Below are 224888 nucleotides of genomic sequence, written 5' to 3' on the forward strand. Positions count from 1 at the left end.
AGTGTCCAGTCTTGTGACGGCGTACCTTTTGTATAATGGGTCATCGACTTGGTCTTACGAGCAAGCTTAAGCCGATAGGTGTAGGCGCAGCGAAAGCGAGTCTTAATAGGGCGAATGAGTTCGTGGGATCAGACCCGAAACCGAGTGATCTAGGCATGGCCAGGCTGAAGGTAAGGTAACACTTACTGGAGGGCCGAACCCACATCTGTTGAAAAAGATCGGGATGAGCTGTGCCTAGGGGTGAAAGGCCAATCAAACTCGGAGATAGCTGGTTCTCTGCGAAATCTATTTAGGTAGAGCGTCATCCGAATACCCCGGGGGGTAGAGCACTGGATGGGTAATGGGGCCCCACAGGCTTACTGATCCTAACCAAACTCCGAATACCCGGGAGTACTAGATGGCAGACACACTGCGGATGCTAACGTCCGTAGTGGAGAGGGAAACAACCCTGACCTCCAGCTAAGGCCCCTAATTCATGGCTAAGTGGGAAAGCAGGTGGGACGACCAAAACAACCAGGAGGTTGGCTTAGAAGCAGCCATCCTTTAAAGATAGCGTAACAGCTCACTGGTCTAAATAAGTTGTCCTGCGGCGAAGATGTAACGGGGCTCAAGCCATGAGCCGAAGCTGAGGATGCCGTAAGGCATGGTAGCAGAGCGTAGTGTGACATAACTCCTATCCTCTTTAGCACCCTTCGGGGTGCCTTGGAGGACAAGGAGTTTTCTGTGAAGCCGGCGCGTGAGCGATCCGGTGGAGAGATCACTAGCGAGAATGATGACATGAGTAGCGACAAACAGGGTGAGAGACCCTGTCGCCGAAAGTCCAAGGGTTCCTGCTTAAAGCTAATCTGAGCAGGGTAAGCCGACCCCTAAGGCGAGGCCGAAAGGCGTAGTCGATGGGAACCAGGTTAATATTCCTGGGCCAGGAGGATGTGACGGATCGTGAAGGTTGTTCACCCTTATCGGATTGGGTGGGCCGCTGATCGGTTCCTGGAAATAGCCCTCCATTAGATCGTACCCTAAACCGACACAGGTGGACTGGTAGAGCATACCAAGGCGCTTGAGAGAACGATGTTGAAGGAACTCGGCAAAATACCTCCGTAAGTTCGCGAGAAGGAGGCCCAGTTCCTAGGCAACTAGGGGCTGGGGGCACAAACCAGGGGGTGGCGACTGTTTACTAAAAACACAGGGCTCTGCGAAGTCGCAAGACGACGTATAGGGTCTGACGCCTGCCCGGTGCCTGAAGGTTAAAAGGAGGGGTGCAAGCTCCGAATTGAAGCCCAGGTAAACGGCGGCCGTAACTATAACGGTCCTAAGGTAGCGAAATTCCTTGTCGGGTAAGTTCCGACCTGCACGAATGGCGTAACGACTTCCCCGCTGTCTCCAACATCGACTCAGCGAAATTGAATTGCCTGTCAAGATGCAGGCTTCCCGCGGTTAGACGGAAAGACCCCGTGCACCTTTACTACAGCTTCGCACTGGCATCAGGCCATGCATGTGCAGGATAGGTGGTAGGCTTTGAAGCAGGAACGCCAGTTTCTGTGGAGCCAACAGATGAGATACCACCCTTGCATTGCTTGATGTCTAACCGCGGTCCGTTATCCGGATCCGGGACCCTGCGTGGCGGGTAGTTTGACTGGGGCGGTCGCCTCCTAAAGAGTAACGGAGGCGCGCGAAGGTTGGCTCAGAGCGGTCGGAAATCGCTCGTTGAGTGCAATGGCAGAAGCCAGCCTGACTGCGAGACTGACAAGTCGAGCAGAGTCGAAAGACGGCCATAGTGATCCGGTGGTCCCGAGTGGAAGGGCCATCGCTCAACGGATAAAAGGTACGCCGGGGATAACAGGCTGATACTGCCCAAGAGTCCATATCGACGGCAGTGTTTGGCACCTCGATGTCGGCTCATCTCATCCTGGGGCTGGAGCAGGTCCCAAGGGTACGGCTGTTCGCCGTTTAAAGAGGTACGTGAGCTGGGTTTAGAACGTCGTGAGACAGTTCGGTCCCTATCTGCCGTGGGTGTAGGATACTTGAGAGGAGTTGCCCCTAGTACGAGAGGACCGGGGTGAACGATCCACTGGTGGACCTGTTGTTGCGCCAGCAGCAGTGCAGGGTAGCTATGATCGGAAAGGATAACCGCTGAAGGCATCTAAGCGGGAAGCCCCCCTCAAAACAAGGTATCCCTGAGGGCCGTGGTAGACCACCACGTCGATAGGCCGGAGATGTAAGCACAGTAATGTGTTCAGTTGACCGGTACTAATTGCCCGATAGGCTTGATTTGATCCAGTAGAAGCCAGGTTTCTACGGATCCGAAAGCATACATCCCGTATGCCTGACTTGGATTTCGAAGGTTTTTTTCGGTTTGGTGGTCATAGCGAGAGCAAAACACCCGGTCCCATTCCGAACCCGGCCGTTAAGTGCCTTAGCGCCGATGGTACTGCGTCTCAAGACGTGGGAGAGTAGGTCACCGCCAAACCTAAAAAGACCTTCGAGAGATATCTCTCTGACGATGTGCAGCCTCAGACCTTACCGAATTTGGCCCGAGGCGCAAGAATTGGCGCGGGGTGGAGCAGCCCGGTAGCTCGTCAGGCTCATAACCTGAAGGTCGTAGGTTCAAATCCTACCCCCGCAACCAAACTTACCGAACCATGGTCAACATCGCCAAGCGTCTTCGGCTGGGTCGCTTAGATCAAGGCCGTGAGCGACCCCACGACTCCCAGCGTCAAACCGCCATGGACGGTGACATGCTCGATCAACTGAACCGCTATTTCTTTTTCAAGTGTGCTTAAATGCGTTTACACGACGGTAGCCACCCGGCCATCCCTTGCACGACAAGCAACTCAACCTGCGGCAGCTTCGTGACAATCTATTCTGGCTTGTGCCGCTTCGAGCCATTCTAATCCCCCTCCTTCCTAAACATAATAGCAGATCACTACAGATGGCGAAGTTCACCGTAGAAAGGTAACAGCAGCGCAGAGAGGTTTTTTGTGGATATTATCCTCCGGATCCCGAGGCTGAACAGCAAGTCCAGTGCAAACTGCGTGTTGTGCGCGTCAATGAGAGTACTGGCAGGTATTCATTGTCAAAAAAGCGGCTTATGTTGTCTGAGAGAATCGTCGGATGCGTGCAGCAGTGGCCGGTGTGGTAGGTTCTGGTAGCATAGCACCAAGAATGCGCTGGTTTACAGGGCGGTCGGAGATGACGGCGACATCCTTTCATCGATTTGAAGGTCGGCCAGCGATTGCGGGTCTATGTTCTATCGTTTGTACAACCTGCAACCATGCCCAGTTTTCGGCTGCGGCTATCGAAAGCATTGCTGCCCAAGACTATTGGCCAATTGAGATAATTGTGGTTGATGACGGGTCTAATGATGATAAGGCGCAGATTGTCCGTGTGGCACTTGAGTCTGCGCAAGTTCCTTATCGAAAAGAACTTTGATGTTTTTCTTTCGCAGTATTTCTAATAGCTTTTCGGTGACGTTTGGGATGCATGCTTTGCTGACAACACCATATGAATTCGGATGCAAGCCACGGGCCCATTGGCGATATATCTGGGCCATTACGAATTCAGTGCGCATGAATTTGGGCGGCGCCCTTACTCCAGACAACTGCAAATCAAAGGTATCTTGCAGATGGGGCTGTATCATGGCAACCAATTGATGCGCCCGCATATTTGTAGATCCCTGTAGCTGCTTGTTTGCCGAGTAAACGAAATAGACGGTTTTCAATGGTCGTCCCTTCTGCTCCCTGCCCCTTTGCAGCTCGTTTAAGTGGTAAACCCAACTCTTCTGTAGGGCAAGCTGCTTGCCGATGTTGCGGGGCATGGCTTTGGCAAATTTGGCACAAAAGGCGCGCACGGGTTGCGCGCCTTTTGTGCCTGCTCCAATTTGACCTCTCTGTTTGAGTAGGTTGGTGTGGCGGTTGCCGCTGATATCGCGCCGGAAGGCGATGAATGCGCAGAGCGACCCGGCAAAGAGCTCCCATATTCGCGAAAACTTGAAAAAGAAGTTTTCCTCGGGGAAGTATCTCAATGCCCATTCGCCGAGCAGGAGAGACAGAATGGCCAGGGTCCCGACAACCGAAATGTGTTTCTGCCGTCGAAATGCGCTGAGCAAAGCCTGCAGCAGCGGGAACAAGAGATAGAATTGTTCTTCGATCGCCAGACACCAGGTATGCAACAGAGGACGTAACTCTGATGCCTGGTCGAAATAGCCGGAAAATCCAAGAAAATGTACGTTGGAAACGAAAAGCGAGGCGACGGCGACGCTGCGCATGAAGTCGTCATATGCGTCGGGCATCAGCCATGCCCAGGCGAAAGGCACAGTCGCGGCCAGCATCACAAACAGGGCCGGCAGAATACGGCGCGCCCGGCGTTAGTAGAACCCCAGGTTGCTGAATCGGCCCTGGGCACGTTCTTCGATGATGGTCGAGGTAATCAGAAAGCCCGAAACGACGAAAAAGATATCGACCCCGACAAATCCCCTCCGAGAAAATCTACAGCCCGGCACGGGCCAGCACGCCGCTTCCGACGGCGATGGCGCGCAGACCGTCGATTTCAGGTCTGTACTTCATGCTCGGCACCTACTCGGCTTGCCCGTGACACCTACCTCTTTCGCCTCTGCCAAACCGCGCCAGCGTCCAGACACGACAATAGCAATAGACCGGCCGTGACAACCCTCTCATGGGCGCCAGCGCGATCCCATTCCAGCTGTGAAGCCTATAGCGTCGTTGCAGCGGAAGGCCCATAGCAATCCGACAGCCGCGCGCTCGCCACTACAAATCATTCGCGCCTTTGCGGCGAGAAATGAAAGCCGTGCGCTCATACCGGTCTACTAGCTGCCGATATTGGACAGCAGCAACCGAGCGCCTTGGGCGGTCATGTGTCCGTTGCCCCAGGCCGTCGGGATAATCTCTCCATCCGCTTAGATCGTCGCCAGGCGCCCGTCGGAATTGTACAGAACCTCGAACGGATCGACAAACCCGGTTTCCTGCGCTTTGGCAATAGCGCAGCGATATCCGCTTGGTCGCGGCTAAGCTGATCGAGCGCCTCAGAGATTGCCCTTCTCGGCTTCCGTCAATAACAACTTGTCGAGCTTCAGAACCGGCGGTATTGACGGAAGGAGGCCCACAACATTGGAGCTACCTGATGTGATTGCGGTGATCCAAGTGTAGGGGGGTGGGTTTCATGGCGCGCAAGGCAATAAACCGAATTCTAAAGGCGTGCTGCCGTCGCAAGCTCCTGAAGGCCTTGCCCGACATCCAAGATGAGCTTCGTGCCTACGCTAAGGGGTCGGATACCACAGGCACGCAATGGATCACGCTTTGGCTTGCCGTCAAAGGCATTCTTAAGTACCAACCACGGCTCGTTCTCGAATCCGGCACTGGTGCGTCGACGATCGTGCTGGCCTCCGCACTGAAAAAGCTTCAAGCCGAGAATCCTTCCTACGATGGCCGGATTGTCAGCATGGAAAGCGAAAAGGAATGGTATCTTATAGCCCGCAATAACCTGCCCGAAAAATACGCAGCTACGGTCGAGATCATCCACGGTCCACGCAAGGTTTATTATTGGGCCCTGTTTCGCGGCTACATTCACGACAAAATCCCGGATCTGCCGTTCGATTTCTTCTTCCTCGACGGCCCCGCCTTCCAGGATGAATACGGCTCCACCTTCTGCGCGGATGTGTTCTACGTTGCCTAGAACTCTACGCAAGATATCCTGCGTGGCGTGATCGACGGGCGCGCCTCTTCCGCCTTTGTGCTTCAGACGCTGCTGGGCACCGGCGCCGCGCGGTACTTTTTACCCAACATGGCCGGGCGATTCGCTTTCGAGCCTGCACGCCTACGGCGTGAATTCATGACAACCGATTTCCGTGCCGACCTCAGAGGGCGACTGCGGCTCAAGCGGTTCAGGAAACGCCGCGGCTGATATTTCAGCAAGTATTTCAGCAAGCGGAGGTTCGGATCAATTTGACGGTATAAACCGAATGATCTACCCAAAGCAGAATGCGAACCCGTCTAACGTATAACACGGACTAAACCATATCTTTGGCAAATCCGGTCGTCTTGGATGACGCAAGTTTTGATAAGATCAAACAAAGCATGTCGGGAGGAACGAACATGAAACAGGTATTGAGGCTTCCGAAAGCCCTGTTGCGCCGCTATCGCGTCGCGCGTGTTGTTGACGGTATCGACAGCAAGTCTGACGAGCTCGCAACTTACGAGAAAAGCAACATGCCGCAAGGGATGTACAAGTCGACGATCGACGATGTTCTCGAAAGTCCCGGCTTGGCCGAAAAAATGCGTCAGTCCGAATTGCGCCGACTTCCGAAAGACGGCGAGCGCATTGTCCTGTCGTGGGATCTGCCACCCTTCATGTGGGAGGCGTTGCTTGGCAGCAAGACGCTTTCCGACATGGTGACCGCGTATATCGGCCCAGATGTGCGCCTCGATGACGTCTATCTTAAAACGGTGCTGGATGGCTATGATGCTACCTCAGAGGGCTGGCACGATGACAATGTCGGCTACAGGGTCAAGGTGTTCATGGTGTTCGATACTGAAGGGCAGCCCGCCGGCACCTATGTTCAGCCCACGCCGCGGCCGCATCCCTACCGGGTGCAGCTTGTCGACGAGATTGCGCGCATTATTAAGAAACCCAAAATGGACCATCGCCCGGGTGAGCTGCTGATGAAATACGAGGCCGGGGATTGCCTGGTGTTCGACACCAACATTCCCCATCGTGGCGATTTCAGCTCGGGTAAGGGCGTGCGCTATTGCGTGATCGCCGAGTTCATCGACCGCAACAAATCTGACGCCCTTCGTGGCCGTGCCCCTTGCGGGCCGGGGCAGGGCAAACGCAAACTCACAATTCCCGCGGGTCTCTCCATCGATCCGGCCAGCCATCAGTTGATAGATCAGAACCTGCTATCAAAGGCGAACGGTGCCTATCAATACGGCTATTGATCCCGGAGATCGGATCCAATGGCGTGAAGAACCTGCATTAACGTCCCGCGATCGACGGGCTGTGCGCCATCTCTGATCCTCCCCCACTGAAGTGGTCCGCCGTTATGTTTAGGAAGACGGAGGATGAGAATGGCTACGAAGCGACACAAGCCAGAAGAGATTGTCACGAAGCTGCGGCAAGTTGAGGTGCTTGTCGGGCAAGGCATGGCCCGGGTGGATGCGATCCGCGGGATTCGCATTACCGAGCAGACCTATTGCCTTATCGCTGGCGCAAGCAGTATGGCGGTATGGGAACCGACCAACTCAGGGAACTGAAGCGCCTCCAGAAAGAGAACGAACGGCTGCGGAAAGCCGTATCGGATCTGACGCTGGACAAGTTGATCCTGGCGGAGGCCGCAAAGGGAGTGAGGGCCGTCTTGGAAATGGTCCAGTGGACCATTTCAGGCCTAAACGGGCGGAGCCCCTGAGCCCGGCTCGTCGTCGTGCCTGTATCGACCATGTTCGCAACGAGCTGGGCATCTCGGAACGTCGGGCTTGCCGAGTGCTGTACCAGCATCGCTCGACGCAGCGCAAACTACCTAGGGGTCGGGCTGATGAAGAGCGCCCGGTCGCTGACATGATCGAGCTGGCTCGCCAGTTAGGTCGTACGGTTATCGTCGGCTCGCGGCTCCGCTGAGAGATGCGGACTGGGAGGTCAACGACAAGCGTGTCGAACGGCTGTGGCGGCGAGAGGGGCTGAAGTTTCCAATGAAGCAACCGAAGAAAGGTCGGCTCTGGCTGAATGACGGGTCCTGCGTCCGCTTGCGGCCGGAGTATTACAACCATGTCTGGAGCTATGACGTCGTGCATTGCCGGACGGAGGACAGAAAGGTCTTCCGGACGCTCAATATCCTGGACGAGCACAGCCGGGAGTGCCAGGCGATCAGGGTGAAGCGTAAACTGAACTCAGGTGACGTGATCGACGTCTTGAGCGACCTGTTCATCCTGCGAGGGGTGCCAGCCTACATCCGGTCAGACAACGGCCCGGAGTTCGTGGCGCAGGCAGTTCAGGACTGGATTGCCGCCGTCGGCGCGAAGACTGCTTACATCAAGCCTGGGTCACCCTGGGAGAACGGATACTGCGAGAGCTTCAACGCCAGGTTCCGCGATGGGCTCCTAAATGGGGAGGTCTTCTACAGCCTGCGTGAGGCGCAGATCCTGATCCAACAATGGAGGAAACACTACAACATAAAGCGTCCACACAGCGCTCTGGGTTATCGACCCCCTGCGCCAGAAACCATCGTCCAGATGGACCAAACGCCGGTTATGCACTAACACTCAAACTGGACCACTCAGGTGGGGCTGATCAATTGCTCGGGGCTTTTTTGTCTCGGCTTGCGTGCAACGCAATTGGTTTTTCTTAGTACGTCGCGCAGCGATAGACACTCCCCAAACCTTTTTTCTTCGAGCACAGCGAAAAACTTCTATGTTAGGTTCCTTGCGGTGAATCAAGCGCATGTCTGCAGGCGAAAAAGGCGATTTGACAGGTTCAACCAAAGCCAGCCATATCTTCTTGTAAGTTAATCCAGTTATTCGGGGAAGAAACATGACGAAACAAGAGATCGAAGCAATCCTTCATATCGGCTTGCACAAGACCGGAACAACGTCCTTCCAAGCTGTAATGCACAATCACAGGCAGGACTTTCTCGACGCCGGGATCGATCCTTATCGTTCGCCCAGTGACGAGAAATCTGGCCGGGCAAAGCATGGTGATCTCGCTTTCGCAGTGATCCGCAAAGGGGTTCTGGATCTAGATCCATCAGACATTCTGCACAGTTTTGATCAGGATACCTGTTATGAAAGAACTCAAAAGGCGCTCGCCGCTTACATATCCTCGTCGGAGTACGACCGCTTTCTCTTCAGCACAGAGGCGCTTTCGTTGCTTCGAACTTCCGAAGAGCTTGAGAGACTGAAATCTCTTTTCCCAGGTTCTGTCACCAAATTCACCATAATCGTGGTGCTTCGTGACAAGGACGAATGGTTGAAATCCTATTATAACCAAATGATAAAATCCAATTTGCGGTCTTCTCCAATTTCAACCTCGTGGTTGTATTTTGGACAGGGCACATGGCTTCTCGACTTCGAACAAACCATCGAAACATATAGGGCTGCATGCGACACAGTAACTGTTCTTGACTATGACCATGATGATATGGTGGGTCTCATCGCGCGCCACTTGCGTGTGAATCTCACGATAAATACGCAAGCGTATCGACGGAACAAATCTGCACGCTTTCCTCGCGCAATGAAAAAACCACGTAGTGTCTTTCGACGAATTTTCGGTAGTGAAGATCAGGGCATCCGGCGTCGCATGCGTGATTGGCTAGAACGACATCACAGCTAGATTTAGTTGAGCGAACTCATCTTCTGAGGCGCCATTTGGTCCTCCCCCACAGAAGTGGTCCGCCGATATGCCTAGGAAAATGGAGGATCAGAATTAACCTGCCCCCCGAGGCTCCCTCATTCATAAAGAGAGTCTGCGGGTCTGTGCGCTGCTCCCCAAATTTGGATCGTCGGAAGCTGGAATTTTCCGACTTTTTCACGATGACGGGCTGGTTACGCCATCGGGGTAATGTACGGCCATCGGGACGTTGTATCCGAACGCACTGTGGGGTCTGTCCTCGTTGTAGTGTCTACGCCAATCCTCCAGCTTTTCGCGGGCATCCGCAAGGCTCATGAACCAGTGCGCGTTAAGGCATTCCGCCCGTTCAGGCCTGAAATGGTCCACTGGACCATTTCCAAGACGGCCCTCACTCCCTTTGCGGCCTCCGCCAGGATCAACTTGTCCAGCGTCAGATCCGATACGGCTTTACGCAGCCGTTCGTTCTCTTTCTTGAGGCGCTTCAGTTCCCTGAGTTGGTCGGTTCCCATACCGCCATACTGCTTGCGCCAGCGATAAGGCAATAGGTCTGCTCGGTAATGCGAATCCCGCGGATCGCATCCACCCGGGCCATGCCTTGCCCGACGAGCACCTCAACTTGCCGCAGCTTCGTGACAATCTCTTCTGGCTTGTGTCGCTTCGTAGCCATTCTCATCCTCCGCCTTCCTAAACATAACGGCGGACCACTTCAGTGGGGGAGGATCATCGGAGCCAAGATCGCTTACATCGAGCCAGGATCACCCTGGGAGAATGGCTACGGCGAAAGCCTTCAACGCCCGGTTCCGCGATGAGTTCCTCAACGACGAGGTCTTCTACAGTCTCCGAGAAGCGCAGGTTCTGATCGAACAATGGAGGAAACACTACAACACGAAGCGTTCACACAGTGCATTCGGCTACCGCCCTCCAGCCCCTGAGGCCATCCTCCCGGTGGACCCTAGGCTGGTCATGCACTAACACTCAATCCGGACCACTCAGGTGGGGCTGATCAGAATCGGAAGACCTTACAGGATTACTAAATGCCTTCAAAACTCATAATTGTAGACGTCGGAACGCATATGGCCCAAGAATATAAAGCCCTATTCGCGCATTCGCGATACGAGTATTTTCGCCACTGGGTGACACACTTGAATCGTATTCGTCGGGCGGGCGGTAAAGCTTACAAACTAAGTCGATTTCGCGAATTCTTAGTCGATACGAAATGGCTCAAGACGAGACGGAGAGATGTAACCTATATTATGGTTGAACCAAATGCGCGGCTTTTTGCTTTGCCCGTCTACCGCGAGTCTGACATTTCGTTCAACATTGCCTTGTCCAAGGAACCGAATATCCTATCGTTGCGCCAGTTATTCCTTGCTGGTGGTGAACTTACGGGCCAAGGTAGTTCGCTATTTGTTGAGAAACCCAATGTGAACACCTCCGAATTTGACTGGGTAATAAATGTGGATGCCAAGCATTTCGCAGACCAAGTCTACAAAGCGATCGGCGATGAAGTGACCTGCCCGTTGCTATTGAGAATCAACAACGAGGGCGCGGAAGTCGAAGTCATTGAAAGCTTTTTCGAGCGCTTCGGTACTCGACTCGTGGGTGTTTTAGGTTCGCTTTGTGATGTCGAAAAAGTCAAGGGAGCTTCGGCGCTTGAACAACTTTACCAATTTATGAATGACCGAGGCATTCCATTCATGCCGCTGCATTCCGACTTCGCAACATGGCCAGAAGCTGCCCGTTTTGTTCGAACAATGATTGAGAAACAGAGCTGATTTGCAACTCATTGTTTGTGGGCAAAGCGGTCGAGCTGCCGAACCAACAAGATTGCCCCATTGGTCAGATGCGCCAGTTCAACAGGCGTTTCTCGATCTCGGTGGTCGTAACCGACACGGCGACCTTCAAGCACTGATTGGATCACGACGCTCGCAAACAACCGCTCAAGATCGTAAAGATATCCGCCTTTAGGATGTGGGTGTCGATGCCGCATTTTGCGCCTGGAACCTCAACGCGACCATCGCCAGCCGGCACAGCAACAAGCCCAGATGCTTGAAGAGGAGGCCCGACTCCCACAGCTCGCTAAAGGTGGTCAGCACGTACGAGGGAAGCGGCAGCTTGAGGTTGGAAATCTAGCCCACCCGCTTGCCCCATTCGGTTAGCGCAATTTGTGAAGGTGTCTGCCGAGGTTGTGTCGCGATGGATCGCAACCCATAATCCGCACACGGAAAGCGCATGGTGCAGGTGGCGTGCCTGATGATCCCCGCGCTCGAAGAAGAGGCCTTCGACATCTGATCGGGCATGCGGCTCAGCTTTCCCGATCGCCTGCCGGCGTTGGGGCAACCTGGCCTTTTTGCGGGCTTTGGACACGGCCACAGGGGTTTCATGATGGGCCCGAAGACGGGCGAGGTGCTGGCAGACCTGATGCAGGGCCGCGATCCCGGGGTCGACCTGTCTTCCTATGCCGTCAACCGGTACTGAGCGGCCCTAGATCAGTGTCTTCATGCCGTAGCCAGGCGCAAACAGTTGGCGCACGGTCGTCAGCCGGGCCTCTCCGCGCCATGTCGTCCGCTTCGTCACGAACAGGGCGGCACCCGGGCGACATTCCAGCGCGCGGGCCTCGGCGGCGGTGGCCTCGGTGGCGGCAAAGGTGATGTCGCCGCCCTCGACCGGAACGTTAAGCACCAGCCATTCGTTGGGGCTGATCCGGGTGAAATCGGCGGTCAGGGCTTCGGGCACGCTCTCGGGGTTGATCCAGCGATCTTCGAACGCGTACGGTTTGCCATCGGCCATATGCAACCCCACCACGTGAAGCATGGCCTGCCCGGACGCAGCATTCAGACGTGCGGCCACCTGCGGCGGGGGGGCTTCCAGCGCACACTCGATCAGACGATAGGCATGGGTTTCGCCGCGCGCCTCGATCTCGATCCGGATCACCGGAATGTCCAGCGTTGCCTTGCGCACCGGGTGCAGCGCCACGCGGCTGCCCGCACGCCTGCGGCGTTCGATCAGGCCGCTATCGGCGATGTCGCGCAGCGCGCGGTTCATCGTGGCCCGCGCGCAACCGAACTCGCGGGCCAGGTCGGCCTCGTGCGGGATCGGCTCACCCGGTTTCCAGTCGCGGCTCTGGATGCGGCGTAGTACCTCGTCGCGCACGGATTGCCAGGTGGTTTGCTGGCTGGTTCGGGCCATCAGGTGCTCCCCGGCGACGTTGTGGCGGCGTAGATTGTCCTTATCGAGATCGCTTGACTCCTCGAATATGTATATACATAAAAAAATAACGTTCCCACTCGCGAAAAGGCAAGCCATGAGTCTCACAGGTGAACCCGTTGCCGGACTGCACCCGGGTGTGTGCAGTGCCTGCATTGCCCTTGCCCCACTTCATCCGCCCATCTTCGGAGGGCAGGCATGACGATCACCCTGATCCCCGGGTCCACCCCGATAGCCGCACTGGAAGCGATCTGGCGAACGGACGACACCATGGCGCTTGATCCCGTCGCGCGCCCCGCGATCGAACGCGCCGCGCAGATCGTGCAAGAGGCCGCGCAGGGCGACGTTGCGATTTATGGCGTGAACACCGGGTTCGGCAAACTCGCCAGCGTGCGCATTCCCGCACAGGACACCGCCCAGCTGCAACGCAACCTGATCCTCAGTCATTGCTGCGGTGTGGGCGAGGTTCTGGAGACGCAAACCACCCGCCTGATGATGGCGCTCAAGCTTCTGTCGCTGGGTCGGGGCGCCAGTGGCACGGCGTGGGAAACCGTCGCACTGATCGAAGCCATGCTGAACCGTGGTGTCGTGCCAGTGATCCCCTCGCAGGGCTCGGTCGGGGCGTCGGGCGACCTGGCGCCGCTCGCGCACATGGCCGCCGTAATGATCGGCGCGGGCGAGGCGACGGTGGATGGTATGCGTCTGCCGGGCGAACAGGCGCTGGCGCGGGCGGGGCTGAAACCCGTCACGCTCGGCCCGAAAGAGGGGCTCGCCCTGATCAACGGCACGCAGTTTTCCACCGCCTGTGCGCTCGCCGGCCTGTGGCAGGCCTGGGAAAACCTGCGCGCGGCCACCGTCACCGGCGCGCTTTCGACCGATGCGATCATGGGCTCGACCGCGCCGCTGAACCCGGCCATTCACGCGCTGCGCGGCCATCGTGGCCAGGTTGATTTCGCCAATGCGCAACGGGCCTTACTGGACGGTTCGGAAATCCGCGAGAGCCATCGCGAAGGCGACACGCGCGTGCAGGATCCCTATTGCATCCGCTGCCAGCCGCAGGTGATGGGCGCGGCGCTCGACCTTCTGCATTGCGCGGCCAGGACGCTTGAGGCTGAGGCGAACGCCGTCACCGACAACCCGCTGGTGCTGGTGGACACCGGAGAAATCGTCTCGGGCGGCAATTTCCATGCCGAACCGGTGGCCTTCGCTGCTGACCAGATCGCGCTGGCCCTGGCTGAAATTGGCGCGATTGCACAGCGCCGCGTGGCGCTTATGGTTGATCCCACGCTAAGTCACGATCTGCCGCCATTCCTGACACCCGCGCCGGGGCTCAACTCGGGCCTGATGATCGCCGAGGTGATGACGGCGGCGCTGATGAGCGAGAACAAGCACCTTGCCACCCCCTGTTCGACGGATTCGACACCGACCTCGGCGAACCAGGAGGATCATGTCAGCATGGCCGCCCATGCCGCGCGGCGCCTGATCCGGATGAACGCCAACCTGTCGGTCATCCTCGGGGTCGAGGCGCTGACCGCGGCGCAGGGGGTTGAGTTCCGTGCACCGCTGAAGACCAGCGCCGCCTTGCAGGAAGTGATGGTCCGCATCCGCGCCGAGGTGCCAAGGCTCGACGCCGACCGCTACCTCGCCCCGGATATCGAGGCCGCCGCGGCCATGGTACGCAGCGGCCGCCTGGCACATGGCTTTGATCTGCCGGAGCTGGGAGAGGCTGCGTGAGCCTTGGCGGCGAAGCAAGGCTGAAACCTAACGCCTGTGCAGCGATATCCGGCGAATGACCGTCGCCACCATCAGCTTGATATCATAGCAGATGTTGCGGTTGCGGGCGTAAATCAGATCGAGCCGCGCCTTGGCCGGCACGCAGCGCCGCGTATAGACGGCTTCGGTCTCCTCGGGCGTCGCGCAGCTGGCCAAGAGCCGCTCTTCGGTGCGGTGAAAGGCCAGCGTGGCCAGGCCGGTGATACCGGGGCGCGATTTTAGAACCTCGCCATAAAGCTCCGGAAACTGCTCGACATAGCGGCGCAGCGGCGGGCGGGGGCCGACAAAACTGATATCGCCGCGCAGCACGTTCAGAAGCTGCGGCAACTCGTCCAGCCGCGTGCGCCGCAGAAACCGGCCCGTCGTGGTTATGCGCGCGCTCTTATCACCGCCCGAAACACCGCTGTCCTGGCGGACCACACGCATGGTGCGGAACTTCCACAGGTTGAAGGGATGGCCCGGCGCTTTCATCCGTTCGGCCACGTAAAAGACGGGCCGCCCGTCGCGAAGCAGGATGACCAATGCGATGATCGCGATGACCGGCGCCAGAAGCACCGATAGGGCCAGGGCCAGGGTCAGGTCCAGCGCGCGCTTGGCCGGGGTCATGTCAGCGTCTCCCCGCCATGCGCGGCGGCGATGATGTCTTCGGCTGTGGCGGCCTGTTCGTCCAGTTGAATGATCCGCGACAGGCGTTCCGTGGCAAGCGCCACGCGCCGGGCGGCGCTCTCGGGGGCGGGGCGCCATGCCAGCTCGCGGTTGGCCGCGCGCACGATTGCCTCCATCGCCACGTCGCGCCGGCCTGCCACGTTCACCACATCAGGCAGCGCATCGCGCGGCGCGGCGAGCAACGCCTCGATCACCCGCGCCAGCGTGGGCGCGGTGACATAGGACCGCCAGGGGCCTTGCCCATCGTCGAACCGGTCCAGCGTGATGGGGCCGGTGGCATGCGCAAGGGCAGCAAACAGGCTGTCGGCGCCCGCGACATTGGCCAGCCGCATGACCACGTTACGTGGCCCATCCGGGTGGCGGGCCTGCCAGGCGGCAATCTCGCGCTCCATCTCCAGCTTGGCCTGGCCATAGGCGTTGATCCGCCCGCCGGCTTCATTCTCGCCCAGCGGGTCCGGTCCGGGCTCATATACTGCCGAGGACGAACAGTGCAGCACCCGCTCGGCCCCCAGATCGGCGGCTAGGGTCATGGCCGTGTGGGCCAATCTGATGTTGTCGGCCAGATCACGCCCCGGCCCGGGCGTCACGCCCCACAGCGCCAGAATAGCCTTTGGTCGCGGCACGTTATCCGGGAATGGCTGCCCGGGCGACCAGGTTATCCCGCCCGCGGGCGCGGTGGCTCGGTATTGCCAAAGGGGATGAAACCCGCGCGGTCCGCCTCGCTCCCACTCACGGGCAAGCAACCGGCCCAGCTTGCCGCTTGCCCCGAGGATCAGGAGCTCTGGGCGGTGAGTCTTTCCTGTCACGTTTTCCATTCAAAGGGCCGCCGGTGCAATCAGCACTGTTTGTTACAGCATATAGCATGTAAAAGACCAGCAACACCAATCAATGGCCTCCGGGGGGATGTTCATTGCGCCAATCTGCCAAGTCGTTTCTGGCGATTTTCGCCCTTTTCCTGTTGTCTGCCTGTTCGCTCCCGCGCGGGGCCGCGATGGTATCCGAAATCGTCAAGGAGCAGGACAAGGAAACCCCCACATTCCAGGTGGTCGAGGTCACGCGCGCTCAGCTCGATGCTCTGTCGGAATGGCCGATGACGGGCTGGCATGGCAGCTACCGCTGGTTGCCGGCCGGGCGCGGTCCGGTGTCTCCGATCATCCGGGCAGGTGACAAGATCGACCTGATCATCTGGGACAGCCAGGAAAACTCGCTTCTAACCAATGGCGGCTCGAAGGCCGTCAACATGCCCGAGATGACGGTGTCGTCTTCCGGCACGATTTTCGTGCCTTACCTGGGCGATGTGGTGATTTCCGGCAAGACCCCGGATGCCGCGCGCAAACAGATCCAGACCGAATTCAGCCCGATCGCCCCCGACGCACAGGTGCAACTCGCCCACAACTCGGGCCGCGGCAACTCGATTGATCTCGTCAGCGGTGTCAGCGCCCCGGGCAGTTATCCGCTCGAAGGACGCAATATCACCATCCTGTCGGCCATCGCCCAGGCGGGTGGCGTCTCGGGTGCGTTGCGCAATCCGCTGGTGCGCCTGATCCGCGGCGGCAAGACCTATGAAATCCGCGCCGAGACCCTGTTCGAGAATGCCACAAAAAACGTGCTGGTGCGCGGTGACGACAAGATCCTCGTGGAAGAGGACAAGCGTTATTTCACCGCGCTGGGGGCCACGGGAAGCGAAGAGCTGGTCTATTTCACCAAGGAACAGATCACCGCGCTCGAGGCGATGTCGATCATCGGCGGGCTGGCCGACAATCGTGCCAACCCGCGCGGTGTGCTGGTGCTGCGCGAATACTCGAACAAGCAGCTGCGCAGCGATGGCCGCGGCCCGTCGATGCATCAGGTCGTCTTTACCTTCGACCTGACATCGGCAGACGGGCTTTTCGCGGCGCGCAATTTCCAGATCCACCCAAAGGATACGGTGCTCGCCACAGAATCCCCGGTCAATGCGGCGCGCACGATCATGGGGCTTCTGGGCACGGCGGTCGGGCTGTCGAACCAGCTTGACTAAAGGATCGGTCAGTTGCGCCAGTTCAGCAGGCGCTTCTCGATCTGGGTGATCGCGGCCGACACCGCGACACCCAGTACCGACAGGATCACGACGCCCGCAAAAAGCCGCTCCAGATCATATAGCGATCCGGCTTCCAGGATATAGGCACCGATCCCGTATTCCGCGCCCAGCATCTCGGCCGCGACCAGCAGAATGATCGCGATGGCGAGGCTGACGCGCAGGCCCGACAGGATGCCGGGCATCGCCCCCGGCAGCACGATCTTGCGTACGATCGACCACCAGCCCAGGCCAAAGCTCTGCCCCATGCGGATAAGCGTGCGGTCGACATTGTCGACCGCGCCATAGGTGGCGACCACCGTGGGCGTGAAGGTGCCAAAGGCAATCAGCGCGTATTTCGATCCTTCGTCGATCCCGAACCAAATCACGAAAAGCGGCAACAGTGCGATTTTCGGGATCGGGAACAGGGCGGCCACCAGCGGCACAAGCCCCGCGCGCACATAGGAAAAAAGCCCGATCAGAACCCCCACCGAGATGCCGACCGAGGCGCCCAGGGCCGCACCCACCGCCAGCCGGCTCAGTGACGGCCCCAGATGCTTGAACAACAGGCCCGATTCCCACAACTCGCCAAAGGTGGCCAGAACATCCGAGGGGCGCGGCAGCGTGAGGTTTGATATCCAGCCCGTTCGCGTGCCCCATTCGGCCAGCGCGATCAGCGCGGCAAAGACGACCAGGCCGACCCAACGGCGCGTCTGCGGGCGAAAACCGCCGCCACGAAAGGGCACCGGGCGCGTCTCAGGCATGGGCCAGCTCCGCATCCGCCGCGCGCGCTTCATCGCGCATCAGTTGCCACAGGTGCTGTTGCTTGGCGGCCAGGTCGGGGTGGGACATGTCGCGCGTCTCAAGCGGTTCATCGATCTCCACCACCTCGCGGATCGCGCCGGGGCGGCGCGACAGCACCACGATGGCATGGCCCAGACGCACCGCCTCGGCCAGGTTGTGGGTGACGTAAACGGCGGTAAAGGGCGCGCGTGTCCACAGGCCGATCAAGTCGTCCATCAGCAATTCGCGCGTCTGCGCATCCAGCGCCGAAAGCGGCTCATCCAGCAGCATCACCGCGGGGTTCACCGCCAATGCGCGGGCAATGGCCACACGCTGTTTCATCCCGCCTGACAACTGACGGGGCAGGGCGCCCGCGAAATCCGAAAGCCCGGTGCGCGCCAGCACGTCGGCGATGATCTCGTCCTGCCGTGTGCGGCCCAGCCGGTGATCTTCCAGCGCCAGCGATATGTTGCCCGCAACCGTGCGCCAGGGCAGCAGGGCGAAATCCTGAAACACGTATGTCAGCGGGTTCAGGCATCCCTCGGGCGGCGCGCCGACCTGCAGGATTTCCCCGGCATCGGGCCGTTCCAGCCCGCCCATCATCCGCAACAGCGTGGATTTGCCACAGCCCGATGGCCCGACGATACAGACGATCCTGCCCTCGGGAATCGTCAGGGTGATGTCGCGCAATACCTCTGTCCCGCCATAGGCGTGACTGACCTTGCTCAGACGAAGTTCCATGCGTGTACGCCCCGGGCAGTGGGCACGGCCCCGTGGGGCCATGCCCGAACGCCTTACCCCATCGTTTTCACGTAAGAGGTATCGACCAGCTGATCCATGCTCACGTCGCCGACCAGTCCTTCGGACTTGAACCAGTTCAGCTGATCCTCGACCGAAGCGCTGTTCAGCGCCGCGCCCGGGTTCAGGCGCATGGTGCCATTGATGATCGATGGCGCCGCCTTTTCGCGGGGGCGGTCGGTGTAGACGTATTTGTGAATCAGATCGACCATCTCGTTCACGCCTTCGTCGCCACCGGCCTTGTCGATCATGGTGCTGTTGTAATCGTCCACCCCTTTCGAGAACCCGGCAAGGAAGCCCTTGGTCATGTCGGCTTCGTCACTGGCGTTCTTCGATGAGGTGAAGACAGTCGTCACCTGGTAGTTCGGCAGGTAATCCGAGATGTTGCCGATGATATGCACCGCACCCGAGCCGGCCAGCGGCTTGGCGATATGCGGCACGATCGACCAGGCGTCGATCTGGCCCGATTTCAGCGCGCCGATCACCGCGCCAACCTTCTGCAGCGGCTTGAAGGACATTTCCACGCCCTCGGCAGCGGCCACCTTGCTGCCCATGTAGTGGAAGGACGAGCCGGCGGTCGTCATGCCAAAGGTCTTGCCGCCCAGCTGTGCGGGGCTGGTCAGCCCGGCCTGGAAGGCTGCATCGCTGGCGAGGATCTTCTGCCCGTCGATGCCGGGTTCTTCGCTCAGCGCACCACCGATCACCTTGATCGCGCCCTTGTCGGCAAGCGAGATCAGCCCGCCCGAGATTGCCGTGACGGCGTAATCCACATCTCCGGATGCGATAGCCACGGCCATCGGCTGCGCCGCCTGGAAGAACTTCAGCTCGACGTCGAGACCGGCCTCGGCGAAATAGCCGCGTTCGACACCGATGAAGCTGGCCGAGTGCGAAGTGAAGCGCAGCGCGCCGACGGTGATCTTGCGATTGGCGGCAATCGCCGGGGCGGCCAGTGTGCTGGCCGCGGCGGCCGCACCCATCAGGCCCAGCGCGTGACGGCGGTTCATATGGGTCATGGGGTATCCCTCCCTGTGGTTAACTCCCTTGCGCGAGTTAACCACCAATGCACCGGGGGCGGAAGGGAAAACGGGGCGTCAGGCCGCCGGGCGGTCCAGCAGGGCTTTCTCCATCATCATGTGAATGCCTTTGTTGCCGTTCACCGTCTGCGTCACCCGCAGGTCACCGGCCAGCGAACACAGCATATAGGCATCCTCGCGGCCCAGGCCCGTGCGTTCCGTGATCCACAGGATCATGTCGCGCAGCGCCATCTCGGCGCAGCGGTTCAGATCCTCGTGCATGGCCATGCTGATCACATGCGTCGGCGTTTCGGCCCGGGGATAGACCCAGCCCAGGTCATCACGCACGGTCATCCGGAAGGTGCCGGTCAGCGCGGTCTCGATCGCGGTCACGCAGACCTCGCCATCGCCTTGCGCGGCGTGCCCATCGCCGCACCAGAACATTGCGCCCTCGTTGAAGACGGGCAGGTAGAGCGTTGTGCCCGCGACCAGTTCCTTGTTGTCGATATTGCCGCCATGGGCGCGCGGCTGGATGGTGGAAATCCGGCCCCAGTTCGGCGGCGGCGCCACGCCCATCACGCCGAAAAACGGAGCGAGCGGCAGGGTGAGCCCCCAGGACAGCCGCGCCTGCATCGCGTCGAGGTCCAGCGGAATGATCTCCACCCGTCCTTGCGGAAATTCCTCGGGCAGCGTGCCCGCCAGCGGCCGGATCAGGTTCCAGCCCCAGTCCTGCCGCAGTCTGACATCCAGGATATCGACCTGCAGGACATGCCCCGGCATCGCGCCGCGCACCGCGACCGGCCCGGTCAAGATATGGCCCGGCAACATCCGCTCGGATCGCGCGTGGATGTCCCAGAGCTCGGGCGGAATGTGAAAGCCGGCGTCCTTTGCCGGCACATGGTCGGGCCCGCCCGACACGGTTTCGACGGTCACGGTCTCTCCGCTGTCGATCTCGATCGCGGGCGGAAGTGTGGGGTCGAAATACCCCCAGGCACAGGTGTCCGGGCTGGCGGTCAGGCGATGTGTCATGCGGGTGTCCCCTGTTGGTTCACCGATCAGTTGACACGATTATGCGGCTTTGGGGAAGGCCCCGTTCAGGCGCTGCGTAAATGCTGCTCGCCGCGCGCTTCGGCCAGGCGGATCTGTTTCTGCCGCTCGCGGAACCGCGCCTTGTCGGCCTCGCTGGTCTCCTCGACGCAGTGATGGCAGCTCACCCCGTGCTCATACTCCGGGCGCTCCATGTCCGCGGGCAGGATTGGCCGGCGGCAGGCATGGCACAGGACATGCGGCCCTTCCTTCAGGCCGTGGCCCACCGACACGCGGTTGTCGAAGACAAAACACTCGCCTTCCCAGGTGCTCTCGTCTTGCGGCACCTCTTCAAGGTATTTCAGGATCCCGCCCTTCAGGTGGTAAACCTCGTCGACGCCCTGTTGCAGCAGCCAGTTCGTCGATTTCTCGCAGCGGATCCCGCCCGTGCAGAACATCGCGATCCGCTTGTTGTGAAAGCGGTCCTTGTTCGCCTCCCACCAGGCGGGGAAATCGCGGAAACTGTCGGTTTCCGGGTCCACTGCGCCCCTGAAGGTGCCGATCGCGACCTCGTAGTCGTTGCGCGTGTCAATCACCGCGACATCCGGGCTCAGGATCAATTCGTTCCAGTCCGCAGGCTCGACGTAATGGCCCACCTTGGCGGTTGGGTCCACGTCGGGTTGGCCCATCGTGACGATCTCTTTCTTCAGCTTCACCTTCATCCGGCGGAAGGGTTGTTCGCTTGCCGGGCTGTCCTTCCAGACGATGTCGTTGCAGCCGGGCAGGGCGCGGATATGCGCCAGCACGCGGTCCAGCCCCGCGACCGCCCCCGCAATCGTGCCGTTGATCCCCTCGCGCGCCAAAAGAAGCGAGCCGGTGATGCCATTGGCCTCGCACAGCTGCAAAAGCGGCCCGCGCAGGGCTGCGGGATCGTCGAAACGGGCAAAGTGATAGAGGGCGCGGCAGGTATACATGCGGGCGATTTACGCCTCTTGCCCTTGTCTGGCAAGGCCCGCGCGCTGCGGCCAGTTGACCTCGTCCGGCCTTGCGGCCAGTCTCGGAGCACCCTGTAAGGAGGCGCAGCATGACCCAGGCCCTGATCGTGATCGACGTGCAAAACGATTTCTGCCCCGACGGCGCGCTCGCCGTACCTAGTGGCGATGAAATCGTGCCCGGGATCAACGCCCTGATGCAGCAGATTCCGTGCGTGGTGCTGACCCAGGACTGGCACCCGGGCGATCATGCCTCGTTCGCCACACAGCACGCCGGCAAATCGCCCTATGACATAGTCGACATGCCCTACGGCCCGCAGGTCCTCTGGCCGGATCACTGTGTCTGGGGCAGCGCTGGCGCCGCTTTTCATCCCGACCTGCACACCGATCCGGCCGACCTGATTATCCGCAAGGGCTTCCGCCGCGAGGTCGACAGCTACTCGGCCTTTTTCGAAAACGATCACGTCACGCCCACGGGGCTCGAAGGCTATCTGCGCAATCGTGGCATCGAGCGGCTTACCCTGGTCGGGCTCGCCACCGATTTCTGCGTGGGGTATTCGGCGCTCGATGCCGCGCGGCTTGGGTTTGACGTCACCGTCCGGCGCGATCTGTGCCGTGCAATCGACCTCGACGGCTCGCTTGCCGCTGCGGAAAAGTCCATGCGCGAGGCCGGCGTAGCGCTGGTTTGATCCAGTTCAGGCCCGGACCGCGATTGCCGTTTTCTTAACCTCTCACCGGCTAGGACTGTGCCGACCGATTTCAACGGGGGGCGGCGCGGCACCATGGACGCGGATATCCGTGACATCGAAGCCCAGATCGAAGAGTTCGACAGGCGCAACGGCCCGGCGGGCCGGTTCGAGCGCTACGCGCGGGGGCGCGTCGCGCATGTCTGGCGTCGCCAGTTGATGACATTGATGGGCGCGGTGGCGCTTTTTGCTTTTGCCGGGCCATGGTCAGGGTTTGCCGCAGCCTTGATCGCCCTGCTGGGCGAAGCCGTTGATTGCCTGTTCCTGTCACGCGTGCCTCAAGCCATCGCGCAGGGCAAAAATCTCCGAAGGCTGATGCGTCTGGCTACGCTGACCGCCGGGTTGCAGGCGATGACGATCGGCGTCTGTATCACGATTGCCTGGTACGGCGTGGAGGGCCACATCGCGACCGGTTTCGCGCTGGCTTTTGCAACCGGGGCCGCGCTGAACGCGGGGCTCGTGCTTCCCTTTCACCGTTTCGCGGCATTCGCGCGGCTTGCCATCTACGTGGCCAGTGTCACTGTCCTCCTTATGGCCGATGCGATCCGTTTCGGCGCATGGTCGCCGCGTATGTCCTATGATCTGATCGCAGCGCTGATCCTTGGGTATGTCGTTCAGGTTTTCCTGACCCATGTCACAACCGGGCAGGAACGTCAGACCCGCGCGCGCCGTGACCTGCTCGATCACAGCCTCGAACTGGCTCGCGCTTACGATGACCTGCAGGACCAGCAGCGCGAGGTGCGCAATCTTGCCCTCGTGGCTCAACACGCCCATGACAGCGTTATCATGTCCGATCCCTCTGGCCGTATCCATTGGGTGAACGACGCCTTCACGCGGATCACCGGCTATGCCCTGGACGAGGCCATCGGCCGCCGTCCGGCAGATATTCTGAATGGCCCTGCAACCTCTGACGAAACCAGCTAGGGCATTGCCCGGGCGGTGCGCGCGGGCACGTCGCACCGGGCCGAGATCCTGAATTATCGCAAGGACGGCCGGCAGATCTGGATCGAAACCAACCTTGTGCCGGTCCTAGACGAAGCAGGCCGGGTCGAGCAGGTGATCGCCATCGAGCGTGATATCACCGCCGCCGAGACGCACGAGGCCGAACTGGCCGAGGCCAAGCGTGCCGCCGAGCAGGGCGAAAAGACCAAACGCAATTCCTTGCCACGATGAGCCACGAGATCCGCACGCCGATGAACGGCATAATCGGCATGGCCGACCTGCTGTCCGAGGCCGACCTCGACCGCGAAAACCGGCACTATGTCGAAACCATCCGCCGCTCGGGCGAGGCGCTCCTGACGATCATCAACGACATCCTCGACTTTTCGAAACTGGACGCCGGCAAACCCGCGCTTCACGCGGTCGAGTTCGTGCTCGAAGACTGTATCGCGGCGGCGCTGGCCATCCTGCGGCCGCAGGCGCGCGCCAAAGGTCTCTGGATCGATCTCGAGGTGCATGGCCCGCTACCGGCCCGCGTGATCGGCGATGACGGTCGGCTGCGCCAGATACTGATCAATATCGTGGGCAACGCCATCAAGTTCACCACGACCGGCGGTATCAGCGTGGACGTTTCGGCCGAGGCGCGGGCTGACGGGCATCTGCTGCGCTTCTTGGTGCGCGACACCGGCATCGGAATCGCGCCCGACCGGCTGGCGCATATCTTCGACGAATTTGCCCAGGCCGATTCAGACACCACGCGGCAATACGGCGGTACCGGACTGGGCCTGTCGATCTCGCGCCTGCTGGCGCGCGAGATGGGTGGTGATATTACCGTCACCTCGACGCCTGGGCAGGGCTCGTGCTTTGCCATCAGCGTGGTGTTCTGCGCCGTGGTCGAGACCGTGACCGCACCCCCAGCCAGCCCATCCATCCCCGAACCTGCCGCCGGCCGCACCGTCCTCGTGGCCGAGGACAACCGCACCAACCGCCTGCTGGTGCGCAAGTATCTCGAGGGCCTGCCGCTGACCCTGCTGTTTGCCGAAAACGGGCGCGAGGCGGTCGAGATGACACGCGTGCACGCCCCCGACATCATCCTGATGGATATGTCGATGCCGGAGATGGACGGCCTCGCCGCCACCCGCGCCATCCGCGCCGAGGCCGCGGCGCAGCCCCGCATCGTCGCGCTGACGGCCAACACCTTCGCCAGCGACAAGGCCGCCTGCCTGGGCGCGGGCATGGACGGGTTTCTCACCAAGCCGTTGCGCCGGGGCGATCTTCTGGCGGCCCTCGCCGCGCCCGGCTCCTCGTGATTTCCCTTGGAGCGCCCCGGTGATCTGTCCTAGAACGGGCGGGCATCTGCTCAGAAAGGGGCCCTGCCTTGGATATCGCCACCCGCGTCTGGAACCACAAGTGGAAGATCGACCCGATCGTGCGCTCGCTGATCGACAACGATTTCTACAAGCTTCTGATGTGCCAGTCGGTCTTCCATAACAAGCCCGACACCACGGTCACCTTCTCGCTCATCAACCGCACCAAGAAAATCCGCCTGGCCGAGCTCATCGACGAAGGCGAGCTGCGCGAACAGCTCGACCATATCCGCTCGCTCTCGCTCTCGCGCGGCGAAAGCACCTTCCTGCGCGGCAACACCTTCTATGGCAAGCGCCAGATGTTCCGCCCCGACTTCATGGAATGGTTCGAAAACCTCCGCCTGCCGCCCTATCACCTGGAAAAACGCGACGGCCAGTTCGAGCTCACCTTTGAAGGCAAATGGCACGAGGTCATGCTCTGGGAAATCCCCGCCCTCGCCGTGCTGATGGAGCTGCGCGGCCGCGCCGTCCTCAACCGCATGGGCAAGTTCGAACTGCAGGTGCTCTATGCCCGCGCGATGACGAAACTCTGGGAAAAGGTCGAGAAACTCCGCGGCATCGAAGGCCTCAGGATCGCCGATTTCGGCACCCGCCGCCGCCATTCCTACCTTTGGCAGGACTGGTGCGTTCAGGCCATGCTGGAGGGCTTGGGCGAGGCCTTCGTCGGTACCTCGAACGTGCATATCGCCATGAAGCGCGATCTCGAGGCGATCGGGACGAACGCGCACGAACTGCCCATGGTCTATGCCGCGCTGGCCCAGGACGATGCCGCGCTGGCACGGGCCCCCTATGACGTGCTGGCCGACTGGCACAAAGAGCATGAGGGCAACCTGCGCATCATCCTGCCCGACACCTACGGCACCAAGGGCTTCCTCGACCGCGCGCCCGACTGGCTGACGCAATGGACGGGCGTGCGCATCGACAGCGGCGATCCCGTGATCGGCGCCGAAACCGCGATCGATTGGTGGACATCGCGCGGCGAGGACCCGCGCGAGAAGCTGGTGATCTTCTCCGACGGGCTCGACGTCGACAAGATCATCGACCTGCAGGCGCATTTCGCCGGGCGGGTGAAGGTGTCCTTCGGCTGGGGCACTCTGCTGACGAATGATTTCCGCGGGCTGGTCGACGACGACGCATTGGCGCCCTTCTCCCTCGTCTGCAAGGCCGTGGCCGCCAACGGCAACCCCACGGTCAAGCTCTCCGACAACCCCAACAAGGCGATGGGCCCCGCCGACGAGATCGCCCGCTACAAGCGGGTGTTCGGGGTGGGCGAGCAGGAGCGGATGGAGGTTGTGGTTTGAAGGTCTTGTGCAACTTAAGAAACAGTATAACCTTAGCGACGTAGAGATGCCGAACATAAACCCTGATATAACTATTTGGGCGCGGGAAACTGCGGGCTATGACCTCATTGAGGCGAGCCAAGTATTGGGCATCTCTGAAAATTCGCTGAGCAGAATAGAGTCAGGGGAAAAAGAACCAACTCGAAACCAAATCAAGAAGATGGCGGCTAAGTATAGGAGACCGTTAGTTACTTTTTACTTGCGAGATCGCCCGAGAACCAGTGAGGCACCAAAAGACTTTCGAAAAGTCGTTGATCCGATTGTCGGAGAAGAAGCACGGATATTTGCGCTCTATAGAGAGATTGGATCGCGGCAGTCAATTGTAAGATCAATGATCGAAGAAGATGACGAAGTCGACCATCTCGAATTTGTTGGTAGCCTCAAATCTATTGATAATGTTTTCTCTGCTGCCGAAACGATTGAAGATATACTGGGATTCACCCGTCATGATTTTCGTCGTGAGAAGTCCGTCGATTTAGCATTCTCCGCCTTGCGTCAATCTGCCGAGCAGGCAGGAATATTTGTAATTCTACAGGGTCATTTGGGGCATTACACAACTTCTATACCAGTATCGGCTTTCAGGGGTTTTGCACTTGCGGATGATATTGCTCCATTTATCGTAATAAACGAGTACGATAGCAAGTCGGCATGGAGCTTTACTCTGCTGCATGAGCTTTGCCACATTCTGTTGGGCCAATCAGGAATTAGCGGGTATAATTCAGAAAGCAAAGTTGAGGCTTTTTGCGACAGAGTAGCTGCGGCATTTCTAGTTTCTGAAGAAGATTTTGATCAGCTTGACAAAAGATCGGTAGCCATTGATCCACACTCAGCAGTGAATGAGATTTCGAAGAATTGGAATGTCAGTCGGCTAATGGTTGCTTATAACTTGGCTGGGAGATCGATAATTAGTTGGCCCGTATATGAAGAACTTCAACGCCGGTTCGAAAGTGAAAGGGAAGAAAGAAGACACCGGAAGCGCGATGGGCATCCATCACCATATGTTGTCAAGCGTCATCGATTGGGTAAAGCGCTTGTCAATTTAGTCGGAGAGTATGTGGCCAGTGGAATAATGACTTCTAGTAAGGCAGCGCTGGTCCTAGGGGTGAAGCCGACAGCCGTCGGCAAACTTGTTTCGGGCGGATAGAGGTTAGAGATAGTGCTGTTTCTTCTTGATGCTGATACGATAATTACAAGTGAACGAAACTCTTATAATCTTGAAGGTTTTGAGCCATTTTGGTGGTGGTTGGTTGAAAAAGGAGAGAATGGCGATGTTAAGATTCCTATTGAACAGTTCGAGGAGGTAACCGATGGAACTGGAGCAATTGTGGATTTTCTTGGACAGAAAGAAGTGGAAGAAGCACTTGTCCTCTCAGAGGATGCAGACCCTGAAATAGTAAGCAGAGTAGTTGAGCAGGGGTACGGTGATTTAGATGATAGAGAGATATTGAAAATTGGCCGCGATCCATTCTTGATTTCTTATGGAGTTATTGACCCGGAAAATAGGAAAATTGTAACTTACGAAAACTCGGCTCCATCAAAAGTTCGAGCAAATCGTAAAGTCCCTGATGTTTGCCGAGATTTTGGAATACATAGTTGCACCATGTTTGAGTTGGTGAGAGAACTCAAATTCAAAATGTAGGCGCTTCTTATTCAACCTTCCCCCGCAACTTCTTCACCTCCCCCCGCTCCTTCTTCGCCTTGAGCCGCCGTTCCTTCGACCCTTTCGTCGGCTTCGTCGGGATCCGGCGCTTGGGTTTCACCAGCGCCCGCTGGATCAGCTCAACAAGCCGCTCCCGCGCGATCTCGCGGTTGCGGGCCTGGTGGCGGGTTTCGTCGCATTGGATGATCAGCGCGCCGTCCTTGGTCCAGCGGCGTCCGGCCAGCCTCTTCAGCCGCGTCTTCACCGGGCCGGGCAGCGCGGGGGAGCGGGCGGCCTCGAACCGAAGCTCGACCGCCGTCGCCACCTTGTTCACGTTCTGCCCGCCCGGGCCGCTGGCGCGGGTGAACTGTTCGGTCAGTTCCCAGTCCTCGATCGTGATCTCGTCGTTAATTCTTAACGGCATGGGGGCCTTTCGGGCGGCAGCCGGATGTCAGCCGGGGGGTGCACGCAAATCACCCCCCTGTTTTCGGGGTGTTGCGTGAAAGGGTAAACGCCCCGCGCGCAAACGAAAAGGGCCGCCCCCAGCGATGGAACGGCCCTTCGAGATTTAAGGAGGTGCGAAGGTTAGGTTGCACCAATTTGGGGTATTCAGTTACCCGAGGGCTGCCTCAGGTCCGCGTCTCCCAAACTGTTCCGACGCCTTTCTCCATGATCTCAATAGACACTAGAGCACCTCCTTTCGTTTGTTTCGCCTGGGTCCAGCCTGACACAGACGACTCATATGTCAAACAAAATCATGTGGTGCGGGCGGTCAAAGACCCCACGATGATGCGGAAGGGCACAAGAGCGATTAAAGCGACGGCAAGTTTGACAAGCCAGTCGGCCACCGCGAGCGTGACCCAGAGCGGCGCCTCGGCGCCCACGGTCATGAACGGCGCGGGGCCCTGCGCCCAGCTGATCGCCGCATCGGCGTTTTCCCCGAAGGACAGCATGGCCGAAAACGCGATGGTGAAGAAGAGCGCGGTATCGAGCGCCGATCCCACCAGCGTGCTGACCAGCGGCGCGCGCCACCAGCGGCCGCCACGGAAGCGATTAAACACTGCAACATCAGTGAGTTGCGCGATCAGGAACGCCGTGCCCGAGCCGACAGCGATGCGCAGCGGAACGGCGGCATATTCATAGCCGTCGCCCTGCAGCATGATCTGGCTGCCGATGAGAGAGCAGACGATGCCGGTGACAAACCCGGCAAACACCACCTTGCGCGCCGGGCCGGGCCCGTAGACGCGGTTCATCACGTCGGTGACGAGGAAGGCAAAGGGATAGGTAAAGGCGCCCCAGGTCAGGAGCCCATCGAGAAGCAGGAATTGAACGAGAACGTTCGAGGCCACGACAATGGCGGCCATGGCAAGAATGCCGGGAAGGTGCGTGCGGTTCATGGTTTCTTAAGCCCGTTTTGACATGGTTGCGGCGACATGGTTCGCCCACGCGGCGAACGGGCGGCGTTTACGGGGTTTGATTGGCTTTGGCAAGCTATTCCTGCCCCGGTTGCTCCACGGCGTATTCCACGATTTCGGTCCGCTGGAAGAAGCGGAAGTTGTCATCCGAGATCATCGTGAGGCGAATGCGCCCCTGCTCGTCGTGCGATACGGCCAACCCTTCGAGGTTGTCATGCCGTCCGGGCGGAGTTTGCAGAACGGTGGTGTCATGCCAGCCGTTTCCCGTTTCAACGACACGGCGCACGCGGCTCGCAAAGGCAAGGCCGGTGAACGCGCGTTCGAGCACGTAAAGCGCGCCGTCCGGCCCGAAATCCGCGCCAACGGGCACAAACCCGCCCGAACGGGTAAGCTTGTGGATGACGCGCCATTGCCCGCGCTCCAGCCGATAGACCGGTGCCGCACCTGAGTAGTGGAAGCGTTCCGGCAGGGCATGCAGTCGGCCGCTGGTATCAATGGCCAGCGCTTCAATACCACCGTTCGACGGGAAGCGACCGAAATCGGGATGCCGGGGCAGGGTGGTCTTTTTCCCCTCGCGGGATATTGCGTGAACAGTGTGGGATTGCTCGAACGACACGATAATCCTGTCGCCGGACAGGGCCAGTCCCTCGCTGTCATTCTCGAACTTGCTGTCCGGAGCCGAGGTCTCCAGCGGCCGGAATGCAATCAGGTCGACGCCGCGAATTGTTCCTCCATCGCGCCGGATGCGACCGGTGGCCAGATGCCCGCGGTCTGTGATCGCCTGGAACGTCGCGCCATCATCGCTGAAATCCAGACCCGAGAACCCGCCGAACTGAACGTGGTCCAGTGTCCATGTGAAACGACCCAGAAACTGACCAGGCCGGGGCTCTTCGGCCGAGCCGGTCAGCGTCAAACCCGCCAGTATCGCCGCGCCTAACGCGATCGCAGGACGCCAGCGCATTGTCGGGGCAGATCGGCGAGAACGTATTCGCGGCGTTTCTTGGGCTTGTAATTGGGGTCGGGCGGCGGCGGGTTGAGGATGTTGTTCACCCACTCCTGCGCTTCCTTGCAGCCGTCGCCGGGTGGCGGGGCAGCCTGGTTTTCGCAGCCACGCATGCCACGCGGACAGTTGAGTCGTACATGGAAATGATAGTGATGGCCCCACCAGGGCCGAACCTTGCGCAGCCAAGCGCGGTTGCCCTTTTCATCTTTGCACATCTGTGCCTTCGCACCAGGAAAAACGAAGATACGGGCCGTGCGCCGGTCCGAAGCGGCAGCCTTGATGATCTCGTGATGGGCCCGGGTCCAGTTCGAGTTCACATAGGCGCCCTTGGCGCGGCGTAGTGAAACCGATGAAATGCTCTCACGTTGGCTGCGTGAAAGGTTCAGGCGCTGCGCGGGCAGCATCCAGATATCGATATCCAGACCGATCTGATGGCTGCGATGCCCCGACAGCATCGGCCCGCCACGCGGCTGGCTGATGTCGCCGATGTAAAGCCCGTTCCAGCCCGGCTGGCTGGCCGCCTTGCGGCTGAGATCCTGGATGAAGTCGATGGTTTCGGGATGGCCCCAGTTGCGGTTACGGCTCAGGCGCATTGCCTGCCAGGTCGGCCCTGTTTCCGGAAGTTCGACTCCGCCGGCAAGGCATCCCTTGGCATAGCCGCCAAATGACGCCGGCTTTTGTTGCGAGGGCGCCGATTCCGCGCCGAAAAGTTGCTTGGCCAGCTTGTCTGCTGCAAGGCCGGGTGTGACCAAACCAAGGGCCAGGGCAATCGTCAAGATGAAACGGACCATGTTTCCTTGTCTCCTTCGGCTTTGACCCATCGTAGCAGGATCAGGCCGATAAGAAAGAGCAGGATCACAGGAGAAACGCCCAGTCGCGCGCTTCCGCTTATTGCGGTAGCAACGCCGATCAGGGCAGGCGCCATGAAGGCGGTGGCCCGGCCCGAGAGACCGTAGAGACCAAAGCTTTCGGTCGGCGCGGCCGGGTCGGTGTGGCGCACCATCAACGTGCGTGAGGCAGCCTGAAGTGTCCCGCCCATACCGCCTATCACTACACCGCAGCCAAAGAACACGATGTCAGGCAGGCGCGATCCTTCGGGCAGCGCAAACCCGAAGAAGGTTTCGCGCGACATCCCCACGATAGTGGTGCAGACGAGGATCAGCATCCAGATCGCAAAGATGATCACCGGTTTTGGTCCAAGGCGCTTGTCGATCTTGCCGCCGATCCAGCTGAAGAACGCAGCGGAAATGCCGCCGACGATGCCGAAAATGCCGATTTGCGTCAGCTCCCAATTGAGCACCAGCTTGGCGTAAACACCGCCGAATCCATAAAGCCCGTTCAGCGCGTCACGGTAGAACATTGAGGAGCCGAGATAGGCCGACAGGCTGATGCGGTTCTTAAGGTTGCCCAGGGATTTGCCAAGAAGTGCAAGCGCATTTCCAAACGATCCCTTTTTTCGTTCCGACGGATCATCGCGGACCCATAGGAAATACGGGATCATGAATATGACGAACCAGATCGCGGTGATCGGGCCGACGGCGCGCGTGCCCTCTTGTTGCGTCGCATCAAGACCCAGAGCGGGATCGAGCCCGACCAGGGTTTTTCCGCCTGCTTGTTCGACGAAGAGCACCAGCATGATCGCCAGCGCGACAAGCCCGCCCACATAGCCGAAAGCGAAACCCGAGCCCGAAAGCTCGCCAGCGTTATCGTGGTCGGAAATCGAGGGCAGCTGCGAATTAACAAAGATGAGTGCGTATTCCGCGCCGACAAAACCGATGCCGAAGGCGATAAGGGCGAACCACATGTTCGAGCCATCGGGCATCGTGTACCACAAGGCCCAGGATCCGAGCGCATACATGATGGAAAATCCGAATATCCACGGGATGCGGCGCCCGGCGGTATCGGCAAGTGCCCCCATGATCGGCGCGCCGAACCCGATGATCAGCCCGGAAATTGCCAGGCACCAGGACCACACGGTTTGCGCCTTGGCGTCCGCGGCCTGTTCGCTCATGCCTGACGACATGAAGAACTCGGCCGCCACACCGGCAAAGAAGGGGCTGAAAACAAATGTCACGAGAAGGGTGTGATAGGGCTGGCTTGCCCAGTCGAAAAACCACCAACCCCAGATCCGCTTGCGCGCAGAGATACCGCTCATTCCCATCCCCTTTTCTGGGGAGAACTAGACAGGCAATTGACAGATGAGGCAAGGAATTCCTGACCTTGACAAGCTCGCCCTTTACTTGTGCCCCTTGCCCTTGAGGCACTTGTTGCCTACCTGTGCGACAGGCAACAATACAAGGAACATCAACATGATGGCGATCTATGGGCCGCTCGCGTTGATTCTGGACGTGGCGTTTTTCATCCTGCTGGCCCATATCATCATGAGCTGGCTGATCAACTTCCAGGTTCTCAACCTGCGTCAGCCGTTCGTGGCGCAGATCTGGTACGGTCTGAACAAGCTACTCGAACCGATCTATGCGCCGATCCGCCGGATCCTGCCGGACACCCGTCCGCTTGATCTGTCGCCATTGGTGGTCTTCATCATCATCATTTCGCTGCGCGATTTCATCCTGCCGGAGTTGTTGTTGCGCTGATCCGTCTCTTGTTCATCTTTCCTTAAAATGTGAAAGTTCCTGTAAGAGCAGTAAACGCACTACAGGATCCTCATGACAGGCGCTGCCACGCTTCTGAGCGACGTATTCGGATTCGACCGGTTTCGCCCCGGACAGGAAGAGATCGTCGATGCCGTGGCGGATGGCAGAAACGTTTTGGCGATCATGCCGACAGGCGGTGGCAAGTCCCTGTGTTTTCAGTTGCCCGCATTGATGCGCGATGGCGTGACGGTTGTGATTTCCCCTTTGATTGCCCTGATGCGCGACCAGGTTCGCGCGCTGCGAGAGGCGGGTGTTGAGGCCGGCGCCCTGACCAGCGGCAATACCGAGGAAGAAACCGACGCGGTTTGGGCGGCACTGGACGAGGGGCGATTGAAGCTCCTTTATATCGCGCCTGAGCGACTGGCTGCCGGCTCGGCCCTGGGCATGCTGCGGCGGATCGGTGTCGGACTGATCGCGGTGGACGAGGCCCATTGCGTCAGCCAGTGGGGCCATGATTTCCGTCCCGACTATCTGCGCATCGGTGAACTGCGTCGCGTACTTGATGTGCCGCTGGCCGCTTTTACCGCCACCGCCGATCAGGAAACCCGGCAGGAGATCATCGAGCGGCTTTTCGATGGGCAAGAGCCCGAGGTTTTCCTGCACGGGTTCGACCGGCCGAATATTCACCTGGCCTTTTCGGCAAAGGATAGTCCGCGGCGCCAGATCCTGGACTTCGCCGCAGCGCGCAAGGGGCAGTCGGGGATCGTTTATTGCGGCACCCGCGCCAAGACCGAGGGTCTCGCGCAAGCGCTGCGCGACGCTGGGCACAATGCCTGTCACTATCACGGCGGAATGGAGGCCGGCGACCGCCGCCATGTCGAGCACCGTTTCAATTCCGAGGATGGATTGATCGTGGTGGCGACTGTGGCTTTCGGCATGGGGGTAGATAAACCCGATATTCGCTGGGTGGCCCATGCCGACCTACCCAAATCGATCGAGGCCTATTACCAGGAAATCGGCCGCGCAGGCCGTGATGGCGCCCCGGCCGAGACGCTGACGCTCTTTGGCCCGGACGATATCCGCTTGCGCCGATCACAGATCGACGAGGGTTTGGCGCCGCCCGAACGGCGCGCCGCCGATCATGGCCGGCTGAACGCGCTTCTGGGCCTGGCGGAAGCGCTGGAATGCCGCCGAAAAACGCTGCTTGCCTATTTCGGAGAGACCAGCGAGGCCTGCGGCAACTGCGATATCTGCGACAACCCGCCAGAGGTGTTCGATGGTACCGAGGCAGTGCGCAAAGCGCTGTCAGCCGTGCTGCGCACCGAGGAATGGTTCGGGTCTGGGCATCTTATCGACATCCTGCTTGGCAATCAGACAGACAAGGTTCGTCAACGTGGTCATGACAGTTTGCCGACCTTCGGCGTGGGCAAGGACTTTTCGCGCGGGCAATGGCAGGCGATTTTTCGGCAGATGATGGGCTATGATCTGCTGCGCCCTGACCCCACGCGCCACGGCGCCCTGCGCATGACGGATGCCGCCCTGCCCATCCTGCGGGCTGAGGCTGGATTGTCCCTGCGGAAGGACACGATCCGCAAGATGGCCGCGCGGCCGGTGGCAAAAGAGCTCGTTTCGGATGAGGATGCACCGCTACTCTCTGCCCTCAAGGCCAAGCGCCGCGCGCTGGCCGAGGCTGCGGCGGTGCCGGCATATATCATCTTCAATGATCGCACATTGATCGAAATAGCCGAGACGCGACCGCAGACGTTGGACGACATGGCGCGGATCGGCGGCGTGGGCGCCAAGAAACTCGAACGCTACGGCGATGCGTTCCTGTCCGTCATCGCCGGGGAGGTCGCGCAGGTGCATCCGCAGCGGCGCAAGCTGGCTGGGCGCAGTGCCGGCGATCTTTACGACCGGCTGTTGGAAGTTCAGGCCGATCTGGCTCGCGGAGAGACCGGAATCGAAAAACCGATGACTTGCTCGGCTTCGCTTTTGGCAAAAGTTGCCGCGTCGCGCCCCGCCGATTTCGCGGCGATAGAGCGCATTCTTGGCGCGCGTCGGGCGGAACGTTTCGGGGTGGCCTTTCTGGAAATCCTGCATGAGGAAGGTTAAGTCCCCCGAAGCAAGCCAATGAGAGGATAACATGCTGATTGTCGTATCGCCGGCCAAACGGCTTAACGAGGCTCCGGTTGCGAATTTCGATCTGACGGAGCCGGTGTTCAAGGACGAAGCGAGCGAACTCGCCGATGTCGCGCGCGGCCTGTCGCAGGCGGACCTGAGCAAGCTGATGGGGATCAGCGACAAACTTGCAAAGCTCAACCATGACCGGTTCCGCGATTTTGGTGACATGGATCGCGGTGCCGCGGCGCTGATGTTCGACGGAGATACCTATGCCGGGCTTGAAGCGGCCTCGCTCGATCCGGAAGAAATGGCATGGGCGTCGGATCATCTGCGCATCCTGTCCGGGCTTTACGGCCTGTTGCGACCGACCGATGCAATCGAGCCTTACCGGCTCGAAATGGGAAGCCGGTTGAAGAACCCGAAAGGCAAGAACCTCTACGAGTTCTGGAGATACCGTATTTCGAAAGCGTTGAACGAACAGGCCGCGCACCTTGGTACCGATGTGTTGGTCAATTGCGCCAGCCAGGAATATTTTGGTGCGATTGATGCCAATGCGCTGCAATTGCGGGTGATAGAGCCCGTTTTCATGGAAATGCGTTCCGGCCAGCCGAAGATCATCAGTTTCTTTGCCAAGAAGGCCCGCGGAGCGATGGCCCGTTTCATCATTCAGAACCGGCTCTCGGAACCCGAGGCATTGAAGGATTTCGACACCGGCGGATACGCCTACGCCCCCGACATGTCAGACGGCGACCGGATGGTGTTTCTTCGCAACGAAAACGCCTAACTGACTGCTCGGCCAGACACAGGTATTACCGGGCGGGCGTCCGGTGGACAGGTTTCGCCGATCATCGCGAAGATCTCGGCCTTGCGAAGTGGCTTGGTCAGATAGTGATCCAATCCGGCGGCAAGAATTCCATCGCGGTCGCCGTCCATGGCATGCGCTGTCAGGGCGACGATCGGAACGTGACCGCCGGTTTCGCGTTCTAGCGCACGGATCTCCTGCGTGGCTTCCTTGCCGTCCATCTTCGGCATCGAGATGTCCATGAAGATGACGTCCGGTTCGTAATCCTTGAAAAGCTGAACTGCTTCGAGACCATTGCCTGCGAATTGCAGGTCGATGTCCAGCGACTTGACCATTTTGCGAAAGACGAGCTGGTTGGTCTTGTTGTCTTCGGCGGCCAGAATCCGCATCGCTCGCTTTTTCGACTTGTCGATCTGGTTCGGTGCTTCTGGGGCCGCGGCATGCGCATCCGGGGGGGTGCCGGTATTTAACTGGATGGCGCGGAAGAGCTCTCGCCGAGGGGTGGGTTTTTGCAGGACACCATTAATGCAGGAAAGCGAGGGATCATTGTCGGCTGCAGCGGAGTTGGAGCTTATCAGGATGATCGGCATTTCAAGACCGCGTTCGCGGACTGCGCGCGCAAACTCCAACCCGTCCATCTCGGGCATGTTGTGATCGGTCATGACCAGGTCGATCGTGTCATCGAGGGCCGCCAGAGCGTCACGGCCGTTTGCAAGGCTCAGCACGTGAGCGCCGAGCGCTTCGATCTGTTTGGACAGGATCAGGCGATTGACCTCGAGATCGTCGACGATCATCACATTTCTGATGTTTCCGGGCAGCCCCGGCGCGGCATCCGTATCGGTATCCGTCGTCTCCATTGTCACGCGGAAACCAAAGCATGAGCCCTGGCCCTCCTCCGAGTCGACCCAGATGGAACCGCCCATCATGCCGATCAGTTTTTCACTGATGGCAAGACCAAGACCTGTGCCCTCGAATTGCCGGTTGCGTTCATCCTCTACCTGGTTGAACTCGCCGAAGATCAGGTCCATCTTGTCGGCAGATATGCCGATCCCAGTGTCTTCTACCGTGATGTGGATTTGCGTGTCGGCGCTGTTTTCCTGCTGAAAGCCGACGACGCGGACCAGCACATGGCCTTCCAGTGTGAATTTCACGGCATTTCCGATAAGGTTGGTGAGAACCTGGCGGATACGCCCAGGATCACCGACGAAGACGGTGGGCAGGAAAAGATCGTAGTCGACAAGAGTATCAATGCCTTTGTCGCGCGCGGCCGGTTGCGGCAGCATCACGATTTCGTGGATGCATCGCTCAAGATCGAATGGTTCGGGATGAAGAACCAGTTTCTCGGCTTCGATTTTCGAATAGTCGAGCACGTCATTGATGATAACCAGCAGCGCTTCGCCCGAGTTCTTGATTGTATCGACATAGAGTTTTTGCTCATCGTCTAGCACTGTGTCTCGCAAGAGTTCGGCCATGCCGATAACGCCGTTCATCGGCGTGCGAATCTCGTGACTCATATTTGCCAGGAAGGATGACTTCGCGCGGTTGGCGGCTTCGGCGCGTTCGCGCGCGTCTCGAAGTTCTTTTTCGTAACGGATCGTCTCGGTGATGTTGAGCGCAAGGCTGACAACATCCCCGCCATGACCGCGTTGATCGATCAGTTTGATATATTGTTCGTTCCACAGACGGATTACCACGGGTTCGGGCGTGGGCGACTGCCAGCGTTGCATCATCATGGCACGCCAGTCCGCCGGCTTCTTGTCGCCGATGTTAACGATGCCTTCTCCGGTGGCGAGTTGAAGGATGCGGATATAGCTGACGCCAGGCGCGATTTCCTCGAGCCCGTCAAAGACAGAAAGGTAGGAATTGTTGGCCGCAATCATACGGCTGTCGACGTCGAAGAAGGCAAAGCCGTCCTGAATGGTTTCGATCGAGTGCCAAAGGCGCCGTTCAGCAACCTCGATCTTCTGATGGGCTGCCGTGAAATCGGACTTGACGCGCTGGTTTTCGCCGCGGACATTTTCGACCTCTGCCCGGGTCTCGACGATTTCATCCGAGAGTTTGCGCGCGTGCTGACCGAGCTTGCGGTTGGCGGCAAACAGCTCGGCTTGTTTCTGTTCCAGAAGGCGTTCGGCAGCGAGCCTCAGCCGCCGTTCCTCCGCCAGTTTGTTCGCAAGGCTCATGCGTACGGTCTCCGACCTCTCTGTCAGGGTCGCCTGCAGGCTCGGTCATTATGGTGAATATTCACTTAACCCGAAAACGGGGAATCGTTGCGAAACAGCAGGGCCCATGCCACCATTCGTGCATTGACGAAGGAGGATTTGGTGCGTGTATTCGTTCTGGTCGTGCTGGCCTGGCTGAGCTTTTCCACGATCGCCTTCGGGCAGGATCTTGTTCCGGAGCGGCGTCTGGTCGTAACAAATGACGTCGATTTCTTCGGGTCGGACCTGCAGTCATTGTTCGATACCGATTTGCAATCTTGCCAGACCGCATGCCTTGCCGATCCACGATGCCGTGCCTTTACCTTCAACGCGCGGTCGAATGCATGTTTCCCGAAATCCGAAGTCCGCGAGAAACGCCCGTATGAAGGAGCGATTTCGGCGGAAGTGCTGAATACCGATCCGCGAACCATCGAGCTTGCCAGAATGCGCACGGTTGACCTGGGTTTTCTCAGCGCGCGTGACCTGAACAGCGCGGTTTCACAAGCGCGAGGGATCGGGCCGCTGCATCCGGGTGGGCAATGGGATGTCGCGAGCCTTCTGCGTGCCGCGGATGAGCGGCGCAAGATCGGCGATCCGCTGAATGCAATGCGTTGGATCGGGGCGGCCGTTGCAGTGACAGATGCGGGTGATCAATGGGTCGAGTACGCCCGGCTGGCGCTGGAAATCAAAAGCTCGAAATCCTCCGAGCAGCGTATGTATGCCGCGCGCGCTCTGGGCGCCGCAATCAACGGATACCTACGCGCATCGCGCGATCCACAGCGGGTAAACGCGCTTTCGGTCATCGCTGACGCGTTGGAGCGTGGCAATCGTGGGCGCGACATGATTCCGGCTTTGCGCCTGGCCGAGTTGATCCAGCCACGCGAAGACCTGTCAGAGAAGCTGGACCGTGCAATCGGAAAATACGGGTTTCGCATCACCGAACACGTCGTCGAAAGCGACTTGGCCGAGCCGCGCGTCTGCGCCGAGTTCTCCGAGCCGCTGGTTAAGGCCGGGACCGATTACAGCACGTTCCTTGGCCTGCCGGACCAGCGTATGGCGGTCGAGGTTGAGGGTGATCGTCTGTGCGTCCAGGGCGTGGAGCATGGGCAGCGTTACAAGATCGTATTTCGTCAAGGGCTGCCTGCGGCCAGCAGTGAGAAACTGATCAAGGATATCGAACTTGCCTTCTATGTTCGCGACAGATCGCCTTCGGTGCGGTTCCCCGGTCGGGCCTATGTGTTGCCGAAAACCGCTGATGCGGCCCTTCCCGTACAGACCGTCAATCTGGAAACCGTCGATTTGCGGCTGCGCCGGGTAAGTGACAGAAACCTGTTGCGCGCCATTCAGGATGGGTATTTCGGGCGGCCGTTGTCCTACTACGCAGATGAACGATTCACCGGTGAGGTCGGCGAAGAGATCTGGACCGGAACCGGCGAGGTGCGCAATGAACTGAATCAGGACATGACCACGCGTCTTCCGGTCGGCGATATCATTGGTGATCTGCCGCCTGGTGTCTATGCATTGACGGCCTCGATCCCGGGCGGAAACACCTATGACGACGAGGGCGCCACGCAGTGGTTCGTTTTGTCCGACCTGGGCATTTCCACGCTGAGCGGAAGTGACGGATTGCATGTCTTCGTACGCGCACTGGGTACGGCTCAGGCCCGCGAGGGGGCCATGGTCACGCTTTTGTCACGGGCTAACCGGGTTCTGGGCACCGCACGCACCGATTCTGACGGTTACGCGCGGTTCGAGGCTGGTCTGACACGAGGCACGGGCGGGGCCGAACCTGCTCTTGTCACTGTCGAGGATGGGGCCGACGATATGGCGTTCCTGTCACTGAAAGATCCGGCATTCGATTTGTCTGACCGTGGTGTCGAAGGACGCGCACCGGCGGGTCCGATCGACGTATTCCTGACCACTGACCGAGGCGCATACCGTGCAGGGGAAACAGTTCACGCCACGGTTCTGGCCCGCGACGGTGTCGCGGCCGCCGTCGAGGGCTTGCCGTTGACCGCGATCCTGACGCGGCCCGACGGAGTGGAATATGCACGGCAGCTGTCGCAAACGGAGCAGGCGGGCGGCCATGTCTTTGCCATGCCGGTTGGCGCGACTGTGCCGCGCGGTGCCTGGCGCCTGGACATCAAGGCCGATGTCGATGCGCCGTCACTGGCGAGTACCACGGTGCTGGTCGAGGATTTTCTTCCAGAGCGGATAGACTTCGGCATGTCTTTAGCGGAGGGCACATTGGCACCGGGCAAGCCCGCGCGCCTGACGGTTGAAGCGCGGTATCTTTTTGGCGCGCCGGCCGCCGACCTTCCCGTCGAAGGTGATACCATTTTGCGCGCACGCCGGACGGTCGAGAGCTTGCCGGGATACGTTTTCGGCCGACATGACGCGCGGGCGACGCCGCGGCGCGGGGGCTTCAGCGGACAGCGCACAGGAGCGGATGGTGTGGCCAGCGTGTCCCTGGAATTGCCTGAAGCGCCGGTCGATGATCGACCGCTCGAGGTCGAAGTCATCGGGCGCGCGTCAGAGGGATCGGGCCGGCCGGTCGAACGCCGTATCACGCGCGCGATTTCCCCGGCGGGTCCTGTGATCGGCATCAAGCCGATGTTCGAGGACGGCGTCGTCGCCGAGGGTACCGAGGCAGCGTTCGATGTGGTTGGCCTGTCGGCTCAAATGGTCGCGCAGCCGATGCAGGTACGCTGGACCGTAAACCGCGTGCGCACGCGGTATCAGTGGTACCAAGAATACGGTGAGTGGAACTGGGAACCCATCACGACACGCCGTGCTGTGGCAAGCGGCAATGCGATAATCGGAGGGGAACCGTTGCGCGTGTCGGCCCCGGTGGAATGGGGTCGCTACGAGCTGTTGGTCGAGCGGCTGGATGGGTCTTATGTGGCCAGTTCGGAGGACTTCTATGCCGGGTGGTACGCTCCGGCCGATGTCACTACGACGCCCGATATGCTGGAGCTGTCGCTGGACAAGCCCGGCTATCGCAGCGGCGAGATGGCGCAGCTGCGCCTGGTGCCGCGCTATGCCGGAAAAGCGATTGTCACCGTGATGTCCAACCGCCTGATCGCGATGAAGGCGATCGATGTGTCGGAAGGAGAAAACCTGGTTGACCTGGAGGTGACTGACGACTGGGGGGCAGGGGCCTATGTGACGGCTTCGGTCATCCGGCCTATGGATGTTTCGGCGGGGCAGAATCCGGCACGGGCCATGGGCCTTTCCTATGCTCCGATTGATCCGGGTGCAAAGCAGCTGAGTGTTTCGATCGACGTGCCGGCATCCGTCGATCCGCGTGGTCCGCTGGAAGCGGATGTGATCGTATCTGGTGTGGCCGAAGGTGATACAGGATATGTCACGGTCGCTGCGGTGGATGTGGGTATTCTGAACCTGACGGGTTTTCAAAGCCCTGATCCCTCTGGTCATTATTTCGGCCAACGTCGCCTTGGTATGGACATCCGCGATGTCTATGGCCGCCTGATCGACGGAATGAATGGCGCCATGGGCGAAGTGCGATCGGGTGGTGATGCCGGAAGCGAAATGAGGATGCAATCTCCGCCGCCGACCGAAGAACTGGTCGCTTATTTCAGCGGGCCGGTGACCGTTGGTCCAGATGGGCGGGCCCGGGTGTCATTCGATCTGCCCGAATTCAACGGCACGGTGCGCTTGATGGCCGTCGCATGGAGCAAGAGCGCCGTCGGACAGTCCGAGGCGGACGTTCTAGTGCGCGATCCGGTTGTCGTGACAGCCAGTCTTCCGCGATATCTGGCCCCCGGAGATCAGAGCCGGTTGTTGCTTGAAATTGTGCACGCAGACGGTCCTTCCGGGCGCATGGGGCTGGATGTGACAGCAGATGGTGTCGCATTGGACAGCATGGCGATCCCCTCGGGCGTAACGCTGGAAGATCAGGGTAAGGTCACGTTGTCGGTGCCGGTCACGGCGCAGGGGGCCGGTGACCACAAATTGAGCATTGTCTTGAATACGCCCGATGGCCGGCAACTGACCAAGAGGTTGGTCTTGCCCGTTCGTTCAAACGATCCGGAATTGTCGGTTACGCGGCGGTTCGATTTGGCTGCCGGTGACACGTTTACACTCGATGACAACGTGTTTGCCGGATTGCGCACAGGGACCGGTTCGGCCATCGTCTCGGCCGGCCCGCTGGCCAAGCTGGATGCGCCGGGGCTTCTTTCGGCGCTGGACCGCTATCCTTATGGCTGCACCGAGCAGGTAACGTCGGCCGCGATGCCGTTGCTATATTTCGGCCAGGTTGCTGAGGCTCTTGGTCAGGGTAGCCGTGCGAAGGTGCAAAAGCGGCTGGATCAGGCTATCGAGCGCGTGCTGAGCCGGCAATCCAGCAATGGCGCTTTCGGGCTTTGGTACCCGGACTCGGGCGATTTTTGGCTGGACGCCTATGTTTCCGATTTTCTGAGCCGCGCCCGCACCGAAGGGTATGAGGTGCCCCAGATCGCCTTCCGGCTGGCGATGGATAATCTGCGAAACCGTGTGAACTACGCCCCGGATTTTGACGAAGGTGGCGGTGATATTGCCTATGCACTGATGGTGCTGGCACGCGAAGGTGCAGCCGCGATGGCCGATTTGCGCTACTATGCGGATGTGAAGGCCGATGCGTTCACCACGCCGATCGCGGCTGCCCAGCTGGGCGCGGCATTGGCGTTTTATGGTGATCAGACCCGGGCCGATGCGATGTTTGCGCGAGCGGGCCAGATGATGCAATCGCGCCTTGGCGACGAAGCGGCCGTATGGCGGGCCGACTATGGCAGCAACCTACGCGATGCCGCGGGTGTTCTGACCCTCGCGACCGAGGCAGGCAGCAACGCCGTCGACCGCAGTCAGCTTGCCGATCGGATCGCTGGGGCCGGGCGGCGTATGTCAACGCAAGAGAGCGCCTGGACCCTTCTGGCGGCGCGCGCGCTGGTGAACGAGCCGGAGATAGGCGGGCTGAGCGTGAATGGCGCACCGGTTCAGGGCCCCCTTGTCGAGGTGATCGAGGCGGATACGCGCGGCAATGCTGTGGCCATTCGCAACGAAAGTGGCGAACCCACCGACGTTACGCTGACCACCTTTGGCGTGCCCCAGGTGCCGCCGCCGGCGGGTGGTTATGGATATCGTATCGAGCGTACCTACTACACGATGGATGGCCAACAGGTTCAGGAGCTTGCGCCCAAAGTCGGCGAGCGGCTGGTCGTCGTATTGCGCATCGCACCGTTCGAGCGAGGCGAAGCGCGACTGATGATCGGCGATCCGCTACCGGCAGGGTTCGAGATCGACAATCCCAACCTTCTGCGCTCGGGCGATATCCGTGCGCTCGACTGGTTGAAACCACAGCAGGCGCGGCACGCGGAGTTTCGGGCCGACAGGTTCCTGGCAGCGGTCGACTGGCGGTCGGACAAAGCGTTTCAGCTAGCCTATATCGTTCGCGCTGTGTCCCCGGGTGTGTTCCATCATCCAGCGGCGAATGTCGAGGACATGTATCGCCCGCACTACCGTGCGGTCACTGAAACAGGGCGCCTGCGCATTTCCGAATGATGCGGGCTGTCGTTATAGCGGCAGTTTGCCTGGCGTCGTTCGCGATCGGGGCGCAGCGGTTCGACGCGTGGATCGATGACACCGACCTGCCGCCGCTCTTGTCCGAAACCTCGGTTGAAATGCGTGACCGCCACGGCGACCTGCTGCGCGTCTACACCGTCGACAACGGGCGTTGGCGGCTTGGTGCCGGGGTAGCGCAGGTCGAACCTGTGTATTTGAAGATGTTGATCGCCTATGAAGACAAGCGCTTTTTCCAGCATCGCGGCGTTGATCCGCTGGCAATTCTGCGTGCGGTTGGACAGGCGATCCGGAACGGGCGCGTCGTGTCGGGCGGGTCTACACTGTCGATGCAGGTCGCGCGACTGTTGGAAGACAGCGGCACCGGACGGTGGCATGGTAAGCTGCGGCAGGTGCGCGTGGCATTGGCGCTGGAACGGCGATTGTCGAAAGAGGAAATCCTGAGCCTTTACCTGACACATGCGCCTTATGGCGGCAATCTGGAGGGGGCACGCGCGGCGGCATTGGCGTGGTTTGAAAAAGAGCCATCGCGTCTGACGCCGGCACAAGCGGCCATGCTGGTTGCCCTGCCGCAATCACCCGAAGCGCGCCGTCCAGACAGGGATTGGCGCGCTGCCAGTGCCGCGCGTGACCGTGTGCTTGCACGCGCCGCCGAGGCAGGGGTGATCACATCCGAGGCGCATGAAACGGCTCGCCGCGAACCTGTACCGCGCGCGCGTCATGCCTTTCCCGCGCTGGCCCCGCATCTGACGGACCGGGCCCGCGCCGAAGAACCATTGGCTGAACGCCTGCAACTGACAATCGACGCCTCCTTGCAATCGTCACTTGAGACGCTGGCGCAGGACAGCCTGCGGCAGATGCCGGGTCAGGTTTCAATCGCAATCGTGGTGGCGGACTATCGTAATGGCGAAATCCTCGCGTCGGTCGGTTCGGCAAGCTATGGGGAAGCCAGCGCGCGACAGGGATTTGTCGATATGACGAAGGCTCTGCGCTCTCCGGGGTCGACGCTGAAACCGCTGATCTATGCGATGGCATTCGACGGGGGCTTGGCGCATCCGGAGACGGTGATCGATGATCGACCTGTGGCATTCGGCGGCTACGCGCCGCAGAACTTCGATGGCCAATTCCGTGGCGAAATCCGTGTGTCCGAGGCGCTGCGGCAATCGCTGAATATCCCGGTGATCCTGTTGATGGATGAAATTGGCCCGGCGCGTTTCATGAGTGCTCTTCGCCGGGCCGGTGTTGACGCGATGGTGCCGGGGGGCAAGCCGGGGCTGGCCGTGGCGCTTGGCGGGTTGGGCGTCACGCTGGAAGACATGGTGGGCCTTTATGCGGGTCTGGCACGGGGCGGAGAAGCCATTGATCTGAAGTGGAAAAATGGCGCCGCCGTGACGGCAGGGCAGCAATTCGTCGATCGCGCGGCGGCCTGGCAGGTTGGGCACGTTCTGGCCAGCCTGACACCCCCGGGCGCCAAGGCTGAAGGACGGTTGGCATTCAAGACTGGCACGTCTTATGGCCACCGGGACGCCTGGGCTATCGGGTTTGACGGACGGCACGTGGCCGGGGTTTGGATTGGCCGGCCCGATGGCACGCCCGTGCCGGGTGCCTTTGGCGGCGACCTGGCCGCGCCGGTGCTGGTCGAGGTATTTCAGCGCGTGAAGCCCGAGTTGGACCCGCTGGGACCGCCGCCCCCCGAAACGCTGATCCTGAGCACCAGCCAACTGCCGCAGCCGCTACAGCGGTTCCGTGGGCGCGAAACGGTATTCAAGGCGGACGCAGAGGCACCGGTTCTGGCGTTTCCACCGGATGGTGCGCGCGTGCCACTCGAGGTGGGGCTGCCATTGGTGGTGAAACTGCGGGACGGGGCACCGCCCTTTACGGTGCTGGCCAATGGCGCGCCTGTCGCCATTGGCGCATACCAGCGCGAGATTGCGTTGGAGCAGGTCGGCAAGGGGTTTGTCACCCTGTCGGTCATCGACGCGCGCGGGCGATCCGCGCGCGCCGCGATCCGCGTGGATTAAAGGCGTTCGATGGCCAGTGCGATGCCCTGGCCGCCACCGATACACATGGTGATCAGCGCCTTGGAACCGCCGATCCGTTCAAGCTCGTAAAGGGCCTTCACGGTGATGATGGCGCCGGTTGCGCCCACCGGGTGGCCGAGGGCAATTGCACCGCCATTAGGGTTCACCTTGGCCGGGTCGAGACCGAGCCCCTTGTTCACGGCAAGGGCCTGCGCGGCGAAGGCTTCGTTCGACTCGATCACGTCGAAATCATTGATTTTCAAACCGGTTCTGGCCAGAAGGTTCTCGACTGCGGGGATCGGGCCGATGCCCATGACCTGTGGCCGCACCCCTGCATGCGCATAACCCAGAACGCGGGCCTTGGGTTTCAGTCCGGCCTTCTCAGCCGCGTCCGCGCGGGCGAGGACGAGGGCGGCGGCGCCGTCGTTGATGCCGCTGGCATTGCCGGCGGTGACGCTGCCGTCTTTCTGGAAAGCAGGACGCAGGCCGGCGAGACCTTCGAGCGTGGTGTTCGTCTTGAGATGTTCGTCAGTGTCGAAAGCGACCATATCGCGTTTGACCTTCACCTCGACCGGGACGATCTGGCTTTGGAAGCGGCCTTCCTCGATGGCGCGGGCGGCGCGTTTCTGGCTTTCCAGCGCAAAGGCATCCTGCGCTTCGCGGCTGATGTGGTGTTCTGCGGCCACGTTCTCGGCGGTGACCCCCATATGCCCCGTTCCGAAGGGGCAGTTGAGCGCACCGAGCATCATGTCGAGCGTGCGGATGTCACCCATTTTCGAGCCCCAACGCTGGTCAGGGACGATGTAGGGCGAGCGGCTCATCGCTTCGGCGCCGCCGGCAAGGCCGAAATCCGCATCGCCCAGCATGAGATTTTGCACAACAGAAACAATGGCTTGTGCGCCAGAGCCGCAAAGCCGGTTCACATTCATCGCGGGCGTCGTATCGGGGATGCCCGCGTCCATTGCTGCCACGCGACTGAGATACATGTCGCGCGGTTCCGTGTTGATCACGTGCCCGAAGGCCACGTGCCCGATCTGCCCACCTTCGACGCCCGCGCGTTCCATTGCAGCCTTCGCCGCGATGGCGCCGGTTTGCGCCGGGGGTGTGCCGGCGAGTGAGCCGCCGAAGGTGCCGATGGCGGTGCGGGCGCCGTCGAGGATTACGATGTCTGTCATGGTTTTATCCCGAGAGAGTTAAGATTTTCGACAGGGACCATACGCCCGAAGCGAAAGCAATGGCAGAGCAACGTTTCGTCATTTTTCCTTGTTTTTCAGGGCCACGGCGTGGAGGGAGAATTTCTCGGCCCGCCCAAGGCCATCAATTAACTTTTGAGTCGTTAACCGGATGGTAAGGGGGTGACTTGCGTGCACCGTCCGGCTGACATCCGGCTGCCGGCGAAGACCGCGATTTGACCCAGGCCCTGTTCGTGAACGGGGCGCGCGGGAGGGCAAGCCGGGATTAACCGGCGCTGCGATAGGACCCGCCTAACCGAAACGGGGTTCACCGCGTCGCCGCGCCACGGTGTAGAGGCCGGCCCCGAGCACGGCGGCACCGGCAAAGAGCAGCAGCATCGCATCGTATCCACCCCAGCCCCAGATCAGCGCGCCGAGGTAGGGGGCCTGCGCCGCGCCCACCAGGTAGAGCAAGGCGAGCGCCCCGGACTTGGCCCCGAAATTGCGCGGGCCGAGGATTTCGCGCGCGAGCAGCGGGCGCAGGATGCTGACCACGCCAACCGCGCCGCCGAAAAGCGGCACGAAAAACCACATGAGCACCGGCGCGTGTCCGGCGGCGATGAGCACGAGTTCCGCAACCCCGATCATAGCGAAACAGGCAAGTGCCAGACCATGATGCGAGAGATGGCGCCCGGCCCAGATCATCGCCAGCCGCCCGGCCACCTGCATCGGGCCGATGCAGGCGGCGACAAACACGGCCGTCGCGGGGGCGATGGCGTGATCGTCGAGGATCGGCAAAAGGTGCTGAAGCGTGCCTGAATGGACCGTCGCCATGAGTGCCATGGCAAGCCCGAGCGCCCAGAAGGCCGGGCGGCGCAGGTAGCGGGGCTGCGCCTCGTCCGGTTCGGCTGCGTGATGCGGGTCGGCCCGTCGTTCACCTTCGAGCCGTTCGGCTGCATACCACAGGAGCGGCGCGACAATGAAACTGACGAAGAGCCCGAGTGTGAGCACCGCCCCGCGCCAACCCAAAGCGCTGGCCAGCGCGTTCGAGACCGGAAAGCTGAGCGTGCCGGCAAAGCCCGCGACCAGCGTGATGGCGACGATGCCGCCCTTGGCGTCAGCGCCGCGGGCCCGGGTGACCAGCACGAAGCAGGGCTCGTAGAGGCAGCCGGCGAGGCAGAGGCCGATCAGGGCCCACAGCGCCTGAAACTGCCAGATGTCGTGAACCTGCGAGAGCATGGCGAGGGCAAGCCCGCCCAGCGCGGCGCTGCCGGCCATGAGCGCGGGGCCGTAGCCACGGTCGATCACCGGGCCGGCCACGGTAGAGGCGAGGCCGGAGAGAAACACGGCCATGGCGATGGCGGCGGAGAGCTGTGCCTTGGTCCAGCCAGGTTCGGCGACCCAATGCAGGATCAGTGCGGGAAAGACGTAGTAGAGCCCGGCCCAGACCAGTGTCTGGCCCGCGGCCATGATGAGGATGGTGCGATCGCGGAACATGGTGCCCTGCCTTGCCGCCGACGGACAAAGGGTTGGCCGGGGCGGACGGGATTGGCAAGGGACGACGTGCCGTCAGGGCTCGAGCGGCACGCGCCCGTCATCGGTGAGCACCCATACCTGCCGTCCCTCGATCGCGGCGGCGGTGAGCGGGCGGCCCCAGCCCGCGCCGCTGTCGAGGTTGACGCGGTTGCCGTAGTGGCGCGGCACCTCTTGCGCGGTGTGCCCGTGAATGACCAGCCAGTCGAACGGCTCGGACCAGGTGAGGAAGGGGTCGCGGATCCACAGGAGATCGTCTTCGGTCTGCCAGTCGAGGGGCAGGCGCGGCTGGATGCCGGCATGCACGAAGAGATGCGGCCCGCGTTCGAGGTAGAGCGGGCAGGCGGCGAGGAAATCGCGATGCGCCTGCGGCACGGCCCGTTGCGCGGCGGCCTGCAGGCGGGGCAGGCTTTCGGTGGGGTCGAGCCCGTAGGAGGCGAGCGTCTGGGCGCCGCCGAGACGATCATCGAGCCAGCCCTTGCCGGAGCGGATGAGCGGGTTTTCCGAGGTGCCCGTTTCGAGGAAATCCAGGAACAGCCGGTCATGGTTGCCCATCAGCACGGTCCAGTTGCGGCCACGTTCCTGCCCGGCGATCAGCGTGTCGATCACCGCGCGGCTGGCCGGGCCGCGATCGACCAGATCGCCAAGGATGACCACGGGCGATTGCGCGCCGCCATCGGCCTCGATCCGCGTGAGCGCATTAAGCAGCATTTCGTGCTGGCCGTGGATATCGCCGATGGCGTAGATCGTATCGGTCATTTGGTTTTCCTCTACCGCATCCGGAAGGGCGGGGAAAGTCAGCTGAGTGGGGCAAGGATGCCGGCGATCTGGTCGCGCAGCCATGTGTGGGCGGGATCATGCGTGGCGCGGCGGTGCCAGATCATGCAGAGCTGCACGGTTGCGACGGGCATGGGTGGGCGGTAGATCGACAGGCCGAGCCGTTCGGCGACCCGTTCGGCCAGGCGGGTGGGCAGAAGCGCGATCAGGTCGCTTTCGGCAACGGCGTTATAAACGCCTGAAAAAATCGGCATCGTCATCACTATATTGCGTTCGCGACCGATGGCATCGAGCGCGGCATCGCCCATGCCGCGCAACCGCCCTTCGGGTGAAAACAGCACGTGGCCGAGATCGCAATAGAGGTCGATGGGGATCACATCGCCCGGCGAGAGCCTGGCGTTGGCGATACGCGGGTGGCCGTTGCGAGCAATGAGCGAGAAAGTCGAGGTCATCACGTCGTGGCTGTCGGCCCAGTCGGGGAAATCGACACGCGGGATAAGTGCGAGATCGATATCAAATTGTTTAATCGTTTCAACATAGTTGTCGGGCACGAGATTGACCAGCTGGACACGGATGCCGGGGGCCGCGGCGGCCAGGTGGCGGGCAAGGTCCGGCATCAGCAGGTCGGCAAAGAAGTCGCTGCCCGAGATGCGAAAGCTGCGCTGTTCGGTCAGAGGATCGAAACGCGTGGGCGCCGAGAGAAGCGTCTCGATTTCGGCCAGGCGCTGGTGAAGCGGGTCCTTGAGGTCGAGCGCGAATTGCGTGGGTTCGAGGTGGCGGCCGATGCGGGTGAATAGCGGATCGTCGAGCGCGTGGCGCAACCGTGCGAGCGCGGCCGATACCGCGGGTTGTGACAACCCGATGCGCTGGGCGGCGCCGATGGTCGAGCCTTCCTGAAGAAGGGCATCGAGCACGCGGAGGAGGTTGAGATCGAGAGTTTTGAAATTCATCATGTTTATAGAAAACATATAAACAATAAATTTTCCATATCTCATGGGCAGGAGCATTCTGGCATCGGATCGGATGACAGGAGATCGGGATGCACATTCTGGGACCGGATACGGCGGAGTGGATGGGAACGGCCTATCGCTTTGTTCTGAACGCGGCGGACACGGGCGGCGCGGTGGCGGTTTTCGAAAGCGTGACCGGTCCGGGGCTGGGGCCGCCTCTCCACATGCATCGAGATGCGGACGAAACATTTGTCGTACAGTCCGGAGATGTGGAATTCTGGGTCGAGGGTGAGAGGTTCACACGGGGGCCGGGACAGGCCGCATTCGTCGCCAGGGGGCAAGAGCATACGTTTCGCGTGTGCGACACGGCGCCGGGGCGGATGCTGACCATGCTGACGCCCGGCGGGTTCGAAGAGTTTTTCCGTGAAGTGGCCGAGGGGGGATTCACACTCCCCGAGGATATGGGCCGGGTGTGTGAGGTGGCCGAAAAATACCAACTGGTCTTTACCGGTCCGCCGCTGGGCGGACGTGAAGACCCAAAAAAGGGAGGGTAGTGGAATGAAGGGTGTAGCATTGTATTTCTTTGCGACCGGAACGGTCGCGGTGACGCTGGGCATGGTCTGGGGCATCCAGATGTCGGCGACGCATGATCACACGTTGTCGGGCGCGCATGCGCACCTGAACCTGGTGGGCTGGGCGACGATGGCGTTGATGGGCTTGTATTATCACGTCACGCCGGCGGCGGCCGAGAAGGCCTTGGCCAAGGTGCATTACCTGGTGGCGCTGGCGGGGCTGGTGATAATGATCCCGGGCATCGTGCAGGCGATCCGGCAGACCGGCGAGACATTGGCGAAGGTGGGCTCGATCCTGACGCTTCTGTCGATGGTTATCTTCCTGGTCACGGTCATGATGAACGCGCGGCGGACGGCTTGAGCGTTTTCCGGGCGGTCGAAACGGCCGCCCGGCCTTAGTTCAGCCGGACCGGCAGGTTGAGGGGGCCACGGAAGCCGAAACCGCGCCAGATCACGCTGCTGGGATCGGCAAGTTCCATGTTCGGGAAACGGTCGAACAGCATGGGCAGGAGCAGCTGCACCAGCATCATCCGCGCGACATGGGTGCCCTGGCAGAAATGCGGCCCGACGCCGAAGCTCTGATGCGTCTTGTCGGGGCGGAAGAGATCATATTCCTCGCCGTTTTCGTGAATGTCCTCGTCGCGGCCGGCCGAGGCCTGGGAGGTCATCACTACGTCGCCTCTGGGGATCAGGTGGCCGCCGATTTCGACATCTTCCTTCGCCACGCGCGAGCTGACCTGGATGGGCGCGATCCAGCGGACCCCTTCCTCGAACGCCTCGGCGAACCATTTGGGATCATCCTTGACGGCGGTCGTGTGGTCGGGGTTCGTCAGCAGGCCGTAGAGGATGGTGCAGAGCGCATCGCGCGGTTCGTTGATGCCGCCGCCGATGGCGATTTTCAGATTGGCGCGGATCTGGCTGAGCTCGATCGGGTCGCTGGCATTGACCATGGCCGACAGGGCCGAGGGCCCCTGTTCGACCAGGTGGCGTTCGGTTTCGCGGTCGAAAAGCGCGTTCATCGCGTCATGTGCCGCATCGACGATGGCAAAGGGTTCGGGATCCCAGGCGAAATTGCCGGCCCCGTCGATGAGCGCCTGCGACCAGTGGATCATTTCGTCGTCGGTGGCGGCCTCGATGCCCAGGAGATGCGCCAGGCACCGCGCGGCAAAGGGCGCAGCGAGCGCGGGAAAGAGATCGACCACTTCGCCGCGCGGCAGCCGGGCGACGTAGGTTTCGGCGATGTCGCGGTAGATACCTGTCCAGTGATCGCGGATGTTGCGCGGGGCAAAGGCGGGCGCCATGGCGTTTCGTTCGCGCAGGTGTTCGTCACCGTCCTTGCGCATCAGCGTGTGGGCGTGAAAGGCGCGCTTCATCGGCGTGTTCGGATCGTCGGTCGAGAAGAGCTCGGGCGTGGATTTGGCAAAGCGCGTATGCTCGGCCTTGGTCAGCAGGGTGCGGCCAAGGGCGGGGATACGCACGACAGGCGTGGTGGCGCGCAGGCGGCGATAGATCACGTAGGGATCGTTGATCAGGTCGGGGATGGTGACTGTATCGTCGACCGGCGCGGGCTTTGTCATGGTGGGTTCCCTTTTGGGAAAGCCTAGACCGGACGCATGGGCGCGGCAATAGAGGCGCAGGCATGGCCCATGAAACAGGAAACCCCGGGCCAACGCCCGGGGTTTCTGTTGTGCCGCTTGTCGTGCCGTCAGCCGATGTCGAATTCCAGCGGTTGCACCTGCTGGAAGAGGCCGGTGTCCTTGAGCTTGGCCAGGACGGGGGCGGGCACGGGGGCATCGACGTAAAGCAGCGCGATGGCGTCGCCTCCGGCCTGGTTCCGGCCCAGGGTGAAGTTGGCGATGTTGACGCCGTTTTCGCCCATGGTCTGGCCCAGCGTACCGATGATGCCGGGCACGTCTTCGTTGGTGGTGTAGAGCATATGCGCGCCGACCTCGGCGTCGATGTTGATGCCCTTGATCTGGATGAAGCGGGGCTTGCCATCCGAGAAGACGGTGCCGCCGATCGAGCGTTCACGCTTGTCGGTGACGACGGTGACCTTGATGTAGCCTTCGAAGGCGCCCGACTGGTCCTGGCTGGTGGTCGAGATCTTCATGCCGCGTTCCTTGGCGATCACCGGGGCCGAGACCATGTTGAGATCGGGGTTGGCGGGTTTGAGGATGCCGGCCACGGCGGCGCTGGTCAGGGCCTCGAGGTTCATGGTGGCGGCTTCGCCGTCGTAGAGGATGTTGATCGCCTTGATCGGCTCGTCCGTCAGCTGGCCGATGAAGGCGCCGAGGTGATCGGCGAGCTTGATCCACGGGCCCATGACCTTGGCCTCTTCGGCGGTCACCGACGGCATGTTGAGCGCGTTTTCGACCGCGCCGGTGAGCAGGTAGTTCGACATCTGCTCGGCCACCTGGATCGCCACGTTTTCCTGCGCCTCGGTGGTCGCCGCGCCGAGGTGCGGTGTGCAGACCACGTTGGGCAGGTTGAAGAGCACGTTTTCGGTGGCCGGTTCGACCGAGAACACGTCGAAGGCGGCGCCGGCGACATGGCCGGACTTGATCAGCTCGGCCAGGGCCTCTTCGTCGACGAGACCGCCGCGGGCGCAGTTGATGATGCGCACGCCCTTTTTCGTCTTTGCGAGGTTTTCGGCCGACAGGATGTTCTTGGTCTGCTCGGTGAACGGCACGTGCAGCGTGATGAAATCGGCGCGCGCGAGCAGGTCGTCGAGCTCGACTTTCTCGACGCCCATCTTGGTGGCCTTCTCTTCCGAGAGGAACGGATCGTAGGCGATGACCTTCATGCGCAGGCCCCGGGCGCGGTCGCAGACGATCGAGCCGATGTTGCCCGCGCCGATGACGCCGAGGGTTTTGGCGGTGAGCTCGACCCCCATGAATTTCGACTTTTCCCACTTGCCGGCATGGGTCGAGGCCGAGGCCTCGGGAATCTGGCGGGCGCAGGCGAACATCATGGCGATGGCATGCTCGGCGGTGGTGATGGTGTTGCCGAAGGGCGTGTTCATCACGATCACGCCTTTTTTCGAGGCGGCGACCTTGTCGATGTTGTCGGTGCCGATGCCGGCGCGGCCGATGACCTTCAGCTTGTCGGCGTTTTCGAGGATCTTCTCGGTCACCTTGGTGGCCGAGCGGATGGCGAGGCCGTCATAGTTGCTAATGATCTCGGCCAGCTTTTCCTTGTCCTTGCCCACGTCGGGCATGAAATCCACGTCGATGCCGCGATCGCGGAAGATCTGGACGGCGGTTTCGCTGAGCTTGTCGGAGACGAGTACTTTGGGAGCCATTTTTCTGGTCCTTTATGTGAGATATGTCGGGGGAAGGCGGGCTGAAGCCCGCCCTACGCTTTATGTGATCGCGGGCTTACTGCGCGGCGATTTCGGCCTGATACGCCCATTCGATCCAGGGCATGAGCGCCTGAACGTCGGCGGTTTCCACCGTGCCGCCGCACCAGATGCGCAGTCCCGGAGGGGCATCGCGATAGGCGCCGATGTCAAAGGCCACGCCTTCGTCGTCCAGCCGCTTGGCGACGGCCTTGGCAAAGGCTGCGCCGTCCTTGATGCGCGGATCGGTGAATTTCAGGCAGACGGAGGTGTTCGACATGATTGCCGGGTCATGCGGCAGGAAATCGATCCAGTCATGCAGTTCGACGAAATCGGCGACCGCCTTGGTGTTGGCGTCGGCGCGGGCGACGAGGCCCTTCAATCCGCCCACCGAGCGCGCCCAGTCGAGCGCGACGAGGTAGTCCTCGACCGCGAGCATCGAAGGGGTGTTGATGGTGGCGCCTTCGAAGATGCCTTCGATCAGCTTGCCGCCCTTGGTCAGGCGGAAGATTTTCGGCAGCGGCCAGGCGGGGGTGTAGCTTTCGAGCCGTTCGACCGCGCGGGGGCTGAGGATCAGCATGCCGTGGGCCGCTTCGCCGCCGAGCACCTTCTGCCAGGAGAAGGTTGTCACATCGAGTTTGTCCCAGGCCAGGTCCTGGGCGAAGGCGGCCGATGTGGCATCGCAGATGGTCAGGCCTTCGCGGTCGGCCGGGATCCAGTCGCCATTGGGGACGCGGACGCCGGAGGTGGTGCCGTTCCAGGTGAAAACGACATCGTTGGTGAAATCGACCGAGGCGAGATCGGCGATCTGGCCGTACTCGGCGGTTTTGACCACGGCATCGAGGCTGAGCTGTTTCACAACATCGGTGACCCAGCCGGCGCCGAAGCTTTCCCAGGCCAGCATTTCGACGCCGCGGGCGCCGAGCATCGACCACATGGCCATTTCCACCGCGCCGGTATCAGACGCGGGCACGATGCCGATCTTGTAATTGGCGGGGATGCCCAGCACTTCGCGCGTGCCTTCGATCGCGGCCTTCAACTTGGCCTTGCCGATTGCGGCACGATGCGATCGGCCGAGCGGCGCGTCAGCCAGTTTGTTCAGTTCGAAAGTGGGGGTCTTGGCACAGGGGCCAGAAGAAAAACGCGGATTGGCCGGCCGCGTTGCCGGTTGATGCATAGCCATTGCTGCTACCCTTCCAGATAAGCGCCCCTCGTTGGGGAGGGGTGTCCCACGGACGGAAATACGGGCGAATCCGGTCTTTCGCAAGTGCAGAAATGTCGCTAGAAGCCGCCGATGTGTCGGATTGCGGCACGGAATGGCTATGATCGGAAACTTCGTAAATGCATGTTGTGACGCTGTTAACCTCGCCGGACGTGAAATCGCTGGACCCTGCGCTGGTCGAGTCGCTGCGCAATGCCTGGGGCGGGGGGGGAGCGCGCTGGCTGGCGGTGGACGAGGCGGCGGAGTTCGGCCTGGAACAGCGGCCCGGCAATTTCTGGGATATCTGGGAAGACGTGCAGACACTGGGCGTGGACATGGTGATCCAGAAGGCCGAAGGGCGGAAGAAGAGGATGCTGCTGGCCGACATGGACAGCACGATGATCCGACAGGAATGTATCGACGAACTGGCCGAGGTGGCCGGTGTGGGTGACTACGTGAAGGACATCACCGCGCGGGCGATGAATGGCGAACTGGATTTCGAAGGCGCGCTGACCGAGCGGGTGGGGCTGTTGAAGGGGCTGGATGCGGGCGTGATCGACGAGGTTCTGCGCACGCGGATCGAGTTGATGCCCGGCGGCCGCGAACTGGTGGCGACGATGCGCGCGGGCGGGGCCTATGCGGCGCTGGTGTCGGGCGGGTTCACCGCGTTCACTGCCAAGGTGGCGGCCGAGCTGGGTTTTGACGAGAACCGGGCCAACACGCTCCTGATCGAGGATGGTAAGCTGACCGGGGACGTGGCGCGGCCGATCCTGGGGCGCGAGGCCAAGGTGCAGGCGCTTGAGGAGATCACGGCGCGCCTGGGCATTTCGAAGGCAGAGGCGATGGCAGTGGGTGACGGCGCGAACGATCTGGGCATGCTGAGCCTGGCGGGCGCCGGCGTGGCGCTGCATGCGAAACCCTCGGTCGCGGCGGAATGCGAGATCCGGGTGAATTTCGGCGACCTGACGGCGCTGCTTTATGTCCAGGGTTATGCACGGAGCGAATTCGCGGGGTGAATGCGCGCTGCGCGCGCATGCCTTCGGCGAGAGTATTTTCGGCAAGATGAAGCGGCGGGGGGCGTCAGCCGGCATCGCTGAGCACGTTGCCGATGGCAAGTCGGAAGATGTCCTGTGCGGGGGTCGAGGGGGCCTCGGGGCGGGACATGAGGCCGACCGGCCCCTGGGTGATCGCGGTGTCGAAGGGCAGGCGCACAAGGTGACCATCGGCGATTTCGTTGGTGACGACGCCTGCCGAGATGATCCAGACGCAATCGCTTTGGCGGGTGTGGACACGGCCGAAGGCGCCGGAAACGGTTTCGATCCGGCGGGGCAGGTCACCGATGCCGTTCTCCGCGAGATAACGTTCGACCAGCGGCCGGATGGCGGAGCCGCGCGAGGGGTAGATCACCGGGAAGTCGGCGATGCGGCGCAGATCGGGATCGCGGGTGAGTGGATGGCCGGCGCGGGTGACGAAGGCGACTTCCTCGGAATAAAGCTGGGTGAAGGAGAGGCCCTGCATCATGTCGGGCGGACCGAGGCGACCGATGACGAGATCGAGCTCGCCCAGGCGGAGGCGGTCGGTGAGATAGCCATGCGGGCCGTCGATGATCTGCAGCACGGCGTCAGGGGCCAGCGCCGCGAATTCGCGGGCGACGGGTGGCATGAGCCAGGCGGCAACGGAGGGCAGGGCACCGACGCGCAGGCGGGCGCGGGCATTCGTGCCGGTCTCGTGCACCTCATCTAGGCCCTGCTGGAGCGAGGCGAGCGAGGCGCGGGCGAAATGCAGGAAGACCTCGCCCTGGCGGGTGAGGGAAGTGCCGGCGCGTGAGCGGGTGAGAAGCGTGGCGCCGAGAATGTCCTCAAGCTCCTTCAGGGTTTTCGAAATCGCGGGCTGGGTAAGGTGGAGTGTTTCGGCGGCGCGCTTGAGGCTGCCTTCGCGGGCGATTTCGGTGAAACACTGGATGTGGCGGAACTTGATGCGGCGGTCGATCATTTGATTTCCATATTTGGCAAGTAAAGTGGAAATATCGTCATTTTACATCTCCGAAAAGCTAATTCATGGTCGGGCAAAGGGAGGAGAATCCATGCGAACACAGGTTGCCATCATCGGCGGCGGGCCATCGGGGCTGCTTCTGAGCCAGCTTTTGCACAAGCGCGGGATCGATACGGTCGTGCTGGAGCGCAAGACCAAGGATTACGTGCTGAGCCGGATCCGAGCGGGCGTGCTGGAGGTGGGATTCGTCAACCTGATGCGCGAGGCGGGTGTGGCCGAGCGGATGGACGAGGAATGCTTCGTCCATGATGGCACGGTGATTTCGCGCGACAACGAGCAGTTCGGCATCAATTTCAAGGAGCTGACCGGGAGCCACGTGGTGGTTTATGGCCAGACCGAGGTGACCCGCGACCTTTACGCCGCGCGCGAGGCGATGGATGGCAAGATCATCTACGAGGTCGAGGGCGTGGTGATCCACGGGGCCGATGGTGATGCGCCTTGCGTGACCTACGAGAAGGACGGCACCGAGCACCGGATCGATTGCGATTTCGTGGCGGGCTGCGACGGGTTCCACGGGGTGAGCCGGCAGACGATTCCCCTGACGCTGCGTAAGGAATACGAGAAGGTCTATCCCTTCGGCTGGCTGGGTATCCTGAGCGAGACGCCACCGGTGCACGAGGAACTGATCTATGCCAGTTCCGAGCGGGGGTTTGCGCTGTGTTCGATGCGCAACGAGAACCTGAGCCGCTATTACATCCAGTGTTCGCTGAGCGACAGCCCCGATGACTGGACCGATGCGGCGTTCTGGGAAGAGCTGAAGCGGCGCATTCCCGAGGAAGCGGCCGAGCGCCTGGTGACCGGGCCCAGCATCGAGAAATCCATCGCGCCCTTGCGCAGTTTCGTGACCGAGCCGATGCGGTGGGGGCGGCTTTTCCTGTGCGGGGATGCGGCGCATATCGTGCCGCCGACGGGGGCGAAGGGGCTGAACACGGCGGCGAGCGATATCCATTACCTCTATCACGGGCTGGTGCAGCATTACCTGGACAAGGATGACGAGGGGATCGAGCGTTATTCCGAGCGCGCGCTGGCGCGGATCTGGAAGGCGGAGCGGTTCAGTTGGTGGATGACGACGCTGCTGCACCGGTTTCCGGATCAAAGCGAGTTCGACCTGCGCATTCAGGCGGCGGAGGTGGCGTTTTTGCGCGACAATCGCGCGGCGCAGACGGTGCTGGCCGAGAACTATGTCGGCCTGCCATACTGAGGCATGGGGAGAGTGCGAATGTCAGAGCGTTATGATACCGGCATGAAGGTGCGCCGCCGCATCCTGGGCGATGCACATGTGGACCGGGCCGAGGCGAGGAAGACGGCGTTCGAGGCGCCGTTCCAGGAGATGATCACCGAGACCGCCTGGGGGAATGTCTGGGCAAGTGACGGGATCAGCGACCGGGAACGCTCGATGCTGACGCTGGCATTGCTGGCGGCGCTGGGGAATTTCGACGAGATCCCGATGCATATCCGCGCGACGGCGCGCACCGGGGCGAGCAAGACGGATGTGCTGGAGGCGTTTCAGCACGTGGCGATCTATGCCGGCGTGCCGCGCGCCAATCACGCGCTGAAACTGGCGCGCGAGACCTATGACGAGATGGAACGAGAAGGCGGGGCGTGACCCCGAGGAGAGGAGGGCCGAGATGAAACCCGGCGAATTTTACCAAAGAGACAGGCGCTGGCATCCGGCGGCCTATGACAAGGACTACAAGACGAGCGTGACGCGCTCGCCGCAATATGCGCTGATTTCGCTTCAGAACTCGATGAGCGAGATCACCGGGCCGGTCTTTGGCCACAACGATATCGACCCGATCGATAACGACCTGATCCTGAATTATGCCAAGCCCGGTGAAAGCCCCATTGGGGAGCGGATCATCGTTCATGGCCGGGTGCTGGATGAAAACGCGCGGCCCGTGCCCAATACGCTGGTCGAGATCTGGCAGGCCAATGCCGGGGGACGGTACCGGCACAAGAAGGATACCTACCTGGCGCCGATCGACCCGAATTTCGGCGGTTGCGGCCGGACCCTGACCGACGAGAACGGATACTATTTTTTCCGCACGGTGAAGCCCGGGGCCTACCCGTGGCGCAACTGGGTGAACGACTGGCGCCCGGCGCATATCCACGTGTCGGTTTTCGGGAGTGGTTTCGCCCAGCGGCTGATCACCCAGATGTATTTCGAGGGTGATCCGCTGATCGAGACCTGCCCGATCGTCAACACGATCAAGGACAAGGCGGCCATCGGACAGCTGATCGCGCCGCTGGACCGGAACGCGACGATCCCGCTCGATACCATCGCTTACAAGTTCGACATCGTGCTGCGCGGGCGGCGCTCGACGCTGTTTGAAAACCGGCTGGAGGGGAACTGAGCATTTCCAGCGAAAGTGGGAACCGGTTTCGCGGTTCGGAAATGCGATCAGGAGGATACTATGCAGAAGCTTGATTACCTGAAGGAAACCCCCAGCCAGACCGCGGGGCCTTATGTTCACATCGGGTTGGCGCCGGGAGCGGCCGGGTTCGACATTTATAGCCAGGAACTGGGCTGGGACATCGCCGGACCCAACGCCAAGGGTGAGCGCATCCGGGTTGAGGGCATCGTGATCGATGGCACCGGCAGCCCTGTGAAGGATGTGATGCTGGAGGCGTGGCAGGCCAATGCGGACGGCATTTACGCCCATGGCGAACACGCGGGCGAGGTGGAAGAAGGGTTTCGCGGCTGGGGCCGGGTGATCACCGATTTCAACACGGGCGAGTGGGGGTTTGATACGATCAAGCCCGGGCCGGTTCCGGCGCGCGGGCTGATGACGGGCGTGCGGCCTGCCGAAGAAGAGGAAATGCAGGATGCCTATGGCCGCGGCCATGCCGGGCTGCGCGCGATGGCACCGCATATCAACCTGTGGATCGTGGCGCGGGGCATCAATATCGGGCTGAACACGCGGGTCTATTTCAGCGACGAGGAAGAGGCCAACGCGCATGATCCGGTGCTGAACATCATCGAATGGGAGCGCCGGCGGCAAACCCTGATCACCAAACGCAGCGAGCGGGATGGACAGGTGGTCTATCGCTTCGATATCAAGCTGCAGGGCGAGGACGAGACCGTCTTCTTCGATATCTGAGAAAGGACCCGGCCAATGAGCAAACCCTGTATCATCTGCGTGGCGATCACCGGCAGCGTGCCGCAGAAAGCGGACAACCCGGCGGTGCCGATCACCATAGACGAGCAGGTGGAAAGCACGCAGGAGGCGTTCGAGGCCGGGGCCAGCATCGCGCATTGCCATGTGCGGATGGAGGATGGCAGCACCACCAGCGACCCGGAGCGATTTGCCCGGCTGAAAGAAGGGCTGGAGAAGCATTGCCCGGGCATGATCATCCAGTTTTCCACCGGCGGCCGGTCGGGCGCGGGCCATGAGCGCAGCGGCATGCTGCCGCTGCGCCCGGACATGGCAAGCCTGACCGTGGGGTCGAACAACTTTCCCACCCGGGTTTACGAGAACCCGCCGGACCTGGTGGCGTGGCTGGCCAGCGAGATGACGAAATACGAGGTCACGCCCGAGATCGAGGCCTTCGATCTGAGCCATATTCACCAGGCGGTTCTGATGAAGCATGCGGGGCTGTTGCCCGGCAAGCTCTATGTTCAGTTCGTGATGGGGGTGAAGAACGCGATGCCGGCCGACAAGGACGTCTTTGACTACTACGTCAAGACGATGCAGCGGCTGGCGCCGGAAGCCGAATGGTGCGCCGCGGGCATCGGGCGGCACCAGATCCAGGTGAACGAGTGGTGCATCGCCGCGGGCGGTCACACGCGCACGGGGCTGGAGGATAACGTGCGGCTGGACCGCGAGCACCTGGCACCGTCGAACGCCGCGCTGGTGAAGCGCGCGGTCGCGCTGTGCGAGAAATACGAGCGCCCGGTTGCCACATGGCAGCAGGCGCGCGAGATGCTGGAGCTGCGCGCGGCGTGAGCGAAGGTGGGGTGATCCCCCACCTTATGCTGCGTAGCGGGGCTCTTTCTCTTCGGGCTGGGCCTCGGGCAGGGCGCAGATGTCATCGCCTTTCAGAAGCGAGGTGATGACGCGGCCCGCGTCAGTGTCCTTGATGGCATAGCCGTAGCCGCGGAGGCGGAATTTCCATTCGCGTTCGCTGAGCGACATTTCACGCTCGCGCAGGACGATGTCGCAGACCTTGGCGGTCATTTCGGGGTCAAACTGCTCGTGTTTCATTGTTTTCTCCTCAACTCGAACAACACACTGTTGATGAATCGAGGATGATCGCGCTGTATGGCGCATGTTTGTCTTGATTTGGGAAATTTGTGGGGCAGCTGAGGCGCCTTGGCCGGGTTTGCGCCGCAATTGGAGCCTCCCACGCGAAAAGGCGGTTTCGGGGTTTCGCTTGCTGCGTGACAAAGCTGATTGCAGGGGCCTATATGAGGCGCTCTGCAACGCCAACACGGGAGATTGGCCAAGGATGTTCGTTTCGCTCCGCGCCTTGGGTTTCATAATCTTTGCGGCGTGTCTCATGCTTCCATTGTGGTCTTTGCCCGCGGCTGGCGACACGGTGCGCCTGCGTTGCGGCAACGCGGAGGTTTCCGTCTCCGGTGCGGATTCGCGTGAGCAGGCCTTGATTTGTGACGCTGCAAAAGGCGCGGCCGAATTCTTGGGGACGCTGGGCCTGACGCGGGCGGGGGCGGTTGAAATCGAGGTGGTAGACCAGATTCCCGAAGGCCTGAAGCTGGCAAGCGGCTGTTATGACTGGCGGGTCGATGTCGTTTCGATCCTGGGCGCGGAAAATTGTGCCGCGATGTGGGGAGGCAAGGAATTTTTCCGCGTGCCTTATGAGCGGGACATCTACAAAAGCTTTGCCGCGCATGAGGTGGCCCACGCGATCGCCGCGGCGAATTTCGAGGGCTTCATGCCGACAGTAACGACACAGGAATACATCGCCGCGGTGACGCAGCTTGGCACCATGGAGGCGGCGTTGCGGAACCGGATCCTGGCTGAGTTCGAGGGCGACGGGTTCGACGAGGCCAGCGAGATCAGCCTGTTATATTACCAGATCGACCCGGCCCGGTTCATCGTCGAGTGCTACCGCCATTACGCCAAGCATGAAAATGGTCCGGAATTCATTCGCCGGCTGATGCGCGGGGACACGGTTTTGAGCGATGGGCAAATTTACCTGCAATGAAAGCAAAGCAGTCATCCCGTGGCTGCGGGATCGCGCAGGGGGTCAGAGCCCGGCCTCGGCCTCGATCTGGGCGCGGGACTTGCGGGCGCGTTCGGTGGCGGATTTGAGCTGTCCGCAGGCGGCCATGATGTCCTCTCCGCGCGGGGTGCGGATGGGAGAGGCATAGCCTGCCTTGTAGACGATGTTGGCGAAGCTCTCGATCCGTTCCCAATCGGAGCGTTCATAGGGTGAGCCAGGCCATTCGTTGAACGGGATGAGGTTGATCTTGGCCGGGATGCCCTTGATCAGCTTGACCAGGCGGCGAGCATCTTCGTCGCTGTCGTTCACGCCCTTGAGCATGACGTATTCAAAGGTGATCCGCTCGGAATTCGAGGCCTTGGGATAGGTGCGCAGCGCATCCAGAAGTTCGGCGATGTTCCAACGCTTGTTGATCGGCACCAGCTTGTTGCGGGTCTCGTCTGTGGTGGCGTGGAAACTGACGGCGAGCTGGCAGCCGATCTCTTCGGCGGTGCGGGCGATTTCGGGCACGACACCGGAGGTGGAGAGCGTGATGCGGCGGCGCGACAGCGAGATGCCCTCGGGGTCCATGGCGATTTTCATCGCGTCACGCACGTTTTCGAAATTGTAGAGCGGTTCGCCCATGCCCATGAGCACGATGTTCGAGAGGAGCCGCGGGCGGGCATCGGAGCCTTCGCCGGGTTTGGGCCATTCGCCCAGGTCATCACGGGCGACCATGATCTGGCCGACGATTTCGCCCGCCGTCAGGTTGCGCACCAGTTTCTGCGTGCCGGTATGGCAGAACGAGCAGGTCAGCGTGCAGCCGACCTGGGACGAGACGCAGAGCGTGCCGCGGTCTTCCTCGGGGATGTAGACGACCTCCACCTCGTGGCCGCCGGAAATGCGGACGAGGTATTTGCGTGTGCCATCGGCCGAGACCTGGCGCGAGACGACCTCGGGGCGTTCGATCACGAAGGCCGCGTCCAGGTCGGCGCGGTAGGCCTTGGCGAGGTTGGTCATGGCGGCGAAGTCGGATTCGCCCTTCTGGTAGATCCACTGCCAGAGCTGATCGGCGCGCATCTTGGCCTGTTTTTCCGGCGTGCCGGCCGCGATCAGCGCTTCGCGCAGCTGCGGACGGGTGAGGCCCACGAGGTTGACCTTGCCATCGTCGCGCCGGGGGACGCGGGGCAGGGCTGTGACATCGGGTGTGATCGGGCTTTCGGGGGTCATGCGCGGAACCTTGGGTTGGATGCGCCTATATATGGGATTCGGCGGCCAAATCAAAACCCCGGTTTCAAATGCCAGAGCAGGGTACCGCAAAGTGGGCGGCTTTGTGTATTCTAAGGCATCGTTGTTTTGAGAATTTCGAGAGAGAAGGACATGTGCAGAGCTGTATTGTGGGCCGTTGCGTTTGCTTTTGTTTTTTCCCTTCCCATCGGCGCACGTGCGCAGATGGAAACGCTGCCGCTGCCCAATCCCGGGTTTTGCGATCCGCTGATGGCGGTCGGGGCCGAGGATTATGAGGACGAGGGCGATGACGAGGACCTGATGGAACGTATTCGGCGCTTTGATCTGGAGAAGAGCGAAACGCTGACATCGGAGAAGGCCATATTGGAGGCTTTGGCTGAGGAATTGTGGGATCCCGCGACGGGAGAGACGATTGCACGGAACGAACTGTGTGAGGCCGAACCGAGTTACGTCGTGCATTGGAGCGAGTTGCTGGGCCGGGACGAGGGTGACCGACTGGTCGTGCTGGCCAAGGGGTTCTTCCAGTTCCGCAAGGACGGCAGTTTTGTGTTCGTCTACAACCAGCGGCCCTATGAAGGGACCTGGGCGCTGGATGGTCAGAACGTCAAGCTGAGCGCCGATTGGCTTTATCGCGGCGAGGCGGTGAGTGCGCCGGTCGAACGCGTGTCGACGCCGGTGATCCTGAAATACAACGACGGCAAAGAGGACACCTATGATGAGGAAGTCTTTCGCGTCGGCTGGTTCAGGTTCATGCGCCTGGCGACAACGGTGAAGGGGCAGACGCGGAACTGTGCCTGCCAATAGGGCTGCGGGGCCTAGACCAGGCCCTGCAGGTCGCCGTCGATTCCGATGGCCTGGCCTGAAATGGTTTTGCCGCGCGTTGAGGCCAGGAACAGCATCATGTCGGCCAGTTCCTGCGCGGTGACCATCTGCGGGATCGAGCATTGCGACATGATCTCGGCCTCGACCTCGTCGAAGCTCTTGTTCAGGGAGCGGGCCTTGGCGGCGATCACCCGGTCCTGCCTTTCACCAGCGACGATGCCGGGCAGGATGGCGTTGACGCGGATGCCGAAGGGACCGAGTTCGCGACTCAGCGACCTGGAAAAGCCGATGACGCCCCATTTGGCGGCGGCATAGGGCGTGCGGTTGCGAAAGCCGAAGCGGCCGGCGGCCGACGAAAGGTTGATGATCGAAGGATTGCCCGAGGCCTTGAGCGGTTCAACCGCAAGGCGGGTGCAGTTGAACTGAGAGGTCAGGCAGACAGCGAGGGTCTGGTCCCAGTCCTCGGGCTCGATCGCTTCGACCGGGGCGGTGGGCCCGGCGATGCCTGCGTTGTTGACCAGGCAATCAAGCCCGCCCAGATCCTCGAGCGCTTCTTCGAAGAAGGCGGTGACGGCGGCACGGTTCGACACGTCGCAATGGGTGCCGGGGATCGCGGGATCGGATTCGGCCAGCGCGTCGAGCGCGGCCTGGTCGACATCGCAGACCTGGACCCGCGCGCCCTCGGCGGCGAATGCGCGGGCGACGGCAAGGCCGATCCCGTTTGCCCCGGCGGTGACGATGACGCGGTGACCCTTGAGACCCAGATCCATGATGCTCCTCCCGGTTTTGCCCCATCAAAGGCAAAACCGGATGCAGGTGCAATTGCAAACCATGTAAGCGCGAAAAAACGGCCCCGGAAACGGGGCCGCTGTTGCGCGCGTAGCAAAGCAGTGGATTACTTGCAGCGTTTCTCGGCGTCTTCCACGGCTGCGGTAAAGCCCGACAGCGAGAACGTGTCCTTTGTCTGCGTCCCGCGCGAGGAGCGCGCACTGAGCACGGCCGAGCGACCGCGCTTCATTGCCGTGAGGATTTTCGCATCATCCGAGGGCGAGGCCGGCCAGGCCCATTCGCCTTCTGTGAAAAGCTCGAACTCGCTTCCGTCTATGTTGAGATTGACGGTGGAGCCGGAGGCGAAGGGATAGCCCCCGGTAAATGTGATCTGCCCGGCGACGCCGGCCTCGGGGCGGAAAAACGCCATCAGCAGGATTTCACCGCGACGCACGGCGACAACGCGGCCGTTCTTCGTGTTCACGGTTTCCTTGGGTGACGAGACCGCCCAGCATTCGCGTGGATTGTTGTCCTCGAACACCGACCAGTCGGTTTTCGCAGCGACCTGGTTGGTGCTTGTCTCTTGCGCGAAAACGCCGGTTGCGGCCAGCGCCATCAGGGCCCCGGCAAAGCCTTGCGCAAAACGTGATACCATATATCCAGCCTCCAGCTGTCCTTTTGCCTCAATTCGTGTCCCTCACCGCCGGCCTTGACTGGCTTTTCATTATGGCGGGCGAGCGATTTTCTACTCGACATTGCTACAATAGCCTGAAATCTGCCATGTGCGAAAGGGATTATTGGCGGAAATTTGCCTGATAATTGAAGGGAGAAGCCGGTGGGCGCAGCAGTTGAGATGGCAGAGGTCTGGCGCGGGCCGATCCGCGAATGCGTGCATATGGGGCACGCGGTAATCTGCGGCCCGGACGGCGAAATCGTCGAGGCCTGGGGCGATCCGGGGCTGGTGGTGTTGCCGAGATCGTCTTCGAAGATGATCCAGGCGCTGCCGCTGGTGGAAAGCGGCGCGGCCGCGGCGGCGGGTCTGGGCCCCGAGCAACTGGCACTGGCCTGCGCATCGCATAACGGTGCGGCGATCCACGTGGACCGGGTACGCGCCTGGCTGAAGGAGCAGGGGCTGGGCGATGATGACCTGCGTTGCGGCGGGCACATGCCGCGCGACCCGGAGGAATCAAAACGCATCATCTGTACCGAGTGCGGGTTCGAGCAGGTGCATAACAACTGCTCGGGCAAGCATGCGGGGTTCCTGACGCTGACGCGGCACCTGCAGGCGGGGCCCGAGTATATCGAACTGGACCACCCGGTGCAGCGGGCGGTGAAAGCCACCTGGGAAGAGGTGGCGGGCGAGCCGACGCAGGGCCACGGCATCGACGGATGCTCGGCCCCGAATTTTGCCACCACCCTGCATGGCATGGCGCGGGCGATGGCGTTTTTCGCCGCCGCCCGAGAGGATGGCGACACACGGTCGCGCGCCGCTGTGGCGTTGCGGCAGGCAATGGTGACCTGGCCGGAACTGGTGGCGGGCGAAGGCCGGTCCTGCACCGAGCTGATGCGGGCGATGGGCGGGCGCGTGGCGCTGAAAACCGGGGCGGAGGCATTTTTCGTCGCCATTATCCCGGAAAAGAAAATGGGCGTGGCGCTGAAGATCGTTGATGGAGGCACGCGGGGCGCGGAAAGCGCGATTGCCTCGATCCTGGTGCGGCTGGGAGTTCTGGACCCGGAGCATCCGGCGGCCAGGCAGTTCCGAAACCCGCCGGTCCCCAATTGCCGCGGGATCGAAGCGGCGCATATCCGGCCGGGAGCCGCCTTTCGGTAAGGGCGAAGGCCGCTGGCCGCCCCCTCGGGCAAACGCCCGCCCACCCACCCCGTTTGCCCGAGGGGGCGGGGACCCGGCGCCGGGCCGGAGGCCGTGGGGCACCCGGGGGATTTCGAGTATTTGGATCCAAGAAAGAGCAGGGTTCGCGCATTCCTGTTGCAATGGGTGCGCGATCTGTCACTCTGAAGGTGTTCTCAGGGCGGGGTGAAATTCCCCACCGGCGGTGAGCGGTCTGATAAGCCGTAAGCCCGCGAGCGGCCCCGAACGGTTGTTCGGGGTGTCAGCAGACCCGGTGTGATTCCGGGGCCGACGGTGACAGTCCGGATGGAAGAGGACGCACGGCAGCAGACGCAGGCACGCCTGCGCCTTTCGTCGTCGTTTGTCGCTCCGATCAAAGCTCTGGGGCAGGTGTCGATGACGAAAGGAGACTGACATGACACACGCCCTTTACGCCTTTATCAAGGCCAACTGGCATGCCGATATCGTGGACCAGGCGCTGGCCGGGTTCTGCAAGATCATTCCCGAAACACAGGTCGAGGTGTTCGACGTGCCGGGCGCGTTCGAAATGCCGCTGATGGCGCGCGACTTGGCCGCGACCGGGCGCTATGCGGCGGTGGCGGCGGCCGCCCTGGTGGTGGATGGCGGCATTTACCGTCACGACTTCGTGGCGCAGGCGGTGGTCGACGGGTTGATGCGCGCGGGCCTTGAGACCGGGGTGCCGGTGTTGAGCGTTTCACTGACCCCGCACCAGTACCAGGATACGCCGCATCATAACGCGGTCTTACGCGCGCATTTCGTCGAGAAGGGCCGCGAGGCCGCGGAGGCCGCGCTGATGATCGGGCGGACGCGGGCGCGGCTGGCCGCCTGAGGCAGTCGGATGGCCGGGGCAGGCCCGGCCATCCGCAATTACCGGCCGGGAAGTTCGTCGCGCTGGGGCGCGGGCTCCCATTGTTCGATGATTTCCATCGCCTCGTCTGCACTGTCGACATAGCGGAAGAGATCGAGATCCTCGTCCGAGATGGTGCCGGCCTCGGCTAGGGCTTTCCAGTTGACGATGCGGTGCCAGAAGTCGCGCCCGAAGAGCAGGAAGGGCACGCGCCGCATGCGGCCGGTCTGGATCAGCGTGAGGCTTTCGAACATTTCGTCCATCGTGCCGAAGCCGCCGGGGAAGATGCAGATGGCGCGGGCACGCATCAGGAAATGCATCTTGCGGATGGCGAAGTAGTGGAAATTGAAGCACAGGCCGGGGGTGACATACTCGTTCGGCGCCTGTTCGTGCGGCAGAACGACATTGAGTCCGATCGAGGCGCCGCCGGCATCGGCGGCACCGCGGTTGCCGGCCTCCATCACGCCGGGGCCGCCGCCTGTGCAGATCACGAATTCGCGCCCGTAGGTTTTCATCGATTTCTCGGTGATGCGGCGGGAGAAATCGCGCGCCACGTCGTAGTAGTGCGACAGCTCGGCCAGTGTATCGGTGCGGGCCGTATGCTTTTTCGCGGGTTCGGGGATGCGCGCGCCGCCAAAGAGCACGATGGTGGATTCGATTCCGCGTTCATCGAGGATCATTTCCGGTTTCAGGAGTTCGAGTTGAAGCCGCACGGGGCGCAGTTCGTCGCGGCAGAGAAACTCGTCATCGGCGAAAGCCAGGCGATAGGCTGGCGCCCGCGTCTGGGGGGTATCGGGGATCTGTTCGGCGGTGTCGCGATCGGTATGGGCGTCGCGAAACGGGCTGTGGCGATCGTCTTTCATGGGAACCTGGACCCTTCTTTGCCTGGTTGCGCGTTTTTTCCACGCCTATAGGGTTCGGGGAAACAAGGCCAGTAACGGGGACGCGAAGATGGACTGGAAAGCGGCGATTGAGGCGGCAAGGGCACGCATCGCGGGGCATGTGCTGAAAACGCCGGTTGTGGCACCGCGCGGGTTCGGCCTGAACCACGCGATCGAGATGAAGCTGGAGCAGATGCAGCATACCGGAAGCTTCAAGGCGCGCGGAGCGTTCAACACGCTGTTGGCGGGGCCGGTGCCGCAGGCGGGGCTGGTGGCGGCCTCGGGGGGCAATCACGGGGCGGCGGTGGCCTATGCGGCGCGGGCGCTGGGCCACCAGGCGCATATTTTCGTGCCGGAAATGGCCGGGCCGTCGAAGATCGCCCTGATCCGCGAGACGGGCGCGCAGTTGACCGTGGTGTCCGGCGAATACGCCAACGCGCTGGCCGCAGCGCAGGAATACGAGGATGCCTCGGGGGCGATGCAGATCCATGCCTATGATGCGCCGGCCACGGTGGCCGGTCAGGGCACCTGCATGGCCGAGTGGGAGGCGCAGGGGCTTCAGGCCGATACGGTGCTGATCGCGGTCGGGGGTGGCGGACTGATTGCCGGGGCGCTGGCATGGCTGCAGGGTGCGCGCAAGGTGGTGGCGGTCGAGCCCGAGACCTCTTGTGCGCTCAATGCTGCGCTGAAGGCGGTGCAGCCGGTGGATGTGGATGTGTCCGGGGTGGCCGCTAATGCGCTGGGCGCGCGGCGGATCGGGGATATCTGTTTCGGCTTGGCGGTCGAGCATGGCGCGACCAGCGTGCTGGTCAGCGACGCGGCGATAACGGCAGCACAGACCGCGCTGTGGCGGGAATTGCGCCAGCTGGTGGAGCCGGCAGGCGCCACGGCGCTGGCAGCGCTGATGAGCGGCGCCTATCGGCCCGAGCCGGGCGAACGGGTGGCCGTTCTGGTTTGCGGGGCCAACGTGGCGCCGGATCCGCTGGCGTGAGCGCGCGGGCAGGGCAAAGGCCGCATTGATTGCGGCGTGCCTTGCCAGTATAGGCGGTCGCGACCACAGGACACCGACAGGGGAGACGAGACATGTCGAATGCGCAACTGGAAGCGGCGATCGAGGCCGCATGGGAAAACCGTGATCAGATCACGCCGGCCACCACGGGCGAGACCCGCGAGGCGATCGAGGACACGCTGAATGCGCTGGATGGCGGTGGGCTGCGGGTGGCCGAGCGCCAGGATGACGGCAACTGGCATGTCAATCAGTGGGCCAAGAAGGCGGTTCTGTTGGGCTTTCGCCTGAAGGACATGGAACAGCAGTCGGGCGGCCCGCAGGGTGGCGGCTGGTGGGACAAGGTGGACAGCAAGTTCGCCGGTTGGGGCGAGAACCAGTGGAAGGCCGGTGGATTCCGCGCCGTGCCCAACTGCGTGGTGCGCAAATCGGCCTATATCGCGCCGGGCGTGGTACTGATGCCGAGCTTCGTGAACCTTGGCGCCTATGTCGACGAGGGCACGATGGTGGATACATGGGCCACGGTCGGCTCGTGCGCGCAAATCGGCAAAAACGTGCACCTGTCGGGCGGCGTGGGCATCGGCGGCGTGCTGGAGCCGATGCAAGCGGGCCCCACGATTATCGAGGACAATTGCTTTATCGGCGCGCGTTCGGAAGTGGTCGAGGGCTGCATCATCCGCGAGGGCTCGGTCCTTGGCATGGGCGTGTTCATCGGCCAGTCGACCAAGATCGTCGACCGCGAGACCGGCGAGGTGATGTATGGCGAGGTACCGGCAGGATCGGTCGTCGTGGCGGGTTCGATGCCCAGCAAGAACGGAATCAACCTTTACTGCGCGGTTATCGTGAAGCGCGTGGACGAGAAGACCCGCTCCAAGACGTCGATCAACGAGCTTCTGCGCGACTGAGCCGAGCGACGGAAACCTGTCAGCGGCGCGTATCAGCCCCGAATTCCGCAAGGGAGGGTGGGAGATGATACGCGCCGTTTTGCTTGGACTGCTGATTGTTATCGGCCTTGGTGCGCGCGATGCGATGGCCGCGCGGGGCGACAATCACGGTTGGGCGCCGAAATACTGCGCCCGGAGTTCCGAGTAACGACCGGATTCGCGCAGGGACAGAAGCGCGCGGTTGATCTCTTCGGTCAGCGGGCTGTCCGTGGGCAGGGCGATGCCGTAGTTTTCCCGCTTGAACACCCGCGGCAGAAGCCGGCCGCTTTCCGGATGAATGCGCAGATGATGGGCCAAGATCGGGCCGTCGAAGACGACGGCATCGAGGTGGCCTGCTTCGAAGCCGTCGAGCAACTCCTGCAGCGAGGCCGCGCGGGCGTGGTGGATGCCGCGGCTGTCGAGGAAGGCCGAGGCGGTGGAGCCTTCGATCGTCGCGATATGTCGCCCGTCGAGATCCGAGAGGGTTTCGATATTGCTTGTGATCGCCTCGACCGTCATGGCCGCGGTGATGCGGGCGACAAAGATCGAGACGATGAACAGCGACGAGATCACCAGCAGCACGGCAAAGACGCGACCTGGACGGGATTGCGGAACACGCTCCTCGAAGCCGCCATTCACGACGAGGTTGAGCGCCCACCAGAAGGAGGGAAAGAGCGCCGAACGCGCTGGACGGTCGAAATAGGGCTGGCGGTGGCGTTCGAACGCCCACATGGCCATTCCGCCGGCAAAGAGAAGAGCACCCGCGGCAAGGATCGCCAGCAGGATGTCACGCGAAAAGAGCGCGCTTAACAGGCTTCCGCCGCTGGCATCAGCCGGGATCATGATCTGGAGCCCGGCCTCGAAGATCGGCTGGGAGAAGTCCATGATCTCTTCGCGCGTGGAGGTGATCGAGATGTTCGCGATGGCACCGTCGACGCGCCCGGCCTGGACGGCGTCGAACATGTCCGCGAATTTTTCCACCCGCGTGAACGAGACATCGCGCCCGATCTCGGTTGCGATGGCGCGCATGAGGTCGATGGAGAACCCGGTATGGGCGTCGCCCATCTGGTGCGAAAACGGCACGCGTTCAACGGTGGCGAAGGTCAGTGGTTCATCCTGGGCGCGGGGTGGTGTGCCGGTTGCGGCGGTGAACAGGAAAACACTTACAAGCGCGGCAAGGCGCAACAGGATGGATTGCATAGATACCTGCCCCGAACAGATCGATGCGATCGATTAGCATAGCGGTGCGCCGCGTGGCCAGAGGCGTGATGCTGGACCTTTGGGCCGCAATCGGTCATGGCTGGCGCAAGGAGGTGCCGCGAGATGGCGAAGACGGACAAAGTGTCAAAACAGCAGGTCTATACGCTGCTGGTGCAGATCGGGCGCAAGGACGGCGACGGCCTGCCCGAGGGTGCGACAGGCGCGGCCCTGATGATCTATGCCAGCGGCGTGGACGAGGCCGAAGCGGTGCGCGAGACGGTTGCGATCCTGAAACAGGCGGACACGGCGCCGCTGGATGTGACGGGCTATGGCACGCTTGAGGAGCGCCTGGCCGAGGGGCATGACATTTCCGACGAGGAGCGTGCGCTGATGGACCGCGCGCTGGAGGAAAACGCGGTGATCGTGGCGCAGATGACGCCGTTTTTCGAGGATTGAAGGGAGAGGCGCGTTCCCGCGGGGCTTTGCGAATGACGAAGATTGCGATCAATGGCTTTGGCCGCATCGGGCGGTCGATCCTGCGGATGCTGATGACATCGCGCGCCGCCGAGGGCTTTGATCTGGTGGCGATCAACGACATCGCGCCGCTGGAAAGCTGTGCCTACCTTTTTGCCTATGACAGCGTGTTCGGGCCGTTTCCGGGTGACGTCTCGCACGAGGCGGGCGCGATCATCGTCGATGGCCGGCGTATTCCGTTTCATTCCGTCAGCGATATTCGCGAGGTCGACCTGGCGGGGGTGGATGTTCTGCTGGAATGCACGGGCGCGGCGGGTAACCGGGCGGATGTGGAACGCGGTATCGAGGCGGGCGCGAAGAGTGTTCTGATCTCGGGCCCGTCGGATGTGGCGGATGTGACGGTGGTGCTGGGCGCGAACGAGGACGACCTGGGCGCGCACCGGATCGTTTCGAATGCCAGCTGCACGACAAACGCGCTGGCGCCGCTGCTGAAGCTGCTGGACGCGCATTGGGGCGTGGAAAGCGGGCACATGACGACGGTGCATTGCTATACCGGCAGCCAGCCGACGATCGACAAGCCGAAGGAAAACCTGGTGCGGTCGCGCGCGGCGGCCTTGTCGATGGTGCCGACGACGACCAGCGCGGCGCGGCTGATCGGGGAGGTGCTGCCGGCGCTGAAAGGCCGGATCGAGGCGCGCGCGGTGCGGGTGCCGACGGCGAGCGTGTCGGCCATCGACCTGACAGTGCAGACCCGCGAAGCGGTGACGGTGGAGGCTGTGAACGCCTTGCTGGAGCAGGCGGCCAAGGAGAGCCCGGTTTTCGGCTGGATCACGATGCCGCTGGTTTCGACCGATCTGCGGATGCGGCCGGAATCGATCGTGATGAGCGGGCGGGAGACATCGGTTTCGGTGGGCGGGTTGCTGCGCGTTTTCGGCTGGTATGACAATGAATGGGGGTTTTCCAACCGGATGCTGGACATGGCCGCGCGGATGGCGGCGCGGTAAAGGGCCCGGGCAGGCGGCCGTCCCACCCACCCGCCCCCGGCCACCTGCCCGGGCCCTGCGTGCAGCGACGCGCTGTGCGGAGAGGACAGATTTTGAGTATTTTTGCCAAGAAAGAGCGGCGATTTTCTGGTCTGATTTGAAAGTGATCGTGGGCGCGAAGGGCTTGGGCGGCGCGCATGTTCGCGGCAGTATGGGGCAAACGGAGGGAGTATGATGGCGGGATTTCTGACGACGCATGTTCTGGACACCGCGCGGGGATGCCCGGCGCAAGGGCTGACGATCGCGCTTTACCGGATCGAGGGCGGAGAGCGGCGGCACCTGCGCACGCTGGTGACCAATGACGATGGCCGCACGGATGAGCAGATCCTGCCCGCATCGGAATTCAGGATCGGGGACTACGAGCTGGTATTCCAGGCCGGCGACTATCTGCGGGCCACCGGGCAGGCGGGGGACGCACCGCTGTTCATCGACGAGGTGCCGATCCGCTTTGGCATGAACGAGGCGACGCATTACCACGTGCCGCTGCTGCTGTCGCCCTATGGCTATTCGACCTATCGCGGCAGCTGAAGCGCGTCGGCCATGCGGGTGGCCATGAAATCGAGAAAGAGACGCATTTTCGGATCCTGCCGGCGGCGGTGGGCGTAGAGTGCACCGAGTGTCACCGGCACAGGCGGGGTGTGTTCAAGCACCGGGACCAGCGCGCCTGTGGCAAGGTGATCGGCCACCTCGAAGACGGGTTTGAGGATGATGCCCTGGCCATCGAGCGCCCAGTTGGTGAGCACGTCGCCATCGTCGGATTCGAACGGGCCGGTGACGGCGAAGCGTTTCACGCCGTCGGGCATTTGCAGCGGCCATTGAAACTCGGGCGCGCCGGGATAGCGCAGGTTGAGGCAGTCATGCGCGCCGGTGGTCAGATCAGCGGGCGTGGCCGGGGTGCCGCGCGCGGCAAGGTAGGAAGGGGCTGCACAAAGCAGGCGCGGGCAATCGGCGATCTTGCGGATGCGCAGGGTGCTGTCTTCGGGCTGGCCGAGGAAGAAGACGATGTCGAGCCCTTCGGCGGTGAGGTCGAGCTTGCGATCCGACAGGCGCAGGCGGATGTTGATGAGCGGGTATTGCGCCTTGAAGGCGGGCACCAGCGGCGCGATGAGGCGGCGACCGATGCCGAGAGGCGCGGCGACATAGATCGTGCCGCGGGGATCTGCGGTGATCGAGGTGACGGCTGCCTCGGCCTCGGTCACCGCGTCAAGAATGCGCTGGGCGCCTTCGTAGAAAATGCGGCCCTGTTCGGTTGCGTTGAGCATCCGTGTCGTGCGCTGGAAGAGGCGGACGTTCAGGTGTTCCTCGAGCGTGGAGATGCGGGCCGAGGCGACGGCAGGTGAAATGCGCTGATCGCGCGCGGCCGCGGACATGGAGCCAAGTTCGTAGACGCGGACGAATGTGCGGATATTGTCGAGATAGGACATGGTGCGACCGTTTTTCAGGATTTTTTGAAAGTGCTGGGCTTTTTTCGGCAGTTCAAGGGAAAACCGCGCTGCGCTAGACTGCGGCAATTGCGACAGGGGAGATGGCGGGATGATGGAAACGGCGATCCTTTGGGACTGGCTGGCCTTCGCGGTGCGATGGCTTCACGTGATCACGGCGATCGCGTGGATCGGCTCGTCCTTCTACTTCATCGCGCTGGACCTGGGCCTGCGCCGCGACGGCGAGCTGGGCGGCGCCGATGGCGAGGAATGGCAGGTGCATGGCGGCGGGTTCTATCACATCCGCAAATACCTGGTGGCGCCCGAGGCAATGCCCGAGCACCTGACATGGTTCAAATGGGAGAGCTATTCGACCTGGCTGTCGGGGGCGGCGCTGTTGATGATCGTCTACTGGGCTGGAGGAGAGCTTTACCTGCTGGACCAGCACAAGGCGGAGCTGGCGCTGTGGCAGGGGATCCTGATTTCGGCGGCATCGCTGACCATCGGCTGGCTGGTGTATGATTTCCTGTGCAAGAGCGGGCTGGGCGAGAAACCAACGGCATTGATGCTGTTGCTGTTCGTGCTGCTGGTGGCGATGGGCTGGGGCTATAACCAGATCTTCACCGGGCGGGCGATGATGCTGCACCTGGGCGCGTTCACCGCCACGATCATGACGGCCAACGTGTTCTTCATCATCATGCCGAACCAGAGGATCGTGGTGGCCGACCTGAAGGCGGGCCGCAAGCCCGATCCGAAATACGGCAAGATCGCCAAGCTGCGCTCGACCCACAACAACTATCTGACGCTGCCGGTGATCTTCCTGATGTTGTCGAACCATTACCCGCTGGCCTTTGCCACCCAATACAACTGGGTGATCGCGGCGCTGGTGTTCCTGATGGGTGTGACGATCCGGCATTTCTTCAATTCGATGCACGCCCGCAAAGGGATGCCGTGGTGGACCTGGGGCGTGACCGCGATGCTGTTCCTGGCGATCGTCTGGCTGTCCAGCCTTGGAAATGGGGCCGCGCCGGAGGAAGAAGCGGCGCTGACCCCCGCGCAGGCGCGGTTTGCCGAGGCCGAGGGCTTTGGCGATGTGGTGGACCTGGTGATGGGCAATTGTTCGATGTGCCATGCGACCGAGCCGGGATATCCGGGGATCGGGCATGCGCCCAAGGGCGTGATCCTGGAGACCGAGGCCCAGGTGGCCGCGCATGCGCGCGAGATCTACCTGCAGGCGGGGCTGAGCAACGCGATGCCGCCGCCGAATGCCAGCTGGCTTGAAGCCGCGGACCGCCGGGTGATCCAGCGGTGGTACCGTGCGGCGACGGGGACCGATCTGGCCCTAGCCGGGGAATAAGCCGCGGGTTTCATCGACGACATAGTCGATGAAGAGGCGCAGCTTCGGGTCCTGCAGTTTGCGGTGGGGATAGAGGCAGGCGAAGGTCGAGGGCATGGGGGGCGTGCGCGGCAGAACCTCGACCAAAGCCCCGGATGCGATATGCTCGTCGACATCGAAACGGGGCTTGTTGGCGATGCCGTGGCCGGCGAGTGCCCAATCGGTGAGCACATCGCCATCGTCCGCGTCGAACCGTCCGGAGACATCGAGTCTGACAGGGCCGTCCGGGGCCTGAAGCGTCCAGAAATACTCGGGGCTGCGTGGAAAGCGCAGCAGCAGGCAATTGTGGTTTTCAAGCAGGTCCTGCGGTGACTTTGGGGTGCCATGACTCTCGAGATAGCCGGGAGCCGCGACCAGAACACGGGGGCATGTCGCGATCTTGCGCAGTTTCAGGGTGCTGTCCTGGAGTTCGCCCAGGAAGAATGCGAGGTCGAGCCGGTCTTCGAGCATGTCGATCTTGCGGTCCGAGAGGCGCAGCTGGATCTGAACATCGGGGTAGATGGCGTTGAAGGCGGGCACCAGCGGGGCGATGATGCGTCGCCCGACGCCCAGCGGAGCCGAGACCCGCACCGCCCCACGCGGGGCGCCGGCGAAGCCCGCGACGACGGCCTCGGCTTCGTCGAGGGTGTCGATGACGCGGCGCGCGTGGTTGTAGAAGAGTTCGCCCGCTTCGGTCGGGCGCAGCTTGCGGGTGGTGCGGTTGAAGAGGCGTACGCCGAGGCGCTTTTCCAGTTCCTTGATGCGGTTGGAAGCGACGGCGGGGGTGAGCCGCATGTCGCGCCCGCCCGCCGTGATCGAACCCAGTTCGACCACGCGCACGAAAACCTTGAGACTTTCAACATAAGGCATTGCGTTGTGCTCCGTGCGTCAGGGTATCATCAAAAGAGTCGCCTGATTTTAAATGTTTCGTTGAAAGTGTCCAAGAAATGGCGTGCTTTAGAACCAGAGAGTCACAGCTTAGACTGAGCGGCGGCTTGCGCGGGGAGACGTTTCGAGATGACGCAGATACGGCGGGAAATCCGGTTTCTTCTGAACGGGGAAGAGGTGCGTTTGCAGACGGTTGGTGCGCGCGACACGTTGTTGGATTTCCTGCGGATCGAGCAGCGGTTGACCGGCACCAAGGAAGGCTGCGCCGAAGGCGATTGCGGCGCGTGCACCGTGCTGGTGGGGCGGCTGGCCGATGGCAGATTGCGTTACGAGCCGGTGAACGCCTGCATCCGGTTCCTGGCCAGTGTCGATGGCTGCCACGTGGTCACGGTTGAGCATCTGCGCGGGGCTGATGGCGGGCTGCACCCGGTGCAGCGTGCGATGGTCGAGCATCACGGCAGCCAGTGCGGGTTCTGCACGCCGGGGATCGTGATGGCGCTTTATGCGCTGTGGATGGAAAACCCGCGGCCAGGCGAAGTTGAGGTGGAGATCGCGCTGCAGGGCAACCTGTGCCGCTGCACGGGCTATGCGCCCATCGTGAAGGCGGCGATGGCCGTGGCCGAGCATGGTGGACCCGAGGGTGATCTGCTGCTGCGCGAGCGCGAAGTGGTGACGGAGCGGTTGCACGCGATCAAGGACGGCGCACGCGTCGAGGTGGAGCGCGACGGCGACTGTGCGGTGCTGCCCGCGGATGTTGAGGATTTCGCCGCAGTTTACGAGGCGGAGCCGGAGGCCACGGTAGTGGCCGGGGCAACCGATGTTGGGCTGTGGGTGACGAAGTTCCTGCGCGATATCGGGCCCGCGGTATTCATTGGCCATTTGGACGGGTTGCGGCAGATCGAGCCGGGATCGGAGGCGCTGCGCATTGGCGCCGGGGTGAGCTATTCCGATGCGGAGGACGTGCTAATGCAGCATTTCCCGCACCTGCAGGAATATTGGCGGCGCATTGCCGGCTGGCAGGTGCGCAATGCCGGCACGATCGGCGGGAATATCGCTAACGGGTCGCCGATTGGGGATACGCCGCCGGTTCTGATCGCGCTGGATGCACGGCTTATCCTGCGCAAAGGGGCAGATCGGCGCGAGATGCCGCTGGAAGAGTTTTTCATCGATTATGGCAAGCAGGACCGGCGGCCGGGAGAGTTCGTAGAGGCCGTTGTGCTGCCCCATGCGGCGGCTGGCACGCTGCATTCGGCCTGGAAAATCACGAAACGGCGGGACGAGGACATTTCGGCCCTGGCGGCGGGCTTTGCCGTGACGGTGCGAGACGGGCGGATTGCCGGGGCGCGCATCGCCTTTGGCGGCATGGCCGCAGTGCCCAAAAGAGCCGGCGCGGCCGAGGCCGCTCTGTCGGGCGCGCCATTCGAGAAAGCCAGTTTCGAGGCCGCAGCCGCCGCGCTGCCTGAGGATTTTTCACCGCTGAGCGATTGGCGGGCGAGTGCGGAGTATCGCATGCGTGCGGCGCAGAACCTGTTTGCCCGCTTTTGGGCGGTGCACGGCGAGGGCAAGGTGGCGGAACTTGAGCGGGGGATGCCGGCATGACGCGCGTGAAAGGGGCCGCACATCAGGATCTGGCGCATGACAGCGCGGTAAAGCATGTGAGCGGGGCGGCGGAATACACGGACGACATTCCCGAACCGGTTGGCACGCTTCATGCCTATCTGGGCTTGTCCGACGTCGCCCATGGCCGCATCGCTGCGATGGACCTGACCGCGGTTCGCGCCGCGCCGGGCGTGGTGGGGGTGCTGACGGCCGAAGATATCCCCGGCGCGAATGATATCAGCCCGACCGGATCGGGCGATGATCCGGTGTTTCCCGAAAAGACCGTCGAGTTTCACGGCCAGCCGCTTTTCGCCGTTGTCGCGACAAGCCGGGACGCGGCGCGACGGGCCGCGGCGCAGGCGCGGATCGAGATCGAGCCGCTCCCGCACGCGCTCGATCCGCTGGCCGCCATCGAGGCGGGCTATCCCGAGGTGACGGCGCCCCTGACGCTGCAACGAGGCGCGGTGGAAGACGGCATGGCCGCTGCGCCGCACCGCATACGTGGACGTATGGTAATCGGTGGGCAAGATCACATGTACCTGGAAGGGCATATCGCCTTTGCCCATCCGGGCGAGGACGAAGACGTGGTTGTCTATTCGTCGTCCCAGCACCCGAGCGAAGCGCAGCACATGGTGGCGCATGTCCTGGGCGTGCCATCGCATTCGGTGGTGGTGAATGTCCGGCGCATGGGCGGCGGGTTTGGCGGCAAGGAAACGCAGATGAACCTGTTCGCCGCCGTGGCGGCCATGGCGGCGAAGAAATGGAACCGCCCGGTAAAGATCCGTCCGGACCGCGACCAGGACATGGTGGCAACGGGCAAACGGCACGATTTCGTGGCCGATTATGCTGTTGGCTATGATGATAACGGGCGTATCCAGGCGGTGGACGGCATATTCGCCGCGCGCTGCGGCTTCTCGGCCGATTTGTCGGGCCCGGTGACGGACCGGGCGCTGTTTCATGCCGACAATGCCTATTTCTATCCGCATGTGCGGCTGACTTCGCGCCCGATGAAGACGAATACGGTATCGAACACGGCATTCCGGGGCTTTGGTGGGCCGCAGGGGGTGATCGTGGCCGAGCGGATGATCGAGGAGATTGCCTATGCTCTGGGGCGCGATCCGCTGGAAATCCGGAAGGCGAATTTCTATCGCGATGGTGGTGACGTGACACCCTATCACCAGGTCGTGGAAGACAACATACTTGAGCGTATTGTTGGGGAGCTTGAAAACAGCGCCGATTATCAGGCCCGACGAAAGGCGGTGATCGCGGCGAATGCCAAGGGCGACATCATCCGGCGGGGTATTGCCCTGACGCCGGTGAAGTTCGGCATTTCGTTTACCGCCACCTGGTACAACCAGGCAGGTGCGCTGGTGCATGTCTACAATGACGGGTCGATCATGCTGAACCATGGCGGCACGGAGATGGGCCAGGGACTGAACATCAAGGTGGCGCAGGTGGTGGCGGACGCGTTCCAGGTGGATATCGACCGGATCAAGATCACCCGGACCACGACCGAAAAAGTGCCCAACACGTCTGCAACGGCGGCTTCGTCGGGCACTGATCTGAACGGTATGGCGGCGTTGGACGCCTGTGAGCAGATCAAGAGCCGGCTGGTGGAGTTTGCCTGTGAAACCAGGGGGGTAGAGCCCGGGCAGGTCGAGTTCCTGCCAGGGCGCCTGCGTATTGGTGACGAGGAAATCGGATTCGATGCGCTGATCAAGCAAGCCTATATGGCGCGGGTGCATCTGTCGGCTGCGGGCTTTTACAAAACGCCGAAAATCCATTGGGACCGGGAAGAGGGTAAGGGCCGGCCGTTCTATTATTTTGCTTATGGTGCGGCCTGCGCCGAGGTGGCGGTGGACACGTTGACCGGGGAATACCGGGTCGAGCGCGTCGATATCCTGCACGATGTCGGCAAGTCGCTGAATCCGGTGATTGACCGGGGGCAGGTTGAAGGCGGGTTCATCCAGGGGATGGGATGGCTGACCACGGAGGAGTTGTGGTGGGACGAGGCGGGACGGCTGCGCACGCATGCGCCTTCGACCTACAAGATCCCGCTCGCCTCGGACCGGCCGCGTGTGTTCAACGTGGCGCTGGCCGACTGGTCCCAGAATGCCGAGCGAACGATCAAACGATCGAAAGCGGTGGGCGAGCCGCCCTTCATGCTGGGCATTTCCGTGTTCGAAGCGTTGTCGATGGCGGTGGCAAGCGTGGCGGACTATCGCGAATGCCCCCGGCTGGATGCGCCGGCCACGCCGGAACGCGTGCTGATGGCAATTGAACGGTTGAAGGGGACGGCATGACCGGTCTTGAACGGTTCTTCGAAGACTGCGGCGAGGTGATCGAAGTGCGGATCACCCGCCTGAGCGGTTCCGGCCCGCGCGAGGAAGGCGCGGTGATGTATGTTGCCGCCCGGGCGGATTGGGGCACGATAGGTGGCGGTCAACTGGAGTACATGGCGCTGGATGAGGCGCGAAAACTGCTATCCAGCGGGAATAACCATACGCAAATGTATGTTACCTTGGGTCCGGACAGCGGGCAGTGTTGCGGCGGGCAGGTGGACTTGGTGCTGACCCGGTTGGGAGACGCGGAAAAGACCGATGCCCTGGCTGCGAGGGAAAGGCAGCTGGCAACGCAGCCGGAGGTGCTGATCTTCGGCGCGGGACATGTCGGGCGGGCCCTGGCGCGGGCGTTGATGCCGTTGCCGCTGCGCCCGGTGTTGATCGACAGCCGTGCAGAGGAGTTGGCAAAGGCCGCTAGCGATATTCCTAAAACACTGATTGCATTACCTGAATCTCAAATACATACGTCCAAGTATGCCGTGGCTGCGGTGATCCTGACCCATGACCATGCGCTGGACTTTCTATTGGCAGCCGAGGCTATGAGACGCGGGACCTTTCGGTATGTCGGGATGATTGGCTCAAAGACAAAGCGCGCGGCGTTTGCAGGATGGATGCGCCGGAATGAGCCGGACCTGGATGTCGAGACGTTGATCTGCCCGATGGCGGCGGCGCATAAAGGTGACAAGAGGCCCGAGGTGATCGCGGCGTTTGTCGCGGCCGAAATCCTGCAGGCGGTTTTGAGCACCAAAAACATACTAAAGAGTATGGAGGCAAGCAGATGACCGTCAAAATCCTGCGCAGCAGGGTTCTGAGCTTTGACCGTGCCCCGCAGGGCCCGCAGGATGGAGACGCCTTTACCTATATCGAGGACGGAGCCCTGTTGCTGCGCGACGGGGTGATCGCGGCGCGCGGGGCATATCTGGATATTTCGCGCCAGGAACCCGCGGCCGAGATCATCGATCACCGTCCGCATCTGCTGATGCCGGGGTTCATCGATCCCCACCTGCATTTTCCGCAGGTCCAGGTGATCGCGAGCTGGGGTGAGCAGTTGCTGGACTGGCTGAGCGATTACACCTTTCCCGAGGAGATGCGGTTTTCGGATCCGGAGCATGCGGCACGCATGGCGACCGCATTTTTCGATCTGCTGACGGCGCATGGCACCACGACGGCGGTGGCCTATTGCTCGGCGCACAAGACATCGGCCGAGGCGTTCTTTACCGAGGCCGCGCGCCGCAACATGTGCATGGCGGGCGGCAAGGTGATGATGGACCGGAACGCCCCGGACGGATTGGTGGACGAGGCGCAATCGAGCCATGACGACAGTGCCGCCTTGATCGAAGCATGGCATGGCAAGGGGCGGTTGCGCTACGCAATCACGCCGCGGTTTGCCATCACCTCGAGCCCGGCGCAGCTGGAGGCCGCGGGGGCGCTGGCGCAGGCGCATCCGGATTGTTTCGTCCAGACGCATCTATCAGAAAACAAAAACGAAATCGCCGAAACGCTGCGGCTTTTTCCTGACGCGCCGGACTATATCGGGGTTTACGAGATGCACGGGCTTCTGGGGCCCAAAGCGCTCTTGGGGCATTGCATCCACCTTGAGTCGCGCGAGATCGATGTCCTGGCCGAAACTGGATCGCACCCGGTATTTTGCCCCACATCGAACCTGTTTCTGGGCAGCGGGTTGTTCGATGATGCCGGGCTGCGCGCGCGGGGCATTGGCAACGCGATCGCCACGGATATCGGCGGCGGGACCAGTTACTCGATGCTGCAGACGCTGAACGAGGGCTACAAGGTGCTGCAATTGCAGCGCCAGCAGATGCACCCCTATACGGCGTTCCACTGGATCACGCGCGGCAACGCCGAAGTCATGGGGATGGCAGACCGGATCGGCACGCTGGATGTGGGCAGCGACGCGGATATCGTGGTACTGAACTCGGCGGCGACGCCGGCGATGGCGCTGCGGGCGGAGCGGATCGAAACGCTGGCAGAAGAGCTTTTCCTACTGATGATCCTTGGCGATGACCGCGCTGTGGTGCAGACATACGTGGCTGGTGTGGCGATGAAGGCCGCGGGCTGACATCCGGGAATGAGGCCGATGACGAAACATATCCATGAACCGGCGCGCGAAACGCCGGTGGTGCACGAAGCCGATGTTCTGGTCGTGGGGTCCGGTCCTGGCGGGCTGGCCGCAGCGCTGGCGGCGGCGCGGGCGGGCGCTCGCGTCGCGCTGGTCGAAAGGTTCGGTTGTTTCGGCGGCAATATCACCGTTGTCGGCGTGGAAGGGTTTGCCTGGTATCGGCATGAGGCGACGGTCGAGGCCGGCGGCATCGGCCGTGAGTTCGAGGACCGGGCCAAAGCGATGGGCGCGGCCGTGCCCGAGAGCCAGAGCCTGAGCTACGAGCTGGACAGCGAGGGTTTCAAGCTGGTAGCCGACGCGCTGGTCGAGGAGGCGGGCATTCACCCGATGCTGCACCGGCAGTTCGTCGCCCCGGTGATGGAAGGCGACACGATCCGCGGAATCGTCGTGGAATCGAAGGCCGGGCGCGAGGCGATCCTGGCCCGGATGGTGATTGATGCCACGGGCGATGCGGACGTGGCCCACCGTGCCGGGGCGCCGACCATCAAGACGCCGCTGGAGGAGGTGCAGGCCGCGAGCGTCATGTTTCACCTGGCAGGCGTGGAAAAGGCGCGTTTCATGGCGGGGGTGCGGGCCGATCCGCAGACCTACAAGGACTGGTCGAGCGGGGAATGGGTGGTCGAGACGGACGGGAAAGAGGACGACATGTTCAGCCCGTTCCTGGGCAAGCCGTTCGAAACGGCGATCCGTGACGGGGTGATCCCGGCGCATCTGAATACCATTGGCGGCACCTGGGGCGCGGTGCATGACAGTGGCGAGATGACCTATATGAACCTGGTGCACCTGGCCGGCTGCGATGGCGTGGACCCCGACAGCCTGACGCATTTCGAGATCGAGGGACGCCGTCAGGCGATGCACGCGATCGAAGCGCTGCGGCGTTATACGCCGGGCTGTGAAAACGTGCGGCTACGCAATTTCGGAATGAGCATTGGCATCCGCGACAGCCGCAAGATCGACGCGCTCTACAACAAGACCGAAGAGGACGTCCGCCAGGAAGGGCGCTTTGGCGACAGTATCGGCATATACGCCGAGTTCATCGACGGCTATGGCGTGCTGATCATCCCGACGACAGGGCGATATATGCAGGTGCCGTTCCGGGCGCTCTTGCCAAAAGGGGTGCGCAACCTGGCCGTGGCGGGACGCGCGATCGGCGGGGACAAGATGGCCCATGCCGCGACGCGCAACATGGCGTGTTGCGCGGTTACCGGTCAGGGCGCGGGGATCGCCGCGGCGCTGGCCGTCAGGGCGGGGTGCGAGTTGGCCGCGGTGGATATTTCCGCCGTTCAGGGCGAGCTGACGCGACAGGGCGTGCGGATCGACTGAGCCGTCGCGATCAGCCGATGGCTTCGACGAGGGCGGGCAGTTCGCCGAGGTCTACCAATTCGGCAAAGCGGGAAGACCCCGTTGGCGGGTCGGCTTTTTCCAGCTCCCATTCCAGCCCGTGGGGCACGTAAACGCCCCATCCGCCGGCTTCGATTGCCGGGACGACATCGGATTTCAGCGAGTTGCCTACCATCATCGCGTGCGTCGGCCCGTCGCCATGGCGGGCAAAGGTATCGTGGTAGGTCTGGAACGTTTTGTCCGAGACGATTTCGACCGCGTCGAAAAGCTCGCCCAGGCCGGACTGGGCGAGCTTGCGCTCCTGATCCAGCAGATCGCCCTTGGTGATCAGCACGAGCTGATAGCCCGGGGCAAGCTGTTCGATCGCATCGCGGGCATGCGGCAGAAGCTCGATCGGATGGCGCAGCATGTCCTGCCCGGCCAGAATTATTTCGTGGATCACCGAACCCGGAACCCGGTCACCCGTGACTTCGAGTGCGGTTTCGATCATCGACAGCATGAACCCCTTGATGCCGAAACCGTAGTGGCCGAGGTTGCGGCGTTCGGCTTCGAGCAGGCGCTCGGCCAGGTGGTCAGGATCGGCGAAATCGCGCAGAAGATCGGCGAATCGCTCTTGTGTCATCTGGAAGAAGCGTTCGTTGTGCCAGAGCGTATCGTCTGCATCGAACCCGATTGTCGTAAGATTCCGGGGCATTAAGCCTCTCCTGCGCGGTCACCCTCTTTTCTCGGGCCGTTCAGAAGTTATATAGAACGCCCGAGGTAGAGAAACCCAAATGACAAGCGGTGGGGCCATGAGCCTTTGGAATGTGACCATGTCGGACGAGCGCGAAGGCGACGGTGATACGTCGGTCGTGGTCGAAACGCGGCCAAAGACCAAGCGGCCACCGCTCTACAAGGTGCTGCTTTTGAACGACGACTACACGCCGATGGAATTCGTCGTGCACGTGCTTGAGCGGTTTTTCGGGATGAACCACGCGCAGGCCTTCGAGGTGATGCTGACGGTGCACAAGAAGGGCATTGCCGTGGTCGGCGTGTTCTCGCACGAGATTGCCGAGACCAAGGTGACGCAGGTGATGGATTTCGCGCGCCGCCACCAGCACCCGCTGCAATGCACCATGGAAAAGGAATGAGGGCCCTGCGCCCCGGTTTTTCATGAGTGATCCGCGTCTGGCCCAGTTTCTGGAAGATGGATGGTACGATCTGCCCGAAGAGGGCGTGATTGCCGTGTTCGGCGCGGTGACCTCGACGGCGCTGGCGGCGTTGCCGAAAGACCGGGTGCAGGTGATCTCCCGCTTGAAGCCTGACTACGATGATCTGGCTGCGGCGGGGTTTGCCGTGGCGGTCGCGCCGCCTGGGTCCGCAGCCGTTTCCGTTGTGTTCCTGCCTCGCGCCAAGGCGCAGGCGCGGGCGCAGTTGGCGCAAGCTATGGCGCTGTCGGGCGTTGTCATCGTGGATGGGCAGAAGACGGACGGTGTGGACAGCCTGCTGCGCGAGATGAAAAAGCGCGCGGAGTGCAGTGCGGCCTTTTCCAAGGCGCATGGCAAGACCTTTGTCGCGCGGGGAAAGGCCGGGGATTTCGCCGACTGGATGCAGGCGGGCGAACCGCGCGAGATCGAGGGCGGGTTCGAGACCTGCGCGGGCGTGTTCTCGGCAGATGGCATAGATCCGGCCTCGGCGCTTCTGGCGGGCGCATTGCCGGCGCGTTTGGGCGCGCATGTCGCCGACCTGGGGGCAGGCTGGGGATACCTGGCGCGGCGGATCCTGACACATGAGGGGGTCGAGACCCTTGACCTGGTCGAAGCCGATCACGCCGCGCTGGACTGTGCGCGGCGTAACGTGGCCGACGCACGGGCGCGGTTTCACTGGGCCGATGCCACGCGCTGGATGCCGGATGCGCCGGTGGATGCGGTGGTGATGAACCCGCCGTTTCACGAGGGCCGCAAGGGCGTGCCGGAGCTGGGGCAGCAATTCATCGCCGCGGCGGCGCGGATGTTGGCGCCAGGCGGACGGCTCTGGATGGTGGCCAATCGGCACCTGCCCTATGAGAAAGCCTTGCACGCCCATTTCCGCGAGGTCGAGGAGATCGGGGGCGACACGCGGTTCAAACTGTTTCGCGCGGCGCGGCCGTCTCGCACGCGGGGCTGATTTCCCGTAACGTTTCCCGACGAATCAAGAAAGGTGGGCTGATGACGCTCTCGATTGCCGGAAAGACCGCCATTGTCACGGGCGCAGCCAACGGCGTGGGCCTGGCGATTGCCCGACATTTCGCGGACAAGGGCGCGAACGTGATGTTTGCGGACATGGACGAAGAAGGCCTTGCGCGCGAGGTGGGTGACACCGGCGACGAAAGCAATATCCGCTATTTCTCGGGCGATCTGCGCGAAAAGCTGACCATCGCCAACCTGCTGTCGGCCACGATCGACGCTTTTGACCGTGTCGATGTTCTGGTGAATGCCTCGCGGCAGGTGGTGCGCTCGAATCCGCTCAACCCCGATGACGACGCGGTTGAGACGTTGATCCAGCAGAATCTGATGACCGCGCTGAGGCTGAGCCAGGTCGTGGCCAAGCGTATGATCAAACAGGCCGAGGGCAACGGGGAAGGGCCTGTGGGCTCGATCATCAATCTGAGCTCGATCCTTGCGATCCGGGCCCATCCCGAACTGATGGCGCTGTCGATTTCCAATGCCGCGCTTGAGCAGATGACCCGATCGCTTGCCGTGGCACTTGCCGGCCAAAGGATCCGTGTGAACGCGGTGGCGATGGGCTCGGTCATGAGCGCGAGCCTGCAGGAGCATCTGAAAGAGCATCCCGATTTCCGGGGGGTCATCGAGGCGGGCACGCCGCTGGGCCGGATCGCGAGCCCGACGGAACTGGCCGAGTCGGTACAGTTCCTGGCCAGCGACGGATCGGGGTTCATGACGGGGCAGGTTCTGACGGTGGATGGCGGGCGCACCCTGCTGGATCCGGTCACCGCGCCGGCACATTGACAGGGAAGGGAGCAGTATGAGCGACGCAATGGACAGCGAAAAGGCGCGCGCGAGCGCCTGGTTCCGGCAGCTGCGGGATGAAATTGTTGCGGCTTTCGAGGCACTTGAAGACACGCAGGCCGAGGGCCCGTTCGCCGATGCGCCGGCGGGCCGCTTTGAGGTGAGCGAGACGAAACGCGCCAGCGAAGACGGCAGCGATGCCGGCGGCGGGTTGATGAGCGTGATGCGCGGAGGACGGGTATTCGAGAAGGTGGGCGTGAACGTATCCACCGTCTATGGCACGCTGGGCGAGCGGGCGCAGGCGGCGATGGCGGCGCGCAAGGGCATGCCGGGGATGAAGGATGACCCGCGCTTCTGGGCCAGCGGCATCAGCCTGGTGGCGCATATGCAGAACCCGCACACGCCGGCGGTGCACATGAACACGCGGATGTTCTGGACGCCGCATGGCTGGTGGTTCGGGGGGGGATCGGATCTGAATCCCTGCATTGAATATCAAGAGGATACCGAGCATTTCCATGCGGTTCAGAAGGCGCATTGCGACCGGCATGACCCCGGGTATTACCCGCGGTTCAAGGCCTGGGCGGACGAGTATTTCTATGTGCCGCACCGGCACCGGGCGCGGGGGGTCGGGGGCATTTTCCTGGACGATCACAACACCGGCGACTGGGACGCGGATTTCGCCTTTATCCAGGATGTGGGCCGGGCGTTCCTGCCTGCCTTTCTGCCGGTGACCGAGCGGCGGCGGAACACGCCATGGACCGACGAGGACCGCGACACGCAGTTGATCCAGCGCGGGCTTTATGCGGAATACAACTTGGTCTACGACCGGGGCACCAAGTTCGGCCTGGAGACCGGGCATGATGCCAACGCGGTTTTGATGAGCCTGCCGCCCTTGGCGAAGTGGGTTTGATTTCAACGTCTTGAGGGAGGACAGGCAATGAAGGTGGCACTTGTGACGGGCGCGGCCAGGGGGATCGGGCTGGCTACGACGAAGCTGTTTCTGCGCGACGGATGGCGCGTGGTGATGGTGGACCGCGATGCGCCGGAACTGGAAAAGGTGGCGGCGGAGCTGGAGGGGGTTCTGCCGATCGTCTGCGATGTCAGCCAGCCCAGCCAGGTGGAGGCGATGGTGGCCGAGACCGTGGAAAAGGAAGGCCGGATCGACGCGCTGATCAACAATGCGGGCGTGGCCGATTTCGGGCCCATAGACGAGACCGATTTCAAGCGCTGGCGCACGGTGATGGAGACCAATCTGGACGGGGTTTTTCTTTGTTCCCAAGCGGTTGCGCCCCATCTGAAAGAGGCGTCCGGGGCGATCGTGAATATTGCGTCGATCAGCGGGTTGCGGGCCTCGACGCTGCGGGTGGCCTATGGCACGTCGAAGGCCGGCGTGATGCACCTGACCCAGCAGCAGGCGGCCGAGTGGGGCGAATGGGGGGTGCGGGCAAACTGTGTCTGCCCCGGCCCGGTGCGCACCAAGTTGGCAATGGCGGTGCATACGCAGGAAATTATCGATGCATATCATGATGCTATCCCGCTGAACCGCTATGGCAGCGAGGAAGAAATCGGAGAGGTTATCGTGTTCCTGTGTTCGGAGAAAGCGAGTTTCGTCTCGGGCCAGATCATCGCCGTGGATGGCGGTTTTGAAAGCACGGGCATCGGTCTGCCGGCGCTGCGGCGCTGAGAGGTTAACGCCACCGCACGGTCGAAAACCGGGGGGTGACCTGCGTGCACCCCCCGGCTGACATCCGGCTGCTGGGCAAATCGGGCCGGGTTAATGCGCGTTAAGGTTAACGCGGCGTTCGGTCGGGGTGGGTGCCCCGCGGGTGTTGGATCCTGCGCCGGGCGATTTTTCTGCGAAAAATCGGGTGGGGAACGGGCGTGGCGTCGTGCTGTCGGGACATGGCGCACGGTGCCGATTGCCGCAGGTCGCGCGGGACGGGTTGAACCGGCGCAGGCGATTTCCTAGGTGCGCAGGAGATCATATAAGGATATCGGAATGCGTCGACGTTTCTTCATGATTGGTGCGGCCCTCTGCGCCGCTGCCGGTGGCTGGGCCTATGTGAGCGCGACCGCGACGCCGTCGCGAGTGCGTCTGGTCAAGGCGACGGGGCAGGAGTTGGCCGAAGACGCCAGCACGCTGCTGGTGGATATCCGCCGCCCCGAGGAATGGAAGCAGACCGGTGTGGTGGAGGGCGCTTTGCTGGTCACCTACGGGAACGCGGAAAGCTTTCTGAAGGCCGTGCGTCCCCATCTGAAGGACGGTCAATCCCTGTCGCTGATCTGCCGCTCGGGCAACAGGACCTCGCGCGCAGCGCAACAGTTGGCGGCGGCAGCTCCGGAGCTTGAGATCATTGATGTTGCCGGGGGTATGCTGCGTGTCATGCGCGAAGGTTATCAGACGGTACGTCCACGCTGAACCGCGGGCGGCGCAGGTCCTTGTTTGTGGGCGTGCGGGTGCCGGGATATGCCCGGGATGGTTTATCCGCCAGTTGCTTTGATTTTGCCTTAGCAAAGATATATTGAAATTTATTCATTTGTTAACTATCTGAATATAATGAATAAAATCCGAAAATCATATTTAGAATTGATCTAAATCATGGTCGCCTTGGTGGTGTGCTCCTACGGTCGCGGGTTGAGGACCGCGCGATTTTCCTGACCAAGGCTGAGGGAGGCCTTACCCTAGATGAGACCGTTACACCTGATTTCCACGACAGCACTGACACTTTCGATTGCGGGCGCCGTGGCCGCGAACGAGTTGCGCGATGCGGCCAAGGACATGTTCGAGCCGCTGCCCTCGACCATCCCGGCAATGACTGACAACCCCGTCACGCCCGAGAAGATCGACCTAGGCAAGGCGCTCTTCTTTGATCCGCGCATGTCGGCCTCGGGGGTTTTCTCGTGCAACTCGTGCCACAACCTGGCGACGGGGGGCGATGACAACATGCCGACCTCGATCGGGCATGGCTGGCAAAAGGGGCCGCGCAACTCGCCCACCGTGTTGAACGCCGTGTTCAACGTGGCGCAGTTCTGGGATGGCCGGGCCGAGGACCTGAAGGCGCAGGCCAAGGGGCCGGTCCAGGCCGGTGTGGAAATGGCCAACACGCCGGAAAACGTGGTCGCCACGCTGAATTCGATGCCGCAATACCAGGAGTGGTTCAAGGCGTCCTTCCCGGGCGAAGAGGACCCGGTGAGCTTTGACAACTTCGCCAAGGCGATCGAGGCGTTCGAGGCGACGCTGACCACGCCCGCGCCGTTCGATGCCTGGCTGAACGGGGACGACAACGCGCTGAACGAAGACCAGCTGGCCGGTCTGCAGCTGTTCATGGACAAGGGATGCGCCAGCTGCCACAGCGGCGTGAACCTGGGCGGCAACGGGTATTACCCGTTCGGCCTGGTCGAGAAACCCGGGGCGGACATCCTGCCAGAAGGTGACAAGGGCCGCTTTGCCGTGACCGAAACGGCGGATGACGAATACGTGTTCCGCGCCGCGCCGCTGCGCAACATCGACCAGACCGCGCCCTATTTCCACTCGGGCCTGGTGTGGGATCTGAAGGTGGCCGTGCAGATCATGGGCGAAAGCCAGCTGGGCGAGGACCTGAGCGACGAGGAAGCCGACAAGATCGTGGCCTTCCTGGGATCGCTGACAGGCGCGGTGCCGGAAGTGACCTATCCAGTGCTGCCGGCGGAAACCGCAGGCACGCCGCGCCCCACGGGTGAGGTGAAGTAAGACGACAGCCCGGCGGCTTCGGGCGCCGGGCTTCCCTTCGTTTTCACTGGCGCGTCCTGTGGGGCGCGCCTTTTTCGTGGGGTGCTATGCGGCCAGCAGGGTGAGCGCGATGTAGACGGCATAGGCGGTGACGAGCACGAGGCCTTCGCGGCGGTCGATGCGCCAGCCGGTGACGGCAAAGACGGTCATGGCAAGGGTTGCCGCCAGCATAACCCAGACATCGACGGCGGCCACCTGTGGGGGCACGGCAAGTGGCTGCACCAGCGCGGTGATCCCGAGGATGCCGAGGATGTTGAAGATGTTGCTGCCCACGATGTTGCCGAAGGCGACATCGCCCTGGCCCTTGCGCACCGCGATGAGCGAGGTGACGAGCTCGGGCATGGAGGTGCCGATGGCCACGATGGTAAGGCCGATGACCGTTTCCGAGACGCCCGCGGCGGCGGCGAGGCCAACGGCGCCTGACACAAGGAAGCGCGCGCCGAGTATGGTAAGCGCGAGCCCGGCCAGCGCGAGGAGCAAATGGGTGAGCAGCGCCCGGGCAACGAGAGGCGGCAGAAGGTCGGCCTCGGCGGTGTAGAGGGCGACGGCGGGTGACGCGGCCCGCCGTTCCATCGCCAGGGTGAAGCCCAGGTAGAGTGCGAGCAGGCCCAGCATGACCGCGCCGCTGACCCGGCCCAGAACGCCTTGCAGGATCACGATGGTGCAGATCAGAGTGGCCGTGGCCATGACGGTGCCGTCGCGGCGCAGCGCCGCCGGATCGACCGCGACCGGGCGCAGCAGCGCGGCAAGACCGAGGATCAACAGGATGTTGCCGATGTTGCTGCCGACGACGTTGCCGATCGCGATGCCGGGTGAGCCCGCGAGCGCGGCCTGCAGGCTGGTGACAAGTTCGGGGGTGGAGGTGCCGAAGCCGACAAGGGTGAGGCCGATGACCAGCGGCGAGATGCGAAAGGCCTGGGCCACGGCGACGGCGCCGCGCACCAGAAGATCGCCGCCTGTTACCAGGCCGGCAAGACCTGCGATGACCCAGAAGATATCCAGCATGCCCATGTCCCGGACGAGGCGAGCCTATCAACCCTTCGGGGTTAAATGGGGTGTCTGGAGAGGTGCGTCAATCGGCGTGCCCTAGCCGCCGCGCACCGTATCGATCATCAGCTGAACGTTCTCGGGATCGGCATCCGGGGTGATGCCGTGGCCGAGGTTGAAGATGTGCGGACCGTGCGAAAACGCCTTCACGATGCGGCGGGTTTCGTCGACCAGGGCCTGGCCGCCGGTGACCATGTGCGAGGAGGCGAGGTTGCCCTGCACGCAGCCGTCTTTCTGCACGTTCGCGGCGGCCCATTCGGGCGTGACGCTGTCATCGAGCGCCACGCAATCGGCGCCGGTGGCGGCGTGGAAGCCCACGTATTTTTCGCCCGCTTCACGCGGGAAGGCGATGACGGGGGTGCCCGGGTGGCGGGATTTCAGCTCGGTGATGATGCGTTTGGCGGGCGCCGTGGCGTATTTGTCGAAATCGTCGCCCGAGAGCGAGCCGGCCCAGCTGTCGAAGAGTTTGACGCATTCGGCGCCGGCGTCGATCTGATGGCTGAGGTATTCGATCGTGGCCTCGGTGATGCGGTCGAGGAGCGCCTCGAACAGCGGGCGGTTTTCATCCTTGAGCGCATGGGCCGGGCCCTGGTCGGGGGTGCCGCGCCCGGCGATCATGTAGGTGGCCACCGTCCAGGGCGCGCCGGCAAAGCCGATGAGGGCGGTTTCCGACGGCAGTTCGCGGGTGAGGATGCGCACCGTTTCGTAGATCGGGTTCAGGGTTTCGTGGATGGCGTCGGCCGGTTTCAGGGCGTCGAAATCGGATTGCTGCGTGATGGTCGAAAGGCGCGGGCCTTCGCCGGTGACGAACCACAGATCGGCGCCCAGCGCCTGCGGCACCAGCAGGATGTCGGCAAAAAGGATCGCGGCATCGAAGCCATAGCGGCGGATGGGTTGCAGCGTGACCTCGGCCGCGAGTTCGGAATTGTAGCACAGCGACAGGAAATCCCCGGCCTGGGCGCGGGTGGCGCGGTACTCGGGCAGGTAGCGCCCGGCCTGCCGCATCATCCAGATCGGCGGTGTCGGCAGGGTTTCGCCCGCGAGTGCGCGCAGAAGTTTCTTTTCGGCCATGTCGTGTTTCCTTTCCCGTGTTAGGGGGTTGGTGGAAGGGCTGGGCCGCGATGTCAAGCGCGGCGCGGCTTGCAAGGACAACTCGACGCGCTTAAGAGCGGCGACATGACGAAAGATTTACCGACCCCCGCCGCACCCCTGAAGATCGGCACCCGTGGATCGCCGCTGGCGCTGGCGCAGGCGCATGAGACACGCGACCGTCTGGCAAGCGCGTTCGAGTTGCCGCAGGAGGCGTTCGAGATCGTGGTGATCAAGACCACGGGCGACGATGCCGCGCTGATCGCGCGGGACAAACCGTTGAAGGAGCTGGGTGGCAAGGGCCTGTTCACGAAAGAGATCGAGGAGCAGCTGCTGCAGGGCGGGATCGATATTGCCGTGCATTCGATGAAGGACATGCCGGTGGCGCAGCCCGAGGGGCTGATCCTGGATTGCTACCTGCCGCGCGAGGATGTGCGCGATGCCTTCATTTCGCCTGGGTTCGAGCGGGTCAAGGACCTGCCCGAGGGCGCGGTGGTGGGCACGTCGAGCCTGCGGCGGCGCGCGCAGCTGTTGGTGGCGCGGCCCGACCTGCAGGTGGTGGAGTTCCGCGGCAACGTGCAGACGCGGCTGAAGAAGCTGAACGATGGCGTGGCGAGCTGTTCGTTCCTGGCGATGGCCGGGCTGCGGCGGCTGGGCATGCTGGACGAGGTGCCGGCGACGGCGATCGAACCCGAGGACATGCTGCCCGCCGTGGCGCAGGGCGCGATCGGGATCGAGCGGCGCACGGATGACACGCGCATGGCCGAAATGCTGGACGCCATTCACGATGGGCCCACGGGCGAGCGGCTGGCGGCCGAGCGCGCGTTCCTGGCGCGGCTGGACGGCAGTTGCGAGACGCCGATTGCCGGGCTGGCCGAACTGGACGGCGGCAGCCTGCGACTGCGCGGCGAAATCCTGCGCCCCGATGGCAGCGAGCGTCTGGAGGACGCGGTGACCGGGGCCGTGGAAGACGGCACCGAGATGGGCCGCGAGATGGCCGTGCGCCTGCTGGAGCGCGCGGGGCCGGGGTTCTTCGACTGGCGGGCATGATCGAGCGCACGCATATCAAGGGCGATGCGCCGTCGACGGCGATTTATTCGGATTGCGAGCGGTATCGCTACATGCTGACGCGGACATGGGACGCGGCGGGCAAGCGCGCGCTGTTCATCATGCTGAACCCGTCGACCGCTACGGAAGTGCAGAACGATCCGACGGTCGAGCGCTGCGAGCGCCGGGCGCGGGCGCTGGGCTTTGGCGCGTTCCGGGTGCTGAACATTTTTGCCTGGCGCGAAACCGACCCGCGCAAGATGCGCGCGGCGGCCGATCCGGTGGGGCCGGAGAACGATGCGGCGATTGCCGAAAGCTGCCCCTGGGCGGACCAGATCATCGCCGCCTGGGGCACCCATGGCGCGCATCTGGAGCGCGGCGCGGCGGTAGAGCGCCTGCTGCGCGACACGGCGCTGCCGGTGTTTCACCTGGGCCTGACCAAGGATGGCCACCCGAAGCATCCGTTGTATATTGCCTATGCCCAGCAGCCCGAACGCTGGTTCTGACAGAGGAGGGGCATATGCAGGAGAGCGAAACGGCAATCGACGCGCAGACCCAGGCGATTGCCCGGCTGACGCAGGAGGTCGAGCGGCTGAACACGCATCGCTTTGTCACCATGCACAATTCGATCTGGCGGCTGGTGCTGTTCCAGTTCACCCGCGGCCTGGCCTTTGGGCTGGGCTCAGTGCTGGGGGCGACGATCCTGGTGTCCCTTCTGGGCTGGTGGGTGGCGCAGTTCGAATTCATCCCGATCATCGGGGACTGGGCCGGGCAGATCGTCGAGCAGATCGAAAGCGAGCGTTAACCATTTCGTGAGAGACTCTTTGACCGGGCCATGGCGTTGTGGCCCAATTCCGTGTGCTTTCGGGCTGGAGCGTGGTTGATGCTGTTTCTTGCGGGTTTGATGGGGATGGTCCTGGTCGGGGCGGCGACGTTTGTCGGGATCGAGGATGGCGGCGACATACAGGCCCCGGATGCCGAACAGCAGGCGGAGACCGGCGACACGGCCGAAGGTGAGCTTCAGAGCATCGGTGACATCATATCGGGCGTGGATCAGGCCGAGACGCTGACCGGTGGCGACGGTGTTGACCAGGTGAACGGCGCGGCAGGTGATGACAGCCTGTCGGGTGGCGCGGGGGACGACCAACTTTTCGGCGGCGAAGGCGGAGATGTGCTGAGCGGCGATGCAGGCGATGACGTGCTGCATGGCGAGGGCGGGCAGGACAGCCTGTCGGGTGGCGAAGGTGACGACCACCTGTTCGGGCATGAGGGTGATGACCTGCTGGCGGGTGGCGCGGGCCAGGACACGCTGGAGGCCGGCGGCGGGCATGACAGCCTGACCGGCGGGGCCGGGGACGATGCGCTGCACGGATACCTGGGCGATGATACGCTCGATGGTGGTGCGGGGGCCGATACGCTTTTTGGCGGCTGGGGCGATGACGTGCTCTCGGGTGTTGAGCCGCCGGGCGTGGCGCCGGTGCCGGATTTCCTGAACGGCGGCGGCGGGGCCGACATGATCACCGCAGGGGCCGGCGACGTGGCGAGCGGTGGTAGCGGGGCCGATACCCTGGCCGGGGGTGACTGGATGGCCGATGGCCCGGAGGCGATGATCAGCGACTTTGACGCGGAAGAGGACACGCTGGTGGTGCTGTTCGACGACAGCACCGAAGGCCCCGAGCCCGAGATCACGCTGGAGCCCGACGAAGCGGACGCAGACGTGATGCATATCCTGCTGAACGGGGCGCGGATCATGGCGGTGGAGGGCGCGCCGGGGCTGAGCCTTGCCGATATCCAGCTGGTGCCGCAATCGGCGGCCGAGGCGCTGATCGGCTAGGCATGCGCCGCGCAGTTTTCGCTTTTCATCGCGCGAAATATCTCCTATACGCGCCCATCCCCGCCTGATCGCGGGGATTTCTCTATGGACCTTGCTGGACGACATCCCGGCCTGTGCCCGACCCTGAAACGAAAAGGAGACCCCGATGTCGATTACCGCGGAAGAAAAAACCCGCCTGATGAAGGAATATGCCACCAAGGACGGCGACACCGGTTCGCCCGAGGTCCAGGTGGCGATCCTGAGCTCGCGTATCGCGACGCTGACCGAGCATTTCAAGACCCACAAGAAGGACAACCACGGCCGCCGTGGCCTTCTGAAAATGGTGGCCCAGCGCCGTAAGCTGCTGGATTACCTGAAAGGCAAGGACGAGGGCCGTTACCAGGACCTGATCCAGCGCCTGGGCCTGCGCCGCTAAGAGTTTCGTTCCGGTAGGAACAGGAAACGCCCGCTCGGATCCGAGCGGGCGTTTTTCTTTGCGCCGTCAGGTTCGGTCGAGGACCAGGTTGACCTGGGCCATGATGGTCCTGTGGCAGTCGAGCGCGGTCGCCTGGTCGAAAATCGCCGCCCGCACGCCCCAGGTGTAGATCGCCCAGATTGCCCGTGCCGCAGTGCCCGCATCGAGCGCGCGGTTGAACTCGCCACGCTCCTGGCCATCGGCGACGATCTGTTGCAGCGCACCGGTGAACATGTCGCGCACGGTTCGGTTGTCGGCCTCGGTCTCGTCCGGCCATACCCAGGAATAGGAGTGCATCACGGCCAGGAGCCGGGGGTCGGCGGTGTCACCCTCGACCCAAAACAGGAGGACCGCACCGAGCCGGTCGAACGCCGGGCCCGGGCCCTCGGCCAGTTTCATCGTTTCTTCGTATTGCGACCCGTTGGTTTCGCGGACGATTTCGTAGAGAAGCCCTGGTTTGCCGCCGAAATAGACATTGATCATGCCGTGGGTCACGCCGGCCTCGCGCGCGATTTCGGTGACCGAGACCGCATCATACCCATAGTCGGAAAACAGCTGCCGCGCGGCGGAGAGAAGCCGCGCGCGGGTTTCTTCGCGGCGTTTGTCCTTGGCTGTCTTGCGAGGGTTCGCTTTGCGCGTCGGAGCCTTCATGCAGGTTTGATAACACGGGGCGACAATCTGTCAATGTCACTGTTATTGACAATGTTAGTAACAATGTTTACTTAAGCCTTGTTGCCAGTGTCCATTGTCCCAAAACCGACCAGACCCGGCGACAGTGTCTCGGGCGGCCGGTGGACCCAACAGTCCCCCAGCGGCCGCCGGTCCGCCCGGGCACGCGAAGCTGCGCCAGGTCAGCTGGACGCAGGCGCAGATGTCATTTCGGTGAGAACCTGGATTTCCTGTGCATCGGCGCGTTCGAGGCGAAAGCGTCGGCGGCGATAGGCCAGTTTTTCGAGACGGATCAGGCGGCCGCGCCCGGGCGCGATGTCGAGGATGTAGGCGAGGCCGAGATCGGGGTGATAGTCCGCGTGCCCGCCGATGCCTTCGTAATCGTTGATCAGGTCGCCGGCGCCGTAGAAAATGATCCGGTCGCGATAGGTCTCGATCGCTTTCGGATGATGCGAGGAATGACCGAACACGATATCGGCCCCGACTTCGTCGATCAGGGCATGGGCCAGGGCGCGCTGCCCGGCGGGGATGTCGAAGCCCCAGTTGCCGCCCCAGTGAAGCGAGATCAGCAGAAGATCGCCGGGCTGGCGGATCGGGCCGATTTGCGCGCGGACTTGGGCCAGGGTGTCTTCGGGCGCGTCGGCGAGGCGATTGACGCCCGGCCAGGTTTCCGTTGCGGCCCAGTGGCGGGGCACGCCGCTGGTGCCGGCGCCGAAGGCGAGGATCAGCAGGCGCCCGCCACCAGGCAGGGGCAGGATGGCCGGAAGGGCCGCCGCGTGCGCGTCGCGGCCCGCGCCCACAGTGGCGATGCCGGCGCCGGCGAGAGTGTCGAGCGTATCGGTGAGACCGGCGGTACCCCAGTCAAGCACATGGTTGTTGGCCAGGATACAGGCGTCGATGCGTGCGGCGGTGAGCACGTCGATATTGGCCGGGTGCATGCGGTAGTTGATACCCTTGGGTTCGGGCGTGCCCTGGGCGGTGATCGCGGTTTCGAGGTTGACGATGCGCAGATCGATATCGCGCGCGTCGAGATCGGCAAGCAGATCGCCCCAGACATAAGGCGGAGCGACGCCGCGCGGCAGATCGCCCGAGCGGCGTTCAGCCAGCGTGACGTAGCCAGTGGCGGACGTCATGTAGCCCTCAAAGAGGCGGGGATCGCCGGGATGGGCCAGGATCTGGTCCACCCCGCGGCCCAGCATCACGTCGCCGGCGAGCATCAGGCGGTGGGCGCGTGCGGTCATGCGGCGGACGCAGGGCAGCCCAGATGGGTGCAGAACCAATCGCTCGAGCGCTCGATGACCTGTTCCAGCGTGCCGGGTTCTTCGAAGAGATGCGTGGCGCCGGGCACGATTTCGAGTTGCGAGATACAGGTGAGGCGGGCCTGCGCGGCCTTGTTGAGGTCGATCACCACGTAATCGGCGCCGCCCACGACAAGAAGAACGGGCGCACGCACCCGGGCAAGCGCATCGCCCGCCAGATCAGGGCGCCCCCCGCGCGAGACCACGGCGGAGACGTTATCGGGCATATGCGCGGCCGCGGTCAGCGCGGCGGCAGCGCCGGTACTGGCGCCGAAGAGGCCGATGTTCAGTTCGCGCAGTCCGGCCTCAGCCTGAACCCAGCGGATCGCGGTTTCGACACGACCGCCTAGAAGCGGGATGTCGAAGACATTGGCGCGATCCGCGGCCTCGCCCGGAGTGAGCAGATCGAAAAGCAGCGTGCCCAGGCCCTTCGCATTCAAGCCGCGGGCAACGAAGCGGTTGCGCGGGCTGAGCCGCGAGGAGCCACTGCCATGGGCGAAGATGACCAGACCGCGCGCGCCATCGGGCAACGACAGGTCGCCTTCGAGTTCGACCCCTGCACTGACGGGCAGGCGCAGGCTGCGGGTTGTGACGTGTTCCATGGCGTTCATCTCGCGGGATTTTTCCGTGCGATGCATTGACCCCTGTCAACATTCGGCGCGGCGCCACGGGCCTTGCGCGAAAAAACTCTCGCCTTTGCAAACTGGCAAAACTCCTGTATGGCCCCCACATCTGAGACGTGACGCCTTTGGCCCCCGGGCGCGTGCATGAGGATGAGGGGGCGGCGGCAATGGGGCCGCCATGACAATCGGAGGACCCGGGAGCGCCCGGGAGTGCCTCCAGACAAGGACGCAAGATGTTCAACATTACGAAGAAGTCGATGGAGTGGGGCGAAGAAACCCTCACTCTGGAAACGGGCAAGGTTGCCCGCCAGGCCGATGGGTCTGTTATTGCGACGCTGGGCGAAACCAGTGTCATGGCGAACGTGACATATGCACGTGAGCAGAAACCGGGGCAGGATTTCTTTCCGCTCACGGTTCACTACCAGGAAAAATACTATGCCGCGGGCAAGGTGCCCGGCGGGTTCTTCAAGCGCGAGGCGCGCCCGACCGAGAAGGAAACGCTGACCGCGCGCCTGATCGACCGGCCGATCCGCCCGCTCTTTGTGCCGGGCTTCAAGAACGAAGTGCTGGTGATGTGCACGGTGCTGAGCCACGACCTGGTCAACGATCCGGACATGGTGGCGATGATCGCCGCCAGCGCTGCGCTGACCATTTCGGGCGTGCCGTTCATGGGCCCGATCGCGGGTTGCCGCGTTGGTTTCGTCGATGGCGAATACGTGCTGAACCCCGATGTCGAGGACATGCACGAGCTGCGCCTGAACCCCGAACAGCGCCTGGACCTGGTTGTCGCCGGCACCAAGGACGCCGTGATGATGGTGGAATCGGAAGCCTATGAGCTGACCGAAGAGGAAATGCTGGGCGCGGTGACCTTTGCGCATGAGCAGATCCAACCGGTGATCGACCTGATCATTTCGCTGGCCGAGGAAGCCGCGAAAGAGCCGTTCGACTTCCAGCCCCCGGATTACAGCGACCTCTACGAGGCGGTGAAGAAGGCCGGCGAGAAAGAGATGCGCGCGGCATTTGCCATCACCGACAAACAGCAGCGCACGGCCGCCGTGGCCGCGGCACGCGAAACGATCAAGGCCGCACTGAGTGAGGAACAGCTGGAAGACGCCAACCTCGGCTCGGCGATGAAGAGGCTGGAAGCCAGCATCCTGCGCGGTGACGTGGTGAAAGGCGGTAAGCGGATCGACGGACGCAGCACCACCGACGTGCGCCCGATCATCTGCGAAACCGGCCTTCTGCCGCGGACGCACGGTTCGGCGCTTTTCACCCGGGGCGAGACCCAGGGCCTGGTGGTGACCACGCTGGGCACGGGCGACGATGAGCAGTTCATCGACGCGCTGCACGGCACGTTCAAATCGAACTTCCTGCTGCACTACAACTTCCCGCCCTATTCGGTTGGCGAAGTCGGCCGCGTTGGTCCTCCGGGCCGTCGTGAAGTTGGCCATGGCAAGCTGGCCTGGCGCGCGCTGCAGGCGGTTCTGCCGGCACCGACGGATTTCCCCTACACGATCCGGATCGTCAGCGAGATCACCGAGTCGAACGGCTCGTCCTCGATGGCGTCGGTCTGTGGCGGGTCGCTGTCGATGATGGATGCCGGTGTGCCGCTGAAATCGGCCGTGGCCGGTGTGGCAATGGGCCTGATCCTGGAAGAGGATGGCGACTATGCGATCCTGACCGACATCCTGGGTGACGAAGACCACCTGGGCGACATGGACTTCAAGGTGGCCGGCACCGAGAATGGTATCACCAGCCTGCAGATGGACATCAAGGTTGCCGGGATCACCCCGGAAATCATGAAGAACGCCCTGGCGCAGGCCAAGGACGGCCGGATGCACATCCTGGGCGAGATGAACAAGGCGCTTTCGGGCGCTGGCGACTTCTCGATCCACGCGCCGCGCATCGAGACGATGCAGATCCCGACCGACAAGATCCGCGAAGTGATCGGCTCGGGCGGTAAGGTGATCCGCGAGATCGTCGAGGTGTCGGGCGCCAAGGTCGACATCAACGATGACGGTGTCATCAAGATCGCGTCGCCCAACGGTGAAGCCATCCAGAAGGCCTATGACATGATCCATTCGATCGTGGCGGAGCCGGAAGAAGGCCACATCTACAAGGGCACGGTCGTGAAGATCGTCGATTTCGGCGCCTTCGTGAACTTCTTCGGCAAGCGAGACGGCCTGGTGCATGTCAGCCAGATCGAGAACCGCCGCCTGAACCACCCCTCGGACGTTCTGAAGGAAGGCCAGGAAGTGTGGGTCAAGCTCCTGGGCTTTGACGATCGCGGCAAGGTGCGCCTGTCGATGAAGGTTGTCGACCAGGAGACCGGTGAAGAGCTTCCGCCGGAAGAGAAGAAGAAAAAGAAGCAGGACGACGAAGACTGATCCGTCGCTTTGCTGACATAACGGGCCCCGGTGGAAACGCCGGGGCCTTTTTCATTGCATGGCGGTTACGCACGGTCATGGATGCAGACGCGCGATTATTCCCCCTTATTTTCCCGTCAGGGTAATTTAAGTCGCTTTTCAGGCGAAAGTTGATGTGCGCGTCAGCGGCTATATCACTCACGGTTTCGCCGGAATCACTCACGGTTTCGCCGGACCCTGTGGCGAACGGAAGAGGACCCCCACTCGCGGGGATGCCCCGGTTTCGGGGTGGACAGGGGCCTTGTCGGGATGGGCAGGGCCCCTGTTCGTTTGCCGCCATGACGGTGGCGCGCGGCGGGCGACCGCAATAAGCTGAGCGCGGGACAGCCGGAGAAGGGCCTGCGCATGCTGAGTTACCTGACATTGATATTCGTCTGCCAGTTGCTGGGAGAGCTGATAACCGGGGCGCTGGCGATCCCGGTTCCGGGGCCCGTGCTGGGCATGGTTTTGTTGCTGGGTTTCCTGGTGCTGCGGCGGCAGGTGCCCGAGGAGCTGGACCGCACGGCAACGGGGCTTCTGGGGGCGATGTCGCTTCTCTTTGTGCCGGCGGGGGCGGGGGTGATGATGCATTTCCGCCTGCTGGGCGAGGCGCTGGTGCCGCTGGGCGTGGCGCTGATCCTCAGCACTGTTCTGACCATTCTGGTGACCGGGCTGATGATGCGGTGGTTGGGCAAGGGGGCGGAAGAATGAGCAACCTGCAGGAAACCTGGGTCTACCTGAGCGCGTCGCCGCTGTTTCACCTGACGCTTACGCTGGTGGCGTTCCAGGCGGCGCTGAAGCTGTTCGAGAAGGCCGGGCGCAATCCGTTGCTGAACCCGGTTCTGGGTGCAGTTTTGATCGTCGTGGCGGTGCTTTGGGCGACGGGGACGGACTACGGCACCTATTTCGAGGGTGCGCAATTCGTGCATTTCCTGCTGGGGCCGGCCACTGTGGCGCTGGCTGTGCCGCTTTATCGCCAGCTGCACCGCGTGCGGCAATCGGCGCTGGCCATCGTGGCCAGCCTGCTGACGGGATCGTTCGTGGCGATGATCAGCGCGGTGCTTCTGGTGCGGGTCATGGGTGGGGCTGAGGAGATCATGATTTCCATCGCACCGAAATCGGTGACCGCGCCGGTGGCGATGGGGATTGCCGAACAGCTGGGCGGGGTGCCGTCGCTGACGGCGGTTCTGGTGATCGTGACGGGCATTTTCGGGGCGATGTTCGGGCCGATGATCCTGACGGTGGCCGGGGTGCGCGATTGGAGCGCGCGGGGGCTGGCCATCGGCACGGCGAGCCATGGGATCGGCACCGCGCGGGCGCTGCAGGTGAACGAAACAGCGGGCGCCTTTGCGGGGCTGGCGATGGGGCTGAATGCGCTGGCCACGGCGATCCTGCTGCCGGTCCTCTGGGCGTTGTTCTTCTGAAACGAAAACGGGCCGCGCAAGGCGGCCCGTTTCGTAGATTGCCGGTTTGCGCGGTTACGCCGGGTCGGCGGTGGTGCGCAGGTAGGGCAGCTTGACATCGACATCGCCGAATTTCGCCTTGGCGTCCTCGGTCGAGAGGGTCAGCGCCACGATCACGTCCTGGCCCGGGGTCCAGTTGGCACCGGTGGCCAGCGGCACGCCATAGGTCTTCTGCAGACCGTCGAGGGCACGCAGCACTTCGGCGAAGTTACGGCCGACCGACATCGGGTAGGTCATGATCAGCTGGACCTTCTTGTCGGGCGAGATGATGAAGACCGAGCGCACGCTGGCCGAGTCGGCGGCAGTGCGGCCATCGGGCAGGTAGGCCTCGGCCGGAAGCATGTCGAACTGTTTCGATACTTCGAGCGATTCATCGGCGATGATCGGGAAGCCCGCCTTGGCGCCGGCATAGCCCTCGATGTCGGATTTCCATTTCACGTGCTCCTCGGCGCTGTCGACGCTGAGGCCGATCACCTTGGTGTTACGCTTTTCCCATTCGTCGGCCAGTTGGGCAACGGCGCCGAACTCGGTCGTGCAGACGGGGGTGAAATCCTTGGGGTGCGAGAACAGGATCGCCCAGCTATCGCCGATCCAGTCGTGGAAGGTGATCGTGCCCTGATCGGTTTCGGCGGTGAAGTTGGGGACGATATCGTTGATGCGAAGGCCCATGTGACAGGCTCCTTTCCTGTTGCGAATACCATATTCAAAAACTCAGATATATCGTTCCGCAACGTTTTACACCCCCTCTCTTGCGGTAGATGGGGTGGAGTGACAGAGTGTCGCGAATCCGGAAATCCGGGTGATTTTACCCGGGACGAGAATGGGAGTGATCAGATGATCGAGAAGCGTCAGTTCTATATCAATGGCCAGTGGGTGGACCCGATCGAGGGCCGCGATCACCACGTGATCGACCCGTCGACCGAAGAGCCGGTGGCGGTGATTTCGCTGGGTGGCCAGGCCGATACCGATGCGGCGGTGGCCGCGGCGAAGGCTGCTTTCCCGTCCTGGATGGCGACGCCCAAGGAAGAGCGCATCGCGATGCTGGAAAAGCTGATCGACATCTACAAGGCGCGGGCCGAGGAGATGGCCGAGGCGATCACGCTGGAAATGGGTGCGCCGATCGACATGGCCAAGACCCAGCAATGGGGCGCGGGCTTTGGCCACCTGAAAAACTTCGTGCGTGCCGCCAAGGGGTTCGAGTTCATCAAGCCGCTGGGCGATCACGCGCCGAATGACCGGATCATTTACGAGGCAGTGGGCGTGACCGCGCTGATCACGCCGTGGAACTGGCCGATGAACCAGATCACGCTGAAGGTGGGCGCGGCGGCGGTTGCCGGCTGCACGATGATCCTGAAGCCGAGCGAGGAAACCCCACTCGATGCGATGCTGTTTGCCGAGATGATGCACGAGGCGGGTTTCCCGCCGGGCGTGTTCAACCTGGTCAATGGCGACGGCGTGGGCGTGGGCAGCCAACTGACTGCGCATGCGGATGTGGACATGGTGAGCTTTACCGGCTCGACCCGGGCCGGCATCCTGATTTCGAAATCCGCGGCCGACACGTTGAAAAAGGTGCATCTGGAGCTGGGCGGCAAAGGCGCCAACGTGATCTTTGACGACGCCGATGAAAAGGCCGTGAAGCGTGGCGTCATCCACATGATGAACAACTCGGGCCAGAGCTGTAACGCGCCGAGCCGGATGCTGGTGCAGCGCGGGGTGTATGACCAGGCGGTGGAAACCGCCGCCGAGGTGGCCCAATCGATCAAGGTGGGCAATGCCCATGAGGAGGGCCGCCATATCGGCCCCGTGGTCAACGAGGTGCAGTGGAACAAGATCCAGGACCTGATCCAGGCCGGTATCGACGAGGGCGCGAAGCTGATCGCCGGGGGCACCGGGCGGCCCGAGGGCCTGAACAAGGGCTTTTATGTGCGGCCGACGGTGTTTGCCGATGTGAACAACCAGATGCGCATCGCCCGCGAGGAAATCTTCGGCCCGGTCCTGACGATCATTCCGTTCGACAGCGAGGAAGAGGCGATCGAGATCGCCAATGACACACCTTACGGCCTGACCAACTATGTCCAGACGCAGGATGGTGCGCGGCTCAACCGGATGGCGCGCAGCTTGCGCTCGGGCATGGTGGAAATGAACGGCCAGCCGCGCGGTGCGGGCTCGCCCTTTGGCGGGATGAAGCAATCGGGCAATGGCCGCGAAGGCGGCGTGTTCGGGATCGAGGATTTCCTCGAGGTGAAGGCGGTTTCGGGCTGGTCGAACGAGAACGACTGATCCTGCGTAGACTTTGTATGCGATCCGGGGCTATGACGGCCCCGGATTTTCTTTTGGATGAGCGATGCCTGACGCGCCCGATACCCTGACATTCGTGCCCGAGACGGTGCTGAAGCGTGATGTATTTTCCGAAACCATCACCGGGCACCTGGCCGAGGACCCGGAGCGGAAGGTGGTGCTGCGCAAGCTGGACGGCGTGCCGTGGTGGGCGCGCCCCATCGCGATGTTCCTGGCGCGCAAGGAAATCCGCGGGTTGCGAGCGGTGCATGGGATCGAGGGCGTGCCCGAGCTTCTGAAAGTGGACAAGGTGGGGCTGCTGCGCAGCTGGTCCTATGGCACGCCCCTGCAGCTGGCCCGACCGGACAAGGCCGAGTGGTACCGCGATGCCAAGCGCCTGTTGCGCGAGATGCGCCGACGCGGGGTGACGCATAACGACATCGCCAAGCCGCAGAACTGGCTGAGCACGCCGGACGGGCGCGCGGCGGTCATCGATTTCCAGTTGGCCAGCGTGCATCGACGGCGCGGCCCGCTTTATCGCGTGATGGCGCGCGAGGATCTGCGCCACCTTTTGAAACAGAAGCGCAATTTCGCGCCGCATCTTCTGACGGCGTCGGAAAAGCGGGTGCTGGCGCGCAAGTCGCTGCCGACGCGGATCTGGATGGCGACGGGCAAGCGGGCCTATAATTTCGTCACAAGGCGGTTGATGAACTGGCAGGATGCCGAGGGCACCGAGGACCGGTTGGTGCGTGATGGCGCGGCGGTGCGCAAGGCGCTGAGCGCCGCCCCGGGGGTGCGGGATGTGGCGCTGTGCACTTATGCGCTGCCCTCGAAGGGCGTGGGGATTTACGCCTTTGCCGAGACCGATCTGGACCAGGCGGCGCTGCGCGCGCTGGTGAGCGAGGACCAGGCGGAACTGGTGCAGGGGGTGGCGCATCTGCCCCGCCGCGCCGATGGCAGCCTGCGCGAAGATGCGCTGCAACTGGTGGCGACGAACCGGCTTGATGAGCTGGAGATGATGATGCAAGCCGAACCCGACCTGGCCCCGCTGTTGCAGCCGATCATTGCCGGGCGGCAGAACCTGACCGACCGGATTTTGAAGGGTTGAGCCGGCAGGGCCTTCCATTCGGCCTGGCGAAACATATATTGCCTTCCGAATATATCAGATGGAGGCTGAGATGGCCCAATCGAAGAAAGTAACCTGTCTGGACTGCGGCCAGGTGAACCGCGTGCCGGCGGACCGGCTGAGCGCGGGGGCGAAATGCGGCACCTGCGGGGCGAAGCTGATTACCGGGAAGGTGGCCGAGGTGGACCTGGCCACGTTGCAGAAGGCCGCGCGCAACGATGAAATTCCTCTGGTGGTGGATTTCTGGGCGCCGTGGTGCGGGCCCTGCCGGATGATGGCGCCGGAGTTTTCCAAGGCGGCGCAGGAGCTGAGCGGTGAGGCGCGGTTGGTCAAGCTGAACACCGAGGAGCATCCGCAGGCCGGAGCGAAATACAACATCCGCGGCATTCCGACGATGGCCGGGTTCGCGGGCGGGCGCGAAAAAGCGCGTCAATCCGGAGCGATGCCGGCCGCGCAGATCGTGAATTGGGTGAAAGCGTCGGTCTGACCGCTTAGACGCGGGGGGAATGCGCCCGCGCTTCTCCATCGGGGGTGGTCAGGGCGCGGGTGATCTGCATATGCAGGTACAATCCGGCCATGACCAGCGCCGCCGGGACGATGGAGGTGACGAGATAGATCGCCAATGCGTTGGACCAGGAGACGTTGAATAGGATCAGCGCGGTGAGAGAGGTGACCACCCCGGCCATGCCGGAAAGAAACATCACTGCGAGCGCCATGAGTCCATCCTTTCAAAAACCGTCTTCTTGCCGTCTTCCCCCCATTCTTTGACCGCAAATGCGCCGGAAATAAGGCGGGAAGGCGGTGACGGCGTGGCGGGTGGATTTCCGCCGGTTCCGGACAGGCTAGATGCAAAGCCTTTCAAAATGGTAAACGAAAGGCCCGCGCGAAGGGCGCGGGCCTTTTCGACACAATAGGAGCGTTTCTTCAGATCGCGTTGACGGCCTCTTGCAGCATGTCGCGGACCTGGGCGGCGACCTTCTTGAGCTCGTCATTGTCGATGGCGGCCATCGAGGCGACGGGGTCGACCGCCGAGACCTCGACCCCGTCCTCGACGGCGCGCAGGATGACATTGCAGGGCAGCATGGTGCCGAGCTTGGGCTCGAACCCGATGGCCTGGTAGGCGAGATTCGGGTTGCAGGCGCCAAGGATGCGGTAGTGATCCATGTCCTTGTCGATCTTCGTCTTCATCGTCGCCTTGACGTCGATTTCGGTCAGCACGCCGAAGCCTTTGTCGGCCAATGCCTTGCGGGTGCGTTCATCGACCTCGTCAAAGCTGGCATTAGTGATGATACGGTCGAGCGTGTAGGACATGGGACCTCCTGTAGGGTTAAATGACCGTCACCGGTGTGCCGATCGGCACGCGCTGGTAAAGGTCGATCACGTGGTCGTTGATCATGCGGATGCAGCCATTGGACACCGAGCGCCCGATCGAGCTGGGCTGGGTCGTGCCGTGGATGCGGAAATAGGTGTCGCGGCCGTTCTGGAACAGGTAAAGCGCCCGTGCGCCCAAGGGGTTACCGGGCCCGCCGGGCTGGACATAGTCGTTGTCCTTGAACTTGGCATAGGTGCGCGGCTCGCGCTCGATCATCTCGTTCGTGGGGCGCCAGGTGGGCCATTCCTTTTTCACGTCGATGGTGGCGGTGCCGGTAAATTCGAGCCCGGCCTTGCCCACGCCCACGCCATAGCGCATCGCCTGGCGGGGGGCAGTGACGAAATAAAGGAAATGCGCCTTGGGCAGGATCAACAGCTGGCCTGGCTGCAGCGCCGGGCCGACCTTGACCGGTTGCGGCGCGAAAATCGGGTTGAGTTCGAAGGCGCGGACCACGTGCGGCGCGGCGAGCGTGGCGGCGGTGGCGGTGAGGAACGTACGACGGTTGAACATGACTGGCCCCAAGGTTTCTTTCCCGGTGATTTTGCCATCTGGGACGGAAAAATCAACGTGCCGCACGAAATCGTTAAATCGGGCGTTCGGCGGCGACTCGGGGGGTGATTTGCGTGCACCGGCCGGCTGACATCCGGCTGCCGGGAGATCTGGCCCCCGCGCGGGCCCGCGCGGGTTAACGCTCCGCGCGGTTTAACCGGGCGTTAACCCTGCGCGCGGCAGGGTTGGGGTATGTCGCAATACATTCGCCCCCGGGTGCCCGGCGCATCGGTCTTTTTCACGGTCAACCTGCAGGCCCGCGGGTCGGCCCTGTTGCTCGATGAGATTTGCCACCTGCGCGAGGCGGTGCGCAGGACGCGGGCCGAGCGGCCGTTCCGCATAGACGCCTGGGTTGTGATGCCCGATCACATTCATGCGGTGTGGACCCTGCCCGAGGGGGACGCGGATTTCTCGACCCGGTGGGGCGCGATCAAGGCGCGGTTTACCATGAGTTTGCGTAAGGCGGGCTTCAGCCCGCCATCCGATCTGCCGGTGGTGCAATCCGGAAGGTATGCCGGGCTGAAGCCCGGCCTACGCGTGGCGAAACGCGAGTGCGGTATCTGGCAGCGGCGGTTCTGGGAGCATCACATCCGCGGGCCGGAGGATTTCGCCGCCTGCGTTCACTATTGCCATATGAACCCGGTGAAACACGGGGTCGTCGCGCGGCCCGAGGATTGGCTTTATTCCTCGGTTCACCGGGAGATCCGATTGGGGCGCTTTGCGGCGTAGGGCGCGCGCTGAGGCGCGCGCCCCGGGTGTATCCGAAAGAAACAGATTACCGCGTGAACTTTTTGAACTTGATCCGCTTGGGCTCAAGCGCGTCCGCGCCCAGGCGGCGTTTCTTGTCTTCCTCGTAATCCTCGAAATTGCCTTCGAACCATTCGACATGGGCGTCGCCCTCGAAGGCGAGGATGTGGGTGCAGATGCGATCAAGGAAGAAACGGTCGTGCGAGATGACGACGGCGCAGCCGGCGAAATCGACGAGGGCGTCTTCCAAAGCGCGCAGGGTTTCGACATCGAGGTCGTTGGTCGGTTCGTCGAGGAGCAGCACGTTGCCGCCCGATTTCAGCAGACGGGCCATGTGCACGCGGTTGCGTTCGCCGCCCGAGAGCAGGTTGACCTTTTTCTGCTGGTCGCCGCCGCGGAAGTTGAAGGCCGAGCAATAGGCGCGGCTGTTCACCTCGGCATCGCCGAGCTGGATGATGTCCTGGCCGTCGGAGATCACCTCCCACACGGTCTTGTTGTCGGGCAGCGCGTCGCGGGTCTGGTCGACATAGGAGAGCTCGACCGTGTCGCCATATTCGATGGTGCCGGAATCGGGCTGTTCCTGGCCTGTCAGCATGCGGAAGAGCGTGGTTTTACCTGCGCCGTTGGGGCCGATCACGCCGACGATGCCGCCGGGCGGCAGCGAAAATGTGAGATCTTCGATCAGGAGCTTGTCGCCCATGTGTTTCGAGATACCATTCACGTCGATCACCTTGGAGCCGAGGCGCTTGCCGTTGGGGATGACGATCTGGGCGCGGGTGATCTTTTCACGCTCGGACTGGTTGGCGAGCTCGTTGTAGCGGTCGATCCGGGCCTTCTGCTTGGACTGGCGCGCCTTCTGGCCCTGGCGCATCCATTCCAGTTCGCGCTCAAGCGTCTTCTGGCGCGACTTGTCCTCGCGGGCCTCCTGTTCGAGCCGCTTGGCCTTCTGTTCGAGCCAGGCGGAATAGTTGCCTTCGTAGGGGATGCCGCGGCCGCGGTCGAGCTCGAGAATCCAGCCGGTGATGTCGTCGAGGAAATAGCGGTCGTGCGTGACGATGAGGCAGGTGCCCTTGTAGTCGATCAGGTGCTGTTGCAGCCAGGCGATGGTTTCGGCATCGAGGTGGTTGGTGGGTTCGTCCAGCAGCAGCATGTCGGGCTGTTCCAGCAGCAGCTTGCAGAGCGCGACGCGGCGTTTTTCGCCGCCCGAGAGAGTGGTGACGTCGGCATCGTCGGGCGGGCAGCGCAGCGCCTCCATCGCGACGTCGATCTGGGCGTCGAGATCCCAGAGGCCCGCGCTGTCGATCTCGTCCTGCAGCTGGGCCATCTCGTCGGCGGTCTCATCCGAGTAGTTCATCGCCAGTTCGTTGAAGCGGTCGAGCTTGGCCTTCTTCTCGGCCACGCCGAGCATGACGTTGCCGCGCACGTCGAGCGCGGGGTCGAGTTCTGGCTCCTGCGGCAGGTAGCCCACGTTGACGCCCTGGGCCGACCAGGCTTCACCCTGGAAGTCCTTGTCGAGGCCGGCCATGATTTTCAGCAGGGTGGATTTGCCCGCGCCGTTCACGCCGACGACGCCGATCTTCACGCCGGGCAGGAAGCTGAGATGGATGTTCTCGAAGCATTTCTTGCCGCCCGGGTAGGTCTTGGAGACGCCCTGCATGAAGTAGACATATTTGTGGTTGGCCATGATCGTCGTCCTTGCGCGTAAAGCATGTGTTGCCGGTCTAGATAGTCGCTTGGGCGGGCGGGGGCAATGTAGAGATGCGGCGCGCAGGGGGGGCCAGCCCCCCAGTCACAAAACCGGGGGTTTTGTGACATCCCCCCGAGGTATTTGAGGTCAGATGAAGCGGGGGATCGGGCGTATGCCTGGCGGGTTGCGCGTTGACAGGGGCGCGGGGCGGGGCGACAACGCGGCGATGAGACATGGAGTGCCATATGCGCGGGCGGGCCAGGTGGTGGGCCTGCTGGGCGGGTCGTTCGACCCGGCCCACGAGGGGCACGCCCATATCAGCCGCGAGGCGTTGAAGCGGTTCGGGCTGGACCAGCTGTGGTGGCTGGTGAGCCCGGGCAACCCGCTGAAGACACGGGGGCCGGCGCCGCTGGCGGCACGGATGGCGCGTGCGCGGGAGGTGATGGACCATCCGCGGGTGAAGATCACCGATTTCGAGGCGCGCGCGGGCACGCGGTTCACCGCCGAGACGCTGCGCGCGCTGATGCGGGCGCGTCCGGGCGTGCGGTTCGTCTGGATCATGGGGGCGGACAACCTGGCGCAGTTCGACCAGTGGCAGGACTGGCGCTGGATCATCGAAACCGTGCCTGTGGGGGTGTTGGCGCGGCCGGGGCAGAGGATTGCCGCACGCCACGCCAAGGCGGCCGACATCTATCGCTTTGCCCGTCTGGGCGGGCGGCAGTGCCGGGTGCTGGCCCGGGGCGAAGCGCCGCGCTGGTGTTTCGTGAACGTGCCGATGGTCGACGTGTCGTCGACGGAAATCCGCGCACGCGGCGGCTGGTCCACGCGGGCGTGATGATTGGCCGCTTGTGCGCTGCGCGCGCATTGGGTTAACTCGGCCCCATGACGAGCGCCTTTTCAAGACGTGGATTCCTGGGTGCCGCGCTGGCCGGGCTGGCGGGGCCGGTTCTGGCCAATCCGCCGGCGACATCCTTGCGGCCGGTGCTGCGGCCGGGGGCGGGCAACATGCCCGCGAAAGTGGCGAGCAAATCGCGGGTGCCCGGGGCTGGCGCGCTGATCGACGAGGCGCGGCTGGGTGGCCGGGTGGCCTTTACCGTGGCCGATGCACGCACGGGGCTGATCCTGGAAAAGCACGATTCGGGGCTGGCGCAGCCGCCGGCGAGCGTGACCAAGGCGGTGACCGCGCTTTATGCGCTGGACGCGCTGGGGCCGTCGCATCGCTTTGTCACGCAGCTCTTTGCGACGGGACCGGTGCAGGGCGGTGTCCTGAAGGGGGACCTGGTGCTGGCGGGGGGCGGCGATCCGACGCTTGATACCAACGCGCTGGCCGAGATGGCGCGGCAGCTGAAGGCCGCCGGCGTGCGCGAGGTGAAGGGCCGGTTCGAGGTCTGGGGGGGCGCGCTGCCCTTTGCCCACGAGATCGACCGCGCGCAGCCCGAGCACGTGGGATACAACCCGGCGATTTCGGGACTGAGCCTGAATTTCAACCGGGTGCATTTCGAGTGGAAGCGCGGCGGCAACGGCTGGCGCGTGAGCATGGATGCACGCAGCGACAAGTACCGCCCCAAGGTGCGCGTGGCGAAGATGCGCGTCGCACGGCGCGATCTGCCGGTCTATACCTACGAGGAACGGAACGGCGAGGACCACTGGACGGTGGCCAGTGGCGCGCTGGGCAAGGGCGGATCGCGCTGGTTGCCGGTGCGCCAGCCCGAGATATATGCCGGCGAGGTGTTTCGCACATTCGCGCGGAGCCAGGGCATCGTGTTGAAGGCGCCGGCCAAGACGAACCGTGCGCCGGGGGGCACGGTGCTGGCCCGGCATGCGAGCCCGGAGCTGCGCATCATCCTGCGCGACATGCTGAAATTCTCGAACAACCTGACCGCCGAGATGGTGGGACTGGCGGCGACGGTGAAACGCAAGGGCCGCGTGGCGGGCCTGCGCGCGAGCGGCAGCGAGATGAGCCGCTGGGCCGCGCAAACGTTGGGCATGAACCGCGCGAAACTGGTCGATCATTCAGGGCTTGGCGATGCCTCGCGGTTGACGGCGGAGGACATGGCGCTGGCGCTGGTCAGGGTGCATCGCAACGGGGCGCTGAAGCCCATCCTGAAGCCGATCGCGATGCGCCACGCGAACGGCAAGGTGAACAAGGGGCACCCGATCAAGGTTTATGCCAAAACTGGCACGCTGAATTTCGTGAGCGGGCTGGCGGGATACATGCAGGCGGCGGACGGGACCGAACTGGCCTTTGCTATTTTCGCCGCCGACGAGGGCAAGCGCGCGCAGATCCGGCAGGGCGACCGCGAGCGGCCGCAGGGATCGCGCGGGTGGAACAAGCGCGCCAAGCAGTTGCAGCAGAAGCTGATCGAGCGCTGGGGCGCGCTTTACGGCAGCTGAGCCGCGTCAGCGCGTGATGTGGATGGTGGTATGCGCGCGCCCGTATTGCAGGATCAGCCGGTAGAGCGTTTCGGCATTCGCGGGGTGCAGGCGCACGCAGCCGGCGCTGGCGGGCCGGCCCAGGCGGTTAATCTGGTCTGTGCCGTGGATGGCGAAATTGCCGGAGAAGAAGATCGACCAGGGCATCGGTGCGTTGTGATAGAGCGTCGAGTAATGCATCCGCTTCATCGACTGCACGGCGTAAAGCCCGATCGGGGTGAATTTCCCCGCGCGCGCGGTCGAAACCGGCCAGAAATAGAGCGCCTGGCCGTCGAGATAGACCGTCATCTGCTGGTCGGAAAGGTCGATATGGGCTTCGAGTTCGCCCGCGTCGGTCCTTGAGGCGAGCAGAACGACCAGCAGCGCGAGCCGGGCAAGCATTACGCCGTCAAATGCCGCGCGCGGGCGCCACGTTCGATCGCGGCGGCGTGCAGCCGATCGATATTGAGCTCGTAGCGGATCTCCTCGAGCAGGCGCAGCTCTTCCTCGAGCAGGGTGCCATCGGCGGCGGCGACATCGCAGGCCAGCGCATAGGCGGTTTCCCACAGCCGTTCGGGAAGGTTGTCGCGCACGAGGCCGAAGAGTGCATCGAGCCCGTCTTCCTGCTCGAACAGGTCGAACACGGTCTGGGCCATCATGTTCATCCGGTCGATATCGTAATCGGCGAAGACCGGCAGGTTGTTCACCGCCGACTGGATCTTGACCAGTTCGGAGGTGCGGATGTTTTCGTCAGACGCCGATACCGCGATCATGACCGCGACAAGACAGTCCTGGGGGGACAGTGGGTGGGGAATGGTATCGTTCATCTCGGCGCTCCGGTTTGGCGTGTCTCAGTGTTGTAAATATTGACCTCTGCGCTGCAGCACAATAGGAACGCCAAGCCCGCGCCGCGATGGCGGCGGCGGGGAAGAATCGGAGATTTCCCATGACAGAACTGCGCGACGCCGCCCTTGCAAGCAAAGCCTGGCCCTTTGAAGAGGCCCGCCGGGTATTGAAACGCTATGCCAAGGCCGCGCCCGAGAAGGGCTATGTGCTGTTCGAAACCGGCTATGGCCCGTCGGGCCTGCCGCATATCGGCACCTTTGGCGAGGTGGCGCGCACGACCATGGTGCGCCGGGCGTTCGAGCTGATCTCGGACATCCCGACCAAGCTGATCTGCTTTTCCGATGACATGGACGGACTGCGCAAGGTGCCGGGCAACGTGCCGAACCAGGAGCAGATGAAAGAGGATCTGAACCTGCCGCTGACCAAGGTGCGCGACCCGTTCGGCACGCATGACAGCTTCGGTGCGCATAACAACGCGCGTCTGAATGCGTTCCTCGACAGTTACGGGTTCGAGTACGAGTTCGCCAGTGCGACCGAGTATTACAAGAGCGGCAAGTTCGACGAGGCGCTGCTGAAGGCGCTGCACGAGTTCGACAAGATCATGGAGATCATGCTGCCGACGCTGGGCAAGGAACGGCAGGAGACCTATTCGCCGTTCCTGCCGGTGAGCCCGAAGACCGGCCATGTGCTGCAGGTGCCGACGCTGGAGCGGAACCTGGAGAAAGGCACGATCGTTTACGAGGAACCCGACGGTGAGCGGGTGGAAGTGCCGGTGACGGGTGGCAATGTCAAGCTGCAGTGGAAGCCCGACTGGGGCATGCGCTGGGCGGCGCTTGGCGTGGATTACGAAATGTTCGGGAAAGACCTGATCCCGTCGGCCGAGCTGAGCTCGAAAATCTGCCGGGTGCTGGGGACGCAGCCGCCGGAGCTGTTCAATTACGAGCTGTTCCTGGATGAAGAAGGTCAGAAGATCTCGAAATCGAAGGGCAATGGCCTGTCGATGGAAGAGTGGCTTACCTATGCCGCGCCCGAGAGCCTGTCGTATTTCATGTACCAGAAACCGAAGACGGCGAAGCGGCTGTATTTCGACGTGATTCCCAAGGCAGTGGACGAGTATCACCAGCAGCTGCGCGCCTATCCGGGCCAGGACCTGAAGGCGCAGCTGAACAACCCGGTGTTCCACATCCACGGCGGCGATGTGCCCGCCTCGGACATGGTTGTGCCGTTCTCGATGCTGTTGAACCTGGCCAGCGCGTCGAGCGCCGAGGACAAAGCGACGATGTGGGGCTTTATCGGAAAATACGCCCCCGACGCGACGCCGGAGACGCATCCGGGCATGGATGCGGCGGCGAGATACGCGGTGCGCTATTTCAATGATTTCGTGAAGCCCGAGAAGGTGTATCGCGCACCCGACGTGCAGGAGCTCGCGGCGCTGGAGGACCTGGTGGCGGCGCTGAAATCGCCCGAGGCGGCGCTGGAGCAGATTGCGAAGAAGAACGCGGTTATGGGCAATGACGAGCCGCTGCCGGAGGCCGATTACGGCGACGAGGACTTCCTGCAGTCGATCGTGTTCGCCGTGGGCAAGAACCACGGGTTTGAGCCGCTGCGCGACTGGTTCAAGGCGATCTACGAGGTGTGCCTGGGCGCGAGCCAGGGGCCGCGCTTTGGCGGGTTCATCGCGCTTTACGGCGTGGACGAGACCATCGCACTGATCGAGAAGGCGCTGGCCGGCGAGCTGGGTTGACCCAAGGTGGGGTGAAACCCCACCCTACGGCCATGGCGACCGGGTATGAACCGCTGAACACGCCGAAACCGGTGGGGCCGGGGATCTGGATCGTGGATGGTCCGGCGATCCGGTTTTTCGGAATGCCGTTTTCGACGCGGGCGACGGTGGTGCAGCTGGATAACGGTGATCTGTGGGTGCATTCGCCCACGCAACTGAGCGATGGTTTGCGCGATGAGGTTGCGGCACTGGTGCCGGTGGCGCATCTGATCGCGCCGAACTGGATCCATTATGCCTATGTCGCCGACTGGCAGGCGGCGTTTCCGAGGGCCCTGGCCTGGGCCGCGCCGGGGGTGGCCCAGCGGGCGGCGAAGAAGGGCATGGAGTTGCGTTTCGATCATGACCTGGGGCGCAGGGGGCCGAGGCCGCCTGGGCCGGGCAGATCGCGCAGATAATCGTCGAGGGCAGCCCGGTGCACCGCGAGGCGGTGTTTTTCCATCGCGCGTCGAGGACGCTGATCCTGACCGACCTGATCGAGAATTTCGAAGCGGCGAAATTGCCGTGGTGGATGCGGATCGCGGCGCGGATGGGCGGGATCCTGGACCCGGACGGACAGATGCCGCGGGACATGCGGGCGACGTTCCGGGGCCATCATGACCAGCTGCGCGCCGCGGTCGAGCGGATGATCGGCTGGGACCCGGAGCGGGTGATCGTGGCGCATGGGCGATGGTACCGGCGCGACGGCGCGGCGGAGCTGCGCCGGGCGTTCCGGTTCCTCTGGTCGGAAAAGTGATCCGGCGCCCCTGCCGCTGCGTAAACATGGGCAGACAGGGGGTAGACAGATGAAACAGATCGTTCTTGCCATTCTGATCGTCGTTGGCTTTGCCGCACGCGACGTAGAGGCCGATGAGGCCCGCAGCCCGGCGGTCGAGGATGTGATCAGCCAGCAGATCGAAGCCTTCAAGGCCGATGATTTCACCCGCGCCTTCGGGTTCGCCAGCCCCAACATCAAGCGCATTTTCCGCACGCCCGAGATGTTCGGGCACATGGTGCAGCATGGCTATCCGATGGTGTGGCGGCCGGCGAATGTGGAGTTCCTGGAGCTGCGCGAGATCGACGGCCGGCTGTGGCAGAAGGTGCGTATCAGCGATGCCAAGGGTGATTTGCACATGCTGGACTACCAGATGATCGAGCTGCCGGGCGGCTGGAAGATCAACGGTGTGCAGCTCTTGGAAATGCCGGGGATGACGGCCTGATCAGCCTTTGCCGGCGAGGTCCTTCAGCGCCTCTTTCAACTCACCAATCAGGATCTTGCGTTCCTTTTCCGACAGGAAGCGGCCTATTTCCACTTCGCGCCCGTTGCCCGACAGGGTGACGTAATGCTCAACCGGGCCGCCGGTGAGGTAGATTTGGGCACGGGTCCAGTAGGTGTTGCATTCCCATGTCAGGACATCGCCCTTGGGCGGCTGGTGCACCAGCCGCGTCTGTTCGGGCGTAATGGTGAGCGTTTCGAGTACTTCCGCGGTCTTGTAGGTGTGTTCGAGCGCCCACCAGAGCCCGGCCACGGCCAGCAGCAGGAAGGGCAGTAGACCCCAGAGGAACACAGTTCCCAGAAGCCCGTAGAGCGGCACGGTGGCCAGAAGGAAGGCCATGAGGATGATCGCCGCGAAGCCGCGGCGCGGCAGCGAGCGGTGGGGCCAGAGCGTGACCTGGCGTTCGTCGGTGGTGTTGGACCAGCGGTGGGGCATCGGTGTTCCGGCGGGTAGCTTGCCTGCCCTGCCGGGCGATCGCGCGAAAGGGTGCGGAAAGGCCGGGAGAGCGGTTGAAGAATTGAAAAGGGCCCCAGGTTGTCACCTGGAGCCCTGTTCGCGCGTTTTCTCAGGTCCAGGCCCGGTTAGTGGGCGTGACCCTTGTCCCAGTCCTCACGCTTGGGGAGCTGTTCGAAGGTGTGCTCCGGCGGCGGCGAGGGCAGGGTCCACTCGAGCGTGTCGGCATATTCGTTCCAGTAGTTGGCTTCGGTCACGCGGGCGCCGCGGAACAGCGTGTAGAACACGATGCCGAAGAACAGGACGAAGGATGCGAAGCTGAGCAGAGCGCCCCAGCTGGAGATGTAGTTCCAGTAGGCGAACGCCTCGGGGTAGTCGATGTAGCGGCGCGGCATGCCCTGACGGCCCAGGAAGTGCTGGGGGAAGAAGGTCAGGTTGACGCCGATGAAGAACATCCAGAAGTGAACCTTGGCCCAGAATTCCGGATACTGGCGGCCCGTCATCTTGCCCATGTAGAAATAGATCCCGGCAAAGATGGTGAAGGCTGCGCCCATCGACATGGTGTAGTGGAAGTGCGCCACGACGTAGTAGGTATCGTGATAGGCGCGGTCTACGCCGGCCTGCGACAGAACGATGCCCGTCACGCCACCGATGGTGAAGAGGATCAGGAAGCCGATGGCAAACAACATCGGTGCCTTGAACTCGAGCGAGCCGCCCCACATCGTGGCGATCCACGAGAAGATCTTGATCCCTGTCGGAACGGCGATGACCATCGTGGCCAGCATGAAGTAGGACTGCTGGGTCAGCGACATGCCCACGGTGTACATGTGGTGCGCCCATACGACAAAGCCCAGAGCGCCGATCGCGATGATCGCCCAGACCATCGGCAGGTAGCCGAAGACGGGCTTGCGCGAGAAGGTGGCGAACACGTGGCTGACGAGGCCGAAGCCCGGCAGGATCACGATGTAGACTTCGGGGTGACCGAAGAACCACAGGATGTGCTGGTAGAGGATCGGGTCACCGCCACCGGCCGGATCGAAGAACGTGGTTCCGAAGTTCCGGTCGGTCAGCAGCATGGTGATGGCGCCGGCCAGAACGGGCAGCGACAGCAGGATCAGCCATGCGGTGACGAAGATCGACCACGAGAACAGCGGCACCTTGAAGAGCGTCATGCCCGGGGCCCGCATGTTCAGGAAGGTGGTGATCATGTTGATGGCACCCAGGATCGAGGATGCGCCCGAGACGTGCACGGCAAAGATCGCGAGGTCCATCGACATGCCGCCTTCGAGGGTGGAAAGCGGCGGGTAGAGCACCCAGCCGACGCCCGAGCCCATCTGGCCGTTGCCGCCCGGTGCGAAGAGCGAGGCGACGCCCAGCGACACACCGGCGACATACATCCAGAAGCTAAGGTTGTTCATCCGCGGGAACGCCATGTCCGGCGCGCCGATCTGCAGCGGCATGAAGTAGTTACCGAAGCCGCCAAAGAGCGCGGGAATCACCACGAAGAACATCATCAGAACACCGTGATAGGTGATCATGACGTTCCAGAGGTGCCCGTTGGGCGTGCAATCCGCGGTTCCACCGCCAAACAGGCGGAAGCCTTCGAGACACATGTGCTGCACCCCGGGGTGCATCAGCTCGATCCGCATGAAAACGGTGAAAAGAACGGCGATCAGGCCCACGAGGGCCGAGACGATCAGGTAGAGAATCCCGATGTCTTTGTGGTTGGTCGACATGAACCACCGGGTAAAGAACCCGCGGTTGTCTTCATGTTCGTGCCCGTGAATGGCTGCATCTGCCATGCTGCGGTGCCTCCTGTTGAATTCGATTGCGCGCAGAAGCGTGGAATCCGCGCACGTGTCCACCTTCGGTTTTAATTTGTGGCGCGGTGGGGGGCAACGGTGGAAATTGACCTAGATCAAATAATTTTGTCGCACCCCTGGGCCTCGGCCAATTATCAGGCAGGCCCGGGCCGCTGTTAACAAGTATCTGGCGTGCAACAAAAAAACGGAGGGCGTGGCCCTCCGTTTCGATATTCAGGTGATTCCCGGCGAACCGGAAGCCCGCGGGATTATTCCGCCGGTTTGAGCGAGGCCAGATAGGCCGCGACGTCTTCGCCGCCCTTCTTCAGCTTGAAGGTCATTTTCGACTTGTTGTTGTAGCCCTTGTCGCTGAGCCAGCCGCGGGGATCGGCCACGTACGTGGCGATTTCTTCTTCGGTCCAGACAAACTCGGCTTCGGCGGCTTCTTTCAGGCCGTTGCCGTATTTGAAATCTTCGACCGAGCCGGCCACGCGGCCGACGACGCCGTAGAGGTTCGGGCCGGTTTTACCGCCCTTGACGATGGTTTCACCCTCGTCCGAGACGATCATGTGGCAGGATTTGCACTTCTTGAACTCTTTCTCGCCGGCGGCGGCGTCGCCTTCGGCGAAGGCCGGAGCGGCAAGGGCCAGGAGTGCGGCGGTGGTCGTCAGTACGGTTTTCATGTCTACCTCATTGTGTTGAGAACCGGGTGAGTCCGCGTCTTGATATATTTTCAAGGCCCCGCGTGACAAGCGCAACCGCCCGGGTGATTTGTCGCACATAGATGTTTTTTCATTACATCTTTGTGAATTCGCAGCGGTCAGTCGCCGAAAACCGGGTCGAACCTGCGTTGCAGCGCGGTGTCGAGATCGCTCATGCTGACCGGCAGGCCGAGATCGACGAGGCTGGTAACGCCGTGGCCGGTGATGCCGCAGGGCACGATGCCGGAAAAATGCGAAAGATCGGGATCGACGTTGATCGAGATGCCGTGGAAGCTGACCCATTTGCGCAGGCGGATGCCGATAGCGGCGATTTTGTCTTCGCGGGGGCTGCCATCGGGCAGGGGCGGTTTTTCCGGGCGGGTGACCCAGACGCCGACGCGGCCCTCGCGGATTTCGCCGCGGATGTTGAACTCATCTAGGGTGGCGATCACCCACTCTTCGAGTTGCTGGACAAAGCGGCGCACGTCGTGGCCGCGTTTGCCCACGTTCAGCATCACGTAGACGACGCGCTGGCCGGGGCCATGATACGTGTACTGGCCGCCGCGCCGGGCCTCAAAGACCGGGAAGCGGTCGGGGTCGGTGAGATCCTCGCGTTTGGCCGAGGTGCCGGCGGTATAGAGCGGCGGGTGTTCCAGCAGCCAGATGCATTCCGGCGCCTTCCCGGCGGCGATCGCCTCGGCGCGGGTCTCCATGAAGGCCAGGGCCTCTTCATAGTCGGTAAGCCCGTCGGAGATTTTCCATTCGATCATGGGGGTGCCGGTGTGCTGGAGTGTGCGCAGATGTCTTTAGACCGGAGCGACGGAAATGTCAGCCCGCGGCGTAGAACTTGAGCAGGCTCAAGGCGGATGGGCGATTCGGCGGGCAATGATAAGTTGTTGCATTGTGGAGCGTAACGGATGACCACGAAACAGGATGAGATCGAGCAGCGGCTGGGGTTGGACCGCAGCCCGCACCGGCACTGGTGGCTGTTGCTGCCGGTGCTGGCGGTTTTGGGCGCGGCGGCTCTGTGGTGGTGGATGGCCGGAGAGGCCGAGCGCAGCGCGCCGCGATACACCACCGTGGCGGCGGCCAAGGGTGATCTGACCGTCGCGGTGACGGCGACGGGCACGGTGGAGCCGACGAACCTGGTGACGATTTCGAGCGAGTTGAGCGGCACGGTAGAAAGCGTGAGCGCCGATTTCAACGACGTGGTATCGGCGGGCCAGGAACTGGCGCGGCTGGATACCGCGAAATTGCAGGCGCAGGTGGCTGTGCAACAGGCCAGCCTGCGCGCCGCCGAGGCCCGCGTTATCAGCGCCGAGGCATCGCTGGCCGAGACGATGGAGGCCTACGAGACCACCCGTGAGCTGGACCGACGCGGCGTGGCCAGCCACACGGCGCTGATCAACGCGAAGGCGGCGTTTGACCGGGCGCGGGCGAGCCTGCAGGTCGCGAATGCCGACCGGCAACTGGCCGAGGCGACGCTGAAGCTGACCCAGGCGGACCTGGAAAAGGCGTGTATCTGCAGCCCGATCAATGGCGTTGTGCTGGACCGGCAGGTGGACCCGGGGCAGATCGTGGCCTCGTCTCTGAATGCGCCGACGCTGTTTACGGTGGCTGAGGACCTGACCAAGATGGAATTGCAGGTCTATGTGGACGAGGCCGATATCGGCAAGCTGCGCCGGGGCAACCGCAGCACCTTTACCGTGGACGCCTATGACGACCGGGTGTTCCCGGCCGAGATCGAGACGATCCGCTATGCCTCGGAGACGGTGGACGGGGTGGTGAGCTATCTTGCGACGCTGACGCTGGAGAATGCCGATATGGCCCTGCGCCCCGGCATGACCGCGACCGCCGAGATCGTGGTGGCCGAGTTGCGCGATGTGCTGTTGGTGCCCAATGCCGCGTTGCGCTTTGCCCCGCCGCAGCTGGCCGATACGCAGGACGAAGACGATGACCGCAGCGGTCTTCTGGGGATGATCATGCCGCACCGGCCGCAAGAGGCGGCGAAACGTTCGCTCAACACGCTGTGGGTGCTGCGCGATGGCATGGCCACCGAGACCGCGGTGGAAACCGGCGAGAGCGACGGATCGGTGACCCAGATCACCGGCGGCGACCTGGCCGCGGGCGACATGGTGATCACGGATCAGGACGAGTGAGATGACCGCAGACGCGATGCCGCCCCTGATCCGTTTCACGGATGTTGCCCGGGTCTATGGCACCGGCGAGGCCGAGGTGCGCGCGCTGGACGGGGTCAGCTTTGACATCATGCCGGGCGAGTTCGTCGCGATCATGGGGCCATCGGGCAGCGGCAAGTCGACGGCGATGAACGTGATCGGATGCCTCGACCGGCCCACGGCGGGGCATTATTTCTTCAACGGCGTGGACGTGGCCGGTTTGAGCCGGGACCAGCGTGCGCTGTTGCGGCGGCATTACCTGGGATTCGTTTTCCAGGGCTTCAACCTGCTGCCCCGCACGACGGCGCTGGAAAATGTGGAGCTGCCGCTGATCTACAAGGGGCTGCCGGCGCGGGAGCGGATCGCGATGGCGCGCGAGGTGCTGGCGCTTGTGGGGCTTGAAGGGCGCGAGCATCACGATCCGAGCGCGCTTTCGGGTGGTCAGCAGCAGCGGGTGGCGATCGCCCGCGCGCTGGCCGGTGCGCCCGAGGTGGTGCTGGCCGATGAGCCGACCGGCAACCTGGACACCAGGACATCGCTGGAAATCATGGACCTGCTGGTACGGTTGCGGCGCGAGCGTGATCTGACGATCGTCATGGTCACGCATGAGGAGGACATGGCGCGCTATGCCGACCGCCTGATCTGGATGGTGGACGGCAAGGTGGCACGCGATGAGCCGATGCCGGAAGGGCCGTTGCACGCGGCCCCACGGCACCAGGAGGCCGGGGCATGATCTGGGAAACCGTGCGCCTGGCCGTGAAGGCGATTTTCCGCAATGCGCTGCGGTCGTTCCTGACGGTGCTGGGCATCGTGATCGGCGTGGCGGCGGTGATCGCCATGGTGACGGTGGGCCAGGGCAGTTCCAAGCAGGTGACGGCGGATGTGGAGAGTCTGGGCGCCAATGTCCTGATGATCCGGCCGGGCCGGCGGGCGATGGGCCCGGGCAGCAGTTCGGCGCAGGCGCGGCCGTTCGACCTGAAGGATGTCGACCACATCATCGAGGCGGTGCCCGAGGTGGAAACGGCGGCCCCGCTGGGCGGCCGGTCGCTGACCGCGGTTTACGGCAACGAGAATTACGCGACACAGGTGCAGGGCACGGACAACCGATATTTCCACGCGACGGACTGGCCCGTGGTGATGGGCCGCCCGTTCACCGCCAGCGAAGAACGCAGCGGCCGGCCGGTGTGTATTCTGGGCGAGACGGTGCGCACCGAGCTTTTCGGCTATTCCGACCCGGTGGGCGAGACGATCCGCCTGGGCACGCTGAGCTGTGATGTCGTCGGCGTGCTGGAGGCCAAGGGTGCCTCGAGTTTCGGCACGGACCAGGATGACGTGGTAATGATGCCGATGCGCGCCTTTCAGCGGCGTATCGCGGGCAATACCAACGTCGCCACCATTTTCGTGTCAGTGCGCGACGGGGCCTCGACCGATGACGCGAAACTGGAGATCGAATACCTGCTGCGCGACATGCGCCGGATCGGCCCCGAGGAAGAGGACGATTTCAACGTCATGGACATGAAGCAGCTGGCCTCGATGCTGACGGGGATCAACGATGTGCTGACCGGCCTTCTGTCGGCGGTGGCGGCGGTGAGCCTGCTGGTGGGGGGCATCGGCATCATGAACATCATGCTGGTCAGCGTGACCGAGCGCACCCGCGAGATCGGCATCCGCCTGGCGGTGGGGGCGCAGGCGCGTCAGGTGCTGATGCAGTTCCTGGTGGAGGCGGTGGTTCTGTCGCTTCTGGGCGGGGTGCTGGGCATCGCGCTGGGGCTGGCGCTTGCGGCGGTGGGGGCGAACATGCTGTCGGTGCCGTTTACGCCCGATCCGCTGGTGGTGCTGATGGCGTTCGGGTTTTCCGCGGTGGTGGGCGTGGTGTTCGGGTTTTTCCCGGCGCGACGCGCGGCGCGGCTCGATCCGATCGAGGCGCTGCGGCACCAGTGATCAGACTGCCCCCTGCGCCGAAAATCGGGTGAGAAGCTGCGCGTAGGTGTCGGCGCCCTGCGCACCGGTGACGAGATGCGTGAGATCGAACACCATCGCGGGCACGCCGCGCACGCCCTTGTCGATCCAAAAACGCTGAATCGTGCGCACCTCGGGGGCGAACCGGCCGGTTTCGAGCGCGGCGCGGGCATCGGCCGCGTCGAGCCCCAGTTCGCCCGCGATGGCGGCGAGCGTGCCGATGTCCGACACATCGCGCCCATCGGTGAAATGCGCCTTGAAAAGCGCGAGCTTCATGTCGGTCTGGCGGCCCTGCGCCTCGGCCCACTCGATGAGTTGATGGGCGCGGAAGGTGTTCACCATGCGGCTGTCATCGGTGAAGTTGAAGGTGAAGCCCAGCGATGCGCCCAGCTCGGAGAGCCGGGCCCGGGCGCGATCGCTGTCGTCGCGGGTGGTGCCGTATTTCTCGGCAAGGTGTTCGCGCAGGTTCTGGCCCTCGGGGGGCATCTGCGGGTTCAGTTCGAACGGGTGCCAGAGGAACTGGGGCGTGATCCCGGTGGCCGCGATGGCCTGTGACAGCTGACGGTAACCGATAATGCACCAGGGGCAAACGACATCTGAGACGATGTCGATTCGCAGAGGGTTTTCCGGGGCCGGGTCGGACATGGCGGGCCTTTCTGAGCTGCCCGAAGCATGGGCCACGCGGACCTGGGCCGGCAAGTCCCGGGAAAGCACGGTTTCGTGACTGGGAGCTTCGGCCCGGAGAATGCGGCTTTGCCGGCGAAAAGCCGGTTATTTACTCTTCACATCCGATGGGCGCTTCGCTATATGCCGCTTCACCAAGCCTAGACAGTGCGGTCGTGGCGGAATTGGTAGACGCGCAGCGTTGAGGTCGCTGTGGGGTAACACCCGTGGAAGTTCGAGTCTTCTCGACCGCACCAATACTCAAAAATCTTTTCTTTTCTGATGTTTGCTTTGTTGATCGGCGGGAGTAACCCCCAATTTGCTCCCCAAAAGCCAGCCTGTTGAATGGCGTCGAATCCTCTGTGGAGTAGGCATTTCCACCTGACCATGCCCCAGCATTGGCTATGTGGTGGCGTTTTTCCTTCCGCGCGCCCTGATTCTGGGCCTGCGCTCTGTAAAGCCGGCATCCATCGGAATTGAGCGTTATGTCTGGGAGAGAGGCCAGAGGGAGGTGTGGTTGGACCGATACCCGGCCTATTTTCGGGCTATAACATGCAAAATGGTGCCCTAGTCTACGGTGCAAAGGTTGGCGCTTGGTCCACCGATGCTTCTTTCAATGCAGCGTAAGAACTGAGTCGTCTTGCCGATCTTCGCGCGCGTTGGTTGAGCAAGCGGTGACGCCATTTTCTACGGAGCGTTTGTCTGATCTTGGGGTGCGCGGGAAAATGTCAATTCCGGGTTCGAAGTGGACGTAGACGGATACGGTTGGGGGCTCGGCGCGGAGTACAACATGACCGAAACCCTCTTATTTGGGCTGGAATATACTACTAGGAGCCTTGAGGTGTCTGAGGGCGCCTTCAAGCTTGACGTAGACGTCAATACGCTCACACTTAGAGGTGGATTTCACTTCTAAACTCCGACTAGGGTCGGCTTGGCAATAGAGTTCAAGCCGACGAAGTCGCCTGATCCAACCTTGATTTATTCGCGGAGCGGAACCGGTGGCCGCCTCTAAGCCGGGTGAATTAGAAAACCTTACAACCGCTTTCGATAACGTCACCTTCATGCACTTCGTAATGCGGCGCGGGATGCATGATCACCATCTGAATCGCTGTAATCAAGTCTTGGCATCTTGCAGAGGCGGTTGCGCTCACATTTTTTCCGCCCACGTACAGATCAAGCCAAGGATGTCCGCGAACGCCCGTGTGACATGGGCCATTCTGTGGGAGCGGCCCGTCACCGCACGTGTCTTCGACAATCGCATATTTCTTCAATCGCCGAAGATAAAACATCGTTCCGGGCCTGAAATCGAGTTTTTCATGCCTGCCATTGATCGAGTGTCCAACGGCAATCGTTATTGGATCATGATAGGTCCCGGTCCCACCCGCATGCCGATGCTCGATAGGATGAGAAATGACAGACGTACCGGGGGGAGTATTGTCCCAGTAGCCATATCCGGTGATGTAAGCAGCAAAGTGCTGTTCGTTACCACTATTCGCACTCGCATTATCTACAAACAGAAATGAGATCGACATTATCAAAAAGGAACCAAGGTATCGCATAGACTTCAGCCCCGCCGCTGTTTCTCAGATTCAATCCGCTTTCGAGAAAAATCACATTTTGTCGAAGACCTTCAAGTCGAAATCCTTCCCTAATCAAGCCTTCACTTAGTTCAGCCGGAGAGCTGCCCGTGTCGTCCGCGCTTCACTGTAACCTCTCCACAACTAAGTTGTATTTTCGTCAGGCTCTATGGGAAACCGTTGGAAAAAAGTCTGCAAATGTCGTTAACAGGCGTCATAGATACTTGAAGGTTTGTTCTCTTATGTGGATGACGGAACTGGTGGAAAGGAAAAGCGATTTCTCCGCTGCTTTTTCTAAAGCCTTTCATATGTTTAGAAAAATAACTGGAAAGACTTCGCTTCTTTTCGTCTCGAGTCTGCTCTCCATTTTCTTACTTGCGACTAGTGTTTCCGCGGCATGCGTTGCGACGGATCCCGAGCTGACAATTTCTTATCCAGCGGGGTATCGGTATCCAGTGACTGGTGGTGCGCCGCCTGTGCAAGTCACCTACACAGTGAGCTATGTCGTCAGTTCCACTGGTGGAAGCTCAGGTCATTGCCCAAACTCAATTCCGGTTACTATAACCGGGAGTAGCTCGCCGCCAGGTGCTTCCTTCTTGCCACCTTCATGCACCGCATTCTTGAGTGTCCCAAATGGTACGAGCACGCAGGAGCGTACCGCCTTCTGCTGGATGGATTGGACCGCTCCTAGTAACCCGGCTCCTTCTTACGAGCTACAAGGTTCTGCTTCTTCTTCGATCCACGCGTCTTTTTATATTCCGGCTGCCCTAAGCCCAGCAACGGTTTCACGAGGGAATAGTGCGCCGACGGCCGATGCCGGTCCTGACCAGCCGACGGTTGTCTCTGGGGCGACGGTGACGCTTGACGGCAGCGGGTCTTCGGACCCGGATGCTGGCGACACTCTGAGCTATGCGTGGAGCCAGACGTCGGGGACGACGGTGACGCTCAGTTCGACGAGTGTGGCGCAGCCCAGCTTCACCGCACCGGTGCTCGGGGCGAACGATCCGGCCGCGGTGCTCGAGTTCAGCCTGGTTGTGACCGACGACAAGGGCAACAGCTCTGCCGCCGACAGCGTCATCATCACGGTCAACCCGCCTGCGAATAGTGCGCCGACGGCCGATGCCGGTCCTGACCAGCCGACGGTTGTCTCTGGGGCGACGGTGACGCTTGACGGCAGCGGGTCTTCGGACCCGGATGCTGGCGACACTCTGAGCTATGCGTGGAGCCAGACGTCGGGGACGACGGTGACGCTCAGTTCGACGAGTGTGGCGCAGCCCAGCTTCACCGCACCGGTGCTCGGGGCGAACGATCCGGCCGCGGTGCTCGAGTTCAGCCTGGTTGTGACCGACGACAAGGGCAACAGCTCTGCCGCCGACAGCGTCATCATCACGGTCAACCCGCCTGGCTTCAATGCGGTAGCCGTTCAAAATGAGTTCAAGGAGATCACCACTTCGTTTGTTGATAGGCGTATGGAACGGATTCTGGCAAACGAACCTCTGGGCTATCGGCTCGACCGGCGGCGCCTTGCTGGATCAGGAAATAAGTTACGGCTGTCGGCGAAGGGTGAAGTCCGTCAACAATTCACTTTCAGTTCGGTGTCCTCCGAAAAAGCTTGGTACGTTTGGTCCGAAGGTAGTTATTCGCTTTATGAGGATAAATTCTTTTCTATGCAAACACGTGAAGGCGAATTCTTGATGCTGTCTTTCGGTGCCGACTATCTGGTCAATGATAACCTCGCGGTTGGTCTGATGGCGCAGTTCGACTCGGCTGTGGAAGAGGTGCCTGGATATAGCAAAGTTTCAGGCAAGGGCTGGCTCGCTGGCCCTTATTTCTCTGCCGAAATCCGGCCCAATCTGTTTATAAGCGCGCGTACGGCATGGGGGAAATCGGACAACAGCTCCTCTATTGATGTTTTGAAAACGTCGCGTCCCTTCGAGGGAGTCTTCAAGACAGACCGTTTCCTATCGAGCGCATTGCTTTACGGCAAACATTCTGTTGGAGCCGTCGAACTTACGCCGACAATCGAATTCCTGCATATTGTGGAGGAAATAAGTGAGTTTAGCGTAACGGATGGGGTATACTCCACGAGTATTACGGGGGGTCACCAAGAGCTTACGCGTTTTTCGCTGTCCAGCGATATAGAATACGGATACTTCTCCAACGGGCTGGATTTAACCCTTTTTGCAACGCCTCAGCTGGACTTTATTCGGCGCAGCAATCTTCTGATAGGGAATAGCGAGACTACCTCGGGTTCGTTTGAGCTCGGGTGGCGGGCGAAAAGCTCCGACAAGATGGCGGGCGAAGTCGCGGTGCGGTTTGACGGTTTGGGTAATAGCGATTTTTCGGCCGTCACGATCAGATCTTTGTTCGAGTGGAGGTTCTGAGCATGGTCTTTTGGGAGGAATTCAGCTTGCGGGCTTTCGTTGCCTTCCTGAATAAAGGCCGAGCGCGCACCTTTCAAGAACTTCTAAACCAGCCCCCCTAGATCATCCGCATGACTGAGACGCTGCAAATGGGCTTTTCTTTCGCGTCTAGCAGTGTCGAGGGCCTCTACACCAGAACGGCATTTGGGTAAGCCTAGGTGAATTAAAGCGATTAGCGAGAGTGATTAATAGCAAATAAATAGTGTAAATCTTCTATGGCGGTAACTCTCCCGGTTCCGACTGCTTGGGTTGAATTTGGGCATGTCGAAGGCGTTGATTGTGGTGTGCGTGATAGGAGAGTCATACCAAGTATGCGAAGATGGGCGAAAAAATTGCAGCGGCATTGGGCAGGTCGCTGCAGATCATGTGAAAATGCTTTCCGGTATGGCGGCAATCATGGCGCTGGGATGTGACAGGGATGTGTCGCCGCGGTGTGAAACCGGCGCGACGCAACGGCATTTTCGGCGCGCCCTTTACTCTTGGTCAGGCTCGGCCTCTACTTTGGCCGAGACGCGATGAGAGGAGAGGAACCGAGATGGATATGAACCTGGGGATTCGGGAGGAGCACGAACCGCTTCTGCAACAGGTGCGCGACATGATCCGCAACGAGGTCATGCCGCTGGAGGATGAATACCATGCCGAGATCGGCAAGGGCGACCGCTGGCAATACACCGAGCGGCAGACAGAAATCCTCGAGAGCCTGAAGGCCAAGGCCAAGGAGAAGGGGCTGTGGAATTTCTGGCTGACCGACAGCGAGAGGGGCTTTGGCCTGCGCACGGTGGAATATGCCTATTTCGCCGAGGAGATGGGCAAGACGCCGCTGGGCGCGGAGGTGTTCAACTGTTCTGCCCCCGATACCGGCAACATGGAAGTGCTGGAGCGCTATGGCGCCGACTGGATGAAGGAAAAATGGTTGAAGCCGCTCCTGGAAGGCGAGATCCGTTCGGCCTATCTGATGACCGAGCCGGATGTGGCGAGCTCGGACGCAACAAACATTTCGATGTCCTGCGTGCGCGATGGCGATCATTATGTGCTGAACGGTGAAAAATGGTGGTCGTCGGGTGCGGGCGATCCGCGCTGCAAGGTCTACATCACGATGGTGAAAACCGGCAGCGACGACGACGCGAAACACAAGCAGCATTCAATGCTGGTGGTGCCGGCCGACACGCCCGGCATCGAGGTGCTGCGTGCGATGGAGGTCTATGGCCACGACGACGCGCCGCATGGGCACATGCATATCCGGTTCACCGATGTGCGCGTGCCGGTCGATCACATGATTCTGGGCGAAGGCCGGGGATTCGAGATCGCGCAGGGGCGGCTTGGACCGGGGCGCATCCACCACTGCATGCGCGCCATCGGCCAGGCCGAGGCGGCGCTGGAGCGGATGTGCAAACGCTCGCTTGAGCGCGAGGCGTTCGGCAAGCCGATTGCCCTTCTGGGGGCCAATTTTGACATCATTGCCAATGCGCGGATGGAGATCGAACAGGCCCGTCTTCTGTGCCTCAAGGCCGCGTGGATGATGGACAAGGGCGATCCGCGCGAAGCCTATCCGTGGATTTCCATGATCAAGGTTGTGGCGCCGCTGACCTCGCTTCAGGTGATCGACGATTCGATCCAGATGCACGGGGGCGCGGGGATCAGCCAGGAAACGCCGATGGGCATCGCCTGGACCCAGGTGCGCACGCTGCGTTTTGCCGACGGGCCGGACGCGGTGCACCGCCGCCAGATCGCGCGGAAAGAGTTGCGCAAGTACACGCAGATGAAGATCTGAAGGAAGGTGGGTTGAAAACCCACCCTACGCTGAACGAGAAAAGGCGCCCCGGAGTGGGGCGCCTTTTTTCTTTCTGGTCAGTAGTTTACTCGCCCGCGTAGCGCGCGTCGGGGCGGTAGGAGATGCTGTCGGAGACAGCGAAGCGACCGCCCTTGAGCTTGATGATCTTGCCTTCGCGCAGGAGCTGGCCGAAGGAGCGCAGCCCGTCTTCGCGGCTGAATTCGTCCTGCTCGACCTGGCGCACATGCGTCATCAGCTGCGGGCGCGAGAATTGTTCGCGGCCCTCGACGAAGGACAGGTAGGCAGCGGCGGCCTCGAGCAGTTCGGGCAGGGTGTTGGCGCCCATCTCCTCGGCATATTCGGCAAAGTTGCCGGCCTCTTCGGTCTCTTCGATTGCAGCGGCGGTGGACAGCGCCACCCGGCGCGGGCGCACGGGGGCAGCCGCTTCGGCCGCGTCGAGATCGACGCGTTGCTCGGCCACGAGCTTGAGCGGCGCCGGGCGCGACGTTTCCGGACGGCGGGTGCGGTGATCGCCATCGGCGGCTTGCGGACGGCGCGGGCGCACGACTGAAGCCAGGTCGTCGCGGTAGACTTCGGTATCAGGGCCCTCGCCTGCGAGATCACCGCCGGCTCCGCGCTCGGCCTTGTTGGCGGCGACAGCGGCGCGCAGATGTGCGATGGCATTGCGACGGCCCTTGCCAGTTTCCTCGTCCAGGTGCGCGTTGGTTTCTTCGAAGATGCGGCCCATCTCGGCCTCGGCATCGGGATCGCCGAAAGGAGCTTCGCGCATGTCCGTGGCCTGGGCTTCCTCTTCGAGATCGTCGACGGCTTCCGCGGTGACGTCTTCCTCGTCGTAGGCATAGTCCAGGTCCTCTTCGCTTTCGTCGGCAAAGGACTCTTCGACCTTGGTGTCGAGTTCGGCTTCGACGGCGGCCAGCTCGCGCAGGAGATCGGCTTCGTCCTCGGGCGACAGGCTGGCTTCGGCATCGCTCTCGCCGGTTTCGGCATAGGCGTCCTCATCCTCGAAATCTTCCTCAAGATGGCCTTCGGCAATCGCGGCCTCGAACTCGGAGCGCTTCATCTTGATGACGCGCGCGCGAAGCTCGGTCGTTTCTTCTGCGTCCGCCTCGGGAGCTTCGGGTTCCTCGTCAACGGAATATTCCTCGGCCTCGTCATAGGCAAAGGCGGTATCTTCCTCCTGATCCTCGTCGAACAGGCCCTCGTCGTCACCGGTGTCCGTGTCGAAGCGCGACAGCAACGCTGCGATGTCGTCTTCGTCCTCGTCTTCGGCAATTTCTTCGGCTGCCGCGATTTCGGTCTCGTCGTCGATTGCGAGCGCGGCTTCGATCTCTTCGTGGGCTTCCGAGAGGAAATCCTCGGCATGCTCATCTTCGGAATAGCTCTCGGCGGGGATTTCTTCCTCGTCGTCGTGCTGCGAGACGACGTCGCGGATACGCTGGAGCTTGGCCGCGACGCTTTCGGTGTCGGGCTGCGGTTGCGCCTCTTCCACGGGTTCGGCCTCGAAGAACGCTTCGCCGGTTTCCTCGGCGGTCTCTTCCTCGAACGCTTCGTCCGCGGCCAGAAGGGTTTCGTCTTCTTCAATGCGGTCTTCCGCGGCGGCGGAAGGCTGGCTTTCCTCGACCAGCGCGCGCAGGGTATCCATGTCGGCTTCGGGCGCGATTTCCCCGGTTTCCGGTTCTTCTGCCTCGGCTTCTTCTATCAGCGCTTCGGTTTCAGCGCTGTCGTCCGCGTGGGCGTCGATCTCGGCCTTTTCGGGCAGATCGGCGACGGGTGCGGGAATCGGGGTCGGCGCCGCGGCGGCCGGAGCCTCGGCTTTTTCTTCGGCAGCAACGGGCTCTGCTTCGGCGGGGGCCTTGTCCTTGTCCCGGGGAGCGACGGGCAGGACCGAACCGGCTTCGGCGCGCAGGACGATATTGTTTTCTTCGAAATGCGCCTCGACACGGCGTGCGATCTCGCGTTCAGCGATCCGGGCAAGCATTTCGGCGTCCGGCGTCGGCGGTTCGGCGCCAAAGTACCGGTCGTCCGCAGCCAGGTCGCGGAAGTACTCGGCAATTGCCTTCATGGTCCCGAAGGAATCGTCAAAACCCTCCAACGTGCACGAGAACGTGCCGTAGGAGACTGTCAGGATCTTATTCGTGTTAACCATTGTATTGCTCGCCCAAAGATGTGTTAGTTGGCTAAACTTGTAACATCCTCAGCACGTCGAAAGCCGTCCGAATCTAGGATGTTTAGCGTATCATTTCGTGACAAGATTGTGATCTGTTTCCTAAATGAGAATGAATGACCCATGATCGGCGCGATTGTTGACCAGATTGAGCCGGTCACGCTGATCGGTTGCGGAACCGTGAAGAAATCGGTGCTGAACCGGGCCATTGTCCACGCTCCGTATGTGGTGGCGGCAGATGGGGCAGCGCAAGTGGCGCTGAAACACGGGATCACGCCGGGGGCGGTGATCGGCGATTTCGACTCGGTCGGGGCGGATGTGCGGGCGGTGATCGCGCCCGAGAACCTGCACGCGATCACCGAGCAGGACAGCACGGATTTCGACAAGTGCCTGCGCAATATCCGCGCGCCGCTGGTTGTGGGCGTGGGCTTCACCGGTGGACGGGTCGACCATCAGCTGGCGACATATCACGCGATGCTGCGGCATGCCGACCGACCCTGCCTGCTGCTGGACAAGAAGGATGCGGTGTTCCTGGCGCCGCCGGACCTGACGCTGGACCTGCCGCGGGGCAGCCGGTTTTCGGTGTTTCCATTGCGGCCGCTGACAGCGCGGTCCGAGGGGTTGCGCTGGCCGCTGGACGGGATCGGGTTTGGCCCGGGCGAACGGATCGGCACGTCGAACGAGGTGACCGGCACGGTGCGGATGCAGGTGAGCGATCCGGGGATGCTGGTTATTCTGCCGGCGAGGGTATTCGAGCGGGCCGCTCTGGCGCTCGGGGCGCCCGGGGCCGTGCGCTGGCCTTCTCGGTCAGCATGACATAGAGGCCGGCAGCGACAGTGATGCAGATCCCTGCAAGGGCGAGGTCATTGGGCCAGTCGAGGAAGATCATCCATCCGAGTAAGGCAGCGACCGGGATTTCCAGATACTGCATCGGTGCCAGCGTGGCCGAGGGGGCATAGCGCAGGGACCATGTCATCAGCAGATGGCCCAGCGTGCCCAGCCCGCCGATGGCGGCCAGCAGCGCCCATTCCATCGCGCTGGGCGCGACGCTGTGCAGAAGGGGCATATTCGTAGCGCTGCCCAGAAGAAGGACCGGGGCCATGAAGGCCACGGCCATCGTACCGCTGACCGCCTGAAGCCCGATCGGATCGGTGTCTTTTGCGATCTGGCGGGTGACCAGCATGAAGAAAGCGAAGTTGAGCGCGACGCCCAGCGGCAGCAGGGCGGGCCAGCCGATGGCGGTGAAACTGGGCTGGATCACGAGCATGGTTCCGGCAAATCCCACCACGCAGGCCAAAAGGCGCCGGGGGCCGACCTCTTCGCCGAGAAGGATCTTGCCGAGCACCAGAAGGATGAACGGCATGACAAAGGCGATGGCAACCGCATCGGCCAGCGGCAGGTATTTGAGCGCGCTGACCATGAGGCCGATGCCGAGGATATGCATGAAGGTGCGCAGAATGGTGAGCCGCAGAACACGCCCCCGCATGCGCCATGGCCGTCTGGTCAGCACAATGAGTGGGGCCAGCAGCAGCACCTGAACGGCGAAGCGGATGAAAACCAGCTGGGCGACCGGGATCGTCTGGCCAAGGATTTTCGCCACCGCATCCGCAAGAGGCGCAACGATGCAAAATCCGAGCATCAAAAGGATGCCCAAGAGAGGCCGGTCTGTTGTCATGAAACGACGCTAGGGGCAAATTTGCAGCTTGGCAATCTTATGTTGCTGCGTTGCGTTAATGATCTACTTATGCGGTAGGACCGCCATGCGCGGGTTCACGGCGCAGGCGCCGGGCGGCGCGGGCGACGGCCGGCGGCCTGTTCGCGGGCGAACACGTAAAGGCCTGAGCCAACGATGATTGCGGCGCCCATAACCGTGAGGCCATCGGGGATATCCGAGAAGATGAAATACCCCAGAACGGTGGCGGACACGATCTCGATATATTGCAGGGGCGCGATGGTCGCGGCGGGCGCGAGGCGCAGCGCGAAGCTGATGAAGAGATGCGAAATGGTGGACACGAGGCCAACGCCCAGCAATGTCCAGACCGCCAGCCCCACGGGCCAGACTGGATCGAGCGCCGCCCGCCCCGATCCATCGAAAGCCCAGAGCAGCGGCAGGATGAAAAGCATGGCCGCCAAAGCGGTATAGCCCTGAAGCGCCAGGGGATGGGTGCGGGTAGCCATCTGCCGGGTCAGAACCATGTAGAAGGCGAAACAGAAGGCCGTGACCAGCGGCAGGAGCGCCACGGCGCCCAGATCATCGAAGCTGGGCTGGATCACGAGGAGTGCGCCGGCGAAGCCGACAAGACAGGCGATGATGCGCCGCGGCCCGATATCTTCGCCCAGGAAGAGCCCGCCCATGAGCGTGAGGATGAACGGCTCGACAAAGAAGATAGCGATGGCGTTGGCGATCGGCATGAACCGCAGCGCGGTGAAGAAACACCCGGTCGCCACAAGGATGAGCAGGGCGCGCACCAGATGCAGGCCCATTTCGCCGCGCCCGGGGCGATGCGCCCGGCGCATCAGAATGGCGATAGGCAGCAGCAGGAGCGCCTGGATCCCGAACCGGGCCGACAGGATCTGCAACACCGGCACCGCGGCGGGCGTGGCCTTGGCAAAGGCATCCATCACCGGCGCGATGATAGCGAAGGCAACCATGAACAGAATGCCAAGGGTGGTACGGTCGGACATCGGGGGCTCGTGCGTTTTTGTCCGCCCCGCATAGGGGGTGGAAAGCGGCACGTCTAGCCGGATGGCGACACGGGCCTTCGGCTCAGTTGCGAGCGCAGCGTTTTCCGTCAACGAAAACGTGACCCTTGGGCTTGTAGCGGGCCGCAAGTTCGCGCGTGGCAAGATCGATGAGGCAATTAAGTTCGTCGACCCTGTCCGGGTCCGGGGTGACAAGCAGGACCGTGACCGAGAAGCTCGGCAGTAGCTTGCCATCTAACTCGATGTCTTTCTCGGCTGGTGAAAGGCCGACCGTGACGTACCGTTCATAAAGCCACTTGGCGTTGTCGCTTCCGCGCCATTTCCCGACGTCCGAGCCGATTTCGACGGTCGCAGCATAGTCCGCATTCGATCCGTCATCATAGATCAAGCCAATTTCCTGCAAAGCTGCGTAAAGCGGAGGAACGAGGTAGTCTCCAAGCCCGCTTACGAATTGAGAGCTCGTGAGCTGGATGACGACCCTGGTATTGCCAGGAAAGTCAGGAGATCTCTGCGCATGAAGCGGAGTTGCCAGCAAAATGACCAGCAGACTCCAAAGGCCGGGTCTCACGCTATGTCTTTCCCTTCGAGAGCTCATGCGATCAACAGTTGGGGACGTTTACGGCAAGGCCGCCGAGGGCTGTTTCCTTGTATTTCTCGCTCATGTCCGCGCCGGTCTGGCGCATGGTTTCGATGCAGGCATCAAGCGGCACGAAATGGTGCCCATCGCCGCGCAGCGCCAGGCTCGCGGCCGAGACCGCCTTGATCGCGCCGAGGCCGTTGCGTTCGATGCAGGGCACCTGAACAAGGCCCCTGACCGGGTCGCAGGTCATCCCGAGGTGATGTTCGAGCGCGATCTCGGCCGCGTTTTCCACCTGTTCCGGCGTGCCGCCCATCACCGCGCAGAGGCCTGCGGCGGCCATGGCGGCGGCGCTGCCCACCTCGGCCTGGCAACCGGCTTCGGCGCCCGAGATCGAGGCGTTGTATTTCACAAGCCCGCCGATAGCGGCGGCGGTGAGCAGGAAATCTTCGATCTTCGACGGCGCGGCGCCGGGGACGTGGTCGAGCCAGTATCGGATCACCGCCGGCATCACCCCGGCGGCGCCGTTGGTGGGGGCGGTCACCACCTGACCGCCGGCGGCGTTTTCTTCGTTCACGGCCATGGCGTAGGCGGAAATCCAGTCATTGATCGTGTGCGGCGCGTTCAGGTTCATGCCGCGCTCGGCCTCGAGCTGTTGGCGGATCGCGCTGGCGCGGCGCCGGACGTGCAGCCCGCCGGGCAATTCGCCCGAGGCGTCGAGTCCACGCTCGATGCAATCATTCATCACCTGCCAGATGCGGGCGGTGCCGGTGGCGAGCGATTGGGCGCAGCCGCGCGAGATTTCGTTTTCGCGTTTCATCTGGGCAATGGACTTGCCCGAGGTCTTCGCCATCTCGAGCATCTCGGCAGCGGATTTGAACGGGTAGGGCACGGGCGCGCCTTCGTCGCTGTCCTTGCCCTGGGCCAGTTCCGCGTCGGTCAGAACGAAACCACCGCCGATCGAATAGTAGGTTTCCTGCAGGATCACGTCGCCTTGGGCATCGGTGGCCATCAGGATCATGCCGTTGGCGTGGCCGGGCAGGGGCGGGCCGTAATCGAAGATCAGGTCATCCTTGGGCCGGAACGAAAGCGTGGGCAGGTCCGGCGGCGTGACCTGGCCGGTTTCACGGATGGCGGCCAGCGTCTGGTCGGCCATGGCATGGTCATAGCTGTCGGGCAGGAAGCCCGCGAGGCCAAGGATGGTGGCGCGGTCGGTGGCGTGGCCCACGCCCGTAAACGCGAGGCTGCCATGCAACGAGGCCCTGAGCCCGGCGAATTCGAAGGGTGAGGCGCGCATCAGGTCGAGAAACCGGCCGGCGGCGACCATCGGGCCCATGGTGTGCGACGACGATGGGCCGACGCCCACCTTGAACATTTCGAAGACGGACAGGAACATCTAGGTGGCCGATCCTTCTGGCGGGTTGGCAGGAATGGGGCGGGTAAAGGGGTTTGGCCCCAGCCCTTCGGTCTCAATCGCGCGTTTCACGCTGTCGCGCTGTTCAATTCGCGCCGCGAGAGCCGCCAGATGCGGCGTGGCGGCCAGATCGAACCAGGCGGTTTCGCCCGCGGGATAAAGCGCCATCCAGCGCAGGCAGACCGGAATGTAGAGATCGAGCACGGTAAGCGGGATACCGTTGAGGACGGGCTGGCCGGTGGCAGCGAGATCATCGAGTCGGGCAAGGTGGGTTGCGAGGTTCTTCTTCACCTGGGCGCGCAGGGCCGATTGCGCGGCGGTATCGGGCCCGGTGAATTTTTCCGGGTGGAACAGCATGCGCAGGCCCGCGTGCAGCGTGTTCGAAGTGAAGAACAGCCATTTGAGGAAGGCGGCGCGCTCGGGGTCGGTCGGGGCGGGGGCCAGTGCGCCGTGGGTATCGGCCAGCCAAAGCAGGATCGCGGCGGTTTCGAAGATCGGGCCGTCGGGCGTTTCCAGCGTGGGGATCAGGCCATGCGGATTAAGCCGCAGGTAATCCGGTGATTTCTGTCCGCCTGCCTTGCGATCGACCAGCACGGAGTCGCAGGGAAGCACGAGTTCCTCGAGGGCGAGTCGCACGATGAGCGACGCGTTGTCGGGCGCATAGTGGAGGCGGTAGGCATTTCCCATGACTTCAGATTAGTGCAGCCGCGCGGCCGGATTGCAAGGATTGCGGCGCAAGAGGTGCGGCAAGCGACCTGGCCGGGTTAACCCGGCGTTAAGGTTAATGTGAAACAAAAAGAGACCATTGATTTACTTCACTGGGGGCGCAGAGGAGAGGCACATGATGTGGAATGTTTCTGGGTTGCCGTTCTGGCCGTGCAGCTGGCCCTGGCGTTGCAGGATGACGGGCCGCAGGCGATGCGCGTGGCAGGGAGCTTTGCCGAAGAAGCGGACCGCTGAACGCCCGGACCGGAACCGGAGCCACGCGGGAATTTGTCACTTCTACGGCGGCGGCGGCTGGCATATAAGACCCCTGAAACGGGACTAGGGGGATGCCATGGCTGGGGAACTTTCACCGATCGACAAGGCCAAGTTCGTGTCCGCGAAACGGGCGGCCGAGATGGTCGAGGACGGGATGCGCGTAGGACTGGGCACGGGGAGCACCGCCGCCTGGCTGGTGCGCTGCCTGGGCGAGATGGTTCGCGAGGACGGTTTGAAGATCAAGGGCGTGCCGACGTCGACCCGCACGGCCGAGTTGGCCCGCGACGTGGGTATCGAGGTCATCAGCCTGGACGAGGCCAAGTGGCTGGATATCACCATCGACGGCGCCGACGAGTTCGACGGCGACCTGAACCTGATCAAGGGGGGCGGCGGCGCGCTGCTGCAGGAGAAGATCGTGGCCACGGCGAGCGACCAGATGGTGGTGATCGCCGATGCCGGCAAGGAGGTCGAAACGCTGGGAGCGTTCCCGCTGCCGGTCGAGGTGATCCCGTTCGGCTGGCAGACGACCAAGGCGCTGATCGAGGAAACGCTGATCTCGATGGATGTGCTGGGCCGGCAGACAAGCCTGCGGATGAACGGCGATGTGCCCTATATCACGGACGAGGGAAACCACATCATCGACCTGCACCTGAACCGCATCGGCAACCCCCGCCAGCTGGCCATGGTGCTGAACCAGATGCCGGGCGTGGTGGAAAACGGGCTCTTCATCGATATCTGCGACGTGGTCGTTGTGGGCTATGGCGATGGCCGCGTGGAACTGCGTGACATCAACGCCGGCACCGTGGAAGAGGACCGGCTGGATTTCGTCGAGGAAGACAACCTATTCACCGATCTGATGGAGTGAGGCGGTAGGGCCGCTCTAGGCCTTTGTTCCTATATTCAGGGTTCGCTTTTTGCAGTGCGTGACTGGCCTTTGGGTTCCAGCTGTGGGATAGGACGGGCGGAACGGGCAAAGGATCGGTTATGAGCGATTTCGACTATGATCTGTTTGTGATCGGCGGCGGTTCGGGCGGCGTGCGCGCGGCACGGGTTGCCGCGGGCGAGGCGGGCGCCAAGGTGGCGCTGGCCGAAGAGGACCGCTATGGCGGGACCTGCGTGATCCGGGGCTGCGTGCCGAAAAAGCTGATGGTTTTCGCCAGCGAGTATGCCCCGATGATGGACGATGCCGCCGCCTATGGCTGGACCGTGCATGCGGGCGGGTTCGACTGGCAGAAATTCCATGGCCAGCTGGTGGATGAGTTGGACCGGCTGGAAGGGATCTATCGCAGGCTGCTGGCCGGCAGCGGGGTCGAGACCTTTGACGCGCGCGCGAAACTGGTGGATGCGCATACCGTGGAACTGTCGACCGGGGAGCGCAGGACGGCCAAGCATATCCTGCTGGCGATGGGCGGCCGACCGGTGAAGCCGGGCATTCCCGGTGAAGAACACGCCATCACTTCGAACGAGATTTTCCATCTACCGGAGCTGCCGAAATCGATCCTGATCGTGGGCGGCGGCTATATCGCCTGCGAATTCGCGGGCGTAATGAACGGGCTGGGCGTGAAGACCACCCAGTACTATCGCGGCGCGCAGATCCTGCGCGGATTTGACGAGGAAGCGCGCGGGCTGGTCAGTGAAGAGATGATCCAGAACGGGGTGGAACTGCATCTCGGCACCAACGTGATCGAGATGGAGAAAACCGAAACCGGTATCCATGTGAAGGCCACCAATGGTGACAAGCGCGATTTCGACGTGGTGATGTTCGCCACTGGACGGCACCCCAATACCGAGGACATGGGCCTGGAAGAGGTTGGCGTTAAGCTGGGCCGGAAGGGCGAGGTGCTGGTGGATGACTATGGCCAGACCAGCGTGCCGAGCATCTATGCCGTGGGCGACGTGACCGACCGCGTGAACCTGACGCCGGTGGCGATCCGCGAGGGCATGGCCTTTGTCGAGACGGTGTTCAAGGGCAACCCGACGAAAGCCGATCACGAGCTGATCCCGACCGCGATCTTTACCCAGCCGGAAATGGGAACGGTCGGACTGAGCGAGGAAGAAGCGCGCGACAAGGGGCCGATCGAAGTGTATTCGACGAGCTTCCGGCCGATGCAGACGCTGTTCGCCGGGCGCGAGGCGCGGGTGATGATGAAGCTGATCGTCTGTGCCGACACGCGCCGCGTGCTGGGCTGTCATATCGTGGCGCCGGGGGCGGGTGAGATGATCCAGCTGGCGGGCATCGCGATCAAGATGGGGGCGACGAAGGAAGACTTCGACCGCACCGTGGCCGTGCACCCGACGATGAGTGAAGAAATCGTGACGATGAAGTCGCCCGTCAGGACGGCTTGAATTTTCCGGCGCATTGCACAGTTAGTGTGATGAACCGGTTTGACGCAGAGAGGTAAGACTGGATGGCTGGAAATTCTGGCGGCCCATGGGGCGGCGGCGGAAACAACGGCGGCGGCAATGATGATGACCGCGGCAACCGGGGCGGCGGTGGGCGGCGTCCGGGTGAAGACGGGCCGCAAATTCCCGAGATCGACGAGTTGATGAAAAAAGGCCAGGAACAGCTGCGTGTGCTGATGGGCGGACGTGGCGGTGATGGCGCGCGCCGTGGCGGTGGCAGTGGTGGCGGTGGCGAAGGTCCTGGCCTGTCGCGTGGCACGGTGGGCCTTGGCCTGCTGGCGGCCGCGGCGCTGTGGGTATATGCGAGCTTTTACACCGTGAAGCCGGAAGAACAGTCGATCGAGCTGTTCCTGGGTGAATACTCGGCTACCGGCAACCCGGGCCTGAACTTCGCGCCCTGGCCGGTGGTGACCTACGAGGTGCTGCCGGTGACGCGCGAACAGACCGAGGATATCGGCGTCGGGTCGACGCAATCGGAAAGCGGCCTGATGCTGACCGGCGATGAAAATATCGTCGATATCGATTTCCAGGTCGTCTGGAACATCAATGATCCGCGCGAGTTCCTGTTCAACCTGCGTGATCCCAGATCGACGATCCGGGCCGTGAGCGAATCGGCCATGCGCGAAATCATCGCGCAAAGTGAACTGGCGCCGATCCTGAACCGCGATCGCGGTGTTATCGCCGACCGCCTGAAGGATCTGATCCAGTTGACGCTGGATAACTATGATTCCGGCGTGAACATCGTGCGGGTGAACTTTGACAAGGCCGACCCTCCGCAGGAAGTGATCGATGCCTTCTTTGCCGTGCAATCGGCCGAGCAGGAGCGTGACCGGCTGGAGAAACAGGCCGACGCCTATGCCAACAAGGTTCTGGCGGCTGCGCGCGGTGAAGCCGCGCAGGCGCTGGAAGAAGCCGAAGGTTATCGCGCGCAGGTGGTCAACGAGGCCGAGGGTGAGGCCAGCCGCTTCCGCGCGGTTCTGGGAGAATACCGGAAAGCCCCGGAAGTCACGCGCAAGCGTCTCTATCTTGAAACGATGGAAGAGGTTCTCGGCGGTGTCGAAAAGGTGATCATCGACGAACAGAAAGGTGGCGGACAGGGTGTCGTGCCCTACCTGCCGCTGAACGAGCTGCGCAAGCAAGGCGGCACAACTACGACCGGAGGGAGCAACTGATGCGGAAATCGACCTATCTTCTGCCGATTCTGGTTCTGATCGGCGCAGGCATCCTGTCCTCGGTCTTTATCGTGGACGAGCGCGAAAAGGCTCTGGTGCTGCAGTTCGGCAAAGTCGTCTCGACCAAGGAAGAGCCGGGGCTGGCTTTCAAGATCCCGCTGATCCAGGAAGTCGCGCGCTATGACGACCGGATCCTGAGCCGGGATGTCGCGACGCTTCAAATCACGCCGTTGGATGACCGGCGGCTGGAAGTCGACGCCTTTGCCCGTTACCGGATCGCCGACGTGAACCAGTTCCGGCTGGCCACCGGTGCCGCCGGAGATCAATCGATTGCCGTCGCCGGCCAGCGGCTTGACTCGATCCTCAGGGCACAGACCCGGGAAGTTCTGGGTGGCGTATCATCGAACGATATCCTGAGCTCGGACCGGGCGACGCTGATGCTGCGAATTCGCAACGGGGCCGTGGGCGAGGCGCGCGCGCTGGGACTGGAAATCATCGATGTGCGGCTGAAGCGCACCGACCTGCCGCCGGCCAACCTCGACGCCACGTTTGCACGGATGCGGGCCGAGCGGGAACGCGAAGCCGCAGACGAGATCGCCCGTGGTAACGAAGCGGCACAGCGCGTGCGCGCGCAGGCCGACCGGACCCAGGTGGAGATCGTGTCGGATGCGCGCCGCCAGGCCGAGATTATCCGCGGTGAAGCCGACGCGCGGCGCAACGCGGTCTTTGCGGAGGCCTTCGGGCAGGATGCGGAGTTCTTCGAGTTCTACCGCTCGCTCAATGCGTATCGCAAAGCGCTTCAGGGTTCGAATTCGACGATGGTGATGTCGCCGGACAGCGAATTCTTTAACTACCTGAAAACCGACCGGATCGAATGATCCTCGGAGCCGCACTTCTGGCCCTTGGGCTGGTACTGATCGTGGAGGGGCTGGTCTATGCGCTGGCCCCTTCTCTTGTCGAGCAGATGCTTGAGGCGCTGCGGCAGATGCCGCCCGAAGCACGTCGGTTGATGGGGCTTCTGGCGCTGGTGATCGGGCTGGTCCTGGTCTGGTTTGCAAAAGCACTGGGCGCCTGACGGGCGGGAAATCGCGTTTCTCACGCGTGGTTGATCTTGCGTGCAAGGGTTTCAGTTGCGCCGGGGCGATCCTAGATTAGACTTAAACATGACGTCCCGGCCGGTTGTTCGGGCCAGGGACCACCAAGGTTGAAGGAGAACTGGGTGTGAAAGAACAGGCGATTGCACGAACCCTTGACGCAGATCGGACGCGGCGGGCGTTGCAGGCCTTGTGGCTGGGCACGCTGGTGCTGGTCTTTCTTGCGGTGCAGGCGGTGCAGGCGGTGGCGCGCCCCGACAGTTTTGCCGATCTCGCCGATCAGGTCAGCCCGTCGGTGGTGAACATCACCACATCGACGGTGGTGGCCCGCGGCACGGGGCCCGGGCCCATCGTGCCCGAAGGAAGCCCGTTTGAGGATTTCTTCCGCGAATTCCAGGATCGCAACCGCGACCAGGACCGCCCGCGGCGGTCATCCGCGCTTGGGTCGGGCTTCGTGATTTCCGAAGACGGTTTCATCGTCACCAACAATCACGTGATCGAAAGCGCCGACGAGATCATCATCGAGTTCTTTTCGGGAGAAGAGCTGCCCGCCAAGGTGATCGGGACGGACCCCAACACCGACATCGCGCTGTTGAAGGTCGAGGCCGAGAAACCGCTGCCCTTTGTCAGCTTCGGCGATAGCGACACCGCGCGCGTGGGCGACTGGGTAATGGCGATGGGCAACCCGCTGGGCCAGGGCTTTTCCGTCAGTGCCGGCATCGTTTCGGCCCGCAACCGGGCGCTGTCGGGCAGCTATGACGACTACATCCAGACCGACGCGGCGATCAACCGGGGCAACTCGGGCGGGCCGCTGTTCAACATGGATGGCCAGGTGATCGGGGTGAACACGGCGATCCTGAGCCCGAATGGCGGGTCGATCGGGATCGGTTTCTCGATGGCATCGAACGTGGTGACCCGCGTCGTGGATCAGCTGCGCGAATATGGCGAGACGCGTCGCGGCTGGCTGGGCGTGCGCATCCAGGATGTCACCGATGACGTGGCCGAAGCGATCGGGCTGGAAAAGGTGGCTGGCGCGCTGGTGACCGACGTGCCTGATGGTCCGGCGAAAGAGGCCGGCATCGAGGCCGGCGACGTGATCCTGAATTTCGATGGCCAGGATGTCGAGGATACCCGTGGCCTGGTCCGCCAGGTGGGCAATTCGGAAGTGGGCAAAACCGTCCGCGTGGTGGTGTTCCGCGAAGGCAAGACCCAGACGCTCAAGGTGACGCTGGGCCGGCGCGAGGATGCCGAGACCGCCCAGGCGGAACCGAGCGAGGAAGAGCCCGGCAAGCCCGAAACCGCGCCTGCCGAGAAAGAGATGCTGGGCCTGACTCTGAGTCCGGTGACGGACGCGTTGCGCGAGGAGATGGAGCTGGGCGACGAGGCCGAGGGGCTGGTCGTGCGCGAAATCGACGAAATGTCGGAAGCCTATGAGAAAGGTCTGCGCAAGGGAGACCTGATCACTGAGGCCGGCCAGCAGGCGGTGACGTCGATTGCCGAGCTGGAAGAGCGCGTTGCCGAGGCCAGGGAGGCCGGGCGCAAGTCGCTTCTGCTGCTGGTGCGGCGGGCAGGCGATCCGCGTTTCGTGGCGCTGTCGCTGGACGAGTGATCCGGACAGACGCCAAGGCAAGTTGCGAAAGCGAAAGACATAGGGCGGGGATGATCCCCGCCCTATGTCATTTTTCGGCGGATGTTCTGCCCATCGTCAACATGCCAGAAATCGCGGGCTTCGGGGCCGAGCGCGTCCAGGGCACGGTCGAAATCGCGCTGGCGGACATGGGCGCGCAGGGCACGGGCCACGGCGGCAATCGCGTTGTCGGGCGTGAGGTTGTGATCCGGGCGCAACGCTTTTGCCTCGGCTGTAAGCGTCGCACGGTCTGCCCAGGGCAGCGGGGGAGACGAGATATCCCAATCGGCCACGAAGATCGCCCGCAGCACCGCAGGCAACTGATCGGCAAAGGCAAGGCCCTGCGCGGGTGTCAGGCGGCGGCGGAATGTCAACAGAACGCCCTGCACCGCCGTGTAGGCCATGTTGTCCGAGCTGAGCGCGAGCTCGGATTTCGCGTCTTCCAGGAAACCCTGCCAGTCGCGGGTGGCGTGGCGATAGGACCAGGGCATTGGCATCGGTCTATTCCGTGTCTGGCCGGCCCACCGCGACAAGCCCGAGTTTGCGCGCCGCGGCGAGTGACAGGATGCCGCTGTCGAGCCCCTGCGGTGCCTGGTAGTGGCGGATGGCGCGGCGGGTGCGAGCGTCCATCTCGCCGGTGATTGCGCCGCGATAGATCCCGCGCGCCTGCAATGCGCGCTGCAGCGAGGCCACGAAATCGGGCGTCAGCTGGTCCTCGCAGGGGGTTTCGAACCACAATTCGCGGCGCTCCTTGACGATCGCCTGCCGGGTTTCGGTCTTGTAGACCGGATCGGAAATGACCGTGCCGTCATCGAGGACCTGCGCCGGTTGCAGGAGGATCTTTTCGGTCACGGTTTCGATTACGGCCGGGGTTACGTCCTTGCCCCAGCAGGTGCCCGGGGCGGCGCCTGGCGGGGCCTGTTCGTGGGTCTGCATCAGGGCCGGTTCGCCGATCAGCGCTTCCTGCGTGGACTGGTCACAGGCGCCCAGTGCTGCGATGGCACAGAAGAAACCTGCAAGAACTGGTAATGATCGCATGGCTGCCCGGCCTGTCCTTGGCGTTATTGGCAAAAGCTTAACCGGTTTGGGGCGTTTGGGAAAGCGGCGGCGTGGCCGGGGGATCTCCCTGGGCGGGATCAAGCAGGCGGTCGAGCATGTCCGAGATATCCTCGATCCGTTCGGCAATCAGGTGGGTGACGGCACTTTCGCATTGCAGCCGCCCGGTGACCCGCAACAGCCGCCCGGCAATTACCGCGCGGCGGAAGCGTTCGTAAAGCGCGCGCCAGACGATCACGTTGACGATGCCGGTTTCATCCTCGAGCGTGAGAAAGATCACCCCCTTGGCGGTTCCGGGCCGCTGGCGCAGGATGACGAGCCCGGCCACGGTGACACGGGCGCCATTGAACCGTGTCCCGAGATGGGATGCGGGCAGGCAGAAGGGGGCGGGATTGGCGATGGATGACATGAGAACAAAAATAGAACATTAGCAAAAACGTGCAAGGCCCGGCTGCAAAGCGTCGCAAATGGGGGTGGCGGGGCCCATATCGCTTGGCTAGAACACGGCGACGCATAGGAAAGGGGAGCCTGCAAAGAGATGGCGAAGATCACCTATATCGAGCACAATGGCACCGAGCATACGGTGGATGTGTCCAGCGGACTGACCGTGATGGAAGGGGCCCGCGACAACAACATTCCGGGCATCGAGGCCGATTGCGGCGGCGCCTGCGCCTGTTCCACCTGCCATGTCTACATCCACCCCGACTGGGTGGCCAAACTGCCGCCCAAGGAAGACATGGAAGAGGACATGCTGGATTTCGCCTATGAGCCCGATCCCGAGCGGTCGCGCCTGACCTGCCAGATCAAGGTGACCGACGATCTGGATGGTCTCGTGGTGCAGATGCCCGAAAAACAGATCTGATGCTGTCCGGGGCGCGGCGGGGCGCGGCGGTACTGGCGCTATGGCTGGCCGTGTCCGGGCCCGCCACGGCCACACCGCCCAACGTGATCCTCGAGGCGCGCTATGGTGAGCCTACGACGCGCTATGCCCACGGGGTGCTGGGCGATGCGGTGGAATGGGGTGCGCTGGAACTGATCGTCGATCAGTGCGCCGGCTGCCCCACCAGGATGATCCGCAAGTTCACCATCCGTTTGCCGGACACCCGGGTATTCGAGGACATCGCGCCGCGGATCGTCGACCTGGACGGGGACGAAAGCCCCGAGGTGATCGTTGTGGAAAGCGACCTATCGAAAGGCGCGCGGCTGGCTGTGTATTACGAGGGCGGGCTGATCGCGGCAACGCCTTTCATCGGTCGGGCAAACCGCTGGCTGGCCCCGGTCGGGGCGGCGGATTTCGACGCCGACGGGGTAAAGGAGCTGGCCTATATCGACCGGCCGCATCTGGCAAAGACGCTGCGCATCTGGGCATTTGACCGGAACAAGGGACTGACCCACCTGGCGGACCGGCCGGGGCTCAGCAATCATCGTATCGGCTGGGATTACATCATCGGCGGTATCCGCGATTGTGGGGCTGGCCCCGAAATGATCACCGCCGATGCCGGATGGAAGAACGTCGTGGCAACGCGGTTCAATGGCGAGGACGTAACCAGCACGGTTCTGGGCCCTTTTGATGGGCGGAAAAGCGTCACGCAGGCGATGGCCTGCGAATAAACCCTAGGCAGAGTTCGCCTGATATGGTGAAACAACTGCCATGACCCAACGCGTATTCGGTTTCCTGTTGATCGCGATTCTGCCGACTCTGGTGGCTTGCACACGCCCGGCGGTGACCGGATTTTCCGAACCTGCCGCCGGTGCGACAGTCGAGCGGCTCTTTGTGGCAACGCAGCGCACGCCGGGCCAGCTGGGCCAGATTTTCGGGGAGCGGCGCAGCTTCGAGATGAATTTCGCCACGGTCGAAATATCGATCCCACCCGGCCATGAGCCGGGCAAGATCGAACGCACCTCGGGAATCGCCGACGCGCAGAAGTTCTTTGCGCCCCTGGGGATCGACATGTTTCCCGGGATCCGGGATTTCGTGACGGCGCTACGGCGCAATCGGGCCGGCGACGGGGGCGTCCTGCTTTATGTGCATGGCTATAACAACACGGTTGAAGACGCGGCCTATCGCCTGGCGCAGATCAAGCACGATTTCGGGATCGAGGAGCCCGCGGTGCTGTTTTCCTGGCCCTCGGCGGGGGATCCGCGCGGCTATGTCTATGACCGCGACAGCGTGCTTTTTGCGCGCGACGGGTTCGAGGAGTTGCTGCGGGAATTGCGGGGGAGGGGGCAGGGGCGGATTTTGATCCTGGCGCATTCGATGGGGGGGTATCTGACCATGGAGACGCTCAGGCAGATCGCGCTGAAGGGCGACCGGCAGGTGCTCGATTCGATCGAGGGGGTGGTGCTGATGTCGCCGGATATCGACCCGGACGTGTTCCGCCGGCAGGCGGCGGTGATCGGCAGGCTGCCGCAGCCCTTTGTCCTGCTGACCTCGCAGAAGGACCGGGTGCTGAGCGTCGCCGAGTTTCTGACCGGGCGCAAGGAACGACTGGGTCGGATTGAAAATGCCGAGGACCTTCAGGGGCTTGGCGTGACCGTGGTGGATTTCACCGAGTTCGAGGACGGCGCGACGGGCGGGCATAACGTGGCCGTCACCTCGGCCAAGGCGATCCGGGTTTTCCGCGGGCTCGAAAGCCAGATCCGCACGGGACGTGGCGATCTGCGCGACTTTGTCCTGTTGGGCCGCGATCGGCGCACGGACGCGCCGCTGGTGCTGCAATAACAAAAAGCTTTGCCGTCGCGTCAACCGGGCGTCCCGCGGGGTTAATGCGATTTTTCGCAGAAAAATCGGGGGGTGACTTGCGTGCACCCCCCGGCTGACATCCGGCTGCCGCCGGAAACAGGGACGGGTTAAGCGAAATTAACTTAACGCGGCGTACGATGGCCCCCATTATCCGGGGCGTTGACGCGGCGACGCCGGGGCGGAAATACTTGCCGTGCAGAAAAGGAGTGATCCCATGGCCGGTGGCTGGGCGAAAGACGGCGCGGTGAGCGAACAGATCGAGGCCTCGATCGAGGACGAGTTGAAACGGATGCAGGCGCAGAAGCGACCGGTGGGCGAGAGCCTGACCGAATGCGCCGAATGCGGCGAGGAGATCCCCGAAAAACGGCGGCTGGCGATTCCGGGCGTGAAGCTGTGCATTGACTGCCAGCAGGAGCGCGACGGCGCGCACAAGCTGCGCGGCGGGATCAATCGGCGCGGATCGAAGGACAGCCAGTTAAAGTGACCGGGGCCGGACGGCAGAACGGCCTGCAAGGGCAGAGGAAAAGCCGGCATCGTTGTTCAAGGTCCCTTGCTCAAAGTCATCGTCGCGCCCTTGGTCCTCCTTTCGATGGTCAAAGACATGCCCGGACCGATCACGGATTACGGCGGTGGCAGCGTAAAATTCAGCGCTTGCCCGGACGAGGGGGCTGCGACAGGATCAGGCGTCAAGAGGAGCACGATGCAATGCCGGAGCAGGATTCGATACGACCCGATGAACAGGCCGTCGATCTCGCTGCGGCAGATGATGCGCGCCTTCGGTTCATTGGCACGATCCGCACGCCCTGGCCCGACCGTGCCGCCTGCCCCCGGCAGGGCCGTCAGGACGGGCCTGAATGCCGGCTGGTGCTCGATCCGGTTTGGCAGCCGGCGCTTCAGGGACTTGAAGCCTATGAAACGATCGAAGTGCTTTACTGGCTTGACCGGAGCCGCCGCGATCTTGTCGTGCAGAACCCCAAGCATGACGGCCGTACCTTCGGCACCTTCGCGTTGCGCTCACCGGTGCGGCCCAACCCGATCGGCACGGCCCTGGTTCACCTTGAGCGGATCGAGAATGGCGAGGTCATCGTGCGCGGACTCGATTGCATAGACGGCACGCCGCTCGTTGATATCAAACCCGATCGCTGTGCCTTTACGCCGAAGGCGCCAGCGAAACCGGCCGCGACGTCTGCCGGCCATCGTTTGGCCGACGGGGCTGGTCGGTCAAGACCATCACGTTCGGGGCCTTGATCACGGCACAAGCCGTCTTGCCCGATGCCACTCCAAGTTCGGCGACCGAGCTGTTGGTGATCATCGCGGTCACGATTGCGCCGCTGCCGATCCTCACTGCCGAATTGACGGCACGCCTGTTCCCGCCCGCCACGGGTTCCCTTGGCCTGTTTCGTGCGCCGGGTTTCATGACCGTTTTCTTTCGCCGGATTTCCATTATCCTTCCCGATATGACCATTCGGCCCAGTTTCAACACCCTGCCTTGCCGACACCGCGATTGCGGCGGCTGGAGCGCCAGTTGACCGTGACGACACAGCCCTACCGATTCACCCTGCGCGAAGCGGGTGGCGCCCTTGGCGATCTGGGCACGCTTCTGCCGCTGACCCTCGCCGCGATCACGGTGGCCGGGTTGTCGGCTACGATGGTGTTTCTGGGGTTCGGTCTGTTCTACGTTGCAACCGGGTTGATCTATCGCCTGCCGATCCCGGTGCAGCCGATGAAGGCGGTTGCGGCGGTGATCCTCGTCGCGGGGGTCTCGCCTGCCTCTGTCGCGCTGAGCGGATTAGCGATCGGCCTGATCCTTATCGCGCTTGGAGGCAGCGGCGCCATTGACCGGCTGGGGCGGCTGGTGCCGCAATCGGTGATGGTAGGCCTTCAACTTGGTCTTGGCCTGGGCCTTGGATGGGTTGCGCTTGGCCTGATGCGTGGGGCGCTGCTGGTCGGGGGGCTTTCGCTGGCCGTTGCCGTGGTTTTCCTGCTGCGGCGCGGTCACGCGGCGCTTGCCACGCTTGCCACGGGCCTTGGGCTGGGCGTGCTGCTGGGCGCGCCGGGGCTGTCGCTGGCGCCCTCCGGGGCCCCGGCGATGTGGTTCGCGCAAGCGATCACAGCCGACGACATCCGTATCGCGCTTTCGGATCTCGCGCTGCCGCAGATGGCCCTGACGCTGACCAATGCCGTGCTGCTGACGGCCCTTGTCGCACGGGACAGGTTCGGCGACCGGGCGGCGCATGTCACACCACGGCGGCTCTGCCTGACCTCGGGCCTGGGCAACCTGTTGTTTGCTCCGCTGGGCGCGCTTCCGATGTGCCACGGGGCGGGCGGGGTTGCGGCGCATTACAGGTTCGGCGCCCGCTCCGGCGCCGCCCCGATCATGATCGGGGCCGTTCTGATCGGTGTCGCCGTCCTGCCCGGTGACTGGCGGGCGGCCTTTTTCGCCGCGATCCCCATGGCCACGTTGGGGGCGTTGCTGCTGGTGGCGGCCTGTGAGCTGGCGATCAGCCGCCGCCTGTTCGATTGCAACGCGTCCTGCCGCCCGGTTATCGCGGCGACGGCAGCGGCCACCGTTCTGGTGAACCCGCTGATCGGTCTTTTCGCCGGCACGGTCGCGGAGATTGTGCGCAAAGCCATCGTTCGGCGCCAGCGCGCATAGCCTGGCGCCGGAAAATGGTTTCGCTGTCCGGAGAACGAATGCCGCGCCGTTTGGGCGACGACGGCGCGTAAAGAGTTTCCGATTTCCGGGTACGGGCCATATACTCGGAAATGACAAACGACGCGGCAAGCCACGAGACTTGGAAAAATGAAAATGAGCCGGAGACGGGACGAGCAGCCCGGTGCCACGCCTCGCAGGTTTCCGCCCAGGCCGGACGACGGCCTGCCCCTGCTTGGCAGCCTGCCCGCGTTCGCGGGTGACCAACTGGGATATCCGGTCAGAGCCACCCGGAAATACGGCGATATCGTCGATATGAACCTTGCCGGTTGGCGCACATGGCTGGTCAGCGATATGGATGCGCTGGAACAGATCCTGGTGCGTGACCATACCAAGTTCATCAAGACTCCGTTGATCTGGCGCCAGATCACGGCAGTGTTCGGCCAGGGGCTTCTTTCGAGCGACGGAGATCTCTGGCAGCATCAGCGCCGTCTTGCCGCGCCGCATTTCACGCCCCGGCGCGTGCAGGACTACGACGCGCTGATCGTGTCACTTGCCCGGAAGGCGGTGGATCGCTGGCAGGACGACACCACCTTCGATGTCCATCCCCACATGATGAACCTGATGTTCCGTATCGTCACGAGCACCATGTTCGACGCGGATGCGGAATCCGAGGTCGAGATCATGGAGCGCGCGCTGAGCCTTCTTCTGGAGGAAATGGCGCATCGTTTCCGGCGTCCGGTGCTGATACCCGACTGGGTGCCTCTGCCCTCGAACCGGCGTTACCTGAAGGCGATCGCCGAGATCGACGGTGTGGTGAACCGTCTTATCCGGGAACGCCGGCAGAATGGCATCGAGGGCCGCACGGATTACCTGTCTTCGCTGATGGCCTCGCAGGATGCGAACGGCCAGCCATTGCCCGACAAGCAGATCCGCGATGAAGCGGTGACCGTGCTTCTTGCTGGCCATGAAACCACGGCGCTTGCCATGACCTGGGCGCTTTACCTGCTTGCGCGGCATCCGGACATCCAGGCGGAGGTCACGGCGGAGATTGCATCGGTGCTTGGCGAGCGGGATGCAAGCAGTGCTGACGTGCCGGAATTGAAGCTTACGCAGGCGGTGGTGATGGAAACCATGCGGCTTTATCCGCCTGGCTGGATGTTCGGGCGCGAGGCGACGGAAGACTGCGAGATCAAGGGCTATCACTGTCCAAAGGGCACGCAGATCCTGATTGCGCCCTGGGTTCTTCACCGTGATCCCCGGTACTACGAGACCCCGGATGCATTCCGCCCTGAACGCTGGCTTGACGGGCTGGCGCAGCGGCTTCCGCGCTATGCCTTTCTGCCGTTCGGGGGTGGGCCGCGGATCTGCATCGGCAACAGCTTGGCGATGCTGGAGACGACCCTTTCCCTGGCGACCATCCTGCAGAGCGGGGCGATCGAATGGCGCGGAGACCGCCCGGTGGAGCCCTATCCGTCGGCGACGCTGATTCCGCAGGGTGGCGTTCATGTCGCGTTCAGGCGCGAAAAGGCCCGCCACGCCGGTCCGTGACGCCGTGATCAAGGCGCAGTCTGCGCCGCCCTGGCCGCTGTGGTTTCGCGAGGAGGGCGACGGCCGGAGGGCCTATTGTTCCTTGGAATATGCCGGGTTGTCGGATGACCGGATTTCAGTTTGCCAAAAAAATATGCCCGTGGCGAGAACTGCGAGGAAAAGCAGCGCAATCGTATTTTTCATTGATTACTCCGTAATGCGGACAAATACACGCTAGAGGCGAATCGCGGCGAAGTCACGGCATAAAAAAGCTGATCTGGTGGCAGGGGCGGTGATTTTACTCTTCCATCGCTTCGAGCTGGTCGATGAAGCCCGAGATCATCGACAGGCCCTTGTCCCAGAATGTCGGGTCGGACGCGTCGAGGCCGAAGGGGGCGAGAAGCTCTTTGTGGTGCATGGAGCCGCCGGCGCGCAGCATGTCGAAATACTTGTCCTGGAAGCCTTCAGGCTGTTCTTCGTAGACGGCGTAGAGCGCGTTCACGAGCCCGTCGCCGAAGGCGTAGGCGTAGACGTAGAAGGGCGAGTGGACGAAATGCGGGATGTAGCACCAGAAGGTTTCGTACCCGTCCATGTACTCGAAGGCCGGGCCGAGGGATTCGGCCTGAACGCTCATCCACAGCGCGTTGATGTCGTCGGGGGTCAGTTCACCGCCGCGGCGGGCGTCGTGCAGTTTGCACTCGAAATCGTAGAACGCGATCTGGCGAACGACGGTGTTGATCATGTCCTCGACCTTGCCGGCCAGGAGCACCTTGCGCTGGGTGTCGGAGGTGGCGTTGTCGAGCATCCGGCGGAAGGTGAGCATTTCACCGAAAACCGATGCCGTTTCGGCAAGCGTCAGCGGTGTCTGGCTGAGCATTTCGCCCTGACCGGCGGCAAGCACCTGGTGGACGCCGTGGCCCAGTTCGTGCGCCAGCGTCATCACGTCACGCGGTTTGCCGAGGTAGTTGAGCATCACGTAGGGGTGCACCTCGGTGACGGTGGGGTGGGCAAAGGCGCCTGGCGCCTTGCCGGGTTTGACGCCTGCGTCGATCCAGCCCTTTTCAAAGAAGGGCCTGGCGATGTCGGCCATGCTCGGATCGAAGCCGGCATAGGCGGTCATGACCATCTCGCGTGCTTCGTCCCAGCCGATGGTGCGGGTTTCCTCGATCGGCAGCGGCGCGTTGCGGTCCCAGACCTGCATCTTGTCGAGGCCAAGCCATTTGCGCTTGAGCTCGTAGTAGCGATGGCTGAGCTTGGGGTAGGCGTTGACGACGGCGTTGCGCAGGGCCTCGACCACCTCGGGTTCGACATCGTTCGAGAGGTGCCGGGCGGTTTGCGCGCTGGGCATCTTGCGCCAGCGGTCGATCACCTCTTTTTCCTTGGCCTGGGTGTTGTGGACGCGGGCGAAGGTTTTAACGTTTTCGGCGAAGACATGCGCCAATTCGCGGGCGGCGGCCTCGCGCTTGGCGCGGTCACGGTCGGTGAGGAAATTGAGCGTGCCCTCGATGCCCAGGGTTTCGCCGTCGAGCTCGAACTCGAGCCCGGCGATGGTTTCATCGAAGAGCTTTTCCCAGGCGTCGCCGACGACGCCGAGATCGTGGAGGAATTTCTCCAGCTCATCGGAGAGCTGGTAGGGTTTCATCGCGCGGATGCGGTCAAAGACCGGCTTGTAGCGGGCGAGATCGGCATTTTCGGCGAACATTGCCGACAGTTTCTCATCCTCGATCCGGTTCAGCTCGAGGGTGAAGAACACCAGCGGCGTGGTGAAGTTGGTGATCTTTTCTTGATGGTCGGAGAGGAATTTCGCGCGCTCGGCATCGGTGGTGAGCTGGTAGTAGCGCAGCCCGGCATAGGACATGATGCGCCCGGCCTTGGTGCTGATCGCTTCGTTGCGCTGGACGCATTCGAGCAGGCCGGCGGCATCGAGGCTGGCGAGCTTGCCTTCGTAATCGGTGGCAAAACGCGCGCAGGCGGTTTCGAGCCAGTCGAGATCGGCGGCCAGTTCGGGCGCATCGGCGGATTTGTAGAGATCGGTGAGGTCCCATTCGGGCAGGTCGCCCAGTTCCTTCCCTCCGGAGGTTGCGTTGGCGTCGCGGACGGGGAAGGGGAGTTGGAACAACATGGCGGGCCTTTCGAAGATGTGATGCGCTCAGACATAGGCCGCGTCCGGGATGGTCTCAAGGGGAGATCGCGCCATCGTCCCGACGGCTTGAAACGGTGCCGGCGGCGCCTATGTCGGTTTCAAGTTGGATCGAAAGCGGGAGGGCATACCTAAAATGCAAAGAATACTCGTTGCGACGGATCTTTCAGAGCGCTCGGATCGGGCATTGCATCGCGCCGCACAAATCGCGAAGGCGCATGCCGCTTCGCTGTCGGTGGTTTCGGTCGTCGATGACGATTATCCTTCCCGCATCATTGAAGACCTGACGGAGCGCGTGCGCCAGCACCTTGAGCAGATCGTTCCGGCCGCTGATTTGGCATGCGAGATCCATGTCGAGGCGGGTGACCCGACCGAAACACTCTTACGGCACATCAACGGAAACTCGGTGGACCTTGCCGTGCTGGGTCTGCACCGTCACCGCGCGGTTCTGGACGGGGTGCGGCAGACCACGATGGAACGGCTGGTCGCCGGGGCGCGTGTTCCGGTGCTTCTGGCAAAGGGCTTGCAGAGTACGAATTATCAAAAGGTGCTTGCACCGGTGTCATTTTCACCGGCCTGCGCGTCGGCACTGCGCGTCGCGCGTGTCATTGCGCCCGAGGCGGAGTACGAACTGTGCCATGCGTGGCACGTGCCCTTCAGTGGTTTTACTGGCGGGGCAGAAAGCGATTTCGGCAAACAGATTCACCGTGAAATCGTCGGCGAAGCCAAAGCATGGCATGCCGCGCTTGATCTGGATGTGCCGCAGCCCGACTTGATCCTGGGTGGGGTTGGCGAAGTTCTTGCCATCCGGCTTCGGGAGTTTTCACCCGACCTTATCACCATCGGCGCTCACACCCGTGCGGGCCGCGCGCTGCACCGGTTGGGCGGTTTTGCCGCGGAACTGATCCGCGATCCGCCCACGGACCTTTTGATAGCGCGCGCATAGCGAGCGAAGGGCCTGATGATATCAGACGCTGACGGCGTAGGGGGTGCCTGAGGCGTGTTCGCGGAAGAACGCGGCCATCTGATCGAAGACGCGGGCGCGGGTTTCGGGGCCTTCCATCAGCACCTCGTGTTCGCCGCCCGAGACCACTTCCAGCGTGCCGTTCTGCCAGCGCGCCTTGCGCGAGGTGATGCGATCGGGATCTACGATGCGTTCGTTGGTGCCCAGGAAGGTGATCGCGGGATGCACCGGCGAGGGCAAACGGTCAAGTTCGCGCGTTTCCTTCAAGGCTTCGTGGACCCAGCGGAGCGAGGGCCCGCCGAGGAGCAGTTCGGGCCGGGCGCGGCCCTGGTCCTGCATGTAGGCATACATGTCGGGATCGGTGGTCAGAAGATTGTCTTCGAACGGGGCGACCATGACATAGGAATCGCCGCCCGTGGTGCCCGGTGCGTAGAGATGGCCAAAGCCGAACATTCGCCCGCCCCAGGCCAGCGCCCAGGCGGCGGGCCGCGTGGTGGGGGTCATCTTGATGCCCCACATCGGGGCGGAGAAGGCAGCGGCGGCCACGGGCAGGTTTTCGTGCAACGCGCGCAGCCCGATACAGCCGCCCATCGAGTGCGCGAGCAGGTAATAGGGTTCGGGCAGCGACAGCGCGCGGGCGGCCTCGACCATCGCTTTCACGTCTTTTTGATAGTCCGAAAACCAGTGTACATGGCCGGTGGCCGGATCATCGACCATGCGATCGGCCAGGCCCTGGCCCTGCCAGTCGATCGAGAAGGTGCAGAAGCCGCGATCTGCGAAATCGCGGGCGGTGCGGCCGTATTTCTCGATATACTCGGTGCGGCCGGGGAAGAGCAGCACGGTGCCGTTTGCCGCCCCCTGCGCCCAGACCCCGACGCGGATGCGCGTGCCGCCCTCGGCGGTGAGCCAGAAGGCGCGCCCGTCGTCGGGGCCGTCAGCGATATCGGCGAAAAACGGCGCCTCGTCCATGACTTAGGCCAGGATGCTGCCCAGCTGCATGGCCATGCCCATATCGCCATCGACGGTGAGCTTGCCGCTCATGAAGGCGGCGGTCGGGTTCAGGTCGCCTTCCATCATCGACTGGAAGGTATCGACATCGGCGGTCAGGGTGACATCGGCCGCGTCGTCGCTGGCGCGGGCGCCGCCGCCGTCGACGATGATCGAGCCTTCGCCTTCGATGACGAATTTGGCCGAACCGGCGAAGCCTTCGCCGCCCATCTTGTCGTTCAGGGCGCTGACGGCCTGGGTAATCACGTCGCTCATTTCATTTTACCTTTCTGTTCCTGGCTGCGGGGGCTAACATTTTTCGCAACCGACGTTACATTCGATGGCACTATGAGCGTGTTTCGAGCCAATCTCAAACCTATCGTCGCGGCAGCCTTCGCGACAGTCATGTATTCCATGCCCGTGGCCGCGCAACAGGCCACGCTGGATGAACTGTTCGAACGGCTGAAAACGGCCGACACGGTCGAGGCGGCGCGGATCGAGCGCGAAATCCAGATGCAGTGGCGGCAGTCGGGATCGCCGTCGATGGACCTGTTGCTGAAGCGCGGGCGCGAGGCGATGGAGGATGACCGGCCCGAGGCCGCGGTGGAACATTACGGCGCGCTGATAGACCACGCGCCCGATTTTGCCGAAGGCTGGCATGGGCGGGCCACGGCGTTTTTCGAAATGGGTCGCTATGGCCTAGCGCTGGGCGATCTTGAGCATGTGCTTTCATTGAACCCGCGCCATTACGAGGCGATTTTCGGCCTGGGCGTGATCATGGAGCAACTGGACCGGCGCGAGCAGGCCTATGACGCCTATAGCCTTGTGCTGGGGCTACATCCGAACCATGAACGCGCGGCAGAAGCGATCAAGCGGCTGGGGCGCCGGGTGAACGGCGCCGAGCTCTGAACCGGGGAAGACTTTTCCGATGCACCGAGACGAACGGATCGTGGCGGTCCTTGGCCCCACGAATACCGGCAAGACGCATTACGCGATCGAGCGGATGCTGGGCTATCGGACCGGCGTGATTGGGCTGCCGCTGCGCCTGCTGGCGCGCGAGGTCTATGACCGGATCGTCGCGGCGCGGGGGCCGAGCGTGGTGGCGCTGGTGACCGGGGAAGAGCGCATCGTGCCCGAGCGCACGCAATACTGGGTCTGCACGGTCGAGGCGATGCCCGAGGGGCTGGGCGCCGATTTCGTGGCGGTGGACGAAATCCAGCTCTGTGCCGATCCCGAGCGGGGCCATGTGTTTACCGACCGCCTGTTGCGCGCGCGCGGGTTGCAGGAGACGGTTTTCCTGGGATCCGACACGATGCGCGGGCCGATCCGGGCGCTGGTGCCCGGCGTCACCTTCGTGGGCCGCGAGCGGATGAGCCAGCTGGTCTATACCGGAGCGAAGAAAATCTCGCGGATGCAGCCGCGCAGCGCCATCGTCGGGTTTTCGGTCGACAACGTCTATGCGATTGCCGAGCTGATCCGCCGCCAGCGGGGCGGAGCGGCGGTGGTGATGGGCGCGCTGAGCCCGCGCACGCGCAACGCGCAGGTGGAAATGTACCAGTCGGGCGAGGTGGATTTCCTGGTGGCCACGGATGCGATTGGCATGGGGCTGAACCTGGATATCGACCATGTCGCCTTTTCGTCGCTGACGAAATTCGACGGGCGGCGGATGCGGCCGCTGATGCCGAACGAGCTGGCCCAGATCGCTGGCCGCGCGGGGCGCGGGATGAGCGACGGCACATTCGGCGTGACCGGCGAGGCGCCCACCCTGCCCGACGAGGTGGCCGAGGCGATCATGGCGCACCAGTTCACGCCCATCCGCAAGCTGCAGTGGCGCAACGCGGCATTGCAGTTCGGTACGGTGGACGCGCTGATCCACGCGCTGGAGGCCAAGCCGCAGGACGATCTGCTGGTGCGGGCGCGTGAGGCCGACGACCTGATGGCGCTCAAGACGCTGGCGGGCGAGGCCGAGGTGCGCGCGCGCGCCAGCGACGGCGCGTCGGTGCGGCTTTTGTGGGATGTGTGCCGGATTCCGGATTTCCGCGGCATCAGCCATGCCGAGCATACGGGCCTGCTGGAGAAGATATTCGGCTTCCTGCACGAGCACGGGCACGTGCCCGAGGACTGGATCGCGCGGCAGATTCGCCGGATCGACCGGACGGATGGCGACATTGACACGTTGTCGAAACGTCTGGCCTTTATCCGCACATGGACCTATGTGGCACAGCGTCGGGGCTGGCTGATTGATGAAGAGCATTGGCGCGGCGAGGCCCGCGCGGTAGAAGACCGACTGTCGGATGCGCTGCATGGCGCGCTGACGCAAAGATTCGTGGACCGGCGCACCAGCGTGCTGTTGCGGCGGCTCAAGCAGAAGGAGGCCATGTTGGCCGAAGTGAACGACAAGGGCGAAGTGACGGTCGAAGGGCATCTTGCCGGCCGTCTGGAGGGATTCCGGTTTGCGCTGGACAAATCGGCGAGCGGGCAGGAGGCCAAGACATTGCGGCAGGCCGCGATGCAGGCGCTGGCGCCGCATTTTCATTTGCGGGCCGACCGGTTCTACAACGCACCCGACACCGAGCTGGATTTCACCGAGCAGGGCGGCCTGATGTGGGGCGAGCACGCGGTGGGCAAGCTGGTGGCCGGCGCCGAACCGCTGAAACCGCAGGTGAAGGCCTTTGTCGACGAGGAAGCGGGCGACGAGGTGGTGCAGAAGGTCACCCGCCGGCTGCAGCATTTCATCGACCGCAAGATCGCGACGCAGTTCGAGCCGCTGCTGGCGATGAGCCGGGACGAGGCGCTGACCGGGCTGGCGCGCGGGTTCGCCTTCCGGCTGGTCGAGGCGCTGGGCATCGTGCCGCGCGCCGAGGTGGCCGACGAGGTGAAGGCGCTGGACCAGGACGCGCGCGGCGCGCTGCGCAAGCACGGCGTGCGGTTCGGCCAGTTCACGATTTTCATGCCGGCGCTGTTGAAACCCGCGCCGACGCGTCTGCGGCTGGTGCTGTGGTCGCTGGCCAAGGGGCTGGAGACCTTCCCCGAGGCGCCGCCGCCGGGCCTGGTGACGGTGCCGGTGCCGAAGGATGCCGAGCCCGGCGTGGACGCGATGAGCGGCTATCGCAGCGCGGGTGAGCGGGCGATCCGTATCGACATGCTGGAACGGCTGGCCGACCTGCTGCGCGCGCAGGACAGCCGCGCGGGGTTCGAGGCGAACCCCGACATGCTGTCGATCACCGGCATGACCCTGGAGCAGTTCGCCGACCTGATGCAGGGGCTGGGCTACAAGGCCGAGAAGGGCGAACGCGAGAAGGTGAAACCGGCGCCCGAGGCCGGTGAGACCGCGCAGGCGCAACCCGAGGCAGCCGAGACGCCCGAGGGCGACGCAGAGGCCGACCGGCCCGTCGAGGTGCCGTCTTCGGACGCGCATCCGGCCGAGGCAGTGAGCGAAACGCCCGACGCGACCGGCGCCATAACCGGCCCGGATGCCGAGGATACGCCGGAACTGGAGGCGTTCTATACCTTCACCTGGGGCGGGCGGAAGCAGGGCGCACCCCGCCGCGAGGGCGGCAGGCCGCGCGGCGACAAACCCAAGGGCCGCAAGGGCGGCAAGCCCCGCCGCGAGGGCGGGGGCGGCAAGCCGCAGCAGGGCGCGCGCCGCTTCGAGTCGAAACCGCAGAAGAAAAAAGACCAGATCGACCCCGACAACCCCTTTGCAGCAGCGCTGATGGGGTTGAAGGACAAGGGCTGATCCTTGGGCGAGGGCGGCAGGATCCGGCTGGACAAGTGGCTGTGGTATGCGCGGTTCTTCAAGACCCGCAGCCTGGCTGCGAAGCAGGTGAGCGGCGGGCATGTGCGGGTGAACGCCGATAAGGCGCTGAAACCGGCGCATTCGGTGGGCCCGGGCGATGTTCTGACCTTTGCCCAGGGCCGGGTGATCCGGGTGGTGCGCATCTTGGCCGTGGGCGAGCGGCGCGGCCCGGCGCCCGAGGCGCAGATGCTGTACGAGGACCTGACGCCCGAGGCCGAGGCACCGCGCCCGCGCGCCGGTGGAGAGCGGCCGACCAAGCGTGACCGGCGCGCCATCGACGCGCTGCGCGGCGAGTGAACGCGATGTGACAACCCGGCGCTTGAATGATCGGGAGGACTGAATTAGCTAGGGCCCGACGCCGATTAATGATGGATTCCCGATATGACTTATGTCGTGATCGATAACTGCATCGCCTGCAAATACACCGACTGCGTTGAAGTCTGCCCCGTTGACTGTTTCTACGAGGGCGAGAACATGCTGGTGATCCATCCCGACGAATGCATCGATTGCGGCGTCTGCGAGCCGGAATGCCCGGCGGACGCGATCCGGCCCGACACCGAGCCGGAGATGGAAAAATGGGTCGAGTTCAACCGGAAATACTCGGAAATGTGGCCGGTGATCATTTCCAAGAAAGACCCGCTGCCTGACGCCGAGGACCGCGACGGGGAAACCGGCAAACTGGATAAGTACTTCTCGGAGAATCCGGGCGAAGGCGGCTGAAGCCGGCTGCGACAATCTGGCCAAGCCGTTCATCTGAAAGGCTAAAACGCGCGGGTTTCGCCGTGGCGCTTTGAAATATGCGCGATTCGTGTTATATATTTTTTTCAAATGACGAGATCTGCCTGACACTATCCCGCGAGCCGCTGTTCCCAGGATGGATTATTTTGCGCAAATTTTGACCCTGCAGGGGTGCGCGAGTTCCCCGCAGGTGACGTTTGCGACCAAATATGCCGGTGGACTGTCGGGGATGCGATGCGAGGAAAAGCTGCATGAGCAAGTCGAAGAAATCGGAGTTTCGTCCGAATGATTACGTTGTGTACCCGGCCCATGGTGTGGGCCAGATCGTTTCGATCGAGAAACAGGAAGTCGCCGGCTTTGAGCTGGAGCTGTTCGTGATCTCGTTCGAGAAGGACAAGATGACCCTGCGGGTGCCCACCAACAAGGCGACCGAGATCGGCATGCGCGGCCTGTCGAGCCCCGACGTGGTGAGCCAGGCGATGAAGACGCTGAAAGGCAAGGCCAAGGTCAAGCGCGCGATGTGGTCGCGCCGGGCGCAGGAATACGAACAGAAGATCAATTCGGGCGACCTGATCGCGATTGCCGAAGTGGTGCGCGACCTGCACCGCAACGATGACCAGCGCGAACAGAGCTACTCCGAGCGCCAGCTTTATGAAGCGGCGCTGGAACGCCTGACCCGCGAAGTGGCCGCCGTTTCGGGCGGTGACGAGGTGGAAGCCGCGAAACAGGTGGACGAGGTTCTGCTGAGCCGCGCCGCCTGATTTCCCGGGATTTTCCAGGATTTGACCGCGTCCCCGGAGGGGGCGCGGTTTTTCGTTGTGCGCGTGGTGGGGCGCCCCGGCGGTGGCGCCCACCCACCCCGCCGCCGCCGGGGCGCGGATGACCTTGAGACATTGGTGGTATTTGGTGGTGTCGGGACTCGAGTATTTTTGCCAAGAAAGAACCGGCGCCTAGAGCGCTGCGGTGAGCGCGAGAAGGGCCGCGATTTCGGTGAGTTGCTGGGTGGCGCCCAGGACATCGCCGGTTTGGCCGCCGATCTTGGCGCGGGCAAGGGCCTGGGTGGCGGCCATGACGCCGAGCGCGGCCAGCGCGGCCCAGAGGCCGGCCCAGCCGCAAAGCAGGAGCGCGCTGAGCAGGGCGAGGCCCGCGGCCAGCGCGACGCTGCGCGCCGCGGGGCGACCGGTGCTGTGCGAAAGACCGTCGGTGCGGGCATTGGGCAGGGCGCGCATGGTCGCGGCCATGCTGGCACGCGAGAGCGCGGCACTGGCGAAAAGCGCGGCGATCATTGTGGTTTCCAGCGTGGCGAGCGCGGTACCCCGCAGGCCGAGGGACAGGGCGAGGGCGATGACGCCGTAGGCACCGATGCGGCTGTCGCGCATGATCTCGAGCCGGCGGGCCGGGGCGAAGCCGCCCCAGAAGCCATCGGCCAGGTCGGCCAGCCCGTCTTCGTGCATGGCGCCGGTGATCAGCACGAGCGTGGCGAGGGCCAGAAGTGCGGAAAGATGGTAAGGAATTCCAACGGCTTGCGCGATCAGCGCGACCGTTGCGGCGAGGCCCGCGACGACGAGGCCCACGAGCGGCCAGGCCCAGGCGCTGGCGGCGCCGCGGGCATAGGCGTGATCGGGTAGGGAAAGCGGCAGGCGCGTGAGAAGAGACAGCGCGACCGCGAGATCGCGGGGCTGTGCCAGGGGGGCGTTTTCGCGCATGAACCTGTCCGTTTCTGGCCTTGAGGGCGGAAGCGTTTCCGTTAAACACGGGGCGCCAAGCCAAATCAACGGGGATTCCATGGGCAATTTTGAAAGTCTCGCGCAGTTTCGTGAAGAATTGGTTGCCGCGCCGGGCGCGGACCACGTGGCGCGGGCCGGGGCCGAGGCGCGCAACGGGCAGCTGACCAAGCCGCCGGGCGCATTGGGCCGGCTGGAGGACCTGGCGATCTGGTACGCGGGCTGGCGTGGCACCGACCGACCCACGCTGGAGCACCCGCAAGTGATTGTTTTTGCGGGCAACCACGGTGTGACGGCGCAGGGCGTGTCGGCCTTTCCGGCGGACGTGACGGCGCAGATGGTGCTGAATTTCGAGGCCGGGGGGGCCGCGATCAACCAGCTGTCCAGGGCCTTTGGCGCGAAGATGGATGTCCTGGCGCTGGAGCTGGCGCGGCCGACGGCGGATTTCACCCAAGGCCCCGCGATGGGCGAGGCGGAGTTTCTGCAAGCGATTGCAACGGGTTGGAACGCGGTGGACCCGCAAGCCGACCTGCTGGTCACTGGCGAGATGGGGATCGGGAATACGACCAGTGCGGCGGCGGTGGCGCATGCGCTTTATGGCGGGGAGGCCGAGGACTGGGTCGGCCGGGGCACCGGTGTGGACGCGGACGGCCTGGCGCTGAAGGCGCGGGTGGTGCGCGAGGGAAAAGCCCGCAATTCCAGTGAGATGACTGATGGACTCGATGTGCTGCGCTGCCTGGGCGGGCGCGAACTGGCGGCGATGGCGGGCGCTATCGCGCGGGCGCGGGTGGAACGCATTCCTGTGATCCTCGACGGGTTTATCTGTTGCGCGGCGGCGGCCTGCCTGCACGAGGCGCTGCCCGGCGCGCTGGAGCATGCGGTGGCGGGCCATCAAAGCGCCGAGGCCGCGCATGGCAAGCTTTTGGAAAAGCTGGGAAAAGAGCCTCTGTTGCGCCTTGGCATGCGGCTGGGCGAGGGCTCGGGCGGGGCGCTGGCGATGGGCGTGCTGAAAGGCGCGATTGCCTGTCATTCGGGCATGGCGACCTTTGCCGAGGCGGGCGTTTCGGAGGGTTGAAGCGAAGCTGCGCGCGGTCAGGTTAACGGCGCCGCGGCGCGGCAACGGGGCGGGGGTGACCCGCGGCTGACTTGCGGCTGCCGGGCGTGCACCGCCGCGCCGCGGCATTCGTTAAGGCTTCGTTTCCTTACCCCGGCGCGCGGTGATGGAACGATTCGCGCACTTGCCGGCGCGGCAGAAATCGGCCACAGAAAGACCATGACGAAAGACACCGATGTTCGGCCGGACCTGCCATCGACCACAAGGTCGCTTCCTATCGCGATGCTGCGCGCGCGAGAGACGATGATGGCGCCCATCCGCCAGATGCTGAACAAGGCGGACGTGACCGAGCAGCAATGGCGCGTGCTGCGCGTGCTGGATGAGCGCGGCACGATGGACCCCAAGGACCTGGCGCAGGCGGCCTGCCTGTTGAACCCCAGCCTGACGCGGATCATGCAGCTGTTGGAGAAAAAGGGGCTGATCGCGCGCAAGGATCATCCCAGCGACCGGCGCAAGGTGCTGCTGGACATCACGCCCGAGGGCGTGGCGCTGTTGCGCGCGGCGGCGCCGGAGAGCAACGCGATCTTTGCCCGGCTGGAAGAGCGGTTTGGCCGGGAGCGGATGGATCAGTTGCTGGACCTTCTGAACGACCTGAGTGCGCTGGACCTGGACTGAGCGCCGGGGGCGGCGCCCCCGGACCCCCCGAGTATTTCTGGCAAGATGAAGCAGGGTGCTTGACCCCGACGCGCTGTGCCGGAAAGCTGGCACGCGGGAGCGAGAGGGGGTGCGCCATGAAGAACCTGCGGGAGATCGAGGAGATCGAGGACCTGGGACTGGTGATGCCCGATGGCGTGCAGCTGTCGGCGCGGGTGTGGCGGCCGGTGGATTGCCTGGATGATCCGGTGCCGGCGATCCTGGAGCATCTGCCCTATCGCAAGCGTGACGGCACGGTGGCGCGCGACGAGATCACCCATCCGTGGATGGCGAAGCGCGGCTATGCCTGCGTGCGGGTCGATATGCGCGGCAATGGCGACAGCGAAGGGCTGATGGAGGATGAATACACCGCCCAGGAACTGGCCGACGCGGTGAGCGTGATCAACTGGCTGGCCGAACAGCCCTGGTGCAACGGCAACGTGGGCATGATGGGGATCAGCTGGGGCGGATTCAACGGGTTGCAGGTGGCCGGGCTGGCGCCGGAGCCGCTGAAGGCGGTGATTTCGCTCTGTTCGACCGTGGATCGTTACAATGACGACATCCATTACAAGGGCGGTTGCCTGCTGAACGAGAACCTGGGCTGGTCATCGACCATGTGGGCCTATTCGAGCCGCGCGCCCGATCCGGCGCTGCGCGCGGACTGGCGCGAGATGTGGTTGCAGCGGCTGGAGGCCGAACCGCTGCTGTTGAGCACCTGGCTGAGGCATCAGCGGCGGGACGATTACTGGAAACACGGGTCGATCTGCGAGGAGTATGGCGCGCTGACCGCCCGGGTGCTGGCGATCGGCGGCTGGGCGGATGGTTACAAGAACGCGGTGCCGGCGATTGTCGAGAACCTGGAGGGCGCGAAAGGCATCGTCGGGCCGTGGGTGCATCTTTATCCGCATATCGCCAAGCCCGAGCCGAGGATCGGGTTCCTGACCGAGGCGCTGCGCTGGTGGGACCGGTGGCTGAAGGGGGTGGAGAACGGGGCCGAGGGTCACCCGACCTATCGCGCCTTCCTGATCGAGGGGCACCGGCCCGAGCGGGTGGCGCGGGAGCGGCCCGGGATATGGCTGGCGGATGAGGCGACCGGCGGAGAGATGGAGCGGTTTGCGCTGGGGGCGCATGGTGTTCTGGGCGGAGAGGGTGCGGGCGGGCAGGCGGTGGCCTCGCCCCAGACCTGCGGCATGGCCGGGAGCGAGTATTACGCGATCGGGCGGGGGCCGGAGCTGGCCGGGGACCAGCGCGCGGACGACGCGGGCTCGGCCCTGTGGGTGAGCGCGCCGTTGGAGGCGGGCCGCGATATCGTGGGGGCGCCGGTGGTTCGGCTGCGCCTGAGCGCGGACAAGGCGCAGGGCCAGATTGCCGTCCGGGTGAACCATGTGCACCCGGACGGGATGAGCACGCGTATCACCTATGGCGTGCTGAACCTGACCCATCGTGGCGGGCACGAAACCCCTGAGCCGATGGTGCCGGGCGAGATGGTGGATGTCGCGGTGGTGCTGGACCATATCGCCTATCGCGTGCCCGAGGGGCACCGGATTGCCGTGGCGGTGAGCACGGCCTATTGGCCGCTGATCTGGCCATCGCCCGAGGCGGTGTGCCTGCAGATCGAGGGCGGCGCGCTGGACCTGCCGGTGCGGGCGCGGGCCGGGGCGGCGGAGTGGGTGTTTCCCGAGGTGGAAACCGATGTGACGCCGTGGCAGACCGAGGAGCTGCGCCCGGTGGAAAACGTGCGGCGGGTGGAAGAGGACCTGTCGAACGGGCTGATGACGCTGGTGATCGAGGATGATTTCGGCAAGCGGCGCGATCTGCGCCATGGCCTGATTTCGGGCGGCAAATCGCGCGAGAGATGGGTGATACACCCCGACGATCCGGGCCAGGCGCGGGGCATCACCCACTGGACCGAAGAGACCGAGCGCGGTGATATACGCCTGCGCACCGAGACTCATGCCGAGATGTGGGCGGATGCCGGGACCTTTTTCCTGAAAGCGCGGCTGGAGGCCTATGAAAACGATGTGCTGGTGTTCGAAAAGGACATAACCGACAGCATTCCGCGCGACGGGATGTGACGCGGGTGGCCGGATTTTTCCCAGAAATACCTTGAAGCCTTGGGGGGGATGCGGTTTGTTTGACTGGAGAGTTAATAACCCTGCCGTGGTGAAAAAGGCGTGCGGGGAGGGATGCAACAGGGAGAAGCAATCCGATGAAAGACTATCTTGACTATCTCAAGGTGAATGCGGCGATGGGCCGGATTTCGCGGCGCGAGTTCATGGGCCGCGCGGCGGCCGTGGGCGTGACCGCCGCGGCGGCCAACACGATGCTGGCCGATGCGGTGCGCGCCGCCGGGCCGCAGAAGGGCGGCACGATCAAGGTGGGTGTGAATGGCAGTGGCTCGGCAGACAGTCTTGATCCGGCGCTTTCGGCGAACCAGGGCCAGACGCTGGTGACACGGATGTGGGGCGAGCCGCTTGTCGAGCTTCTACCGCATGGTGGTATCGAACCGGTGCTGGCAGAGAGCTATTCGTCCTCGCCGGATGCGAAGGTCTGGACCTTCAAGATCCGGTCGGGTGTAACATTCTCGAATGGCAAGACGATGACGGCAGACGATGTGCTGGCCACGATGGAGCGCCATTCGGGCGACGAGACCAAGTCGGGTGCGCTGGGGATTATGCGCGGCATCGCGTCGATGAAGGTCGAGGGTGACAGCTTCATCTTGGAACTCGAACAGCCAAACGCCGACCTGCCCTATCTGATGACGGATTATCACCTGCTGATCCAACCAAACGGCGGCAACGACGATCCGACTGCAGCTATCGGCACCGGGCCCTATGTTCTGAAATCGGCCGAGCCGGGTGTGCGCTTCGTGTTTGAGAAGAACGCCAATTACTGGCGCGACGACGGTAATGCGGGCACGATCGAGCTGATCGTTATCAACGACGACACCGCGCGCGTCGCCGCACTGCAATCGGGTCAGGTTGACATGATCAACCGTGTGCCGCCGCGCACTGCTGGGCTGGTTGATCGCGCGCCGAATATCACCGTGCACAAAGCATCAGGCGCGGGCCACTATGTGTTCATCGCCCACCGCGACACGGCGCCGTTTGACAACAACGACGTGATGCTGGCGCTGAAATGGGGCATGAACCGTCAGGAGATGGTCGACAAGATCCTGTTCGGTTACGGCTCTGTCGGCAATGACACGCCGATCAACGCGTCCTATCCGCTGTTCACGCCGATGGAGCAGCGCGAATACGACCCCGACAAGGCCGCCTTCCACTGGAAGAAATCGGGCGCGACCGACCCGATCCTGCTGCGCACCTCGGACAACTCGTTCCCGAGCGCGCCGGATGCGGCGGCGCTGTTCCAGCAATCGCTGGCCAAGGCGGGTATTCCGCTCGAGGTTAAGCGAGAGCCCAATGACGGCTACTGGTCGGAAGTGTGGAACAAGCAACCGTTCTGCACCAGCTATTGGTCGGGCCGCCCCGTTCAGGACCAGATGTACTCGACGGCGTATCTCAGTACTGCTGACTGGAACGACACGCGTTTCAAGAACGAGAAGTTCGACCAGCTTCTGGTCGCGGCACGGGCCGAGTTGGACGAAGCCAAGCGGAAGCAGATGTATGCTGATATGGGTATGATCCTACATAACGAAGGTGGGCTGATTTGCCCGATGTTCAACGACTTCGTTGACGCCTCAACCGACCGGATTGCGGGCTGGATCGATAACCACAAGGGCTTTGGCATCATGAACTACTACGCCCCAATCAAGATGTGGGTCGCCGCCTGATATGGGGCCGGCACTGAAACTCGTTGCCCAGCGCCTTGCGCTGGGCATCCTGCTGCTTTTCCTCGTCTCGATCCTCATCTTCGTGGGCACGCTCATCCTGCCCGGGGACGTGGCGCAATCCATCCTTGGCCAGTCGGCCACGCCCGAGGCGCTGGCCAACCTGCGCGCGGAGCTGGGGCTGAACGACCCGCCCCTGACGCGCTATTTCGATTGGCTGGGCGGGGTTCTGACCGGCGACCTGGGCACCGCGCTGACCAATGGCAAGGACATTGCCGAGGCGCTGGGCTCTCGCCTTTCCAACACGCTTTTCCTGGCCTTCTGGGCGGCGATCATCTCGGTGCCGCTGGCCATTTTCCTCGGGCTGCTGGCGGTGCGTTACCGTGAACGCTGGCCCGACAAGCTGATCTCGGCGGTGACGCTGAGCACGATCTCGATCCCGGAATTCCTGATCGGCTACGTGCTGATGTATTTCGTGGGCGTGAAACTGGGCTGGGCGCCCACGGTTTCGACGATCTACGATGGCATGAGCCTGGGCCAGAAGCTCAACTCGATTGCGCTGCCGGTGGCGGTGCTGACGCTTGTCGTGTTGGCGCACATGATGCGGATGACGCGCGCGGCGATCCTCAACGTGATGCAGTCGGCCTATATCGAAACGGCCGAGCTCAAGGGTCTGACGATGTTCAAGATCATCTGGCGGCACGCGTTTCCGAACTCGATCGCGCCGGTGGTGAATGTGGTGATGCTGAACCTGGCCTACCTGGTGGTCGGGGTTGTCGTGGTCGAGGTGGTTTTCACGTACCCCGGCATGGGGCAATACCTGGTCGACCATGTGAGCAAGCGTGACCTGCCGGTGGTGCAGGCCTGCGGACTTGTCTTTGCCGCAGTCTATATCGGGCTCAACATGCTGGCCGATATCATCTCGATCCTGTCGAATCCGAGACTGAGGCACCCGAAATGATGAAGAACATTCCTTTCGCGGCCGCTGTCGGGCTGTTTTTCACGGCGCTTTACTTTTTCGTGGCGATATTCGCGTCGTTGATCGCCCCCTATGGCATGGCCGAGGTCGTCGGCGACGTTTGGGAACCGGCGAGCGCCGATCACTGGCTGGGCACGGACAATATCGGGCGCGACCTGCTGACCCGGATGATCTATGGCGGGCAGACGACGATTTTCATCGCCACCGTGGCGACGATCATTTCGTTTACCACCGGATCGATCCTGGGGTTCCTGGCCGCAGTGTTGGGAGGCTGGGCCGACCAATTGTTGAGCCGGTTTGTGGACCTGGTGATGTCGATTCCGTCGCTGATCCTGGCGCTGGTAATCCTGTCTGTGACACCGGTGACTGTGCCGGTGCTGGTGCTGGTCATGGGGCTTCTGGACAGCACGCGGGTCTTCCGCCTGTCCCGGGCGGTCGCGGTGGATATCAACGTGATGGACTATGTCGAGGCGGCGGCGCTGCGCGGCGAGGGCCGGCGCTGGATCATCTTTCGCGAGATCCTGCCCAACGCGCTGAGCCCGCTGGTGGCCGAGATGGGGCTGCGCTTCATCTTCATGGTGCTGTTCATCTCGACGCTGTCGTTCCTGGGCCTGGGCGTGCAACCGCCGATGGCCGACTGGGGCGGGATCGTGAAGGAGAACAAGGACGGGATCGTGTACGGCATCGGCGCGGCGCTGTGGCCGGCAGTGGCGATCGCCACGCTGGCGATCAGCGTGAACCTGGTGGCCGACTGGATCCTGAACCGCACCACGAGCCTGAAAGGGGGCCGGGGATGAGCGATGACAAGCTGGTAAAGGTGCGTGGCCTGAAGATCGGCGCGACGGTCTATCCGCCCGGTGAGAAACCGCATGACATCGAGATCGTGCATGGTGTCGATTTCGACCTGGAGCGCGGCAAGGTGCTGGGGCTGATCGGGGAATCCGGGGCGGGCAAGTCGACCATCGGGCTGGCCACGATGGCCTATGGCCGGGGCGGCGTGGAAATCACCGGCGGCGAGGTCTGGGTCAACGGGCGCGATATCCTGAAGACATCGGGGCGTGATGTGCGCCGCCTGCGCGGGCTGGAGGTGACCTATGTCAGCCAGTCGGCGGCGGCGAGTTTCAACCCGGCCAAGAAGATCATGGACCAGGTGACCGAGGCGAGCGTCGAGAAGGGCAAGTTTTCCCGCAAGGAGGCCGAACGCCGGGCCGTTGAGCTTTTTGCCAAGCTGGGCCTGCCGGACCCGGAGCATATCGGCAACCGCTATCCGCACCAGGTGTCGGGCGGGCAGCTGCAGCGCTGCATGACGGCACTGGCGCTGTGCCCGGAGCCCGACATGGTGGTCTTTGACGAGCCGACCACGGCGCTGGACGTGACCACGCAGATCGACGTGCTGATGGCGATCAAGGACGCGATCCGTGATACCGGGGTGGCGGCGCTTTACATCACCCACGACCTGGCGGTGGTGGCACAGGTCAGCGACGACATCATGGTGCTGAAGATGGGCGACATGGTGGAATACGGCACCACCGACCAGATCATCAACGCGCCTAGGGAGGAGTATACCAAGGCGCTGGTTTCGGTCCGGTCGATCGAGCACGAGGAGAAGCAGCCGGCGGCCGAGCCGGTGCTGAAGGTCGAGCACGTGACCGCGCGCTACAAGGGCACGAAGTTCGACGTGCTGCATGACGTGAACGTGGAGCTGTCGCCGGGCCAGACGCTGGCGGTGGTGGGCGAAAGCGGATCGGGCAAGTCGACGCTGGCGCGGGTGATTACCGGGCTGTTGCCGCCGAGCGAGGGGCGGATCGAGTTTGCCGGCCGCACGCTGAGCCCGGACCTGCCGACCCGCACGCGCGAGGACCTGCGCGAGTTGCAGATGATCTACCAGATGGCGGACGTGGCGATGAACCCGCGCCAGACGGTGGGCACGATCATCGGCCGCCCGCTGGAGTTCTATTTCGGCCTGAAGGGCGCCGAGCGGCGCCGGCAGGTGATCGAGCTTCTGGACAAGATCGAGATGGGCGAGGAGTTCATCGACCGCTATCCGGCGGAGTTGTCGGGGGGGCAGAAACAGCGGGTCTGTATTGCCCGGGCGCTGGCCGCGAAGCCCAAGATGATCATCTGCGACGAGGTGACGAGCGCGCTGGACCCGCTGGTGGCCGATGGCATCCTGAAGCTGCTGCTGGAGCTGCAGAAGGAAGAGGATGTTGCCTATCTTTTCATCACCCATGACTTGGCGACGGTGAAGGCGATCGCGGATTCCATCGCTGTGATGTACCAGGGCAAGGTCGTGCGATATGGCACCAAGAGCGAGGTGCTGAGCCCGCCCTTCGACGATTACACCGACCTGCTGCTGAGTTCGGTTCCGGAGATGAAGCTGGGCTGGCTGGAAGAGGTGATCGCCAACCGCAGGATGGAGAGCGCTGGCAACTGATCCAATTCCGGACCTTTGACGTATCGTTTGCGAGTGATTTCAGTCTGAATTCATTTGGGAGGCGGCACGTTGAGAACCTTGGTGCGTCTGATGGGCGCTGTCTGTCTGGCCGTTTTTTCCACAGTTCAGGCGCAGGCACAGGACTCTATGGTGCTGCGGCAAAGCGATGGCCTGACCGTACGGTCGCATTTCCAGGCCGGCATCAACCTGGTGAGCGAGCGCAATCTTTTCTGGAACTTTGCCGATAGCGCCGCCCCGGGATCGGGGTATTCTTCGGATACCAACTGGGCCGAGTTCTACATCAAGCCCGGGCTGAGTTTTGAAAACACGCTGGATGCGGGCGGTGTTTTCTATGGCAAGCTGTCGGGCGTGGCGTCTTACACGCTGGGCACGGATGCCTACGATGCCGGAGATACGGGGCGCGCGACGCTGGAAGAGGCCTATCTGGGCTATCGCACCACATCCGCCGATGGGCTGACGCTCGATTTTTCGCTGGGGCCGCGCGAGCTGAAGCTGGGCACCGGCATGCTGATCGCCAATGGCGGGTCGAGCGGGTTCGAGCGTGGGGCGCTGAAATTCGGGCCACGCAAGGCGTGGGAGATGGCGGCGATCGCCAAGCTGTCGAAGGGCGGGTTCACGGGGACGCTGTTCTATGTCGACCCCAACGAGAACCCCTCGGGCGACAACGACAACCGGCTGGCCGGGTTGGACCTGCGGTTCGACGGGCCGGGCGGCGGGTTCCAGGGCCTGACCTATGTGAACGTGCTGAAATCGGGTTCGCCCAGCGTACAGGCGGCGCCCGGCGGGATCGGGCCGCCGACAATCCTGCCCGGTGCGCGCGAAGACACGCAGACGCTGAGTTACTACGCGCGCACGGGCGCGTTGAGCGGGCCGCTGGAAAACGCCTATTTCGCGGCCGACCTGGCTTATCAGTGGAACGATCGGACCAACCTGCGCGCCTGGGCCGGCCGGTTGCAGGCGGGGTACACCTTTGCGGACCTGCCCTGGGCGCCGATGATCAGCTATGGGTTCCAGAGCTTTTCGGGGGATGATCCGAACACGACGCGGCTGGAGCGGTTCGACCCGCTTTACTACGAGGGATCGCCCAGCGCCTGGGCGACGGGCTCGAAATCATCGATGGTGTTCATCAATTCGAACGTGCAGTCACATAACCTGGCGCTGCGCCTGAAGCCCGGGCCCAAGGACACGATCACCTTTCGCTATGCCCATATCCGCGCCAATGAACTCTTCAGCCCGATCCAGTTCGGACAGGGCACGAGGGTGGTGTTTTCGAACGGGGTGCCGACGGTGATTTCCGGGGTCACAGACCCGCACCTGGCGGATGATTTCTTTGTCGAATACAGCCGCATCATCAACCAAAACACGTTTCTGACGGCGGGCGTGAGCCTGTCGAAGCCTGGCAGCGGGATTACCGGCGCCGTGGGCGGCAACGTGCCCAACTGGACGGGAGGATTTCTGAATGTCGTCTTCAATTTCTAGGATCGCGGCGCTGGCCGCCGGGATGTTCCTGGGCATGGCGGGGGGCGCGATGGCGCAGAGCACGCCGCTGTCGGCGCAGGAGTCCGACCCGAACGTGATGGGCTGGATGCAGGGCTTTCCCCCGCCGGCCGACAAGCTGATCACCCAGCCGGATTCGGTTTACTTCAGTTTTCCCAGGCTGCGCTGGTCGGTCTGTCACCTGCGCGAGTTCCTGCCCACGGAAGAAATCAGCCGCGGGCTGGGCGCGCCGGTGCCGCTGAGCTACCTGCCGCCGCACGCCTTTGCCGACGCGCGGCAGGACATCGACGCGCTGACCTTCATGCCGATCAACGGCGACAAGGAGATGACCTGGGAGGAGTCGCTTTACGCCAATTATACCGACGGGATGCTGATCCTTCACAAGGGGCGGGTGGTCTATGAGCGCTATTTCGGCTGCCTGGAGGAGGATGGCAAACATGCCATCATGTCGATGACGAAGTCGATCACCGGCCTCTTGGGCGAGATCCTGGTGGCCGAGGGGGTGCTGGATGACAGCCTGCTGGTGCGCGACGTGATCCCCGAGATCGGCGAGAGCGCCTTTGCCAATGCCACGGTGCGGCAGGTCATGGATATGACGACGGGGGTTCAGTATTCCGAGGACTATTCGGACCCAAATGCCGATATCTGGCTGTATTCCAGGGCCGCCAGCCCGCTGCCCAAGTCTGAGGGCTATGACGGGCCTGATGGGTATTGGGAATACCTGCAGCAGGTGAAGCCCGAGGGCGCGCATGGCGACGCCTTCCATTACAAGACGATCAATTCGGACATGCTGGGCTGGATCATTAGCCGGGTGACCGGCAAGGCGGTGACCGAGCTTGCCTCGGAACGGTTGTGGCGGCCGATGGGGGCCGAGCAGGATGCCTACCAGACGGTCGACGGCAAGGGCGTGCCCTTTGCCGGGGGGGGCGTGACCGCGGGGCTGCGCGACCTGGGGCGGCTGGGCCTGGTGATGCTGAACGGCGGCGAGATCAATGGCGAGCGGCTGTTCCCGGCCGAAGTTGTCGAAAAGATCCGCGCGAGCGGTGACCCGGCGAAATTCGCCGGTTTCCCGACCATCCCGAACGGAAGTTATACCAGCCAGTGGTGGGTGTTCCATAACGCAAACGGCGCCTATGCCGCGCGCGGCGTGCATGGCCAGACGATCTATGTCGACCCGGCGGCCGAGATGGTGCTGGTGCGCCTTGCGTCGTTCCCGCGGGCGCAGAACGGGTTCATCGATCCGACATCGCTGCCGGCTTACCAGGCGGTGGCGGATTACCTGATGGCGAAGTAACCCGCGACCCAGGGGTAAAGACCTGTCGGGCAGGCGGGGTGGTGGGCGTCCCACCCACCCGCCCCCGCCGCCCACCACCCCGCCTGCGGTTGCGGCCTTGTGCGCCGGGTTTGGCGGCGGGCCGGTGGTGAGGCCGGGATTTGGAGTATTTGGGCCAAGAAAAAGCGGGGGATCATTTCATCCCGAATGGTTCGGCATTCTTGATCTGCCGCAAGGCCGGATGCGTGTTGTCATGTATTTTGCACCTGCAGCATGATAGGATTGCGGCGCAGCAGGAAACGAGGCCGGGACCATGTTCAAACGCCCGCTTGAGACGCTTTTCAACCCCACCGGCATCGCCGTGTTCGGCGCCAGTGAATCGGCCACGAGCGTGGGCTCGAAAGTGCATGCGAACCTGGTGGCGGGCGATTTCGACGGGGCCATCGTACCGGTCAATCCGAAATACGAGGAGGTGCGCGGGGCGCGCTGTTACGCGAAGATCGCGGATGTGCCGCAGAAGATCGACCTGGCGGTGATCGCGACACCGGCGCAGACGATTCCGGGTATCCTGCACGAGCTGGGCGAGGCGGATGTGCCCGCGGCGATCGTGCTGTCGGCGGGGTTTCGCGAGGCCGGCGCCGAGGGCCGGGCGCTGGAGGCGCAGCTGAAGGAGGCGGCGAAGAAGGCCGGCGTGCGTTTCATGGGGCCCAATTGCGTGGGGCTGGTGCGGCCCTGGTTGGGGATGAACGCGACCTTTCTGAATTCCGGCGCGCCGAAGGGGCGGCTGGCGGTGGTGTCGCAATCGGGCGCGCTGTGTTCGGCGATCGTGGACTGGGCCGAGCCGCATCACCTGGGGTTTTCGGCCATCGTCAGCCTGGGCAATTCGGCCAACGTGGATTTCGGCGACGTGCTGCACCACCTGTCGACCGATCCGAAGACGGATGCGATCCTGCTTTATGTCGAGGGGATCAACAACGCGCCGGGGTTCCTGAGCGCGCTTCGGATCGCGGCGCGGTCGAAGCCGGTGATCGTGCTGAAATCGGGGCGGCATGCGCAGAGCTCGAAGGCGGCGAACACGCATACTGGGGCGCTGATCGGATCGGATGCGGTGTTCGACGCGGCGCTGTCGCGTTCCGGCGCGGTGCGGGCGAGCACGTTCGGCCAGCTGTTTGCCGCCGCCGAGATCCTGTCAGCGGGCAAGCGCGTGGGCGGCAAGCGGCTGGGCATCGTGACCAACGGGGGCGGCGCCGGTGTTCTGGCCGCGGACCGGGCGGGTGACCTGGGGCTGGACGTGGCGGCGCTGTCGGAGAAGAGCATCAAGGTGCTGGACGGGATCCTGCCGCCCTATTGGAGCCGGGGCAACCCGGTGGACATTCTGGGCGACGCGGCGGCCGAGGAATACGGCACGGCGGTGAAGACCTGCCTGGAGGATCCGAACCTGGACGGGGTCCTGGTGATGCTGACCCCGCAGGCGATGACCGAGGCCAGCGCCGCCGCGCAGGCGGTGGTGGACGCGGTGCCGAAGCGCGGCAAGAAACCGGTGCTGGCCTGCTGGATGGGCGAAACCTCGGTCGCGGAGGCGCGGCGGGTGCTGAGCGAGAACGGCGTGCCCGATTTCATCACGCCCGAGCGCGCGGTCGAGGCGTTTTCCTACCTCGCGCAGCATCAGCGCCACCAGCGGCTGGCGCTGGAGGTGCCGGGACCGCTGACCGACGTGGCCGAGCCCGACCTCGTGGGCGCGCGGATGATCATCGACACGGCGTTGCGCGAAGGCCGCGACATGCTGAACGATATCGAGAGCAAGGCGATTTTGCGCACCTTCCACATTCCCACCAACATGACGATCGAGGCCGAAAGCGCGGCCGAGGCGCTGGTGGCGGCCGAGACCGTGGGCTTTCCGGTGGCGATGAAGATCCTGAGCCCGCAGATCAGCCACAAATCCGACGTGGGCGGCGTGATGCTGAACCTGATGACGGCGGGCGATGTCATGGCGGCCTTCCGCCAGATCACCGAGCGGGCGAAGGAACTGCGCCCCGAAGCGGTGATCGAGGGCGTGACGGTGGAGCGGATGGCGCAGGTGGAGGATGCGCGCGAACTGGTGGTCGGGGCGAGCCGCGACCCGGTCTTCGGCCCGGCGATCATGTTCGGGGCGGGCGGCACGATGGTAGAGATCCTGCGCGACAACGCGGTGGCGTTGCCGCCGCTGAACGCGGTGCTGGCCAATCGGCTGATCGACCGGACGCGGGTGGCGCGGCTGCTGGATGCGTTCCGCGACCGCCACGCGGTAAAGCGCGAGGCGGTGGTCGAGGTGCTGCTGCGCGTGTCGGACATGGTGTGCGAGTTGCCCGAGATCGTCGAGCTGGACCTGAACCCGCTTTTTGCCGGGCCCGAGGGGGTGCTGTGCGTGGATGCGCGGATCATGATCAAGCGTCCGCCGAGCAAGGACGGGCCTTATGACCACATGGCGATCCACCCCTATCCGCGCCACCTGGTGCAGGAAAGCCACCTGTCGGACGGGCAGGTGCTGACCATCCGGCCGATCCGGCCCGAGGACGCGCAGAGCGAGGCGGGGTTCGTGCGGGACCTGTCACCGCAGGCCAAGCGGTTCCGCTTCATGGGGACGATCAACGAGCTGAGCCCGGAGATGCTGGCGCGGTTCACGCAGATCGATTACCGCACCGAGATGGCGCTGGTGGCGCTGGTCGGGCCCGAGGGGCGGCAGGCGCAGATCGGGGTGGCGCGCTATGCCATCAACCCCGACCGGCGCAGTTGCGAGTTCGCCATCGTGGTGAGCGACGAGGTGCAGCACCAGGGGATCGGCACGCGGCTGATGAAGGCGTTGATCGATGCGGCGCGAGATCACGGGCTGGCGGTGATCGAGGGCACGGTGCTGCGCGAAAACGCCCCGATGCTGCACCTGATGGAAGAGCTGGGCTTTGCCGTGGAGCCGGTGCTGGAGGATCGCGAGATCGTCTGGGTGCACAGGGAGCTTTGAGGAGAGCGTTGCCATGCTGGCCTATATTTCACATCCCGATTGCATGGAGCACGACACCGGGCGGCTGCATCCTGACCAGGCCGAGCGGCTGTCGGCGATCGAGAACCAGCTGATCATGTCGGGGCTGGATTTCGTGCTGCGCCGCGCTGATGCACCGCGCGTGACGCGCGCGCAGCTGGAGCGCGTGCATGACAAGGCGTATCTGGACCGGATCTATGCGATGGACCCGGTGACCGAGCCGGTGGAGATCGACGGCGATACGGTGATGTCGCCCGGCACGTTGCGCGCGGCCGAAAGGGCCGCGGGCGCGGGCGTTCTGGGCGTGGACATGATCATGGCGGGCGAGGCGCACAGCGCGTTCTGCGCGGTGCGCCCGCCGGGGCACCATGCCGAGCGGGGCCGGGCGATGGGGTTCTGCCTGTTCGACAATATCGCCGTGGCGGCGGCGCATGCGCTGGAGGCGCATGGGCTGCACCGGGTGGCGATCGTGGATTTCGACGTGCATCACGGCAACGGGACCGAGGATATTTTCCGAGACGAGCCGAGGGTTCTTTTCTGTTCGTCGTTCCAGCATCCGTTCTATCCCTTCACCGGGCACGAAAAGGAGACCGCGAACCTGGTCGATGTGCCGCTGAGCGCGGGGGCGGGAGGTGCCGAGTTCCGCGCCGCGGTGCACGAGCACTGGGTTCCGGCGCTGGAGATGTTCCAGCCGGAGTTCCTGTTTATCTCGGCCGGGTTCGATGCCCATGTCGCCGATGACATGTCGCATCTGCAGTTGACGGACGCGGATTACAAATGGGTGACCGAGCAGTTGCTGGCGGTGGCGCGGAAGTCGGCGCAGGGGCGGGTGTTGTCGATGCTGGAAGGCGGCTATGAGCCGGCCGCGCTGGCGCGCAGCGTGGTGGCGCATATGAACGTGCTGATCGGCTGAGGGCGGCTGCCGGTCCCGGGCGTCGCGCACAGCCTGGTGGCAGGCTTGGGGACAGGCTTTATCGCCGTCCGTCGCAGGCGAAAACCACAGCGCGGTTCATGGGAGGTTGGTGACGGGCGATGCTTTTGGAGGTGGCTGCCCTGGTATTTCGGGCCATGATGAGACGGAGCCGGGAGCGTTACACGGATTTGCGGTGTATCAAGGTGCGTGTGGCGTATCGCCGTTTACCTGGGTTTCACTGGGAAGAGAAATCGAAGGGCGGGTAGCGGGGAACGAGATGATTGGACGTAGTTTGGTTTTCATGGCGGGTGTTGCGTCGCTTCTGGGTTTCACGCCGGCATCCGCACAGAACACGATCGACAACAGGCTTGCGCCCGGTCAGCCCCCGGTGATCATCGCCTATCGCTCGGAGAGCGGAGGCATCGCCCCGGAAAACTCGCTGGCCGGTATTCAATACGCGATCGACCGGGATGTCGATATGGTGGAGTTCTGCACACGACCGACCCTCGACGGGGGGTATATCCTGATGCACTACCCCTACCTGACCGATACCACGAACGTGGCCGAGGTCTTTCCCGATGGGGCGCCGGCTCTTGGCGGCCGCGCGCTTGCCCGTCGCCATATGACCTTTGACTATACGCTTGAAGAGATCGCGCGGTTGCGTCTGAAGGATCCCGAGGGTGGGAACCACCCGGTTCCGACGCTGGATGCCGCGCTGGATCTCAGCCAGGGACGGCTGTTGGTGATCTTGCATTTGCAACGATGGGACGATGCGACCCTGTTGCCGTTGCTGGAACGCTATGACGGCAGCAATATCCTGTTCTTCAGCGACGACCGCACGAAACTGAAAAAGACCGCCGCCGCGGCGGGGATCGGCGTTACGGACAACCTGACCAGAGAGGCGGATGTTTTCCGTGGCCTCGAGAAGCTGATCGAGATGTATGGGCCGTGGCTCAGAATGGTCGAAGTGACCAGCCGTCAGCTTACGCCCGCGTTCCTGGAGACGGCGCAAACGCATGGCGTGCGAGTCATGCTTCGCGGAGACCGGCACGAGGACGGGGGATTGTGGCAAGGAGACACGGGCCCCTGGAGGGACGCTTTGGGCAGTGGTGCGGCGGCCTTCATGACCAGGCATCCTGACAAAGTGCTCAAGCTTTTGGAGAGGTAGGCGGGGACGGGTCGACGCCGATGCGGTTGGGTCGATGGCGTTGCCGTGGGTTGATTTTCGCGGCGGGCTCTGGTCTGAGGCGGGCATGGCACGCACTTTGACGAGCACCGCGAAAATCGCCGTTGGAAGCATCCTGGTGGGCCTGGCCGTGCTGGGGCTGAAGGCGCTGGCGTGGTGGATGACCGGCTCGATCGCGCTGTTGTCGGATGCGATGGAAAGCACGGTGAACGTGGCCACGGCCATCGCGGCGCTGATCGCGATCCGGGTGGCGGCACGGCCGGCGGATTCGAACCACCCGTTCGGGCATCATAAGGCCGAGTTCATGAGCGCGGTGCTGGAAGGGGTGATGATCATCATCGCCGCTCTGCTGATTTTCCGCGAGGCGGTGCAGGGGTTCCTGGAGCCGCGGGTGCTGGATGCGCCGCTGGAAGGGCTGGCGGTGAACGTGGTGGCCAATATCCTGAACGCTGTCTGGTGCTGGGTTCTGATCACGCGGGGACGGGCGCTGCGCTCGCCCGCGCTGGTGGCCGATGGCAAGCACCTGCTGAGCGATGTGATTTCATCGGTGGGTGTGACGGCGGGGGTGCTCTTGGCGATCCTGACGGGGTGGTGGGTGCTGGACCCGGCGCTGGCGGCGCTGGTGGCGGTGAATATCCTGTGGTCGGGCTGGAAGGTGATGACCGCATCCCTGAGCGGGCTGATGGACGAGGCGGTGCCCGAGGGTGAACTGGAGATGATCCGCGGGGTGATTTCCGAGGCGGGGGAAGGCGCGATCGAGGCGCATGACCTGAAAACACGCCACGCCGGGCAGGCGACATTTATCGAGTTTCACTTGGTCGTCGACGGGCAGGCGACGGTGACCCAGGCGCATGACATCTGCGACCGGATCGAGAAGGCGCTGAAGGCGAGGGTGCCCGATGCGCGGATCACCATCCACGTGGAGCCCGATGACAAGGCCAAGCATTCCGGGGTTGTCGTGCTCTGAAAGCCGGTTCGATGGCCATTATGGGCGGGCGTTTGCCGAAATGTGGGTCTGGCCGGGCGGCGTGCAACGCGCCGGTTGGCGGTTCGCGTTGGCGGCTATACGCTGGCTTCGTCACAATTTTGCCCATGTGATCCTTATGATTGTGTCGAAACCTGGAAAAAGAGGGAAAGCGGACAGATGAAACACACATCGAAAACGATCTTGAAAGCCTCGACCATCGCCCTTGCGGTGCTTGGGGTTGGTGTCGCTGCGTCCGTTTCCATGGTGGCGAGTGAGGTGCATGCCAAAGGCAACGGTGGCGGAAACGGCGGCGGCAATGGCGGCGGTAACGGTGGCGGAAACGGTGGCGGTAACGGCGGCGGCAACGGCGGCGGAAACGGTGGCGGCAACGGCGGTGGCAATGGCGGCGGTAATGGCGGTGGCCATGGTGCCGGCAACGCTGGCGGACATGGCAACGGCCAGGCGCATGGCGTTGGTCACGGTGTGGGCAAGGGTATCGGACATGCCAAGGGCCACGCAAAGGGCGCCAGCAGCAAGTCGGCCAAAGGCAAGAGCGCAACTGCGCGGGGCAAAAGCGCCTCGAACCCGGGACGCGGCGCGATCGCGTCTGAAATGAAAGGCCTCAATGCCGTTCATGCAAGCGCAACCGCCTTTGCGAACGCATCGCCCAACAGCATGGTCGGGCAGATCGCGTCGTATAGCGAGGCGCTGGACAGCCTTGCCGAGGCAAAGGACGCCCAGGAGAATGCCGACAGTGCGGTCGAAGAGGCACAGGACGCGGTGAACGAGGCAAAAGACGCTGTCGATGAAGCGCAAACCGCCGTCGACAACGCGCAAGATGACGACGCGCTGGCCGCGGCGCAGAAAGACCTGGACGAGGCCGAGGACGCGCTTGCCGATGCCGAGGAGGACCTGGCGGAAGCCGAGAAGGCCGCGGAAAACGCCGAGAGCGACCTTGCCGATGCACAGGATGACGTGGATGAAACCGGCACGGCGCTTGGTCTCGACTCGCTGTCCGAGGCGGCGCTTGACGCCTTTCACGACGAGTTGGCGAGCAAGTAGACCGGGCATGACGGACCCATTTCGTTGACCGGCGACCATTGCGGGGGACATTGGAATGCTACGCAAACGAATAGGGATGCCGAACCTGATGGTTTTCCTGCTGTGCGCGGGTCTGCTGGCCGCGACGGTATCAGCTGTCCGCGCACAGGAGCCGACGACAGGGATAACGGCCACTGAGGCGCCGCAGGCCGATACGGCGGAGGGGGCTGTGGAACGGCCCGGCCGGGATGAGGCCCTGGCCGTTCAATACGAGCGTTCGCTGCGGATGGCGCTGGGCGTTTGTTTCGAACCTCCGGCCGATGTCGCGGAGGATACCGATGTGCAGATCGGTTTCGATCTTGATGCGCAGGGGCGGCTCTCGGGCCTTCCCGCGCTGATCGGCGGGGCGGATGTAAGCGGGGATATGCGGCGTCTATACCTGGCCGGGGCGATGGCGCTGGACAGGTGCACGCCCTACCCGCCGGACGGCGCGGGCGCGCGGTTCGAGGCGGCTTTTTCGCGCGATGGTATCAAGGCGATCCGGCGGGTCACGCCGCCGGGTGGGAACGGTACGCGATCCGAACAGCGGGCCGCGGTAGCGGTGCACAAGCCGGGAGATCAGGAAACCGAGACGGCGCTTGCGCTGGATCGCAGCCAGCGGCGAGAAGTGCAGCGGCGACTTCAGCTGCTGGGCTTTGATCCCGGGGGCGTCGATGGCGTTTTCGGGCAGAATACGCGGGATGCAATCGCGGCCTGGCAGGAAGACAAGGGATTTCCCGGCACGGGATATCTGGGGGCGGTTCAGCTTCTGGCGCTGAATGCCCAAAGCCAGGCCGAATACGCGCAATTCATCGCGACGCCCCCGAAGAAGAAAACCCGCAAGAAGCGGCGGGTCAAAGTCTGCCGCCAGATCGGTCTGCTGGGGCTGCGCCAGTGCTGGCACGAATACCGCTGAGCGCGCGCGGCCGTTCGTAGCCCTGGTGGTCGGAATGCGATGCCGGGCTGCGATCGAAAAGGCAGAACCCATGCGAAATTCGCAGACCTTCGTCCGATGTGGGGCGGGTTTCAATTGTGTAAACTCATTCCGATAATTCAGATGCCAGCACGCGTTCAGGACCTGGCCCGGAGCCGGTGTGAGCGCAAAATTTGTTGTGGGGAGCCATGAAACCGGGATTGTCGCAGTGGAAGCTGTTGATTTGCGTTGCCCTGGCGACGGCATTCCTGCTGCCGTCTCCGTCTGAAACGCTGTCTCCTTTCGCTGCAACGGCCGCGTTCGCCAAGGGAGGCGACGATGGCGGCGGCGATGACAGCGGCGGCGACGACAGTGGTGGCAGTGGCAGCGGTGGCAGTGGCAGCGGTGGAGATGACAGCGGTGGTGACGACAGCGGCGGCGATGATGGTGATGGTGACTATGGTGGCGGCGGCTATGGAGGCGGCGGTGGTGACGATGGCGATGGTGACGACGGCGATAGCGATGACGGTGACGACAGCAGCAGCTATAGTGGCGATGACGATGATGGAAACAACAGCGGTGGTGTAACTGCCAGGGACGCCGGAAATGCGGGATCCGCAGGGCGGGCGGCCCAGTTCCAGAGCCTGCCCAATGGCGCGCGGCTGGTGTTTCCGAACGGCAGTCGCGAGGAAATCCGCAGTGGTAGATTCCAGCGCATTTCGCCGTCAGGGCGTGTGGTGGAGCAGCGGGCCGCCCGCGGTTCGGATGTTGCACGCTTCAAGGCGCATGCGAAATCGGGCCGTGCGCCGAAGGGCAAATCGGCAAAGCCGATCGGGTCGCGGGTGGTGAAAGTCGTCTATCGCGGCCGGGACGTGGATGTTTTCTATTCGAATGGCTGGCGCGAGAGTATCCGCTCGGGCAGCTACAGGATGCGTGACGCCTATGGCCGCTCGGTGGTATCGCGGCCGGCGACCGAGGAAGACCGCAAAAGGCTGGGACGTTTCCGGAAGTAGCCGGCGGGTCAGGGCGACTTGTTCCAGGCCTTGTGCGCGATCAGGGCGGCCTCGACCCGGTTGCGGGCGTGCAGTTTGCCAAGGATGCCCGTCATGTAGTGCTTGACGGTTTTTTCCTGCAACGAAAGCTCATCGGCGACTTCACGGTTGCTTTTGCCGACCGCGACAAGGCGCAGGATGTCTTCTTCGCGCTTGGTCAGGTCGTCGATGGGGTTTTTCTCTTTTTCTTTCGGGGTCTGCATGATCTTGAGGACCTGTGCAGCCAGTCCGGGTGAAACATGCGCTTCGCCGCGGGCGACCCCGCGGAGAATGCGGCGGAGCTCATCTGCGGAGACGCCCTTGAGAACGTAGCCGATCGCACCCGCCTGCAGGGCGGCGGTGACATCGGTGTTGTCCTCGGACACCGTGAGCATTGCCACGTGGGAGGCGAGTTGACCGTCGACGATCCGCTTGGCCGCGGTGATCCCGTTGCCGGGCATCGACAGGTCGAGCAGCGCCACATCCGGGCGGTGCTCCTGCGCGAGGGCGACCGCCTCGTCGGCGGAACTGCCGACGCCGGCGATCTCGAACTCCCCGGTTTCCGTGATGCTCTGGATCAGTCCTTCGCGGAAAATCGGGTGATCGTCTGCCAAGATAAGCTTGATGGCCATGCCTAGTCCTCTCTTGCGAGTTCGAGGGTCAGGGTTGTACCCGCACCCGGCGCGGTTTCGAACGAGATTTGCCCGCCGATGCTTTCGGCGCGGTCGCGCAAGCCGATCAACCCCTGACCGCCGTCGGTGCGCAGCTTGAGTGCTGTCTCGGGATCAAAGCCCGCGCCTTCGTCGCGAATGGCGATGCGCACGCTCGTGGGCGTGCCGGTGACGCTGACCGCGGCCTCTTCCACGCCGCCATGGCGGAACGCGTTCGAGAGGCCTTCCTGGAGGAAGCGGTAGATGCAGAGTTTCTCGGTGTAACCCATCTGCTGGGGCTCGGATCCGGAGAAGGCGGTGGTGACGCGGGCGGAGGTCTGTTTTTCGTGCTCTGAGACGGCGCGGTGGACCAGTGCGGCCATGTCGAGGTTTTCGAGGTCGGGCAGGGCGAGCCCGCGCGAGATCGTGCGGATCTCTTCCAGCGCCTTGTCGAGGGAACTGCGAATTTCGTCGCGCGCGCCGGGCCGGGCATCGGGGCCGAAGGCGGTATCGAGCCGGAGCGCAGCCAGTGAGAGATATTGCGCCGGGCCGTCGTGAAGATCAGAGCCCACGCGCCGAATGGCCTGTTCCATCTGGGCGGTGGCGCGCAGGTTGGCGTTGATCGCGCGGCGGCGCAGTTGAGCGTTCTGAGCGGCGAGCTGCTGGGACGCCCTGAGCTGGGCATCGAGCTGACGGTGCTGATCCCGGATCGTGTGCCCGCCGGCCTGCACGATCCCGAAGAGGAGCAAGCCGCTGGCCATGAAGGCCGAGCCGACAACGAGCCAGCTTTTGCGCTTGGCGTCGGTCAGTTCGATGGCAAGCTGGTCGGCCTTCTCGTAGAACTCGGCCACGGCGATGACCCGGCCGCTGAAGACCTCGTGAATGGGGCTGTAGACCTCGAGCAGGGGAACACCGAGCTGTGCCTCGCCGGCGTCCTCGTGATCGTTGAGATCCTCGAAAGAAGCGGCGAATTTTCCCGAGAGGGCGGCGAGCAGATCGTCGGAGGGCTCGAATTGCCGCCCGATCAGGCTCGGATCGGACGCATGCACGATCATCCCGCCTTCTTTCCAGATCTTGTAGGAGACGATCCGGTCGCTGAGCGCGGTATTCGAGAAGATTTCCACCATCGCGAGCTGTGCCGGTTCGGACAGGTTATCGCCTTCGGCGAGGTCCTGGGTGAGCGGGGAAATGAAGCTTTCCATGTAGTTGGCGGCGATGATCGCGAAATTCTGCACCGCGGCCTGTTCGATCCGGTTCGACACCCAGGAGCCAACGGCCAGCATCGCCACGGCCATGACAGCGCCACCGGCCAGCCGGAACTGGCCGGGCAGCGTGAGACGGCTCCAGTGTCTGAGTGGTCCGTTGGCTTTCATTACCGGGAGTCTAGCCTCAAATCGTACAACTGGTAGGGACTTTCGTCTTATGAACGGCAAGTGGCAACGGCAAAGGCGGGACCGTGGCCAATGAGGGCGACTTTGGTCTGAACGGGGCAGGGACTTTCGGGCCGATGATCGCCGGACCTGGGACGGTGCAACGATTCGGCGAGGTGGGCCATTCTGAGGGCATCAGGTAACCGATGGAGATACCGATGAAACCCGCATCTATTCTTGGAACGACAGCGATCCTGGCCCTGCTGGCACTTGCGCCCGGGGCCGTTTCGGCCGCCCGCAGCGTGGACGGCCCGGAGATACGCAGCTTTGACGCCCCGGCCGGTATGGTTCTGGCACAAGGCGGGCTGGCCGACGACATGCCCGGCGATGACCGCGGCGGACGCGGGCGCGGGCGCGGTGCCGATGATGGCCCCGGCGATGACCGCGGTGGACGCGGGCGCGGCGCCGACGATGGGCCGGGTCATGACCGCGGTGGACGTGGTCGCGGTGCCGACGATGGGCCGGGTGACGATCATGGTGGGCGTGGGCGCGGTGGCGATGACGGCCCCGGCGACGATCACGGCGGACATGGGCGCGGCGGCGACGATCATGGCGGCGGCCACGGCGGCGGGCATGGCGGCCACGGCGGTGACGATGGTGGCGGTCACGGCGGTGGGCATGGCGGCCATGGTGGTGATGATGGCGGCGGGCATGGTGGTGACCATTCGTCGATTGCGCCGCTGCTGCCAGAACCGGCCTTTGCCACGCTTCTGCCGGAAGTGGCGACGCGCGAGAGCTTCGATGTCGCCAAGCGCGGGCGTTCGAAGTCGCGGATTCCCGGTGGGTCGGGCTGTGACGATCCGCATGACCTGATCGAGCACCCCGAGTGCAGAGGGTGACAACGGTCCCGTTGGACCGGCCCTGACCCGGGGCTGGTCCATCCCCCCAGGGGCGGTGCGGCGGTTACGCCGTGCCGCCCCGCTTTTTGTAGTGTCGTGGCTTATCAGAAATCGAAGCGGATGCCGAAATCGGCAACGACGTTGCCCGCGACCGAGGCGACACCGCCCTGAACTGTCGCGCCACCGCCCAGATCGTGGCTGAGACCCAGCCCGAAATCCTCGCGGCCCCTGGTTGCGGAAAAGGCCGCCAGAACCTCGGTGGTGGCCGAGATTTCCCAGTTGAGAGAGGCGCCAAGCACGGTGCCCGCATCTTCCCGGGCGGCGATGAGGCCGGCCTTTCCCCATTCGAAATCGTGGGTGTAGGCAAGAACGGCGAGACCGTCGTCTGCCCGGCGGTTCGACGACTGGTAACCGATGGCGATCGTGCCTTGCCCCGTGGAATAGGCGAGGTGCGCTGCCGTCCGGGATCGGCCCCTGGTGTCGGAATGCGATGCGGCGACCTGAACGGCCCCCCGAGAATAGCGCAGGCTGACACCATCCCGGCCCGGGCCGGAGCTGTCGTATTCGTCGAAGCCGGCACGCAGGACCTGGGCCTGGTTCATGAGATCCGTCAGCCCCGGTTCGGCGCCATAGAACCCGGGCATCGTGTCGATCGCGCCCGCAACATTGCCGACGTCGAAGCGGAGCGGCCCCGACCGCAAGGTGAACCGCGCCCCGTTGAACATGGCGGTGCCGCCGTCATCTGCCTGCAGGCGCAGGCGAAAGGACAGTTCGAGCCCGTTGTCTGCGCTGGTTTCGCCGTCGAGGCTGAGACGCAACCGCGATGTCGGTTCCAACTTGCCCTTGGACTCGTCATAAAACGCGCCGAAACGGCCGTAGCCGTCGAAGCGTAGCTCGGCCACTGCCGGAATCGCGAGCGTTGCGCCGATCAGGGCGGCGAGTGTCGCCGTTCTCATGTGCCTACCTCGTACCCACGGACCTGTTCGCCGGTCACTTATGGAAAAAGCCCGTCCAGCATTAACCGGACGGGCCATTTCCGGGACCAGACCAAAGTCTGATCTTTTCCTTCCGCGCGTCATGCTGCGCGGGCCAGCGTGCGGGCCTGCAAGGCGAGTTTCGTTCCCTCGACCAGCCGCAGGCGGCGCATGGTCGGCATGAAGCGGTTCCAGCGCGAAACCTCGCCCAGGGCGGCCATGCCGATGCAGTATTTGGAGCATTTCTTGGTCGGCCGGGCCTGCATGGCGCGCAACGCCTTGTCCGCGAAGCCGCGTCCGAGGGCGGACTTGGTTTCGACGATGAACACGTCCTGCGGGGCGTCGAGCGATTTTTCCGCCGTGCGGAACCTGAGCTGCCCGTCGATCGTCATCCGTTCGCCGCCCGATTTCGCGACAAGCGTGATCCGCTGGTACTGGATGTCGAGGGCGGCGCGCAGGTCATACTCGAACGGTTTGCCGTAATGGCCGGAATAGATGCCGGCGGCATAGGCGTAGGCGCCGGGCGTCAGTGCGCCCAGGTTGGCGGGGTCGTAGGACTGGCGGTTCTTGATCGTCATGCCGCGGCGGCCCTTGACCTTGACCTCGAGAAAGCAGAGCCCGGCATCGGAATAGCGGCGCACCCGCACCTTGAAGCCTTTGCGCAGCCCCTGGTGGTGTTCGTAATAGGCGCTGCGCGCGGGATCGTCGAAATAGCGGGTGTCGTAGGTGAAGGCCCGGCGGTCCTCGATTTCGAGGATGTCGAACTCCTCGAGCAGGGCCGGCCGGATGCTTTCGAGCGACCAGCGATCGACCACGTACTTGTTGTCGATACGCGACATCATTTCGGCCTTCTGGTTCAGCGCATCGAGCGAGATGGGGGTGAATTCATCCGTCAGCCACCGGAGCGCGCTGTCCTGGCAATGCATTTTCATCATGTTCATGGGAGGGCTCCTCAGTTGCGGTAGAAGACGTTGATGCGGGCCATGTCGTTGACGTAGTTCAGTTCGACGATCTGGAAGGTCATCACGTCGACCCCGAGCCGTTCGGACAGGGCGGCGCGGGTCTTTTCGGTGTCCGAAAGGATCTCGGGGTCGATGGCGTCCAGGGTCAGCTTGGCTCCGTGAGCGGATTTGAGCATACTGGGATGATCCAGCACCCAAGCGGCCAGCAGGACGAAGGCGGTGATCAGGAAGACCATCATCAGGCCGGTGCCGACGACCGAGCAGATCACGGCGATGGCGATCGCGCCGAAGAAATACGCGATTTCGATCTTCTCGATCTGTTCCGATCGCAGGCTGAACAGGGCCAGGATCGCGAAGAGACCGAAGCCCGCGGCCACCGAGAACTGCACGCTGGACAGGATGGTCAGCACGGCGAAGGCGAAGATGTTGAACATCGAGGCCGTGGTGGCGAGTTCGCGGTCGCGGTAGCGGCGGTAATACAAGCCGAAGATCAACACGCCCATCGCGGCGACATCGATCAGGAACCTGGCGAGAAGTTCCCAGACGGGGGCAAGAATTTCAAACATTGATGGGTCTTTCCTGGTGTTGGGGATCCGACGACCCGGACCGCCGCGTTACATTTCCGTTACAGAACTGTCACAAAGCGATGGGGCGGGCTTCGGCACGAGGTCCGCCCAAAGTTCGGACCAATGTCCGAGCGCGTGTCCGCGCTTCGTCCGATCATCTTTGGTGGGTGTGTTGCATTGGTGCCGATCCCGGATCGGCAGGGTCTGGTGCGCCGGGGGCGGCTGTGGTTCTATCGCGCAAAACCGGGAGGACGCCCTTGGACCGCAAATTGCTATTGATCATCATCGACGGGGTGCCGCTGCGCAACTTCCGCAGGCTGTTCGGGAATCTTGAAGGCTGGGTGGACAGCGGCGAGGCGCAGCGCTGGGTGCATCGTGCGGTGCTGCCGTCAATCTCGGCCAGTTGCTATGCCTCGATCCACACCGGCGTGAGCCCGCAGGTGCACGGCTGCACCGGCAACGGCAACGTGTTTCGGCTGGCCCAGCCCGACGTGTTTTCACAGGTGCGCAAGGCGGGCGGCGTGACCGGGGCGGTGGCGCATTCGTTCTGGAGCGAGTTCTTCAACCGCGCGCCCTTCGATTACGTGCGCGACATCGAGTATGACGAACCCGAGAGCGACACGATCAACCACGGCCGGTTTCACACCATGACGGGCTATGGCCTGATCAACCAGATGACGCCCTCGGACGTGGACCTGTTCGCGACGCTGACCATGCTATGCCAGCGTTACGGCCTGAATTACGGGATGCTGCATACCTGCACGCTGGACAGCATGGGCCACAGGTTTTTCCACGACTGCCAAGAAATGGACCATGCCTGCGCGGTGATGGACGAGATGCTGGCGCCGTTCATCCCGAAATGGCGGGCGGCGGGATACGAGGTGATCGTGACGGCCGATCATGGCCAGGACGAGCGTGGCCATCACGGCGGGCGGGGCGATCTGCAGCAGCTGACGGCGATGTATTATTTCGGCGAGGGCCGGGGGCCGGAGCGCGATACCGAGATCGACCAGCTGCAGCTGGCGCCGACGATCCTGAGCCGGCTGGGTGCCGAACTGCCCGAAACGATGCGGGGCGAGGTGTTCCTGACCTAGGCCGCCCCCCGGGACGCGCCGCCCACCCACCCGCCCCGTCGCGCCCCGGGGGGCGGGTAGATTTTCGAGCGGTTGGGGCTGCCGCGACCGGTGGGCCAATGAGTATTTTCACCAAGAAAGAGCGAGTGGCGCGTCAGGCCCAGAGATCGGAGACGGTAAAGCCCGCGCCCAGCGGATCGGTGGGGTCGATCATGCTATTGGCCATGCCGGTGATCCAGCCCTGGCCCGAGATCGTGGGCACGATGGCCGGGTAGGGACCGATCTGCGTGATCTCCTCGATGCGGCCGGTGAAGGTGGTGCCGATCGCCTGTGGGGTGGACAGGGGCAGGACAACTTTGTCTTCCGTAGCGGCGATGGCAACGACGTGATCCACGACTTCGACACCGGAATCTGGGGCTCCTGGCATGGGTGCGGCTGGTTCTTCGGGGCGCCGTCGTATGGTGATGTGATCACGCTGGATGTCAAAGGCATCGACAGTTTCGAAGACCTGATGCAGCACGCGGAGCACAAGCGCGGCAGCGTCGTGTTCGATCTGGGCGAAGATGATAGCCTGAAGCTCAAGGGAACCCGGCTTCACCAACTGGATGTGGATGACTTCATCTTTGTCTGAATGTGATGACTGGGCGGGCGGCTGGAAAGAGCCGCCCGCTCAACTCTCCATCCAGATCGTGACCGGCCCATCATTGAGCAGACGCACCTTCATGTCGGCGCCGAACTGGCCCGTCTCGGCCGGTACGCCCAGTGCCGCGAGGTGGCGGGCGAAATGCAGGTAAAGCCGTTCGCCGTCGGCAGGCGCGGCGGCCGTGGAAAACCCCGGGCGATTCCCGCGCGAGGTATCGGCCGCCAGCGTGAATTGCGAAACCACCAGGGCCGAACCGCCGGTATCGAGCACGGAGCGGTTCATCTTGCCGGCGTCATCGGTGAAGATGCGCAGTTTCGAGATTTTCGTGGCCAGCTGTTCGGCCTGCGCCTCGCTATCGCCCTGCATGGCGCAGACGAGGATCAGAAGGCCCGGCCCGGTCTGGCCGATGATCTGTCCGTCGACGGTGACGGAGGCTTCGGTGACACGTTGAAGCAATGCGCGCATCGGGCATCCTTTCTGTTCGGATTTGGCCGAAATCAATGCAGCGGATCGCGGCCGGTTTTAGAATTCGACCTGTAGACATGGAAAGGAGTGCCCACAATGGTTGAGAAATCACATACGGCGGGCCTGTGGCCCTCGATTTACGAACCGCTGCGCAACTTCGGCGCGCGGGTTGCGGACTGGCTGGCGCCGGCCTCGGATGCGAGTTCCACCGAGGATGCCTATCGCATTACCATGGAACTGCCGGGCGTCGAGGAAAAGGACATCGATATCTCGGTCAATTCCGGGGTGGTCAGCGTGAAGGGCGAGAAGACTGCCGAGCGCGAGGAGAAGGGCGAGACCTGGTTCTTTTCGGAGCGGCAATACGGGGCGTTTTCACGCTCGTTCCGCCTGCCGGAGGATGCCGATGACGGCAAGGTGGAGGCGCATCTGAAGGATGGGGTCCTGACGATCACCGTGCCCAAGCGGGCGGCGGAGAGCCCTGAGGCCAAGAAGGTGCAGATCCGGCGCGGGTAGAGCGCCACGCTGGCCCCGGGCGATGGACCCCGGGGCCGGTTTGCCGGCTTAACCTTCGCGCCACTCCAGCACTTCGCCCAGCGGCGCGCGTTCGGTGCGGAAGGCGTTGGCGGGGTGGTCGGCGTCCTCATAGCCGAAGGAGATGGCGGCGAGCACGAGCCGGTTGTCGGGAATGCCGAAGAATTCGTGCACGAAGCGGCCGTGCCCTGCCACCGCCGCCTGCGGGATCGTGGCGACGCCAAGCGCCTGCGCCGCGAGGCAGAAAGCGGTGATGAACCCGCCGCAATCCATCACGCCATAGGTGCCGAGATCGGCCTCGGAGGTGATGATCGCCACATGGGGCGCGCCGAAAAGGCGGAAGTTTTCCATCATCTGCCGGCCCGAGCCTTCCCGGTCGCCCTTCTCGATGCCCACGGCCTCGTAGAGCTGCCAGCCGCAGGTGCGGCGGCGATCCTTGTAGAGACCGGTATATTGCCTGGGCCAGTCGAGATCGGGCTGGGAGCTGTTCGAGGCGGCTTGGGCGAAAAGCGCCTCGCGGAAGCGGTCGGTCTCATCCCCGGAGGTGACGAGGACCTGCCAGGGCTGGGCATTGCACCAGCTGGGCACGCGGCCGGCGGCGGTGACGATCTGTTCCACGGTGGCGCGCGGCACCGGATCGGATTTGAATGCGCGGCAGGAATAGCGCGAGGTCAGGATGTCGGTGAGCGTGTCGAAGGCGGTCATAGGGCCCCCTGGTTGAGTGCGATGAGATAGCCGATGGCCCCGGCGGCGATGAGGCCGAGGATGACGGCGAAGGTGATTTTCCAGACCGACCAGGGCCGTTCGCCCTGCACCCGGCCGGTGCGGCCATTGACGACGAAGCGGTAGGTCTTGCCGCGGTACTTGTAGGCCGCCAGCCACACGGGCAGCAGCACGTGTTTGAAGGTGACGTCCGAGACCGTGGTGTCGATGTCGTGGATGCGCTGGCGGTCGCCACCGATGTCGAATTTCACGTCGCGTTCGATGACGCGGGCCATGTGGTCTCGGGCTTCGCCATAGCCTTCGGCCAGTTCCACCTGGTAGCCTTCGGCCCGGAACCCGGCGAGGTATTCGGGGCGGTAGGGTTCCAGCGCGGCCAGATCCCAGGGTTCGAGCGCGTCGGTGAAGCGTTTGGGCAGGCTGCGCGAGGCGAGCACGAGGATATCGTCGAACCAGCGCGCAACGCGGCCCGACACGGGCGTCCAGCGGATTTTCTGCACCCGCTCCTGCACGCGCTTGCCATCGCGCATGACCATGCGGGTTTCGTAGTAGATGGTCCCGCGTTCGCCCGAGTAGCGCGATTTGGTGTCAGCATCGAAGGTCCAGTAGGGCACGTAGATGCCCTGCATGCTGCGGCCCTTGCGGGCGTATTCCTGCAGACCGTTCGGTGCGAACCAGAGCCGGCCGAGCCAGTCGGTCATCGCCTTTTTGGCATCGCGTTCGGTGAGCGCGAAGGGCAGCACGCCGCGCGGCTTGATATGGCGGTGGGTGCCGGTATCGGTGACCACGGGCGTGGCGCAGAAGGGGCATTCGGCGGCATGGGTGTCGGGATCGAATTCCACCTGCGCGCCGCAATTGGGGCATTGGGAAACGCGGGTTTCCTCGATGTCGTGGCTGGGCAATTCGGCATCGAGCCCGGCGCGGAAATCAAGCTCCTTGATCGGGTGGGCGTGAAAGCCATCACCTTCGATCGGGGCCTCGTGGCCGCAATGGTCGCAGACCAGTTTGCCCAGCCCCGGCGCAAAGCGGTAATCTGCGCCGCATTGGGGGCAGGGGAAGCGGTGGCTTTCCTCGGTTACCGCGGGTGCGGGGGGCGGGGTCTGGGCCATGAGATTTCATGCCTCCGGCGGGAGTATTTGGGGCAAGATGAAGCACCTTGTCCCGGGAATTAGCCGGGTCAGGCGCCCGGGGGCGGTGGCGGCAGGATGGTGAAGAGCTGCGCCAGCTCGGCCACCTCGCCCGCGCGTTTCCAGCCGTCCTGGCCCGGGGTCCAGACATGTGTGTCGCGGGTCAGGGCGCCTTCGGCGGCCATGCGGCCCATCGAGGCCTTGGAGAAAGGTCCCCGGGTCTCGCCGTTTTCGGCGATGTGCCAGACATGTTCGACGGGCGGCGGAGGCGGCGGGGCTATGGCGGCGGGCTGGGCCGGGGCGGTCATTTGCGGGGCGGCCTGTGCCATGGGACGGGCGCCCCAGGGGCCAGCCTGCGCGCCCATCTGCATGCCGATCGCCGCGCCCATTCCAGTCTGCAACGCGGCCGCGCCAGCGCCGTCGCGGCCCAGGGCCTCGGCCGCCTGGAACTGCATGTAGTTCGACAGATCGCCGACGACGCCCATCGAGGTGCGCTTGTCGAGCACCTTTTCGACCGCTTCGGGCAGCGAGATGTTCTCGATGTAGAGTTCAGGCATCTCGAGCCCGTAATCGGCCAGCGTGGGGGCAATATCGCGCGCGACGAGCTGGCCCAGCTCGCGGGTGTTGGCGGCCATGTCGAGCACGGGGATGCCGGCGCGCGCAAGGGTGCGGGAAAACTCCTGCACGATGATGTTGCGGATCTGGTAGCTGATCTCGTCCATGGTGAATTCGCCATCGGTGCCGACGATCTCGACCAGGAATTTCGCGGGGTCCGAGACACGCACCGTGTAGGTGCCGTAGGCGCGCAGCCGCACGGGCCCAAATTCGGGATCGCGCACGATGATCGGGTTCTTGGTGCCCCATTTCAGATCGTTGAACCGCGTGGTGTTGACGAAGTAGATCTCGGATTTGAAGGGGGACTGGAAGCCGTGATCCCAATGGTTGAGCGTGGTCAGGATCGGCATGTTGTTGGTCTCGAGCATGTAGAGACCGGGGGTGAAGACATCGGCGAGCTGGCCTTCGTGGACGAAGACGGCGGCCTGGCCTTCGCGCACGGTCAGCTTGGCGCCATACTTGATCTCGTGGTCTTCGCGCTCGAACCGCCAGACCATCGTATCACGGGTGTCGTCGGTCCAGTGGATGACGTCGATGAATTCGCCGGTGAGGAAATCGAGGATACCCATGTCTATGTCTCCCAGGGTCGTCAGGAATTGTTGCCGGTCAGTTCGGCGGCGATCTGTTGGATGATCGGGCGGGCCGTTTCGAAGCGCATGCCGGGCTGAAGGCGCCGGTCGTAGAGCATTTTCAGAAGCATTTCGTCATGCGTGGTGAGAAAGGCGAATTCGTCATCGTCGTTGAAGATCGACGGGCGGGCCTGGGGGCTGTCGTTGGCGAGGCCCAGGCCCTGGGCCAGCTCTTCGTGCACGCAGGCGACACGCATCATGTCGGGGTGTTCGGAGCGGATCAGCGCAATGGCGAGCTGGTAGGCGTTGTCGTCCCTTTCCGAGGGGAACGCGAGCACCAGGCAGTGGATCGGGCGCGGAAGGTCGCGGAAGACAGAAAGCGCCGAACTCGAAATGTTGGGGGCGATCTGGCGGACCCGGTTCAGCACGTAATCGGTGTCGTCGTAGCTGGCCACGAGGACGTGGAAATTGGCCGAGGCCGAGCGGGTGATACCGATCGGGTGGCCGGTTACACGGGCCAGGCGTGCGGCGTAGGATGAGATGGTGGCGCTGTCTTTTTCGCGCTTCGCCTGCGGGACGGAGGGGCCGAAATCGGCCCGCATGCGCACCGGGCCGATCCAGCGATGCAGGGCGCCGGCGATGCCACTGGCGCGGCTGAGCGAGCCGCGGGCGTGTTCATCGTGAAAGGCGATGGCCTCGAAATTGCGCACGAGATCGTCGGTGTCGAACCGGGTATCGGGCCCGCCGCCATCGGTGCGCATGAGGCCCTGGGCCAGAAGATCGGCCTGCACGCGGGCATAGTAGGTTTGCAATGCCTGCGAGCGCTGGGAGGGGCCGGAGGCGACGGGCGGCTGGGCCTGCGGCTTGACCAGGCCCGCCGGACGGGACTGCGGTTTGAGCGTGGGCGTGGTGGCCATGCAGGCCGAGAGCAGCGCCAGCCCGCAAAGGGCCAGCACCGCACGCGCCGGTATGGTTCTGCGCCGCACCGGGCTCAGCTCGCGCCGGGCACGGAAGTGCCGGCGGTGTCGCCCAGACCCGTCTTGCGGGCCTTCGCGGCGGCGAGCGTGTCGCGCAGTTCGTGCTCCATCTTCTTGAGATCCTCTTCGGCGGCGGCGCGGCGGGCCTTGCCTTCGTCGGCGATCTGCAGGCTTTCCTCGATCGTGGCGATCAGGTCGGCATTGGCCTGTTTCACCGCTTCGATGTCGAAAACGCCGCGCTCCATTTCCTCGCGGATCATCTTGTTCGACTCGCGCAGGTTCCTGGCGTTCGAGGTGAGCAGCTCGTTGGTCAGGTCATTGGCTTCGCGCACGGCGGCCGCGGCCTCGGCGCTGCGCTGGATGGTGACGGCCTGCGCTAGCTGGGTTTCCCACAGCGGCACGGTGTTCACCAGAGTCGAGTTGATCTTGGTCACAAGGCTCTTGTCGTTTTCCTGAACGAGGCGGATCGAGGGCAGAGACTGCATGGTGACCTGGCGGGTGAGTTTCAGGTCATGCACCCGGCGTTCGAGGTCATCACGCGCGGCGCGCAGGTCGCGCAGCTCCTGCGCTTCCATGACCTGGTCGTTTTCGGCGGCGGCCTGCACCTGGGCCTCCTTGGCGGGAATTTCCTCTTCGTCGAGGACACGCAGTTTTTCCTCGCCCGCGGCGATGTAGAGTGCCAGTTCGTCATAGAAGGTCAGCGTCTTCTCGTAGAGCATATCGAGTGACTTGATGTCCTTCAGGAGCGTATGCTCGTGCTTCAGCAGGTTGTCGGTGATCTTGTCGATCTGGCCCTGCACGGTTTCGAACCGCGCGGTGAACTTGGCGAAGGGCGCGGCGCGGCCCAGGAGGCGCTCCCACCAGGTGCGTTTGCGGCGCACGTCGAGCTCGGACACCGAGAAGCCGCGGATCGTGGTGACGATGTCGCGCAGGCTGTCGCCGGCGGGGCCGACATCCTTGTTGCGCACATCGGCGAGCATGGCCTGGCTGATTTCCTGCAACTCGGCCTGGGCAGCAGAGCCGAAATTGACGATCGAGCCGGTGTCGGACATGTCGAGCTCGGCCATGCGGGCGGTGATTTCCTTCGATACCGCGGCATCGGCCTTGGCCAGCGGCACGACCTCTTCGGCCGGGGCCGGTTCGGGCAGGATCACGGCGTTGACCTCTTCGACGAGGGCCAGCGCGTCCTCGGCTTGTTTCTGGATCTGTGTCGACATGGGGATGTCCTCTTTACTGGTTGTTGGCGAGCCGGATGCCTTCGCGTTGCAACCGGTCGCGCAGGACCTCGATTTCCACGGTCAGATCGCTGTGGTCATCAAGGAGCAGGGTTTTGGTCTTGGCGGAAAAGCCTTCTTCAAGATCGGACAGCAGGGTCAGGTAGTCGGCACGCGCCTGCACATCGTGGTTGCGCGCGAAGATGTCGGCGAACTTGACCGAGGCATCGCGGGCACCCTGCAGGTAGACCGACATGTATTTGCGCGCGGCGGTCAGGTCGCGCGGGTCTTCCTCGACCGTGCGCAGGAGATCGCGCACTTCGCGCTGGAAACTGTCGACGCGGGCTTCGACCTCGCGGTCGCCGGTGCGTCGGATCGCCTCGGACATGGCCTTGAGGTGGCCTTCGGCCTGTTCGACAAGCCGCGCCACGCGGTCGGTCTGGAACTCGTCGATGCCTTCCATGCCCTTGTTTTTCATCGGGTCGGGGCCGAAGGCGGCAAAATGCAGGACGGTGCCGATGATGCCGTAAAGAACAGGCTCGACCATGCCGCCCTTGATGGCGAAGGAGGCAATCGCCAGGCCGATCCCGGTGAGCAGCGAGCCCAGTATCTTGCGCGGGATGGCGGGGCGGCGGGCGATTTTGCGCGCATCGTAGGCCTCTTGCGCGACGAGCCCGTCACGGGTGAGCCAGGCCGCCAGGAGCAGCAGCGCGAGAGCCCCGAGCGTCAGTGCCATGACGACGGGACCATTGCCGAAGGCGTTCCAGATCAGCGGCAGGGGCGCGAGAAACAGGAAGTTGACCCGCCCGCCGGCGCGCGTGCGGGTTGCGCCGCGATAACTGCCGCTGGTCGAGGGCTTGGTTTCGGGGCTGTGTTTGCCGCCATAGCGCTGCGCCATCATACGCCCCCCGCGATGGAGACATAGAGGATAAGTATGACAAGCAGCACGAATGCCAGCTTCTGCAGACCGGTTTCAGACATGAATCCCAGCAACCCCACGATTACCTTAAACAACTTATGGGAAGGGGCAGCGAGGCGCTAGGGGGAAGATTCAGGCGGTTTTTACCGCTTGGCGGGGATTTGCGCAGGGCGGCGATACCCGCCGGACACGATCAGCGCCGTGGCCCCGGTCCGGGGCCGGGTTTGCGGCGGCGCTGCGGTTTGGGCCGGTTGGGCGGCGCCTCCTTGTCCTCACCGTCGATGCCCAGTTGGTCGCGCAGAACGCGCGCGCGCACCTCCTGCACCTCGCCGGGTTTCAGGTTGCCGAGCTGAAACGGCCCGTAGGACACGCGGATGAGCCGGTTCACGGTCAGGCCAATCGCCTCCATCGCGCGGCGGATCTCGCGGTTTTTTCCTTCGCGGATCGCGACCGTCGCCCAGGCATTGGCGCCTTGCTGACGATCGAGCGTAACGGTCATCGGCTGGAAGTTTTCGCCGTCGATGGTGATGCCTTCGCGCAGCGGATCGAACGTGGCATCGGTGGGTTTGCCCTTCATCCGAACGCGGTAACGGCGCAGCCAGCCTGTCGAGGGCAATTCGAGCCGCCGCTTGATGCCGCCATCGTTGGTCAGCAGCAAAAGCCCCTCGGAATTGAGATCGAGCCGGCCGACGGTGTGAACGCGGGGCAGATCCTCGGGCAGGTCGTCGAAGATGGTCGGGCGGCCTTCGGGATCGCGGGTGGTGGTCACGAGGCCGGCGGGCTTGTGATAGAGCCAGAGACGCGGCGGTTCGGGCGCATCGAGCGGCTTGCCGTCGACGGTGATGCGATCGCGCGCGGTCACGTTCAGGGCGGCGCGGGTGATGACGGTGCCGTTCACGGTGACACGGCCCTGTTCGATCATGCGTTCGGCCTCGCGGCGCGAGGCGAGGCCCGCGCGGGCGATGACCTTGGCGATCCGGTCGCCGGGAGGGGTCTTGGCGTTCATGGCTGGGCAATAGCGGATTGGCGCAGCTTGCGGAAGGGGCTATGGGGGAGGCATGGAATTCAATGGGTTCATGACGGCAGCGCTGGATGAGGCGCGCGCGGCCGCCGCGCGCGGCGAGGTGCCGGTGGGCGCAGTGCTGGTGTCGCCCGAGGGCCGGATCGTTGCCCGTGCGGGCAACCGCACGCGCGAGTTGAGCGATCCCACCGCGCATGCCGAGATCCTGGTGATCCGGGCGCGTTGCGCCGAACTGGGAAGCGAGCGGCTGACAGGGCATGACCTTTACGTGACGCTGGAGCCCTGCGCGATGTGCGCCACGGCGATTTCGGCCGCGCGAATCCGGCGGCTCTACTATGGAGCCTCGGACCCGAAGAGCGGTGGCGTGGAGCACGGTGCGCGGGTTTTCACACATTCCCAGTGCCACCACGTGCCCGAGGTTTACGAAGGGATCGCGGCGCGCGAGGCGGCGGAGTTGCTGAGGGATTTCTTCTTGCAGAAGCGCTGATCCGAGGCGCCGCCCCCTCGGGGGCCCGCCCACCCGCCCACCCCGGTCCCGCGAGGGGGCTTGGGGCGCGGGGGCGCCTGCACTGCGCCACCAGTCAACCGGCGGATGCCCCCGACGGGAGTATTTGGCCCAAGAAAGAGCGAGCTGCGCGAGATTGCATGTCTGCCCGGGTGTCGTTCAGGCAGATTAAGTCGCAGGGCTTATTACGCGGCAGGCCCGGGGAAGTGGCAGGCGACGCGGGTGCCGCCTGTCTCTTCCAGCATCGGCTGGGTCTGGCGGCAGATGTCCTGTGCCTTGGGGCAGCGGTCGGCGAAGGCGCAGCCCCTGGGCGGGTTGATCGGGCTGGGCGGATCGCCCGATATTTTCAGCGGGCGCACGTAGCCCTTGGACTTGCGCCGGGCAAGAGAGGGCGCGGCGGCCAGCAGGGCCTGCGTGTAAGGGTGCTGGGGCGCGTCGAAGAGTGCGGCGCGCGAGCCCTGTTCGACGATCTTGCCAAGATACATCACCGCCACGTCATCGCAGACATGGCGCACAACGCCGAGGTCGTGGGAGATGAAAAGATAGCTGAGGCCAAGCTCGGTTTTCAGTTTCGCCAGGAGGTTCAGGATCTGCGCCTGGATCGCCACGTCGAGCGCCGAGACTGGCTCGTCGCAGACCAGCAGTTTCGGGTTGGTGGTCAGCGCGCGGGCGATGGAAATCCGCTGACGCTGGCCGCCCGAGAACTGGTGCGGGAAGAGATTGAGCTGATCGGGGCGCAGGCCGACAAGCTGGAACAGCTCGCGCACGCGGGCATTGCGCTCTTCCATAGTGCCAAGGCCCATCAGGTCCATCGGTTCGCGCACGATGTCGGCGACGCGGGCGCGCGGGTTGAGCGAGCTGTAGGGGTCCTGGAAGATCAGTTGCACATCGCGGCGCTGCGCGCGCATTTCTTCGTCGCCGAGCGACAGCAGGTCCTGCCCCTCGAAGAGGACCTGGCCCGAGGCGGCCTCGGTCAGGCGGATGGCGGCCATGGCGGTGGTGGTCTTGCCAGAGCCGGATTCCCCCACGATGCCAAGGGCACGGCCCTTTTCGAGCGAGAAGGAGACCTGCCGCACCGCTTCGAGATAGGGGCGCGGGCCGAAAAAGCCCTTGCGCGGCAAGGCGAAACGCACGGTCAGGTCGCGAACGTCGAGTAGCGTGCTCATATCCGGCCCTCCTCGACCCCGTGACAGGCCGCGGGGTGGTGACCATGCGCGGCCAGCAGCGGTTTTTCACGGCGGCAGCGGTCATTGGCGTGTTCGCAGCGATCCGCAAAGGCGCAGCCATCGCCCAGGAGATGCAAGGGCGGCACAACGCCTGGAATTTCCTTGAGCGCATGATCTTCGCGGCCGAGCGCGGGAATGCAGTCGATCAGGCCGCGGGAATAGGGATGCTGCGGGTGGTCGAGCACGTCGTCGGCGCCGGCCTCTTCGATGACGCGACCGGCATACATCACAGCGACGCGGTCGGCCATTTCGCTGATCGCGCCCATGTCATGCGTGATGAGGATGATGGCGGCGCCGAAATCACGCTGGATTTCATTGAGCAGGTCGAAAATCTGCGCCTGCACCGTCACATCGAGCGCGGTCGTGGGTTCATCGGCGATCAGCACCTTGGGCCGGCAGGAAACGGCCATGGCGATCATCACCCGCTGGCGCATCCCGCCCGAAAGCTGGTGCGGGTAGTCGCGGGCGCGGGCATCCGGCGAAGGGATGCCGACCCGGTCAAGCAGTGCCACGGCATCCTTGAACGCCTGATCGGGGCTGACCTTCTGGTGCAGCATGATCGCCTCGGCGATCTGGTCGCCAACGGTGAAAACGGGGTTGAGCGACGTCATCGGCTCCTGGAAGATCATCGCGATGTCGGCGCCGCGCAGGGCGCGCAGGCGAGACGGGTTGGCGCCCACCAGTTCTTCGCCGGAAAGCCGGATCGAGCCGCCGGCGATACGGCCGGGCGGCATGGGGATGAGGCCCATGGTGGCGAGCGCGGTAATCGACTTGCCGCAGCCCGATTCGCCCACCACGCCCAGGGTTTCACCTGCGTTGACATGCAGCGAGACGCCATCGAGCGCGGTGACCTGCCCGTAGCGGGTGTTGAAAGTGACCTTGAGGTCTTCGATTTCCAGAAGCGCCGTCATCACCGTTCTCTCAGTTTCGGGTTGAAGGCGTCGTTGAGGCCATCGCCGATGAGCGAGACCGCGAAAACGGTAAAGAAGATGGCGAGGCCCGGGAAGGTCACCGGCCACCAGGCATCGAGGATGTATTCGCGGTTCGCGCCGATCATCAGGCCCCAGCTCATTACGTTGGGATCGCCGAGGCCGAGGAAGGAAAGACCGGCCTCGAACAGGATGGCGACGCCGATGGTGAGCGTGGCCGAAACGATGAGCGGTGGCATGGCGTTGGGCAGGATCACCTTCCAGATGATGCGCTTGTTGCGCGCGCCGATGGCCCGGGCGGCGGTGACGTATTCCAGCTCCTTGATCTTGAGAAACTCGGCCCGCGTCAGACGCGCGGTCTGCGGCCACGAGACAACCCCGATGGCAATGGCGATCGTCCAGAGCGAGGGCGAGAAGAGCGTGACCAGGACCATGGCGAAGAGGAGCGCCGGCAGGACCTGGAAAAACTCGGTGATCCGCATCAGGAGGTTATCGACCCAGCCGCCGTAGTAACCCGCCAGCGCGCCGAGCGAGATGCCGATCACCATGGTGATGGCGGCGGCGGCGGCGCCGACAGCGAGCGTGGGGCCGCCACCCGTGAGCATGCCGGCGACGATGTTGCGCCCGAGATAGTCGGTGCCGAGAGGAAACTCGGGCGTGGCGCCGGGTGGTTCATGCGGGGCCCAGACCACATCGAACGGATCGCCGGAATAGAAGAAAGTGCCATAGAGCGTCGCCAGAACGATCACGGTGAGCATGGCTACGCCGCAAAGTGCCGGGATATTCCGACGGAACATGCGCCAGGCTTCGAGGGCGGGGCTTTCGGCCTTGTAGTCGGGCGTGTCGGTCATGATTTGCCTCTCAGCCGGGGATCGGCCCAGCGATAGGAGATATCGGTGAGGATGTTGGCGACGACCACCATGGCCGAGGCGAAGAACAGCACGCCCATGATGGTGGGATAATCGCGGCGTAGGATCGAGTCGAAGGCCAGCCGGCCCATTCCCGGCCAGTTGAACACGGTTTCAACCAGAAGCGCGCCTGAGATGAGGTTGCCGAACTGCAGGCCGGCCACGGTGAGGATGGGAAGGGCCGCGTTGCGCAGCGCGTGTTTGAAAAGCACCGATTTTTCCGGGGCGCCTTTGGCCCGCGCGGTGCGGATGTAATCGGAGCCCAGCACCTCGAGCATGGAGGCGCGGGAGAGCCGGGCGTATTGTGCGAGATAGATGATGGCCAGCGTGAAGGCGGGCAGGATGAGGTGGTGCAGCACGTCGGCGGTTTGCACGTACCAGGCGGCATCGCGCAGCTTGACCGATTGCATGCCTTCGACCGGGAAGATCGGGAAAGAGGATGCAAAGAGGATGATCAGCATGATTCCCGTCCAGAAGACCGGCACGGCATAGCCGATCGTGGCAAAGACCGAGACGAAGGCCGACATCACCCCGTTAGGTTTGCGCGCGGCCAGAACACCCAGGAAAACGCCCAAGGCGATCGACATCAGCTGCGCGGTGACGACCAGCAGGATGGTCGGGCCGATCCGGTCGGCGATGAGTTTCGCCACCGGCTGGTTGAAGAAGAAGCTTTCGCCCAGATTGCCCTGAGCGACGCCTGCGACATAGATCCAGAGTTGCACCAGAACGGGTTTGTTCAGCCCGTATTCCTCGCGGATGCTCTCCAGCATCTCCTCGGTCGCGCCGCCCATTTCGCCGGCGATCACCACGGCCGGATCACCGGGGGCAAGGCGGATGAGCAGGAAGTTCAGGACAACCACGCCAAGCATGAGCAGAAGCCCATAGCCGACACGGCGCAGAAGATAGGAGCTCGACATTGCGTTGCCTCGGAGGATGCGGGGGCTGCCCCGGGGTGGCCAGGGGCAGCGGTGCGGCGTTACTCAGACCATTCCACCATATCCATCGGGTGCATCGTGCCCCAGATGCCGGTGGGAACGTTGGTGAGTTTCTTGTCGTAGGCCGTGTGATACGGCAGCGAGTTGATGGTGTAGAGCGGCACATCCTGCGCAATGATCTGCTGGAACTCGGCATAGAGCGCCTTGCGCTTTTCGACGTCCAGTTCGACCGCGGCCTTGGCCAGGATCTCGTCCACTTTCTCGTTGCAGTATTGCTGGGTGTTCGACCAGATCACGCCCTTGCGGATATTCGAGCAGAGATAGGTGCGGTGCACACCGATCACCGGATCGCCCCAGTTGAAAACAATATCCATCGTCAGCTCGAAATCGTGTCCACCGACACGGCCTGCCCAGGTGGGGAAGTCGGGCGCGGCGCGCACCGTCAGGTCGATGCCGATCTTTTTCAGCTGCGATTTCAGGTATTCGGCGACCGATTGCTGCTGTTCCTTCGGACCCGGGATATAGTCGATCGTCAGTTCCATACCGTCGGCAAAGCCCGCCTCGGCCATGAGCGCGTTGGCCTTGTCGAGATCGGTGTCATAGGTCTCGTCCGGGACCATGAAGAAGGGCGAGCTTTCGATGATCGGGCCGCGCTGTTGCTGGCTGACGCCGCGATGCAGGGCCTTGGTGATGAAATCGCGGTCCACCGCATAGGCGATGGCCTGGCGCACGCGCACATCCTTGAGCTTGTCCGAGGTGGTGTTGAAGGCCAGCCAGTTGATCGGACCGATACCGGCATACCCATCTGCGGTGATGGCGAGGTGATCTGCCTTTTCAAGCCGCTTGATTTCCTGGCTGCCGGCCATGAAGGGGTAAAGATCGGCTTCGCCGTTTTCCATGGCGATCAGCAGGGCCGAGGGGTCCTTGATGATACGGATGATGATTTCATCGAGCTTGGGGCGGCCGTCGATGAAGAAGTTGGGGTTTTTCTTCAGCACGGTCACTTCGCCGGCCTTGAACTCTTCAAGCATGAACGGGCCCGAGCCAACAGGAGCCGAGTTTGCCGGGTGCGATTTCACGTCCTGACCATCGCCGTAGATGTGCTTGGGGATGACCGGGGCGAGCGCCGGCGAGAGCGCAAGCAGGAGCGCCGGGTGCGGTTGCGAGAGCTTAATGATAGCGGTGTGCGCGTCGGGTGTTTCAACCGCTTCGACGGGCGCGAACATCGACTTGAAGGGGTGGTTTTCCTTCGTCGTCATGATCGAGAAGGCGACGTCCTCGGACGTGACCGGCTTGCCATCGTGGAAGGTGGCGTTGTCGACGAGGTTGAGCGTGACGGTCAGGCCGTCATCGCTGACCTCCCAGCTTTTAGCGAGATAGGGTTGCGGTTCCCAGTTTTCGTCGTAGCGCAGGGGCGAGGCGAAGATCTGGGTCGACGGAACGGCAGTGGCCGTGCCCGATTGCACGGCGCCGTTGAGGTGGCGGGCCACCTGCGTCGAGGCGATCACCAGCGTCCCGCCTTCGGCGAAAACAGGGGCAGAGGCGAGCGTACCGGCCGCTATGGCCGCCGCGCCCATGAGGCGTGTCATGAGTTTCATGTCGTGGTCTCCCGGTTGGTTTTTTGTTTACTGGGAGTCACGCTAACGGGGGACCTAGGCACAGAAAACCGTGTTTTCTGAATGGAGAAACACTATTCTGTGGTGCTTTCGGTCGTTTCGCCGATGAGTAAGTGATCAAAGCCACCCTTATTGGCCAGTTCGGTCATGATGTTCAGCACTGCCTGAACCATGGCCGATCGCTGGGCCGCCTGGGTGCAGGCGACGCCGAATCGCGGCGCAGGAACATCGCCACGCAGGGGCCGCACGACATAGCCGTTCTGGCCCGAGCGATCGTTCGGGCCGCAGATATTGAGCAGCGAGTATCCGAACTCGGCGGCGACGAGGCCCCGCAGCACCGACGAGCTCTTTGTGCGGTGCACAACGTTGGGACGCAGGCCGCGGGACGAGAAGATTTCGCTGAAATAGCGTTCCGTTGTGGCGAGGTCGAGCAGGATCATCGGCATCTCGGCCAGGTCTTCCAGCGCAACGCTGTCTTCATGGGCCAGCGGCGAGCTTTCCGGCAAAAGCACCCAGGGCCGGGCGCGGAAGAGTGGGATAAAGGGCATCTTCTCTGGGGTGTTGCGCCGATACGTAAGAGCAAGGTCGACCGATCCGGCGCTGAGCAACTCGTTGATGGTTTGCATGTCGCCTTCTTTCAGGTCGATCCTGATCGAGGGGTATTCACGCGCGAGCTGGCGCAGCACCGGTGGCAGCACATGCGGCGCGCTGGGCGCATAGCAGGCGAGGCTGAGCGTGCCGGCCGGCGCCCCGGACAGCGACATGAGATCGGACTCGAACACGCGCGCCTGTTCGAGAAACGCGGAAACGAGCCGGCCGACGCGCTGGCCGGTGTCGGTGGGTACGAGGCCCTTGGCCGGGATGCGGCGGAACAGTTCGGTGCCGACATGTTGTTCCATCGAGTCGATGGCCGCGGTGATCGAGCTTTGCGAAATGTTCATCTCGATCGCCGCGCGGGCAATGGAGCCGGTGCGCAGAGCGGCATCGAAATAGCGTAGTTGCTTGAGCGTGAAGTGCATGCATTCACATTCCACCAGAAAATCGACTTTATCCAGACAGTAAATCCATTTTTACGAAGGTTGGCCTCGGGCATAGGCTGAAGTCTGCATCAGGGAGGGCATGACGTGAGCGCGATCAACGTTTTCAGGGCAAAGAAGATCATTACGATGGATCCAAACCGGCCCGAGGCCACGCATGTGGCGGTGCGCGACGGGCATATCCTGGCCGTGGGCGGCGCCGATTGCGCCGATCAGTGGGGCGAGGTCGCGCATGATGACAGCATGGCCGACGCAGTGCTGATACCGGGCATGATCGAGGCGCATGCCCACATGATGGCAGGGGCGATGTGGAATTTCGCCTATGCTGGGTTTCATGACCGGATGGACCCGAACGGCAAGTGGTGGAGCGGCAAGCCGGATCTCGAGACGGTCGTGCGCGACCTTTCGGAATACGAAAAGGGGCTGGCCGAGGGTGAGCCGCTGATCGGCTGGGGGCTGGATCCGATCTTCTTCGATGGCGAGCGGTTGTCGAAGGCACACCTGGACCGGATCAGCACCGAGCGCCCGGTCGCGATCATGTTTTCAAATTTCCACCTCATGTGCGTGAATTCCAAGGCTCTCGAGATGGCCGGGTATTCGCGCGAGACGAATGTCGAGGGAGTGGTCAAGGGCGCGGATGGCGAGCCCAACGGCGAGTTGCAGGAAATGGCGGCGATGTTCCCAGTGATGCGCCGGGTCGGGATGGATTTCCGCGGCCTGACCCAGACACCCGAGGCGATCCGCACCTATGGGCAGGTTTGCCTGCGCGCCGGTGTAACCACGGTGACCGATCTCTATGCCGATATGGCTGACGAGGATGTGGATGGCCTCTTGGCAGTGACCGGAGAGGACGGGTTTCCCGTGCGGCTGGTCAGTGTTCTGGGCGTGGCCGGAACCGATCCGAAGCAGAGCGCCGAGCGTGCACTGGCACTGCGCAAACACTCGACCGACAAGCTGCGGCTCGGCTCGGTCAAGCTGATGACCGACGGGTCGATCCAGGGCTGGACCGCCCGGGTGAAATGGCCGCATTACGTGGGCGGTCAGGCCAATGGCATCTGGAACATGGCGCCCGAACAGATCGCGGACATGGCGATGGAAATGCAGAAGGCTGGTGTGCAGATGCACATCCATGTCAACGGCGACGAAGCCAGCGAGGTGGCGATCGACGCGTTGGAAGCGGCGGCCCGCAAGCACCCCTGGCTGGGCGCGCGGCACGTGCTGCAGCATGGCCAGATGATGGGCCGCGACCAGTTCGAGCGCTGTGCGGAGCTGGGTATCAACGTGAACCTCTTTGCCAATCACATCTGGTATTTCGGCGATCAGCACGTGGCGTTGACCATTGGCGAGGATCGCGCGGCCCGGATGGATGCCTGCCGCGCGGCGCTGGATTCGGGTGTGAACCTGGCCATTCACTCGGACGCGCCGGTGACGCCGCTGGGCCCCTTATTCACCGCGTGGTGCGCGGTGAACCGGGTAACGATGAGTGGCCGTGTGCTGGGGGCGGCGCAATGCATCAGCGTGGATGAAGCGTTGCGCGCGATCACGCTGGGCGCGGCGCATATGCTGAAGATGGACCGCGAGGTGGGCAGCATCGAAGCCGGCAAGCGCGCGGATTTCGCCGTGCTGGGCGACGATCCGCTGGCGGTCGATCCGATGGCGCTGAAGGACATCCCCGTGCTGGGCACGGTCACGGGCGGGCATGTCAGCCTGCTGAACAACTGATCGGGGAGAGACGCGATGGCTGGGATCACGATATTCAAGGCAAAGAAGATCATCACCATGGACCCCAACCGCCCCGAAGCCACGCATGTGGCGGTGCGGGACGGGCGCATCCTGGCCGTGGGCGGCGCGGATTGTGCCGATCAGTGGGGGCAAGTGACCCATGATGACAGCCTGGCCGATGCCGTGCTGATGCCCGGCTTTGTCGAAGGGCACTGCCACATGATGGCGGGGTTCATCTGGGACTACGCCTATGCCGGGTTCCATGACCGGGTCGATCCGTTCGGAAAGCTGTGGCGCGGCAAGCAGGATATCGAAACGGTGATTGCCGACATGCGCGATTATGCCGAACGGAACCTTGGTCCGGACGAGCCGTTGCTGACTTGGGGGTTCGACCCGATCTTCCTGACGTCGGAGCGGCTGAACAGGCATCATCTGGACCAGATCAGCTCCGACAGGCCCGTCGCGTTCCTGTTCTCCTCAGGGCACCTGATGTGCGTGAATTCGAAGACGCTGGACCTGGTCGGATACACCCATGAAACCAATGTCGAAGGGGTGATGAAGGGACCCGATGGCGCGCCGAATGGTGAGCTGCAGGAGATGGCCGCGATGTTCCCTGTGATGCGGCGGTTGGGCATGGATTACCGCACCAAGGCGCACCAGGACAAATACATTCGCCAGTTCGGAATGGTGTGCAATCGGGCGGGGGTGACGACGGCGACGGATCTGTTTGCGACCTTGACGGAAGAGGGGGTAAGCGAGCTGGCGCGGGTGACGGGGGAGGACGACTACCCGGTGCGAATCGTGCCCACGATCGGGGCAATGAACGCGAGCCCCGAGGACATCGTCGCGCAAGCGCTGGCGGTGCGCGACAAGAGCCACGAGAAGCTGCGGCTGGGCGCGGTGAAGCTGATGACCGACGGCTCGATCCAGGGCTGGAGCGCGCGGGTGAAATGGCCCGGATACGTGGGCGGGCAGCCCAACGGGTTGTGGAACACGCCGCCCGAAACCATCCACAAACTATGCGAGGTCATGCAGCGTGAGCACATCCAGATGCATGCCCACACCAATGGTGACGAAGCCAGCGAAGTGACGCTGGACGCGATGGAGGAAGCCGCCCGCAAACACCCCTGGCCGGGCGCGCGCCACGTGCTGCAACATGCCCAGATGATGGGCCGGGACCTTTTCGAGCGCGCCGCCGAACTGGGCGTCTGCGTGAACCTTTTTGTCAATCATATCTGGTACTTCGGCGATCGGCACGCGGCCAAGACCATTGGCGAGGACCGCGCGGCGCGCATGGATGGGTGCCGCATGGCGCTGGATACCGGCGTGAAGCTGGCGATCCATTCGGACGCGCCGGTGACGCCGCTGGGGCCCTTGTTCACCGCGTGGTGCGCGGTGAACCGGGTAACGATGTCGGGACGGGTGCTGGGCGCGGCGCAGCGCATCAGCGTGGAGGAGGCGCTGCGGCTCATTACGCTGGGCGCGGCCTATACGCTGAAGATGGATGGCGAGGTGGGCAGCATCGAGGCGGGCAAGCGCGCCGATTTCGCCGTTCTGGGCGAGGACCCCACGGCGGTCGACCCGATGTCGCTCAAGGATGTGCCGGTGCTGGGCACGGTCACGGGGGGCGTGCCGCACCTGCTGTGACAGTGCGGGCGTTGAAAAAACGTTTCACCAGTGTCCCGGGCGGTTAACACGATTTTTCGGCGAAAAATCGGGGGGTGACATGCGTGCACCCCCCCGGCTGACATCCGGCTGCCGAACGAATTTTACCTTTGGTTCCGAAAAAGGCTTAACCCTGCGTACGGGGCCTGATGGCGCTTGTCAGCTACCGCAACCCGGCTAAGATCGGGCCTCTGATCAGGGTGGGCATTATCGGGGGTTTTCGACATGAGGCTTGCAGGCAAGACGGTGGTGATGACGGCCGCGGGCGCCGGGATCGGCCGGGCATCGGCCATCGCGATGGCGCGTGAAGGCGCCACGGTTCATGCCACGGATATCGACGCGGCGGCGCTCGAGTCCCTGGCGCGGGAGCATGACAGCATCAAGACCGCGGTGCTGGATGTGACGGACGCGGGCGCGATTGCCGAATTCGCGGCCTCGGCGCCGGTGCCGGATGTCCTCTTCAACTGCGCGGGCTGGGTGCATGACGGCACCCTGCTTGAGGCGACGGACGAGGACTGGGACAGGTCCTTTGCCATCAACATCCGCGGCATGGCGCGGATGGCCGAAGCCTTCCTGCCCGGTATGATCGAGGCCGGAGGCGGATCGATCATCAACATGGCCTCGGTCGTGTCGTCGATCACCGGCGCGGCCAGCCGCTGTGCCTATGGCGCGACCAAGGGTGCGGTCATGGGCCTGACCAAATCGATCGCCGCCGACTACATCCATGACCGCATCCGCTGTAACGCGATCTGCCCGGGCACGGTGCTGACGCCGTCGCTGAAGGCGCGGATGGCAGCGCGGGGCGATTACGAGGCCGCCTACCAGGCGATGCTGGACCGCCAGCCGCTGCGGGAAATGACCCATCCCGAGGATATCGCGCCGATGGTTGTCTATCTTGCGTCGGATGAATCGCGGGTGACCACCGGCCAGTTCATGGTGGTGGATGGCGGCTGGACCATATGATGGAGCGGATCGGGTTCATCGGGTTGGGTGCGATGGGCGCCGGCATGGCGCGCAACATCCTGGCCGCGACCGGCGCGCTGCACACGATGGCGCATCGCGATCGCGGGGCGATCGACGGCCTTTTGCAGGACGGGGCCGTGGAACATGAAAATGCCGCCGCGCTTGCCCGGGCCTGCGATGTCGTGATCCTTTGCCTGCCGAATTCGGACGTGGTGGAGCGTGTCGTGGGCGAGATGATGCCGGTTCTGAGGCCCGGCCAGGCCGTGATCGACACCGGAACCTCGGCCTTGCCATCAACGCTGCGCCTGTCGGAGATGCTGGAGGACAGGGGCGTTGCCTTTGCCGAGAGCCCGCTGACCGGCGGCACACAACAGGCCGAGGCGGCGCAGCTTGGCGCGCTGGTCGGGGCATCGTCTGAGAATTTTGCGCGGATCGAGCCGATCTTGTCGCTGTGCTGTTCGACGGTGCAGCATTTCGGCCCGGTCGGGGCCGGGGCGAAAGCGAAGTTCGTGAACAATTACATGGTGATGGGCATTGCCGCGCTGGTGGCCGAGGCGTTCCATGCCGCCGCCGAGGCCGGGATCGACTGGAGCAAGCTCTATGACGTGGTCACGCGCGGTTCGGCGTCGTCGGGCGTGCTGGACCGGATCATCGGAAACGCCAAGGACGGCGATTTCCGCGGGTATGTCTTTTCGGTCGAGAACGCGGCCAAGGACATGCGTTACATCGCGGAGATGCTGGACGGGATGGGGCGCACGACGCCGCTCTCGGCTGCGGTGCATGACCTGTTCCAGCGCGCGGAGGCGCAGGGACACGGGGCGCTGCGGCTGAGCGAGCTGCTGCGCCCCGAGATCCGCGCCGAGCTGTTCGGCAAGGGTTGATCCACCGCGCCCGCGGCCGTGCGGGCGCGGGCGGTTCAGACCTCGATGGGGTCGAGCAGGACGGGTTCGACCACGTTGACGCCGGGCAGGCCGGCGGTGAGGTCATTGGCGTCCTGGGCGAGGATCGGGAAGGTCTTGTAATGGCCGGGGATCACCGTCTTGAAGTTGAAATAGCGTTTGGCGGCATAGGCCGCGCCCTTCATGTCCATGGTGAAATGGCCGCCTGCGCTGAGGATGCCGATATCGGGTTTGTAATAGTCGCCCATCCACTCCATGTCGGCCATGATGTCGGTATCGCCCGAGGCATATACGGTGTGGCCTTCGGAGGCGATCATGAAGCCCACTTCGGAGCCGCCGGTTTTTGGGCCGTCCGGGGTGCCGAAGGTCGAGGAATGCGAGGCCGGGACCATCGAGACCTTCACGCCGCCCAGGTCGACCGTGCCGCCCTTGTTGAAGCCCACGGTTTCGATGCCTTCATGTTCGCCGAAATGGGCCATGATGTCATACTGGCCAACCGCCGGCACATTCAGTTTGCGGCAGAGCGGCAGCAGGTCGGCGACATGGTCGAAATGGCAATGGGTGAGCAGGATGTGGGTGGCACCGGCGACCGCTTCGTCATGGCGATCTTCGGGCAGGACCGGGTTGCCGGTAAGCCAGGGGTCGATGAGCAGGACCTGACCGCCCGTTTCGATGCGCCAGGATCCGTGACCGAGCCAGATGATTTTCATGGTTGCCTCCCTATCTGTTTGGGCAGAGCGTAACATGCGGGACGGCCAGGGGAAGGGGCAAGATGGACTGGACGGCATCGGTGGACGGGTATTGCGAGCGTCTGGACGCGACGTTCTGGGCCGAGCCGCTGAATGCGTCGACCAACCTGGCCTTCGTGCTGGCGGCGGCAGTGATGGCGTGGCGGTTGCGCGGCGCGCGCCTGCCGCTCGCGTGGGCGCTGGTGGCGGTGCTGGCGGCGATCGGGGTAGGCAGTTTCCTGTTTCATACCGTCGCGCAGCGCTGGGCGGGGCTGGCCGATGTGTTGCCGATCCTGTTGTACATCCTGGTCTACATCTATGCCACGCATCGCGATTTCTGGGGCATGGGGCGGTGGCCCGCGCTGGGTATGGCAGCGCTGTTTGTTCCCTATGCGGCGGCGCTGGCGCCGGTGTTCGGGTTGATACCGGGGCTGGGATCGTCGGCGGGCTATGCGCCGGTGCCGCTTTTGATCTTTATCCATGCCGGTCTTTTGCGCCACCGCGCGCCCGCGACGGCGCATGGGCTGGCCATTGGCGCGGGGATCCTGGTGGTGTCGATCCTGTTCCGGTCGCTGGATCAACCGCTCTGCGCGGTCTGGCCGCTGGGCACGCATCCGGTGTGGCATCTGCTGAACGCGGTGATGCTGGGCTGGATGATCGAGGTTTACCGGCGGCATTGTCTTGAAGCCGCGGGGCGCGGGCGGTAAGAGCCTGTTCGACGAAACTCGCAGGAGTCGCGCATGTCGATCGACAAGGATACAGCCGCGAAGGTGGCCAAGCTGGCCCGGATCAAGGTGGAAGAGGACCAGCTGGAAGCGCTGGCCGGTGAGTTCAACGCCGTGCTGGGCTTTATCGAGCAGCTGAACGAGGTGGATGTCGAAGGTGTCGAGCCGATGGTCTCGGTCACGCCGATGCGCCTGAAGCGGCGCGAGGACGTAGTGACCGATGGCGGCATGCAGGACAAGATCCTGGCGAACGCGCCCGATGCGCGCGAAGGATTTTTCGCGGTTCCGAAGGTGGTGGAATAATGGCTGATCTGAACCAACTGACCATTGCCGAGGCGCGCGACAAGCTGCGCGCCGGAGAGGTGACCAGCGCGGAACTGACCGAGGCCTGCCTGCAGGCGGTCGAGGGCGCGGGCGCGCTGAACGCGTTCGTGCACAACACACCCGAGATCGCGCGGGAGCAGGCGAAGGCGGCAGACGCGCGGATCGCCAAGGGCGACGCGCCGGCGATGTGTGGCATCCCGCTGGGCATCAAGGACCTCTTTTGCACCAAGCACGTGCCGAGCCAGGCAGCATCGAAGATCCTGGATGGGTTCAAGCCGGAATATGAAAGCACCGTGACGCAGAACCTGTTCGATGCGGGCGCGGTGATGCTGGGCAAGCTGAACATGGACGAGTTCGCCATGGGCAGCTCGAACGAAACGAGCGTTTACGGCAATGCGGTCAACCCGTGGCGGCGCGGCAATGACGACACGCCGCTGACGCCCGGCGGCAGTTCGGGCGGCTCGGCCGCGGCGGTGGCGGCCGACCTGTGCCTGGCGGCGACGGGCACCGATACGGGCGGGTCGATCCGCCAGCCGGCGGCCTTCGTGGGCATCACCGGCATCAAGCCCACCTATGGGCGCTGTTCGCGCTGGGGCATCGTGGCGTTTGCCTCCTCGCTCGACCAGGCGGGGCCGATGACGAAGGACGTGCGCGACGCGGCGATCATGCTGGAGGCGATGTGCGGGCATGACCCAAAAGATTCGACCAGCGCTGACATTCCGGTGCCGGATTTCGAGGCGATGCTGACCGGCGACATCAAGGGCAAGAAGATCGGTGTCCCCAAGGAATACCGGATGGAAGGCATGCCCGCCGAGATCGAGAAGCTATGGGCCGACGGCACCGAGATGCTGAAGGCCGCGGGTGCCGAGATCGTCGACATTTCGCTGCCGCACACGAAATACGCGCTGCCCGCCTATTACGTGATCGCGCCGGCCGAGGCGTCTTCGAACCTGGCCCGGTATGACGGGGTGCGCTATGGCCACCGGGCAAAGCTGGCGCAGGGCGACGGTATCACCGAGATGTACGAGAAGACCCGCGCCGAGGGCTTTGGCCACGAGGTGCAGCGCCGGGTGATGGTGGGGACCTACGTGCTGTCCGCCGGGTTCTATGACGCCTATTACAACCGCGCGCGCAAGGTGCGCACGCTGATCAAGCGCGACTTCGAGGATGTGTTCGCGCAAGGCATCGACGCGATCCTGACGCCCGCCACGCCGAGCGCCGCCTTCGGCCTGGGCGAGATGAGCGAGGCCGATCCGGTGGCGATGTACCTCAACGACGTGTTCACGGTGACGGTGAACTTGGCCGGGCTGCCGGGGATCAGCGTACCGGCGGGGCTGGACAAGCAGGGACTGCCGCTGGGGCTGCAACTGATCGGGCGGCCGTGGGAAGAAGGCGATCTGCTGAATTGCGCCTATGCGCTTGAGCAGGCGTCCGGATTTGTGGCCAAGCCCGGCAAATGGTGGTAAAGACCGCCAAAAGGCAATGTGGCAGGACCTGAGAATATGCGGTTTTACCTGAGCGGTGTGGCGCTTTTGGCGCTGGCAGCCTGTCAGCCGACGATCCCCGATAGCGGGGCCGGCGTGGGCTTTGGCGACTATACACAATACCAGCAGCAACAGGCCGCGCGCGAGGCGCAGCTGACCGGGCAGGCCCTGCCGCCAGCGCAGGCGGTTTCGTCCGAGCCGCTGTCGAACCAGCCGCTTTCGGCGGCGTCCACCACGTCCACCTCCGCGCCCGCGGCCGGCGCCGACGTGGCGCAGGAGACCCGCGCGATGCTGGAGGCAACCCGGGCCAATTCCGGGCAGGAGCCGCTGCAGGCGAGCCCGTCGAACCCGCCGCCGCAGGTGGTGAACAACCCGTCGGGCATTTCCCGGGAAAACGATTTCGCCGCGGTCGGCCAGCGGCGTTCGATCCAGGACGATGCCGAGCTGCGCCGCCAGCAGCAGGCGCAATACCAGATCATCCAGCCGACGGCCGTGCCGACGCGCACGGGATCGTCCGGGCCCAATATCGTGCAATACGCGCTGAGCACGTCGCATCCGCGCGGCCAGAGCATGTATCGCCGCAGCAGCTTTAACGCGCAGGCGAAGTACCAGAAGAACTGTGCGAAATATCCGTCGCCCGACCTGGCGCAGCAGGAGTTCCTTGAACAGGGCGGACCTCAGAAGGACCGCCTGGGGCTGGACCCGGATGGCGACGGCTATGCCTGCACCTGGGATCCGACGCCCTTCCGGGCTGCCAGGAACGGGTAAGGTGGGGTGAACCCCCACTCTACGGTGACCTGGTCTCCATCGCCCTCGTTCGGGGCGCGGCGGGACGGCGCACACCCCGACATGATCGTGCTGCATTACACCGCGATGGCGACGGCCGGGGCGGCACTGGAGCGGCTGTGCGACCCGAAGGTCGAGGTTTCGGCGCATTACCTGATCTGCGAACGTGGCCGCATCTGGCAGATGGTGGATGAGGGGATGCGCGCCTGGCATGCGGGGGCGGGGCGATGGGGGGATGTGGCGGACGTGAATTCCCGCTCGATCGGGATCGAATTGGCCAACCGGGGTGACCACCCGTTCCCGGAGCCGCAGATGGCGGCGCTGGAGGGGCTGATGCGCGGGATCATGGATCGGTGGGGCATCCGCCTCGAGCGGGTGATCGGGCATTCCGACATGGCGCCGGGGCGCAAGGGCGATCCGGGGCGGCGGTTCGACTGGGCACGGCTGGCGCGGGCGGGGCTGAGCGTGTGGCCTGGCGCCGGGACGCCGGGGGATTTCGCGGCCGATGCGGCGGCGTTCGGCTATCCGGTGGGGGACGTAGAGGATGGCGCGATCCTGGACGCGTTCCGGCTGCGGTTCCGGCCCTGGGCCGAGGGGGAGCTTGAGGATGCCGACAGGGCGGCAATGGCCGACCTGGCGGCGCGCTGGCCGGTGGCGGTGCTGCCGGGCTGAAGCCCGGCCTACGTTGACGGTGACGTGGTTCATCACTATCTGAACTATTGCGCGGAGGGCCGGATGGCCGCGTGGGGGCGACCCCGCGAGGAAAGTCCGGACTCCACAAGGCAACGGTGCCGGGTAACGCCCGGGCAGGGAAACCTGACGGAAAGCGCCACAGAGAAGAAACCGCCTTCGTTTCGACGGGGGTAAGGGTGAAACGGTGGGGTAAGAGCCCACCGGGGGGCTGGCAACAGCGCCCGCATGGCAAGCCCCACCGGGAGCAATGCCGAATAGGGATCGTGCGCCGGTTTGATCTTTCGGGATATCACGGCAGGGGCGCCTTGGCCCGAACGATCCGGGTTGGCAGCTGGAGCCCGCGGGCAACTGCGGGCGCAGAGGAATGGTCATCCAGAGGGGGCGACCCCTTGGACAGAATCCGGCTTACAGGCCCTCCGCGCGTTTTTCGGGCCCGGCCGTGGTGAAAGGCGGTGAGCGCCGCCGCGCGGCGGCGCGTCACGCGAACGTGCGTTCGCGTGCCCCTCGGGAGCGCAGCCGGCAATTTCCATGGAGCGGTGCGAAAGCCGGTTGACTCGGGCTCAGCAATCACTAAAAGGCAGGCTTCATGAGAATTTCGCGGGTGCAGGACCGCCCGCCGCAGGAGAAGACCAATGGCGAAGCCGACCACTATCAAGATCCGCCTGAACTCGACCGCGGGCACCGGCCACTTCTACGTGACCAAGAAGAACGCGCGCACGATGACCGAGAAGATGGTTGTGCGCAAATACGACCCCGTCGCGCGCAAGCACGTCGAGTACAAGGAAGGCAAGATCAAGTAAGATCACCTGACTTACGGACAGATGAAGCCGCGCCTTTTGGTGCGGCTTTTTCTTTGGCGCTCAAGGGCGCTTTGGTGGGGGGCACTACCGCTGTGTTCGCTCTGTAGATTTTCTTAACGACTTGGGAGGTAACGGAAAAATCCATTTATAAGGTGTCAGCTTGATAGTCTTTAATACTTGCACAAGTAGTTTTTTCATTTTTCAGTCGCTGTCATTACTTGAAAAAGTCTGAAGCGCTCTGCACAATCATAGATTGATAGCGCGAGGCGATTGCCATGGAAGTCACTTTAGTCGTTTTTCTCATTTTGGCCGTGTTCATTGTCTTCCGGCCAAGTTCGTCCAAGAAAATTCATGGGCGTTCGCAGCAACGGCCCTATAGCACCCCATCGACGAGCCGCGATCCTTCACCGAAAACCAGAACAACTCAGTCAGCGCGGTTCAATGAAAAAGGCGCAAGACATCTCCCTGAAGCGCGTGTTTTGACAGGCGCTGCGTATGTGACCGATGGCGATACAATCAAGATCAAGAAAACTCAGATCCGTTTGTTCGGAATCGATGCTCCTGAGTTGAATCATCCATATGGTAAAAAAGCTAAATGGGCCTTGCATGGCCTGTGCAAGGGGCAGACCATCCGAGCAGAAATAACTGATGTGGACAATCACGGCCGAACGGTGGCGCGATGCTATCTGCCGGACGGGCGAGACCTTTCGGCAGAAATGGTAAAGCAGGGCTTGGCGATTGACTGGCCCAAGTTTTCGGGTGGAAAGTATCTGAATTTGGAAACGGATGACGCCCGAAAGAAGCTTTTTCTAGCTGATGCACGTCAGAAAGGGCGGATGCATGTTTGGGAAAGGTTCGAAGAAAAACAAGGCAAACGGTGACCACGGTTTCAGAAGCGTGGTTGTGGTTCGCGACACTCAATACCGACAGTATTCTCGGGTTTAGAGCCATCAATGCAGATGTGCTGTTTCAGGCCTGACGGTAGCAAGCAAAAAAAAGGGCCGGTCGTTGTGACCGGCCCTTTCTGTGTTCTGTCAGGCGGCTGCTATTCCTGTTGGCCCAGGAACATCAGCAGGAACTGGAACATGTTCAGGAAGTCGAGATAGAGGTTCAGCGCCCCGTGGATCGCCGACTTTTCCAGCCATTCGGTATCACCGTGATGGGCATGCGCCAGGTAGGTGTTCTTGATGTTCTGGGTGTCATAGGCGGTAAGGCCCGCGAAGATCAGCACGCCGATCATCGAAATCGCGTACATCATCGCCGGCGATTGAAGGAACCAGTTGATGATCATCGCGACCAGAAGGCCGATGACGCCCATGACCAGGAAACTGCCCCAGCCCGAGATGTCCTTCTTCGTGGTGTAGCCCCAGAGCGACAGGCCCGCGAAAGCGATCGCCGTCACCAGGAAGGTCTGGATGATCGAGTAGGACGTGTAGAAGATGAAGATCGAGCTGAGCGACACGCCGATCAGCGCGGCGAAGACCCAGAAGAAAAGCTGGGCACCCGCGGCCGAGATGCGGTTAGTCAGAGCGCCGAAGGCAAAGATCATGCCCAGCGGTGCGAGCAGGACGACCCAGCGCAGCGGCGAGGTGTAGATCGCGGCACCCAGACCGGTGAGCATCTTGCCATTGCCGATCTGGCCCACGGCATTGGCGGGATCGGTGGTTACGGCCAGGCCGGCAATTGCCCATGCCGCAAGCGCGGTGATGAGCATGCCGACGGACATTGTGCCGTAGACCTTGTTCATGTGGGCGCGAAGCCCTTCGTCAATCACAGACGCGCGGGCACCCGCGGTTGTCCGGATCGTGTTGAGTTCAGCCATCGAAGCCTCCGAGTTGAAACCGTTGGCCCCGCGCGGGTCGCGCGCGAGGCATCGTGGCAAATATCGGTGAGCTGCGAATGGTTTTCAAGGATTTCCGGATATCATTTGCGTGAAACAAACCTTTTCCGGCCTGAACGGCTTCAGATGGTGATGACTACCTTGCCGGTGGAGCGTCGGCTGCGCAGCATTTCAAGCCCTTCTGTGGCGCGATCGAGCGGAAAGGTGGCGCTGACATGCGGTTTGATCCGGCCCTGGGCATACCAGTCGAGCAGGGTGGCGAGGCTGTCGGTGACGACCGAGGGGCGGAATTTAAGGTAGCCGCCCCAGTAGAAGCCCAGGACATCGACATTCTTGACCAGGAGGTGATTGGCGGGGATCTGCGGCACCTGGCCGCTTGCAAAGCCGATGGCGAGGATGCGCGCCTCGGGGTTGCAGGCGCGCAGGGCTGCGGTGAACTGATCGCCGCCGACGGGATCATAGACCACGTCGGCGCCGCCGAGCGCCTTGACGGTTTCGCGGATGTCTTCCGTGCTGGCGTCGATCAGGTGATCCGCGCCGGCGGCGCGGGCGATTTCAAGTTTGTCAGCGCCGCGCGCGCAGGCGATGACGCGGGCGCCCATCAGCTTGCCTATCTCGACCGCCGTCAGGCCGACACCGCCGGCCGCGCCCAGCACCAGAAGGGTTTCGCCGGGTTGCAGCCGTGCCTTGTGATCGAGCGCGACGTGACTCGTTCCGTAGGCGATCTGAAGCGCCGCGGCATCGGCAAAGGGCATTCCGGGCGGCAGGGACGTGACGCGATCGGCGGGAAAGCAGCCCATTTCGGCCAGCCCGCCACGGCCGCCGAAGACCGCCACGGGCGTGCCGGGCGCGGGGCCATCGACACCGGGGCCAAGCGCATCGACGGTGCCGGCGATTTCCATTCCGAGGATGAAAGGCGGTTCGGGCGTGTCCTGGTACTTACCGTCGATCATCAGCAGATCGGCGAAGTTGAGGCCACAAGCCGCAATCGCGATGCGAATCTCGCCCGGACCGGGGGCGGGCCGATCGGTTTCAATGAGCCGCGGCGGTTGGCCGAACGCCCTGACCTGAAGTGCACGCATGTGATTTGCCTTGTTTCGCGCCATTTTCGAGGGGCACTAACATGAAAAAATCGGCATATGTCAATTTCGTTCCCGATTTATGGGAATGAAAGACAACTTGTGCGATACCTCGATTCGGACAAACGCGCAGAACGGAGAATGGACGGAACACGCAAAGGGCGATCATGACGAGAGAAATTTCTCTTTTTTCGGGTGTAAATTTCTTTAAGAACAAGGTATGATTGTTTAGTTGCGAGTTACCGTTGATCGCGTGAAGCGGGAAATTGTCCGGACCTCAGGCGAGGCCAACCAGGGGGATGGTCGGTTCGTGTAGCCTGGTAATAGGAACGAACTGCAATAGGAGTCGTGTATGGCACATCCTGTAGACGTGCATGTTGGCAAACGCATCCGGCATCGCCGGTGGCTTGTTGGGATGACACAACAGCAACTTGCCGAACAAGTGGGTATCAAGTTTCAGCAGATCCAGAAGTACGAAACCGGTGCGAACCGGGTGAGTGCGTCGAGGCTCTGGGACATTTCCGAGGCGCTTGACGTGCCGGTGAGCTTTTTCTTCGAAGGGCTGGACGCCGAGGCCGAGAAGGGCAAGGCGGAGGCGGTACCGGCGGACCTGATGGGCGACAAGGAAGCGCTCGACCTGGTGCGCTCCTACTATGCCATTCCGGAGAACCAGCGCCGCCGTCTGTTCGAACTGGCGCGCGTCCTTTCCGACGTGGCTTGAGCCCGGGCGCGTGCCGCGCTACCTGTTGGACCGGTGGGGGACAAGAGGGGTGCGGGCGTGACCGACAGCAAGAACATTACCGAGACCGCCCATGCCATGGCTGACGCCGCGCGCAGGGCGGTCTTGCCTTTTTTCAGGGATGGAGACCTGTCGCACGAGGACAAGGGCGACAAGGTGGCCGATGGCGGGTTCGACCCGGTCACGCAGGCCGACCGGCTGGGCGAAGAGGCGATGCGCGAGGTGCTGGCCGCGCGCCGGCCCGAGGATGCGATTATTGGTGAGGAATACGGAAAATCCAGTGGCACCAGTGGCTTGACCTGGGTGCTGGACCCGATTGATGGCACGCGGGGGTTTCTGGCCGGGACGCCGACCTGGGGTGTGCTGATTGCCGCGTCGGACGAGGCGGGCGTGCAGCTGGGCATGATCGATCAGCCCTATATCGGCGAAAGGTTCTGGGGTGGCTTTGGCGAGGCGCGGATGCGGGGGCCTCAGGGCGAGCGCGCATTGGCCGTGCGCGGCGACCGGCCGCTGGATGAGGCCATCGTTTTCACCACCTTCCCGGAGGTGGGCGAGCCGGTGGAGGGTGCTGCTTTCCAAGAAGTTTCAAGGGCTTGCCAGCTGACCCGCTATGGCATGGACTGCTATGCCTATGCCCTGCTGGCCGCGGGCCAGATCGACCTGGTGATCGAGGCAGGGCTGTCGAACTATGACATCCAGGCGCCTATCGGCGTGATCGAGGCCGCGGGCGGCATCGTGACCGACTGGCAGGGCGGCCCGGCCCTGGACGGCGGACGGGTGATTGCCGCCGCCGGCCGGCAACAGCATGACGCCGCGCTTGAGATCCTGCAGCGCGTGGTTAACGAGTCGGCCTGAGCCGGAAACGGGGGGTGATCTGCGTGCACCGCCCGGCTGACATCCGGCTGCCGGGGCGTCGTGACGGCCGGGACGAAGGTTTCGTTACCGGGGCGCGCGGTGCTCTTTTGGAAAACCGAAAGGACTTTGTGCTTGCCGCCGCCCCCGCGCACGGGGATACTTGGTCTGCCGCGCGGGTCTTGGGCCCCCTTTCCGCCGCGCGCGTCCATGATCTTCGATGAGGGGGGCGGAAGATCGACTAGAGGGCGCGAGATGGCCGAAATCCTGATCCGAAACGCCGGTCACATCCTGACCATGAACGACACCCGCGAAGAGCTGCGCGCGGGCGATATCCTGATCCGCGACGGAGTGATCGTGGCGGTGGGCCACGGACTGAGCACCGAGGGCGAGGTGATCGACGCGGCGGGCTGCGTGGTGACGCCGGGACTGGTGAACACGCATCACCACCTTTACCAGACGCTGACCCGCGCGGCGCCCGGCGGACAGGATGCGCTGCTCTTCGGATGGTTGAAAACGCTCTATCCGATCTGGGCGAAGATGGGACCGGAAGAGATGTATGTAAGCGCGCAGGTTGGCCTGGCCGAGCTTGCCCTTTCCGGTTGCACCATGTCGTCGGACCATTTGTACCTGTATCCCAACGGCGCACGGCTGGATGACACCATCGCGGCGGCGCAGGAGGTGGGGCTGCGGTTTCACGCCACCCGCGGCGCGATGAGCATCGGCGAGAGCGATGGCGGCCTGCCACCCGACAGCCTGGTCGAGCGCGAGGCGGCGATACTGGAGGATTGCATAAGGGTGATCGACGCGCATCACGACGCGCGCGACGGCGCGATGGTGCGGGTGGGCGTGGCGCCCTGTTCGCCCTTTTCGGTAAGCCGCGACCTGATGCGCGATGCCGCGCTGCTGGCCCGCGACAAGGGGGTGATGCTGCACACCCACCTGGCCGAGAATGACGAGGATATCGCCTATAGCCAGGAGATGTTCGGCTGCCGGCCCGGGCAGTATGCCGAGGATCTGGGCTGGACCGGCGACGACGTTTGGCATGCCCATTGCGTGAAGCTGGACGGCCAGGAGATCGACCTTTTTGCGCGGTCGGGCACGGGCGTGGCACATTGCCCCTGTTCCAACTGCCGACTGGGCAGCGGCATCGCCCCGGTGCGCGAAATGCGCGATGCCGGCGTGCCCGTGGGGCTGGGGGTCGATGGGTCGGCCTCAAACGACGCGGGCAACCTCATGGCCGAGGCGCGGCAGGCGATGTTGCTGCAACGGGTCGCGCGCGGGGCGGATGCGATGAGCGCGCGCGAGGCGCTGGAGATTGCCACGCGAGGCGGCGCGCAGGTGCTGGGGCGCGCGGATTGCGGGCAGATCGCCATGGGCAAGCGGGCCGATATCGCCATCTGGGACACGACCGGCATCGAAAGTGCCGGCAGCTGGGACCCGGCGGCGCTGCTTCTGGCCGGGCCGACCCGGGTGCGTGACCTGCTGGTCGACGGGCGCCGCGTGGTGCGCGACGGGCGCATGGCCACGCTGGACCTGCCCCGCGTGATCGCGCGACAGAACGCGCTGGCGGCGAAGCTGGCCGAGGCGCTGTGATGCGGATGCTGCTGGCCCTGCTGCTGATGATGGCCGCGATGGCCGCGCGGGCCGAGCCGGTGCGCGAGGTGGTGCAGATGACCAACGCCTATCGTGCGCAGGCCGGATTGCCGCCGCTCGCGGTATCGCCGGTTCTGGAGGCGGTCGCCGAGGGGCATGGGCGCGACATGGTGCGCAAGGGGTTTTTCGCGCATCGCGGATCGGACGGATCGACCGTGGCGCGCCGCGCGCAGCGCAGGGGATACCGGTTCTGCGTGATCGCCGAGAACATCGCACAGGGGCAGAAAAGCCCGCGTGCCGTGATGCAGAGCTGGATCGGCTCGGCCGGGCATCGCCGCAACCTGTTGAACCGCAAGGTGAGCGAGATCGGCGTGATCCGCACAGGCGGCGATACCTGGGTTATGGTGCTGGGCAATCCGGACCGGCGTTGCTGACGCAGTTGGCGGCAATAACGCCGCTTCACCATTGTTTTCCGCGCCTTTTTGCCCCTATTGTCCGCGTGAGCGGAAAGGGGGCATGCCATGAGCGACGAGGTGCTGGAAACAGACGATCATGACGCCCCGGAAGAGGACGGTTACGCGTTGAACCGCCGGGACGTGGCGGCGATCCTTTTTGCCGTCGACGTGGGCGACCGGGATCGCCTGATCGAGTTGATGGAGCCGCTGCACGCGGCCGACATCGCCGACCTTCTGGAACAGATCAACAGCTATGACCGGCGCCGGCTGATCGAGCTTTACGGCGTTGAGTTCGACGGCGATATCCTGTCGGAGCTGGACGAATCGATCCGCGAAGAGGTGATCGCGGTCCTGAACCCCGAGGTTCTGGCCGAGGCGGTGCGGGAGCTGGAAAGCGACGATGTCGTCGACCTGCTGGAGGATCTGGAAGAGCCGCAGCAGGAGGCGATCCTGGGCGCGCTGGACGATGCCGACCAGGTTGTCGTGCGCCAGGCGCTGTCTTATCCGGAAGAATCCGCCGGCCGCCTGATGCAGCGCGAGGTGGTCGCGGTGCCCGAACACTGGAACGTGGGCGAGGCGATCGATTTCATGCGCGCCGAGGACGAATTGCCCGAGCAGTTCTACCACGTGATCCTGGTCGACCCCAAGCACCGGCCGACGGGATACGTGACGCTGGGCAAGATCATGTCCTCGCCGCGGGGGCGGCCGCTGAGCGAGATCACCGAGGACAGTTTCCGCACGATCCCGGTGGACCAGGACGAGGAAGACGTGGCCTATGCCTTCAACCAGTATCACCTGATTTCCGCCCCGGTGGTCGATGGCGATGAGCGGCTGGTCGGTGTTATTACCATCGACGACGCGATGGTCGTGCTGGACGAAGAGCACGAGGAGGACATCCTGCGCCTGGCCGGTGTCGGCGAAGGCAGCCTGACCGACCGGGTGATCGACACCACGCGGCGGCGGTTTCCGTGGCTGGCGGTGAACCTGGTGACGGCGGTTCTGGCCTCGCTCGTGATCGCGATGTTCGAGGACGTGATCGCGGGGTTCGTGGCGTTGGCGGTGCTGATGCCGATCGTGGCCAGCATGGGCGGCAACGCGGGCACCCAGACGCTGACCGTGGCCGT

The 224888-nt window shown here is 63.2% G+C and carries 218 protein-coding genes, 2 tRNA genes, 2 rRNA genes, 1 other RNA gene, 5 pseudogenes and 1 riboswitch (2 of these 229 running past the window's edge); of the genes and pseudogenes, 137 read left to right on the top strand and 91 right to left on the bottom strand.

The window, feature by feature from the left end; genetic code table 11:
* From E0501_RS10195 to E0501_RS10210, 4 genes are all read left to right on the top strand, one after another.
* A 23S ribosomal RNA gene (locus E0501_RS10195) occupies positions 1-2272 on the top strand (it extends 1152 nt beyond the left edge of the window).
* Positions 2273-2352: 80 nt separating this feature from the next.
* A 5S ribosomal RNA gene (gene rrf, locus E0501_RS10200) occupies positions 2353-2467 on the top strand.
* Positions 2468-2549: 82 nt separating this feature from the next.
* A tRNA-Met gene (locus E0501_RS10205) sits at positions 2550-2626 on the top strand.
* Between the two features lie 563 nt (positions 2627-3189).
* Entirely contained in the window at positions 3190-3429 is a 240-nt protein-coding gene (locus E0501_RS10210; protein ID WP_137701269.1) for a glycosyltransferase family 2 protein, read from the top strand.
* Here the strand turns inward: E0501_RS10210 and E0501_RS10215 are convergent.
* A complete protein-coding gene (locus tag E0501_RS10215) occupies positions 3356-4288 on the bottom strand; it encodes an acyltransferase family protein (RefSeq protein WP_137701270.1) in 933 nt (310 codons plus the stop codon). The genes E0501_RS10210 and E0501_RS10215 overlap by 74 nt on opposite strands.
* Positions 4289-5175: 887 nt before the next feature.
* Here E0501_RS10215 and E0501_RS10220 point away from each other — a divergent pair.
* From E0501_RS10220 to E0501_RS10240, 5 genes and pseudogenes are all read left to right on the top strand, one after another.
* Positions 5176-5688 (top strand): O-methyltransferase, encoded by a 513-nt coding sequence (locus tag E0501_RS10220; RefSeq protein ID WP_137701271.1) that lies wholly within the window; start codon positions 5176-5178, stop codon positions 5686-5688.
* 27 nt (positions 5689-5715) lie between these two features.
* Positions 5716-5916 (top strand): hypothetical protein, encoded by a 201-nt coding sequence (locus tag E0501_RS10225; protein ID WP_137701272.1) that lies wholly within the window; start codon positions 5716-5718, stop codon positions 5914-5916.
* A gap of 191 nt (positions 5917-6107) precedes the next feature.
* Positions 6108-6950 (top strand): hypothetical protein, encoded by an 843-nt coding sequence (locus tag E0501_RS10230; protein WP_137701273.1) that lies wholly within the window; start codon positions 6108-6110, stop codon positions 6948-6950.
* A 129-nt stretch (positions 6951-7079) separates the two neighbouring features.
* Positions 7080-8264: pseudogene (locus tag E0501_RS10235) on the top strand (IS3 family transposase).
* 271 nt (positions 8265-8535) lie between these two features.
* Positions 8536-9333 (top strand): hypothetical protein, encoded by a 798-nt coding sequence (locus E0501_RS10240; RefSeq protein WP_137701274.1) that lies wholly within the window; start codon positions 8536-8538, stop codon positions 9331-9333.
* Positions 9334-9528: 195 nt separating this feature from the next.
* On the opposite strand, the pseudogene E0501_RS10245 reads toward E0501_RS10240, so the two are convergent.
* Positions 9529-9696, bottom strand: a pseudogene (locus tag E0501_RS10245) (integrase core domain-containing protein); the annotation flags it as partial.
* A gap of 47 nt (positions 9697-9743) precedes the next feature.
* A pseudogene (locus E0501_RS10250) lies at positions 9744-10018 on the bottom strand (transposase); the annotation flags it as partial.
* A 58-nt stretch (positions 10019-10076) separates the two neighbouring features.
* On the opposite strand from E0501_RS10250, the pseudogene E0501_RS10255 reads away from it, so the two are divergent.
* Positions 10077-10323: pseudogene (locus E0501_RS10255) on the top strand (integrase core domain-containing protein); the annotation flags it as partial.
* Positions 10324-10385: 62 nt separating this feature from the next.
* Positions 10386-11126: a hypothetical protein gene (locus E0501_RS10260; RefSeq protein WP_205123481.1), complete on the top strand. Its 741-nt coding sequence runs from the start codon at positions 10386-10388 to the stop codon at positions 11124-11126.
* A gap of 189 nt (positions 11127-11315) precedes the next feature.
* Here the strand turns inward: E0501_RS10260 and E0501_RS21685 are convergent, their stop codons facing one another.
* Complete coding sequence (locus E0501_RS21685) at positions 11316-11447, bottom strand: hypothetical protein (RefSeq protein ID WP_268888886.1); 132 nt, start codon at positions 11445-11447, stop codon at positions 11316-11318.
* Between the two features lie 202 nt (positions 11448-11649).
* Between E0501_RS21685 and E0501_RS21745 the strand changes: the two genes are divergently transcribed.
* Positions 11650-11829: an FAD-binding oxidoreductase gene (locus E0501_RS21745; RefSeq protein WP_137701276.1), complete on the top strand. Its 180-nt coding sequence runs from the start codon at positions 11650-11652 to the stop codon at positions 11827-11829.
* A 6-nt stretch (positions 11830-11835) separates the two neighbouring features.
* Here the strand turns inward: E0501_RS21745 and E0501_RS10270 are convergent, their stop codons facing one another.
* Positions 11836-12540: a GntR family transcriptional regulator gene (locus tag E0501_RS10270; protein ID WP_137701277.1), complete on the bottom strand. Its 705-nt coding sequence runs from the start codon at positions 12538-12540 to the stop codon at positions 11836-11838.
* A gap of 216 nt (positions 12541-12756) precedes the next feature.
* On the opposite strand from E0501_RS10270, the gene hutH reads away from it, so the two are divergent.
* Positions 12757-14292, top strand: a complete 1536-nt coding sequence (hutH, locus tag E0501_RS10275; protein ID WP_137701278.1) for a histidine ammonia-lyase — start codon at positions 12757-12759, stop codon at positions 14290-14292.
* Positions 14293-14319: 27 nt separating this feature from the next.
* On the opposite strand, the gene E0501_RS10280 is transcribed toward hutH, so the two are convergent.
* Both E0501_RS10280 and E0501_RS10285 read right to left on the bottom strand, forming a co-directional pair.
* Positions 14320-14937 carry a sugar transferase gene (locus E0501_RS10280; RefSeq protein ID WP_137701279.1) on the bottom strand — a complete coding sequence of 206 codons (618 nt, stop codon included), beginning with the start codon at positions 14935-14937 and terminating at the stop codon, positions 14320-14322.
* Positions 14934-15803, bottom strand: coding sequence for an NAD-dependent epimerase/dehydratase family protein (locus tag E0501_RS10285; RefSeq protein WP_161594598.1), 870 nt, complete (start codon positions 15801-15803; stop codon positions 14934-14936). The genes E0501_RS10280 and E0501_RS10285 overlap by 4 nt, the downstream gene beginning before the upstream one ends.
* 185 nt (positions 15804-15988) lie before the next feature.
* Here E0501_RS10285 and E0501_RS10290 point away from each other — a divergent pair, with 185 nt between their 5' ends.
* Entirely contained in the window at positions 15989-17014 is a 1026-nt protein-coding gene (locus tag E0501_RS10290; RefSeq protein ID WP_137701281.1) for a polysaccharide biosynthesis/export family protein, read from the top strand.
* Between the two features lie 8 nt (positions 17015-17022).
* Here E0501_RS10290 and E0501_RS10295 read toward each other — a convergent pair whose 3' ends face one another.
* The 5 genes from E0501_RS10295 to trhO form a co-directional block, all read right to left on the bottom strand.
* Positions 17023-17814 carry an ABC transporter permease gene (locus tag E0501_RS10295; protein WP_137701282.1) on the bottom strand — a complete coding sequence of 264 codons (792 nt, stop codon included), beginning with the start codon at positions 17812-17814 and terminating at the stop codon, positions 17023-17025.
* Positions 17807-18574 carry an ABC transporter ATP-binding protein gene (locus E0501_RS10300; protein ID WP_137701283.1) on the bottom strand — a complete coding sequence of 256 codons (768 nt, stop codon included), beginning with the start codon at positions 18572-18574 and terminating at the stop codon, positions 17807-17809. The genes E0501_RS10295 and E0501_RS10300 overlap by 8 nt, the downstream gene beginning before the upstream one ends.
* A gap of 53 nt (positions 18575-18627) precedes the next feature.
* Positions 18628-19644, bottom strand: coding sequence for an ABC transporter substrate-binding protein (locus E0501_RS10305; RefSeq protein WP_137701284.1), 1017 nt, complete (start codon positions 19642-19644; stop codon positions 18628-18630).
* Positions 19645-19722: 78 nt separating this feature from the next.
* On the bottom strand, positions 19723-20673 hold the full coding sequence (locus E0501_RS10310) for an acetamidase/formamidase family protein (RefSeq protein WP_137701285.1): 951 nt from the start codon (positions 20671-20673) through the stop codon (positions 19723-19725).
* A gap of 65 nt (positions 20674-20738) precedes the next feature.
* Entirely contained in the window at positions 20739-21644 is a 906-nt protein-coding gene (gene trhO, locus E0501_RS10315; protein WP_137701286.1) for an oxygen-dependent tRNA uridine(34) hydroxylase TrhO, read from the bottom strand.
* Between the two features lie 110 nt (positions 21645-21754).
* Here trhO and pncA point away from each other — a divergent pair, with 110 nt between their 5' ends.
* The 6 genes and pseudogenes from pncA to E0501_RS10350 all read left to right on the top strand — a co-directional run bounded on the left by pncA (position 21755) and on the right by E0501_RS10350 (position 27693).
* The gene (pncA, locus tag E0501_RS10320) at positions 21755-22351 is read left to right on the top strand and encodes a bifunctional nicotinamidase/pyrazinamidase (protein WP_137701287.1); all 597 of its coding nucleotides are present in this window, start codon (positions 21755-21757) and stop codon (positions 22349-22351) included.
* Between the two features lie 372 nt (positions 22352-22723).
* Positions 22724-23581, top strand: a pseudogene (locus tag E0501_RS21815) (PAS domain-containing protein).
* Entirely contained in the window at positions 23578-24657 is a 1080-nt protein-coding gene (locus tag E0501_RS10335) for an ATP-binding protein (protein WP_137701290.1), read from the top strand. The pseudogene E0501_RS21815 and the gene E0501_RS10335 overlap by 4 nt, the downstream one beginning before the upstream one ends.
* A 68-nt stretch (positions 24658-24725) precedes the next feature.
* The gene (gene pncB / locus E0501_RS10340; protein WP_137701291.1) at positions 24726-26015 is read left to right on the top strand and encodes a nicotinate phosphoribosyltransferase; all 1290 of its coding nucleotides are present in this window, start codon (positions 24726-24728) and stop codon (positions 26013-26015) included.
* Entirely contained in the window at positions 26005-27198 is a 1194-nt protein-coding gene (locus E0501_RS10345) for an ImmA/IrrE family metallo-endopeptidase (RefSeq protein WP_137701292.1), read from the top strand. The genes pncB and E0501_RS10345 overlap by 11 nt, the downstream gene beginning before the upstream one ends.
* A 12-nt stretch (positions 27199-27210) precedes the next feature.
* Positions 27211-27693 carry a DUF4411 family protein gene (locus E0501_RS10350; protein WP_205123482.1) on the top strand — a complete coding sequence of 161 codons (483 nt, stop codon included), beginning with the start codon at positions 27211-27213 and terminating at the stop codon, positions 27691-27693.
* 7 nt (positions 27694-27700) lie between these two features.
* Here the strand turns inward: E0501_RS10350 and arfB are convergent, their stop codons facing one another.
* From arfB to E0501_RS10375, 5 genes are all read right to left on the bottom strand, one after another.
* Entirely contained in the window at positions 27701-28117 is a 417-nt protein-coding gene (arfB, locus tag E0501_RS10355) for an alternative ribosome rescue aminoacyl-tRNA hydrolase ArfB (RefSeq protein ID WP_137701294.1), read from the bottom strand.
* 331 nt (positions 28118-28448) lie between these two features.
* The gene (locus E0501_RS10360) at positions 28449-29090 is read right to left on the bottom strand and encodes a queuosine precursor transporter (protein WP_137701295.1); all 642 of its coding nucleotides are present in this window, start codon (positions 29088-29090) and stop codon (positions 28449-28451) included.
* A gap of 94 nt (positions 29091-29184) precedes the next feature.
* Positions 29185-30069, bottom strand: a complete 885-nt coding sequence (locus tag E0501_RS10365; RefSeq protein WP_137701296.1) for an esterase-like activity of phytase family protein — start codon at positions 30067-30069, stop codon at positions 29185-29187.
* Positions 30042-30902, bottom strand: coding sequence for a penicillin-insensitive murein endopeptidase (gene mepA, locus E0501_RS10370; RefSeq protein ID WP_137701297.1), 861 nt, complete (start codon positions 30900-30902; stop codon positions 30042-30044). Before mepA ends, E0501_RS10365 begins: the two co-directional genes overlap by 28 nt.
* Complete coding sequence (locus E0501_RS10375) at positions 30884-32266, bottom strand: MFS transporter (RefSeq protein ID WP_137701298.1); 1383 nt, start codon at positions 32264-32266, stop codon at positions 30884-30886. Before E0501_RS10375 ends, mepA begins: the two co-directional genes overlap by 19 nt.
* A gap of 154 nt (positions 32267-32420) precedes the next feature.
* Here E0501_RS10375 and E0501_RS10380 point away from each other — a divergent pair, with 154 nt between their 5' ends.
* The 3 genes from E0501_RS10380 to yaaA all read left to right on the top strand — a co-directional run bounded on the left by E0501_RS10380 (position 32421) and on the right by yaaA (position 35610).
* Positions 32421-32705, top strand: a complete 285-nt coding sequence (locus E0501_RS10380; RefSeq protein ID WP_137701299.1) for a YggT family protein — start codon at positions 32421-32423, stop codon at positions 32703-32705.
* 72 nt (positions 32706-32777) lie between these two features.
* Positions 32778-34817, top strand: coding sequence for a DNA helicase RecQ (gene recQ, locus E0501_RS10385; RefSeq protein ID WP_137701300.1), 2040 nt, complete (start codon positions 32778-32780; stop codon positions 34815-34817).
* A 31-nt stretch (positions 34818-34848) separates the two neighbouring features.
* Positions 34849-35610, top strand: a complete 762-nt coding sequence (gene yaaA / locus E0501_RS10390; RefSeq protein WP_137701301.1) for a peroxide stress protein YaaA — start codon at positions 34849-34851, stop codon at positions 35608-35610.
* Here the strand turns inward: yaaA and E0501_RS10395 are convergent.
* Positions 35607-37808, bottom strand: a complete 2202-nt coding sequence (locus E0501_RS10395; RefSeq protein ID WP_137701302.1) for a response regulator — start codon at positions 37806-37808, stop codon at positions 35607-35609. The two genes, yaaA and E0501_RS10395, sit on opposite strands and share 4 nt — an antisense overlap.
* Positions 37809-37949: 141 nt before the next feature.
* On the opposite strand from E0501_RS10395, the gene E0501_RS10400 reads away from it, so the two are divergent.
* Together E0501_RS10400 and pbpC are read left to right on the top strand one after the other, a co-directional pair.
* Complete coding sequence (locus E0501_RS10400; protein WP_328591472.1) at positions 37950-43385, top strand: alpha-2-macroglobulin family protein; 5436 nt, start codon at positions 37950-37952, stop codon at positions 43383-43385.
* Positions 43382-45424, top strand: coding sequence for a penicillin-binding protein 1C (gene pbpC / locus E0501_RS10405; RefSeq protein WP_407943408.1), 2043 nt, complete (start codon positions 43382-43384; stop codon positions 45422-45424). Before E0501_RS10400 ends, pbpC begins: the two co-directional genes overlap by 4 nt.
* Here pbpC and E0501_RS10410 read toward each other — a convergent pair.
* The 4 genes from E0501_RS10410 to E0501_RS10425 all read right to left on the bottom strand — a co-directional run bounded on the left by E0501_RS10410 (position 45421) and on the right by E0501_RS10425 (position 49859).
* Positions 45421-46599: an acetyl-CoA C-acyltransferase family protein gene (locus E0501_RS10410; protein ID WP_137701304.1), complete on the bottom strand. Its 1179-nt coding sequence runs from the start codon at positions 46597-46599 to the stop codon at positions 45421-45423. The two genes, pbpC and E0501_RS10410, sit on opposite strands and share 4 nt — an antisense overlap.
* Positions 46600-46908: 309 nt before the next feature.
* The gene (locus E0501_RS10415; RefSeq protein WP_137701305.1) at positions 46909-48093 is read right to left on the bottom strand and encodes an MFS transporter; all 1185 of its coding nucleotides are present in this window, start codon (positions 48091-48093) and stop codon (positions 46909-46911) included.
* 72 nt (positions 48094-48165) lie between these two features.
* Entirely contained in the window at positions 48166-48888 is a 723-nt protein-coding gene (locus E0501_RS10420; RefSeq protein ID WP_137701306.1) for a metallophosphoesterase family protein, read from the bottom strand.
* A gap of 38 nt (positions 48889-48926) precedes the next feature.
* Entirely contained in the window at positions 48927-49859 is a 933-nt protein-coding gene (locus E0501_RS10425; RefSeq protein WP_235857806.1) for a LysR family transcriptional regulator, read from the bottom strand.
* 86 nt (positions 49860-49945) lie between these two features.
* Here E0501_RS10425 and E0501_RS10430 point away from each other — a divergent pair, with 86 nt between their 5' ends.
* Together E0501_RS10430 and E0501_RS10435 are read left to right on the top strand one after the other, a co-directional pair.
* Positions 49946-50410: a cupin domain-containing protein gene (locus tag E0501_RS10430; protein WP_137701307.1), complete on the top strand. Its 465-nt coding sequence runs from the start codon at positions 49946-49948 to the stop codon at positions 50408-50410.
* A gap of 4 nt (positions 50411-50414) precedes the next feature.
* Positions 50415-50789: a hypothetical protein gene (locus E0501_RS10435; protein ID WP_137701308.1), complete on the top strand. Its 375-nt coding sequence runs from the start codon at positions 50415-50417 to the stop codon at positions 50787-50789.
* A gap of 34 nt (positions 50790-50823) precedes the next feature.
* On the opposite strand, the gene E0501_RS10440 is transcribed toward E0501_RS10435, so the two are convergent.
* The 3 genes from E0501_RS10440 to E0501_RS10450 all read right to left on the bottom strand — a co-directional run bounded on the left by E0501_RS10440 (position 50824) and on the right by E0501_RS10450 (position 54948).
* The gene (locus tag E0501_RS10440; protein WP_137701309.1) at positions 50824-52005 is read right to left on the bottom strand and encodes a cytochrome P450; all 1182 of its coding nucleotides are present in this window, start codon (positions 52003-52005) and stop codon (positions 50824-50826) included.
* Between the two features lie 128 nt (positions 52006-52133).
* Positions 52134-53729, bottom strand: coding sequence for a phosphoglycerate dehydrogenase (gene serA, locus E0501_RS10445; protein ID WP_137701310.1), 1596 nt, complete (start codon positions 53727-53729; stop codon positions 52134-52136).
* 76 nt (positions 53730-53805) lie between these two features.
* Positions 53806-54948 carry a phosphoserine transaminase gene (locus tag E0501_RS10450; RefSeq protein WP_137701311.1) on the bottom strand — a complete coding sequence of 381 codons (1143 nt, stop codon included), beginning with the start codon at positions 54946-54948 and terminating at the stop codon, positions 53806-53808.
* A gap of 158 nt (positions 54949-55106) precedes the next feature.
* Between E0501_RS10450 and serB the strand changes: the two genes are divergently transcribed.
* Positions 55107-55982, top strand: a complete 876-nt coding sequence (gene serB, locus E0501_RS10455) for a phosphoserine phosphatase SerB (RefSeq protein ID WP_137701312.1) — start codon at positions 55107-55109, stop codon at positions 55980-55982.
* Between the two features lie 64 nt (positions 55983-56046).
* Here the strand turns inward: serB and pcaQ are convergent, their stop codons facing one another.
* Positions 56047-56958 carry a pca operon transcription factor PcaQ gene (gene pcaQ, locus E0501_RS10460; RefSeq protein WP_137701313.1) on the bottom strand — a complete coding sequence of 304 codons (912 nt, stop codon included), beginning with the start codon at positions 56956-56958 and terminating at the stop codon, positions 56047-56049.
* 91 nt (positions 56959-57049) lie between these two features.
* Between pcaQ and pobA the strand changes: the two genes are divergently transcribed.
* From pobA to E0501_RS10485, 5 genes are read left to right on the top strand one after another with little or no spacing between them, the layout of a single operon-like run.
* Positions 57050-58219: a 4-hydroxybenzoate 3-monooxygenase gene (gene pobA / locus E0501_RS10465; protein ID WP_137701314.1), complete on the top strand. Its 1170-nt coding sequence runs from the start codon at positions 57050-57052 to the stop codon at positions 58217-58219.
* An 18-nt stretch (positions 58220-58237) separates the two neighbouring features.
* Positions 58238-58624: a 4-carboxymuconolactone decarboxylase gene (pcaC, locus tag E0501_RS10470; protein ID WP_137701315.1), complete on the top strand. Its 387-nt coding sequence runs from the start codon at positions 58238-58240 to the stop codon at positions 58622-58624.
* A gap of 22 nt (positions 58625-58646) precedes the next feature.
* Complete coding sequence (pcaH, locus tag E0501_RS10475; protein ID WP_137701316.1) at positions 58647-59372, top strand: protocatechuate 3,4-dioxygenase subunit beta; 726 nt, start codon at positions 58647-58649, stop codon at positions 59370-59372.
* Positions 59373-59432: 60 nt separating this feature from the next.
* Positions 59433-60119 (top strand): protocatechuate 3,4-dioxygenase subunit alpha, encoded by a 687-nt coding sequence (locus E0501_RS10480; protein ID WP_137701317.1) that lies wholly within the window; start codon positions 59433-59435, stop codon positions 60117-60119.
* 15 nt (positions 60120-60134) lie between these two features.
* Positions 60135-60965, top strand: a complete 831-nt coding sequence (locus E0501_RS10485; protein ID WP_137701318.1) for a BKACE family enzyme — start codon at positions 60135-60137, stop codon at positions 60963-60965.
* Positions 60966-60989: 24 nt separating this feature from the next.
* On the opposite strand, the gene E0501_RS10490 is transcribed toward E0501_RS10485, so the two are convergent.
* Entirely contained in the window at positions 60990-61223 is a 234-nt protein-coding gene (locus E0501_RS10490) for a hypothetical protein (protein WP_137701319.1), read from the bottom strand.
* Positions 61224-61518: 295 nt separating this feature from the next.
* Between E0501_RS10490 and E0501_RS10495 the strand changes: the two genes are divergently transcribed.
* Positions 61519-62184, top strand: coding sequence for a DUF6639 family protein (locus tag E0501_RS10495; RefSeq protein ID WP_328591473.1), 666 nt, complete (start codon positions 61519-61521; stop codon positions 62182-62184).
* A gap of 42 nt (positions 62185-62226) precedes the next feature.
* On the opposite strand, the gene rlmN is transcribed toward E0501_RS10495, so the two are convergent.
* The gene (rlmN, locus tag E0501_RS10500; RefSeq protein WP_137701321.1) at positions 62227-63411 is read right to left on the bottom strand and encodes a 23S rRNA (adenine(2503)-C(2))-methyltransferase RlmN; all 1185 of its coding nucleotides are present in this window, start codon (positions 63409-63411) and stop codon (positions 62227-62229) included.
* A 222-nt stretch (positions 63412-63633) separates the two neighbouring features.
* On the opposite strand from rlmN, the gene E0501_RS10505 reads away from it, so the two are divergent.
* Positions 63634-64233: a hypothetical protein gene (locus E0501_RS10505; RefSeq protein WP_137701322.1), complete on the top strand. Its 600-nt coding sequence runs from the start codon at positions 63634-63636 to the stop codon at positions 64231-64233.
* Between the two features lie 11 nt (positions 64234-64244).
* Here the strand turns inward: E0501_RS10505 and E0501_RS10510 are convergent, their stop codons facing one another.
* Both E0501_RS10510 and E0501_RS10515 read right to left on the bottom strand, forming a co-directional pair.
* The gene (locus E0501_RS10510; RefSeq protein WP_137701323.1) at positions 64245-65021 is read right to left on the bottom strand and encodes an SDR family oxidoreductase; all 777 of its coding nucleotides are present in this window, start codon (positions 65019-65021) and stop codon (positions 64245-64247) included.
* 125 nt (positions 65022-65146) lie between these two features.
* Positions 65147-65674 (bottom strand): invasion associated locus B family protein, encoded by a 528-nt coding sequence (locus E0501_RS10515; RefSeq protein WP_407943409.1) that lies wholly within the window; start codon positions 65672-65674, stop codon positions 65147-65149.
* Between the two features lie 180 nt (positions 65675-65854).
* On the opposite strand from E0501_RS10515, the gene E0501_RS10520 reads away from it, so the two are divergent.
* Together E0501_RS10520 and E0501_RS10525 are read left to right on the top strand one after the other, a co-directional pair.
* Positions 65855-66850, top strand: a complete 996-nt coding sequence (locus tag E0501_RS10520; RefSeq protein WP_137701324.1) for an asparaginase — start codon at positions 65855-65857, stop codon at positions 66848-66850.
* Between the two features lie 186 nt (positions 66851-67036).
* Positions 67037-67190: riboswitch (FMN riboswitch) on the top strand.
* 93 nt (positions 67191-67283) lie between these two features.
* A complete protein-coding gene (locus E0501_RS10525; protein ID WP_137701325.1) occupies positions 67284-67718 on the top strand; it encodes a 6,7-dimethyl-8-ribityllumazine synthase in 435 nt (144 codons plus the stop codon).
* 38 nt (positions 67719-67756) lie between these two features.
* Here the strand turns inward: E0501_RS10525 and E0501_RS10530 are convergent, their stop codons facing one another.
* The gene (locus E0501_RS10530) at positions 67757-68599 is read right to left on the bottom strand and encodes an LOG family protein (RefSeq protein ID WP_137701326.1); all 843 of its coding nucleotides are present in this window, start codon (positions 68597-68599) and stop codon (positions 67757-67759) included.
* 88 nt (positions 68600-68687) lie between these two features.
* On the opposite strand from E0501_RS10530, the gene E0501_RS10535 reads away from it, so the two are divergent.
* Both E0501_RS10535 and dapD read left to right on the top strand, forming a co-directional pair.
* Positions 68688-69608 carry a threonine/serine dehydratase gene (locus tag E0501_RS10535; RefSeq protein ID WP_137701327.1) on the top strand — a complete coding sequence of 307 codons (921 nt, stop codon included), beginning with the start codon at positions 68688-68690 and terminating at the stop codon, positions 69606-69608.
* Between the two features lie 92 nt (positions 69609-69700).
* Positions 69701-70528: a 2,3,4,5-tetrahydropyridine-2,6-dicarboxylate N-succinyltransferase gene (gene dapD, locus E0501_RS10540; protein ID WP_137701328.1), complete on the top strand. Its 828-nt coding sequence runs from the start codon at positions 69701-69703 to the stop codon at positions 70526-70528.
* A 144-nt stretch (positions 70529-70672) separates the two neighbouring features.
* Here dapD and E0501_RS10545 read toward each other — a convergent pair whose 3' ends face one another.
* The gene (locus E0501_RS10545; protein WP_137701329.1) at positions 70673-71746 is read right to left on the bottom strand and encodes a transporter substrate-binding domain-containing protein; all 1074 of its coding nucleotides are present in this window, start codon (positions 71744-71746) and stop codon (positions 70673-70675) included.
* Positions 71747-71869: 123 nt separating this feature from the next.
* Between E0501_RS10545 and E0501_RS10550 the strand changes: the two genes are divergently transcribed.
* The 3 genes from E0501_RS10550 (at position 71870) to uraH (ending at position 73791) form a co-directional block, all read left to right on the top strand.
* Positions 71870-72202, top strand: a complete 333-nt coding sequence (locus E0501_RS10550; RefSeq protein WP_193555890.1) for a hypothetical protein — start codon at positions 71870-71872, stop codon at positions 72200-72202.
* Between the two features lie 32 nt (positions 72203-72234).
* Positions 72235-73224: a type I glyceraldehyde-3-phosphate dehydrogenase gene (locus E0501_RS10555; RefSeq protein WP_137701331.1), complete on the top strand. Its 990-nt coding sequence runs from the start codon at positions 72235-72237 to the stop codon at positions 73222-73224.
* Positions 73225-73437: 213 nt separating this feature from the next.
* Complete coding sequence (gene uraH / locus E0501_RS10560) at positions 73438-73791, top strand: hydroxyisourate hydrolase (RefSeq protein ID WP_137701332.1); 354 nt, start codon at positions 73438-73440, stop codon at positions 73789-73791.
* On the opposite strand, the gene E0501_RS10565 is transcribed toward uraH, so the two are convergent.
* Entirely contained in the window at positions 73776-74687 is a 912-nt protein-coding gene (locus E0501_RS10565) for a LysR family transcriptional regulator (protein WP_137701333.1), read from the bottom strand. The genes uraH and E0501_RS10565 overlap by 16 nt on opposite strands.
* Positions 74688-74796: 109 nt before the next feature.
* Between E0501_RS10565 and E0501_RS10570 the strand changes: the two genes are divergently transcribed.
* Positions 74797-76041 carry a urate hydroxylase PuuD gene (locus E0501_RS10570; RefSeq protein ID WP_137701334.1) on the top strand — a complete coding sequence of 415 codons (1245 nt, stop codon included), beginning with the start codon at positions 74797-74799 and terminating at the stop codon, positions 76039-76041.
* Here E0501_RS10570 and E0501_RS10575 read toward each other — a convergent pair.
* Positions 76027-76929, bottom strand: a complete 903-nt coding sequence (locus E0501_RS10575; protein ID WP_137701335.1) for a LysR family transcriptional regulator — start codon at positions 76927-76929, stop codon at positions 76027-76029. The two genes, E0501_RS10570 and E0501_RS10575, sit on opposite strands and share 15 nt — an antisense overlap.
* 147 nt (positions 76930-77076) lie before the next feature.
* Here E0501_RS10575 and xdhA point away from each other — a divergent pair, with 147 nt between their 5' ends.
* Genes xdhA through E0501_RS10600 form a run of 5 tightly spaced genes read left to right on the top strand, consistent with a single transcriptional unit; the run spans position 77077 to position 84348 of the window.
* A complete protein-coding gene (gene xdhA, locus E0501_RS10580; protein WP_137701336.1) occupies positions 77077-78546 on the top strand; it encodes a xanthine dehydrogenase small subunit in 1470 nt (489 codons plus the stop codon).
* Complete coding sequence (gene xdhB / locus E0501_RS10585) at positions 78543-80849, top strand: xanthine dehydrogenase molybdopterin binding subunit (RefSeq protein WP_137701337.1); 2307 nt, start codon at positions 78543-78545, stop codon at positions 80847-80849. Before xdhA ends, xdhB begins: the two co-directional genes overlap by 4 nt.
* Entirely contained in the window at positions 80846-81670 is an 825-nt protein-coding gene (gene xdhC / locus E0501_RS10590) for a xanthine dehydrogenase accessory protein XdhC (protein ID WP_137701338.1), read from the top strand. Before xdhB ends, xdhC begins: the two co-directional genes overlap by 4 nt.
* Positions 81667-82965, top strand: coding sequence for a guanine deaminase (guaD, locus tag E0501_RS10595; RefSeq protein WP_137701339.1), 1299 nt, complete (start codon positions 81667-81669; stop codon positions 82963-82965). The genes xdhC and guaD overlap by 4 nt, the downstream gene beginning before the upstream one ends.
* A gap of 18 nt (positions 82966-82983) precedes the next feature.
* Positions 82984-84348, top strand: a complete 1365-nt coding sequence (locus E0501_RS10600) for an FAD-dependent oxidoreductase (protein WP_137701340.1) — start codon at positions 82984-82986, stop codon at positions 84346-84348.
* 10 nt (positions 84349-84358) lie between these two features.
* Here E0501_RS10600 and E0501_RS10605 read toward each other — a convergent pair whose 3' ends face one another.
* Positions 84359-85060, bottom strand: coding sequence for an HAD family hydrolase (locus E0501_RS10605; RefSeq protein WP_137701341.1), 702 nt, complete (start codon positions 85058-85060; stop codon positions 84359-84361).
* A 97-nt stretch (positions 85061-85157) separates the two neighbouring features.
* On the opposite strand from E0501_RS10605, the gene clpS reads away from it, so the two are divergent.
* From clpS to E0501_RS10640, 7 genes are all read left to right on the top strand, one after another.
* Positions 85158-85496, top strand: a complete 339-nt coding sequence (gene clpS / locus E0501_RS10610; RefSeq protein ID WP_137701342.1) for an ATP-dependent Clp protease adapter ClpS — start codon at positions 85158-85160, stop codon at positions 85494-85496.
* Between the two features lie 22 nt (positions 85497-85518).
* Entirely contained in the window at positions 85519-86511 is a 993-nt protein-coding gene (locus tag E0501_RS10615) for a class I SAM-dependent methyltransferase (RefSeq protein WP_137701343.1), read from the top strand.
* A 41-nt stretch (positions 86512-86552) separates the two neighbouring features.
* Positions 86553-87353 carry an SDR family NAD(P)-dependent oxidoreductase gene (locus E0501_RS10620; protein WP_137701344.1) on the top strand — a complete coding sequence of 267 codons (801 nt, stop codon included), beginning with the start codon at positions 86553-86555 and terminating at the stop codon, positions 87351-87353.
* Between the two features lie 16 nt (positions 87354-87369).
* Positions 87370-88263: an oxygen-dependent coproporphyrinogen oxidase gene (hemF, locus tag E0501_RS10625; protein ID WP_137701345.1), complete on the top strand. Its 894-nt coding sequence runs from the start codon at positions 87370-87372 to the stop codon at positions 88261-88263.
* Between the two features lie 27 nt (positions 88264-88290).
* Positions 88291-89037, top strand: coding sequence for an SDR family NAD(P)-dependent oxidoreductase (locus tag E0501_RS10630; protein WP_137701346.1), 747 nt, complete (start codon positions 88291-88293; stop codon positions 89035-89037).
* 315 nt (positions 89038-89352) lie between these two features.
* Entirely contained in the window at positions 89353-89772 is a 420-nt protein-coding gene (locus E0501_RS10635; protein ID WP_235857807.1) for a rhodanese-like domain-containing protein, read from the top strand.
* 267 nt (positions 89773-90039) lie between these two features.
* Positions 90040-91083, top strand: coding sequence for a cytochrome-c peroxidase (locus E0501_RS10640; protein ID WP_137701347.1), 1044 nt, complete (start codon positions 90040-90042; stop codon positions 91081-91083).
* Between the two features lie 84 nt (positions 91084-91167).
* On the opposite strand, the gene E0501_RS10645 is transcribed toward E0501_RS10640, so the two are convergent.
* A complete protein-coding gene (locus E0501_RS10645; protein WP_137701348.1) occupies positions 91168-92127 on the bottom strand; it encodes a calcium/sodium antiporter in 960 nt (319 codons plus the stop codon).
* An 81-nt stretch (positions 92128-92208) separates the two neighbouring features.
* Positions 92209-93240, bottom strand: a complete 1032-nt coding sequence (gene hemE / locus E0501_RS10650) for a uroporphyrinogen decarboxylase (protein ID WP_137701349.1) — start codon at positions 93238-93240, stop codon at positions 92209-92211.
* A gap of 105 nt (positions 93241-93345) precedes the next feature.
* Here hemE and hemC point away from each other — a divergent pair, with 105 nt between their 5' ends.
* The 5 genes from hemC (at position 93346) to rpsO (ending at position 96554) form a co-directional block, all read left to right on the top strand.
* Entirely contained in the window at positions 93346-94308 is a 963-nt protein-coding gene (gene hemC / locus E0501_RS10655) for a hydroxymethylbilane synthase (RefSeq protein WP_137701350.1), read from the top strand.
* Positions 94305-94811 (top strand): DUF1643 domain-containing protein, encoded by a 507-nt coding sequence (locus E0501_RS10660; RefSeq protein WP_137701351.1) that lies wholly within the window; start codon positions 94305-94307, stop codon positions 94809-94811. Before hemC ends, E0501_RS10660 begins: the two co-directional genes overlap by 4 nt.
* A gap of 14 nt (positions 94812-94825) precedes the next feature.
* Positions 94826-95110: a DUF5665 domain-containing protein gene (locus E0501_RS10665; protein ID WP_137701352.1), complete on the top strand. Its 285-nt coding sequence runs from the start codon at positions 94826-94828 to the stop codon at positions 95108-95110.
* Between the two features lie 78 nt (positions 95111-95188).
* A complete protein-coding gene (locus E0501_RS10670; protein ID WP_137701353.1) occupies positions 95189-96139 on the top strand; it encodes a calcium-binding protein in 951 nt (316 codons plus the stop codon).
* A 145-nt stretch (positions 96140-96284) separates the two neighbouring features.
* Complete coding sequence (rpsO, locus tag E0501_RS10675) at positions 96285-96554, top strand: 30S ribosomal protein S15 (protein ID WP_137701354.1); 270 nt, start codon at positions 96285-96287, stop codon at positions 96552-96554.
* Between the two features lie 66 nt (positions 96555-96620).
* Here the strand turns inward: rpsO and E0501_RS10680 are convergent, their stop codons facing one another.
* The 3 genes from E0501_RS10680 to E0501_RS10690 form a co-directional block, all read right to left on the bottom strand.
* Positions 96621-97244, bottom strand: a complete 624-nt coding sequence (locus E0501_RS10680) for a TetR/AcrR family transcriptional regulator (protein ID WP_137701355.1) — start codon at positions 97242-97244, stop codon at positions 96621-96623.
* Positions 97245-97444: 200 nt separating this feature from the next.
* Entirely contained in the window at positions 97445-98503 is a 1059-nt protein-coding gene (locus E0501_RS10685) for a CapA family protein (protein WP_137701356.1), read from the bottom strand.
* Positions 98500-99162, bottom strand: a complete 663-nt coding sequence (locus E0501_RS10690; protein WP_235857808.1) for a dienelactone hydrolase family protein — start codon at positions 99160-99162, stop codon at positions 98500-98502. The genes E0501_RS10685 and E0501_RS10690 overlap by 4 nt, the downstream gene beginning before the upstream one ends.
* A gap of 254 nt (positions 99163-99416) precedes the next feature.
* Between E0501_RS10690 and pnp the strand changes: the two genes are divergently transcribed.
* From pnp to E0501_RS10705, 3 genes are all read left to right on the top strand, one after another.
* Entirely contained in the window at positions 99417-101570 is a 2154-nt protein-coding gene (gene pnp / locus E0501_RS10695) for a polyribonucleotide nucleotidyltransferase (protein ID WP_137701358.1), read from the top strand.
* A gap of 384 nt (positions 101571-101954) precedes the next feature.
* On the top strand, positions 101955-102299 hold the full coding sequence (locus tag E0501_RS10700; RefSeq protein WP_137701359.1) for a CidA/LrgA family protein: 345 nt from the start codon (positions 101955-101957) through the stop codon (positions 102297-102299).
* Complete coding sequence (locus E0501_RS10705; protein WP_137701360.1) at positions 102296-103012, top strand: LrgB family protein; 717 nt, start codon at positions 102296-102298, stop codon at positions 103010-103012. The genes E0501_RS10700 and E0501_RS10705 overlap by 4 nt, the downstream gene beginning before the upstream one ends.
* Before the next feature lie 54 nt (positions 103013-103066).
* On the opposite strand, the gene E0501_RS10710 is transcribed toward E0501_RS10705, so the two are convergent.
* Positions 103067-103720, bottom strand: a complete 654-nt coding sequence (locus E0501_RS10710) for a peroxiredoxin (RefSeq protein ID WP_137701361.1) — start codon at positions 103718-103720, stop codon at positions 103067-103069.
* 165 nt (positions 103721-103885) lie between these two features.
* Here E0501_RS10710 and E0501_RS10715 point away from each other — a divergent pair, with 165 nt between their 5' ends.
* The 3 genes from E0501_RS10715 (at position 103886) to trxC (ending at position 106941) form a co-directional block, all read left to right on the top strand.
* On the top strand, positions 103886-105331 hold the full coding sequence (locus tag E0501_RS10715; protein ID WP_137701362.1) for an aldehyde dehydrogenase family protein: 1446 nt from the start codon (positions 103886-103888) through the stop codon (positions 105329-105331).
* Between the two features lie 64 nt (positions 105332-105395).
* A complete protein-coding gene (locus E0501_RS10720) occupies positions 105396-106436 on the top strand; it encodes a serine/threonine protein kinase (protein WP_137701363.1) in 1041 nt (346 codons plus the stop codon).
* Positions 106437-106506: 70 nt separating this feature from the next.
* Positions 106507-106941, top strand: a complete 435-nt coding sequence (gene trxC, locus E0501_RS10725) for a thioredoxin TrxC (protein WP_137701364.1) — start codon at positions 106507-106509, stop codon at positions 106939-106941.
* Between the two features lie 4 nt (positions 106942-106945).
* On the opposite strand, the gene E0501_RS10730 is transcribed toward trxC, so the two are convergent.
* The 3 genes from E0501_RS10730 to E0501_RS10740 form a co-directional block, all read right to left on the bottom strand.
* Positions 106946-107170: a hypothetical protein gene (locus tag E0501_RS10730; protein ID WP_137701365.1), complete on the bottom strand. Its 225-nt coding sequence runs from the start codon at positions 107168-107170 to the stop codon at positions 106946-106948.
* Positions 107171-107378: 208 nt separating this feature from the next.
* Positions 107379-107765 carry a DUF302 domain-containing protein gene (locus E0501_RS10735; RefSeq protein WP_137701366.1) on the bottom strand — a complete coding sequence of 129 codons (387 nt, stop codon included), beginning with the start codon at positions 107763-107765 and terminating at the stop codon, positions 107379-107381.
* A gap of 16 nt (positions 107766-107781) precedes the next feature.
* Positions 107782-108336 (bottom strand): L,D-transpeptidase, encoded by a 555-nt coding sequence (locus tag E0501_RS10740; protein ID WP_137701367.1) that lies wholly within the window; start codon positions 108334-108336, stop codon positions 107782-107784.
* 231 nt (positions 108337-108567) lie between these two features.
* On the opposite strand from E0501_RS10740, the gene E0501_RS10745 reads away from it, so the two are divergent.
* Positions 108568-109104 (top strand): REP-associated tyrosine transposase, encoded by a 537-nt coding sequence (locus E0501_RS10745; RefSeq protein WP_137701368.1) that lies wholly within the window; start codon positions 108568-108570, stop codon positions 109102-109104.
* A gap of 46 nt (positions 109105-109150) precedes the next feature.
* On the opposite strand, the gene ettA is transcribed toward E0501_RS10745, so the two are convergent.
* A complete protein-coding gene (ettA, locus tag E0501_RS10750) occupies positions 109151-110806 on the bottom strand; it encodes an energy-dependent translational throttle protein EttA (protein ID WP_137701369.1) in 1656 nt (551 codons plus the stop codon).
* Between the two features lie 229 nt (positions 110807-111035).
* Between ettA and E0501_RS10755 the strand changes: the two genes are divergently transcribed.
* Complete coding sequence (locus tag E0501_RS10755) at positions 111036-111644, top strand: nicotinate-nucleotide adenylyltransferase (protein ID WP_137701370.1); 609 nt, start codon at positions 111036-111038, stop codon at positions 111642-111644.
* Between the two features lie 47 nt (positions 111645-111691).
* Positions 111692-113203 (top strand): D-alanyl-D-alanine carboxypeptidase/D-alanyl-D-alanine endopeptidase, encoded by a 1512-nt coding sequence (gene dacB / locus E0501_RS10760; RefSeq protein WP_137701371.1) that lies wholly within the window; start codon positions 111692-111694, stop codon positions 113201-113203.
* 6 nt (positions 113204-113209) lie between these two features.
* Here dacB and E0501_RS10765 read toward each other — a convergent pair whose 3' ends face one another.
* Positions 113210-113623 carry a L,D-transpeptidase gene (locus tag E0501_RS10765; protein ID WP_137701372.1) on the bottom strand — a complete coding sequence of 138 codons (414 nt, stop codon included), beginning with the start codon at positions 113621-113623 and terminating at the stop codon, positions 113210-113212.
* A complete protein-coding gene (locus tag E0501_RS10770) occupies positions 113623-114048 on the bottom strand; it encodes a tellurite resistance TerB family protein (protein ID WP_137701373.1) in 426 nt (141 codons plus the stop codon). The genes E0501_RS10765 and E0501_RS10770 overlap by 1 nt, the downstream gene beginning before the upstream one ends.
* A gap of 119 nt (positions 114049-114167) precedes the next feature.
* Between E0501_RS10770 and E0501_RS10775 the strand changes: the two genes are divergently transcribed.
* From E0501_RS10775 to E0501_RS10785, 4 genes are read left to right on the top strand one after another with little or no spacing between them, the layout of a single operon-like run.
* Complete coding sequence (locus tag E0501_RS10775) at positions 114168-115811, top strand: lysine--tRNA ligase (RefSeq protein ID WP_137701374.1); 1644 nt, start codon at positions 114168-114170, stop codon at positions 115809-115811.
* A 32-nt stretch (positions 115812-115843) separates the two neighbouring features.
* The gene (locus E0501_RS21535; protein ID WP_235857809.1) at positions 115844-116245 is read left to right on the top strand and encodes a DUF4336 domain-containing protein; all 402 of its coding nucleotides are present in this window, start codon (positions 115844-115846) and stop codon (positions 116243-116245) included.
* 17 nt (positions 116246-116262) lie between these two features.
* The gene (locus E0501_RS21540; RefSeq protein WP_235857810.1) at positions 116263-116583 is read left to right on the top strand and encodes a DUF4336 domain-containing protein; all 321 of its coding nucleotides are present in this window, start codon (positions 116263-116265) and stop codon (positions 116581-116583) included.
* Positions 116584-116632: 49 nt separating this feature from the next.
* Complete coding sequence (locus E0501_RS10785) at positions 116633-117046, top strand: DUF4864 domain-containing protein (protein ID WP_137701375.1); 414 nt, start codon at positions 116633-116635, stop codon at positions 117044-117046.
* Here the strand turns inward: E0501_RS10785 and E0501_RS10790 are convergent, their stop codons facing one another.
* The 4 genes from E0501_RS10790 to lipB form a co-directional block, all read right to left on the bottom strand.
* Positions 117047-117538, bottom strand: a complete 492-nt coding sequence (locus E0501_RS10790; RefSeq protein WP_137701376.1) for a DUF2244 domain-containing protein — start codon at positions 117536-117538, stop codon at positions 117047-117049.
* Between the two features lie 146 nt (positions 117539-117684).
* Positions 117685-119358 carry a cytochrome c oxidase subunit I gene (locus tag E0501_RS10795; RefSeq protein WP_137701377.1) on the bottom strand — a complete coding sequence of 558 codons (1674 nt, stop codon included), beginning with the start codon at positions 119356-119358 and terminating at the stop codon, positions 117685-117687.
* A 269-nt stretch (positions 119359-119627) separates the two neighbouring features.
* Positions 119628-120041, bottom strand: coding sequence for a c-type cytochrome (locus tag E0501_RS10800; RefSeq protein WP_137701378.1), 414 nt, complete (start codon positions 120039-120041; stop codon positions 119628-119630).
* A gap of 137 nt (positions 120042-120178) precedes the next feature.
* Positions 120179-120859, bottom strand: a complete 681-nt coding sequence (lipB, locus tag E0501_RS10805) for a lipoyl(octanoyl) transferase LipB (protein ID WP_268888890.1) — start codon at positions 120857-120859, stop codon at positions 120179-120181.
* Positions 120860-120976: 117 nt separating this feature from the next.
* On the opposite strand from lipB, the gene E0501_RS10810 reads away from it, so the two are divergent.
* Genes E0501_RS10810 through E0501_RS10820 form a run of 3 tightly spaced genes read left to right on the top strand, consistent with a single transcriptional unit; the run spans position 120977 to position 124177 of the window.
* Positions 120977-122218, top strand: a complete 1242-nt coding sequence (locus tag E0501_RS10810; protein WP_137701380.1) for an efflux RND transporter periplasmic adaptor subunit — start codon at positions 120977-120979, stop codon at positions 122216-122218.
* A gap of 1 nt (position 122219) precedes the next feature.
* Complete coding sequence (locus E0501_RS10815) at positions 122220-122969, top strand: ABC transporter ATP-binding protein (protein WP_137701381.1); 750 nt, start codon at positions 122220-122222, stop codon at positions 122967-122969.
* Positions 122966-124177, top strand: a complete 1212-nt coding sequence (locus E0501_RS10820) for an ABC transporter permease (RefSeq protein WP_137701382.1) — start codon at positions 122966-122968, stop codon at positions 124175-124177. Before E0501_RS10815 ends, E0501_RS10820 begins: the two co-directional genes overlap by 4 nt.
* Here the strand turns inward: E0501_RS10820 and E0501_RS10825 are convergent, their stop codons facing one another.
* Positions 124178-124840 carry a DsbA family oxidoreductase gene (locus tag E0501_RS10825; protein ID WP_137701383.1) on the bottom strand — a complete coding sequence of 221 codons (663 nt, stop codon included), beginning with the start codon at positions 124838-124840 and terminating at the stop codon, positions 124178-124180.
* Between the two features lie 188 nt (positions 124841-125028).
* On the opposite strand from E0501_RS10825, the gene E0501_RS10830 reads away from it, so the two are divergent.
* Positions 125029-125115: transfer RNA gene (locus tag E0501_RS10830), tRNA-Leu, on the top strand.
* 765 nt (positions 125116-125880) lie between these two features.
* On the opposite strand, the gene E0501_RS10835 is transcribed toward E0501_RS10830, so the two are convergent.
* Entirely contained in the window at positions 125881-126390 is a 510-nt protein-coding gene (locus E0501_RS10835; RefSeq protein ID WP_235857811.1) for a hypothetical protein, read from the bottom strand.
* 716 nt (positions 126391-127106) lie between these two features.
* On the opposite strand from E0501_RS10835, the gene E0501_RS10840 reads away from it, so the two are divergent.
* The gene (locus E0501_RS10840; protein WP_407943433.1) at positions 127107-128819 is read left to right on the top strand and encodes a PKD domain-containing protein; all 1713 of its coding nucleotides are present in this window, start codon (positions 127107-127109) and stop codon (positions 128817-128819) included.
* A 574-nt stretch (positions 128820-129393) separates the two neighbouring features.
* Positions 129394-130629: an acyl-CoA dehydrogenase family protein gene (locus E0501_RS10845; RefSeq protein ID WP_137701385.1), complete on the top strand. Its 1236-nt coding sequence runs from the start codon at positions 129394-129396 to the stop codon at positions 130627-130629.
* Between the two features lie 85 nt (positions 130630-130714).
* Here E0501_RS10845 and E0501_RS10850 read toward each other — a convergent pair whose 3' ends face one another.
* Positions 130715-132796, bottom strand: coding sequence for a putative sodium/potassium/calcium exchanger (locus tag E0501_RS10850; protein WP_137701386.1), 2082 nt, complete (start codon positions 132794-132796; stop codon positions 130715-130717).
* Positions 132797-132937: 141 nt separating this feature from the next.
* Here E0501_RS10850 and E0501_RS10855 point away from each other — a divergent pair, with 141 nt between their 5' ends.
* On the top strand, positions 132938-133630 hold the full coding sequence (locus tag E0501_RS10855; RefSeq protein WP_137701387.1) for a thiamine diphosphokinase: 693 nt from the start codon (positions 132938-132940) through the stop codon (positions 133628-133630).
* Here E0501_RS10855 and E0501_RS10860 read toward each other — a convergent pair.
* From E0501_RS10860 to E0501_RS10880, 5 genes are all read right to left on the bottom strand, one after another.
* Complete coding sequence (locus E0501_RS10860) at positions 133545-134489, bottom strand: DMT family transporter (protein ID WP_137701388.1); 945 nt, start codon at positions 134487-134489, stop codon at positions 133545-133547. The two genes, E0501_RS10855 and E0501_RS10860, sit on opposite strands and share 86 nt — an antisense overlap.
* A 95-nt stretch (positions 134490-134584) precedes the next feature.
* The gene (locus tag E0501_RS10865) at positions 134585-135499 is read right to left on the bottom strand and encodes a DMT family transporter (RefSeq protein WP_137701389.1); all 915 of its coding nucleotides are present in this window, start codon (positions 135497-135499) and stop codon (positions 134585-134587) included.
* Between the two features lie 82 nt (positions 135500-135581).
* Positions 135582-135905: a hypothetical protein gene (locus E0501_RS10870; protein ID WP_137701390.1), complete on the bottom strand. Its 324-nt coding sequence runs from the start codon at positions 135903-135905 to the stop codon at positions 135582-135584.
* Between the two features lie 211 nt (positions 135906-136116).
* Positions 136117-137490, bottom strand: a complete 1374-nt coding sequence (locus E0501_RS10875) for an L-serine ammonia-lyase (RefSeq protein WP_137701391.1) — start codon at positions 137488-137490, stop codon at positions 136117-136119.
* Positions 137491-138195, bottom strand: a complete 705-nt coding sequence (locus E0501_RS10880) for a glutathione S-transferase family protein (RefSeq protein WP_137701392.1) — start codon at positions 138193-138195, stop codon at positions 137491-137493.
* Positions 138196-138565: 370 nt separating this feature from the next.
* Between E0501_RS10880 and rpiA the strand changes: the two genes are divergently transcribed.
* The 6 genes from rpiA to E0501_RS10910 all read left to right on the top strand — a co-directional run bounded on the left by rpiA (position 138566) and on the right by E0501_RS10910 (position 144767).
* Positions 138566-139354 (top strand): ribose-5-phosphate isomerase RpiA, encoded by a 789-nt coding sequence (gene rpiA / locus E0501_RS10885; protein ID WP_137701393.1) that lies wholly within the window; start codon positions 138566-138568, stop codon positions 139352-139354.
* A 119-nt stretch (positions 139355-139473) separates the two neighbouring features.
* Positions 139474-140835 (top strand): glutathione-disulfide reductase, encoded by a 1362-nt coding sequence (gor, locus tag E0501_RS10890; RefSeq protein ID WP_137701394.1) that lies wholly within the window; start codon positions 139474-139476, stop codon positions 140833-140835.
* Positions 140836-140897: 62 nt separating this feature from the next.
* A complete protein-coding gene (hflK, locus tag E0501_RS10895; RefSeq protein ID WP_137701395.1) occupies positions 140898-142064 on the top strand; it encodes an FtsH protease activity modulator HflK in 1167 nt (388 codons plus the stop codon).
* A complete protein-coding gene (gene hflC / locus E0501_RS10900; protein ID WP_137701396.1) occupies positions 142064-142942 on the top strand; it encodes a protease modulator HflC in 879 nt (292 codons plus the stop codon). Before hflK ends, hflC begins: the two co-directional genes overlap by 1 nt.
* Positions 142939-143139 (top strand): DUF2065 domain-containing protein, encoded by a 201-nt coding sequence (locus E0501_RS10905; RefSeq protein ID WP_137701397.1) that lies wholly within the window; start codon positions 142939-142941, stop codon positions 143137-143139. Before hflC ends, E0501_RS10905 begins: the two co-directional genes overlap by 4 nt.
* Before the next feature lie 146 nt (positions 143140-143285).
* On the top strand, positions 143286-144767 hold the full coding sequence (locus tag E0501_RS10910; RefSeq protein WP_193555891.1) for a DegQ family serine endoprotease: 1482 nt from the start codon (positions 143286-143288) through the stop codon (positions 144765-144767).
* A gap of 62 nt (positions 144768-144829) precedes the next feature.
* Here the strand turns inward: E0501_RS10910 and E0501_RS10915 are convergent, their stop codons facing one another.
* The 3 genes from E0501_RS10915 to E0501_RS10925 are packed head-to-tail and all read right to left on the bottom strand — an operon-like array spanning position 144830 to position 146250.
* Complete coding sequence (locus E0501_RS10915) at positions 144830-145282, bottom strand: DUF2267 domain-containing protein (protein WP_137701398.1); 453 nt, start codon at positions 145280-145282, stop codon at positions 144830-144832.
* A gap of 4 nt (positions 145283-145286) precedes the next feature.
* Complete coding sequence (locus E0501_RS10920) at positions 145287-145823, bottom strand: peptidoglycan-binding domain-containing protein (protein ID WP_137701399.1); 537 nt, start codon at positions 145821-145823, stop codon at positions 145287-145289.
* Positions 145824-145860: 37 nt separating this feature from the next.
* Positions 145861-146250 (bottom strand): OB-fold nucleic acid binding domain-containing protein, encoded by a 390-nt coding sequence (locus E0501_RS10925; RefSeq protein ID WP_137701400.1) that lies wholly within the window; start codon positions 146248-146250, stop codon positions 145861-145863.
* A gap of 129 nt (positions 146251-146379) precedes the next feature.
* Here E0501_RS10925 and E0501_RS10930 point away from each other — a divergent pair, with 129 nt between their 5' ends.
* The 5 genes from E0501_RS10930 to tsaA all read left to right on the top strand — a co-directional run bounded on the left by E0501_RS10930 (position 146380) and on the right by tsaA (position 149832).
* Positions 146380-146703: a 2Fe-2S iron-sulfur cluster-binding protein gene (locus E0501_RS10930; protein ID WP_137701401.1), complete on the top strand. Its 324-nt coding sequence runs from the start codon at positions 146380-146382 to the stop codon at positions 146701-146703.
* Positions 146703-147452 carry an FG-GAP repeat domain-containing protein gene (locus tag E0501_RS10935; RefSeq protein WP_235857812.1) on the top strand — a complete coding sequence of 250 codons (750 nt, stop codon included), beginning with the start codon at positions 146703-146705 and terminating at the stop codon, positions 147450-147452. The genes E0501_RS10930 and E0501_RS10935 overlap by 1 nt, the downstream gene beginning before the upstream one ends.
* Positions 147453-147492: 40 nt before the next feature.
* The gene (locus tag E0501_RS10940; protein WP_137701402.1) at positions 147493-148563 is read left to right on the top strand and encodes an alpha/beta hydrolase; all 1071 of its coding nucleotides are present in this window, start codon (positions 147493-147495) and stop codon (positions 148561-148563) included.
* Between the two features lie 235 nt (positions 148564-148798).
* Positions 148799-149068: a DksA/TraR family C4-type zinc finger protein gene (locus E0501_RS10945; RefSeq protein WP_137701403.1), complete on the top strand. Its 270-nt coding sequence runs from the start codon at positions 148799-148801 to the stop codon at positions 149066-149068.
* A 221-nt stretch (positions 149069-149289) separates the two neighbouring features.
* The gene (gene tsaA / locus E0501_RS10950; RefSeq protein ID WP_137701404.1) at positions 149290-149832 is read left to right on the top strand and encodes a tRNA (N6-threonylcarbamoyladenosine(37)-N6)-methyltransferase TrmO; all 543 of its coding nucleotides are present in this window, start codon (positions 149290-149292) and stop codon (positions 149830-149832) included.
* On the opposite strand, the gene E0501_RS21750 is transcribed toward tsaA, so the two are convergent.
* Positions 149735-150001 (bottom strand): TOBE domain-containing protein, encoded by a 267-nt coding sequence (locus E0501_RS21750; protein ID WP_137701812.1) that lies wholly within the window; start codon positions 149999-150001, stop codon positions 149735-149737. The genes tsaA and E0501_RS21750 overlap by 98 nt on opposite strands.
* 114 nt (positions 150002-150115) lie before the next feature.
* Here E0501_RS21750 and E0501_RS10960 point away from each other — a divergent pair, with 114 nt between their 5' ends.
* Together E0501_RS10960 and E0501_RS10965 are read left to right on the top strand one after the other, a co-directional pair.
* Positions 150116-151240, top strand: a complete 1125-nt coding sequence (locus E0501_RS10960) for a putative sulfate/molybdate transporter (protein ID WP_137701813.1) — start codon at positions 150116-150118, stop codon at positions 151238-151240.
* Between the two features lie 153 nt (positions 151241-151393).
* Positions 151394-152788, top strand: a complete 1395-nt coding sequence (locus tag E0501_RS10965) for a cytochrome P450 (protein ID WP_161594600.1) — start codon at positions 151394-151396, stop codon at positions 152786-152788.
* Positions 152789-153065: 277 nt separating this feature from the next.
* On the opposite strand, the gene E0501_RS10970 is transcribed toward E0501_RS10965, so the two are convergent.
* Complete coding sequence (locus E0501_RS10970) at positions 153066-154886, bottom strand: M3 family oligoendopeptidase (RefSeq protein ID WP_137701814.1); 1821 nt, start codon at positions 154884-154886, stop codon at positions 153066-153068.
* Between the two features lie 157 nt (positions 154887-155043).
* Here E0501_RS10970 and E0501_RS10975 point away from each other — a divergent pair, with 157 nt between their 5' ends.
* Positions 155044-155853, top strand: coding sequence for a universal stress protein (locus E0501_RS10975; protein WP_137701406.1), 810 nt, complete (start codon positions 155044-155046; stop codon positions 155851-155853).
* Positions 155854-155874: 21 nt separating this feature from the next.
* On the opposite strand, the gene E0501_RS10980 is transcribed toward E0501_RS10975, so the two are convergent.
* Both E0501_RS10980 and E0501_RS10985 read right to left on the bottom strand, forming a co-directional pair.
* Entirely contained in the window at positions 155875-156840 is a 966-nt protein-coding gene (locus E0501_RS10980) for an alpha/beta fold hydrolase (RefSeq protein WP_137701407.1), read from the bottom strand.
* Between the two features lie 3 nt (positions 156841-156843).
* Positions 156844-157134, bottom strand: coding sequence for an SCP2 sterol-binding domain-containing protein (locus E0501_RS10985; RefSeq protein ID WP_137701408.1), 291 nt, complete (start codon positions 157132-157134; stop codon positions 156844-156846).
* A gap of 72 nt (positions 157135-157206) precedes the next feature.
* Here E0501_RS10985 and E0501_RS10990 point away from each other — a divergent pair, with 72 nt between their 5' ends.
* From E0501_RS10990 to E0501_RS11010, 5 genes are all read left to right on the top strand, one after another.
* On the top strand, positions 157207-157767 hold the full coding sequence (locus tag E0501_RS10990) for a tetratricopeptide repeat protein (protein ID WP_235857814.1): 561 nt from the start codon (positions 157207-157209) through the stop codon (positions 157765-157767).
* Between the two features lie 19 nt (positions 157768-157786).
* Positions 157787-160597, top strand: coding sequence for a helicase-related protein (locus E0501_RS10995; RefSeq protein WP_137701409.1), 2811 nt, complete (start codon positions 157787-157789; stop codon positions 160595-160597).
* A 3-nt stretch (positions 160598-160600) separates the two neighbouring features.
* On the top strand, positions 160601-160954 hold the full coding sequence (locus E0501_RS11000) for an RNA-binding S4 domain-containing protein (RefSeq protein WP_205123484.1): 354 nt from the start codon (positions 160601-160603) through the stop codon (positions 160952-160954).
* A gap of 84 nt (positions 160955-161038) precedes the next feature.
* Positions 161039-161377: a ferredoxin FdxA gene (fdxA, locus tag E0501_RS11005; RefSeq protein WP_137701410.1), complete on the top strand. Its 339-nt coding sequence runs from the start codon at positions 161039-161041 to the stop codon at positions 161375-161377.
* Between the two features lie 269 nt (positions 161378-161646).
* Positions 161647-162156, top strand: a complete 510-nt coding sequence (locus tag E0501_RS11010; RefSeq protein ID WP_137701411.1) for a CarD family transcriptional regulator — start codon at positions 161647-161649, stop codon at positions 162154-162156.
* A 189-nt stretch (positions 162157-162345) separates the two neighbouring features.
* Here the strand turns inward: E0501_RS11010 and cobS are convergent, their stop codons facing one another.
* A complete protein-coding gene (cobS, locus tag E0501_RS11015) occupies positions 162346-163101 on the bottom strand; it encodes an adenosylcobinamide-GDP ribazoletransferase (RefSeq protein ID WP_137701412.1) in 756 nt (251 codons plus the stop codon).
* Between the two features lie 79 nt (positions 163102-163180).
* On the opposite strand from cobS, the gene cobT reads away from it, so the two are divergent.
* The 13 genes from cobT to E0501_RS11080 all read left to right on the top strand — a co-directional run bounded on the left by cobT (position 163181) and on the right by E0501_RS11080 (position 180939).
* Positions 163181-164194, top strand: a complete 1014-nt coding sequence (gene cobT / locus E0501_RS11020; RefSeq protein WP_137701413.1) for a nicotinate-nucleotide--dimethylbenzimidazole phosphoribosyltransferase — start codon at positions 163181-163183, stop codon at positions 164192-164194.
* A 198-nt stretch (positions 164195-164392) separates the two neighbouring features.
* Positions 164393-164848 carry a homoprotocatechuate degradation operon regulator HpaR gene (gene hpaR, locus E0501_RS11025; protein ID WP_137701414.1) on the top strand — a complete coding sequence of 152 codons (456 nt, stop codon included), beginning with the start codon at positions 164393-164395 and terminating at the stop codon, positions 164846-164848.
* Positions 164849-164964: 116 nt separating this feature from the next.
* Complete coding sequence (locus tag E0501_RS11030; protein WP_137701415.1) at positions 164965-166941, top strand: CocE/NonD family hydrolase; 1977 nt, start codon at positions 164965-164967, stop codon at positions 166939-166941.
* A 134-nt stretch (positions 166942-167075) separates the two neighbouring features.
* Positions 167076-168659 (top strand): ABC transporter substrate-binding protein, encoded by a 1584-nt coding sequence (locus tag E0501_RS11035; RefSeq protein ID WP_137701416.1) that lies wholly within the window; start codon positions 167076-167078, stop codon positions 168657-168659.
* 1 nt (position 168660) lies between these two features.
* Positions 168661-169617, top strand: coding sequence for an ABC transporter permease (locus E0501_RS11040; RefSeq protein WP_137701417.1), 957 nt, complete (start codon positions 168661-168663; stop codon positions 169615-169617).
* Positions 169617-170432, top strand: coding sequence for an ABC transporter permease (locus E0501_RS11045; protein ID WP_137701817.1), 816 nt, complete (start codon positions 169617-169619; stop codon positions 170430-170432). Before E0501_RS11040 ends, E0501_RS11045 begins: the two co-directional genes overlap by 1 nt.
* Entirely contained in the window at positions 170429-172069 is a 1641-nt protein-coding gene (locus E0501_RS11050) for an ABC transporter ATP-binding protein (RefSeq protein WP_137701418.1), read from the top strand. Before E0501_RS11045 ends, E0501_RS11050 begins: the two co-directional genes overlap by 4 nt.
* Positions 172070-172159: 90 nt before the next feature.
* Positions 172160-173569, top strand: coding sequence for an alginate export family protein (locus tag E0501_RS11055; RefSeq protein WP_235857815.1), 1410 nt, complete (start codon positions 172160-172162; stop codon positions 173567-173569).
* Positions 173550-174881 carry a serine hydrolase domain-containing protein gene (locus tag E0501_RS11060; RefSeq protein WP_137701419.1) on the top strand — a complete coding sequence of 444 codons (1332 nt, stop codon included), beginning with the start codon at positions 173550-173552 and terminating at the stop codon, positions 174879-174881. The genes E0501_RS11055 and E0501_RS11060 overlap by 20 nt, the downstream gene beginning before the upstream one ends.
* 292 nt (positions 174882-175173) lie before the next feature.
* Entirely contained in the window at positions 175174-177855 is a 2682-nt protein-coding gene (locus E0501_RS11065; RefSeq protein WP_137701420.1) for a bifunctional acetate--CoA ligase family protein/GNAT family N-acetyltransferase, read from the top strand.
* 13 nt (positions 177856-177868) lie between these two features.
* Complete coding sequence (locus E0501_RS11070) at positions 177869-178786, top strand: histone deacetylase family protein (protein ID WP_137701421.1); 918 nt, start codon at positions 177869-177871, stop codon at positions 178784-178786.
* A gap of 277 nt (positions 178787-179063) precedes the next feature.
* The gene (locus E0501_RS11075; RefSeq protein WP_137701422.1) at positions 179064-179954 is read left to right on the top strand and encodes a glycerophosphodiester phosphodiesterase family protein; all 891 of its coding nucleotides are present in this window, start codon (positions 179064-179066) and stop codon (positions 179952-179954) included.
* Between the two features lie 85 nt (positions 179955-180039).
* Entirely contained in the window at positions 180040-180939 is a 900-nt protein-coding gene (locus tag E0501_RS11080) for a cation diffusion facilitator family transporter (RefSeq protein WP_193555892.1), read from the top strand.
* A 111-nt stretch (positions 180940-181050) separates the two neighbouring features.
* On the opposite strand, the gene E0501_RS21140 is transcribed toward E0501_RS11080, so the two are convergent.
* Positions 181051-181443, bottom strand: coding sequence for a hypothetical protein (locus tag E0501_RS21140; protein ID WP_161594601.1), 393 nt, complete (start codon positions 181441-181443; stop codon positions 181051-181053).
* 171 nt (positions 181444-181614) lie between these two features.
* On the opposite strand from E0501_RS21140, the gene E0501_RS21145 reads away from it, so the two are divergent.
* From E0501_RS21145 to E0501_RS11095, 3 genes are all read left to right on the top strand, one after another.
* A complete protein-coding gene (locus tag E0501_RS21145; RefSeq protein ID WP_161594602.1) occupies positions 181615-182001 on the top strand; it encodes a hypothetical protein in 387 nt (128 codons plus the stop codon).
* Between the two features lie 55 nt (positions 182002-182056).
* Positions 182057-182935 (top strand): peptidoglycan-binding domain-containing protein, encoded by an 879-nt coding sequence (locus tag E0501_RS11090; protein WP_137701424.1) that lies wholly within the window; start codon positions 182057-182059, stop codon positions 182933-182935.
* 206 nt (positions 182936-183141) lie between these two features.
* On the top strand, positions 183142-183945 hold the full coding sequence (locus E0501_RS11095) for a hypothetical protein (RefSeq protein ID WP_137701425.1): 804 nt from the start codon (positions 183142-183144) through the stop codon (positions 183943-183945).
* 8 nt (positions 183946-183953) lie between these two features.
* On the opposite strand, the gene E0501_RS11100 is transcribed toward E0501_RS11095, so the two are convergent.
* Both E0501_RS11100 and E0501_RS11105 read right to left on the bottom strand, forming a co-directional pair.
* Positions 183954-184595, bottom strand: a complete 642-nt coding sequence (locus E0501_RS11100) for a response regulator (protein ID WP_137701426.1) — start codon at positions 184593-184595, stop codon at positions 183954-183956.
* Positions 184596-184597: 2 nt separating this feature from the next.
* Positions 184598-185986: a sensor histidine kinase gene (locus E0501_RS11105; RefSeq protein ID WP_137701427.1), complete on the bottom strand. Its 1389-nt coding sequence runs from the start codon at positions 185984-185986 to the stop codon at positions 184598-184600.
* A 215-nt stretch (positions 185987-186201) separates the two neighbouring features.
* Between E0501_RS11105 and E0501_RS11110 the strand changes: the two genes are divergently transcribed.
* Entirely contained in the window at positions 186202-186882 is a 681-nt protein-coding gene (locus E0501_RS11110; protein WP_137701428.1) for a hypothetical protein, read from the top strand.
* A gap of 104 nt (positions 186883-186986) precedes the next feature.
* Here E0501_RS11110 and E0501_RS11115 read toward each other — a convergent pair whose 3' ends face one another.
* From E0501_RS11115 to E0501_RS11125, 3 genes are all read right to left on the bottom strand, one after another.
* A complete protein-coding gene (locus tag E0501_RS11115; RefSeq protein ID WP_161594603.1) occupies positions 186987-187838 on the bottom strand; it encodes a porin in 852 nt (283 codons plus the stop codon).
* A gap of 119 nt (positions 187839-187957) precedes the next feature.
* Positions 187958-188797 (bottom strand): polyphosphate polymerase domain-containing protein, encoded by an 840-nt coding sequence (locus tag E0501_RS11120; protein WP_137701430.1) that lies wholly within the window; start codon positions 188795-188797, stop codon positions 187958-187960.
* Between the two features lie 11 nt (positions 188798-188808).
* Positions 188809-189384 carry a DUF4956 domain-containing protein gene (locus tag E0501_RS11125; protein WP_205123485.1) on the bottom strand — a complete coding sequence of 192 codons (576 nt, stop codon included), beginning with the start codon at positions 189382-189384 and terminating at the stop codon, positions 188809-188811.
* Between the two features lie 257 nt (positions 189385-189641).
* Between E0501_RS11125 and E0501_RS11130 the strand changes: the two genes are divergently transcribed.
* Positions 189642-190478 carry an alkaline phosphatase family protein gene (locus E0501_RS11130; RefSeq protein ID WP_137701431.1) on the top strand — a complete coding sequence of 279 codons (837 nt, stop codon included), beginning with the start codon at positions 189642-189644 and terminating at the stop codon, positions 190476-190478.
* Positions 190479-190611: 133 nt separating this feature from the next.
* On the opposite strand, the gene E0501_RS11135 is transcribed toward E0501_RS11130, so the two are convergent.
* Positions 190612-190851: a proline racemase family protein gene (locus tag E0501_RS11135; protein WP_235857816.1), complete on the bottom strand. Its 240-nt coding sequence runs from the start codon at positions 190849-190851 to the stop codon at positions 190612-190614.
* Here E0501_RS11135 and E0501_RS21150 point away from each other — a divergent pair.
* A complete protein-coding gene (locus E0501_RS21150; protein ID WP_170222771.1) occupies positions 190843-191088 on the top strand; it encodes a hypothetical protein in 246 nt (81 codons plus the stop codon). The genes E0501_RS11135 and E0501_RS21150 overlap by 9 nt on opposite strands.
* Before the next feature lie 39 nt (positions 191089-191127).
* Here the strand turns inward: E0501_RS21150 and dtd are convergent, their stop codons facing one another.
* Positions 191128-191565: a D-aminoacyl-tRNA deacylase gene (gene dtd, locus E0501_RS11140; RefSeq protein ID WP_137701433.1), complete on the bottom strand. Its 438-nt coding sequence runs from the start codon at positions 191563-191565 to the stop codon at positions 191128-191130.
* Positions 191566-191661: 96 nt separating this feature from the next.
* On the opposite strand from dtd, the gene E0501_RS11145 reads away from it, so the two are divergent.
* Positions 191662-192078 (top strand): Hsp20/alpha crystallin family protein, encoded by a 417-nt coding sequence (locus E0501_RS11145; protein WP_137701434.1) that lies wholly within the window; start codon positions 191662-191664, stop codon positions 192076-192078.
* Positions 192079-192126: 48 nt separating this feature from the next.
* On the opposite strand, the gene E0501_RS11150 is transcribed toward E0501_RS11145, so the two are convergent.
* The 7 genes from E0501_RS11150 to E0501_RS11180 all read right to left on the bottom strand — a co-directional run bounded on the left by E0501_RS11150 (position 192127) and on the right by E0501_RS11180 (position 199243).
* Positions 192127-192801, bottom strand: a complete 675-nt coding sequence (locus tag E0501_RS11150) for a nitroreductase (protein ID WP_137701435.1) — start codon at positions 192799-192801, stop codon at positions 192127-192129.
* Positions 192798-193925, bottom strand: coding sequence for a TFIIB-type zinc finger domain-containing protein (locus E0501_RS11155; protein WP_137701436.1), 1128 nt, complete (start codon positions 193923-193925; stop codon positions 192798-192800). The genes E0501_RS11150 and E0501_RS11155 overlap by 4 nt, the downstream gene beginning before the upstream one ends.
* 68 nt (positions 193926-193993) lie before the next feature.
* The gene (locus E0501_RS11160; protein WP_137701437.1) at positions 193994-195127 is read right to left on the bottom strand and encodes an SPFH domain-containing protein; all 1134 of its coding nucleotides are present in this window, start codon (positions 195125-195127) and stop codon (positions 193994-193996) included.
* Positions 195128-195147: 20 nt separating this feature from the next.
* A complete protein-coding gene (locus E0501_RS11165; RefSeq protein WP_137701821.1) occupies positions 195148-196044 on the bottom strand; it encodes a DUF2927 domain-containing protein in 897 nt (298 codons plus the stop codon).
* A gap of 74 nt (positions 196045-196118) precedes the next feature.
* The gene (locus E0501_RS11170; RefSeq protein ID WP_137701438.1) at positions 196119-197321 is read right to left on the bottom strand and encodes a toxic anion resistance protein; all 1203 of its coding nucleotides are present in this window, start codon (positions 197319-197321) and stop codon (positions 196119-196121) included.
* Positions 197322-197334: 13 nt separating this feature from the next.
* Entirely contained in the window at positions 197335-198216 is an 882-nt protein-coding gene (locus tag E0501_RS11175) for a 5-bromo-4-chloroindolyl phosphate hydrolysis family protein (protein WP_137701439.1), read from the bottom strand.
* A 214-nt stretch (positions 198217-198430) separates the two neighbouring features.
* Entirely contained in the window at positions 198431-199243 is an 813-nt protein-coding gene (locus tag E0501_RS11180; protein WP_137701440.1) for a pseudouridine synthase, read from the bottom strand.
* Between the two features lie 52 nt (positions 199244-199295).
* Between E0501_RS11180 and E0501_RS11185 the strand changes: the two genes are divergently transcribed.
* Positions 199296-199745, top strand: coding sequence for a nucleoside deaminase (locus E0501_RS11185; RefSeq protein WP_137701441.1), 450 nt, complete (start codon positions 199296-199298; stop codon positions 199743-199745).
* A 203-nt stretch (positions 199746-199948) separates the two neighbouring features.
* Here the strand turns inward: E0501_RS11185 and E0501_RS11190 are convergent, their stop codons facing one another.
* From E0501_RS11190 to E0501_RS11215, 6 genes are all read right to left on the bottom strand, one after another.
* Positions 199949-200929: an ABC transporter ATP-binding protein gene (locus E0501_RS11190; protein ID WP_137701442.1), complete on the bottom strand. Its 981-nt coding sequence runs from the start codon at positions 200927-200929 to the stop codon at positions 199949-199951.
* Positions 200926-201900 carry an ABC transporter ATP-binding protein gene (locus E0501_RS11195; RefSeq protein ID WP_137701443.1) on the bottom strand — a complete coding sequence of 325 codons (975 nt, stop codon included), beginning with the start codon at positions 201898-201900 and terminating at the stop codon, positions 200926-200928. The genes E0501_RS11190 and E0501_RS11195 overlap by 4 nt, the downstream gene beginning before the upstream one ends.
* Positions 201900-202769: an ABC transporter permease gene (locus tag E0501_RS11200; protein WP_137701444.1), complete on the bottom strand. Its 870-nt coding sequence runs from the start codon at positions 202767-202769 to the stop codon at positions 201900-201902. The genes E0501_RS11195 and E0501_RS11200 overlap by 1 nt, the downstream gene beginning before the upstream one ends.
* A complete protein-coding gene (locus E0501_RS11205) occupies positions 202766-203743 on the bottom strand; it encodes an ABC transporter permease (protein WP_137701445.1) in 978 nt (325 codons plus the stop codon). The genes E0501_RS11200 and E0501_RS11205 overlap by 4 nt, the downstream gene beginning before the upstream one ends.
* Positions 203744-203802: 59 nt before the next feature.
* Positions 203803-205359 (bottom strand): ABC transporter substrate-binding protein, encoded by a 1557-nt coding sequence (locus tag E0501_RS11210; RefSeq protein WP_137701446.1) that lies wholly within the window; start codon positions 205357-205359, stop codon positions 203803-203805.
* Between the two features lie 92 nt (positions 205360-205451).
* Positions 205452-206396 (bottom strand): LysR family transcriptional regulator, encoded by a 945-nt coding sequence (locus E0501_RS11215; protein WP_137701447.1) that lies wholly within the window; start codon positions 206394-206396, stop codon positions 205452-205454.
* 105 nt (positions 206397-206501) lie between these two features.
* Here E0501_RS11215 and E0501_RS11220 point away from each other — a divergent pair, with 105 nt between their 5' ends.
* The 4 genes from E0501_RS11220 (at position 206502) to E0501_RS11235 (ending at position 211645) form a co-directional block, all read left to right on the top strand.
* Positions 206502-208136, top strand: coding sequence for an amidohydrolase (locus E0501_RS11220; RefSeq protein WP_205123486.1), 1635 nt, complete (start codon positions 206502-206504; stop codon positions 208134-208136).
* A gap of 15 nt (positions 208137-208151) precedes the next feature.
* Positions 208152-209783 (top strand): amidohydrolase, encoded by a 1632-nt coding sequence (locus E0501_RS11225; RefSeq protein WP_137701448.1) that lies wholly within the window; start codon positions 208152-208154, stop codon positions 209781-209783.
* Between the two features lie 243 nt (positions 209784-210026).
* Positions 210027-210764 (top strand): SDR family oxidoreductase, encoded by a 738-nt coding sequence (locus E0501_RS11230; RefSeq protein ID WP_137701449.1) that lies wholly within the window; start codon positions 210027-210029, stop codon positions 210762-210764.
* Positions 210761-211645: an NAD(P)-dependent oxidoreductase gene (locus E0501_RS11235; protein WP_137701450.1), complete on the top strand. Its 885-nt coding sequence runs from the start codon at positions 210761-210763 to the stop codon at positions 211643-211645. Before E0501_RS11230 ends, E0501_RS11235 begins: the two co-directional genes overlap by 4 nt.
* Positions 211646-211680: 35 nt before the next feature.
* Here E0501_RS11235 and E0501_RS11240 read toward each other — a convergent pair whose 3' ends face one another.
* A complete protein-coding gene (locus E0501_RS11240) occupies positions 211681-212373 on the bottom strand; it encodes a metal-dependent hydrolase (protein ID WP_137701451.1) in 693 nt (230 codons plus the stop codon).
* Between the two features lie 62 nt (positions 212374-212435).
* Between E0501_RS11240 and E0501_RS11245 the strand changes: the two genes are divergently transcribed.
* The 8 genes from E0501_RS11245 (at position 212436) to E0501_RS11280 (ending at position 218084) form a co-directional block, all read left to right on the top strand.
* A complete protein-coding gene (locus E0501_RS11245) occupies positions 212436-213098 on the top strand; it encodes a ceramidase domain-containing protein (RefSeq protein WP_137701452.1) in 663 nt (220 codons plus the stop codon).
* 33 nt (positions 213099-213131) lie between these two features.
* Positions 213132-213419 (top strand): Asp-tRNA(Asn)/Glu-tRNA(Gln) amidotransferase subunit GatC, encoded by a 288-nt coding sequence (gene gatC / locus E0501_RS11250; RefSeq protein ID WP_137701453.1) that lies wholly within the window; start codon positions 213132-213134, stop codon positions 213417-213419.
* Positions 213419-214906, top strand: coding sequence for an Asp-tRNA(Asn)/Glu-tRNA(Gln) amidotransferase subunit GatA (gene gatA / locus E0501_RS11255; protein WP_137701454.1), 1488 nt, complete (start codon positions 213419-213421; stop codon positions 214904-214906). The genes gatC and gatA overlap by 1 nt, the downstream gene beginning before the upstream one ends.
* Positions 214907-214942: 36 nt before the next feature.
* The gene (locus E0501_RS11260) at positions 214943-215692 is read left to right on the top strand and encodes a hypothetical protein (RefSeq protein WP_137701455.1); all 750 of its coding nucleotides are present in this window, start codon (positions 214943-214945) and stop codon (positions 215690-215692) included.
* Between the two features lie 81 nt (positions 215693-215773).
* A complete protein-coding gene (locus tag E0501_RS11265; protein ID WP_137701823.1) occupies positions 215774-216382 on the top strand; it encodes an N-acetylmuramoyl-L-alanine amidase in 609 nt (202 codons plus the stop codon).
* Positions 216383-216433: 51 nt separating this feature from the next.
* Positions 216434-216827: RNase P RNA component class A (gene rnpB / locus E0501_RS11270), an RNA gene on the top strand.
* 208 nt (positions 216828-217035) lie between these two features.
* The gene (gene rpmG / locus E0501_RS11275; protein WP_039682682.1) at positions 217036-217203 is read left to right on the top strand and encodes a 50S ribosomal protein L33; all 168 of its coding nucleotides are present in this window, start codon (positions 217036-217038) and stop codon (positions 217201-217203) included.
* A 275-nt stretch (positions 217204-217478) separates the two neighbouring features.
* Entirely contained in the window at positions 217479-218084 is a 606-nt protein-coding gene (locus tag E0501_RS11280) for a thermonuclease family protein (RefSeq protein ID WP_137701456.1), read from the top strand.
* A 164-nt stretch (positions 218085-218248) separates the two neighbouring features.
* Here E0501_RS11280 and E0501_RS11285 read toward each other — a convergent pair whose 3' ends face one another.
* A complete protein-coding gene (locus E0501_RS11285) occupies positions 218249-219025 on the bottom strand; it encodes a Bax inhibitor-1/YccA family protein (protein ID WP_137701457.1) in 777 nt (258 codons plus the stop codon).
* 140 nt (positions 219026-219165) lie between these two features.
* Positions 219166-220125, bottom strand: a complete 960-nt coding sequence (locus E0501_RS11290) for an NADPH:quinone oxidoreductase family protein (protein WP_137701458.1) — start codon at positions 220123-220125, stop codon at positions 219166-219168.
* A 349-nt stretch (positions 220126-220474) separates the two neighbouring features.
* On the opposite strand from E0501_RS11290, the gene E0501_RS11295 reads away from it, so the two are divergent.
* The 5 genes from E0501_RS11295 to mgtE all read left to right on the top strand — a co-directional run.
* On the top strand, positions 220475-220843 hold the full coding sequence (locus E0501_RS11295; protein ID WP_137701459.1) for a helix-turn-helix domain-containing protein: 369 nt from the start codon (positions 220475-220477) through the stop codon (positions 220841-220843).
* Between the two features lie 57 nt (positions 220844-220900).
* Positions 220901-221716 carry an inositol monophosphatase family protein gene (locus tag E0501_RS11300; RefSeq protein ID WP_268888887.1) on the top strand — a complete coding sequence of 272 codons (816 nt, stop codon included), beginning with the start codon at positions 220901-220903 and terminating at the stop codon, positions 221714-221716.
* A gap of 252 nt (positions 221717-221968) precedes the next feature.
* Complete coding sequence (locus E0501_RS11305) at positions 221969-223309, top strand: 8-oxoguanine deaminase (protein WP_137701460.1); 1341 nt, start codon at positions 221969-221971, stop codon at positions 223307-223309.
* Positions 223309-223743 carry a CAP domain-containing protein gene (locus E0501_RS11310; protein WP_235857818.1) on the top strand — a complete coding sequence of 145 codons (435 nt, stop codon included), beginning with the start codon at positions 223309-223311 and terminating at the stop codon, positions 223741-223743. The genes E0501_RS11305 and E0501_RS11310 overlap by 1 nt, the downstream gene beginning before the upstream one ends.
* Before the next feature lie 87 nt (positions 223744-223830).
* Positions 223831-224888: the 5' portion of a magnesium transporter gene (gene mgtE, locus E0501_RS11315; protein ID WP_137701461.1), read on the top strand. It continues 334 nt past the right edge of the window; the window shows 1058 of its 1392 coding nt (coding positions 1-1058); it begins with the start codon at positions 223831-223833; its stop codon lies off the right edge, out of view.

This window comes from Marimonas lutisalis (assembly GCF_005434965.1).
GTDB lineage: Bacteria > Pseudomonadota > Alphaproteobacteria > Rhodobacterales > Rhodobacteraceae > Marimonas_A > Marimonas_A lutisalis.

What these genes read in the sequence shown, in the direction of transcription:
- E0501_RS10215 (WP_137701270.1), bottom strand. Translation starts at nt 4,288, where the DNA reads ATGCCCGACGCATATGACGACTTCATGCGCAGCGTCGCCGTCGCCTCG.
- E0501_RS10800 (WP_137701378.1), bottom strand. Translation starts at nt 120,041, where the DNA reads ATGAAAACCGTACTGACGACCACCGCCGCACTCCTGGCCCTTGCCGCT.
- E0501_RS11120 (WP_137701430.1), bottom strand. Translation starts at nt 188,797, where the DNA reads ATGAACATGATGAAAATGCATTGCCAGGACAGCGCGCTCCGGTGGCTG.
- E0501_RS11225 (WP_137701448.1), top strand. Translation starts at nt 208,152, where the DNA reads ATGGCTGGGATCACGATATTCAAGGCAAAGAAGATCATCACCATGGAC.
- E0501_RS10925 (WP_137701400.1), bottom strand. Translation starts at nt 146,250, where the DNA reads ATGTCATCCATCGCCAATCCCGCCCCCTTCTGCCTGCCCGCATCCCAT.
- E0501_RS11030 (WP_137701415.1), top strand. Translation starts at nt 164,965, where the DNA reads ATGAAGAACCTGCGGGAGATCGAGGAGATCGAGGACCTGGGACTGGTG.
- cobT (WP_137701413.1), top strand. Translation starts at nt 163,181, where the DNA reads ATGGGCAATTTTGAAAGTCTCGCGCAGTTTCGTGAAGAATTGGTTGCC.
- E0501_RS10525 (WP_137701325.1), top strand. Translation starts at nt 67,284, where the DNA reads ATGACACACGCCCTTTACGCCTTTATCAAGGCCAACTGGCATGCCGAT.
- clpS (WP_137701342.1), top strand. Translation starts at nt 85,158, where the DNA reads ATGAGCCTTTGGAATGTGACCATGTCGGACGAGCGCGAAGGCGACGGT.
- xdhC (WP_137701338.1), top strand. Translation starts at nt 80,846, where the DNA reads ATGACCGGTCTTGAACGGTTCTTCGAAGACTGCGGCGAGGTGATCGAA.
- E0501_RS10430 (WP_137701307.1), top strand. Translation starts at nt 49,946, where the DNA reads ATGCACATTCTGGGACCGGATACGGCGGAGTGGATGGGAACGGCCTAT.
- pnp (WP_137701358.1), top strand. Translation starts at nt 99,417, where the DNA reads ATGTTCAACATTACGAAGAAGTCGATGGAGTGGGGCGAAGAAACCCTC.
- E0501_RS10230 (WP_137701273.1), top strand. Translation starts at nt 6,108, where the DNA reads ATGAAACAGGTATTGAGGCTTCCGAAAGCCCTGTTGCGCCGCTATCGC.
- E0501_RS10260 (WP_205123481.1), top strand. Translation starts at nt 10,386, where the DNA reads ATGCCTTCAAAACTCATAATTGTAGACGTCGGAACGCATATGGCCCAA.
- uraH (WP_137701332.1), top strand. Translation starts at nt 73,438, where the DNA reads ATGGCGGGATTTCTGACGACGCATGTTCTGGACACCGCGCGGGGATGC.
- E0501_RS10710 (WP_137701361.1), bottom strand. Translation starts at nt 103,720, where the DNA reads ATGGGCCTTCGCATCAACGATATCGTCCCCAACTTCACCGCCGAAACC.
- E0501_RS11010 (WP_137701411.1), top strand. Translation starts at nt 161,647, where the DNA reads ATGAGCAAGTCGAAGAAATCGGAGTTTCGTCCGAATGATTACGTTGTG.
- E0501_RS10980 (WP_137701407.1), bottom strand. Translation starts at nt 156,840, where the DNA reads ATGGACGAGGCGCCGTTTTTCGCCGATATCGCTGACGGCCCCGACGAC.
- E0501_RS10640 (WP_137701347.1), top strand. Translation starts at nt 90,040, where the DNA reads ATGAGACCGTTACACCTGATTTCCACGACAGCACTGACACTTTCGATT.
- E0501_RS11145 (WP_137701434.1), top strand. Translation starts at nt 191,662, where the DNA reads ATGGTTGAGAAATCACATACGGCGGGCCTGTGGCCCTCGATTTACGAA.
- E0501_RS11170 (WP_137701438.1), bottom strand. Translation starts at nt 197,321, where the DNA reads ATGTCGACACAGATCCAGAAACAAGCCGAGGACGCGCTGGCCCTCGTC.
- E0501_RS10435 (WP_137701308.1), top strand. Translation starts at nt 50,415, where the DNA reads ATGAAGGGTGTAGCATTGTATTTCTTTGCGACCGGAACGGTCGCGGTG.
- E0501_RS10530 (WP_137701326.1), bottom strand. Translation starts at nt 68,599, where the DNA reads ATGAAAGACGATCGCCACAGCCCGTTTCGCGACGCCCATACCGATCGC.
- E0501_RS11125 (WP_205123485.1), bottom strand. Translation starts at nt 189,384, where the DNA reads ATGTTTGAAATTCTTGCCCCCGTCTGGGAACTTCTCGCCAGGTTCCTG.
- E0501_RS10730 (WP_137701365.1), bottom strand. Translation starts at nt 107,170, where the DNA reads ATGGCGCTCGCAGTGATGTTTCTTTCCGGCATGGCCGGGGTGGTCACC.
- E0501_RS11175 (WP_137701439.1), bottom strand. Translation starts at nt 198,216, where the DNA reads ATGGCGCAGCGCTATGGCGGCAAACACAGCCCCGAAACCAAGCCCTCG.
- E0501_RS11070 (WP_137701421.1), top strand. Translation starts at nt 177,869, where the DNA reads ATGCTGGCCTATATTTCACATCCCGATTGCATGGAGCACGACACCGGG.
- gatC (WP_137701453.1), top strand. Translation starts at nt 213,132, where the DNA reads ATGTCGATCGACAAGGATACAGCCGCGAAGGTGGCCAAGCTGGCCCGG.
- E0501_RS11050 (WP_137701418.1), top strand. Translation starts at nt 170,429, where the DNA reads ATGAGCGATGACAAGCTGGTAAAGGTGCGTGGCCTGAAGATCGGCGCG.
- serB (WP_137701312.1), top strand. Translation starts at nt 55,107, where the DNA reads ATGCATGTTGTGACGCTGTTAACCTCGCCGGACGTGAAATCGCTGGAC.
- E0501_RS11115 (WP_161594603.1), bottom strand. Translation starts at nt 187,838, where the DNA reads ATGAGAACGGCGACACTCGCCGCCCTGATCGGCGCAACGCTCGCGATT.
- E0501_RS10615 (WP_137701343.1), top strand. Translation starts at nt 85,519, where the DNA reads ATGAGTGATCCGCGTCTGGCCCAGTTTCTGGAAGATGGATGGTACGAT.
- pobA (WP_137701314.1), top strand. Translation starts at nt 57,050, where the DNA reads ATGCGAACACAGGTTGCCATCATCGGCGGCGGGCCATCGGGGCTGCTT.
- E0501_RS11180 (WP_137701440.1), bottom strand. Translation starts at nt 199,243, where the DNA reads ATGAACGCCAAGACCCCTCCCGGCGACCGGATCGCCAAGGTCATCGCC.
- E0501_RS10875 (WP_137701391.1), bottom strand. Translation starts at nt 137,490, where the DNA reads ATGTTCCTGTCCGTCTTCGAAATGTTCAAGGTGGGCGTCGGCCCATCG.
- mepA (WP_137701297.1), bottom strand. Translation starts at nt 30,902, where the DNA reads ATGGTCCGTTTCATCTTGACGATTGCCCTGGCCCTTGGTTTGGTCACA.
- E0501_RS11035 (WP_137701416.1), top strand. Translation starts at nt 167,076, where the DNA reads ATGAAAGACTATCTTGACTATCTCAAGGTGAATGCGGCGATGGGCCGG.
- E0501_RS10220 (WP_137701271.1), top strand. Translation starts at nt 5,176, where the DNA reads ATGGCGCGCAAGGCAATAAACCGAATTCTAAAGGCGTGCTGCCGTCGC.
- E0501_RS10495 (WP_328591473.1), top strand. Translation starts at nt 61,519, where the DNA reads ATGCTTCCATTGTGGTCTTTGCCCGCGGCTGGCGACACGGTGCGCCTG.
- E0501_RS10240 (WP_137701274.1), top strand. Translation starts at nt 8,536, where the DNA reads ATGACGAAACAAGAGATCGAAGCAATCCTTCATATCGGCTTGCACAAG.
- xdhA (WP_137701336.1), top strand. Translation starts at nt 77,077, where the DNA reads ATGACGCAGATACGGCGGGAAATCCGGTTTCTTCTGAACGGGGAAGAG.
- E0501_RS11110 (WP_137701428.1), top strand. Translation starts at nt 186,202, where the DNA reads ATGAAACCCGCATCTATTCTTGGAACGACAGCGATCCTGGCCCTGCTG.
- E0501_RS10945 (WP_137701403.1), top strand. Translation starts at nt 148,799, where the DNA reads ATGGCCGGTGGCTGGGCGAAAGACGGCGCGGTGAGCGAACAGATCGAG.
- E0501_RS11155 (WP_137701436.1), bottom strand. Translation starts at nt 193,925, where the DNA reads ATGGCCCAGACCCCGCCCCCCGCACCCGCGGTAACCGAGGAAAGCCAC.
- E0501_RS11230 (WP_137701449.1), top strand. Translation starts at nt 210,027, where the DNA reads ATGAGGCTTGCAGGCAAGACGGTGGTGATGACGGCCGCGGGCGCCGGG.
- E0501_RS10440 (WP_137701309.1), bottom strand. Translation starts at nt 52,005, where the DNA reads ATGACAAAGCCCGCGCCGGTCGACGATACAGTCACCATCCCCGACCTG.
- E0501_RS11045 (WP_137701817.1), top strand. Translation starts at nt 169,617, where the DNA reads ATGAAGAACATTCCTTTCGCGGCCGCTGTCGGGCTGTTTTTCACGGCG.
- E0501_RS11290 (WP_137701458.1), bottom strand. Translation starts at nt 220,125, where the DNA reads ATGCGTGCACTTCAGGTCAGGGCGTTCGGCCAACCGCCGCGGCTCATT.
- hflC (WP_137701396.1), top strand. Translation starts at nt 142,064, where the DNA reads ATGCGGAAATCGACCTATCTTCTGCCGATTCTGGTTCTGATCGGCGCA.
- E0501_RS10755 (WP_137701370.1), top strand. Translation starts at nt 111,036, where the DNA reads ATGAGACATGGAGTGCCATATGCGCGGGCGGGCCAGGTGGTGGGCCTG.
- E0501_RS11165 (WP_137701821.1), bottom strand. Translation starts at nt 196,044, where the DNA reads ATGGCCACCACGCCCACGCTCAAACCGCAGTCCCGTCCGGCGGGCCTG.
- E0501_RS11235 (WP_137701450.1), top strand. Translation starts at nt 210,761, where the DNA reads ATGATGGAGCGGATCGGGTTCATCGGGTTGGGTGCGATGGGCGCCGGC.
- E0501_RS10795 (WP_137701377.1), bottom strand. Translation starts at nt 119,358, where the DNA reads ATGGCAGATGCAGCCATTCACGGGCACGAACATGAAGACAACCGCGGG.
- yaaA (WP_137701301.1), top strand. Translation starts at nt 34,849, where the DNA reads ATGCTGATTGTCGTATCGCCGGCCAAACGGCTTAACGAGGCTCCGGTT.
- E0501_RS10545 (WP_137701329.1), bottom strand. Translation starts at nt 71,746, where the DNA reads ATGCAATCCATCCTGTTGCGCCTTGCCGCGCTTGTAAGTGTTTTCCTG.
- gor (WP_137701394.1), top strand. Translation starts at nt 139,474, where the DNA reads ATGAGCGATTTCGACTATGATCTGTTTGTGATCGGCGGCGGTTCGGGC.
- E0501_RS10415 (WP_137701305.1), bottom strand. Translation starts at nt 48,093, where the DNA reads ATGTTCCGCGATCGCACCATCCTCATCATGGCCGCGGGCCAGACACTG.
- E0501_RS11245 (WP_137701452.1), top strand. Translation starts at nt 212,436, where the DNA reads ATGGACTGGACGGCATCGGTGGACGGGTATTGCGAGCGTCTGGACGCG.
- cobS (WP_137701412.1), bottom strand. Translation starts at nt 163,101, where the DNA reads ATGCGCGAAAACGCCCCCCTGGCACAGCCCCGCGATCTCGCGGTCGCG.
- guaD (WP_137701339.1), top strand. Translation starts at nt 81,667, where the DNA reads ATGACCGTCAAAATCCTGCGCAGCAGGGTTCTGAGCTTTGACCGTGCC.
- E0501_RS10930 (WP_137701401.1), top strand. Translation starts at nt 146,380, where the DNA reads ATGGCGAAGATCACCTATATCGAGCACAATGGCACCGAGCATACGGTG.
- E0501_RS21750 (WP_137701812.1), bottom strand. Translation starts at nt 150,001, where the DNA reads ATGAAACCCGGCGCACGAAACAGGCCAAGGGAACCCGTGGCGGGCGGG.
- E0501_RS10555 (WP_137701331.1), top strand. Translation starts at nt 72,235, where the DNA reads ATGACGAAGATTGCGATCAATGGCTTTGGCCGCATCGGGCGGTCGATC.
- xdhB (WP_137701337.1), top strand. Translation starts at nt 78,543, where the DNA reads ATGACGCGCGTGAAAGGGGCCGCACATCAGGATCTGGCGCATGACAGC.
- E0501_RS10685 (WP_137701356.1), bottom strand. Translation starts at nt 98,503, where the DNA reads ATGACCGCACGCGCCCACCGCCTGATGCTCGCCGGCGACGTGATGCTG.
- E0501_RS11260 (WP_137701455.1), top strand. Translation starts at nt 214,943, where the DNA reads ATGCGGTTTTACCTGAGCGGTGTGGCGCTTTTGGCGCTGGCAGCCTGT.
- E0501_RS11150 (WP_137701435.1), bottom strand. Translation starts at nt 192,801, where the DNA reads ATGACCGCCTTCGACACGCTCACCGACATCCTGACCTCGCGCTATTCC.
- E0501_RS10770 (WP_137701373.1), bottom strand. Translation starts at nt 114,048, where the DNA reads ATGAACGATACCATTCCCCACCCACTGTCCCCCCAGGACTGTCTTGTC.
- E0501_RS11310 (WP_235857818.1), top strand. Translation starts at nt 223,309, where the DNA reads ATGCGGATGCTGCTGGCCCTGCTGCTGATGATGGCCGCGATGGCCGCG.
- hemF (WP_137701345.1), top strand. Translation starts at nt 87,370, where the DNA reads ATGAGCGACGCAATGGACAGCGAAAAGGCGCGCGCGAGCGCCTGGTTC.
- E0501_RS10450 (WP_137701311.1), bottom strand. Translation starts at nt 54,948, where the DNA reads ATGGCTATGCATCAACCGGCAACGCGGCCGGCCAATCCGCGTTTTTCT.
- E0501_RS10480 (WP_137701317.1), top strand. Translation starts at nt 59,433, where the DNA reads ATGCAGAAGCTTGATTACCTGAAGGAAACCCCCAGCCAGACCGCGGGG.
- E0501_RS10210 (WP_137701269.1), top strand. Translation starts at nt 3,190, where the DNA reads ATGACGGCGACATCCTTTCATCGATTTGAAGGTCGGCCAGCGATTGCG.
- tsaA (WP_137701404.1), top strand. Translation starts at nt 149,290, where the DNA reads ATGCCGGAGCAGGATTCGATACGACCCGATGAACAGGCCGTCGATCTC.
- E0501_RS11065 (WP_137701420.1), top strand. Translation starts at nt 175,174, where the DNA reads ATGTTCAAACGCCCGCTTGAGACGCTTTTCAACCCCACCGGCATCGCC.
- E0501_RS11060 (WP_137701419.1), top strand. Translation starts at nt 173,550, where the DNA reads ATGTCGTCTTCAATTTCTAGGATCGCGGCGCTGGCCGCCGGGATGTTC.
- E0501_RS10550 (WP_193555890.1), top strand. Translation starts at nt 71,870, where the DNA reads ATGGCGAAGACGGACAAAGTGTCAAAACAGCAGGTCTATACGCTGCTG.
- E0501_RS11075 (WP_137701422.1), top strand. Translation starts at nt 179,064, where the DNA reads ATGATTGGACGTAGTTTGGTTTTCATGGCGGGTGTTGCGTCGCTTCTG.
- E0501_RS10845 (WP_137701385.1), top strand. Translation starts at nt 129,394, where the DNA reads ATGGATATGAACCTGGGGATTCGGGAGGAGCACGAACCGCTTCTGCAA.
- E0501_RS10565 (WP_137701333.1), bottom strand. Translation starts at nt 74,687, where the DNA reads ATGTCCTATCTCGACAATATCCGCACATTCGTCCGCGTCTACGAACTT.
- E0501_RS11095 (WP_137701425.1), top strand. Translation starts at nt 183,142, where the DNA reads ATGAAACCGGGATTGTCGCAGTGGAAGCTGTTGATTTGCGTTGCCCTG.
- E0501_RS10700 (WP_137701359.1), top strand. Translation starts at nt 101,955, where the DNA reads ATGCTGAGTTACCTGACATTGATATTCGTCTGCCAGTTGCTGGGAGAG.
- E0501_RS10850 (WP_137701386.1), bottom strand. Translation starts at nt 132,796, where the DNA reads ATGGTTAACACGAATAAGATCCTGACAGTCTCCTACGGCACGTTCTCG.
- E0501_RS21745 (WP_137701276.1), top strand. Translation starts at nt 11,650, where the DNA reads ATGCGGCTCAGCTTTCCCGATCGCCTGCCGGCGTTGGGGCAACCTGGC.
- E0501_RS10715 (WP_137701362.1), top strand. Translation starts at nt 103,886, where the DNA reads ATGATCGAGAAGCGTCAGTTCTATATCAATGGCCAGTGGGTGGACCCG.
- E0501_RS10335 (WP_137701290.1), top strand. Translation starts at nt 23,578, where the DNA reads ATGAGCCACGAGATCCGCACGCCGATGAACGGCATAATCGGCATGGCC.
- pcaC (WP_137701315.1), top strand. Translation starts at nt 58,238, where the DNA reads ATGTCAGAGCGTTATGATACCGGCATGAAGGTGCGCCGCCGCATCCTG.
- E0501_RS10510 (WP_137701323.1), bottom strand. Translation starts at nt 65,021, where the DNA reads ATGGATCTGGGTCTCAAGGGTCACCGCGTCATCGTCACCGCCGGGGCA.
- E0501_RS10965 (WP_161594600.1), top strand. Translation starts at nt 151,394, where the DNA reads ATGAGCCGGAGACGGGACGAGCAGCCCGGTGCCACGCCTCGCAGGTTT.
- dacB (WP_137701371.1), top strand. Translation starts at nt 111,692, where the DNA reads ATGACGAGCGCCTTTTCAAGACGTGGATTCCTGGGTGCCGCGCTGGCC.
- E0501_RS10360 (WP_137701295.1), bottom strand. Translation starts at nt 29,090, where the DNA reads ATGAACCGCACGCACCTTCCCGGCATTCTTGCCATGGCCGCCATTGTC.
- E0501_RS10605 (WP_137701341.1), bottom strand. Translation starts at nt 85,060, where the DNA reads ATGCCCCGGAATCTTACGACAATCGGGTTCGATGCAGACGATACGCTC.
- E0501_RS10690 (WP_235857808.1), bottom strand. Translation starts at nt 99,162, where the DNA reads ATGGAACACGTCACAACCCGCAGCCTGCGCCTGCCCGTCAGTGCAGGG.
- E0501_RS11055 (WP_235857815.1), top strand. Translation starts at nt 172,160, where the DNA reads ATGGGCGCTGTCTGTCTGGCCGTTTTTTCCACAGTTCAGGCGCAGGCA.
- E0501_RS10855 (WP_137701387.1), top strand. Translation starts at nt 132,938, where the DNA reads ATGATCGGCGCGATTGTTGACCAGATTGAGCCGGTCACGCTGATCGGT.
- E0501_RS11100 (WP_137701426.1), bottom strand. Translation starts at nt 184,595, where the DNA reads ATGGCCATCAAGCTTATCTTGGCAGACGATCACCCGATTTTCCGCGAA.
- E0501_RS11295 (WP_137701459.1), top strand. Translation starts at nt 220,475, where the DNA reads ATGGCACATCCTGTAGACGTGCATGTTGGCAAACGCATCCGGCATCGC.
- recQ (WP_137701300.1), top strand. Translation starts at nt 32,778, where the DNA reads ATGACAGGCGCTGCCACGCTTCTGAGCGACGTATTCGGATTCGACCGG.
- E0501_RS10815 (WP_137701381.1), top strand. Translation starts at nt 122,220, where the DNA reads ATGACCGCAGACGCGATGCCGCCCCTGATCCGTTTCACGGATGTTGCC.
- arfB (WP_137701294.1), bottom strand. Translation starts at nt 28,117, where the DNA reads ATGCCGTTAAGAATTAACGACGAGATCACGATCGAGGACTGGGAACTG.
- E0501_RS10645 (WP_137701348.1), bottom strand. Translation starts at nt 92,127, where the DNA reads ATGCTGGATATCTTCTGGGTCATCGCAGGTCTTGCCGGCCTGGTAACA.
- E0501_RS10705 (WP_137701360.1), top strand. Translation starts at nt 102,296, where the DNA reads ATGAGCAACCTGCAGGAAACCTGGGTCTACCTGAGCGCGTCGCCGCTG.
- pcaQ (WP_137701313.1), bottom strand. Translation starts at nt 56,958, where the DNA reads ATGATCGACCGCCGCATCAAGTTCCGCCACATCCAGTGTTTCACCGAA.
- E0501_RS10305 (WP_137701284.1), bottom strand. Translation starts at nt 19,644, where the DNA reads ATGACCCATATGAACCGCCGTCACGCGCTGGGCCTGATGGGTGCGGCC.
- E0501_RS10300 (WP_137701283.1), bottom strand. Translation starts at nt 18,574, where the DNA reads ATGGAACTTCGTCTGAGCAAGGTCAGTCACGCCTATGGCGGGACAGAG.
- E0501_RS11105 (WP_137701427.1), bottom strand. Translation starts at nt 185,986, where the DNA reads ATGAAAGCCAACGGACCACTCAGACACTGGAGCCGTCTCACGCTGCCC.
- E0501_RS10375 (WP_137701298.1), bottom strand. Translation starts at nt 32,266, where the DNA reads ATGAGCGGTATCTCTGCGCGCAAGCGGATCTGGGGTTGGTGGTTTTTC.
- E0501_RS11080 (WP_193555892.1), top strand. Translation starts at nt 180,040, where the DNA reads ATGGCACGCACTTTGACGAGCACCGCGAAAATCGCCGTTGGAAGCATC.
- E0501_RS10635 (WP_235857807.1), top strand. Translation starts at nt 89,353, where the DNA reads ATGCGTCGACGTTTCTTCATGATTGGTGCGGCCCTCTGCGCCGCTGCC.
- E0501_RS10380 (WP_137701299.1), top strand. Translation starts at nt 32,421, where the DNA reads ATGATGGCGATCTATGGGCCGCTCGCGTTGATTCTGGACGTGGCGTTT.
- E0501_RS10660 (WP_137701351.1), top strand. Translation starts at nt 94,305, where the DNA reads ATGATCGAGCGCACGCATATCAAGGGCGATGCGCCGTCGACGGCGATT.
- E0501_RS11160 (WP_137701437.1), bottom strand. Translation starts at nt 195,127, where the DNA reads ATGGGTATCCTCGATTTCCTCACCGGCGAATTCATCGACGTCATCCAC.
- E0501_RS10790 (WP_137701376.1), bottom strand. Translation starts at nt 117,538, where the DNA reads ATGCCCCACCGCTGGTCCAACACCACCGACGAACGCCAGGTCACGCTC.
- E0501_RS10975 (WP_137701406.1), top strand. Translation starts at nt 155,044, where the DNA reads ATGCAAAGAATACTCGTTGCGACGGATCTTTCAGAGCGCTCGGATCGG.
- serA (WP_137701310.1), bottom strand. Translation starts at nt 53,729, where the DNA reads ATGGCTCCCAAAGTACTCGTCTCCGACAAGCTCAGCGAAACCGCCGTC.
- ettA (WP_137701369.1), bottom strand. Translation starts at nt 110,806, where the DNA reads ATGGCCAACCACAAATATGTCTACTTCATGCAGGGCGTCTCCAAGACC.
- E0501_RS10505 (WP_137701322.1), top strand. Translation starts at nt 63,634, where the DNA reads ATGGAAACGCTGCCGCTGCCCAATCCCGGGTTTTGCGATCCGCTGATG.
- E0501_RS10575 (WP_137701335.1), bottom strand. Translation starts at nt 76,929, where the DNA reads ATGCCTTATGTTGAAAGTCTCAAGGTTTTCGTGCGCGTGGTCGAACTG.
- E0501_RS11240 (WP_137701451.1), bottom strand. Translation starts at nt 212,373, where the DNA reads ATGAAAATCATCTGGCTCGGTCACGGATCCTGGCGCATCGAAACGGGC.
- E0501_RS11185 (WP_137701441.1), top strand. Translation starts at nt 199,296, where the DNA reads ATGGAATTCAATGGGTTCATGACGGCAGCGCTGGATGAGGCGCGCGCG.
- E0501_RS10600 (WP_137701340.1), top strand. Translation starts at nt 82,984, where the DNA reads ATGACGAAACATATCCATGAACCGGCGCGCGAAACGCCGGTGGTGCAC.
- E0501_RS10940 (WP_137701402.1), top strand. Translation starts at nt 147,493, where the DNA reads ATGACCCAACGCGTATTCGGTTTCCTGTTGATCGCGATTCTGCCGACT.
- E0501_RS21145 (WP_161594602.1), top strand. Translation starts at nt 181,615, where the DNA reads ATGGTCGGGCAGATCGCGTCGTATAGCGAGGCGCTGGACAGCCTTGCC.
- E0501_RS10290 (WP_137701281.1), top strand. Translation starts at nt 15,989, where the DNA reads ATGGTATCCGAAATCGTCAAGGAGCAGGACAAGGAAACCCCCACATTC.
- hpaR (WP_137701414.1), top strand. Translation starts at nt 164,393, where the DNA reads ATGACGAAAGACACCGATGTTCGGCCGGACCTGCCATCGACCACAAGG.
- E0501_RS10765 (WP_137701372.1), bottom strand. Translation starts at nt 113,623, where the DNA reads ATGCTTGCCCGGCTCGCGCTGCTGGTCGTTCTGCTCGCCTCAAGGACC.
- E0501_RS10570 (WP_137701334.1), top strand. Translation starts at nt 74,797, where the DNA reads ATGATGGAAACGGCGATCCTTTGGGACTGGCTGGCCTTCGCGGTGCGA.
- E0501_RS10665 (WP_137701352.1), top strand. Translation starts at nt 94,826, where the DNA reads ATGCAGGAGAGCGAAACGGCAATCGACGCGCAGACCCAGGCGATTGCC.
- E0501_RS10920 (WP_137701399.1), bottom strand. Translation starts at nt 145,823, where the DNA reads ATGCGATCATTACCAGTTCTTGCAGGTTTCTTCTGTGCCATCGCAGCA.
- E0501_RS10670 (WP_137701353.1), top strand. Translation starts at nt 95,189, where the DNA reads ATGCTGTTTCTTGCGGGTTTGATGGGGATGGTCCTGGTCGGGGCGGCG.
- E0501_RS11190 (WP_137701442.1), bottom strand. Translation starts at nt 200,929, where the DNA reads ATGAGCACGCTACTCGACGTTCGCGACCTGACCGTGCGTTTCGCCTTG.
- E0501_RS10490 (WP_137701319.1), bottom strand. Translation starts at nt 61,223, where the DNA reads ATGAAACACGAGCAGTTTGACCCCGAAATGACCGCCAAGGTCTGCGAC.
- E0501_RS11285 (WP_137701457.1), bottom strand. Translation starts at nt 219,025, where the DNA reads ATGGCTGAACTCAACACGATCCGGACAACCGCGGGTGCCCGCGCGTCT.
- E0501_RS10425 (WP_235857806.1), bottom strand. Translation starts at nt 49,859, where the DNA reads ATGATGAATTTCAAAACTCTCGATCTCAACCTCCTCCGCGTGCTCGAT.
- E0501_RS10485 (WP_137701318.1), top strand. Translation starts at nt 60,135, where the DNA reads ATGAGCAAACCCTGTATCATCTGCGTGGCGATCACCGGCAGCGTGCCG.
- gatA (WP_137701454.1), top strand. Translation starts at nt 213,419, where the DNA reads ATGGCTGATCTGAACCAACTGACCATTGCCGAGGCGCGCGACAAGCTG.
- rlmN (WP_137701321.1), bottom strand. Translation starts at nt 63,411, where the DNA reads ATGACCCCCGAAAGCCCGATCACACCCGATGTCACAGCCCTGCCCCGC.
- E0501_RS10775 (WP_137701374.1), top strand. Translation starts at nt 114,168, where the DNA reads ATGACAGAACTGCGCGACGCCGCCCTTGCAAGCAAAGCCTGGCCCTTT.
- E0501_RS10990 (WP_235857814.1), top strand. Translation starts at nt 157,207, where the DNA reads ATGAGCGTGTTTCGAGCCAATCTCAAACCTATCGTCGCGGCAGCCTTC.
- hemE (WP_137701349.1), bottom strand. Translation starts at nt 93,240, where the DNA reads ATGGCCGAAAAGAAACTTCTGCGCGCACTCGCGGGCGAAACCCTGCCG.
- E0501_RS10880 (WP_137701392.1), bottom strand. Translation starts at nt 138,195, where the DNA reads ATGGGAAATGCCTACCGCCTCCACTATGCGCCCGACAACGCGTCGCTC.
- rpiA (WP_137701393.1), top strand. Translation starts at nt 138,566, where the DNA reads ATGGCTGGGGAACTTTCACCGATCGACAAGGCCAAGTTCGTGTCCGCG.
- E0501_RS10395 (WP_137701302.1), bottom strand. Translation starts at nt 37,808, where the DNA reads ATGAGCCTTGCGAACAAACTGGCGGAGGAACGGCGGCTGAGGCTCGCT.
- E0501_RS10720 (WP_137701363.1), top strand. Translation starts at nt 105,396, where the DNA reads ATGCCTGACGCGCCCGATACCCTGACATTCGTGCCCGAGACGGTGCTG.
- dapD (WP_137701328.1), top strand. Translation starts at nt 69,701, where the DNA reads ATGTCGAATGCGCAACTGGAAGCGGCGATCGAGGCCGCATGGGAAAAC.
- E0501_RS10310 (WP_137701285.1), bottom strand. Translation starts at nt 20,673, where the DNA reads ATGACACATCGCCTGACCGCCAGCCCGGACACCTGTGCCTGGGGGTAT.
- E0501_RS10535 (WP_137701327.1), top strand. Translation starts at nt 68,688, where the DNA reads ATGGACTGGAAAGCGGCGATTGAGGCGGCAAGGGCACGCATCGCGGGG.
- E0501_RS10840 (WP_407943433.1), top strand. Translation starts at nt 127,107, where the DNA reads ATGGATTGGACCGCTCCTAGTAACCCGGCTCCTTCTTACGAGCTACAA.
- E0501_RS10735 (WP_137701366.1), bottom strand. Translation starts at nt 107,765, where the DNA reads ATGTCCTACACGCTCGACCGTATCATCACTAATGCCAGCTTTGACGAG.
- E0501_RS10995 (WP_137701409.1), top strand. Translation starts at nt 157,787, where the DNA reads ATGCACCGAGACGAACGGATCGTGGCGGTCCTTGGCCCCACGAATACC.
- E0501_RS10295 (WP_137701282.1), bottom strand. Translation starts at nt 17,814, where the DNA reads ATGCCTGAGACGCGCCCGGTGCCCTTTCGTGGCGGCGGTTTTCGCCCG.
- E0501_RS10630 (WP_137701346.1), top strand. Translation starts at nt 88,291, where the DNA reads ATGAAGGTGGCACTTGTGACGGGCGCGGCCAGGGGGATCGGGCTGGCT.
- pbpC (WP_407943408.1), top strand. Translation starts at nt 43,382, where the DNA reads ATGATGCGGGCTGTCGTTATAGCGGCAGTTTGCCTGGCGTCGTTCGCG.
- E0501_RS11280 (WP_137701456.1), top strand. Translation starts at nt 217,479, where the DNA reads ATGGAAGTCACTTTAGTCGTTTTTCTCATTTTGGCCGTGTTCATTGTC.
- E0501_RS10835 (WP_235857811.1), bottom strand. Translation starts at nt 126,390, where the DNA reads ATGTCGATCTCATTTCTGTTTGTAGATAATGCGAGTGCGAATAGTGGT.
- E0501_RS10740 (WP_137701367.1), bottom strand. Translation starts at nt 108,336, where the DNA reads ATGTTCAACCGTCGTACGTTCCTCACCGCCACCGCCGCCACGCTCGCC.
- hutH (WP_137701278.1), top strand. Translation starts at nt 12,757, where the DNA reads ATGACGATCACCCTGATCCCCGGGTCCACCCCGATAGCCGCACTGGAA.
- E0501_RS10620 (WP_137701344.1), top strand. Translation starts at nt 86,553, where the DNA reads ATGACGCTCTCGATTGCCGGAAAGACCGCCATTGTCACGGGCGCAGCC.
- trxC (WP_137701364.1), top strand. Translation starts at nt 106,507, where the DNA reads ATGGCCCAATCGAAGAAAGTAACCTGTCTGGACTGCGGCCAGGTGAAC.
- E0501_RS10280 (WP_137701279.1), bottom strand. Translation starts at nt 14,937, where the DNA reads ATGACCCCGGCCAAGCGCGCGCTGGACCTGACCCTGGCCCTGGCCCTA.
- E0501_RS10410 (WP_137701304.1), bottom strand. Translation starts at nt 46,599, where the DNA reads ATGACAGACATCGTAATCCTCGACGGCGCCCGCACCGCCATCGGCACC.
- E0501_RS10515 (WP_407943409.1), bottom strand. Translation starts at nt 65,674, where the DNA reads ATGGTATCACGTTTTGCGCAAGGCTTTGCCGGGGCCCTGATGGCGCTG.
- hflK (WP_137701395.1), top strand. Translation starts at nt 140,898, where the DNA reads ATGGCTGGAAATTCTGGCGGCCCATGGGGCGGCGGCGGAAACAACGGC.
- E0501_RS11090 (WP_137701424.1), top strand. Translation starts at nt 182,057, where the DNA reads ATGCTACGCAAACGAATAGGGATGCCGAACCTGATGGTTTTCCTGCTG.
- trhO (WP_137701286.1), bottom strand. Translation starts at nt 21,644, where the DNA reads ATGTATACCTGCCGCGCCCTCTATCACTTTGCCCGTTTCGACGATCCC.
- E0501_RS11040 (WP_137701417.1), top strand. Translation starts at nt 168,661, where the DNA reads ATGGGGCCGGCACTGAAACTCGTTGCCCAGCGCCTTGCGCTGGGCATC.
- pncA (WP_137701287.1), top strand. Translation starts at nt 21,755, where the DNA reads ATGACCCAGGCCCTGATCGTGATCGACGTGCAAAACGATTTCTGCCCC.
- E0501_RS11215 (WP_137701447.1), bottom strand. Translation starts at nt 206,396, where the DNA reads ATGCACTTCACGCTCAAGCAACTACGCTATTTCGATGCCGCTCTGCGC.
- E0501_RS10680 (WP_137701355.1), bottom strand. Translation starts at nt 97,244, where the DNA reads ATGAAGGCTCCGACGCGCAAAGCGAACCCTCGCAAGACAGCCAAGGAC.
- E0501_RS11265 (WP_137701823.1), top strand. Translation starts at nt 215,774, where the DNA reads ATGATCGTGCTGCATTACACCGCGATGGCGACGGCCGGGGCGGCACTG.
- rpsO (WP_137701354.1), top strand. Translation starts at nt 96,285, where the DNA reads ATGTCGATTACCGCGGAAGAAAAAACCCGCCTGATGAAGGAATATGCC.
- E0501_RS10745 (WP_137701368.1), top strand. Translation starts at nt 108,568, where the DNA reads ATGTCGCAATACATTCGCCCCCGGGTGCCCGGCGCATCGGTCTTTTTC.
- E0501_RS10905 (WP_137701397.1), top strand. Translation starts at nt 142,939, where the DNA reads ATGATCCTCGGAGCCGCACTTCTGGCCCTTGGGCTGGTACTGATCGTG.
- E0501_RS11200 (WP_137701444.1), bottom strand. Translation starts at nt 202,769, where the DNA reads ATGACCGACACGCCCGACTACAAGGCCGAAAGCCCCGCCCTCGAAGCC.
- E0501_RS10270 (WP_137701277.1), bottom strand. Translation starts at nt 12,540, where the DNA reads ATGGCCCGAACCAGCCAGCAAACCACCTGGCAATCCGTGCGCGACGAG.
- hemC (WP_137701350.1), top strand. Translation starts at nt 93,346, where the DNA reads ATGACGAAAGATTTACCGACCCCCGCCGCACCCCTGAAGATCGGCACC.
- E0501_RS11210 (WP_137701446.1), bottom strand. Translation starts at nt 205,359, where the DNA reads ATGAAACTCATGACACGCCTCATGGGCGCGGCGGCCATAGCGGCCGGT.
- dtd (WP_137701433.1), bottom strand. Translation starts at nt 191,565, where the DNA reads ATGCGCGCATTGCTTCAACGTGTCACCGAAGCCTCCGTCACCGTCGAC.
- E0501_RS10825 (WP_137701383.1), bottom strand. Translation starts at nt 124,840, where the DNA reads ATGTCCGACCCGGCCCCGGAAAACCCTCTGCGAATCGACATCGTCTCA.
- fdxA (WP_137701410.1), top strand. Translation starts at nt 161,039, where the DNA reads ATGACTTATGTCGTGATCGATAACTGCATCGCCTGCAAATACACCGAC.
- E0501_RS10810 (WP_137701380.1), top strand. Translation starts at nt 120,977, where the DNA reads ATGACCACGAAACAGGATGAGATCGAGCAGCGGCTGGGGTTGGACCGC.
- E0501_RS10865 (WP_137701389.1), bottom strand. Translation starts at nt 135,499, where the DNA reads ATGTCCGACCGTACCACCCTTGGCATTCTGTTCATGGTTGCCTTCGCT.
- E0501_RS11305 (WP_137701460.1), top strand. Translation starts at nt 221,969, where the DNA reads ATGGCCGAAATCCTGATCCGAAACGCCGGTCACATCCTGACCATGAAC.
- E0501_RS10365 (WP_137701296.1), bottom strand. Translation starts at nt 30,069, where the DNA reads ATGCGCTGGCGTCCTGCGATCGCGTTAGGCGCGGCGATACTGGCGGGT.
- E0501_RS10820 (WP_137701382.1), top strand. Translation starts at nt 122,966, where the DNA reads ATGATCTGGGAAACCGTGCGCCTGGCCGTGAAGGCGATTTTCCGCAAT.
- E0501_RS10935 (WP_235857812.1), top strand. Translation starts at nt 146,703, where the DNA reads ATGCTGTCCGGGGCGCGGCGGGGCGCGGCGGTACTGGCGCTATGGCTG.
- E0501_RS11195 (WP_137701443.1), bottom strand. Translation starts at nt 201,900, where the DNA reads ATGACGGCGCTTCTGGAAATCGAAGACCTCAAGGTCACTTTCAACACC.
- E0501_RS10860 (WP_137701388.1), bottom strand. Translation starts at nt 134,489, where the DNA reads ATGACAACAGACCGGCCTCTCTTGGGCATCCTTTTGATGCTCGGATTT.
- E0501_RS21535 (WP_235857809.1), top strand. Translation starts at nt 115,844, where the DNA reads ATGGCGACCGGGTATGAACCGCTGAACACGCCGAAACCGGTGGGGCCG.
- E0501_RS10420 (WP_137701306.1), bottom strand. Translation starts at nt 48,888, where the DNA reads ATGACCGATACGATCTACGCCATCGGCGATATCCACGGCCAGCACGAA.
- E0501_RS11205 (WP_137701445.1), bottom strand. Translation starts at nt 203,743, where the DNA reads ATGTCGAGCTCCTATCTTCTGCGCCGTGTCGGCTATGGGCTTCTGCTC.
- E0501_RS10785 (WP_137701375.1), top strand. Translation starts at nt 116,633, where the DNA reads ATGAAACAGATCGTTCTTGCCATTCTGATCGTCGTTGGCTTTGCCGCA.
- pcaH (WP_137701316.1), top strand. Translation starts at nt 58,647, where the DNA reads ATGAAACCCGGCGAATTTTACCAAAGAGACAGGCGCTGGCATCCGGCG.
- E0501_RS10915 (WP_137701398.1), bottom strand. Translation starts at nt 145,282, where the DNA reads ATGCCAATGCCCTGGTCCTATCGCCACGCCACCCGCGACTGGCAGGGT.
- E0501_RS10985 (WP_137701408.1), bottom strand. Translation starts at nt 157,134, where the DNA reads ATGAGCGACGTGATTACCCAGGCCGTCAGCGCCCTGAACGACAAGATG.
- rpmG (WP_039682682.1), top strand. Translation starts at nt 217,036, where the DNA reads ATGGCGAAGCCGACCACTATCAAGATCCGCCTGAACTCGACCGCGGGC.
- E0501_RS21140 (WP_161594601.1), bottom strand. Translation starts at nt 181,443, where the DNA reads ATGTCCGATACCCTTGCCCACACCGTGACCAACGCCATGCGCCTGGCC.